The organism is Rhodoferax sp. XS2R6 (assembly GCF_056521365.1).
Genome location: NZ_JBWMAY010000007.1, coordinates 1 through 174658 on the forward strand (window position 1 = coordinate 1; position 174658 = coordinate 174658).

Consider the following 174658-nt stretch of genomic DNA (forward strand, 5'->3'; position numbering starts at 1 on the left):
ACAGCGATGGTCTGGCGCTCTTGGTAGTCCAGCTGTTTGTATTCTTGCTTCAGTTTCATGAACACACCTTATTGAAGTTTCAATCGGTGTGTTGCACTTCACTTTTGAGCGGGCCGGTGATACAGGCCGATTTGATACCTAAATCTCAGTACAACGAGAACAGCGCGCAGATTGGGGGCGTGTGCTGCGGCTGGTTTCGGCCGCCGCCATCAAGCAACCTCGGGTGGGGTTGAAGATGAGGCGGTGGGCGCTGGGGTTCATCCGGGTTTCCTACCAAAGAGTCTGGCAAACAGTCCTTGCTTGGGTTCTTCCCGCAAAGGATGGGTGCTGGGGCCATTGGGTCGCAGCAGGTCGCCGGGGTAGTGTTCATGGCCAAGGCACAGGCTGTCATCGAGACCAAAAGCTTTTGCCGCCGCAACCGCCTCAATGCACCAGCGGCCAAAGTAGCTGCCCATTTCCAAGGGGTGTTTCTCGGGGTCACCGTAGATGTACCAGAAGGGCTCTACCGTGGGCGCTTTTTTGTTTTTCGGCGCGGGGCGCCTGAGTTCAGCGTACCAATGCTCCACAAAGTCGCGCAGCAGCGCCGCTTGCTGATCTTTGGGCGCATCTATGGCCCTGAGCAGGCGGGCATAGGGTTTTGCATGCAGCAAAGATGTGCCGATTTTTCGTACTGGTGCGCGACTGGCAATCACTCGGTCAAGCAACACGTCCTCGCCCTCGCCACCTATCAGTGCCAGCAGACGCTGCCATTGGTCGTTGGGGATTTCCAATGACAGCGCCAAACCCACCAGCCAGAAGCACCAGTTGTAGTGGTTCAGGTTGGAGAGCGAGAAGCCCCAGTCGCGGCAGGTTTGCAACTTGTGTTCCTTGCAGACCTCATCGCTCAGGCGGTTGGAGAGTTCCCAGGCATCTAGCAGGCCGGGGAAGTGCTGGGATAGGTCACGGATGGGGGCACCGGAGGAGTAGATGCGCAATATCAATCGGGAGAAATCCGATACCAAATTGAATACGTACTGCGGTTCATATACTGGATTTTTCGAGGGCACATTCAGTACTTTTGCCATCGCATCGAGCAGCCAAACTTCATCTTTTTGAATCCGCGTAGACCAGTAATCTCTATCGCCCATTGAAGCACGGATCATTTGCGTGCTCCTGATAGTTTCAAGTTTGAAATGATGATTTGCGATTCATTGATAGGCTTGGGCTTACCCATGGCATCTAGTATTTCAACAGCGGTTGAACCATCAGGTCTAACGGTTACGGGTAATGAATAGCGGGTGACTGGTCCGACATGGGTGGGGCTTGTTGATTTGTTGCACCCACCAACGAACGGAGGACTGCTCTAATTGCCTTGGACTGTAGTCGGCAATAGTCCGTTTGGGTATCCCCCGAAAGAGTGAATTTGGGCATCCCATTGCCCCTGAATTTCCAAAATTTTCACGAAGCAAAATGCCGTGCGCGATTTGCCTTGCTTTGTACACAATCAACAAGGCGTCGCAAGGTTGCTAGCGCATCGCTCAGCTATGCTCAGCGCCCATGTCCACCCTCTCCCCCGCCATCGTGCTGGCCGCCGGCCGCGGCGAGCGCATGCGCCCGCTGACCGACACCTGCCCCAAACCCCTGCTGCAAGTGCAGGGCAAACCGCTGATGCAGTACCACCTGGAGGCGCTGGCCCTCGGGGGTTTTGACCGGGCCGTGGTGAACACCGCCTGGCTGGGCGAGCAGATCGAGGCCCGGTTTGGGCATCAAATTGGCATGCAGCCCTCGTCCATACTGCGCGAGCAGCTATTAAAAACAGAGCGCCCCTCTGACTCTTTGGCCTTGCACTACTCGCACGAAGGGCGCGACTTTGGCGGCGCACTGGAGACTGCAGGCGGCATTGCGCGTGCGCTGCCGCAGTTGGCGCCCGTGTTCTGGTCCATGGCCGGCGATGTGTATGCGCCCGACTTTGTGTTCACCCGGGCCGCGGTGGACCGCTTTGCTGCCAGCGGCAAGCTGGCCCACCTGTGGCTGGTGCCCAACCCGGCGCACCACCGCAAGGGCGACTTTGGCCTGGAGCAGGCAGACGCACAGGGCGTGGGCCTGTGCACCGACCCACCGGCGGACAGCACCGCGCCGCGCTACACCTACAGCACCTTCGCGCTGTTCCGCCACGCCCTGTTTGCCGCGCCCTGGTGCGACATCCCCGCCGGTAACCCGCAAGGTATCAAGGCGCCGCTGGCGCCGCTGCTGCGCAAAGCCATGGCGCAAGCACAGGTGAGCGCCGAGATTTACACTGGCCGCTGGACCGATGTCGGCACGCCCGAGCGGCTGGCAGAACTCAACACCTGACACCATGACACACCCACTGACTGCAGACTACGCCGCCCGCCGCGCCACGCTGGCCGCCCGCATTGGCAAACACGGCGTGGCCGTGTTGCCCACCGCCCCCGAGCAGCAGCGCAACCGCGACAGCGACTTCCTGTTCCGCTTTGACAGTTATTTCCACTACCTGAGCGGTTTTGCCGAACCCAAGGCCTGGCTGGTTATCACCGGGGATGGCAAGACCACGTTGTTTTGCCAGCCCAAAGACCTGGAGCGCGAGATCTGGGACGGCTTTCGCGTCGGCCCCGATGCCGCGCCGGAACTGTTGGGTGTGGACGCCGCCTACTCGGTGGACGAGCTGGACCAGCGCATGCCCGCGCTGCTGGATGGCGCCGACGCGGTCTGGTACCCGTTTGCCACGCACAAGGGCCTGGAAACCCGGGTGGACGGCTGGCTCAGCGGCTTGCGCGCCCGCGTGCGCTTCGGTGCGCTGACGCCCGAGCAGACGCGCGACCTCTGCGGCCCGCTGGACGAAATGCGCCTGATCAAGGATGCCTACGAGCAGGACACCATGCGCCGCGCCGCGCAAATCAGCGCGGGCGCCCACATCCGCGCCATGCAGCTGTCCGCCCGCATGCTGCGCGAAGGCAAAGACGTGCGTGAGTACCACCTGGACGCCGAGCTGCTGCACGAATTCCGCCAGCAGGGTTCGCAGTACCCGGCCTATGGCTCCATCGTCGCCGCCGGTGCCAACGCCTGTGTGCTGCACTACCGGGCCGACGCGGGCGCCGTGCGCAATGGCGAGCTGGTGCTGATTGACGCGGGCTGCGAACTCGACGGTTATGCCAGCGACATCACGCGCACCTTCCCGGCCAACGGCAAGTACAGCGGCGCGCAGCGCGCGCTGTATGACCTGGTGCTGGCCTCACAAATTGCCGCGGTGAATGCGACCAAGGCCGGCGCCCGTTTTACCGACCCGCACGAGGCCACCGTGAAGGTGCTGGCGCAGGGCATGCTGGACCTGGGCCTGCTGGACAAAAACAAAGTGGGCAGCCTGGACGATGTGATCGAGAGCCGCGCCTACTTCCAGTTTTATATGCACCGCACCGGCCACTGGCTGGGCATGGATGTGCACGACTGCGGCAGCTACACCGAACCCAGTGAGCTGGGCCAGGGCAGTGTGCGCAAGGACGCACTGACGGGTGCAGAGATCGTGAACCGCCCGGCGCGCATTCTGCGCAGCGGCATGGTACTGACGATTGAACCCGGCATCTATGTGCGCCCGGCGGACGGTGTGCCGGAGCAGTTCCACAACATTGGCATCCGCATCGAAGACGACGCCATCGTCACCGACACCGGCTGCGAACTCATCAGCCGCGGTGTGCCGGTGGAGCCGGACGCGATTGAAGCACTGATGCGCGGCTGACATGGCGAGCCCTGCACGCATCACCAGCAAGGACAGCAGCCGCATTCCGCAGCGGGCGGCGCTGGCCTTGCGGCTGGAGCGGGGGCCGCTGACCGTGTCGCTGCGGCGCAATGCCGTCAAGGCCTTTGTGATTGCCAAGAGTCCGCACGTGGTGATTGGCGTGGTGCGTTGGGGCCAGGAGTACGGGCTGCTGGCGATCTCCCCCGCGGGCGACTACCTGCGCGTGAATGGCTCGTATGAAGAGCTGCTGGACACGCCCGAAGTGCGGGCCGCCATCGTGAAGGTGTTCATGAGCGGTGAGCTCCCCCCGGGCCGCTCCCGCGGAGACGGGCCACCCGTCTGGGGCATGGAGTTTCTGGACGGCGCTTTGCGCCAAACACCGCGCTGAGGGCTACTGCGCCGGGGTGTCTCCGGCTTCGGCAGCACGTTGCACCTCTTCCCAGTGGCGCTTGGGCAAATGGCCCAGCAGGCGCTCCATCACAGTGTCCACCACCGCATCATTGATCTCGTGACCCAGGAACGGGATCACGTCCGCGGTCACGTCGGCCCCCAGACTGATCAGGTGCTCGGCACCGGTCACGGTGTAACCGTAGTGGATAACAGCATCGCTCTTGCCGTGCACCAGGTGGAGGGTGGTGTGCGGATGGGGCGCCTGCGGCAGCGCCGCAAAACGGCCCGACAGAGCCACCACACGACCGGCCAAGTGCTGGGGCAATTGTGTAGCCTCCAGGGACATGATGGCGCCCTGCGAAAACCCGATCAACGCGGTGGCCTCGGGCCCCACACCACTTTGGCGTTGCCAGTCGTGCACCATGGCCACAAAGGCGGGCATGGCCTCGGCCACGCGCGCGGGCCGGTCTTCTTCGGTGATGCCGCGCACCGAGAACCATTGGTAACCCTGGCCCAGGTCCGACGCATGCGGCGCTTGCACACTGACCACCAAGGCGTCGGGAAACGCCTGCGCCAGGCGCTGCCCCAAGGGCACCAGCCCTTGCGGGGTAGCGCCCACGCCATGTTGCAACAGCATGAGCTGCTTAGCCGGGCCTGTGGGCCGTTGAACGACGATAGCGTCAGACATAGGCTTTCTCCTCCAAACGCTGGGCGTGGCCCAAGGTCAGCCGCGCCAGCACCAGGGCTACGACGGCCGAACCCGCAATGCCGGCCACCATGGGACGTGCACTGCCGTCCACAAACAGACCGGTCAACGCCATGACCACGGCACCGGTGACAAACTGCAGCGTGCCCATCAGGGCCGAGGCCGTGCCGGCGATGGAGCCATGCTCCTCCAGCGCCAGCACCGCCGTGGTGGGCACCACCAGGCCCAAAAAGCCATAACCCACAAACAGCACACCAATCATCACGTCCAGGCGATCCACACCGGCCAGGTTGATGGCCAGCAGCAGGGTCATCATGGCGGCGTAACCCACCACCGCAAACTTGACCAGGCGCACCAGGCCAAAACGCGCACTGAGCTTGCCGGTGAACTGGGAAATGCCGATGAACGAGGCCGCATTGGCCGCAAACGCCAGGCTGTACTGGCGCGGTGTCAGGCCGTAGTGGTCAATCAGCACAAAGGACGAGTTGGCCAGGTAGGCAAAGAAGCTGGAGATGCCGAAGGCGCCGATGAACACCAACCCCAAAAAGTGCTTGTCGCGCAGCAACACGCCATACGCGGCCAGGGCGCTGCCCACGCTGCTATTGACGCGCTCCTCGGCGGGACGGGTCTCGGGCAGGCTGGTGGCCAGCAACACTATGCCCAACACCGCGGCCACCGTCACCGCCCAAAACACGCTGCGCCAGCCCACAATTTCGATCAACACGCTGCCCGCCAGCGGCGCCAGAATGGGCGACACGCTGAACACCAGCATCAGCAGCGACATCAGACGGGCAGCATCGTGGCCGGTGTGCAGATCACGCACCACGGCACGCGGCACCACCATGCCGGCACAAGCACCCAGCCCCTGGATAAAGCGCAGCACCACCAGGGTTTCAATGTCGGGTGCCAAAGCACAACCCACACTGGCCACGGCAAACAACACCAGGCCAAAGTACAGCGGCGGCTTGCGGCCCACCATGTCGGACACCGGACCGTAGATGATCTGGCCAATCCCCAAGGCGATGAAAAAAGCCATCAGGCTGGCCTGCACCGCCCCCATGGAGGCACCCAGGTTCTGCCCAATGGAGGGCAGGGCGGGAAGGTACATGTCGATAGCGAACGGACCGATGGCCGATAACAGGCCGAGCACCAGTGCGGTGCCAAAAAACGAAGATTTCATGGCTCGGAGAATACCCTTCACCCTCCAACCTGTGGGGGCATGGGGATACTTGGGCGTTCGCACAAGAACGTCCGTGTAGCGCGCTTGAGGCTTGGGCTTTAATACGGGATTGAGCCATTCACCGCAAAGCCCCCATGACTGACATCTCTCCCTCCACCGCCCCTCTCCTCATCATTGGTGCAGGCCTGGCCGGTTGGACCACCGTGCGCGAGTTTCGCAAGCTGGACACCAGCACCCCCGTGGTGCTGGTCACCGCCGACAGCGGGGACTTTTATGCCAAACCCACGCTGTCCAACGCCTATGCGCAAAAACGCACACCGGCGCAGCTGGTTACCACGCCGGCCGCCAAGATGGCCGAGACGCTGAACGTCACGCTCCTGGCGCACCACCACGTGCAATCCCTGGACACCGCGGCACACAACGCAGTGGTGACGCACAACGCCCAGACGCAGACCCTGCACTACAGCCGCCTGGTGCTGGCCACGGGCGCCCAGCCCATCCGCATTCCCGTGGGCGGCACGGCGGCAGACCAGGTCAAGTCCATCAACAACCTGGACGACTTTGGCGCCTTCCACCAGGCCCTGGGTCTGGACCCCAGTGCCGCGGAACCCGCAGCGCCCAAGACCGTGCTCATCATGGGTGCGGGCCTGATTGGCTGTGAGTTTGCCAACGACCTGGTGCTCGCTGGCGCCACCGTGCATGTGGTGGACCCGTCTCCTCGCCCGCTGGCATTGCTGCTACCCGCAGAGGCTGGAGAGCAATTGCAGGCGGCCTTGCAAGCGCTGGGTGTGGTCTGGCACTTGGAGACCACAGTGACCGCGGTAGACAGCGCAGACGGTGGCCTACGGGTCCAACTGGCCGACGGCAACAGCGTCGCAGCAGACCTGGTGCTTAGCGCTGTTGGCCTGCGTGCCGACACCACGCTGGCCGCAGCAGCAGGCCTGGTCTGCGAGCGCGGCATTGTGGTGGACGACACGCTGCAAACCTCTGCCCCCGACGTCTACGCCCTGGGGGATTGCGCGCAGTACGCATCGGCCGGGCAACGCACCCTGCCTTATGTAATGCCCATCATGAACGCTGCCCGGGCCTTGGCGGCCACGTTGGCGGGCACGCCCACAGCGCTGGTGTTTCCGCTGATGCCCGTGAGCATCAAGACCCCGGCGCTGCCCATCGTGGTGGCTGCCGCGCACCCGGCGCTGGCAGGCACCTGGAAGGCCGGCGATGGTGAAGGCATTTGGCAGTTCACCGACGGCGACGGCGCCCAACGCGGTTTTGTGCTGACCGGCAAAAGCACAGCCCGCCGCATGGAGCAAAGCAAGGCCACCCAGCCCTGAATAACCCCATTCTTTATTCGCATAAAGTTCGCCCGCTCTGCGGCAAAGCTTTAGAGAGCCAGGTCTACAATCCACCACCCATGACCGCACCGAGGGGTCTGCAACTGTGTCAGAACCCCTCGCCCAGAGGACCCTCAATGCCCCAGCAACCTGCACCCCTCGTTCCGCACCCACCGGTGTCCAACTCGGCCGAAAAAAAGGCCCAGCTGCGCCAGGCAGCGCTGGAGTACCACGAGTTCCCCACCCCCGGCAAAGTGGCCATCTGCGCGACCAAGCAGCTGATCAACCAGCATGATTTGGCGCTGGCCTACTCGCCCGGCGTGGCAGCGCCCTGCGAAGAAATCGTCAAGGACCCCAACAACGCCTTCAAGTACACCAGCCGCGGCAACCTGGTAGCCGTCATTACCAACGGCACCGCGGTGCTGGGCCTGGGTGACATCGGCCCGCTGGCTTCCAAGCCGGTGATGGAGGGCAAGGGCGTGCTGTTCAAGAAGTTCGCCGGCATTGATGTGTTTGACATCGAAATCGACGAAAAAAACGACCTCGACAAGCTGGTCGACATCATCGCGTCCCTGGAGCCTACCTTCGGTGGTATCAACCTCGAAGACATCAAGGCGCCCGACTGCTTCTACGTGGAGCGCAAGCTGCGCGAGCGCATGAAGATCCCGGTGTTCCACGACGACCAGCATGGCACCGCCATCTGCGTGGGCGCCGCCATCTTGAATGGTCTGAAGATCGCCGGCAAAGATCCTAAAAAGGTGAAGCTGGTGACCTCCGGCGCCGGTGCCGCCGCGCTGGCCTGCCTGGGTCTGCTGGTCAAGCTGGGCATTCCGCGTGAAAACATCTATGTGACCGACTTGGCAGGTGTGGTTTACGCAGGCCGCACCGAGCTGATGGACGAGGACAAAATCCAGTTCGCCCAGAAAACCGATGCACGCACGCTGCGCGAAGTGATGGTGGGTGCAGATATCTTCTTGGGCCTGTCCGCCGGTGGCGTGCTCAAGCAGGACATGGTCAAGTCCATGGCGGACAAGCCGCTGATCTTCGCGCTGGCCAACCCCACGCCCGAAATCCTGCCGGAAGAAGTGAAAGCGGTACGCGACGACGCCATCATGGCCACCGGCCGCACCGACTACCCCAACCAGGTCAACAACGTCCTGTGTTTCCCCTATATCTTCCGCGGTGCGTTGGATGCGGGCGCCTCCACCATCACGCTGGAAATGGAAATTGCCGCGGTGCACGCGATTGCCGAACTGGCCCAGGCCGAACAAAGCGAAGTGGTGGCCGCGGCCTACGTGGGTGAACAACTGGCCTTTGGCCCCGAGTACCTGATCCCCAAGCCGTTTGACCCGCGCCTGATGATGAAGATCGCGCCGGCCGTGGCCCAGGCCGCCGCCGACAGCGGTGTGGCCCTGCGCCCCATCACCGACATGGACGCCTACCGCGAGCGGCTGCAAAGTTTTGTCTACGCCTCTGGCACCACCATGAAGCCCATCTTCACGGCCGCCAAGAAAGCGCTCAAAAAGCGTGTGGCCTACGCCGAAGGTGAAGACGAACGCGTGCTGCGCGCCGCCCAGATCGTGGTGGACGAAGGCTTGGCACTGCCCACCTTGATCGGCCGCCCCAAGGTGATTGCCGAGCGGGTCGAGAAATTTGGCCTGCGCCTGAAAGAAGGCGTGGACTACAACGTGGTCAACGTGGAACAGGACCACCGCTACCGCGACTTCTGGCAGACCTACCACCGCATGACCGAACGCAAGGGCATCACGGTGCAGGTCGCCAAGATCGAGATGCGCCGCCGCCTAACCCTGATTGGCTCCATGCTGCTGCACAAGGGTGATGTGGATGGCCTGATCTGCGGCACCTGGGGCACCACGGCCCTGCACCTGCACTACATCGACCAGGTGATTGGCAAGCGCCATGGCGGCAGCCCCAGCACCCCGCAAGACGTGCAGATCTACGCCTGCATGAACGGCTTGATGCTGCCGGGCCGCCAGGTCTTCCTGGTGGACACCCACGTCAATTACGACCCCACAGCCGAAGAATTGTGCGAAATCACGGTGATGGCGGCCGAAGAAATGATGCGTTTTGGCTTTAAGCCCAAGGCAGCACTGCTATCCCACTCCAACTTTGGCAGCAGCAACGAACCCAGCGCCATCAAGATGCGCAAGACCCTGGCCTTGCTGCAACAACAAGCGCCGTGGCTGGAAGTGGACGGTGAAATGCACGGCGACGTGGCACTGGACGGCGCAGCCCGCAAGGCCCTGATGCCCAACAGCACCCTGCAAGGGGACGCCAATCTGCTGGTACTGCCCAACATCGACGCCGCCAATATTGCCTACAACCTGCTCAAAACCGCAGCCGGTGGCAACATCGCCATTGGCCCGGTGCTGCTGGGTGCGGCCAAGCCAGTGCATGTGCTGACCGCGAGCACCACGGTGCGCCGCATTGTGAATATGACAGCGTTGACAGTGGCGGACGCCAACGCCACCCGCTGAAGCTTTTCCTTACAGTTAGCGCCAACTTAGGGCGCTAAAAACCCTGCAGGCCTTGCTTATTTCTTGAGCAAGGCCTTGCTTTTTTGTGCCGGATACGCGACACTACGCGCTTGCTTTTTCGGGTTTACCCGCAGTAGACACACAAGGATTCAGGGTGCGCAAGGGTGTTTCCAAGTTAGTACTCACTGGCTTGTTTTTGAGTGCGGCACTTGTTGTCGGCTCCCTCTCTGCCAAAGATACGCGGCCGTTGCCGCCCGGTACCGATGTTGCACTGGGTAGTCTGCCAGTCCAAGCCCAAACCACCTACGCGCTGGTCCGGCAAGGCGGCCCCTTCCCCTACGCCAAAGACGGCGTGGTCTTCGGTAACCGGGAGCGCTTGCTGCCTCTGAACACCCGTGGTTATTACCGCGAGTACACCGTCAAAACCCCGGGGGCCCAAACCCGCGGCGCACGCCGATTGGTGTGCGGTGGCCCGGCCACGGTACCGGATGCCTGTTACTACACGGCCGATCACTATGCGAGTTTTCGCAAGATCGTGCCTTGAATTGAATTTTGTACTTTGAGAAAGAGAATCGGGGATGGATATGCCACTTCGAACTGTCAGAACGAATATCGTTCAATCGATCCGCGCCTTCCGGGTGTCGGATCTGCAGGAAGCCGCACAAGGCTTGGGACACCACTTTCTGTACGCCAACCTGGCCAATGCCCAGACCAAACAGGATGTGCTGGACATGATCGGCCAACAGTTCATGCTGCCCACCACGGTCAGCAAGAACTTTGACGCGCTCTACGACAGCATGACCGACCCGGTACACAAGTCGGGCCCACAGCCTGGTTTTATCGCCGTGCTGGAGCACATTCCTGCAAACGTGAAGTTTGACAAGGAAGCGCGCGAGCAACTGCTGGACATCTTCCGCGACACCGCCGACTACTGGGGAGACCGGAAGATACCGTTCCGATGCTTCTATTCTTTTCTGTAGCCCGTTCTGCACACACCAGCCAAGCAGAACGGGCGAACGAGGCAAGCAGCGAAGCTGCACCCACCGAAGTGGTGGGCGTGGAGTTGGGCGTCGAAGCCGGCGAAAAAATGCCGACCGACAAATTGTTGGACGTCTCTCCCCTGGCGCTGCGCATGAGCAGCCCCTTCAACGCTGGGTACTGGCTGGCTGCAGCCTAAGCACCTAGCGTCCCCCGCGCGGAGCCAGTTTGGTTCCGCAGAAAAGCCTGTCCCTGTGACAGGCTTTTCTGTTTTTAGCGCTGTACTATTGCGCCAAACACATAGACACTCGTTGGCATGGGCATCCTGGCAAGGTTTCTCCCCAAGGCGCTCAGGCGCCGGATTCTGAACGCACTTTCGGACGGAGAGGACACCTTCTCGCGGGTCTTCAACACCAGCGCCGACTGGATTGTCATCACCCGCCTGAGCGACAGCACCATCGCCGAGGCCAACTCCGGTTTTGAGACCATCAGCGGCTACCGACGCGAAGAAGTCCTGGGGCGGCGCATGCTGGACTTCAATGTGTGGGCCCACCCCGAACAGCGGGTCGCCCTGGTCGCAGAAATGATGCGTGCCGGGTCGGTTCGCAACCACCTGGTGACCCTGCGCCGACGTGATGGCGCGCTGCGGGACTGTGTGGTCAACTGCGCCCTGATCGCACTGGACGGGCCGGAACACTCACACGCCGTCTGGATTGCCCGCGACGTGACCGAACACAACATCGTGCACGAGCAGTTCAAGGCCGCGTTCCAGCTCACACCGGATTTCATGTCCATTTCCCGCGTGACTGACGGACGTTATGTAGAAGTAAACGCAGCCTTTGAGCGCATCACCGGCATCGCACGGGCAGAGGCGCTAGGCAAAACATCCACCGAGCTGCGCATCTGGGCCGAACCGGAGAAACGCCCCAGCCTGATTACACTGCTGGAAACAGAGGGCGCCGTGAACGACTTCCCCATGGCCCTGAACGCTAAGGGCCAGGTACGCGAGGCACTGCTCAATGCTGTGGTCTTCGAGTCGCGCGGCGAACGTTACATCATTGCCCTGCTGCGCGATGTGACCGACGAACGCAAGGCCGCCCGCGCTCTGCAGGAAAGCGAATCCCGCTTTGTGCGCCTGTTCGACCAATCCCCGCTGCCCATGTGTTATTCCAGCGACGAAAACCAATACCAGACCACCCAGTGGAACCTGGCCTGGTTCGATGCTTTTGGTTTTGACCCGGTGGAAGACCAGGGCAAATCGGGCCTGACGCTGAATGTGTGGGTGGACCCCGAGGAACGCACGCGCCTGCTGCGCATGACGGCGGAGGGCACCGCCTTCACCGACGTGGAGGTGCAAATGCGCCGCCGCAACGGGGAGTTGCGCTGGATCTCGCTGTCGACCCGGCTGTTTGACGAAATGAACCGCACCATGGTGCTGTTCACCTACTTTGACATCACCGAGCGCAAGCACGCCCAGGAGGGCATTCTGGAGCTCAATGCCCAGTTGGAGGCCCGTGTTGCGCGGCGCACCGCGGAACTGCAGGGTGCCAATGCGGAGCTCTCACAGGCCCTGTCTACGCTGCAAATTGCACAGGACCAACTGGTGCAGAGCGAGAAACTGGCCGCGCTGGGCTCCCTGGTGGCCGGTGTGGCCCACGAGCTCAACACCCCAATCGGCAATGGCCTGACGGTGGCCAGCACGCTGGAGCACCGCATCGAGAGTTTTCAGGGCTTGGTCCACAGCGGGCTGCGCAAGTCCGACCTGCAAACCCTGCTGACCGACATGCAACTGGCTTCCGAAATCCTGGTGCGCAACTTGGGACGGGCTGCGGCCTTGGTAGCCAGTTTCAAGCAGGTGGCGGTGGACCAGACCAGCTCACAACGGCGCAAGTTTGACCTGGGCGCGGTGGTCGCAGAAATCCTGGTCACCCTGAACCCTGCGCTGCGCAAGACGGCGTGCAACGTTCACACACACATCGAGGAGGGACTGACCATGGACAGCTACCCCGGCCCGCTGGGTCAAGTGTTGACCAACTTGATCAACAACGCGGTGCTGCACGGTTTTGAGCCCGGCGAAGAAGGCAAGGTGGAAGTACAAGCCTGGGCGCCGGATGGCAAACAGGTGGTGATTGAGGTGCGGGACAGTGGCCGCGGCATCGTGCCCGAGAATCTGCACCGCGTGTTTGACCCCTTCTTCACCACCCGGCTGGGCCAGGGTGGCTCGGGGCTGGGCCTGCACATCGTGCACAACCTGGTGCACAGCGTGTTGGGTGGGCGTATTGAAGTCCACAGCCGCCTTGGCGCGGGTGCAAGCTTCAGCATCACCCTGCCCATGACGGCGCCGGAGCGTGTTGAGGGCGCCACCGCCATGCCCATCAGCGACGGCTGACGCGCACCACCGGGTCTGTCAGGCGACAGGGTGCAACTGCTGAACCAGGTCCAGGTAGTCCTGCACCGGCACCTCTTGGGCACGGCGCTGCACATCGAAGGTCCCCGCAAAGCCTTTTTCCTCCAACCAGCGGCCCAGGGTGTGGCGCAACAGCTTGCGGCGCTGGCTGAACGCCACCTGCACCATCTCGGAAAAGAGCTTCTGGTCAATCGCCGGTGGCTGCGCCAATGGCACCATGCGCACCACCGCACTGTCCACCCGCGGCGGTGGATCGAAGCTCTCCGGCGGCACAAACAGCACGTCTTCCATGGCGTAACGCCATTGCAGCATCACGCTCAGGCGGCTGAAATCCGAAGAATCTGCCGGTGCGACCATGCGGTCAATCACCTCCTTTTGCAGCATGAAGTGCTGGTCTTCGATGCAGTCCACATGGTCCAGCAGGTGGAACAGGATGGGGGTGGAGATGTTGTACGGCAGATTGCCCACCACGCGCAGCTTGGGCCGGGCCGTGATCTCAGAATTTGCTATCGTTTTAGTAGCTGCTTGCGCAATATCTATAAGGCTAAAGTCCACATTGAGCACATCAGACTCAATGACCGTCAGTTGGTCGTGGCTACGCAGGCGTTTGGCCAGGTCGCGGTCTAGCTCGATCACCGTGAGGTGGCCCAGGCGTTCCACCAGCGGCTGGGTCAGCGCCGCCAAGCCGGGACCAATCTCCACCATGGGCTGGCCCGGCTGTGGATGGATGGCATCCACGATGGCATCGATGATGCCGCGGTCAGACAGGAAGTGCTGTCCAAAGCGTTTGCGGGCGATGTGTTTGGTCATAGCCATCCTGGCTTGAGTGCTGCCGGGCCGCCACAAGGCGCGAAGCCCCCCCCGGGGGGCAGCGAACGACACGAAGTGCGGAGCGTGGGGGCCATCATTGGGGTGGTTCGCGCATTTCCACGTAGGCGCGGCCACGCACGTCTTGCGCCCAGTTGCGGTAGGCCTCGTCATAACGACTGCGGCGCAACTGGTTGCGCACCGACTCGCGCACCTGCTGCGGGCTCAGCTCTGCGCGACGGCGTTCCGTGAGCTGGATCAGGTGCACACCAAAACGCGACACAACGGGCTGGCTGATTTCGTTTTCCTTGAGTCCGTTCATGGCCTCTTCAAACTCCGGCACAAACATGCCTGGGTTGGCCCAGCCCAAGTCACCACCCTGCTCGGCCGAGGTGTCTTGCGACAAGCTGCGCGCTGCCGAGGCAAAGTCGGTCTTGCCGCTCACAATGCGCTGGCGGGCATCGGCCAGCTTGGCAACGGCCTGGGCCTGCGATAGCTGGGGGCTGCTACGCAGCAGGATGTGACGCGCACGGCTCTGGACCACGGTTTGCACCAGGCGTGTGGGCGCGCGTTTCTCAATCACCTTGAGAATGTGAAACCCTGCACCGGAGCGCACGATCTCGGACACCTCACCGACCTTCAGGGCCTGGGTCGCCTCGACAAACAAAAGTGGGTAACGGTCGGCTCGGCGCAGGCCCAGCTGCCCTCCGTTGTTGCGGTCAGCCGCCGAGGCCTCTTTCACCAAGCGGTCAAAGTCTTCACCGGCACGGATGCGGTCCAGCAGTCGCTTGGCTTGCACAAAGATGGCTGCGGCCTGCTCGGCGGAGGCTTTCTCGGGCACGGCCACCAGGATCTGGGCCAGGTTGATGTCGAAGGTCAGCGGGTCGGTGTTGGCCGCCTGCTGGGCTTGCATGGCGCGCTCCACATCCACGTCGGACACCTTGATGGTGGACTCCACATCACGCTCATGCAAGCGGTTCAGCGTCAGTTGGTCACGCAGCCCACTGCGGAAGGTGGCAACACTCACGCCGTCTTTGGCCAGGCGCTGGTGCAGGCCGGCAACGTCCACCTCATTTTGGGTGGCCACGGCTTGCTCGGCACGGTCAATGGCAGGGGCATCAATACGGATGCCGGTCTCACGGGCCAGCTGCAGCTGGGCGCGGTCGCTGATCATGCGCTCCAGCACCAGACGGCGCAGCTCGGCAGCCGGGGGCGTTGCCTGGCCCTGCTGCGCGATTTGTTGCGCGACACGTTGGATTTCACGCTCCAGCTCCTGGTGCGTGATGGGCTCGGAATTCACCAGCGCCACGATGTAATCCAGCGACTGGCTGGTTTGCGCGTGTAACGATGGCAGCGCCAGACCGCAGACACAGGCAAGGGCCGCGGCCCACATGCGTAATTTCATGGTTCTCAATCGTAGTTACTGAAGCGGCTGTTGGAGCCGCCGGCGTCACGCAAGTTCTGGTAGCGTGAGATATTGGATTTCAGGCTCTGCAGCGGGCTCACACCCAGGCGGGTGAAACCCACAAACTCCAGCTCAAATTTGATGCTCTCGGTGGCCGAGGAGGTACTGGTCTGCACCCGGCCCACCACCACCCGCGCCAGCCAGCAGCCAGCATCGTACTCGACGCCCAAAAGCGTGTCGACCAGCCGGCGTTCGTTCATGCTGTAGTTCATGCGTCCCACAGCGTAGTAGCGGCCTTCGCCCTGGCCGCGGCCTGCACCCAGGTCCTGGCCGCGGTCGCCCCAGAGATCGTTGAGGGGCCACTGCCAGCTCACATCCACCTGTTCACTCACGTCGCGCTGGAAACGGTAGGCCGCATTCAGCACCCGGTAGCTGCTCGGGCTGTAACGTGCTCCGACGGTGGAGCGCACCGATCTGTCGGTACGCGCGTTGTACTGCACCGTCGAGTCCAGCGCCCAGCGCTCATTCAGATTCACACCGGCCCCCAAAAGCACATCACTAAAGCCCGCACGGGCCGGTTCTGTGGTGGGGGTGAGGGTCACCAGCTGGTCTTCAAACCGGAACCGTTGCGCGATGCCAAAACGCGCCAACTGCGCGCCCGTGCTGGCGTCCAGGAACCGTGTCGTCAGCCCGAAGGTGAGCAGGTTGTTGTCCGAAATTTTGTCGTGCCCGCCATAGGCGTTCTCGGTGAAGATGGTGGCAAAGTTGAAGTCGTTGGCGCCGGTGTCGTAATTGGGCAGTAGGCTCTGGTTGCGGTAGGGGGTGCGCACATAAAACAGGCGTGGCTCCAGGGTCTGCACCATGTTTTGGCCCCAGTAGCTGGTGTCGCGCTCAAACACCAGACCCGCATCCAGGCTGAAGGTGGGCACGGTGCTGTCGGCCGAGCGGGTGCCGTCGGCCAACATGGCATCAAACTGGTAGGCCGCGGTGTGCAGCTGCAGCTTGGGCACCACAAAACCGGCCGAACCCAGCCAGGGGTAGCTGACCTGCGCCAGACCATAGACACGCTGGGCATTGGGTTGCAGCGTGAGCGTGCGGTCTGCCTCAAACTGGGTGAAATCTCCTTGCAAAGACCAATCGAATCCATGGTCATTGGTCTGCGTGTAAGTAGCCACCAGCTGGGGCACGCGGTCGTAGGGCGGAACAATCGGAGCCGTAGGGTCCTGCAAGGTCTGCCACTTCAGCACGCTGGCACTCAGGCTGTAGGGGCCCTGCGACCAGCTCACGGACCCATTGCTGGGCAAAAGGCGCTGTGTCAACGTGCCGTTGGAGGAGCTGGTGAAATCGCGCCAGTAGTTGTCGTCACTCACCCGGTTCACATTCAGCAGGTAGCTCACCTGGCCGACCTCGGGCCAGCCGGTGTCCACCGTGCCAGTCTGGTTGATCGATGCACCCCAACGGTCGGCACTGCGCAGCTTGTCGCTGGGCATGTAATTGGCGCGCAACACGCCCGAGTAAGTGGGTTCGAGGTAACGGAATTCGCCGCCCAGATCGACGCCCCGCGCCGTCATCAGCGTGGGCGTGATGGTCGCGTCGCGGTTGGGGGCAATGTTCCAGTAATACGGCACGCTGAGCTGCGTTCCGTTCACGCTGTCCGCGCCAATGGTGGGCGGCAGCACGCCGGATTTGCGTTTGTCGCTCAGCGGAAAACTGATCGCCGGCACCGGCAGGATGGGCACGTCCTTGAAGCTCAGGTAGCCCCCGTGGGCAATGCCCACGTCCTCACCACTGTCAAACTCGATGTTCGCCGCCTTCAGCACCCAATCGGGCATCCAGCCCGGGCCGGGCTTGCGCCGGCAGGTGGTGTAGGTGGCGTTGTGGACCACGGTGGTGTTGGCGTCCACAAAGTCGGCACGGCTGGCCTCGCCATGGGCATCGCCCTGCAGAAACTGGTAACGCGGCTCCACAAAAAAGCCCTCAAAGGTCTCCACCTGGAGCTCCAACAGCGGGCCTTCAAACACATTACCGCCGCGGTTGATGCGCACATTGCCGCTGGCCTTGGCGCGGTCGGTGGCCGCGTTGTACTCCAGCCGGTCCGCCTTGATAACGGTGCCGGGCTTGCGCAATTCCGCCTGGCCTTCCACCACCGTCTCCAGGTCCGGGCGGCCCGAGATGCGTTCACCCATCAAGAAGGTCGGCGCCTCGTTGCGCTGGGCCGGCGACAAGGACTCTACGAGCTTGGGGCTTGCGGTCAGGCGGGAGGGCTCTGCCTCGGGGCCCTCTGCGGCGGGCGACTCCTGCTGGGCCTGCGCCGCCATCTGCACGCACGCCAGGGCCACCAGGACAACCAGGCGGGTCAGCGGGGGCAGGCAGGGAAGCGGCCTGCAAGGCAGGTCGCGCGGAGAAAAACGCATGGGGCGGAGCGCAGGGTCGGTCGGCAAATCGGTTCAAAGAAACAGCCCGTCAAGGACAGGTGCCCGCAGGCGCCGCCAAGGGGCTTTGTAGAATGGATTATCCATGAGCCCAAGCACCGCCCTTCCCCCGAACGCCCCCGCCGCACCCGCCACCGACATCCATTGGGCCGACCCGCAGCGCCAAGCCCTGTTTGCCACCTGGTTTGACCAGGTGCAGGCCACCCACCAGCTCGATCCCAGCACCCTGGGCCTGGCCTCGGCCGATGCCAGCTTTCGCCGTTATTTCCGGGTGCAGGGCCCCAGCGGCACGCGGGTCATCATGGACGCGCCACCCGACAAGGAAAACTGCCAGCCCTTTGTGGACATCGCCAAACTTTTGGCACAAGCAGGTTTGCGCGCGCCCGAGATACTGGCCTGGGACCAGCCCCATGGCTTCATGCTGCTGAGCGATCTGGGCACGCTGACCATGATGCAGCTGATGGACGCCCGCGGCGACCTGAACCCCACCTTCAGCGCCACCGGCCAGGCACTCAGCGCCCCGCCGCTGGACCTCTACCTAGGCGCGGTGGACACGCTGGTGCAGTGGCAACTGGCCTCCCAACCCAACGTGCTGCCCCCCTACGACTACGCGCTGCTGCTGCGCGAGCTGGAGCTGTTCCCCCAGTGGTACGTCGCCAGACACCGCCAAGTTACGCTCGATGCGGCCCAGCGCAAAGTGCTGGACGACACCTTTGCGCTGCTGATTGAAAACAACCTGTCCTGGCCCAGCGTCTATGTGCACCGCGACTTCATGCCACGCAACCTGATGGTGCCCCTGGACGGCCTGCCGCCCAAGCTGGGTGCCACCACGCTGGGTGTGCTGGACTTCCAGGACGCCGTCTACGGCCCCATCACCTACGACATCGCCAGCTTGATGCGCGACGCCTTCCTGAGCTGGGACGAAAGTTTTTGCCTGGACGTGACCATCCGCTACTGGGAAAAGGCCCGCAAGGCCGGCCTGCCCGTGGGCGACGACTTTGGCGAGTTCTACCGTGGCGTGGAGTGGATGGGCCTGCAGCGCCACCTCAAGATTGCTGGCATCTTTGCCCGCCTGACGCTGCGCGACGGCAAACCCAAGTACCTGGCCGACACGCCGCGTTTTATCGACTACATCCGCAGCACCTGCGGCCGCTACATGCAGCTCAAGCCGCTGCTGCGCCTGGTGGAGAACATCGAGGGCATCGAAATGCCCACGGCCTTCGCCTTTGGTCGTTCATAACGCAGTTTTTAAGCAAAATCGGCCTCTAGCCCACGTAGATATTGCGCAAACAGCTCCTAATTTAATAGCAAAATAGCCCCATGCCCCGCTTCTACTGCCCCACGCCGCTGGTGACTGACGCCCTGCTGGAGCTGCCCGCCGGTGCGGCGCGCCATGTGCAGGTGCTGCGGCTGCAGCCGGGCGATGCCATCACGCTGTTCAACGGCGAAAGCACCGAAGAGTTTGACGCCACTGTCACCCGCATGGGCCGCAGCGACGTGCAGGTGCAGGTGGGCACCCCGCACGCCACGGCACGCGAGCCGGCCCGCCGCGTGCACCTGGCCGTGGGCATGCCCGCCAACGACCGCATGGACTGGCTGGTGGAAAAAGCCACCGAACTCGGCGTGGCCAGTATCCAGCCGCTGATGACCGAGCGCAGCGTGCTGCGCCTCAGTGGTGAGCGTGCGGAGAAAAAAGTGGTGCACTGGCAAAGCGTGGCCATCTCCGCCTGCGAGCAGTGTGGCGGCAACCGCGTGCCCACGGTGCACCCGGTGCTCACGCTGGCGCAGTGGCTCAAGACCCTGCCCACCACCGATGATTCCCAGCGCCTGCTGCTGTCGTTGCGCGAAGGCAGCGTGGCATTACATGCCAAGACGCCCACGCAAGAGGCCATGTTCCTTTCGGGCCCCGAAGGGGGCCTGGGCCCCGCCGAAGAAGACCTGGCGCTGGCCCAGGGTTTTGCTCCGGTCTCGCTGGGCCCGCGCGTGCTGCGCGCAGAAACCGCGGCACTGGCCGCACTCACCACCCTGGCACTGCTGCCCTAATCCACCACGCCTTCGGGCGCCCCCCATGAACCGCAACCTCTGGCTGCTGGCCCTGTGCCAGGGACTGTTCCTTACCAACAACGTCACCTTCATCGCCATCAACGGCCTGGTGGGGTTGGCCCTCGCGCCGTATGGCTGGATGGCGACACTGCCCGTGATGGGGTATGTGGTGGGCGGGGCGCTGGCCACTCCGTTGGTAGCGCAGACCCAGGCGCGTTATGGGCGGCGTATCTCCTTCCAGATTGGACTGGCGGTGGCCGTGGTCTCTGCGCTGCTGGGTGCCTGGGCCGTGGCCGAGAAACAGTTTTGGTGGCTGGTGGCCGCCACCGTGGTGGCGGGTTATTACAGCGCCAACGGCCAGCTCTACCGCTTTGCAGCCGCCGAACTGGCGCTGCCCGCGTTCCGCGAAAAAGCGGTGTCGCTGGTGCTGGCGGGCGGTTTGATCGGCGCCGTAGCCGGGCCCAACCTGGCGGCCCGCACGCGCACGCTGCTGGAGGTGCCGTTTGCCGGCGCCTACGTGGTGCTGGCCGGTGTGGCGCTGCTGGCCATGCTGCTCATGGCGTTTGTGCAGTTTCCGGCGCACCAGCCGCCTACCGCCCAGACGGTGCGGGGCCGCCCGCTGTGGGAAATAACACGCCAGCCGGCCTTTATGGTGGCCTGTATCAGTGCCGCGCTGGGGTATGGCGTCATGAACCTGCTGATGGCAGCCACGCCACTGGCCATGCAGCAATGTGGTCTGGGTTTTGACGATGCAGCTTTTGTGCTGGAGTGGCATGTGATCGGCATGTTTGCACCGGGCTTTTTCACCGGCCACCTGATCAAACGTTTCGGTACCCTCACCATCATGGGGGTGGGCGTGTTGCTGAACCTGCTGTGTATTGCAGTGGCGCTCACCGGTGTGGAGCTGCACCAGTTCACCATCGCGCTGTTCCTGCTGGGGGTGGGCTGGAACTTCCTGTTCACCGGCAGCACCACGCTGTCTCTGGCGGCGTACCGACCCGAGGAAAAAGACCGGGCCCAGGCGGCCATCAACTTTGCTGTGTTTGCGGTGATGGCGCTGAGCTCGCTGGCGTCGGGTGCGCTGGTGGTGACCAGCGGCTGGACCTGGCTCAACCTGGGCTCGTTGCCCCTGGTGCTGCTGACCGGCGCGGCCTTGCTGTGGCTGGCTTTGCACCAGCGCCGCACCGCCGCCTAAGGCTTACTGGCCTAACAAAGCATCTTTGAGTTTGAAATCGGCGGGCGCCGGGCCGACCCAGATCTTAAGCACCATGTTGAAGAACTCGGTATCTCCCACGGGGGCGCCTTGGGGCTGGCCCTGGATGTAAAACGTGGTGCCCTTGCCCGGCACGTATTCCATGGCAAAGGTGTCGCCGCTCACCAACTTGGGTTTGCCGGAAAAAATCTCGATCAGGCGGGTGCTGGACGCCGTGTGTTTTTGCACCAGCTCCGGCGATGAATTGCTGTTCAGGCCCTTGATAAAGGCCAAGCCCAGATCGGTGCCTGGCACATCGCGCAGCGCCACAAAATTCAGGCGTTTGGGGCCTGGCAAAGCCAGCAGCGCCTCGGGCGTGGCCACCTTGCTAGGGGTGTAGATCGCCATGTCATAGACCTTAAAAATGGCCTTGTAACGCGTGCCCATGCCGTTGAGCGACAGTGAAGTGCCCTGCACCACCTGGGTAGGTGCAAAGGTGCTGGTGACCGTGGTGGCGGCCTGCACTTGCAATGCCGTGCAAGCGCAGAACAGGGTGCCAATCAGCAGGGTGTGCCGTAATTGGCTGGGAAGGGGTTTCATCATGCAGTCTCCTTGTTATGGCGTGCTGCCATCCACACCTCCAGGGCGTCCACCGCCAGCGGTCGCGCGATGTAATACCCCTGCAGGGTGTGGCAGCCACTCTCCCGTAAAAATGCTTGTTGTTCGACCGTCTCCACGCCTTCGGCCACCACATTGAGGCCCAGCGCATTGGCCAGCCCCACGACACCGCGCACGATGGCGCGTGAGTCGCTGTCCACGTCCGCATCGTTGACAAACGAGCGGTCGATCTTGAGTTGGTTGGGCCGCAGGCGCTTGAGGTAGGCGAGCGAGGAATAACCGGTACCGAAATCATCGATGGCAATCCCGACACCGAGCTGACGCAGGCGCTCGATGATGCGCTGGCTGGTTTCGGTCTCGGCCATCAGCACACTTTCGGTGATCTCGATCTCCAGCTCATTGGGCGCAATACCGCTGGCGGCCAGTGCGGCCTGCAGGCTGTCGAGCAGGCGGTGGTCGCGGAACTCCAGGGCCGAGACGTTGACCGCCATATTGCCGACGTGGATGCCGCGCGCCTTCCAGTCCGCCAGTTGGCGGCAGGCCTCGCGCAGGGTCCACACCCCCATCTCGGCAATCTTGCCGGACTCTTCGGCCAGGCCAATGAATTGCCCAGGCAGCAGCAGGCCCCGCGTCGGGTGTTGCCAGCGCACCAACGCTTCTACAGCCACCAGGCGGCCGGTCATGGCGTCCACCTGGGGCTGGTAGTGCAGGACCAGCTCGCCATGCGCGATGGCGTGGGCCAGCTGTTGCTCCAGCTCCAGGCTGGCCTGCAGGCGGAAGTTGAGTTCGGAATGGAAGAAGCTGTAGCGCGCGCGGCCCAGGGTCTTGGCCTGGTAGACCGCAATGTCGGCGTGCTTGACCAGGGTTTCAAAGTCCTGCGCGTCTTCGGGGAACAGCGCAATGCCGATGCTGGCGGACACCCGCACCGTGGTGTTGGCCAGCTGCACGGGCTCTTCCACCACGCGCAAGATGCGCTCGGCCATTTCGCCCAGCGACTCCCAGTGGTCGATGTCGCTCACCATCACCAAAAACTCGTCACCGCTCTGGCGGCACACCACGTCCACCTCGCGCAGCGTGTCGCGCAGGCGGCGCGCCACCTCGATCAACAACTCGTCGCCAGCGGCATGGCCCATGGAGTCGTTAACCGCCTTGAAGCGGTCCAGGTCGATAAAAAAGATGCCGAACTGCTGCTGGCTGCGGTGGGCCTGCAGCATCTCGCGCTGCACCAGGTCAATGAACAACGCGCGGTTGGGCAGGCCGGTGAGCTGGTCGTAGAACGCCATTTGCTGGAGCTGGGCGTTTTTGGTGCCCAGCTGGCCAAACAGGGTGCGCAGCTCTTCCTGCACGCGGCCCAAGTGGCGGCCCAGCAGGCCCAGTTCATCCTGGCGGCGCCAGACAAAACGGGCCCGGTCCACGGTGCTGTCCTGTCCATGGTCCAGCAGGGCCGAGGCCTGCTCCTTGAGCCGCTCAATCGGGCGCAGCACGCGCGAGACCAGCACCGGCATCAGCACCGCCAAAATGGCCAGCACCTGCAGCGCCACCAGCGACAACATCTGGCTGCGTCGTGCCTGCAACAGGCCCTGGCCGTAGGTGGCGTCAAACCACACCACCAACGTGCCCAGCACCTCGCCCGAACGCACCACGGTCTGGGTGCGCCGTGTGAGGCTGCCGGCGGCGGTTTCGGTGGCCAGGGTCTTGCCGTAATCGGGCCGCACCCGCTCCAGTTCGGGGGTGTTGGCCAGGCCGTCTTCGATGCGCACCGCCACCACCTGCGGGCTCTCCAGCAAGCGCACGGCCGCAGCGTCCAGCGCCACCCGGTCCACCACCCACATGGGTTCGGCAATCGACACGCTGCCGATCTTCATGAGCGCGGTTTCGCTCTGGGCCAGCAAGGCCTTCTGGGATTTCTCCGCCAACTCCTGCTCCAGCGTCAGCAGCAGCAGGGCCGGCAGGGTCACACCCACCACCACCACCACCATCATGGTGTAACGCAAAGGCAAACCGGCACGCCAACGGGCACGCAGACTGGAGAAGCTCAGGGGGAAACGGTTCATAGGGGCGTGTGGCACTCAGATAAGCACAGGCAGTGCCAGGCTCAAAACCGCTGGTCCAGCCATTGGCGCAGGGCTGCAAATACAGGCGCCGCGTCCAGCTCGTTGAAGATCTCGTGGTAGAGGCCTTCAAAACAGTGCGTGGTCACCAGCGCCTGGGGCGCCGCGGCGGCAAAGTCGCGGCTGCCTTGTGGCTGGACCAGGCGGTCGTCCCCCGCATACATCAGCAGCGTGGGCACCTTCCATTGGGGTGCCAGGGCCACGGTGGCCGGGCCGGCCGTGGCAATAAACCGGGCCAGGCGTGCGGAGATCCGGTCGTGCACCAGCTTGTCGGACTGGTAGGCGGCCACCACGGCCGGGTCGTGTGAGATGTAACTGGCGTTGAGGCCATTGCCCACGCGCAGGTTGGGGAACAACTTGGGCAACACTGCCACCAGCAGCTTCTGGAACGCGCTAAGCCCCGGGTTCAGCGCGGGCGAGGACATCACCAGCGCATCCACCGGGCGCATGCCCAGCGACACAAAACGCCCCGCTACCAGGCCGCCCATGCTGTGGCCCAACACAATCAACGGCGTACCTTTGTCCATGCGGGCGCGGGTGCTGTCCACAATATCGGCCAGGTCGTCCAGCAGGCGGGTGTCATTGGGCAGGCTGCCGGGTGCGCCACCCGACTCACCATGGCCGCACTGGTCGTAACCGCGCACGGCAAAGCCCCAGGCATTGAGCTGGTGCGCCACGTGGTCGTAACGGCCAGCATGCTCGCCCAGGCCGTGCACAAGAATGACCACGCCGCGCAGGCGCACGCCAGACTCCAGCGGCCAGTCCTGGATGACCACGTTATCGCCATCGCTGGCCACGAAGGTAGTGAGGGTGGTGTCAGCGCACATACAGGGGTCCGTGGTTCAGGGGAAACGGGAAATCACCTGGGCCACGGCCGCGGTGAGCTTCTTGGCATAAGGAACATGCAAAAACTCGTTGGGCCCATGGGCATTGCTCTTGGGGCCCAACACGCCGCAGACCATCATCTGCGCCTTGGGGAAACCCTTGGACAGCATGTTCATGAGAGGAATGGTGCCGCCCTGTCCGATGTGGCCGCAGGACGCACCAAAGTGGGCTTGGGAAGCTTCGTTGAGCGCGGCCTCGAACCAGGGTGCGGTGTCAGGCGCATTCCAGCCGGTGGCGCTGGACAGACCTTCAAAGGTGACTTTGGCCTGGTAAGGCGCGTTGTCTTCGAGCAGGGTTTTGAGCTCCTGCACGGCGCTGGCAGCTTCCACCAAGGGGGGCAGGCGCAGGCTGAGTTTGAAGGCGGTGTAAGGACGCAGCACATTGCCGGCGTTCTTGAGCTCCGGAAAACCATCGGCACCGGTCACGCTCAGTGTGGGTTGCCAGGTGCGCTTGAGCAGGGCTTCCAACGGGTCGGTGGTGGTGGGCAGGGCGAAGGTGGTGGCACCGCCGCAGTCGTAATGCGCCCAAGGGAAGCGCTTGAACAGCTCGTCGCCCAGAATGGCGGCGGTGGCCTGCGCCTGCTGCAAGCGCTCGCCCGGCACCTCGCAGTGGAAACTCTGTGGCAACAGGCGGCCGGTTTTGCTGTCTTCCAGCCGGTCCAGCACCTGGCGCATGATGCGAAAGCTCGACGGCACCAGGCCACTGGCGTCGCCCGAGTGGATCCCTTCGGTGAGGATCTCCACCTTGAGCACCCCACTGGCCATGCCACGCAGGCTGTTGGTGAGCCAGAGCTGGTCGTAGTTACCGGCACCCGAGTCCAGGCACACCACCAAGCCCACGTCGCCCAGGCGGGGCTTGAGGATGTCGATGTAGGGCAGCAGGTCGTACGAGCCGCTTTCCTCGCAGGTTTCAATCAAACCGACCACCCGCGGGTGCGCCACGTTCTGGCTCTTGAGGGCTTGCAGCGCAGCAATGGCGGCATAGGCGGCATACCCATCGTCGGCACCACCGCGGCCATACAACTTGCCGTCTTCGTATTTGGGGGTCCAGGGGCCCAGGTCCTTGCGCCAGCCGGAAAACTCGGGTTGTTTGTCCAGGTGGCCGTACATCAGCACGGTCTGGTTGGAAGTGCTTCCGCTGGCCGCCACTTCAAAAAACAGCACCGGGGTGCGGCCTTCCAGACGCACCACTTCGAGGGTGAGGCCGGGCACCTTCTGCGCCTCGATCCACTGGGCGGTGTTGCGCACCACCGTTTCCAGATACCCGCCGCTGGCCCAGTCGGCATCGAACATGGGGGACTTGGCGGGGATGCGGATGTAGTCCTCCAGGCGGTGAACAATGTCACGGTCCCAGGCTTGGCTGACTTGCTCCAGCGCTTGTGGCGCATTCAAGGCGGCGGACGGTACGCGGGCGTTCATGTCGAACTCCTGATGGGCAAAATTGGTAAAGCACCATCATGCCATGGGCGCGGCCCATTCCGGCTCTCACAAACCCTCAGGGCGGGACCGTTTTGCGCCAGCGCAAACCGGCACGGGTGGCGCCCGCCGCCGCCCCGCCGCGGGGCCGGTATTCACAGCCAACCCAGCCGGCGTAGCCCAGGCTGTCGACCAGCGCCAGCAGGTAGCCGTAGTTCAGCTCACCCCCATCCGGCTCCTGCCGCTCGGGCACACTGGCAATCTGAATATGGCCCACGGCGCCCGTGGGCAGGTACTGGCGCAGCTTGCTGGCCACATCGCCCTCCGTCACCTGGCAGTGGTACAGGTCCATCTGCACCTGCAGGTTGGCCACCGCCACCTCGGCCACGAGAGCATGCGCCTGGGCCTGGTGGCGCAAAAAATAACCCGGCATGTCGCGTGGGTTGATCGGTTCGATCAGCAGGGTGCAGCCCAGCGGCGCTGCCTGCTGCGCGGCCCAGCGCAGGTTGTGCACATAGCAGGCGTGCAGGGCCGCGACATCCGCCCCCTGCGGCACCAGCCCGGCCATCACATGGATGCGCGGGCATTGCAGGATCTGGGCATAACGCAAGGCCTCGGTAATCCCCGCGCGAAACTCCGCCTCGCGCCCCGGCAGGCCGGCCGTGCCGCGTTCACCGCGGTCCCAGGCGCTGGCCATGGTGACCAGGTCCGTGCCACCCGGCGGTGCGTTGAGCAGTACCTGCTGCAAGCCCGCCTGCTGCAGCGCGTACGCAATCTCGCCCGTTGTCCACGCATAGGGGAACAGAAACTCCACACCGGCAAAACCATCCTGGGCGGCTGCCGCAAAACGCTCCAAAAACGGCAGCTCGTTGTACAGAAAGCTCAGGTTGGCGGCAAAGCGGGGCATGGCAGGTCGTGGGTTCAGCGCAGCATTCAGCGGGCCAGCTTGTAGACCGAGGTACCGGCGCGCAGATTTGGCACAAAGCGCACGGTGCGTCCATCTTGCAAACCAAAGCTATCAAGCACCCGCAGGCCATTGCGCTGCGCCAGCAGGGCCAGATCGGCATGGGTGCCGACGCGGATATTGGGCGTGTCGTACCACTGGTAGGGCAGGCGCTTGGTCACCGGCATACGGCCCTGCAGAATGCTCAGGCGGTTGGGCCAGTGTGCAAAGTTGGGGAAAGCCACAATACCCACGCGGCCCACACGCGCCGTTTCCTTGAGCATGGTCTCGGCATTGCGCAAGTGCTGCAGCGTGTCGATCTGCAGCACAACATCAAAGCTGGCGTCGCCAAAGACGGTGAGCCCCTGGTCCAGGTTGAGCTGCAGCACATTCACGCCGCGCTGCACGCAGGCCAGCACATTGGCATCGTCCAACTCCACGCCGTAACCCGTACAGCCGCGTTCGCGTTGCAGGTGGTCCAGCAGGGCGCCGTCGCCACAGCCCAGGTCGAGCACGCGAGAGCCTTCAGGCACCAGACTGGCAATCGCGTGCAGGGTGTTCAGGTCGGTCATGCTGAGAGTGCCCCCACACTTGTCGCTGCGCGTACTGCGCTGCCCCCCAAGGGGGCGCTTTCCGCCTTGGGGCGGCCCGGCGGCGGAAATACCTCTGTTTCTTGTGCAACGCTATCAAAGTAGGAGCGCATCACGCCCACGTAACGGGCGTCATCGAGCAAAAAGGCATCATGTCCGTGAGGCGCGTCGATCTCGGCGTAACTCACGTCGCGCTGGTTGTCGAGGAGGGCCTTGACCACCTCGCGGCTGCGCTTGGGGCTGAAGCGCCAGTCGGTGGTAAAACTCACCAGCAGGAATTTGCAGGTGGCGCGAGCCAGGGCTTGACTCAGGTCACCGCCAAAGGGTTTGGCCGGGTCGAAGTAGTCCAGCGCGCGCGTGATCAGCAGGTAGGTGTTGGCGTCAAAGTATTCGGCAAACTTGTCGCCCTGGTAACGCAGGTAACTCTCGATCTGGAACTCCACCTCCTGGGTCGAATACCGGTAGCCGCTGGCGCTGCCCAGCACCGCCTCCTTGAGCTCACGGCCGAACTTCTCGTTCATCACGTCATCACTCAGGTAGGTGATGTGGCCAATCATGCGGGCGATGCGCAGGCCGCGCTTGGGGATGACGCCGTGTTCGTAGAAGTGACCGCCGTGGAAGTCCGGGTCGGTCACGATGGCGCGGCGTGCCACTTCGTTAAAGGCAATGTTCTCGGCCGTGAGGTTGGGCGCACTGGCCACCACCACGGCGTGGCGCATGCGGTCCGGGTACTGCAGCGTCCAGCTCAGCGCCTGCATTCCACCCAGGCTGCCACCCAACACAGCGGCCAAGGTCTGGATGCCCAAGGCATCCAGCAGGCGGGCCTGGGCGTTGACCCAGTCTTCGACCGTGACCACCGGAAAATCGGCGCCATAGACCTTGCCCGTATCGGGGTGGGTGTGCATGGGGCCGGTGGAGCCGAAGCAGGAGCCCAGATTGTTCACGCCAATGACAAAAAACTTGTTGGTGTCCACCGACTTGCCCGGGCCAATCATGTTGTCCCACCAGCCTTCGGACTTGTCCTGACCCGCGTACACGCCCGCCACGTGGTGCGAGGCATTGAGCGCGTGGCACACCAGCACGGCGTTGGACTTGTCGGCATTGAGCGTGCCGTAGGTCTCGTAACTCAACGAATACCCATGGATGGACGCGCCGCTTTGCAACTGCAAAGGCGCGTCGAAGGTCATGGACAGGGGCGTGGCGATCAGCATAAAAAACAAAACCCGGCAACGCTAAACGCGGGCCGGGTTGCAATGCCAAAAGGCGGGTCCGTGTTTAGCTGTATTTATTAAGCGCCCGCAAGCTGGAGCAAATTGGCGCTGTGAGCGGAAAGTATACCAAGCAGGCCTTTTCAGGCCAGCAGGGCGTATAGACCCAAGCCCGCAAAAATCAGCGCCGAGACCAGATGCACCACACGCAGCGGCACCAGCCGTGTCATCCGTTCGCCCAGCCAGACCACGGGCGCATTGGCCAGCATCATGCCCAGCGTGGTCCCGGCCACCACCCAGAAGTAGGCGTTGTACTGCGCGGCCAGCATGACCGTGGCGATCTGCGTTTTGTCGCCCATTTCGGCCAGAAAGAAAGCGACGACGGTGGTGCCGAATACGCCCCAGCGCGGCTGCGCGTCGGTCTCCTCGTCGTCCAGCTTGTCCGGGATCAACATCCACACCGCCATGGCAATAAAAGAGGCACCCAGAATCCAACGCAGGGTGGTGGGGCCGATGACCGTGGTGACCCAGGCGCCCAGCGCGCCAGCCATGGCGTGGTTGGCCACGGTGGCCACCAAGATGCCCCAGACGATAGGCCAGGGTTTGCGAAAACGCGCGGCCAGGACGAGCGCGAGCAGCTGGGTTTTGTCGCCCATTTCTGCGAGCGCAACGATACCGGTGGAGAGGAGAAAAGCTTCCATGACGAGATCCATGGCCGGGGACCTACCAATGACTGCACGACACCCCCGGCCGAAATCAGAGGCGTGCAGTCAAAGGTCTCGCCAAAACCCGCGTGACGGGCTCTGCTTGCGCCATGGGTGCCGTTGCCGACACCACAAGTCTGTTGACGCAAGCCCCTCTCAATAAAGAAGGGCGGCTACTCCCCAATGACAGTCTGCATTGTAGCCGCCCGCCTTGCAGGCCATGCCAGCCCCAATCTGGCGCACTTTTTGCTTGATTTTGGTGCATAACGCAAATTTCATTGAGATTTGCACCAATAAGCAGCATTTCAATTCAAGAGGAACTTATGGAAGCACTCAAACAGGGCGCGGATGCCTTGTTCATCCTGCTCGGCGCCATCATGGTGTTGGCCATGCACGCCGGTTTTGCCTTTCTGGAACTGGGCACGGTACGCCGCAAAAACCAGGTCAACGCGCTGGTGAAGATCCTGGTGGACTTCTCGGTGTCCACCGTCGTCTACTTTGCGGTGGGCTACGGTGTGGCTTATGGCACGCATTTTTTCATCAGCGCCGAACAGCTGGCGGCCCAAAACGGCTATGCGCTGGTGAAGTTCTTCTTCCTGCTGACCTTTGCGGCCGCCATCCCCGCCATCATCTCGGGCGGCATTGCCGAGCGCGCCAAGTTCTGGCCGCAGTTGATTGCCACGGCGGTCATCGTCGGCGTGGTCTACCCCTTCTTTGAGGGCATTGCCTGGAACCAGCACTTTGGCGTGCAGGCCTGGATCAAGGGCCTGACCGGCGCAGAGTTCCACGACTTTGCCGGCAGCGTGGTGGTACACGCCGTGGGCGGCTGGATCGCGTTGGGCGCGGTGCTGCTGCTGGGCGCACGCAGCAACCGCTACCGCAAAGACGGCGCGATCTCGGCGCATCCACCGTCCAGCATTCCGTTCCTGGCCTTGGGCGCGTGGATTCTGATCGTGGGTTGGTTCGGCTTCAACGTGATGAGTGCACAGATGCTGGACAAGATGTCTGGCCTGGTGGCGGTGAACTCGCTCATGGCCATGGCGGGCGGCACGCTGGTGGCCCTGCTGATGGGCAAAAACGACCCCGGCTTTGTGCACAACGGCCCCTTGGCCGGGCTGGTGGCGGTATGCGCCGGCTCCGACCTGATGCACCCCCTAGGCGCGCTCGTGGTGGGCGGTGTGGCTGGCGCCATTTTTGTGGTGATGTTCACGCTGACACAGAACAAATGGAAGATCGACGACGTGCTGGGCGTCTGGCCGCTGCACGGCCTGTGTGGCACCTGGGGCGGTATTGCGGCCGGCATCTTCGGCAGCACCACCTTGGGCGGTTTGGGCGGGGTGAGCTTCGCCGCCCAACTCATCGGCACCGCCATGGGCGTGGCCTGGGCGGCCGCCGCAGGTTTTGTGGTCTACGGCCTGCTCAAAGCCACCATGGGCCTGCGCATGAGCCAGGAAGAGGAATACGACGGCGCCGACCTCTCCATTCACAAAATCAGCGCCAGCCCCGAGCGGGAAGCTAACTGGTAAACCGCAACGCCAGCAAGCAGCTATGATTTTCATAGCTGCTTGCGCATATAAAACGGGCGCTAGCGCCCGTTTTTACATTCAAATACCGCCTTAATTCAGTGCCAGCACTTTCTTCACCGCCACCAGCCCGTCTTCACCGCTGAAGGTTTTGACACCGGCCAACCAGGCATCCAGTACCTTGGGGTTGGCCTTGAGCTGTTTGGCAGCGGCCGCTTTGGCGTCCACCTTGGTATCCAGCACCTCGGAGATGGCTTTGTTCTCCAGGTCCACCGTGAATTCCATTTGCGCAAACAGGCGGCCCACGTTGGGGCACTGGGTGGCGTAGCCCTTGCGGGACACGGTGTTCACCGTGGCGCTGCCGTAGTTGGGGCCAAAGTAGTCCTTGTCGCCATCCAGGTAGCTGATGCGGAACTTGGTGTTCATCTGGTGCGGCTCCCAAGCCAGAAAGACGATCCAGTCTTTGCCTTTCTCTTTGCGGGCCACCTGGCTCAGCATGCTTTGCTCGCTGGACTCCACCAGCGACCAACCCTCCAGACCATAACTCTTGGCGTCGATCATCTTTTTGATGTTCTGGTTGGCGGGCGAGCCGGACTCGATGCCATAAATCTTCTTGTCAAACTTGTCGGCAAACTTGGCCAGGTCGGCAAAGGTTTTCACCCCCGCGTCTGCCACATAGCCGGGCACCGCCAACGTGAACTTGGCGCCCGGCAGGTTGGCGCGCACCACTTCCAGTGCGCCTTCTTTCACCAGGGGCTCCACCAGCGCTTTTTGCGCGGGCATCCAGTTGCCCAAAAACACATCGACCTGCTCTTTTTTCACCCCCACATAGGTGATGGGCACGCTCAGCGAGGCCACTTTTTGTTCGTAGCCCAGGGCGCTGAGCACCACGCCGGCAAAGGCGTTGGTGGCGGTGATGTCAGTCCAGCCCGGATCGGCCATGCGGACCTGGCGGCAGGACTCGGGCTCGGCGGCCTGCGCCTGGCCGGCGAACAGGCCCAGTGCCGCAGCAAAGGACGCAATAACAAAGCGATAACTTCCCATGGTGAACTCCTGAAAGGTGAGGTGAAACAGTGGCTTAAACAGTGACTTGGGCAGAACGGACAATCGGAAAACGGGCACGCGCCTCCAGCGTGTCGAGGGCTATGTGGTTGCGCATATAGCGCTGGCTGGCGGGCTGAAAGGGCTGGTGGTCCCAGGGCTGGGCGGCGCCCTGGCTTTGGGCCGCGTAGTGGAAACGGCGGCGCTTTTGGCTGGCGATCACCTGGGCGGTGAGCGTGGGCATGTCCCAGCGCTGCGCCACCTCGGCGCGCAAGGCCTGCACCGTGGCCGCGTGGGCCGGGTCGGCGGCCAGGTTGTGCAGCTCCCGCGGGTCGGCGGCCAGGTCATACAACTGGTCGGGGTCCACCGGGGTGTGTACGAACTTGAGGTGGCCGCGGCGCAGCATCACCAGCGGGGCAATCGCCCCTTCACCCAAAAACTCACCGATCACCTCGTCATGCCCACCGCTGCCCGTCAGGTGCGGCCACAGGCTGCGGCCGTCCAGCGGCTCGGGCAAGGCGGGCGCGGCCCCGTCAAACGCCAGATCCACCAGCGTGGGCAGGATGTCTACCAGTGACACATTGGCGGCAACGCGCGCCGCCTTGAAACGCTGGGGCGCGTGCACGATCAACGGGATGCGGCTGGCGTGCTCAAAGTAGTTCATCTTGTACCAAAGGCCGCGCTCGCCCAGCATGTCGCCATGGTCGGACAGCACCACGATGATGGTGTTGTCGGCCTGGCCGGTCTGCTCCAGTGTTTTGAGGATGCGGCCCATCTGGTCATCCACATAGGACACCGCGCCGTAGTAAGCGTGGCGGGCGTTGCGCACTTGGTCGTCGCTCACCGGGGTGCGGTCCATGTCGCTCACATGGCGCAGGCGCTGGGTGTGGGGGTCGCGCGGCACCATGTCGTCGCGCACCTGGGGCATGTCGATGTCTTCATGGCGGTAGCGGTCCCAGTAGTCGCGGGGGATGGCATAGGGATCGTGCGGGTGGGTCATGGAGACCACCATGCAGAAGGGACGCGTGTCCTCATCACGAGCCATATCAAACAGCTTTTGCTGCGCGAGGAAGACCACCTCGTCGTCAAAGTCCAGCTGGTTGGTGCGCACGCACAGGCCGGCGTCCAGCACCGAACCCATGTTGTGGTACCAGCTGGGGCGCACCTCGGGCTGCTCCCAGTCCGGCGTCCAGCCGAAATCGGCGGGGTAGATGTCGGTGGTCAGCCGCTCCTCGAACCCGTGGGTCTGGTCGGCACCGCAAAAATGCATCTTGCCGGACAGCACCGTGCGGTAACCCGCGTGGCGCAGGTGGTGGGCAAAGGTCAGCACCTCGGACGGCAACTCGGCCGCGTTGTCATAGGCGCCGATGCTGGATGGCAACTTGCCGGACAAGAACACATAGCGCGAGGGTGCGCACAAAGGGCTGTTGGTGTAGGCCGACTCAAACACCACGCCGGCCGCGGCCAGCGCGTCGATGGTGGGCGTCTTGCTCACGGTGTTGCCGTAGGTGGCCAGGGCTGACGCCGTCAGCTGGTCGGCCATGAGGAGGAGGATGTTGGGTGGGCGCACGTTCAAAGTACCGGTGTAAACATAAAGGCGGGTTATGCAATGGATTCAGTCTAGGCACGCAAAACCTGCGCGTGAAGACATCCATTACTTATGGCGGCATAAACTGTGCTTATGCAAGACATGCGCCGCCTCCCCCCTTTGCAAAGCCTGGTGTTTTTTGAAGCCGCGGTGCGCCACCTGAGCTTTACCGCTGCGGCCCAGGAGCTGGGCACCAGCCAACCGGCGGTGAGCCAGCGCATCGGCCTGCTGGAAGACGACCTGGGCGTGCCCCTGTTCAAGCGGGAGCACCGGGGCGTGTCGCTCACGCCCGAGGGCTTGCAGCTGGTGACCGCGGTGCGCGAGAGCCTGAGCAGCATTGGCGAGGTGGCCACCAAAATCCGGGCGCGGCGCGAGCGCCAGGTGCTGACCGTGGCCACCGACTTCGGCTTTGCCACCTATTGGCTGATGCCGCGCCTGGCCGCACTGCGCGAGCTGGTGCCGGAGCTGGATGTGCGCATCGTCACCAGCCAGAACCAGTTCGACATCCGCGGTGAACCGGTGGACATGGCAGTGGCATTTGGCGACGGGCATTGGCCCGGCTGCAGCGCCACCCCCTTGCTCCCCGAAATCGTGGTACCGGTGTGCAGCCCGACTTTTTATGCCCAGCAGCGCCTGAGCGGCCAGGCAGCCGACCTGCGCACGCTGCCGCTGCTGCACCTGGAGAGTGCCGAACCCCAGCGCTGGCTGCTGTGGGAGGGCTGGTTTGCCGCCCATGGCCTGCGCAGTGCGGGCGCCGGGCACGACCTCACGCTCAACAACTACCCGCTGGTCATCCAGGCGGCCATGGCCGGGCAGGGCGTGGCGCTGGGCTGGGCCCCGCTGGTGGATGAGCTGGTGCGCAGCGGGCAACTGGTGGCCGCGGTGGCCGCACCGCAGCGCACGGCGCGCGGCTACTTTCTGGTGGAGCCCAACACCCGGCGCAACAGCGAAGCGCTGCACCGCTTTCGCCGCTGGATGGTGCAGGAATGCGCGCAGGCGCTGCAAGCCAGTCCGTTCAAGCCCCCGTCAGATTTATAGCCAAACAAGCACTTGGTGCTTATGGAATATGCGCGAGCAGCTATGTATTTGATAGCAACCAGGTTTCCATCACATCGCCATGCAGGGGTTTGCTGCCCAGGTAGCCCTGCATGACATCACACCCCAGGCTGATGAGCATGTCGCGCTCGGCGGTGGTTTCCACACCTTCGGCGGTGACCACCAGATCCAGACCGTGGCCCATCTCAATCATGGCCTTGACCAGCCGCTGGCTGGCGGGTGCCGCGTCAATGCCATCGACAAAACTGCGGTCGATTTTGAGCTCACTCACCGGCATCTTCTGCAGGTAGGCCAGCGAGGAGTAGCCGGTGCCAAAGTCATCAATAGACAGCGGCATGCCAACCGCGCGCAGGGCGTGCAGAAGGGCCAGGCTTTTCACGGCGTCTTGCATCACCCCGCTCTCGGTCACCTCCAGGCGCAGGCGTTGTGGATCGACTCCGCTGGCAGCCACCTTGGCGGCCACACGCAGCGCAAAACCCGGGTCTTGCAGGTCACGCGTGCTCAGGTTGACGGCGATGCTGAGCTGGGGGTAGGTGCTGGCCCAGCGCTGCAAGGTGTGCAGGGCCTGGTCCAGCATCCAGTCGGTCACCATGGTGATGTACCCGGTCTGCTCGGCAAACGGCACAAATTCAGCCGGCGACACAAAACCACGCTGCGGGTGCACCCAGCGCACCAAGGCCTCGGCCCCCACAGGCTGGCCGGTCTGCAACGACAGCTTGGGTTGCAGCCACATTTGCAGCTGCGACTGGGCCACCGCCGTGCGCAGGTCCGACACCAGGCTCAGGTGGTCCAGGCGCGCGGCCTCCTGGGCGGCGCTGTACCAGGTGTGGTCCAGCGCGGCGCGTTTGGCGCTGTGCAGCGCCACCTCGGCATTGCGCAGCAGGGCATTGGCGGCCACAGCATCCTGCGTTTCGGCACCGGCCAAGCCACACGCAATCGCCAGGTCCACGCTGTGACCGCTGCAGGCCACCGACTGCGCCATGGCCGCACTGAGTGCCAGGCGCAGTTGCTCCACTTCGTGGCGGCTGGCCGCCCGCACGGCCATGGCAAAACTGCCGCCCGCCAGGCGCGCCACCACGCCATGCGGCCCCACCCAACCGCGGGCCATGGCGGTCTGCAACACAGCCTGGCTGCGCGTGGCCAGCTCTTTGATCAGGGTGTCGCCGGTGGCAAAACCCAGGGTTTCGTTGATCGCCTTGAGCCGGGCCAAATCGATCAGCAACAGCGCGTTGTAGCCTTCCGGCACGGGGTGTTGTGGGTAGAGCAGTGCGGTGCGGTTGGGCAGGCCGGTAAGGCTGTCCTGGTAGGCCAGCCGCACGATTTGCTGCTCGCGCTGCGCCACTGCATCGGCCATGGTGTTGAGCGCCTGGCCCACGCGGTCTACCTCCTGGGTACCCGTATCCGGCATGCGGTGGCGGTAGTCACCTTGGGCAATTTGCAAGGCCGCGGTCTCCAGCCGGGCCAAAGGCGCCACCACACTGCGGGTGGTGCGCCAGGCCACCACCGCGGCCAGCGCAACACCCAGCAACGATGCGGCACCAACCCACAGGGCCACGCGCTCAAACAGCGATTGAGCCGCCACCAGTTGCTCTTCGACCCGCTGGCGCTCACGCTGCAACAGGGCGCCCGATTCACGCAGCATCGCGTTCAGGGCCGGGTTCACCTGGTCGTTGAGGGCCCGCGCGGCGGCGGGCAGGTTGTCGGCTTCAATCTCGTCCACCGTAGCAATAAACGCCTCGGCATACGTGGTGCGGGCCTCCACCAGGCGGCGCAGGGTGGCTTCCTGTTCGACATCCTTCAGCCCTTCGGACAGCGATTCGATGATGCCGTCCAGCGTGCGGTTGCGCGCATCCACATCGGTGTACTCTTTGACACGGTCTTCGCGCGGGGCATGCACCAGGCGCACTAGGGCGCTGCCCACACCCTCGGTTTGCAGCGTCAGGGCCTGCACCCGCAGCAGGCGCTGCATGTCACCCGTGGCAAAGCGCTGGGTGAGGTCTGACATCAAGCGCAGTTGCCAGCCCGACTGCACCAGCGCCAGCAGCACCAGCCCCACTAACACCCCCAGCCCCAGCGTGAGCCGCCACGCAATGCGCGTGGGCCACAGCCCCCGGCGCGTGGCGGGTGCAGGCGGCGGCAAGGGAGCGGTGGGCATGGCGCGAGCTTACGCTGCGCGAAGCACCCAACGCCGCAACACCGGCCCCAGCGACCAGGGGCCGCAGCCATACAGCGCCAAGGCGGCCAACAACACGCCCCAGGTGATGTGCTGCTGCAGCGCCGCCGGGGCAATCTCGGCCAGCGCCAGCACCGCCACTCCATTCACCACGCTCAGGCCCAGCGCCGCAAAACGCCCGGCCAGGCCCAGCACCAGCAACACGGGCAAAACCAGCTCACCCGCTGTGCCGAGCGCAGCAGCCACCGCGGGCGAGAGCAGGGGCACGTGGTATTCGTCGGCAAACAGGGCCAGGGTGATGTCCCAGTCACGCAGCTTGGTCAGGCCCGAAAGGAAAAACACCTGCGCCACATACAGCCGCGCCAGCAGGGCGGCCAGGGGCTGCAGGGTGTTAAGGCTGCGCTCCAGACGGTCCCACAGCGCCACAGCGCGGGTGGTCCAGGAGGCACTGGGGGTTTGCAAAGAGGGCATGGCGGTAGGCGTCATCGCAGTGTGGCGGGGGTGGAAGAATCAGGGGGCGTGGACGGCCAACAGCAGTCCACTTTGCACGGCGTCGGTGAGCCAGCCGTTGATGTCGAGTTGCGGGGCAGCGTCAAGAGCGAGCCCCAAAGCATGGCCCTGCAGCAGGGTGGATACGAACACCACCTCCCCGGGTACCGCCTGCCGCAGGCGCGGGCGGTAGCCCTGGCGCCAGACCACCACATCCTCGGCCTGGCCTGCGCGCAAGCGGGTGGCGGCCTCGGCCAGCGTCACGCCTGTCTGCAAATGCGCCTGCACCAGACTGGCCGTGGGCCAAGGGCTGCACACCACGGTGGTGCCGGGGGCCAGTTGCAGCCGCAGGGTGTCCAGATTGTGGCTGCCCAGCAGGGCCAGGGTGGCGGGTTGCAATTCGGCATCGGCCGCACTGGCACAGGTGTGCAACGCCCACTCCACCCGCGCCACATTGGCCAGGTAAGGCTCGTCGGCCAGCTGCGGGCTGGTGGCCACAAAGTCGGCCAGCGTGTCGCCCCATTGCGCCACATCACCACGCTGCGGGGGGCATGCGTGCCACAGCGCACGTGCCAGGGCGGCAAAACTATCACCGCCCAGCATCTGGGCCAGCACCGGGTAGGCCGCCAGCAGCGCGCGCCCGGCCAGGGCGTGGCCATTGGACTGGTAAGCTTTTAGACCTCTAGCCCCCATGGAATCTGCGCGAATAGCTATGCTTTTTATAGCATCTTCTGTGGCAGGTAAAAACAGGCTTTCCAGCAATTGTTGTTGCTGCAGTGCCAAGGCACTCATACCAAGGCCTCCGCAGCGCCGCGCACAGCCTGGCCTGCATGGCGGGCGGTGTCGGCCTCCTCCAGCAACACGTCCAGCGCCGGCACCTCGGTGTCCCACTCCACCAACGTGGCCACGGGGCCAAAACGTTGCAAGGCATGCCGGTGCAGCGCCCACACCGCGGGGCTGACCCGGCTGCCGTGGTCATCAATCACGATCTCGCCATGCGCATCGGCCACATGGCAGTGGCCCGCCACATGCAGCTCGCCTACGGCATCGGGCGGAATGGCGTCCAGCCAATCGCGGCAGGCCTGCAGCGGATCGGCAAGTTGGCCCGCCAGTTCGGCGTTGCGCGCATTCACATAAATGTTGTTCACATCCACCAGCAGCAGGCAGCCCGTGCGCCGGGCCAGAGTGGTCAAAAAATCAGTCTCCGACCAGTCGTGGGCGTCTGGGCTGTTCCAGCGCACATAGGCCGACAGGTTTTCCACCATGAAGCGGCGCTGCAACCGGTCTTGGACCTGCTGCACATGGCGGCACAACACGTCCAGCGCCTCGTCAGAAAACGGGATGGGCAACAGGTCTGCGCCGTGCACGGTCTGCGCCCCCAGGGTGCCACGCGCAAAACAGGCGTGGTCGCTCACCCGCACAGGGTCCACCCGCTGCACCAGATGGGCCAGCTGGTCCAGGTGCCAGGGGTCCAGCCCCACCGCCGAGCCCAGCGACAGCCCCACGCCGTGCAGGCTGATGGGGTAGTGCGCCCTGGCCTGCATCAGCACGGCCAGCGCAGCACCACCGCTGCCAAAAAAATTCTCGGAGTGGACTTCCAGAAAATCCAGTGCGGGCTGCCGCTCCAGCAGCTCCGCGTAATGGGGATGCCGCCACCCGATGCCGACCTGGCCGCAGGGCGCGGGCACAGGCACATCGGGGTGGGTGGCGGTCATGGGCAAGGCAATCAGCTCTTCATCTTCTTGGCATCGTCCATAGACAGGCCCTTCATGTCCTTGCAGGTGCCTTTGGCAACGTACTTCCATTCACCCTTGTCCATGTCCACCTTGGACTGGCCGGCACAGGAGTGGCTGCCAGAGAGGTTGGCACAGTCGTTTTGTCCGGCCTTGGCAATACCAAAACATTTTTCTTTCTCTTGGGCGGCCACAGGGGCAGAGGCCAGGGCCAAGGTCATCAGGCTGGCAGCGGTGGCGGCAATCAGGGCACGTTGGTTCATGAGAAAACTCCTAGGTTGGAAAGAGAAACAACCAGATAGGCTTGGCACGGAATTGCGCCAGAACGCTGGTTGAGGGTTAGTCCGGCAGGGTTGGCATTTCTTACAGTACCCCCGCTTGATAACACGCGCACACGGGTTTTCCCTTGGCTGCAAACGTGGTGCCACCGCGCAACCGTACACTGCAACCACACCAACCCGCAAACCCCCATGCCCAGTTTTGAACAGCAGGTCGCCGACCTCCGTGATTACCTCCTCAAGTTTGCACGCCTGCAATTGCGCAACGAGGCCTGGGCCGAAGACGCCGTGTCCGAGACCGTGTTGGCCGCGATCGCCAAGCCCCAGGCGTTTGACAGCCGCTCCCAGCTCAAGACCTGGCTGGTGGGCATCCTCAAACACAAGATCATTGACGCCCTGCGCCACCACCGCCGGGAAGCCACCACGCTGGATACCGATCCCGACCACCAAACCGATCCGCTGGACCTGATGGCGTTCCAAGCCGACGGCCACTTCAGCCAAATGCCCTCCGAGTGGGGCAACCCGGAGCAGGACGCAAGCCGCCGCCAGTTTTTCGAGATTCTGGAGGCTTGCACCAGCAAGTTGCCGGCGGTTCAGGGGCGGCTGTTCCTGATGCGCGAGTGGCTGGAGCTGTCCAGCGAGGAAATTTGTAAGGAGCTGCAGCTCACGCCGACCAACCTCTACGTACAGCTGCACCGCGCTCGCCTGCGTTTGCGCGAGTGTCTGGAGATGCACTGGTTTGCAAAGGCCGTTCAACCATGATGCCATTCCGAAGGACCTGCCGAGAAGCGGCCGCCCTGCTCGTCGCCCGGGAAGACCGCCCACTGGGCACGGCCGACCGCATTGCGCTGCGCTTGCACCTGCTCGCCTGCGCAGCCTGCCCCCGGTTCGAGCGCCAAATGCTCACCATGCGCAACAGCATGCAACAGTGGCGCCACTACGCCGAGGAAGAACCGGATTCCGCCACAAACCCCGTAGAAAAATAAAAATTAGGTGGCTTTTAAAAACTAGCGCATAATGGTCTTGCATTGCCCAGAGTACGGGTGTGCAAGTTTGCGGTGTTTAGTCAGTTTCGCGTCTGCTTTAAGTCTTCACTGGTTTGTTGATTGCGGTTAAGGACTCCATCGCGTTTTGAGTTATTTTGAGGAGTCCCTCCATGGGCAACAAACTTTACGTAGGCAACCTGCCTTATTCTTTCCGTGACGAAGACCTGCAACAAGCGTTTGCGGCACACGGTTCCGTTTCCAGCGCCAAAGTCATGATGGAACGCGACACCGGTCGCTCCAAAGGCTTCGGTTTTGTGGAAATGGGCAGCGATGCTGAAGCACAAACCGCGATCAACGCCATGAACGGTCAACAGTTCGGTGGCCGCGGTCTGGTGGTGAACGAAGCCCGTCCCATGGAACCACGTCCTCCCCGTTCCGGCGGCTTCGGCGGCGGTGCTGGCGGTGGCGGCGGCTTCGGTGGCGGCGGCCGTTCCGGTGGTGGCGGCTACGGCGGCGGCGGTGACCGCTCCGGTGGCGGCGGCTACGGTGGTGGCGGTGGCCGCTCCGGTGGCGGCGGCGGTGGTGGTTACGGCGGTGGTCGTAGCAGCTACTAAGCAGCACACAGCAAGTACTTGTACTTCGCAAAAAAGGGACCTTCGGGTCCCTTTTGCATTGGAGAGGCTGCGTTTAAGCCTCGTCTTGCCGGCGCTTGCGCGGACGCCCTGCCAACACCTTGTCAAACAAGGCATTGGGCAACATACGCAAGGCCTTGGCCACCCACCCCATCTGCCACGGAATGACACGGTAAGTGGCACCCTGCGCAACCGCGTCAAATGCGCGATCAGCAAACGCAGCAGGCTGCATTAGGAACGGCATGCCATAGCGGTTCTGGCGCGTCAGTGGCGTGTCAATGTAGCCCGGGCACAGCGTGACAACCTTGACACCACTGCTGCGCAACTCACCGCGCAAAGATTCGCAGTAGTTGATCACAGCCGCCTTGCTCGCACAGTAAGCGCCATGGCCTGGCAGCCCGCGAATGCCGGCGACACTACCAATGCCCACCAAAGCCCCACTGCCCCGCTGCTCCATGGCACGCACAAAGGGGTGGAAGGTGGCCGCCAGCCCCACGTTGTTGGTGCTGAAGGTACGCACCATCACGTCCAGATCACTGCGCACCCCGGTATCCATGCCCACGCTGATGCCCGCATTGGCAATCACCACATCGGGCACCCCCAGCTCTGCCAAACAGGCTTGGCCGGCGCCCACAATGCTGTCGATGTCCGACACGTCGGCGCGGTACACACGGTAGCGGACCGCATCCAGCGCCTGGCTCTGGACCCAGGCCTGGATCTCTTCGGTACGGCGGGCCACCAAAGCCAGCGTGTAGCCGGCTTGGTAATAACGCCAGGCCAGGGCTTGGCCAATGCCGCTGGAGGCACCTGTAATAAAAATCAAAGCGGCCATCAGTTGCTCCAGAGCGTGGGTATGGGTTTAGCGGGACTCTGGTACCAAGGTGCCACGCACACGTCCGCGCAGTTGCATCACTTGGTCCACATTGTCAAATTCCATGGCATCGGCCGTGAAACGGTCTTTGCCGCGGGTGAGCTCCACGGGCTGGTGGGACTTGACCATTTCGGTGTCCATGAACGCATGCAAAAACTCACCGCGGTATTCCATGCGCGGCGTCGCCTTGCCAGCCGCAGTGTTGTCCGCTTCGCGCACCACCACGGCCTTGCCCATGAGCTGGACTTCCGAGCCACTGTCATTGGTCAGCCCGCGCAGTGCACTGGCCGTGGTAAGGCGACCCTGGGCATCAAAGGAGCGGATGCGGATGCTGTCGATTTCGATCCATTTCGTGTCGGGGTAATGGCGCGCCACGTCCCCTTGCACCTCGGAACGCATACGCCCCGTCGCATCGTAGGTCTTGATGGAAAAGCCATGCATGAAATAGTCGGGTTCGTGCCCACGGACACGTTCCGCCTGGGCGACTTCAGGCACAGGGGTGCTGCGCACCAGCCAGTAAGTACCCAGCGCCAGCGTCCCCATCACCATCAGGGGCAGGTAGAGCAGAAAACGCTCCCAGGCTTCGTACAGAAAGTTTTTCACTGGATGTAGGTTCCGAGCAGGTCGGCATACCGCCCACTGGCCACCAGCAACAAGTCACACAACTCACGCACTGCACCGTGACCGCCGGGTACACGGGTCACGTACTGGGCGGCACCCAGCACCTCCACATGGGCGTTGGCCGGTGCACAGGCCAGTGCGGCACGCCGCATAACGGGCAGATCGGGCCAGTCATCCCCCATGGCAGCCGCTTGCGACCAATCCAGGCCCAGTGCCTTCAGGGTCTGCTCTGCCGCCGGCCGTTTGTCTTCGGTGCCAAAGTGCGCGTGCGCCACACCCAGCGCCTGCAAGCGGACCCGCAGGGCTTGCGAATCACGTCCGGTGATGATGACGGGGGTGATACCCGCTTTTTGCAGCAGCTTCAGGCCATGGCCGTCCAGGGTGTTGAAGCGCTTGAGGGTTTCACCGGATTCGGAGAACAGCAGGCCGCCATCGGTCAAGACGCCATCCACATCAAAAAACACCACCTGGATGCCTTGGGCGCGGAGCAAAAGATCGGGCGCAAACTGGATATGAGGGAGAGCCGCCATCAGATAACTTTCGCGCGCATGAGGTCGTTGCTATTCAGTGCGCCACACAAGGCCCCCTGGGCATCCACCACCAACACGCTGGTGATGCGTTTGGCCTCCATCACATCTGCCGCATCCACCGCCAGCGCATCCATATGGATCGTGTGGGGGCGCGGGTGCATCAGGTCGCGGGCGGTCTTCGCGCGCAAATCTACGCCTTGCTCCAACATGCGGCGCAAATCACCATCCGTAAAGATGCCCAGCACCGATCCATCGACCTCAACCACGGCAGTAGCACCCAGGCCTTTGGCGCTCATTTCCCGCATCAGCTCGCTAAACGTGGCCGTGGGCAGCACTTTGGGTACAGCGTCCCCGGAGCGCATCACGTCGCTCACATGCGTCAACAACTTGCGCCCCAGCGCCCCCCCAGGGTGGGAGCGTGCAAAGTCTTCTGCGCGAAATCCCCGCGCGTCCAACAAGGCAACCGCCAGCGCATCACCCATCGCCAACTGGGCCGTGGTACTAGCGGTCGGCGCCAGGTTGAGCGGGCAGGCTTCTTTGGACACACCGGTATCAATCCACAGGTCTGCGTAACGCGCCATCATGGACTCGGGCTTGCTGGTCATCGCCACCAAGGGCGCGCCGAGTCGCTTGAGAACCGGCAGGATGGCCGCCATCTCCTGGGACTCGCCACTGTTGGAAATCATCAGCACGAGATCGATCGCGGTCACCATGCCAAGATCACCGTGGCTGGCTTCGGCCGGGTGCACAAACAGCGCAGGCGTACCGGTGGAGGCCAGTGTGGCCGCAATCTTGCGACCCACATGGCCGCTCTTGCCCATGCCCATCACCACCACACGACCCTGGATGGCAAGAATGCGCTCCACGGTCTGGGCAAAACTTTCCCCCACACGGTCCTTGAGGCCCAAAACGGCCGCGGCCTCGATGTCAAACGTTTCTTTGGCCAGAGCCAAAGCCCGGTCGGCGCGCGAAGACTCGCCGCTTGCTGCATGTGCTGTCATGCGCGCATTTTATAGACGCGCATGTCTCTTGCTAGTATCGCGCCATGACTGGATTGGAAATCACCCTGCTTTACCTGCTGGCGGCCGTGCTGGGGGTGGTGGTGTGCCGTTCGCTCAAGTTGCCCCCCATGCTGGGATACCTGGCGGTAGGCGTGGTGATTGGGCCCAATGCACTGGCGCTCTCGCAAAACTCCGACGGTGTGCGCCACCTGGGCGAGTTTGGCGTGGTGTTCCTGATGTTTGTGATTGGCCTCGAGTTCAACCTGCCACGGCTGCGTGCCATGCGCAAACACGTGTTCGGGCTGGGGCTGTTGCAAGTAGCGGTCACCATTTGCTTGGCCACCGCTGCCACCTTGGGCATGGCAACCTTGTTCCCACGCATCTGGAACATGGAGTGGCAGGCCGCACTGGCGCTCTCCTGCGCCCTGGCCATGAGCAGCACCGCCATTGTGGTGAAGCTGATGGTGGAACGGCTGGAGCTGGACTCCGAGCATGGCAAACGCGTCATGGGGGTGTTGCTGTTCCAGGATTTGGCGGTGGTGCCATTGCTGGTGCTGATTCCCGCCTTGGGCGCCTCTGGCGAACAACTGTTTGAGGCACTCTCACTCGCCGCATTGAAGGCGGTAGTACTGGTCACGGTGCTGCTGGTTGGTGGACAGCACTTGATGCGGCGTTGGCTGACCCTGGTGGCGCGCCGCAAAAGTGACGAGCTGTTTGTACTGAACCTGTTGTTCATCACCTTGGGCCTGGCCTGGTTGACCGAACTGGCGGGGCTGAGCTTGGCACTGGGCGCCTTCATTGCCGGCATGCTGATTTCGGAAACCGAATACAAACACCAGGTGGAAACCGACATTCGTCCCTTCCACGATGTGCTGTTGGGGCTGTTTTTCATCTCCATCGGCATGCTGCTGGACTGGCGTCTGGTGTTGGAGCGCTGGCCCTTGGTCTTGCTGCTGGTGGTTCTGCCCATCGTGTTCAAAGCCGCGCTGGTCACCGGCCTGGCCAAGGTGTTAGGGGCCTCATCGGGCGTGGGCCTGCGCACCGGCCTGTACCTGGCCCAGGCGGGTGAGTTCGGCTTTGTGCTGCTGACCCTGGCGCAAAAAAACTCCCTGGTGCCACCTGCTTTGCTGAACCCGATTTTGGCCAGCATGGTGCTGTCGATGCTGGCCACGCCCTTTATCGTGATGTACAGCAACCGCATCGTGATGAAACTGGTGAGCAGCGAGTGGCTGTTGCAGTCACTGCAGATGACCACCATCGCGCGCAAGTCCATCAGCGCCAACCAGCACGTCATCATTTGCGGGTTTGGCCGCTGCGGACAAAACCTGGCGCGCATGCTGGAGAACGAAGGTATTCCCTACATGGCACTGGACCTGGACCCGGACCGGGTGCGCCAGGCCGCCGCGGCCGGGCACTCGGTGGTGTTTGGTGATGCCGCCCGCCTGCAGGCCCTGATGGCGGCCGGACTGGCCCGCGCCAGTGCCGTAGTGATTACGTATCTGGGCGAAGGCGCTGCCCTGAAGGTACTGAGCAACACCCATGCCCATGCGCCCCAGGTGCCGGTCATTGTGCGCACCCAGGACGACCATGCCTTGGACAAGCTACGCGCCGCCGGGGCCACGGAGGTGGTACCCGAAGCGATTGAGGGCTCGCTGATGCTGGCCAGCCACGCACTGGCCCTGGTAGGTGTGCCCATGCGGCGTGTGATTCGCATCGTGCAAGACCAGCGCGATGCCCGTTACAACCTTTTGCGCGGTTTCTTCCACGGTGCTGACGATGACTCCGTGGACGAGTTGCAACAGGAACGCCTGGTCACCGTGAACCTGCCCCTGGGTGCCAAGGCCTCGGGCAAACCCTTGTCCCACTTTGATCTGGAGGCGCTGGACATTCGGGTGCTGAGCCTGCGCCGCAGCAATGGCGCCAGCTCCCGCGCCGAAGCCCACACCACGCTGGAGGGCGGCGACACCTTGGTGCTGTCCGGCAAGGCCGGGGCACTGGCCATGGCCGAGCAGAAGCTGCTTAAAGGTTAGTCCCTGCGCTGCACCGTTGGGGGCACAATAGCGCCTGCCTTCATTTCTGCACCTGCCCCGTTTCTATGCAACACCTCAGCGTCAACCAATACCTTCGGGACAATATTCGCACCGTGCCCGACTGGCCTGCGCCAGGGGTGCAGTTCCGTGACATCACCCCGCTGTTGCAAGACGCCAAGGTCTTCCGGGTGTTGATCGATGCCTTTGTGCACCGCTACATGGACCCGAGCATGCGGCCCGATGTGGTGGCCGGGCTCGATGCCCGTGGCTTCATCCTGGGCGCCGTGGTGGCCTACGAATTGAACATTGGCTTTGTCCCAATCCGCAAGAAAGGCAAGCTGCCATTCACCACCGTGGAAGAGACCTATGAACTGGAGTACGGCAGCGCCACCGTGGAGCTGCACACCGATGCCGTCAAGGCGGGGGACCGTGTCCTGCTGATTGATGACCTGATCGCTACCGGCGGCACGATGATGGCGGGCAAAAAGCTTCTGGAGCGCCTGGGCGCCCATGTGATGGAAGGTGCCGCCATTGTTGACCTGCCCGAGTTGGGCGGTTCCGACCGGTTGCGTGAATCCGGTCTGCCCTTGTTCACCCTGGTCGATTTTGCGGGCCACTAAGGCCCGCTGAGGCCGCTCAGTTCAGGTCGCCGTACTGGGTACCACTCAGCGGCGAATTGCGGTCATCCAATTCCGTGTCCTGAAAACTGGGGGGTGCCGGATTGCGGCGTCCGGAACGCACAATTTCTCCGGGTGCCGACAAGGCGGTGGGCGAAGGGATGGCCGCCAGGGCCTGCTTGAACGCCGCCACTTCGTCCGCCTGCAAAGGCTCATACCGCGGGGCTACAGGTGCCACCGCCACAGCAGCCACAGGGACGGCCACTACCGGCGCTGCGCTGGCACTGCGTGCCAGACCCGCCGTCACGTGTTCGTTAACACGCCAGTACACCGCTGTAACCAGAATGTCGTGCCGGGACTTGGCCACCTTGGCGATGTGACTCTCCATGTCTGCCAAGCGCTGGGGGTCTCCCACGTTCTGGCGCGCCATGTCCATCATGATCAGGTACTGCCGGCCCCGGGAATCGAGGGATAACACCTTGAATTTGTAGCTGGTAGACAGCAGGCCAGCGCGGGTCATGGACTCGCGCACCACCGCATACAGCAGCTCGCGGCGCTCCAAGCGTTCATTTTTCCGGTTGGCAGCACTGCCCGGCACAGAATTCGGCCCCTTGGAACGTGACTTGCCACTGTGGTTAAAGGGCAAGGTGGCATCGATATGGCCCAGGCCAGAGCTTTCTGCAGCAGGCGGCGGGACCTGCGTTTTTTTGGAGAACCAACGGAACAGGGACATTGTTATTGCTTTCGGAGGCTGGGAGCGATGGAGTGTAGTGCAGGCTATTTGCCAATGCAAAACTTCGAGAAGATCACACCTAACAGGTCATCCGAGCTGAACGCACCGGTGATTTCGCTCAGTGCGTTCTGGCCCAGGCGCAACTCTTCGGCCAACAGGTCCAGGGCATTGGCACCCGTGCCCAAGTGGGCATGGGCTTCCATCAAATGGGCATCCACCTGGCGCAGTGCCTGCAAGTGGCGTTGGCGTGCCATGAAGCTGCCACCCGCCGAAGGCTGCCAGCCAGCGGACACCAACAAGCGCTCCCGCAGGGCATCCAGGCCCCTACCGGTTTTGGCCGACAAGACAATGCCCGTATCAGGCGCCACCTCAGGCACCGCATCGGCCTTGTTCCAGACATGGATCACCGGTGTGTTTTTAGCAAGCTTTTGGGCTAAAGCCCCCGTAATATCTGCGTCAGCAGCTATGTATTCCATAGCATTTTGGCGTGTCAGGTCATGCAAAAACAACACCGCATCGGCCTCCTCAATGGCTTGCCAGGCACGTGCAATGCCGATCTGCTCCACGGCATCGTCACTGCTGCGCAGGCCAGCCGTGTCCACCACGTGGATGGGAATGCCCTTGATCTGGATGGTCTGTTGCACCTTGTCCCGCGTGGTGCCCGCAACGGGTGTGACGATGGCCAGCTCGGCGCCCGCCAATGCATTGAGCAAGGAGGACTTGCCAGCATTCGGCTGGCCAGCGATGACCACGGTAATGCCCTCACGCAGCAAGGCGCCCTGGGTGGCTTGCTGCAGCACCTGCTGCACGGTGCCCTGCAGTGTTTGCAGTTGCCCCAACGCATCTGCTTTCTGCAGAAAATCGATTTCTTCTTCCGGAAAATCCAGCGTCGCCTCGACTAGCATGCGCAGATGGATCAGCGCTTCGAGCAGCGTATGCACCTGCCGGGAGAATGCCCCCGCCAACGACTGCGTGGCACTGCGCGCCGCCGCTTCGGTGCTGGCATCAATCAAATCGGCAATGGCCTCCGCCTGGGTCAGGTCGATCTTGCCGTTCAGAAAAGCCCGCTGGGAAAACTCCCCGGGTTCGGCAATGCGCAGCCCCGGCAAGGTCGCGCTACCCGACCCAATGGGGACAGTAGCCGCCAGCTCCAGGCAGCGCGCCACCAGCAATTGCAAGACGACGGCACCACCATGGGCCTGCAGCTCCAGCACATCTTCACCGGTGAAGGAATGGGGTGCCGGAAAGTACAAGGCCAGCCCCTGGTCCAGCGGCTGGCCTTGTGCATCGGCAAAGGGCAGATAGGTGGCTTCGCGTGGCCGCAAGGTGCGGCCCAAGAGGGCCTGGACAAACCCGGAAAGGTCTTTGCCGCTGATGCGGACAATACCCACGGCCCCCCGTCCGGGGGCCGTGGCCACAGCCACGATGGGGTCGCTTTGGCGTGTCAGCACAGCTGCATGACCCCCGCCTGCTTACTTGAACTTGGGCAGGTTGAACTGGGGCGGTACACCCATGCGGGTGTTGATGATCCACTGCTGTGCGATGGACAAAATGTTGTTGGTGATCCAGTACAACACCAGGCCCGAGGGGAAGAAGAAGAACATCACGCTGAACGCCAGCGGCATGAACCACATCATCTTGGCTTGCAGAGGATCTGGTGGCGCGGGGTTCAGGGCCGTCTGCAGCAGCGTGGTCAACGTCATGATCAGGGGCAGGATGAAATAAGGGTCTGGCGAGGACAAGTCCTGAATCCAACCCAACCAGGGCGCATTGCGCATTTCCACGCTGGACAGGAGCACCCAGTACAGCGCAATAAACACCGGGATCTGAACCATGATGGGGAAACAACCACCCATGGGGTTGACCTTTTCTTCACGGTAGATGCGCATCATCTCCTGTTGCATTTGCTGCGGGTTGTCTTTGAGGCGCTCACGCATCTCCATGATCTTGGGGTTGACCGCCTTCATCTTGGCCATGCTCGCGTAGGCCTTGGCATTGAGCCAGTAGAAAGCGATTTTCAGCAAGAGCACCAGCGCCACGATGGACCAGCCCCAGTTCTGGATAAAACCGTGCAGCTTGTCGAGCAACCAATACAGGGGCTTGGCCAGAATGGTCAACCAACCGTAGTCCTTCACCAGTTCGAGGCCGGGAGCCAGGGCTTCCAGCGCTTTTTCTTCCTGGGGACCCACAAACAAGGTGGCTGCAATGGTTTGGGTCTTGCCAGACTCAATGGCCGGCACCGGCGAAATCATGGTGGCACGGTAGCAGCAATCTGCCATGCCCGAGCCGATGTCCACGCCATCCAGAGAGTAGGAGCGCGCAGTGCCTGCAGGCAATATCCAGGCGCTGGCAAAGTAGTGCTGCACCATCGCGATGTAGCCGTTGTCGGCTTCCTTCTCGAAAGTCGCGCTCTTTTTCTTGATCTCGCTGAACTCTACCTTTTGGTACTTCTTGGCCTCGGTGTACACCGCAGGGCCCGTGAAAGTGGAGTAGAACGAGGACTCACCGGCCGGTTTGTTGCCGTCACGAACCAACTGCAGGTACAGCTGGGGCGACAGAGGGGCACTGGAAGCATTGGTCAGCTCATGCTTGACGGCAATGTCATAAGCGCCACGACGCAGGGTGTAGGTCTTCACCAATTTCAGGCCACCCACTTCGGGCGAGGTGAAAGTGATCACCAATTCGTCTTGGCCCTCTTTCAAGGCACGGTCACCACTGACGGTCATGACCGATTTGTGGGTGGGCGATGCGCCGCCAGCAGCACCCGGAATGACACCGGTTTGCGCCAGGTACACACGGTCCTTGGAATCGTCTAGCAACACGAAGTTGCGGATCTTGTCGGCCATGTCCGAGTACTTGAGGAACTCGGAGCGCACCAGGGAGCCACCTTCGGTGTCGAATGTCAGCTTCAAGACATCGGTGTTCACCTCAAACCGTTCGCCGGCCACGGCGGGCGCAGCGGGCACCGCAGGAGCGGCACCAGCCGGCGCAGTCGCGGCAGGCACCAAGGCATCCGTTTTACCCGCTGGCGCTGCAGCCGCAGGCGCGGTGGTTTTGGCCGGGCTTGGAAAGAAAGTGGCTTTATTGCCATTGTGGATCTGCCATTGGTCCCAAAGCAACACCATGGAGAAGCCAAAGATCACCCACAGGATGGTGCGGCGAATATCGTTCATGAAGTTTTCTTTTCAGAAGGAGAGGAAATCAGACGGCCGAAGAGCCGGGGACGTTCGGCAGGAACCGGATCATGCCCACCCGCACACCAAGGGTGGCAGCGAGCCAGACGGGCCAACGTGAGATAAGAGCCCGCTGCCGCGCCATGCGTTTGCAGCGCTTGCAAAGAATAGGCGGAACAAGTTGGCTCAAAACGGCAGGCAGACCCCAGCCAAGGGCTCAGGAACAAACGGTAGGCCTTGACCAGCCCCATCAGTGCGGCCTGCATCATGGCTTGGCTACAACGGCCGAGGTTCGGGCACGCGCAAACAGCTGCTGCAACTCGCTGCGCACCGCGGCCTTGAGGGCATCCGACGTGGCACTGGGGAATTGGGCGCGGTCAAACCCAGAGCGCAAACGCACCAAATGCGCACGCGGCTCCAAGCCCGTGGAGAATTCAATTCCCACGTTGTAGATCTGGCGCTTGATGGTGTTGCGCGTGACCGCGCGTTTGGCCCACCGCTTGGGCACCATGGCACCCAGCCACACCGCAGGTTCCGGAAACAACAAAGCCTCCGACACGTCGGAGGCTACTGCCAAAGCACGGGCGTGCAAGGCGAAGTGGACTGTTTTGGACACAGTCATCCCGCCAAGCACCGCTTGAAACTGGGCACGGGTTTTGAGGCGCCGCACCGGAGCGTTGCCGGCATGTGGCGAATCCGCAAGGACCAAAAGCCAGTCAGCCTTGGTTTGCCAGATCCGCGCGAATTAGACAGCCAGGCGCTTGCGGCCCTTGGCGCGGCGTGCGTTGATCACGGCGCGGCCACCACGGGTTTTCATGCGGACCAGAAAACCATGGGTGCGTGCACGGCGGATTTTGGAGGGTTGGTAAGTGCGTTTCATGTGAATTTCCTAACAGGCTCTGTGGGTATCCGCACCGCCTCCCCGAGGGAAACCAAGGGGAAATGAGGCACGAATGTCGGTCTATCGCCCCGAACACAATCAGGGGAACCCGGCATTATCGCAAATTTTCTGAATCACAGCAACACCTTAGCGTCTACATGGTGTGCAGCACTGTAAGATTTGGTTTTGCCAGCCAGAATGTGGATAAAGTCTTGATAAATTACAATCCAGCGCGCAGCAATCCATAACTATCCACAGAAGCTGACCCCCACAATGACCCAGGGACTCCCCCCACACACACCAGATACCCACAGCCAGGAGCTCGGTCAAAGCCTGTGGCAAAGCTGCGTGGACCAGTTGGCCCAAGAGCTGCCAGAGCAGCAGTTCAACACCTGGATCAAGCCCCTGGCCGCTCAGGTACATGACGACATGTCCAAGGCCACCATTTTTGTGGCCAACCGCTTCAAACTGGACTGGGTACGGGCCCAATACAGCCAGCGCATCGCAGCCTTGCTGGAGAAGTTGTACGGTCAACCCGTCATGGTTGAGTTAGCGATCACTCCGCGTGAAGCGCCTGTCAGGCAAGCCAGCATGCCCCGAGTTGCTGAAGTACCTACAGCCGTTGATGAAGTTGAGGTGGGCGAAGACCGCGTCAGTGGCGGCCCCAAGAACCGGCTCAACAGCCTGCTGACTTTTGAGAGCCTGGTTGAGGGCACTGCCAACCGCATGGCCCGTGCCGCCGCCATGCACGTGGCCACCATGCCAGGCCATCTGTACAACCCACTGTTCATCTACGGCGGCGTGGGTCTGGGCAAGACCCACTTGATGCACGCAGTAGGCAACCGCCTGCTGGCAGACAAGCCGGGCTCCAAAGTTCTCTACATCCACGCGGAACAATTTGTATCGGATGTGGTTAAGGCCTACCAGCGCAAGACTTTTGATGAATTCAAAGAGCGTTACCACTCGCTGGATTTGTTGCTGATTGACGATGTGCAGTTCTTTGCCAACAAGGACCGCACCCAGGAAGAGTTCTTCAACGCCTTTGAAGCCCTGCTGGCCAAAAAGTCGCACATTGTGATGACCAGTGACACCTACCCCAAGGGGTTGGCAGACATCCACGAGCGGCTAGTTTCGCGTTTTGACTCCGGTTTGACGGTGGCGATTGAGCCGCCCGAGCTGGAAATGCGGGTGGCGATTCTGATCAACAAGGCACGCGCCGAGGGTTCGGAGATGCCCGAAGAGGTCGCCTTCTTTGTGGCCAAAAACGTGCGCTCCAACGTGCGCGAGCTCGAAGGCGCGCTGCGCAAGATCCTGGCCTATTCCCGCTTCAACCAGAAGGAAATCTCCATCCAGTTGGCCCGCGAAGCGCTACGCGATTTGCTGTCGATCCAGAACCGCCAGATTTCTGTGGAAAACATCCAAAAGACCGTGGCGGACTATTACAAGATCAAGGTCGCCGACATGTACAGCAAGAAGCGCCCGGCCAGCATTGCCCGGCCACGCCAGATTGCCATGTACCTGGCCAAGGAACTGACCCAAAAAAGCCTGCCCGAGATCGGCGAGCTGTTTGGCGGGCGCGACCACACCACGGTGCTACATGCGGTCCGGAAAATCGGGGGGGAGCGCCAGCAACTCACCGAGCTGAACCAGCAGCTCCACGTCCTGGAGCAAACCCTGAAGGGTTGAATGTAAAAACAAGTGCCAGACCCCTCAAGTCGCTATCAAAAAAGGGGAAAATGGTGAGATTGTTTGTAAATGCAGGGCTTTTGTGGGCCTTGCATCCATGGTTGAGTTTCAAAAAGAGGTTGACATGATCGTATTGAAGGCAACGCAAGACAAGGTTCTATCGGTTCTGCAGTCCGTGGCCGGTATTGTCGAGCGCCGCCATACGCTGCCTATCCTGGCCAACGTGCTGTTGCGCAAAACGGGGACATCGATTCAGCTGACCACCAGCGACCTGGAAATCCAGATCCGCACCACGGCCGAGCTGGGCGGTGACACCGGCAACTTCACCACCACCATTGGCGCGCGCAAGCTGATCGACATCCTGCGCACCATGCCCGGTGACCAGACCGTGTCCCTGGAGTCCAGCCAAAGCAAGATCATCCTCAAGGGCGGCAAGAGCAAGTTCACCCTGCAGACCATGCAGGCCGAAGACTTTCCGCTGGTGCAAGAAAGCGCCAGTTTTGGCCCTGTGTTCAGCGTGCCGCAAAAGACCCTGAAGGACCTGCTGAGCCAGGTGTCCTTCGCGATGGCCGTGCACGACATCCGTTACTACCTCAACGGCATTCTGTTTGTCGCCGAAGGCAAGCAGCTGAGCTTGGTAGCCACGGACGGCCACCGCCTGGCCTTTGCGTCTGCCACGCTGGACGTGGAAGTGCCCAAGCAAGAAGTGATCTTGCCGCGCAAGACCGTGATCGAACTGCAGCGCCTGCTGAGCGATGCCGAAGGCGCGATTGAAATGCAGTTTGCCAACAACCAGGCCAAGTTCACCTTTGACGGCATGGAGTTCGTGACCAAGCTGGTCGAGGGCAAGTTCCCCGACTACAACCGCGTCATCCCCAAGAACCACAAGAACAGCATCACCTTGGGCCGCGAAGCATTGCTCAAGACGCTGCAACGCACTGCCATTCTGACCAGCGACAAGTTCAAGGGCGTGCGCCTGAACATTGACCCCGGCAGCCTGCGTGTGGCGTCCAACAACGCTGAGCAGGAAGAGGCGGTGGACGAACTGGACATCGACTACGGCGGTGACAGCATCGAGATTGGCTTCAACGTCACCTACCTGATCGATGCCCTGAGCAATATGGGCCAGGAAATGGTGAAAGTGGAGCTGTCGGACGGCAACAGTTCGGCCCTGATCACCATCCCGGACAACGCGACCTTCAAGTACGTCGTGATGCCCATGAGAATTTGATGCTACAAAAATAGTAGCTGCTTGCGCAACCAAACCCCCGGCCTTCGGGGGTTTGGTCATTAAAGAATCGAGAGAAAGTTAGCCATGACCGAAGAAAACAAGTCTGTTCCAGCCCCCGAAAACAACGATGGACTCGTCCACACGGGCGATGCGGGCACAGACAGTTCCAACTTCCAGCCCACCATCGACACCAACCAAGCCGGTGCGACCGAGGCCTATGGCGAAGGCTCAATCCAGATTCTGGAAGGCCTGGAGGCCGTGCGCAAGCGCCCCGGCATGTACATCGGCGACACGTCCGACGGCACCGGCCTGCACCACCTGGTGTTTGAAGTGGTGGACAACTCGATCGACGAATCGCTGGCCGGCCATTGCGATGACATCCTGGTCACCATCCACTCCGACAACTCCATCAGCGTGGTGGACAACGGCCGCGGCATTCCCACCGGCATCAAGCTCGACGACAAACACGAGCCCAAACGCTCAGCTGCCGAAATCGCACTGACCGAGCTGCACGCAGGTGGCAAATTCAACCAAAACAGCTACAAGGTGTCAGGCGGTTTGCACGGCGTGGGCGTCTCCTGCGTGAACGCACTCTCCAAAATGCTGCGCCTGACGATCCGCCGTGACGGCAAAGTGCATGTGATGGAGTTCAGCAAAGGTTTTGTCCAGAACCGCATCGTCGAGACACAAAACGGCATTGAAGTCTCGCCCATGAAGGTGATTGGTGACACCGAAAAACGTGGCACCGAAGTGCACTTTTTGCCCGACACCGACATCTTCAAAGAGAACAACGACTTCCATTACGAGATCTTGAGCAAACGCCTGCGCGAGCTGTCCTTCCTGAACAACGGCGTGAAGATCCGCCTGAAGGACGAACGCAGCGGCAAAGAAGACGACTTCTCCGGTGCGGGTGGTGTGCAAGGCTTTGTGAACTTCATCAACAAAGGCAAGACAGTGTTGAACCCCAACATCTTCCACGCCATGGGTGACCGCCAGAGCGACCAGGGCACCAACATTGGTGTGGAAGTGGCCATGCAGTGGAACAGCGGTTTCAACGAGCAGGTGCTGTGTTTCACCAACAACATCCCCCAGCGTGACGGTGGCACCCACCTGACCGGCCTGCGCGCCGCGATGACCCGCGTGATCAACAAATACATCGACGACACCGAGCTGGCCAAAAAAGCCAAGGTGGAAGTGACGGGCGACGACATGCGCGAAGGCCTGTGCTGCGTGTTGTCGGTCAAGGTGCCTGAGCCCAAGTTCTCCAGCCAGACCAAGGACAAGCTGGTCTCGTCTGAAGTGCGCGGCCCGGTGGAAGACATCGTGTCCAAGCTGCTGGCCGACTACCTGCAGGAACGCCCCAACGACGCCAAGATCATCGTCGGCAAGATCATCGAAGCCGCACGCGCCCGTGAAGCCGCGCGCAAAGCCCGCGACATGACGCGCCGCAAAGGTGTGCTGGACGGCATGGGCCTGCCCGGCAAGCTGGCCGACTGCCAGGAAAAAGACCCGGCGATGTGCGAAATCTACATCGTCGAGGGTGACTCCGCCGGTGGCTCCGCCAAGCAGGGCCGCGACCGCAAGTTCCAGGCGATCCTGCCGTTGCGCGGCAAGATTTTGAACGTGGAAAAAGCACGCTACGAAAAGCTGCTGACCAGCAACGAGATTTTGACGCTGATCACCGCCTTGGGCACTGGCATCGGCAAAGCCGGTGGCAGCACCGGCAACGACGACTTCAACGTCGCCAAACTGCGTTACCACCGCATCATCATCATGACCGATGCCGACGTCGACGGTGCCCACATCCGCACGCTGCTGCTGACCTTCTTCTACCGCCAAATGCCTGAGCTGGTGGAGCGCGGCCACATCTACATTGCGCAGCCACCGCTCTACAAGGTCAAGGCCGGCAAGGAAGAGTTGTACTTGCAAGGCCCGACAGACCTGGACGGTTTCCTGCTGCGCATCGCGTTGCTCAACGCCTCGGTGTTCACCGGTGGGCCTAACGGCACCACCATCAACGGCGACACGCTGGGCGAACTGGCACGCAAACACCAGGTGGCCCAGGCCGTCATCGCGCGCCTGAAGAACTTCATGGATGCCGAAGCCCTGCGCAGCGTGGCCGATGGCGTGGCACTGAACCTGGACACCGTGGCCGATGCCGAAGCGTCTGCCGCCGCGCTGCAAGCCAAGTTGCCCGATGCCGAAGTGGCCGGCGAGTTTGATGCCCGCACCGACAAACCCATCCTGCGCATCAGCCGCCGCCACCATGGCAATGTGAAGAGCAGCGTGCTCACACAAGACTTTGTGCACGGTGCCGACTACGCCGCACTGGCCGAAGCCGCCAACACCTTCAAGGGCTTGTTGTCCGAAGGCGCCCGCGTCATGCGCGGCGAGGGCGAGCGCCAGAAGGAAGAGAAGGTCTCCGACTTCCGCGAAGCCATGGCCTGGCTGATCACGCAGGCCGAGAACGGCACCAGCCGCCAACGCTACAAGGGCTTGGGCGAGATGAACCCCGCCCAACTGTGGGAAACCACCATGGACCCCACCGTGCGCCGCCTGCTCAAAGTGCAGATCGACGATGCCATCGAAGCCGACCGCGTGTTCACCATGCTGATGGGCGACGAAGTGGAGCCGCGCCGCGAATTCATTGAAACCAATGCGCTGCGCGCCGGCAACATCGATGTCTGACGGCATTACCCGCATCAACGCGCAGGCCCAGTGGTCTGATGCGGTGGTGCACCAGGGCACGGCTTATTTTGTGGAAGTGCCCGAGAGCGGCACGGACATCACCAACCAATCGCTGGCCGTGTTCGCGCAGGCGGAGCGCACGCTGGCACTGGCAGGCAGCGACAAAAGTCATCTGCTCCTGGCCACCATCTACCTCAAACACATGGCAGACCGCGCGGCGTTCAACACCGCATGGCAGGCCTGGCTGCCAGAAGGCCGTGCCCCTGCCCGGGTGTGCGTGAGCGCCGAGATGGCCAGCCCCGACTACCTGCTGGAGATTGCGTTTACCGCTGCTGTGGTCTGAGGGCCGCTGGCCCCACGGTGTCAACGACGTTAGCCATCCGCATGCCCGCTGACATTCCTTTCCAAGCCTCCCCCGACAGCCTGGACCCGACCGACTGGGATTCGGTGCGCCAGATGTGCCACCGCATGCTCGACGACATGGTGGACCTGCTGGCCGACCTGCGTGAAGCACCGGTGTGGCAGCCCATGCCAAACGATGCCCGCCAAGCCTTACGCATGGGGGCGCTACCCACCGAACCCGGCGACCTGGAGGCCGTGTACCAGGACTTCCAGACCCTGGTGCAACCCTATGGCAGTGGCAACAGCCACCCCCGTTTCATGGGCTGGGTGCAGGGTGGAGGCAACCCCGTGGGCATGCTGGCCGAACTGCTAACCGCCGCCACCAACCCCAACCTGGGCGGGCGCGACCACGCGCCGATTGAGGTGGAGCGCCAGGTGATCCGCTGGGCGGCCGAGATGCTGGGTTTTCCGCAAGACGCCAGTGGTGTGTTGGTGACCGGCACCTCCATGGCCAACCTGATTGCCGTGCTGGTGGCGCGCACGCGGGCGCTGGGCACGGACGTGCGGCGCAGCGGACTGCAGGGCCGGCCGCTGGTGGCCTACACCTCGGTAGAGGCGCACAACTGCGTGGCGCGCGCCATGGACATGGCGGGCCTGGGCAGCGATGCGCTGCAAGCCGCCATGGCGCAAGACCGTGCGGCCGGCCTGCAGCCCTTCATGGTGGTGGGCAGCGCGGGCACCGTGGATACCGGTGCGGTGGACGACCTTGCCGCATTGGCCGCGCTGGCACGCGCGCAGGGCCTGTGGTTCCATGTGGACGCGGCCTATGGCGCGCTGGCCATGCTCTCGCCCGCGCAGCGCCCGCTGGTGCAGGGGCTGAGCCAGGCCGACTCGGTGGCGTTTGATTTTCACAAATGGGCGCAAGTGCCTTACGACGCGGGCTGCATTGTGGTGCGCGATGCCACGCTGCACGCCGCCACCTTTGCCACCCAGCCCGCCTACCTGCAACGCGGCGCACGCGGCCTGGCGGGCAACCACCCCTGGCCCACCGACTTCGGGCCCGACCTGTCGCGCGGCTTCCGTGCGCTCAAGGTGTGGATGACGCTCAAGACCTATGGCGCAGCCAAGCTGGGCCAGGTGGTGGCGCAGAACTGCAGCCTGGCGCAGCAGCTGGCCCATCTGGTGGACGCGCAACCACAGCTGGAGCGGCTGGCGCCGGTCACGCTCAATGTGGTGTGCTTCCGCGTGCTGGGGCAGGGCGTGGACCTGGACGCGCTCAACGCCGACATCGTGGCCGATGTGCAGGAGTCTGGCGTGGCGGTGCCGTCCACCACGCGCATTGGCGGGGTGCTGGCGATCCGCGTGGCGCTGGTGAACCACCGCACCCGGTTGGACGATGTGCAGATGCTGCTGGGCGCTGTGCTGATGGCGGCGCAGGAACGGCTGGCGTCGGGCGATTTTCAAGCCAAATAAGGCCCTAGCCCTTGTAGATACTGCGCAAATAGCTCCTAAATTGATAGCAATTTGAGATGCCAATGGCGATCGGCATGCCCCTTGCGTGCGACCTGGCGCATGACTGAAGTCGACTTCTCGCAGATCAGCGCCTACCAGCGCTACAAACTCATGGCCAGCCTGATCGTGCCGCGCCCCATCGCGCTGGTGACCACGCTCAGCGCGCTAGGTGTGGTGAACGCCGCGCCGTTCTCGATGTTCAACATGCTGGGCGAAGACCCGCCGGTGGTGATGCTCAGCATCAACCGCCTGCAAGACGGGCGGCTCAAGGACACGGCAGCTAACATTCTGTCGCAGCATGAGTTTGTGGTGCACATGAGTGACGAGGCGCTGGCCGCCCAGATGCATGCCTGCGGCGAGAGTTTTCCGGCCTCCGTCAGCGAGCTGGACGCCGTGGGCCTGCACGCCACGCCCTCGCACAGCGTGCGCCCGCCGCGCATTGCCGAAGCACCCGTAGCCTTTGAATGCGTGCTGCACGAAACCTTGGAGACCGCAAGTCGTTATGTCTTCATTGGTCGGGTGCTGTGGCTCAGCGCGCGCGATGGCCTGATTGACACCGAGGCCTGGCGCGTGCGCCTGCAGGACTACCACCCGGTGGGGCGCTTTGGTGCCAGCTTTTACACGCGCTGCCGCGACCGCTTCGCCATTGGCGACGAGACCACCAGCAACCCTATCGACACGCTGTAGGGCGCACCCGCAGCCGCTGGCTCAGGCGCCGCTGCGCACCGGGCCGGTGGAGGCCCGCACCACCAGCACCGGGTCGGGCACATGCACGATGGTGGGCTCGTGCTGCGGGTTTTCGATCAGGTCCAGCAGCAGATTGATAGAGATGGTGGCCACCTGCTCAATGCCCAAGGCCACGGTCGTGAGGGCCGGGCGCATGTCGCGCGCCAGCTGGATATCGGTCACGCCGATAAGTGAAATATCTTGCGGGATACGGATACCCCGGTCCGCCAGGGCTTGGCTGGCACCGTAGGCCATCAGGTCATTGGTGCAAAAAATGGCGGTCAAATCCGGGTGTTGGGCCAGCAACGAGTCGGTGGCTTCGTGGCCACCGGCCACGGTGTCGCTCACATTGCGGACCATGGCGTCAATCAAGGTGCTGCCGCTGGAGGCGAGTGCGCTTTTGAAACCGTTGAGGCGGCCAAGCTGCATGCCTTCCAGGCCACAACCCACGATGGCGCCGATGCGGCGGTGCCCCAGTTCTAGCAAATGCTGACCCGCAATCTCGCCAGCGCGGTGAAAGTTCACCACCACGTGGGGAATCTGGTTGGCCAGGTCAACCTGTTCTTCAGACGCCAGCACGATGGGCGAGCGGCGCGTCTTCAACTCGTTGATGTCGTCGGCGCTGATACCGGTGTGCAGCACCAGCACGCCGTCAGCCAGGGTGCCGGCAATCTGGTGCAGGTAGGCACGGCCTATGTCGGGGCGCTCATCGGTGTTGCACACCATCAGAAAGTAATTGCGGTGGCGCGCCACCCGCTCGGCCACGCGCACGAACTCGGGGTAAAACGGGTTGTTGATGTCGGGCAGCACCAGCGCCACCATGGACGATTTGCCCTCGGCCAGCGCACGCGCCATCAGGTTGGGCCGGTAGCCGGTGGCGGCGATGGCCTCTTGCACCTTTTGCACCGTGGCAGGCTTCACCTTCTGCGTGTTGCGCAGCACGTTGGAAACGGTGGCGGTGGTGACACCGGCCAGGCGCGCGACTTCACTCAGGGTGGCCATGTGCGCTGCAACTTCGTGTGAATTGGCATCGATTGATACGTTTTTTGAAGCCTAGGATTTACCCTAGGACCCGGTTTATTTGCCGATACCCGTAGGTATACTCCAAAAATTGCTGAATTTAACCGCTTAAATTTTAATTTTCGGGGTGTTTCAGGGGAGCTTCCGGGATGTCGCTCCTCTGGGGAATCAGTGAACGCAGGCCTCAGGTCGGGCCAAAAATTTAACCGCTTAAATTTTGGAAAGGATGCCAGTCGCACCACCGTCATCACACGCTAACCGGAGACAACAAGCCCAGCGCACCAGTGTTCTACTGCGCGCCACTTGCCCACAACATTCATTGACACAGAGACAGGAAAACACACCATGAATTTCGCCAAACGCAGCACCCTCAGCACCATGATTGGTCTGGTCCTGAGCACCTCCGGCCTGATGGCCAGCCACGCCGCCCACGCGGGTGAAGTCACCATCTGGGCCTGGGACCCGAACTTCAACATCGCCATCATGCAAGAGGCGGCCAAGCGCTACACCGCCAAGCACCCCGGCGTGACCTTCAAGATCATCGACATGGCCAAGGCCGATGTGGAGCAAAAGCTGCAGACCACCCTGGCCTCCGGCGTGACCAAGACGCTGCCGGACATCGTGCTGGTGGAGGACTACAACGCCCCCAAGTACCTGCGCTCTTTCCCCGGCGCGTTTGAGCCCCTGTCTGGCAAGGTGGACCACAAGGCCTTTGCCAGCTACAAGGTCAACCTCATGAGCATGGGTGGCAAGGTCTACGGCCTGCCCTTTGACACCGGCACCACCGGCATGTACTACCGCAGCGACCTGATCAAGCAGGCCGGCTTCACCGACAAGGACATGCAAAACATCACTTGGGACCGCTACCTGGAGATCGGCAAACAAGTCGAAACCAAAACCGGCAAGAAGATGTTTGCCATGGACCCGCAAGACATTGCCAGCATCCGCATCATGATGCAGTCCGCCGGCCGCTGGTACTTTGACAAGGACGGCAAGCTCGATATTAAGAGCAACCCCGCCCTGAAGGCCGCCCTGGAAACCCAGGTCAAGTTCATGAAGACCGGTATTTACAAGCCCACCTCGGGCTGGGGCGAGTGGGTCGGTGCCTTGAACAAGGGCGATGTGGCCTCCGTCATCACCGGCGTGTGGATCACCGGCTCGGTCAAGGCCGAAGCCAGCCAGTCCGGAAAATGGGCTGTGGCCGCCACCCCCCGCCTGAGCGTGCCAGGCGCCACCAACGCCTCCAACCTGGGCGGCTCCAGCTGGTATGTGCTGGCCGCTGGCAAAGAGAAGGCTGCCGCAGCAGACTTCCTGAACGAGGTGTACGCCAAGGATGTGGACTTTTACCAAACCATTCTGCAATCGCGCGGCGCTGTGGGCTCCCTGCTGGCCTCGCGCAATGGCAAGGCTTACTCTGAAGCCGACCCCTTCTTCGGTGGCGCCAAGGTGTGGCAGCAATACAGCGACTGGATGGGCAAGGTGCCTAGCGTGAACTACGGCATTTACACCGCCGAAGGTGACGCTGCGGTAGCCGCCCAACTGCCCGGTTTGGCACAAGGCATGCCGGTCGAGAAGGCGCTGGAAAACATCCACAACCAGCTCGCCTCGCAAATCAAGTAAGCACACGGCAACACTGGACCAAAGGAGCACCATGGCGCCCAAGCCTACGACCAGCTACCGGCGTTTTTACGACGTCAACGGTTGGCTATTTGTTTCCATCGCGCTCGGGCTGATCGGGGTCTTCATGGCCTACCCGATCGTCCGCTCGCTGTGGATGTCCCTGCATGCCGGGCAGGGAACGGTGGTGGAGTTCGTAGGCGTGGGCAACGTGGTGCGTCTGGCCAGTGATCCTGTCTTTCTGAAGGCACTGCAGAACACTTGCATCTTTCTGGTGATCCAGGTGCCCATCATGCTGTTGCTGGCCCTGGTCATGGCCAGTTGCCTCAACATGCCGAACCTGCGCTTTCGCGGGCTGTTGCGCACGGCAGTGTTTCTGCCTTGCGTGACCTCCCTGGTGGCGTATTCGGTGGTGTTCAAGAGCATGTTTTCCTACGACGGCCTGGTCAACCACGGGCTGGCGTGGCTGGGCCTCATCAGCGAGCCCATTCCCTGGCTCAACGACCCGTTCTGGTCCAAGGTGGTCATCATCATCGCCATCACCTGGCGTTGGACCGGCTACAACATGATCTTTTATCTGGCGGCCATGCAGAACATCGACAAGTCGATCTACGAGGCCGCGCGTATTGATGGCATCTCGGCGTATCGCCGGTTTGTCTCCATCACCATTCCCAATCTCAAGCCGGTGATCCTGTTCACCACGGTGACCTCCACCATCGGCACGCTGCAGTTGTTCGACGAACCCATGAACATCACCACCGTGGGCACCGTGTTCTCTGACAACACGCTCACGCTGTCCATGTACATCTACAACCTGTCGTTCAAATTCGTGCCCAACTTCGGTTATGCCGCTACGGTGTCTTACGTCATCGTGATGCTGGTCGCCGCGCTGGCCGCCATCCAGTTTTATGCCGCCCGGGAGCGCAACTGACATGAGCAACTGGGCTGAAAAATTCCGCATGGGCGGCGTCTACCTGTTCTTGGGACTGATGGCCGCGGTGTCGCTGTTCCCGTTTGCCTGGATGGTGATCAGCGCCACCAACGCATCCGTGGACGTGACCAAGGGCAAGTTCACCTTCGGCAGCGCGCTACTGGAGAACTTCGAGAAACTCAACAAGAGTTTTGACGTGGCCCAGGTCTTCTGGAACTCCGGGAAGATTGCCATTGTGGGTGGCTTCTTCACACTGCTCATCTCGTCTTTGGCGGGTTATGGCTTTGAAGTGTTCAGTTCCAAGGCCCGCGAACGCGTCTACAACGGCCTGCTGCTCACGCTGATGGTGCCCTTTGCCGCGCTGATGATTCCGCTGTTCATCCTGATGGCCCAGTTTGATTTGCTGGACACGCACCTGGGCGTCATCCTGCCCGCGCTGGCGTCGGCCTACATCGTTTTCTACTTCCGCCAGAGCACCAAGGCCTTCCCCCCCGAGCTGCGCGAAGCAGCGCGCCTGGACGGCCTGAAAGAATGGCAGATCTTCTTTTTTGTCTATGTGCCGGTGATGCGCTCCACCTATGCGGCGGCTTTCATCATCGTGTTCATGGCGGCCTGGAACAACTTCCTGTGGCCCCTCATCGTGCTGCAGTCGCCCGAACTCAAAACCATCACCCTGGTCCTGTCCTCATTGGGCTCGGCCTACTTCCCCGACTTCGGCGTGATCATGCTGGCGGCCATGCTGGCCACCTTGCCCACCCTGGTCGTCTTCTTCGCAATGCAACGGCAGTTCGTACAGGGCATGCTGGGCTCCGTCAAATAAGGTTTTTCACATGCGTACCGTTACCAAGCTCGTCTCGGGCTGGGCCTTTCACACCTCTTTTTCGTCTGAACTGATCGCCAAGGCCCAGCCCGGCACCGCCGTGCGCCTGCCGCACAACGCGGTGGACCTGGAAATGACCTACCTGGACGAACGCAGCTACCAGAAGGAATTTGGCTACCAGACCACCCTGGCCTGGCAACCCGCATGGGCAGGCCGCGAAGTGAGCCTGCGTTTTGATGGCGCCATGGCCGACAGTGTGGTCTGGGTCAATGGCCAACAGGTGGTGGCGCACAAGGACGGCTACACGCCCTTCAACGCACGCCTGACCGGCTTGCTGAAAGAAGGCGACAACCTCATCACCGTGAAGGTGGATGGCAGCGAAAACCCCGAGATCCCGCCCTTCGGTGGCCAGATCGACTACCTGACCTACGCCGGCATCTACCGCGACGTGTGGCTGCAAGTCACCGACGCGGTGTCCATTGCCAACCTCAAGGTGGAAACCTCACACGAGCTGACCGACGCCAAAGGTGTGGTGGTCAAGGGCTTCATTGCCAACCCCACCAACGCCACCGTCAGTGGCAAGGCCTTGGTGGAGCTCTGCCAGGTGGACGGCACCGTGCTGCACCAGCAGACCGTGGGCCTCAGCGCCACGGGTTTTGAGGCCACGTTTGCATCCCTCGCCGGCCTGAAGTTGTGGGAGCTGGACGCCCCCCAGCTGTACCTGGTGCGCGCTACGCTGGACAACCGCGACCAGCTCAGCACACGTTTTGGTTTCCGCACTGCACGCTTCACTACCGAAGGTTTTTCCCTCAACGGCAAACCCCTCAAAATTCGCGGCCTGAACCGCCACCAGAGTTACCCCTATGTGGGCTACGCCATGGGCCAGCGCGCGCAGGAAAAAGACGCCGACGTGATGAAAGACGTGCTCAAGTGCAACCTGGTGCGCACCTCGCATTACCCGCAGTCCACCTACTTTCTGGACCGCTGCGACGAGATTGGCCTCCTGGTGTTTGAAGAAATCCCGGGCTGGCAGCACATTGGCGGCCAGGTCTGGCAAGACGAATCGGTAGAAAACGTGCGCCGCATGGTGGAGCGCGACTGGAACCACCCCTCCATCATCATCTGGGGTGTGCGCGTCAACGAGTCGCAGGACAACCACGACTTCTACACCCGCACCAACGCCATGGCGCGCAGCCTGGACAGCACACGCCAAACCGGCGGCGTGCGCTACATCGAAAACAGCGAGCTGCTGGAAGACGTCTACACCGTCAACGACTTCTGCCACGTGGCCGCGCCGGATTGGATGAAGGGCATTGCCCCCACGCCGCTGCGCGAGCCGCGCCAGGTGACCGGGCTGGACCACGAGGTGCCCTACCTGGTGACCGAGTTCAACGGCCACATGTACCCGACCAAGCGCATCGACCCCGAAGACCGCCAGGCCGAACACGTGAGCCGGCATTTGGATGTGCTGAACAAGGCCTATGAGAACCCCGTCATCAGCGGTGCCATCGGCTGGTGCATGTACGACTACAACACGCACAAAGACTTTGGTGCGGGCGACCGCATCTGCCACCACGGCGTGATGGACATCTTCCGCGAGCCCAAGTTCGCCGCCTGGGGCTACACCAGCCAGTGCAGCCCGGCCGAGCAAATCGTGCTGGAGCCCGTGACCTACTGGGCACGTGGCGAGAAAGACCGCTGCGAAGTGCTGCCACTCATCGTGCTGACCAACTGCGAGTATGTGGAGCTGAAAGTGGGCGACTTTGCTGCCAAGCGCGCCGAGCCCGACCGCGAACGTTACCCCCACCTGCCACACGCCCCCGTCATTTTTGACAGCCGCCACGTCAACATGAACGACCTGGGCGCCTGGGGCATGTTGTGGCGCGACGCCACCGTCACCGGCTATATCGATGGCAAAGCCGTGGCCACCGTCCAGCTCTCGGGCAATCCGCTGCCCACCACGCTGCAGGTGCAGGTGGACGACACGGTGCTGCACGCCCAGGAGAAAGACGCCACCCGCGTCATCGTGCGTGCGCTGGACCAGGCCGGGCGTCTGCTGCCCTTCCTGGACGATGTAGTGCAAGTACAAGTGAGCGGTGCCGCCAAGTTGCTGGGACCCGATACGCTCACGCTCAAAGGCGGCGTGACCGGCTTCTGGGTCGAGACGACTGGCGCCATGGGCGACATCACCGTTCGCGTATCCACCCGCCGCATGGGCGAACAGCTGTTGGCGCTGCGCGCAGAATAAAACGAGGAGAAGAACATGGCAGACGTCAAACTCACCCAGGTCCGCAAATCCTTCGGCAATATCGAAATCATCCGCGGCGTGGACCTCGACATCAAACACGGCGAGTTCGTGGTGTTTGTGGGCCCCTCGGGCTGCGGCAAGTCCACATTGCTGCGCGCCATCTCGGGCCTGGAAGACATCAGCAGCGGCGAGCTGCGCATTGGCGACCAGGTGATGAACCATGTGGACCCGTCCAAGCGCGGTATTGCCATGGTGTTCCAGAGCTACGCGCTGTACCCGCACATGACCGTGCGCGAGAACATGGGCTTTGCGCTCAAGCACGCCGGCGTGCCCAAGGCCGAGGTGACAGCCAAGGTCGACGCGGCCGCCAACATCCTGGGCCTGGGCCCGCTGATGGACCGCAAGCCCAAGGCCCTGTCGGGCGGGCAGCGCCAGCGCGTGGCGATTGGCCGCGCCATCGTGCGTGACCCGCAGGTTTTCCTGTTTGACGAACCACTCTCCAACCTGGACGCCGAGCTGCGCGTGCACATGCGCATCGAGATTGCGCGCCTGCACCGCGAACTGGGCAGCACCATCATCTACGTGACGCACGACCAAGTGGAGGCCATGACCCTGGCCGACAAAATCGTGGTGCTGCGCGCCGGTGTGGTGGAGCAGGTGGGTGCGCCGCTGGAGCTGTACGACAACCCGGCCAACACCTTTGTGGCGGGCTTCATCGGCTCGCCACGCATGAACTTCTTTGACGGCACCATCACGGGCCACACACGCAGCAACGGCACCAATGCCTGCCAGGTCGCCTTGGCCGGGTTTGGTAACGCGGTGGTGAGCTTGCCACTGGACGGCAACCTGCCCGCCGTAGGCACCGAGGTGTCGGTGGGCGTGCGGCCCGAGCATTTCGTGGAAGACGGCAGCGCCACGCTGCCCGTCACCATCGACATGCTGGAGCACCTGGGCGGCGAGACCTTCGTCTACGCGCGCTCGGCCAGCGGCGTGATGGTGGTCATCGAGACCAAACACGGCCGCAGCCTGCGCTCGGGCCAGCCGCTGGAGGCGCGTTTTGATGCGGCCAAGGCCCTGCTGTTCGACAAGAGCGGCCAGCGCATTTACTGCAACTAAACTGCCCCACCTCCGCCCCGCCCTCTGCTCTGCCCATGCCCACCCACGCGCCCGAGGCCTCTGCCGCATTCACCGTTCTGCACGGCACCCACAGCAGCGTGGTGCTGGAGGTGCGCCCGCATGAAGCGCCGCTGTGGCGCTATTGGGGCCCGCGCCTGCCTGATAACTGCGTGCCGCTGGCGCCGTTGCGCGATGGCCGCGCCATCCCCCCCAGCAGCATGGAGTTTGACCAGCCGCTGAGCGTGGCGCCCACCTTTGGCGTGGGCTGGTACATGCAGAGCGCGCTGCTGGCGCACCGCAGCGGCCAGCAGTTTGCACAGCAGTTCACCACCTGCCGCATCGAGACACTGGTGGACGGCCAGAGCATCTCTATCCACTTGATTGATAGCGTGGCCCAGCTGCGCCTGGTGCTGCATATGGCGCTGGACGCGCACGATGTGCTGCAGCTGCGCAGCGAGTTGTTCAACGACGGCAGTGATGTGCTGGACGTGCATTGGCTGGCCGCGGGCACGGTGCCGCTGCCCGGTGATGCGCAGGCCGTGCGCTCCTACACGGGCCAATGGGCCAACGAATTCCAGCTGCAGGTGGATGCCCTCTCGCGCAGCCTGTGGCAGCGCGAGAACCGGCGTGGCCGCACCTCACACGACAGCTTTCCTGGCGCCGTGGTCACCACACCGGGCGCCACCCAGCACACGGGCACCGTGTATGGCGCGCACCTGGCTTGGTCCGGCAACCAAAAACAGGCCATTGAGTGGCTGCACGACGGGCAGTACCAGTGGCAAATGGGCGAGTGGCTGGCGCCGGGCGAAGTGCGCCTGGCTGCGGGCGAATCGCTGCAAACGCCCACGCTTTTTGCCAGCTGCGCCACCACGGGCCTGAACGGCCTGGCCGCCAACTTCCACGCCACGGTGCGTAGCCGCCTGCCCTGGCCCGGTGGCCGCATGCGCCCGCGCCCCGTCCACCTGAACACCTGGGAGGCGGTCTACTTTGATCACCGCACCGACGACATCCGCGCGCTGGCCGCCGCCGCCGCCAGCGTGGGCGTGGAGCGCTTTGTGCTGGACGACGGCTGGTTCCAGGGCCGCCACAGCGACCAGGCTGCGCTGGGCGACTGGTGGCCGGACGCCGGCAAGTACCCGCACGGTCTGCAACCCCTGGCCAACTATGTGAACGAGCTGGGCATGGAGTTTGGCCTGTGGGTGGAGCCCGAGATGGTGAACCCCGACAGCCAGCTCTTCCGCAGCCACCCCGACTGGGCGCTGCAGCTCGAAGGCCGCCCGCTGCTCACCATGCGCAACCAGCTGGTGCTGGACGTGGCCCGCCCCGAGGTGGCCGACTACCTGTTTGCCAAGCTCGACACCCTGCTGCAGAACGTACCCATTGCCTACCTCAAGTGGGACATGAACCGCGACCTGACTACGGCCGGCAACGCGCTGGGCCGCCCGGCGTACCGCAGCTTTGTGCATGCGCTGTATGCGCTGCTGGACCGCGTGCGCGCCGCCCATCCGCAGCTGGAGATTGAAAGCTGCGCCTCCGGTGGCGCCCGACTGGACATGGGCGTGCTGGCCCACACCCACCGCGTGTGGACCAGCGACTGCAACGATGCGTTGTCGCGCGTGGCCATCCAGCGCGGTGCGCTGCAGTTTTTGCCGCCCGAGATTCTGGGTGCCCACATTGGCCCCGCACCTGCACACACCACGGGCCGCAGCCAGAGCCTGAACTTCCGCGCCGGTGTGGCACTCAGCGGTCATCTGGGCATTGAGGCGGACGTGCGCCATATGGGCGACGACGAGCGCATGGCGCTGGGCCGCTGGGTGGGCCTGTACAAGCAGCTGCGCAACCGCCTGCACACCGGTCAGGTGTGGCTGGGCGGAGATGACAAAGGGGGCGACGGCGTGCTGTGGCAAGCCCATGGCGATGCGAATGCCAGCGAAGTGCTACTGCTGGTCTACCGCACCACGCCCACCAGCCACCGCAACACGCCACCGCTGCGCCTGCCCATGCTGCGCCCGGCCGCCCACTACACGATTGAACGGCTGGACCCCACCCCGCCCGACTGGACCAGCAGCCCGCTGAACGACGCGGCCTTGGCCGCGGGTGCCCAGCAGGCGCTGCCGCCCACGGCGCACGGCGCCTGGCTGGCCGCAGTGGGCCTGCCACTGCCGCGCATGAATGCGGAGAGTGCGTTGATCTACCGGCTGCGGTTTATCCCGCAGTAGGCCAACGATCGGCGAGGCGGGCGACAATTGGCGGACACAGACTCGTACCGAAAAGCGCCCATGAAAACCCTCTTCACAAGCATCGCCCTCGGCCTGCTCAGTCTCACCGCCCAAGCCAAAGACGTCATCATTGACGTGCGCACCCCGCAGGAATTTGCGGCCGGCCATGTGGAAGGCGCCATCAACATCGAACACGGCACCATCGCCCAGCAGATTGCCAAGGCCGGTGTCACCAAAGACGACAAAGTGATGCTGTACTGCCAGTCCGGCCGGCGCAGCGGCATTGCGCTGGACACGCTTAAGGGCCTGGGCTTTAGCAAGGCCGAAAACGTAGGCGGCATCGAGCAGGCCCGCAAGACCCTGGCCAAGAAATAAGACCCATGGCGGCCACCGTGCTGACCGGCTTGCCGCCCCTGGTGTCACCCACCACACGGGTGCTGATTTTGGGCAGCTTCCCCGGTGTGCGCTCGCTGCAAGCGCAGCAGTATTACGGCCACCCGCAAAACCAGTTCTGGAAGATATTGCAAGCCATTTGGCCCTCTAGCCCAAATGGAATATGCGCTAGCAGCTATGAAAAGCGTAGCGCCTGGTTGCTGGAGCGCGGCCTGGGCGTGTGGGATGTGTACGCCAGCTGTCAGCGCGAAGGCAGCCTGGACACGGCCATCCGCGACGCCGTGGTCAACGACATTGCCGGGCTGCAGCTACCGCAGCTGCAGGCCATTGCCCACAACGGCGGCGAGAGCTACAAACACGCACGCCACACGCAGACGCTAGGCGTGCCCGTCTACAAACTGCCCAGCACCAGCCCGGCCAACGCCAGCTGGACCTTTGAGCGCAAGCTCACCGCCTGGCGGGAGGTGATGGAGCGGCACGGGCTGGTGTAAAAGGCCCACCCGCCTCTGCAAATCACCCCTCTGGAATGATGTGACCGGCCTCGCGTGCGAGGGTGATCCATCTGCGGATACGGGCGCTTAAAGCTCGCTGATTTACATCAGGTGGCATATTCTTCACCAAGCCCAATGCCTCGGAAGGGTGCAGGTATTCATGTACCAGCAGCGCTGTGCAAAACGCCATGTCCTTGGGGCGTCCTGCAGCTGCCTTGGACAAAAACAGGTCAAGCACGCCAATGCAGTACCCCACACCTGCTGCAAAGGATGCCTCCGGCACCCTTACCACCCGGTCACGCCAATCGGCCGGAAGTTTGGCCGTATGGATATCGACCCCTTGGGCGTAGTACCCATTGGTCTCGTGAAAAACAGAACCCTCGCCAATGGCGCCATCGATCATGTCCGACAAAGCAGGGTTGTTGAGCGGGTAAATGTCCGCCTCTGCCGATACCGTCAGCTCTGCAGGCGGATTGGGATACGAACCAAGAATGGCTTGGCTCCCGATCACAACCAACTCGTACTACTGCGTGATTTCGCTGCAGGCCCGGATGATGTGTTCAAGATCAATACGCCTCATGATCCGGCCGCCGCGGTCGGCTCCCCCAAAACTAACCCCGCCTTGAGTTGCGAAACCTCATTCAAGATGGAGAGGCGCATCGCAGGGGGCAGAATCGTCGTGAGGGGAGACGCTTGGCGCAGTTGCTGCGCATGGACCGAGCGACCAGACGCACGCCTGAAAGCCCCGGTCTTCAGAATCATCTGCCACTCCTGCCACAGCGGTGCTGATCGGCTGGTGGGATCGTCGTTTAACCACTTTTGGACCACTCGGCTTGCTCGATCACGCAGCATAGAGTCTGCTTTGACCAGTCGAACTGCAGCCCCATGGAGTGCCAGGCTCTGCAGATCCTGTACCTGGTGACGGGTTGTGTCGGTAGACACCGTCACCTGAACCGTAGGCCGCGGCCGGCGCGAGCGCCCAGCTGCCGTGCCCGCTTGCGCTGGTTGCATGACATCACTGGCCACCATCGCCAACTCACCGCTCATGCCTAGACACGCCATCACCCGCAAATAACTGCCCATGGACACATTAGGATCACCGGACTCCACCGCATACAACGTGGTGCGCGACATACCCGCCTGCTGGGCCATCGCAACCGTGCCCAAGCCCCGCGCCTTGCGCATGCGCTTGATCCGGTCGCCCAGCTGGTGCAGCAACTGCAAGTCCAGTACGGATAGTCCGGTTGAGGTGGTTGACGTCTGTGCGCTCATTTGTCCGTCATATTAGTCAAAACATCGCGTTTTGTCCATTTTGCCGGACAGATGAACAAGGCGCCGGACCCAAAATACTAGCTACGGAGCCTTGGGTTTGAGCGTCATTTGTTTGTCGGACAGCGTGATCTCGAACTGATTCAAAAAGCTCTGGCCTAGCAGCGCCTCGTCGGGCTCCGCGCCCACCAGCCCCACACCGACCCGCACGCCCGACACTTGCGCGGGGCCGAGCGACACCGGCACATCGGTCAGCACCCGCCCCTGCAAATCGCCATTGGCCGTTTTGAACACCGTGGGCGTGCCACCGACCAACCCCGCCTGCTGCGCAAACGCGTCGCTCACCGTCACCATGGACGCTCCCGTGTCCACCAAAAACCGCGCCGGCTTGCCACCCACCGTGCCCGTGGCATAGAAATGGCCATCGCGCGACATCGGAATCACCAGCACCCCGCCCGGCAACACCGCCACCGGCTTGGGCTTGAGGTACTGCGCCGAGAGCAGGTACAGCGCCCCCATGACGGCTAGCCACACGGTCACGATGGCCAGTGGGCCCCATTTGAGGCCGGTGGGGAGGTCGTTGGAGGGCGGCGTGGGCGGCGTAGACATGGACTTAAGTGTAAGAAGGGACAGGCGAAGTGCCCTCTTCCCCTAAAATTCACGTGTTTTAGGCCTCTAGCCCCCGTCCAATCTGCGCAAGCAGCTATCAATTTCATAGTATGACCAGCTCCACAACCGCCGCCCTCACCACCCACGACACCACCCGCATCGACGATGTGCGCATTGGGGCGGTGCGTCCGCTGATCACACCGGCACTGCTGGAGGAAAAGTTGCCCGTGCCCGATGCGGCGCAGGCGCTGGTGGAGAGCAGCCGTGCGGCCATCTCCAAAGTGCTGCATGGGCAGGACGACCGGCTGGTGGTGGTGGTTGGGCCCTGCTCCATCCACGACCACGACCAGGCCATGGAGTACGCGCGCCAGCTCAAGGTGCAAGCTGACGCGTTGAAAGACGACCTGCTGGTGGTGATGCGCGTGTACTTCGAGAAGCCGCGCACCACCGTGGGCTGGAAGGGCTACATCAACGACCCGCACCTGGACGACAGCTTTGCCATCAACGAAGGGCTGGAGATGGCACGCCGCCTGCTACTGGACGTGCTGGCACTGGGCCTGCCCGCGGGCACGGAGTTTCTGGACCTGCTCTCGCCGCAGTTCATCAGCGAGCTGGTGAGCTGGGGCGCCATTGGCGCGCGCACCACCGAGAGCCAGAGCCACCGCCAACTGGCCAGCGGCCTCTCGTGCCCCGTGGGCTTCAAAAACGGGACGGATGGCGGCATCAAGGTCGCCACCGACGCCATCCAGGCCGCGCAAGGCGCGCACGCCTTCATGGGCATGACCAAGATGGGCCAGGCCGCGATTTTTGAAACACGCGGCAACGACGACTGCCATGTGATTCTGCGCGGTGGCAAGCAGCCCAACTACAGCAAGGCCGATGTGGACGCCGCCTGCGCCCTGCTCAAGGCTGCAGGCCTGCGCGAACAGGTAATGGTGGACGTGAGCCATGCCAACAGCAGCAAGCAGCACGCGCGCCAGATCGTGGTGGCGGCTGACGTGGCGGCGCAGATTGCAGCGGGCGATGCGCGCATCACCGGCCTCATGATCGAGAGCCACATGAACGAAGGTCGGCAGGACATCGTGGCTGGCCAGCCACTGAAGCATGGCGTGAGCGTGACCGACGCCTGCATCAGCATGGCGCAGACGGTGCCGGTGTTGCAGGAGTTGGCAGCGGCGGTGCGCACGCGCCGCCAGCGGGCCTGAGATCAGTAGGTTTTGTAGGGTAGAAACTTGCCCGACAGCACCACGTTCACGCGGTCCCCTTTGGGGTCTGGCTGGCGCACGATGTCCATGGAGAAGTCGATGGCGCTCATGATGCCGTCGCCAAACTCTTCATGGATCAGCTCCTTGATGGTGGTGCCATACACGTTAACGATTTCATACCAGCGGTAGATCAGCGGGTCTGTGGGTACTGCGCTAGGCAAAGAGCCTTTGTAGGGCACAACCTGCAACCACTTTTGCTCATCCACCGAGAGGCCAAAAATCTTGCCCACGGTCTTGGCCTGCTTGGCGTCCAGCGTCATTTGGCCCAGGCAAGCGGCCGTGGTCCACTCTTTGCTCAGTCCCACTTTTTTGGCCACCGACTCCCAGCTAATACCTTTGCTGACTTTCACGGTCATGATTTTTTCCGTGACATCGTTGCGGTTCATAGATTCTCCTGACGTGTTGATAGACAGGAGAGCGCTGCAAACATCGTGCCGCGTGATGCTGCGGCGCATAGGTCAGGGCAAGCTGGCTTTCACCGTGGCCCAGTCCAACGCCAGCCGCTCCCAAGGACCGGGGTGTTGCGCGGCCAGCGCCCGCAACTGGGTGGCGCGTTCGCTTGACGCCGGGTGGGTGGACAACAACGCAGGCGGTGTGGCGCCTTGGCTTTTTGCAGCCAGCTTGTCCATAAAGCGGGCCATGCCTTCGGGGTTGATTTTGGCGGCCACCAGACGGCGCAGGCCCTCCGTGTCGGCTTGGGTTTCGGCCTCGCGCGAAAACTGCATTTCCAGCAAGCTGGTGGTGGCTTCGCTCAGCACGGCACCGCTCCAGTCGCCCAGCAACACGGCGGCACCGGCGCGCAGGCCCAGGCTTTTGACCAAACCTTGCAGGCCGTGGCGCAGTTCGGCGTGGGCGACCTCGTGGGCGATCACGCCTGCGGCTTCTTCGGGTGTGTCGGTGCTCTTGAGCAGGCCGCTGTAGACCACCACCACACCCCCGGGCGCGGCAAAGGCGTTCATCTCCTGGTTGTCCACCACCAGCCAGCGGTAGCGGTGCAGGGTGCCGAGGGTCAGGCGCTCGCCGATGTGTTTCACGGCGTCCACCGCGGGGCCGCTGTCGATCACGCGCATTTGCGCGCGGGTTTGCGCCAGCACCAGGTCGCCCAGTTTGGCCTCTTGCGCGTGGGGAATCTGTTGCACGGCCCAGTTCACCACATCGCCCCCGCGCAGCACCAGCAAGGCCACGGCCAACACCGGTAACAGCGCCACGGCGGCCAGCGCCGCCCACCAGAACTTGAAGCGCCGCTCCACCCCGCGCGCCGCGCGCTGGGCCACACCGTGGGGTTGGGCCAGGCTGGCGGGCATGCCGGCGGCAAACGCCATGCGCGCAGCACCCGCGTCTACAAAAAATTGCAGCTGGCCGCCGTCTACCGGCCACGCCACGCTCAGCTGTGCGGCGTTAAAACCGCCCGCGCTCAGCGTAGGGTGCTCGGGCGCCAGCCACTCGCGTTCTGCCGCACCGTCTTGCACGCCCACCACCAACCGCCCCTGGCGCCATTGGCCCGTGGCGGGCACGCCCACGCCGTCCAGACCGGGCGCAAAGAGCCTGCCGCCAAAGCTGCCGCTGGTGCTGTGCATGGTGCGGGCGTTTAGTCGTCGCTGCCACCACCAATCAGACCACCCAGCACGCCAGCACCCAACAGGGAGCCTTGGTCTGCCGAGCGGCCGCCTGCGGCGGGGGCCGACAGGATGATGCGGTTGGCCAGGCGCGAGAGCGGCAGGCTTTGCAGCCACACCTTGCCAGGGCCACGCAGCGTGGCAAAAAACAGGCCTTCGCCACCAAAAATGGCGGACTTGATCTTGCCCACGTACTGGATGTCAAAGTCCACCGTGGGCTGGAAAGCCACCACACAACCGGTGTCCACGCGCAGGGTTTCGCCCGGGGCCAGGGTGCGCTCCATCAGCGTGCCACCGGCGTGCACAAAGGCCATGCCGTCGCCATCGAGCTTTTGCATGATGAAGCCTTCGCCCCCAAACAGGCCCACACCCAGCTTCTTCTGGAAGGCAATGCCCAGCGCCACGCCTTTGGCGGCGCACAGGAAGGAGTCTTTTTGGCAGATGATGGTGCCGCCCAGTTGGCTCAGGTCCATGGGCACGATCTTGCCGGGGTAGGGCGCAGCAAAGGCCACACGCTGTTTGCCGGCGCCGCTGTTTTGGAACACCGTGGTGAACAGGCCTTCGCCGGTGAGCAGGCGTTTACCCGCACCCATGAGCTTGCCAAAAAAGCCGCCTTGCTGGGAGCCATCGCCAAAGATGGTGTCCATGGTGATGCCTTCCTGCATGTACATCATCACGCCGGCTTCGCCGATGGCGGCCTCGCCGGGGTCCAGTTCCACCTCGACGTATTGCATCTCGGAACCAAAAATTTTGTAATCCACCACATCCATCGCCATCACGCACTCCTCTGAACAAACAACACCCCAATGGGGCACAGCCCGCAACGATAGCAGCTACGCGTTGCACCATAAAAAAAGCACGCCACCCGGGTAGGGGTGGCGTGCTTCCATGCCATGCGGGCGCTGCCCGCGGCATCACTTATCACTTACTTCGCAGCGGGCGGACCCTTGAAGCGATTGCGTTCACCAAAGCCCCACCAGAACACAGCCAGGAACGCCACCAGTGCAATGATCAGGTACAGCACCTTCTGGTTGGGTGGCTGGATGCCCACAAAAATCAACACCAAGCCCCCCAACACGGCCAGGATGCCGATGGGTTTGGACAGGCCGCCCAGGTTGAACGGGCCTTTGCGGGTCCAGGTTTTGCCTTCGGCAAAAATGCCGGCGGCGGTGGGCATGACGTACGAGATGTACAGGAACACAGCGCAGGCGGTAGACAAGACCACAAAGGCGTCGGCATACAAGGTGGCCAGCACCGCAGCCACACAGGACACCCAGATGGCAGGGCCAGGGGTTTTGTTCACCGGGTCGACCGACTTCAACACGTTGGACATGGGCAGGCCACCGTCACGTGCAAAGGCGTACATCATGCGTGAGGTGGACATCAGGCAGGCCAGGGCGCACAGGTAGTTGCAGGCAAAGATACCTATGCCCAGCACCGCTTTCAGTGCCGGGGGCAGGCTGTCCAGCAGCACCGAGAAAAAGCCCATGCCCTGTTTCACCGCGTCGGGAACACTGGGCATGACCAGTACAAAGGTGCAAATCATGCCGAAGCCAAACAAGGCCGACCACAACACGCTGGAGATGATGCCCTTGGGCACGTTTTCGGCGGCATTGTGGGTTTCCTCGGACGTGTGGGCCGATGCGTCAAACCCGGTGATGGTGTAGACGGTGAGCAGCAGGCCGGCCAAAAACACCATGACGGAGTTGCCAGACTCGGGCCACATACTGCCTTCTTTCCCACTGAAGTTGACGAAGGTAGTGAGGCGTGAAAAATCGACCGGGGTGGTGTTGTAGATCCACAGCGACAGGGTCAGCACCGTGGCGATCACAAAAATCAGGTAACCCGAGATGTCGAGCAACTTGGTGGTCAGGCCCGCAGCCTTGTGGTTCAGGATGGCCTGGGTGATGGTGAACAGGGAGATAAAGCCCACTTGCTCGGCCAAGCCCCAGTTGGCAGTGTCCAGGCCCAGCAGCGGCGCGATCAGCGTCTTGAAGAAGGGGTCGTAGACGCCGAAGTTCACCGACGCGACCACCAGCACCAAGCCCAGCAGGTTGAACCAGGCGGTGACCCAGCCATAACCCTTGTTGCCCAGGATGGAGCCCCAGTGGTACAGGCCCCCTGCCGTGGGGTAGGCCGATGCAATTTGCGCCATGGCCAGCGCCACCACGGTGGCAAAGGCCGCGCCCACAATCCAGCCCAGGCTGATGGAAAAACCGCCGCCCGCACCCAGTGCGCTGGGGAAGGCCGTAATGCCGCCGGCCAGGATACAAATGATGGAGAAAGAGACGGCGAAGTTGGAAAACTTGCTCATCCGTCGGTGCAGGTCCTGCTGGTAGCCCATGCTTTCCAGCAGTTGTGCATCCGCGTCGCGCGGCTCGCGCATAACGCTTTGTGTGCTCATTGGTCCGTCCTTTACGTTGGTAACTGTCGTGAAAGTCCACTCGCCTACGGCAGTTTCGCGCGGCGGCCCGAATTGGTGCAGCCGCGCAAATTTGCCCTAGCGCTTAGGCCTTACGCAAATGCCATGCCTTGGGGCGGGTAAAGGTCTGGATACCGTACGTAGAGAGCGTGAGACCCACGCCCGAATCGCCATGGCCGCTCCAAGGCAGGCGCGGACTCACGCGGTCGCAGCAGTTCCAGTAGACGGTGCCGGCGTGCACCTGCTCCAGTACCGCTTTGGCACGTGCTTCATTGGGGGTGAACACACCGGCGGTCAGGCCGTAGCGGGTGTCGTTCATCAATTTCACGGCCTCGGCGTCGCTGCCCACTTTCTGGATGCCGATGATGGGGCCGAAGCTTTCTTCGCGCATCAGCTCCATGCTGTGGTTCACATGGGAGAACACCGTGGGCGCGAACCAGTTGCCCTCACCGATGCCACGCGCACCACCGGTGAGCAGCGTGGCGCCCTTGGCCTGTGCATCGGCCACCTGGGCCGCCAGCACATCGAGCTGCGGGGCGCGGGTCAGTGCACCGATATAGGTGTCCTCGGCCACCGGATCGCCGGTTTTGAAGGTTTTGACCGTATTGACGAAGGCCTCCACAAACTGGTCGTAGATTTTTTCGTGCACATACACACGCTCGACCGAGCAGCAGCTTTGGCCGGTGTTGTACATAGCGCCATCAGCCAGGCTCTCGGCGGCCACCTGCACGTTGGCGTCGTCGCATACGTAGGTGGGGTCTTTGCCGCCCAGCTCCAGCTGCAGCTTCACGAACTTGCTGCCCACGGCCTGGGCAATCCGTGCGCCGGTGGCATACGAGCCGGTGAAAAACACACCGTCCACCTTTTGCTCCAGCAGCGCGGCGCCCACAGCACCGGCGCCCACCAGGCAAATCATCACGTCCTCCGGCACACCGGCCTTGTGCAGCAGGCGGGTGATTTCCAGCCCGGTGAGCGTGGCGTACTCCGAGGGTTTGTAGAGCACCGTGTTGCCGGTGAGCAGCGCGGGCACGATGACGTTGCAGCCCACAAACCAAGGGTAGTTCCAGGCCGAGATGTTGGCCACCACGCCCAGCGGTGTGTGTTCGATTTGCTCCGTCATGCCGCCCTCAGAGAACACGGTTTGGGTGGCCAGCGTGGCGTCGGCCTCGGCCAAAAAGAAATCGAGCCGACCCAGCAGGCCATTAAGTTCATTGCGCGACATCTTGATGGGTTTGCCAGTCTCACGTGTCATGGTGAAAGCCAGCGACTCCAGGTCGTGCACCACCCCGGCGCGAAAAGCCGTGATGCAGGCCTTGCGATCGGCCAGCGGCGTGGCGGCCCAGGCGTGCTGGGCGGCACGGGCACGCGCGGCTTTAGCGGCCACGGTGCTGGGATCGTCAGCGCCCAGGGTGGTGATGAGGTGGCCGTTGGCCGGGTTGTGGATGGCGAGTTGGCTCATGGGGTGCTCAAAGTTCAGAGTTCAGGGGAAAGGGTGTGGTGGGCCGCCGCACGCACCGCGTGCGCCTGGGCCAAAAAATCGTGCAGCAGCGGGGTGTCGTCCAGCGTGCCGTGCTCGGCTTTGTGAAATTCGGGGTGCCACTGCACCGCGGCAATCCAGTCCGACCCAGTGGCGCGGATGGCCTCGATGGTGCCGTCGTCCGGGCAACGCGCTTCCACTTCAAAGCCGGGCGCCAGGTCCTTGATGCACTGGTGGTGCACGCTATTAATTTTATAGCTTCTTGCGCAATCCAGAAGCGCGCTAAGGCGTGTTTTTGGCACTAATTCGAGCTGGTGGAAGTTCCGGTCGTAACGCTCGGCGTCGCGGTGCTGCAAGGCATCGGGGCGCTGGGTGGGAATGTCTTGCACCAGCGTGCCGCCAAAGGTGGCGTTGATGAGCTGCAGGCCGCGGCAGATGCCGAACACCGGCTTGCCCGCCGCCACAAAGACCTTCACCAGCGCCATCTCGTACGCATCGCGCACTTTGTCGCCCTGCCAACGCGCGTCTATGGGTGCCTCGCCATAACTGCCGGGCCACAGGTCGGCACCGCCATGCAGCACCAGGCCGTCCAACCACTGGGCGTAGTCATCCAGCGTGATGCTGCCGCGGGCGGTGTCGCCCTCTACCGACGGCACCATGACCGGCAGCGCACCGCCGGACATGAGCCAGTGCGGCACCGACAGCTCTACGTAGTTCAGCGTCTTCTTGGCAAACGCGGCGCGCGCCGGGTCCGGGTGCATAAAACATGCACTCACGGCGATCTTGAGGCGTTCCCCGGCGCTGTGCATCACATGGCGGCCTTGAACAGGCGCTCAAAGTCGGCGGCGGTGCAGGGGCGCGGGTTGGTCTGGTGGCAGATGTCGGCCATGGCCACCTCCACCAGGCGCACCAGATGCTCGGGTTTGACGCCATGGCTGGACAGCGTACCCGTGATGCCCACCTGCGCCTTGATGCCTTGCAGCCAGGCCACAAAGGCCTTGCCACCACCCGGCACACCACACACATGGGCCAGCTCGTCAAACTTGGCGGGCACGGCCTCTCTGTTCCAGGCCATCACGGTGTCGATCATCAGCGCGTTGGCCAGGCCATGGTGCAGGTCGCACACGGCGCCCAGTGCATGGGCGCAGGAGTGCACGGCGCCCAGGTCTTTCTGGAACGCGATGGCGCCCATCATGGACGACATCATCATGTCGGAGCGCGCGGGCAGGTTGCCCGGGTCTTTGACGGCGGTGACCAGCGCGGCGGCGGCGATGCGTGTGCCCTCCAGCGCAATGCCATCGCACAGCGGGTGGTAGGCGGGCGAGAGGTAACTCTCGATGTTGTGGGTCAATGCGTCCATGCCGGTGGCGGCCGTCACATGCGGTGGCAGGCCCAGCGTGAGCTCGGGGTCTGCAAACACGGTCTTGGCCAAGATTTTGGGGCTGAAGACCACGCGTTTCAAGTGGGTGTCATTTTCGCTCACCACGCTGGAGCGGCCCACCTCCGAGCCCGTGCCCGAGGTGGTGGGCAGCGCCACAAAGTAGGGCAACTCGTTGGTGATGGGGCGCACCAGCGGGTGGTCCCACACGTATTCCAGGATGTCACCCTCGTGTGTGGCGGCCAGGCCCACGACCTTGGCCACATCCAGCGCGGCGCCGCCGCCAAAACCAATCACGCAGTCAGCCCGGTGCGCCTGGTAAGCCGCCGCACCGTCCATCACCTGGCTGCAGGTGGGGTTGCCAAACACGCCCGAAAACACGGCCACGTCCAGCCCTGCCAGGTGGGTCTGAAATTCGGCCAGCACGGGCAACGCGCCCAGAGCCTTGTCGGTCACGATAAGCGGGCGCTTGAGGCCCAGATCCTTCAAGTGCTGGGCCACCAGCTTGCGCGCGCCGGCGCCAAACTTGATGGGCGTGGGGAATGAAAAAGAAGTGATGCTCATGATGGGTCTCTAGATGATTTCGAAGTAACGTTTCATTTCCCAGTCGGTCACGGCGTCCAGCCACTGGCGCCACTCCCATTCGCGGGTGGCGGCAAAGTGGTCAACAAAGGTGTCGCCCAGCCAGTCGCGCGCCACGGCCGACTCCTTGAAGTTGCGGGTGGTCTCGATCAGGGTACGCGGTGCGCGCGGAATGTGCTCGGCGCCGCCATTGGTGCCGGTGATGGGCGGAGTAGTGAGCTTGAGGCCTTTCTCCACACCATCCAGGCCCGCTGCAATCACTGCGGCCATGGCCAGGTAGGGGTTCACGTCGGCACCGGGGCAGCGCGTCTCCAGGCGTGTGGCCTTCGGTGACCCCGCAATGACGCGGAAGCTGGCGGTGCGGTTGTCCATGCCCCAGGTGGGTTTGACCGGGGCCCAAAAGCCGTCGACCAGGCGTTTGTAGCTGTTGATGGTGGGCCAGATCATGGGGCCAAACTCCATCAGGCAATTGACCTGCCCGGCCAGGTAACTCTCGAACAGCTTGCTCATCTTGCGCGGCGATTTGGCGTCATAGAACAGGTTGTTCTTGCCATCGCTCAGGCTTTGGTGGATATGGCCACTGCAGCCGGGCAGGGGCTGGTGCGGCTTGGCCATGAAGCTGGGCATGATGCCAAAACGTGCGCCGATTTCCTTGGCGCCGGTCTTGAACAACACGGCACGGTCGGCCTGTTCCAGCGCCTCCGAGAAACCGATCGCCACCTCGAACACGCCGGGGCCGGTCTCGGTGTGCAAGCCTTCAATCGGCACCTTGAAGGCCAGCATGTCGTCCATGATGGCGTTGAAGAAGTGGCGGTTCTGGTTGGCCCGCAAGAGCGAGTAGCCAAACATGCCGGGCGTGAGCGGCGTGGCGCCCACGCCCTTTTTGTCAGCCCAGCTTTGCGGGGTCTCCAAAAAGTTGTACCACTCGAACTCCATGCCCGTCATGACCTGCAGGCCCATCTTTTCGGCACGCTTCAGTACACGCTTCAGGGTCTGGCGCGGGCACAGGGGGTGCGGCGTGCCATCGGCGTTGACAAACTCGCCCAGGAAAAACGGCACACCGTCGTCCCAGGGCACGTGGCGCGCCGTGTTCAGGTCCAGTCGCGCCAGGGCATCTGGAAACCCATGCTGCCAGCCGGTGACCGTGGTGTTGTCGTAGCAGGTGTCCATCATGTCCCAGCCCATCACCACGTCGCAGAAGCCGAAGCCCCCCGCCGGGTAGGGCTCGGCTGCACCGAGGAACTTGTCCCGGTGCAGGTACTTGCCACGCAGTACGCCGTCGATGTCGGTCACCGCAACCTTGACTTTGGGTGCGCCGGATTTCTGCACTGCGGCCAGGGCCGCATGCGTGGCAGCCGGCTTGGCCGTTGCAGTGTGGGCAGAAGGCTTGCGTGTCGCCATAGAGGTCTCCGGTGGGTTTAAGCGCGTGTTTTTTCGGCCATTTCCATGGCGAACTCTTCTTCGGGCGAGAGGATCAGGCGCTTGCGTCCCACCAAGGCAAAGTAGGCGATACCGGCGGCAAACCACACCGCCACCCACATCACGCCGTCACGGTAGAGCGGGTCGCTGAGCTGGAAGTACAGCGTGACCACGGCAATCACCACGGTGAGCGCAGCACCCACCACACCCAGGGGGCTGCGGTAGGGGCGAGGGATGTTGGGCATGTTCTTGCGCAACAGGATGAAGGACAGCGCCTGCATGATGTAAGAGAACATGGCGCCAAACACGGCCATGTTGAGCAGCGTGCCACCAATGACGGCGGCGCCCTTGTCCGAGCCCAGGCTGAACCACAACACAAACATCACGGCCAAGGCCACCACCGAACCCAGGATCATGGCCAGGTGGGGTGTTTTGCGGCTGCCATGGGTGATGGACAACACCGAAGGAAAGTAACCGGCGCGGCTCAGCGAATAAATCTGGCGGCCCTTGGCAAAGATGATGGTGTGGAAGCTGGCAATCAGACCCAGCACCGCCACCAGCGCCAGCACCTTGGCAATGCCGTCACCGTAGATGGCCTTGAAGCCGTCCAGCAGCGGTTCGCCCGACTTGGCCAGTGTGTGCGCACCGATGCCGGCAATCGAGGGGTTGAGCCACAGCACCATGAAGGCCGAGAAGATCAGCGTGAAGATGCCGGCCAGAATGCCGCGTGGCATGTCGCGCTTGGGGTCCACCGACTCTTCGGCGGCCAGCGGTAGTTGCTCAATGGCCAGAAACAGCCACACGGCAAACGGCATGGCAGCCAACACGCCGGTGATGCCCAGGGGCAGCAGGGGGCCGTTACCGTTTTCCAGCAAAACGCCGCCCTCGCCCACGTTCATGGCCCAGCGGCTGAAGTCGATGTTGGGCAGTGCGCTAACCCAAAAGACGGCCAGGCAGGCCAGGGCCAGCAGTGTGATGACGAGGGTGACCTTGAAGGACAACTCCACGCCCACGATGTTGAGCCCCACAAAAAAGATGTAGAAACCTATCCACCAGAGCGGCAGGTACTCGACGGGCGTGCCGAAGATGCCCCCCATATAGCTGCTGATGAAATACACGATGACGGCGGGGGTGATGACGTACTCGACGTTTTCCGACAGGCCGGTGAGGAAACCACCCCAGGGCCCCATGGCAGTGCGGGCAAACGAATAGGCACCACCGGTGTGCGGCAAGGCGGGTGACATCTCGGCCAGCGAGAAGGTCAGCCCCAAATACATGATGGCAATGATGATGGTGGCAAACAGCATGCTGCCCCAGCCATTGGCCAGCCCCAGATTCCAGCCCGAGAAGTGGCCCGAGATCACCGCCCCCACCCCCAGGGCCCAAAGCGACCAGACACCGGCGTAGCGACGCAGCCCGCGTTTTTCGAAATAGCTATGGTCAACTTTGGTGTACTGGACACCCGAATGCTCTGACATGAACGACTCCTTGACTGGGTTGGACAAAAAAGGCTGGTTCATTGTGGAGAGCGCAGGCTGTGCGGGCTATCCCGTATCGGCAGGGGCACTGGATGCGACATGGCCGGGTGTAAACACCTAGAAGCGCCCCGGCATGTTTTTTGCAGAATCTTTGGCTTATGTCCCAACATCCCATTTCGGCAATCCCCGTGGCGACAAGCGTGCAGGCTGCGGGGTTCGAGTCGGCCATTTATGCCGATGTGGATGAACAAGCCGCGGCACTGACGGGCTGGAACCAGTCCTACCTGCAGCTCTCGGGCGGCGGTTTTCGCGGGGCCATCCAGCGCGTGGACCTGGGGCCGGTGCGCCTGTTCATGGAGGGCCTGGGCTCTACCGTGTACCAGAGCGGCCAGTTGCACAACGGCGTGCTGGCGCTGGGCGTGCCTCTGCGCTGCGACGGCAGCAGCGTGTTTTGTGGTGTGCAGTCGGACCGCAATGCGCTGCATGTGTTTTCGGGGCAGTCCGGCTTCGAGTTCCGTACCGGCAGCGACCACGTGATGATGGGCTTGGAGCTGGACCCGGTGCTGGCCAATACCCTCTACCCTTGGGGCCAGGGCGCGCTGGCGCGCGACGAGGCAGGTCTGCGGGCCACCGACCCGCAAGCGCTGGAAGGCCTGCGGCAGGTGATGCTGATGCTGTTTGAAACCGCCCACACAGCGCCCGCCATGTTCTCCCTGCCCGCGCTGCGGGCCGGCATGGTGGACACCCTGGTGGAAAAGGTCACGGCGCTGAACCTGGCCAGCAGCCCCGCCGACACGGCCCACGATGTTCACTGGCAGCTGGTGCAACAGGCCCGCGCCCTGGTGCAAGGGCAGTTACAGCAAGCCCCCACGGTGGGCGAACTGTGCATGGCGCTGGGGGTGAGCCGACGCACGCTGCAAAACGCTTTCCACAGGATTCTGGGCATCAGCCCACTGGCCTATCTGCGCGCCATTCGCCTGGGTGCGGTGCGCCAGGCCCTCAAAACCGCCAGCTCGGTGACCGAGGCGGCCACCGATATGGGTTTCTGGCACTTTGGCCACTTTGCCAAAGACTACCAGGCCATGTTTGGCGAGCTGCCCTCACAGACCCACAAACGCTGCGCGCCACCGCTGCAATAGCGGCGCTGGTTCAGCGGAACTGGTCGGCCTTGTAGTAGCCCGAGGCCACCAGTGCAGCGCGCCAGTTGTTCACATCCACGGTCATCGGCTTGAGCAGGAATGCAGGCACCACTTTCTGCCCGTTGTTGTAGGTCTTCTCGTCGTTGATGACGGGTTTTTTGCCCGACAGAATGGCGTCCACCATGGTGGTGACCACCTGGGCCAGCTCCCGGTTGTCCTTGAACACGGTGGAGGTCTGCTCCCCACGGATGATGGAGCGCACGGTGGGCATTTCGGCATCCTGACCGGTGACCACCGGCAGAGGCTGGCCACCCTGGCCATAACCCGCCTTTTTCATCGCCGTCAACAGCTCCATGCTGATGCCGTCGTACGGTGAGAGCAGGGCGTCCAGGCGCTGTTTGCTGTAGTACTTGTCGAGAATTTGGGTCAGGCGTGCACGTGCGACCGACCCGCTCCAGCGCTGCGTGGCCACCTTGTCCATGCCCATCTGGCCCGAACCCACCACGAGCTTGCCCTTGTCGATATAGGGCTTGAGCACCGACATGGCGCCGTCGTAAAAGAAAAAAGCGTTGTTGTCATCCGAAGACCCACCAAACAGCTCGATGTTGAAAGGCCCCTTGCCCTTGTCCAACCCCAGGTGCTCGATGATGTAGGTACCCTGCAGCACGCCGACCTGGAAGTTGTCGAAGGTGGCGTAGTAGTCCACATGGGAGGTGTCGCGGATCAGGCGGTCATAGGCAATGACCTTGATCTTTTTTTCGGCCGCTTTTTGCAGCACCGGGGCCAGCTTGCTGCCGTCAATGGCACCAATCACCAACACCTTCATGTCGCTGGCCTTGAGCATCTCTTCGATCTGCGCGATCTGCGTGGCCACGTTGTCGTCGGCGTACTTCAGATCTGGGCGATAGCCCAGTTTGTCCATGGCGCGCACCATGGCCAGCCCGTCCACCACCCAGCGCTGCGAGGTAATGGTGGGCATGAGAAGGCCCACCCCACCTTTGCTGGCGGTTTGTGCCAGGGCCCAGGGCATGGAGCCCAACAACAGAGTACCTAGAAAGATTCGTCGAAGGGTGCGCATGGTGGGGGCCTTGAAGGTTTACGCCAGGGTGTAAGCCGTCTTCACCGTGGTGAAGAATTCGGCAGCGTATTTGCCTTGCTCCCGCGAGCCGTAGCTGGAGCCTTTGCGGCCACCAAACGGCACGTGGTAGTCCACCCCTGCTGTGGGCAGGTTCACCATCACCATGCCGGCTTGGCTGTGGCGTTTGAAGTGGGTGGCGTACTTGAGCGAGGTGGTGGCAATGCCAGCGGACAGGCCAAACGGTGTGTCGTTGGCCACTGCCAAGGCTTCGTCATAGTCTTTCACGCGGATCACGCTGGCCACGGGGCCAAAGATTTCTTCGCGGTTGATGCGCATGGCGGCGGTGCTGTCCACCAGCAGGGCGGGCGCCATGTAAAAGCCATCGGTGCCACGGCTCAGACGCTCACCGCCGGTCAGCAGCGTGGCGCCTTCGGCTTTGCCGATTTCCACGTAAGACAAATCTTGCTCCAGCTGGGCCTGCGAGGACACCGGGCCGATGTCGATGCCGGCTTCCAGCGCGTCGCCCACCTTGATGGCGGCCATGCGTTTTTGCATGGCGTCGATGAAAGCCGGGTAAATCTTGTCGGTCACGATGAGGCGGCTGGATGCCGTGCAGCGCTGGCCCGTGGAGTAAAAGGCGCTTTGCACGCTGAGCTCAACCGCCACGCCCAGGTCGGCATCGTCCAGCACGACTTGCGGGTTCTTGCCACCCATTTCCAGTTGCACTTTCTTCATGTGGCTGGCACAGGCAGCCGCAATGCGTTGACCCACACCGACCGAGCCAGTGAAGCTAATGGCGGTGATGCCGGGGTGGTTGACCAGGGCGTCACCAATCACGCGGCCCGAGCCCATGACCAGGTTGAACACGCCGGCGGGAATGCCGCTGCGGTGGATGATGTCGGCCAGCGCCCAGGCGCAACCGGGCACCAGGTCGGCGGGCTTCAAGACCACGCAGTTGCCGTAGGCCAGGGCCGGGGCAATCTTCCAGGCCGGAATGGCGATGGGGAAGTTCCAGGGGGTGATCAGGCCGATCACGCCCAGCGGTTCACGCGTGACTTCCACGCCAATGCCGGGGCGCACCGAGGGCAGGGTCTCACCGGCCAGGCGCAGGCATTCGCCGGCGAAGAACTTGAAGATGTTGCCGGCACGGGCGGCTTCGCCAATGCCCTCATTGCGGGTTTTGCCTTCTTCACGGGCCAGCAGGGTGCCCAGCTCTTCTCTGCGGGCCAAGATTTCATTGCCAATCTTGTCCAGCGCATCGGCCCGCGCCTGGATGCCACCGGTAGACCAGGCGGGGAAGGCTTTTTGGGCGGCGGCCACAGCAGCGTTGAGCTGGGCCACATCAGCCTGGGCGTATTCGCCAATCACATCGGCCAGGTTGGAGGGGTTGAGGTTGGGCGCGTAGCTGGCCGCGGCCACCCATTCGCCGTTGATGAGGTTGTTGTGCTGGGAAGTCGTCATGGTGGTGTTCACAAGTTACAGGGACGTCCAAACGCCCTGCTGGTTACTGGAGGCCACCGCGGCGGCCACAAAGCGGATGCCTTGTAGCCCATCGGTGGCGTTGGGGAAATGCAGGGACAGCGGGTCGGCTGTCTGGCCGCTGCGGCGCGCGGCAATGGCGTCGGACGCATCGGTGTAGAGATTGGCAAAGGCTTCGTGGAAACCTTCGGGGTGGCCGGCCACGATGCGCGATGCGCGCGCCGACAGGGGCAGGGTGCCGGGGCCATTGGGGGTGCGCACCTGGGCCGGAGCATCGAGCGGCTTGAACTGCAGCACCTGCGGGTGCTCTTGGTGCCACTCCAGGCTGCCTTGTGATCCGCTCACACGGATGCGCAGGCCGTTTTCCACACCAGCGGCCGCCTGGGTGACCCAGAAGCTGCCACGCGCGCCATTACTCAGGCGCAACATCGCGCCTGCGTAATCGTGGGTAATGCGGTCAGGCACGATGCTGCCCACCTCGGCCGCCACCTGGGCCACTTCAAGCCCGGTGATGAAACGCAGCAGGTTGTGCGCATGGGTACCGATGTCGCCCAACACCAGCGAGGGGCCGCCGCGTGTCGGGTCTTCTTTCCAGGCCTTACGGCCGGGGCCGCTTTTGGCGCGGCCACCCTGCACGTACTCCACCTGCACCAGGCGGATCTCGCCCAGGTCACCCGCCATGACCATGGCCTTGGCTTGGCGCACCATGGGGTAACCCGTGTAGTTGTGGGTTAGGCAAAACACCAGTCCCGTGGCCTGCACCCGCGCATGCAGCGCTTCGGCTTCGGCCAGCGTGTTGGTCATGGGCTTGTCGCAAATCACGTCCAGCCCGCGCTCCAGTGCCTGCATCGCAAACGCGTAGTGGCTGTCATTGGGCGTCATGATGGCCACCACCTCGGCGCCGTCGGGGCGCTTGGCTTCGGCATCGATCAGCGCCTGGCCACTGGGGTAGCAGCGGTCTTGCGCCACGCCAATACCTTGGCCCGTAATGTGCGAACGCTCGGGGTCGGAGGACAGCGCCGCAGCTACCAACTCATAGCGGTCATCCAGGCGCGCAGCCTGGCGGTGCATGGCGCCAATGAAGGAGCCAGGACCGCCACCGATGACGGCCAATCGCAGGCGACGGCCCAGGAGCTTGAAGACGGTGTTGTCAGACATGCGCGTGTCCTTATTTACTTGCCCCAGCGCAGGACCAAGGGGTCCAGGCGCTTGGCTGTTTCGATGAGACCGGCCCGGGTATCGGGGTGCATGGCGGGGAAGGGATGGCGGCCGGCTTCGCAGGCAATCACGCCGCCTTCTTTCATGAGGGCCTTGGCGGTCAAGATGCCGCCCTGGCGGTTTTCGTAATTAATCAGGGGCAACCACTGCTGGTACAGCGCCACAGCGTCTTCACGGCGACCGGCTGCGTAGGCGTCGACGATCTTGCGGATGCCATCCGGAAAACCGCCGCCGGTCATGGCGCCGGTAGCGCCAGCGTCCAAATCGGGCATCAGCGTGATGGCCTCTTCACCATCCCAGGGGCCTTCGATGGCAGCACCACCCACACGGATGAGTTCGCGCAGTTTGGAAGCCGCACCGGCGGTTTCGATCTTGAAGTAGGCCACCTGTTTGATCTCTTGGGCCATGCGCACAAGGAACGGAACGGACAGAGGCGTACCGCTGACCGGGGCATCCTGGATCATGATGGGGATGTCGATTGCATCCGACAGGCGCGCGAAGTACTCGTAAATCTGCGCCTCAGGCACGCGAAACGTAGCACCGTGGTAGGGCGGCATGACCATGACCATGGAGGCGCCCCACTGCTGCGCCTGCACGCTGCGCGCGATGGTGATCTGGGTGCTGAAGTGGGTGGTGGTCACGATCACGGGCACACGGCCCTTGACGTGCTCCAGGATGGTTTTGGTGAGCACTTCGCGCTCGGCATCGGCCAGCACAAACTGCTCGGAGAAGTTGGCCAGGATGCACAGGCCGGTGGAGCCGGCTTCGATCATGAAATCGACGCAGCGTTTCTGGCTATCCAGATCGAGTGCACCGGTTGCATCAAAGGTCGTAGGGACGACCGGAAACACGCCCTTGTAACGGGCATTGGCAGCGGAGTACATGGTGAGTCCTTATTTGTTCTTGTTGTAGACGTCGAAGCAGACGGCGGCCAACAGCACCAGGCCCTTGATGACCTGCTGGTAGTCAATGCCGATACCCATGATGGACATGCCGTTGTTCATGACGCCCATGATGAAGGCGCCAATCACGGCACCCAGTACCTTGCCCACACCGCCCGAAGCCGACGCGCCGCCAATGAAACAGGCCGCAATCACGTCCAGCTCGAAGCCCAGACCGGCCTTGGGGGTGGCGGTGTTCAAGCGGGCCGCAAAGATCAGACCGGCCAAAGCCGCCAGAACCCCCATGTTGATGAAGGTGTAGAAGGTCAGGCGTTCGGTGCGGATACCGGACAGGCGAGCCGCTTTTTCGTTGCCACCCAGCGCGTAGATGCGGCGGCCAATGGTGGTCTTGGAAGCGACAAAGTCATAGACCAACATCAACAACAGCATGACCACCAGCACATTGGGCAGGCCCTTGTAGGTGGACAGCATGTAGGTGAAGGCCACGATCATGACCACAAACACCAAGTTCTTGATAGCAAAGATGGCCAGAGGTTCGTTTTCCATGCCGTGCTGGTTGCGGCCCGCACGGTCACGAACCTTGGCGATAAGCATGGCCAGCGCAATCAACAAGCCCAGAATCAGGGAAGCGATGCGCAGGTTTTCGCCCGAGAAGGGATCAGGGATAAAACCCGTGCTGAGCAGCTGAAACTCGGGTGGGAAGGGGCCCACAGACGCACCTTCCAGCACGGCCAGCGCCAGGCCCTTGAAAACCAGCATGCCGGCCAGGGTGACGATGAAGGACGGAATTTTGTAGAACGCCACCCAGTAGCCTTGGGCCGCGCCGATGACACCGCCCAGCACCAGACACACGATGGCAGCGGGCACATAGTGCCAGTTGTAGTTCACCATCAGCACCGCTGCTACCGCACCGATAAAGCCGCAGACCGAACCGACCGAGAGGTCAATGTGGCCGGCCACGATCACCAACAACATGCCCAAGGCCATGACGATGATGTAGCTGTTTTGCAGGATCAGGTTGGTCAGGTTGAGCGGCTGGAACAACGTGCCGTCGGTCATGACCTGGAAGAAGCCCATGATGACCACCAGGGCCATGAGCAAACCGTATTCACGCAGGTTGTTTTTCAGGAAGGCCGCGCCGCCCGTGGTCGTGGGGGTTGCGCCAGTGTTGGGGGTTGCCATATCAATTCACTCCTGATGTCACGATAGATCGCATAATTTTTTCCTGGGTCGCTTCGGCGGCCGAAAACTCGGCCACAAAGGCGCCCTCGTTGAGCACACAGATTCGGTCACACATGCCCAGCAGCTCCGGCATCTCGCTGGAGATCATGAGCACACATTTGCCCTCGGCCGCCAGCTGGGCAATGATGGTGTAGATCTCGTACTTGGCGCCCACGTCGATACCGCGGGTGGGCTCGTCCAGAATCAGCACCTCGGGTTCGGAGAACAGCCACTTGCTAAGCACCACTTTTTGCTGGTTGCCGCCCGACAGGTTGACGGTGCGGGCAAACACATTGGGGCTGCGGATGTTGAGTTTTTTGCGGAAGTCCTGGGCCACGCCAAACTCGCGCCCTTCGTCCACCACCGAACGTTTGGCCACGGCTGGCAGGTTGGCCAGGGTGGTGTTCCAGGCAATGGTTTCGTCCAGCACCAGGCCATAACCCTTGCGGTCTTCGGTCACATAGGCAATGCCGTGGTTGATGGCTTTTTGCACCGTGCTGGTGTCCACCTCTTTGCCGTTCAGGAACACTTGGCCGGTGGTGTTTTGCCCATAGGTACGGCCAAAAATGCTCATGGCCAGCTCGGTGCGGCCCGCGCCCATCAGACCGGCAATGCCCACAATCTCACCGCGTTTCACATGCAGGTCCACACCTTTGATGACCTTGCGGTCGGCGTGTTCGGCGTGGTGCACGGTCCAGTTCTTGACCTCAAACACCTTCTCACCCACATTCGGGGTGCGCTTGGGGTAGCGGTCGGCCATTTCGCGGCCCACCATATTGCGGATCACCAAGTCTTCGCTGACCGGTTCGGTGCTGCAGTCCAGCGTGGCCACACTGGCGCCGTCGCGCAGCACGGTGATGGCATCGGCCACCTTGGAAATTTCGTTGAGTTTGTGCGAGATCAAAATGCAGGCAATGCCCTGGCGCTTGAGCTCCAGCAGCAGTTCCAACAGCGCATCGCTGTCTTTTTCGTTCAGGCTGGCCGTGGGTTCGTCCAGGATCAGCAGCTTCACTTCCTTGGACAGGGCTTTGGCAATTTCGATGAGCTGCTGTTTGCCCACACCCAGGTTGGTAATCAGCGTGTTGGGCGATTCGTTCAAGCCCACTTTTTGCAGCAGCGCTTTGGTTTTGACGTAAGACGTATTCCAGTCAATCACGCCACCCCGGGCCTGCTCATTGCCCAGGAAGATGTTCTCAGTGATCGAGAGCAGGGGCACGAGGGCCAGCTCCTGGTGGATGATGATGATGCCCAGAGCTTCACTGTCGTGAATGCCCTTGAACTTGCACTCTTTGCCCTGGTAGCGAATTTCGCCTTCGTATTCACCATGGGGGTACACACCGCTGAGCACTTTCATCAGGGTGGACTTGCCGGCGCCGTTTTCTCCAACGATGGCATGGATCTGGCCCGGCAGCACTGTGAGGTTCACATTGCTGAGCGCCGTCACGCCATGGAATGTTTTGCGCATCCCACGCATTTCTAAAATTGGTTCGACCATGTTGCCTCAACTATCGTTCTCTTGAACCCGGGAGAATGTAAAAAGCCCTGTGCTTTGGGGCACAGGGCCTCTTCCGCTCGTTGCCGAGATTACTTGAGTTGCTCTTCCTTGATGTAGCCGCTGCCCACCAACACTTGCTTGTAGTTGGAGATGTCCACAGACACAGGCTTCAACAGGTAAGAAGGAACGACCTTGACCTTGTTGTTGTAGGTCTTGGTGTCGTTGATTTCAGGCTGCTTGCCGCCCATCACCGCGTCCACCATGTTGGCGGCCACTTTGGCCAGTTCACGGGTGTCCTTGAAGATGGTGGAGTACTGTTCCTTGCGGATGATGGACTTCACGGAAGGCACTTCAGCGTCTTGGCCGCTCACGAAAGGCATGGGCTGAGCCGCAGTGCCGTAGCCCACGCCCTTGAGTGCGGACAAGATGCCGATGGAAATGCCGTCATAGGGAGACAACACGGCGTTCAGCTTGTCTTTGCCGTAGTAAGCGCTCAACAGGTTTTCCATGCGGGCCTGGGCCACTTGGCCATCCCAACGCAGAGTTGCCACTTTTTGCATGCCGGTTTGCTTGGAACGCACCACCAGCTTGCCAGACTTGATGTAGGGGTCCAGAACCGACATGGCGCCGTCATAGAAGAAGAAGGCGTTGTTGTCGTCAGAAGAACCACCGAACAATTCGATGTTGAAAGGCCCCTTGCCTTCTTTCAGGCCCAAAGCCTTTTCCAGGGACTGGGCTTGCAACACACCCACTTGGAAGTTGTCGAACGTGGCGTAATAGTCGACGTTTTTGGAGCCCACGATCAAACGGTCGTAAGACACCACCTTGATGCCCTTGTCGGCGGCTTTTTGCAGCACATTGGTCAGCGTCGTGCCGTCGATGGCGGCAATCACCAGCACCTTGGCGCCTTTGGTGATCATGTTTTCGATCTGGGCCAACTGGTTAGGGATGTCGTCTTCGGCGTACTGCAAGTCGGCCTTGTAGCCTTTGGCAGCCAAAGCGGCGACCATGCTGTTGCCGTCGGCAATCCAGCGAGTGGAGCTCTTGGTGGGCATGGCCACGCCGACCAGGCCTTTGTCTTGGGCGTTGGCAACGGTGCTGCCAAATGCCAAGCCGATGGCCAAGCTGGCTACCAGGGCCTTCAGAGTGCTTCTACGTGCTGTCATGGGATGTCTCCTGTTTAATTAACTTGATTCACGAGGTGTCTTTGCCAGGTCGGCGCAGAGCCCGGATGATAAGGATGTGATAGATTAATTTCTAATATAGTTTGCAGCTGTTTCGATACTGAAATACAGATTGGTGATAACCCTCATATGACAAACTACACCCACTGGTTCTTGCGCGCTCGCCTCAAAACACGGCAGTTGCTGCTGCTTGTGGCGTTGTCCGAAGAAGGAAACATCCATCGCGCGGCACAGGTGCTCAACATGACGCAGCCCGCAGCCTCCAAACTGCTCAAGGACCTGGAGGATGTGCTGGGGGTGTCGCTGTTTGAACGGCTGCCGCGCGGCATGCGCCCCACCTGGTACGGCGACACCATGATTCGCCACGCGCGCGCTGCGCTGGCCAGCCTGAACCAGGCCCACGAAGAGCTGCAGGCAGCCAAAAGCGGGCAGTTTGGCCAGGTCAACCTGGGCTCCATCACTGCGCCCGGGCTGGCGCTGCTGCCCCCCACGGTGGCCGCCGTCAAACAGGCCCACCCGAATCTGCACATCACCATCCAGATCGAGCCCAGCAACGTGCTGATCGAGCGCCTGAACCGCGGCACACTGGACATTCTGGTGGGCCGTCTCTCCCCCGAACACGACAAGGCCGCCCTGCGCTACGAGGTGGTCACGGACGAGCCCATCTGCGCCGTGGCGCGCCCCGGCCACCCGCTGCTGACCGCCATCAAGCCCAGCCTGGAAGACGTGTTCCAGTACGGCTGGATCGTGCCCCCCTCCGGCAGCATGTTGCGCCACCGTTTCGACCTGATGATCCAGGAACTGGGGCTGCAGCAGCCCACCAACAGCGTGGAAACCAGCGCCCTGCTGTTCATCAGCAAAATGATGCAGCAGAGCGATATGGTGAGTGTGATGGCGGTGGACGTGGCGCGCTACTACGCCAACCACGGCCTGATGTCCATCCTGCCGGTGGCGCTACCGCTGGACATGGAGCCTTTTGGCTTCATCACCCGGCGCGACCGCCTGCTGTCCCCTGCGGGCGAGGTGGTATTGCGCGCCCTCAAAGCCTCCGCCATGACGGTGTACGGCAAAGAGTTCACCTTTGCCCCACCCCCGGTCTGAACGCCAGGCCCTCAGGCCCAGCCTGCGTCCACCTTGAACTCCTGGGCGGTGCACATGGCACCGTCGTCGGAGGCCAAAAACAGCACCATACGCGCCACGTCCGAGGGGCGCAGCTTGTCCGGCAGGCACTGGTTGCGCTGGATGTCGGCTTCGCCCGCGGCGTCCAGCCACATGGCAATCTGCCGCTCGGTCATCACCCAACCGGGCGACACGGTGTTGATGCGGATGCGGTCCGCGCCCAATGAATCCGCCAGGCCGCGGGTCAACCCGTTGACGGACGATTTGGCCACTGCGTAACAGGGATACCCACTGCCCTTGGTCTGCCAGCCGGTGGAGCCCAGGTTAATGACCGCACCGCCACCTAGACGGCGCATGCCGGGCGCAATGGCCTGGATGGCAAAAAAGGCCGGGCGTTGGTTCACGGCCATGCGCTCATCCCAGTACTCCGGCGTGACGGACTCCAGCGTGTGGCGGTCGTCCCGGGCCACGTTGTTCACCAGCACCGAGAAATCGCCGAGCACGGCCTGGGCGCTGGCAATGGCCTGCTGCAGGGCCGCCACATCGCGCACGTCGCAGCTTTGCCACCACACCGTTGCGCCCTGGGCCCGCAGTTGTGCGGCCAGCGCCTCGCTCTCGGCGGCGGCCACATCCACAAAGGCCACCTGCGCACCTTGCTCGGCGAAAGCGCTCACCATGGCGGCCCCAATTCCAGTTCCTCCACCGGTGATGAAGACGCTTTTACCGCGCAAGCTGAGGTACTGCGCCAAGCCAGAAACTGCCGACATAATTTTCCTTTTTAATTGATTGCAATATAGATATATGAATTGCTAGTTAATTCATTTTCTATTATCACTGTGCATTGTTACGATGCCCCCTGTCAAGAACTGGAGGAATACCCTCCCTAGAAAACGAGGCATACATTCATGGACTCCCCCAAGCCCCCATTTCGCCGCAGCCAAGCCTGGTTCGGCCGCCAAGACCGCGACGGGTTTGTGCACCGCAGCTGGCTCAAAAACCAGGGCTACCCGCACGACCTGCTGGACGGTCGCCCCATCATTGGTATCTGCAACACCTGGAGCGAACTGACGCCCTGCAACGGCCACTTCCGTGAATTGGCCGAGTTCGTCAAACGTGGTGTGTACGAAGCCGGTGGCTTCCCGCTCGAATTTCCCGTCATGTCGCTGGGCGAAACCCAGCTGCGCCCCACGGCCATGCTGTTCCGCAACCTGGCGTCCATGGACGTGGAAGAAAGCATCCGCGGCAACCCGATCGACGGCGTGGTGCTGCTCATGGGCTGCGACAAGACCACCCCTTCCCTGATGATGGGTGCGGCCAGCTGCGACCTGCCCACCATCGGCCTGTCCGGTGGCCCCATGCTCAACGGCAAGTTCCGCGGCAAAGACGTGGGCTCCGGCACCGGTGTGTGGCAAATGTCTGAAATGGTGCGCGCTGGCGAGATGACCATGCAAGAGTTCTCGTCCTGCGAGAGCGATATGCACCGCTCCACCGGCACCTGCATGACCATGGGCACCGCCTCCACCATGGCCAGCATGGTTGAAGCCTTGGGCATGGCGTTCCCGGAGAACGCCGCCATCCCCGCGGCCGACACACGCCGCAAACGCCTGGCCCAGCTGACCGGCCGCCGCATTGTGGAGATGGTCAAACAAGACATCAAGATGTCGCAGATCGTGACGCGCAAAGCCTTTGAGAACGCCATCCGCACCAATGCGGCGATTGGCGGCTCGACCAACGCGGTGATCCACCTCTTGGCCATTGCCGGTCGCCTGGGCGTCGAGCTGAAGCTGGAAGACTTCGACAAGCTGGGTTCGGAAGTGAACAACATCCTGAACCTGCAACCCTCGGGCAAGTACCTGATGGAAGACTTCTGCTACGCCGGTGGCCTGCCCGCGGTGATGCGTGAAATCTTGCCTCTGCTGCACAGCGACTGCATGACGGTCAACGGCAAAACCATCCGCGAAAACGTAGAGAACGCCCCTTGTTACAACCGCGACGTGATCAAGACCGTGGCTGAACCTTTCATGCCCGCCGCCGGCATTGCCGTGGTGCGGGGCAACCTGGCACCCAATGGCGCGGTGATCAAGCCCTCGGCGGCCTCGAAACACCTGCTGCACCACCGCGGCCCGGCCGTGGTGTTCGAGTCGATTGAAGAGTTCCACGCCAAGATTGACGATCCGGATCTGGACATCGACGAAAACAGCGTCATGGTGTTGAAGAACTGCGGCCCGCGCGGCTACCCCGGCATGGCCGAAGTGGGCAATATGCCGCTGCCCCCCAAGGTGCTGCAAAAGGGTATTACCGACATGGTGCGCATCTCGGACGCCCGCATGAGCGGCACCGCTTACGGCACAACCGTGTTGCACACCAGCCCCGAAGCGGCGGCTGGTGGCCCCCTGGCCGTGGTGCAAAACGGGGACATCATTGAACTCAATGTGCCCGAGCGCAAGCTGCACCTGGAGATCTCGGACGAAGAGCTGGCACGCCGCCTGGCCGCCTGGCAAGCGCCCGAGAAGCCCAAGCGCGGCTGGTACAAGCTGTATGTAGAGACTGTGCAACAGGCCCATCTAGGCGCTGACCTGGACTTCCTGGTGGGCGGCAGTGGCGCCGGAGTCCCGCGCGACTCACACTGACATGGCCGCGGTGTTGCAGGCAACACCACAGCGCTACCACGCACCCACGGCACTCACCGAGGTGCGCAGCGTATGGTCCGCCCAGGCGCTGCGGGGCGCAGGCGCGGTCTGGTCCGCGCGCGAAGGCGCGCTTTACTGGGTCGACACGGCTGGTCGGCAGCTGCACCGCTTTGACCCGGTGCACAAGTTGCGCGACAGTTGGTCGTTTGGCGAAGACATTGGCGCCGTGGCAGAGTGCAGCCGACAAGCCGGACTGCTGCTTGCCCTGCGGCGGGACTTAGCCATTTTTGATCCCGAAACCGGCCGCCTGCAGCGCCTGCACCAGGCCGAGCCGGCCCACCCGGGCAACCGCCTGGGTGATGGCCATTGCGACGCGCAAGGTCGCTTCTGGTTCAGCACCCACAACGCCGGCAACCCCACCCCCACCGGCGCGTTGTACCGCTACACCGGTGGCTCGCAATGCACACGCGTACACAGCGGGCTGGCGTCCAGCCATGGCCCCGCCTGGTCCCAGGACCAACGCACCCTGTTTCTGACAGACAGCGCCCAACGCCGGGTGCTGGCCTACGACCTGGATGCAGACCGTGGCACCTTAAGCCCCGCACGCACCTGGCTGCAGCTGGCGCGCCACGAGGGGTCGCCACAAGGCCTGTGCACCGATGCAGCGGGCCGTATTTGGCTCGCCCGTGCAGGCGCCGGGTGCGTGAGCTGCCACGCGCCCGACACGGGCGAAGAACTCCTGCGCATCCGTGTTCCCGCCAGCCAGATCACGGGCTGTACGTTTGGCGGGCGCGATCTGCGCACCCTCTTCATCACCAGCGCTTGCCAACCGGCGGCCGATGCGTCGCTGTTCAATGAGCCGCTGGCCGGTGCACTGTTTGCCGTGGAAGTGAGCAGCCCCGGCCTGCCCGCACACATGTTTGTTGGATAGACAGTTGGACAGTAAAAAAGGCCCCATACATAACGACGAGGAGACAGGCCATGCAATTCCGTAATCTCAAAATCTCCACCCGCCTGGTGGCGGTGATGGCCTTGCTGTCAGCGCTGCTGGTAGGCAACGTGCTGGTGGCGCTGCTGCAAATGCAGGCTATGCGCAGCAGCACCCAGGAAATCATCGACAACTGGCTGCCCAGCGTAACCCTGGTGGGCAACCTGAAGGCCGCCATTGCCGACCTGCGCACGCTGGAGAGTCAGCACGTACTCAACACCGATGAGACGGCCATGGAGCGTTTTGCCACCGCCATGGTGGCCAAGGTGGCCAGCATCGAAGGGCTCCGCAAAGACTACGCCAAGCTCGTCAATAGTCCCGAGGAGCAAGCCCTGGATGCTGCGCTAGAAACTGACTGGAAAAAGTACCAAGCCCAGCACCAGGAGCTGGTGGACATGTCCACACGGCGCGAAAAATTCCCTGCGCGCAAGCTGCTCGAAGGCGAAGCCCGAGAGACCTTCAACAGCCTGGGAGCCACGGTAACCAAGATCACAGCGCTGAACCAGCAGGGCGCAGCTGCCGCCGGCGCCAGCACTGAAGCCCATGCCAACCAGGCCCGCGCGGTCATGCTCGCCGCCATGGCGGTGGCGTTGGTGGTAGCCGCCGCAGCCGCGCTGTGGCTGATCCGCTCCATCACCACCCCCATCCGCACCGTCATGGCGCTGGCCGACCAGATTGCCGAAGGCAATTTGTCGCAATCCATCACGGTGGATTCGACCAACGAGACTGGGCAACTGATGGCCGCTTTACAACGCATGCAGGCCAATCTGTCACAGGTAGTCTCCCAAGTCCGCAGTGGCAGTGAATCGGTAGCCACGGCCAGTGCCGAGATCGCCCAAGGCAACCACGACCTCAGCGCCCGCACCGAACAACAAGCCAGTGCGCTGGAAGAAACCGCAGCCAGCATGGAAGAACTGGGCTCCACCGTGCGCCAAAACGCCGACAACGCCTCACAGGCCAACCAACTCGCCATGAACGCCTCCAAAGTCGCAATCCAGGGCGGAGAAGTGGTCAGTCAGGTGGTGGAAACCATGAAAGGCATCAACGAATCCAGCCGCAAGATCGCCGACATCATCAGCGTCATCGACGGCATTGCCTTCCAGACCAACATCCTGGCCCTGAACGCCGCCGTAGAAGCCGCCCGGGCGGGAGAACAGGGACGCGGCTTTGCCGTCGTCGCCTCCGAAGTCCGATCCCTGGCAGGACGCTCGGCCGAAGCCGCCAAAGAAATCAAAACCCTCATTGGCACCAGCGTGGAGCGGGTGGAGCAAGGCACGGCCCTGGTGGACAAAGCCGGCACCACCATGACCGAAGTCGTCAGCAGCATCCGCCGTGTGACCGACATCATGGGAGAAATCTCAGCGGCCAGCTCAGAGCAGAGCAGTGGCGTCGCCCAGGTAGGCGAAGCCGTCACCCAGATGGACCAGGCCACGCAGCAGAACGCGGCGCTGGTGGAGGAGATGGCAGCAGCGGCCAGCAGCCTGAAGAGCCAGGCCAACGACCTGGTGCAGGTGGTCGCGGTGTTCAAGTTAGACGCGACCCACAACGCCACGGTGCAAGTGCCCGACTGGACCGCGGCCCCAACATCGCTGCCGACCCGCCAAAAGACACTGCGACTCGGGATGCAACAGCGCTAATTTATATCAAATGGGCCTCTAGCGCCCGTGGATATTGCGCAAGCAGCTCCTATTTTGATAGTGCTTGGGCTGCTGCGCTACGCGCCACCTCGGTAAACACGGCCAGCCGTTCCGGCGCCACACCGGCAAACATGCGCTGCACCAGCGCGGCGTGTTGGGCCTCAAACACCGCGCAGGCGTCCAGCCCCAAGGGCGTCACATCCAGAATCTGGCTGCGCCCGTCTTGGGGGTCCGGGCTTCTGCGCAGCAGGCCCTGCGCCTCCAGCTCCTTGGTGATGCGCGCAATCTGGCCCTTGTCACGGGTGCTGGCCTGCACCAGCGTCTGCTGGTTGCCACCCGGGTTGGCCTTGCAGTGGCTCAGGATGTGCAGGTGCAAGGGCGACAGCGTGATGCCGGCCTGCGCCAGGGACTGCCCCATCTGCGCCTTGAGCGCCTCAAACATGCGCAGCATGGCCTGGATGGCATCTTCTTCAGGGCTAGGGAGATTGGGCATGGCATTTGGTTGACCAAGTCAACTATTTCAAGTACATTGGTTGACATTATCAACCAAATAACAAATTACGCCCCTATGCCCACCCAGACGACGTCTTCCCCCCGCCCATTGCGCCTGCGCGCCATCGTCCCGCCGCTGCTCATTTTGCCCACCATCGGGCTGCTGCTCAGCGGCGTGATTACCTGGATCAACATCGGTTTTGCCGACGATTTCACGGCGCAGTGGCTGCGGGGATTTTTGTCGGCGCTGCCAGTGATGCTGGTGGCCTTTGCCTTCATGGCGGTGCTGGACCGCAAGGTGCAGCAGGTGTTTGCCGGGCAAAGTGCCCTGGTACGCAAACTGATTTTGGCGGCCTGCACCGCCTGCGTGATGGAATTGTTATTGGCCAGCGCGGTCACGCTGAGCAACCGGGGCCTGGCGCCGGGTTTTGCCAGCGCGTGGGGGGCCGCCTTCCTCAAGTCCCTGCCGGTGGGCTTGTGCGTGAGCCTGTTCATGGGCTTCGTCATCAAACCCCGGCTGGACCGGCTGGCAGCCAGCCAATAAACCCCTGGCTGGGGCGCAATGCCCCAGCGGCGCCGTCTTAACGGCGTGGCGTCATGGGGCCACGGCCCTCGATGTGACGGAAGTTGATGCGTCCCTTGCTCAGGTCGTAGGGCGACAGCTCCAGCGACACGCGGTCACCCGCCAAAATGCGGATGTGGTTCTTGCGCATCTTGCCGGCAGAGTAGGCGATCAACTGGTGACCATTGTCCAGGGTCACGCGAAAACGGGTATCGGGCAACACTTCGTTGACGATGCCCATCATTTCAATCAGGTCTTCTTTGGCCATGGTGGTTTCCTTTGTGCAGTAGCTTACTGGGTGCGGGTGGCACTTTGCACCCAGTGGATGCCTTGCGCAATGGCGTAACGGGCCGCTGCGTCTGGCGTGGAAAAATCGTCATGAAAACTCATGACACGGTCGGTTGACGCGCTGCCGCGTCCGCTGGCAATGGATACTTGTGCGCCAAAACGGCCGCTAAGGAGCGGCTTGGAGCAAGCGGCAATGCGGTATTTGCCGATGGTAACGGGATGCAAAGAAGCGATCTTATTGTGGTTCTGAATCATTAAAAAGTACAAGCGCACCAACCACGGCAGAGGTCAAGTGCTCAAAAGAGAAAAGCTGCGGTGCCGTGAGAGGGCGGTTGCAGGTCGCTGACATCAGGTCCGGATTGGCGACCCCACTGCCGGGGGCGGGTGTGTTGCGGCATGCATACCAGAACACGGCCAATCGCCTTCAAGCGATCGCTTAATGTAGCACGGCACGCCAAAACAGACCCTGTTTGGGTGCCAAAGACCCTGCTGGCTGTGGTTTTCAGGGCAAAACTGCGAAAATTGCGGCCATGAAACTCTGCATTCTGGACAACGACACGATTGACCCGGCCCTGGTACCCACCTATGGCAACTACGCTGCCATGATGGAACGCGTGCTGCGCGACGCCGGCGCCACGACCTGGACCATGGAGCGCTTCAGCACACCGCTGGGCGAATACCCCGACTCCTTTGCCGACTACGACGCCGTGTTGCTGACCGGCAGCAAGGCCGACTCCTTCTCCGACGAGCCCTGGGTGGTGGAGTTGCGCCGCCGTGTGACCGAACTGCTGGACACCGACACCAAGTTACTGGGCGTGTGTTTTGGCCACCAGCTCATCGCCCTGTGCCTGGGCGCCAAGGTCGGCCGTGCGCCGCAAGGCTGGGTGACCGGGCGCAACACCTACGCCTGGCACGCCAAAGACCTGCTGCCCGAAGGCGAACGCGACAGCTTTGCCCTGCTGGCCAGCCACCAGGACCAGGTGCTGGAGCTGCCCGCCGGCACCACGCTGCTGGCCAGCAGCGACCGTTGCCCGATTGCCGCCTACGCCCGCGGCCAGGAGGTGTTGTGTATCCAGCCCCACCCGGAGTTTGTGGAGGACTACAGCGCCCACCTGCTCAACAAACGCCGCACGCTGCTGGGTGACGAGCACTACACCGCCAGTATTGAGAGCCTGGCCCAGGGCCACGAAGGCACCGACTTTGCGCGCGTGATGGTGGCGTTTGTGGAAGGCCGCGCCGGGGCCACCGCTTAAGCCAGCGCCTTTTGCCGGGTGGCCAGCACGGCCCCCAGCCACAGCGCGGCCGCAGAAAACACCAGGCCACGCGCCAGCCCGCCGGGGCCATCGGCAATCCAGCCAACCACGGTGGGGCCCACAATCTGGCCCGCCGCAAACACCGTGGTGAAGGCGCTGATGCCCGCAGCCCAGGCGGCGGGTGGCAGGTTGTGGCGCACCAATGCCGTGGTGGACGCCACCACCGACAGAAAAACCGCCCCAAACAAAAGCCCCGAGGCCAGCACCAGGGGCCACCACTGCGTGAGCGCCGGCAACACGGTGGCCACGCCCAACAGCGCGTTCAGGGTCGCCAAGGCTCGGCCATTCTTGTGCCGGTCCAGCAAGCCCGCCCAGATGCGACTGGACGCGAGCACAGCCAGCCCCAGCAAGGCATAAAACACGGTAACCGCCAAGGCGCTGCTGCCCTGCGCCCGCAACAGCGCCACCACAAAGGTCATGTAGCCGATGTAACCCACGCCAAACAGGGTGTAACCCGCCAGGCCAAAGGCAAACTGGCGCCAGCGGAAGTTGCGCACAGGGACGCCCGGCGTTGCGGCAGGAACCTCCCAACGCGCCATCACCCTGGCAGGCCACACCAGCACGGCACTGGCTGCCGCGCAAGCGAGCGCCAACATCCACCAGGCCCATCGCCAACCGTGGGCCTGTGCCTGTGTGGCCTCTAGCAACCAAGGCACCAGCAGGGCCGACAGCACGATGCCCAGCCCCGTGCCCCCGTAATAAATACCCAGCAGCAAACCGCTGTACTGCGGATGCCGCGCCCCAAGGCGGGCGGCCAACAGTCCGCCAGCGATGAACACCAGCGCGCTGGCCACGCCAGCCAGCAGGCGCTGCAGCAGCAAGGGCTGCGCATCGGTAAAAAAACCGCTGAGGCCCATAAAAACACTGGCCAACGCAGCACCGCCCCACAGCAGGGCCGAGGGGCCCAGACGGCGCATGAGCCAAGGCGTGGCCAGGGCGCCTAAGAAGTACCCCAGCGCATTGGCGGTGTTCATGGCACCGGCCAGCGTGTAGCTCCAGCCCAAATCGGTGCGCATGGCCGGCAGCAGCAGGCCGTAGGCAAAGCGGGTAATACCCAGCGAAATAGCGGCGCCCAAAGACAGGGCAAGGGCTAAAGCCCAGGTCTGCCGCATGCCCGCACGGACGTGGGCCGTCACGGGGCGGGCTTAGGCCAGCGCGCGGTCTTGCAGGCGGAACTGGCGCACCACCTGGGCCAGGCGCTCGGCCTGTTCGCGCAGCGACTCGGCAGCGGCAGCGGACTGCTCGACCAAGGCCGCGTTCTGCTGGGTGGCCTGGTCGATTTCGCCCACCGAGGTGTTGACCTGGGCGATGCCGGTGGACTGCTCGGCCGAGGCGGTGGTGATTTCACCAATGATGTTGCCCACACGCTGCACGCCCACCACCATTTCCTGCATGGCGGCGCCGGCTTCTTCCACCAGCTTCACGCCACCATTCACGGCAGTCACGCTGCTGCCCACCAGAACCTTGATTTCCTGCGCCGCATCGGCCGAGCGTTTGGCCAGGCTGCGTACTTCGGAGGCCACCACGGCAAAACCACGGCCCTGCTCACCGGCACGGGCGGCTTCCACCGCCGCGTTGAGCGCGAGGATGTTGGTCTGGAAAGCGATGGAGTCGATCAGGCCAATGATGTCGCTGATCTTGCTGCTGGAGGCCGCGATCTCGTGCATGCTGCCCACCGCCTGGGTGACCACCTGGCCGCCGCGCACCGCCAAAGCGGAGGCCGAATCAGACAGGCCCCGCGCAGTTTGCGCCGAGTGCGCGGTCTGCTGCACGTTGTTGGTAAGGTCGGCCAGGGAGGTCACGGTTTCCTGCACGCTGCTGGCCGATTTTTCGGTGCGCATGGACAGGTCCTGGTTGCCCGAAGCAATTTCCTGGCTGGCCAGGGCCACGCTTTCGCTGGCATTGCGCACCTGCGAAACCAGGGCATTCAGGCCCTCTTGCATGGCCTGTTGCGCACGCTGCAAATCAGCCACCTCGTCTTTGCCGTTCACCACCATGCGCTGGGACAGGTCGCCTCCGGCAATCGCCTGGGCCAGCTGGCGCGCCTGCTCCAGCGGCTTGCAAATCGAATTCATGTTCAGAATGGTCAGCGGCACCACCACCAGCGTGGCCACCACCAGCGCAGCAATGAACACCCATTGGATGAGACGGCCAACTTCCTTCTGCTCTGCAATCGCGCCATCTGCCTCGGTCTTGAGCACGGTGTCGAGCTCTTTGAGCTGCTGCTCCGCCTTGTCCACCTCGGCCAGCGCCTTCTGGCTCATGCGGTTGGCCGTCGTGGCCGATTCGTAGCCGCTGCTTTTGAGCTGCGTGGCAACGGGTTCAAACAGCTGGGCATAGGTTTTGAGGTTGCCCTGCATGGCACGAATGACGACGTTGTCGGTATCGTCCTCGCCCACCAAAAACTCGGCCGCAACCTTGTCGGTCTGCTCCAGCGCAGCCTTCCAGCGGGCATAGGCTTTTTCCACCTCATTGGTACGCTCGTACTCGATGATCATGTCCTTCTCGGCCAGGCGTACCGCACCCAGCGCGGCGCGCAGCTGGGTGAGGTGCTGCACCTCGGCAAAGGAGTTTTCCAGGAAGGCGTCGCTCTGGGACTGGATGCGGGCCATGCCCCACAAACCACCCGCGCCCACAATGCCCAACAGCGCCAGGACCATGGCGATGGCTCCCAGCATGCGCAAGCGGATCGTAAAAAGCCGCATCAAGGACATGGTGTTCATGGTTCGTTCTTCCTTTTATAAGGCCCGCACCGCGCGGCTACAGGCATTCTTTCAGAGTCCACCGGGGAGGACAAGACGCCGCAAGCTTACAGCCAGTCATGCGCAGGCAAGGCCCAAAATGAACCGCTAAGATTTCCGTACTTCGACTTGACCTCTCATTTGTTTCTATGCGCCACCTCTCCTTCACACTGCTTCTGTGCCTCAGCACCGTGACCGCCATGGCCCAGGGCGTCTATAAATGGGTGGATGCCGATGGCAAGACACACTATGGCTCACAACCGCCCGCCACCGACAAAGGCGGTGAAGCCCTGAAACTGCACAGCAACAGCGGCTTTGGCGGCAACAACAACGGCAAGGCCGCGCCCACCACCGAATACAACGCCGACGGCACCAAGAAGGTGTCCAAAGAGGTGCAGGACTTTGCCAAAGGCATGGAAAAGGCGCTGAAAAAGCAGGACAGCAAGGAAGTGCCACTGGACTGCATGAGCGCCATCAAGAACGCCAATGACCAGTCCGACACCATGCTGGAGGTGGGCGCCAAGAACGTGAAAGACGGCTACCTCAGCCAGGCCGACTACGACGCGCAAGCGGCCAAGGTACGCAAAGCCAAGGCCGAGACCACCTTGGCGCACTGCCAGTTCTCGACCGGCAAGGAGCGCGCGTTCTACCAGTGCATGTCCAACGGCAAGAACCACATCCTGGCCTGCACCAAGTAGGCAGACCCTGAGCGCGCTAGGCTTGGGTACGCGGCGCCAGCACCATGACCGCCATGCCGGCCAGGGCCAGGCTGGCGCCCACCCAGTCCCACAGCTGCGGGCGCACGCCGTCCACCAGCCAAAGCCAGGCTAGCGCGGTCACCACATAAACACCGCCATACGCCGCATACACCCGTCCACTGGCCGCCGGGTGCAAGGTCAGCAACCAGACAAACAAGGCCAGTGACAAGACCGCCGGCAGCAGCACCCATACCGGCGCGCGTTGGTTCAGCCACAGCCAGGGCAGGTAACAGCCCACGATCTCGGCCACCGCGGTGAGCACGTACAAGCCGGTAGTGAGCAGAAGTTGGTTCATGGGCGGTCTTTCATTTGCTCCTATTTTAGGAGCTGCTCGCGCATACTCTGCGAGGGCCAGAGGCCAATTTGACCATTAATCTGGCTTCCAACGTTTGAGCAGCAGCGCGTTGGTCATCACGCTCACCGAGCTCAGCGCCATGGCCGCACCGGCCACCACAGGGCTGAGGTAACCTAGCGCGGCCAGCGGTATGCCGGCCGCGTTGTAGGCAAAGGCCCAGAACAGGTTTTGCCGGATCTTGGCTACGGTGCGGCGGCTGATATCCAGCGCACCAGCCACCAGAAGCGGGTCGCCGCGCATGAGGGTGATGCCGGCCGCATGCATCGCCACATCGGTGCCGCCACCATTCGGGTTGGCCATAGCCATGCCGACATCGGCCGCGGCCAGTGCCGGGGCATCGTTCACGCCATCACCGACCATGGCCACCACTTTGCCAACGGCTTTGAGTTCCGCAACCTTCGCGGCCTTGTCTCCGGGCAACACTTCCGCCAACACGTCCTTCGCGTCCAGGCCCAAGCGTTTGGCCATGGCTTCGGCAGCACCGCGGTTGTCGCCGGAAATCATCACGGTCTGGATACCGCGGGCCTTCAAGGTAGCCAGCGCTTCTTTTGCACCGGGCTTGGGTTCATCGGCAAAGGCCAGCAAAGCGAGCAGCGTCACGCCGCTCTCGGTACGCTCCGCCATCGCAGACACAGTGGCACCTTCCGCTTGCAGTTGCTCCGCCTGCGCATTCACGGCTTCCAGCGCAACGCCCAACTCGGCCATCCAGCGCAGGCTGCCCAGCAGCAGCGTGCGCCCGACCACCACACCCTGGGTGCCACGGCCGGGCACTGCTTGTACATCGGTGGGGGCTTGTACTTCTATCGCCTTGGCTTCGGCCGAGGCCACCACAGCGTGGGCCAAGGGGTGTTCGCTGCCACTCTGCAGGCTCGCAGCCAGTCGCAAAGCCTCATCGTCTGCCAAGCCCACCGGCACCAGCGCGGTCAGGCGCGGTTGGCCCACGGTCAGCGTGCCGGTCTTGTCAAAGGCCACCACGTTCACGGTGTGCGCCACTTCCAGCGCCTGTGCGTCCTTGATCAAGATGCCGTGTTTGGCAGCCACGCCCGTACCCGCCATGATGGCGGCCGGTGTCGCCAGCCCCAGCGCACAGGGGCAGGCAATCACCAGCACCGCCACGGCGTGGATCAGCGCGACTTCAAAGCTGTTTCCGGTGAACCACCAGGCCAACAGCGTGCCCAGCGCAATCACCAGCACCACGGGCACAAACACCGCGCTCACTTGGTCCACCAGCCGCTGGATGGGCGCCTTGGCCGCCTGCGCGTCTTCCACCAGGCGGATGATGTGGGACAGCACCGTGTCCACCCCCACCGCGCGCACCTGCAGCACCACACGGCCCTCGCCATTGATGCTGCCGCCCGTGAGCTTCACGCCCACCTCTTTGGTCACGGGCAGGGGTTCACCGGTCAGCATGGATTCGTCCACCTGCGTGCGGCCTTCGAGCAGCGTGCCGTCCACAGGGAAGCGCTCGCCGGGTTTCACCACAATCCTGTCGCCCACCAGCACCTCGGCCACGGGCACATCCACCTCACCATCGCGCCCCAGCAAATGCGCCGTATCGGGCCGCAGGCTGTGCAGCGCGCGGATGGCTGCCGTGGTCTGGCGCTTGGTGCGCGCCTCCAACCACTTGCCCAGCAGCACCAGCGTCACCACCACGGCGCTGCTCTCGAAGTAGAGATGCGGTGCCATGGCAGGCCCGCCGTGCACCGAGTGGTCTGGCGCGGTGAGCCACAGCCACATGGACAGCGCCCAGCCCGCCGAGGTGCCCAGCGCCACCAGCAAATCCATATTGCCAGTACGCGCCAGCAGCGCGTGCCAGCCGGCCTTGTAGAAGCGTGCGCCCAGAATGAACTGCACCGGCGTGGCCAGCAAAAACTGCCACAGCGCGGGCAGCATCCAGTCTTTGCCAAACAGGTCGCCCACCATGGGCACGACCAGCGGCGCACACAGCGCCAGGCCTATGCCCACGGGCCCAAAACCCGCCCACGGCGAAACATCCACCGCATCAATGGCTGCGCTGGGTGCCAGCGGCTCGTAACCCGCATCGCGCACCGCACGGCGCAGCCGGGCTTCCATGGTTGGGTCGTTCACTTGCACACGCGCCGACTCGGTCGCCAGGTTCACCGTGGCGCTGTCCACACCGGGCACCTTCTTGAGCGCCTTTTCCACGCGCATCACACACGATGCGCAGGTCATGCCGCCAATGCCGATATCGATGGTCGCGGGGGATGCAGTTTCAGTAGTCATGGCAGGAGCTTAGGCCTTGCCACGGGGGGAAGGTCAAGTTATGTTGCCAAAGGGGGCTTTGCCACCGCACAGCCTCTCAGGGCCAGGGCCAGCGCAGCCAGCACCAAAGCAGCCGCTACCGCAAAGGTGATCTGCAAGCCGGTGGCCACGTCTGCGGGCGGCGCCGTACCGACATCGGTAGCGGACACGGCCCAGGCAAACACCGCGCCCATCACCGATGCACCCGTCACCAGCCCCAAGTTGCGCGACAGGTTCAACATGCCGGAGGTGACCCCGCGCTGGTCCGGGCGAATGTCCTGCATCGCCGCCGTGTTGTTGGCCGCCTGAAACAACTGGTAGCCCGGGGTCAGCACCGCAATGGCTGCGATGTAGCCCGCCATGCCAAACACAGCTGGCAGCACGGACAGCCCCATGGCCCCCACGCCCATGGCAGCCAACCCCGCCACCACCATGCGCGGCGCACCCCAACGGTCCACCATACGACCCGCGAAGACACCACTGAATGCAGAGACCACCGGGCCCACTGCCATCACACCACCCACCCAGGCGGCATCCAGCCCCAGCCCACGCGCCAGGTAGAACGGGCCCACCACCAGCGTCGCCATCATCACGGTGGACACCAGCGCATTCATGGCCAAGCCTGCGCTAAGGCCCGGGTCGCGGAACATGCCCAAGTGCACCAGGGGCGATACGGCGCGAGCCTCAGTGCGCACAAACAGAGCCACGCCCAGTGCAGCAGCGGCCAGCAACGTTGTATTGAGCCAGCCAAAGTGGCCACGGCCCAGCGTCATGGCCAGCGCATAGGCCCCTAGTGTCAAAGCCAGCAGCAGCGTGCCGGTGTAGTCAAAGCGCACAGCGGCTTGTGATGCCGCCTTGCGGTCTACGGGCAGACAACGCCAGGCCAGCAACACCGCCAGCGCCCCCAGCGGCAGGTTCACCAGAAACAGTGCGCGCCAGCCCAGCGTGGCAAGCAGCACTCCACCCAGCGAGGGCCCCAGCGCCGTGCCCACGGCCGACATGGTGCCCAGCAGACCCATGGCACTGCCGGTGCGCGCCTTGGGAACAATCTCACCCACAAACGCCATGGTGATAGCCATCATCACCGCCGCGCCCAGCCCCTGCAGTGCGCGGGCGGCAATCAACAGCGGCAACGTGGGCGCTATGCCGCACAAGCCAGATGCGACCGTGAACAACGCAATGCCACCCAGCAGCAGGCGCCGGCGCCCCACCAGATCACCCAGCCGGCCCACGCTGACGATGACCGTGGTGATGGCCAAGAGGTAGGCCAGCACCACCCACTGCACCTGCTGGAAGGATGCGCCAAACGCTTGCGCCAGCGTGGGCAGCCCCACATTGGCAATGCTGGTGCCCAGCGAGGAGAGCAGCAGCGACAGCGATAGGCTGGCCAACGCCCAGCGGGCGGCGGCGGGAAGAGGAGCGGTGTAGGTTTGCATCTCTGAAGCGTAGGTTTTTCACGGCCATGGCGGAAGACGCAGCACTTGCACTGTATTCATGCGTTTGGCGCCATGTCACAGCCATTTGCGCTATCGTGGGACCATGTCCACCCCCGACTTCAACCTGCTGGTCACGCTGGATGTGCTGCTGCAAGAAGGCAGTGTGGCCGCCGCCGCCCGACGGCTGCGCCTGAGCCCCTCGGCCATGAGCCGGGCGCTGGCCCGCCTGCGCGAGACCACGGGCGACCCGCTGCTGGTGCGCGCCGGGCGCGGTCTGGTGCCCACGCCGCGCGCGCTGGAGCTGCGCGAGCGGGTTAGCCAACTGGTGCAGGACGCCGAGGCCGCACTACGCCCCACCGAGCACATCGACCTGCAGCAGCTGGTACGCACCTTCACCTTGCGCACCAGCGAAGGCTTTGTGGAGAACTTTGGCCCCGCCCTCATCGCCCGCGTGGCATCAGAAGCGCCCGGCGTGCGGCTGCGCTTTGTGCAAAAGCCCGACAAAGACAGCGGCCCCCTGCGCGACGGCGCGGTGGACCTGGAAACCGGCGTGGTGGAAAACAGCATGGGCCCCGAGCTGCGCGCCCAGGCCCTGTTCCGCGACCGCCACATTGGCGTCGTGCGCGACGGACATCCGCTCTGCGAAGGCGAGATCACGCCTGCGCGTTACGCCGCAGGGCAACATGTCAACGTCTCGCGCCGCGGGCTGGACAAGGGCCAGTTGGACGAGGCCTTGCAGGCGCTGGGGCTGGAGCGGCAGGTGCGCACCATCGTGGATGGTTTTTCCACCGCCGTGGCGCTGGCCCGCGCGTCAGACCTCATTGCCAGCGTGCCCGAACGCCACACCGGCGTACTGCGCGCCGGCATGCACAGCTTTGCGCTGCCCTTTGCCACGCCGGAATTGACGGTCTCTTTGCTCTGGCACCCGCGCCAACATGCCGACCCGGCGCACCGCTGGTTGCGCGGGTGTGTGCGGGAGGTGTGTGCGGAAAGCGCTTGACCCTCCCACTGTGGCAAGGTTCACAATTCCCGTATTTAATAGAAAACAGGAGTTGCCATGCACCAAACCTTCACCGTCACCGGCATGACCTGCGGTCACTGCGAGAAAGCCGTCACCCGCGCGATTCAAGACGCCGACCCGCAAGCCCAGGTCACCATCGACCGTAGCCAAAACAAGGTAGACGTGGAATCCACCCAGCCGCGCGAAGCCTTGGCCCACGCCATTGCCGAAGAAGGCTATGCCGTTGCAGCCTAAGCCCGCAGCGGTGTCCGGCGAGCCCGTGAACATTGGCGAAGCCGCGCGCCAGAGCGGTGTCTCGGCCAAGATGCTGCGGCACTACGAATCGCTGGGCCTGCTAGGCAAAGTGAACCGCACCGACAGCGGCTACCGCCTCTACAGCCCGGCCGATGTGCACACGCTGCGCTTCATCAAGCGCTGCCGCGACCTGGGCTTCTCCATGGCCGAGATTGCCGAGCTGGTCGACCTGTGGCAAAACCGCCGCCGCGCCAGCAGCAGCGTGAAGACCATTGCGCAAAAGCACATGGTGGAGCTGACCCAGCGCATCGAAGCCATGCAAAGCATGCAGCGCACACTGAGCGGCCTGGTGGACTGCTGCCATGGCGACGAGCGGCCCGACTGCCCCATCCTGGATGACCTGGCGGGCACGGTGCAAGCCGCTACGTAATTGATAGCTGCTTGCGCACAATCCACGGGGGCTGGAGGCCATTTTTACGCCACAATGCGCCCCATGGCCCTGAAACCGCGCATCCTGATTGTTGAAGACGAGTCCGGCATCGCCGACACCCTGCAGTACGTACTGTCCACCGATGGCTTCGCGCCCGTGTGGGCCAGCACCGCGGAGGATGCGATTCGCCTGTTCAGCGCCGAGCTGCCCGCGCTGGCCGTGCTGGACGTGGGTCTACCCGACCTGAACGGGTTCGAGCTCTTCCGCCGCCTGCAGGCCCTGCCCGGCGGCAACCAGGTGCCCATGCTGTTTTTGACCGCGCGCAGCGACGAGATCGACCGCGTGGTCGGCCTGGAGCTGGGCGCCGACGACTACATCGCCAAACCCTTTTCGCCGCGCGAGCTGGTGGCGCGTGTGCGCACCATCCTGCGCCGCAGCGCCCGGCCCGTGACCACTGCGGCACCCACTGTGGCAGCACCAACAACCGCCCCCGCCATCTGGGCGCTGGACGAAGAGCGCCACCAGATCCGCTTCTACGGCAAGGCGCTGGAGCTGTCGCGCTACGAATACGGCGTGCTGCGCCTGCTGGTGCAAAAACCCGGTCGCGTGTTCACACGCGACGAACTGCTGCTGCAGGTCTGGGGTGGGGACAACGACAGCTTTGACCGCACGGTGGACGCCCACATCAAAACCCTGCGCGCCAAACTCAAACTTGTGGCCCCCGGCCACGACCCCATCCGCACCCTGCGCGGCAGCGGCTACGCGCTGAGCGAAGAACTGCCGGCCACGCCTTGAGCAAACGCAGTCGCATCTTCTTCGGGCTGCTGCTGATCTACGCGATCGGCATGGCCACCGTGCTCTACCGCGTGGTCAGCGACCTGGACCCGCGCTACCGCGAATCCGCTGAAGAGTCGCTGGTGGAAACCTCGCAACTGTTGGCCACCCTCATCGAGCAAGACGTGCGCGACGGCGCGATCGACACCGCGCGGCTGGACGGCCTGTTCAAGGCCGCTTATGCGCGCGAGTTCAGTGCCCAGATCTTCAGCGTCAACAAGACCAAGGTGGAGCTGCGCGCCTACGTCACCGACCGCAACGGCACCGTGGTGTTTGACTCCACGGGCCAGTCCCAGGGCAAAGACTTCTCGCAGTGGCGCGACGTGCAGCTCACCCTCAAGGGCGAATACGGCGCGCGCACCACGCTGGACATTCCGGGCGACCCCAACTCCGCCGTCATGTACATGGCCGCCCCCGTGCGCTGGACCAGCAATGCGCAGGGCGCAGGCAGCGGCGAAATCATTGGCGCCGTCACCGTGGGCAAGCCGGTGCAAACCTTTGGCCAGTTTGTGGCCGCCGCACGCAGCCGCACGCTCTACGCAGGGCTCATCTCCGTGCTGGCCGTGTTGGTGCTGGCGGTCATGGTGTCCATGTGGCTGGTGCGGCCGTTTGGGCTGATTGCCGATTACGCGCGCTACATCAAGGCGCAGCAGGGCTTCCACCCCGCCCGCCTGCTGCGCCGCGCCTGGGACCTGATGCGCGCCGCCTACGACGAGATGCGCGACGCGCTGGCCGGGCGCAATTACGTGGCCGACTATGTGCAAACGCTCACACACGAGGTGAAGAGCCCGCTGTCCGCCATCCGCGGCGCGGCCGAGCTGCTGCAAGAGCCCATGGAAGAAGCCCAGCGCCAGCGCTTCCTCACCAACATCCAGCGCGAAACCCAGCGCATCCAGGAGATGGTGGACCGCATGATGGAACTCACCGCGCTGGAAACCCGCCGTGTACTCGACAACGCCCAGCCCGTGGCCCTGCTGCCGCTGTTGGACGAACTGGCCCACGCCTCCCATGGCGTGGCCACCCAGCGCGGCTGCCGCATCACCGTGGCCGCCAGCGAAGACGTGACCGTAGAGGCCGACCCCTTCCTGCTGCGCCGCGCGGTCAGCAACCTGCTGGACAACGCACTGGACTTTTCACCGGAAGGCGGCGAGATTGAACTGGGCCTGCAAGTGCGAGGCCGCTGGGTAAGCATCACCGTGCGTGATCAAGGCCCCGGCATTCCCACCTATGCGCAAGACAAGGTTTTCGAGAAGTTCTATTCCCTGGCCCGCCCGCATTCCAAGAAGAAAAGCACGGGGCTGGGCTTGAGCTTTGTGAAAGAGATTGCGTCATTGCACCGGGGCAGGGTGGAGCTGGGCAATCGGCCTGAGGGGGAAGGTACGGGGGCGAGCGCTGTGCTGTGGTTGCCGCGCAGCCCAGATTGAATCCGTTACCAAAATTGAGCGCCAAGTGGTGTTGATATTTTCAGAACTCGTGGAGTCGTTTGATGAGCATCAAGACATTTACAGTGAGTGACATGCGTGAGCTACGAGTCATGCAACGGGTATTCAGAGAAGCAAAATTTTGTATTGAAAGCGACGACGACGAAATTTCATCTAGTCCAATCGTTGCAAAGCTGTTCACCCGTTTGATGGAAGCCCTAATAAATGCCGAAGTAGAAGTTGAAGGTGAAAGGGCCAGAGAGAGTTGGACGAAATGGCTTGATATGTCCAATATGTCACGAGACGAGTGGGTTGCAGCTTTGAGTCGGGCAAAGAAGGAAGTCCATTGGCCTAACTGGTCGGCCAAAGAGCGAATTGAATATTCCAAGATACTGTTTTCACCCTTTGTTCTTTCAGAGGAACGGCTTAGGGAATTCATCGCAAGTGTTGAACTAGGCTGATCCAATCGACTGGAACTATCGCGATACTTTGCCTTTCAAGTAAAACGAGTCGGATCAAACCCTTCACCCCGTTTTCACACAGACTTCACACAAGCCCCACACCGCTTCAAACTGACTTCTCCCCCCGGCGGGATGCTCTCCTCACCGTGCAATACCGCACGCCGAATGGAGAAGCCCCATGGCACTTGTTGCTACCCACCCGGCCCCCGATGCCGCCACTGAGCCTCCCGCGCACACCACTGGCTCACTGTCGCGCTGGCTCTGGCTGGCCACCACCACACTCTCTGCCGCCTGTTTTATAGCGCTGGCCATCAGCCCCCTGGCCCACGCGCAGGATCGCGACGCGGCGCCCCGCCAGAAGACCGAGAGCCCCTACTTCTTCGTCAAAAGCGACAACCCCGGCGTAGACCAGTTGCCGCTCAAGTCCACGCAGGTGAATGTGAAGGTCAGCGGCGTGATTGCCGACGTGACCGTGGTGCAGACCTACAAGAACGAGGGCCAGCGCGCCATCGAGGCCAAGTACGTGTTCCCTGGCTCCACGCGTGCAGCAGTGCACGGCATGAACGTGCGCCTGGCGGACCGGCTGATCACCGCCAAGATCCGCGAGAAGCAGCAGGCCAAGATCGAGTACGACGCCGCCAAGCAGGAAGGCAAGACCGCGGCGCTGTTGGAGCAGCACCTGCCCAATGTGTTCCAGATGAACGTGGCCAACATCATGCCCGGCGACGATGTGAAGGTGGAACTGCGCTACACCGAGCTGCTGTTGCCTACCGATGGCAACTACCAGTTCGTCTTCCCCACCGTGGTGGGCCCGCGCTACAACAGCCCGCAGAGTGGCCAGGCCAACGCCACCTGGGTGGCCCAGCCCATCCTGCCCCAGGGCCAGAACACACCCACCAGTGCCGCAGCCCCCGCGTTTGATATCCACGTGACGCTGAACACACCCATTGGTGTGAAGGAAGTGCGCTCCAGCTCGCACACCATCAGCAGCTACACCGAGCAGGGCGGCGCCACCGTGGTGGGGCTGAACCCCACGGCCGAACCGACCAACAACCGCGATTTCATCCTGAACTACCGCCTGGCCGGCGACAAGATCGAGACCGGCGTGATGCTCTACAAGGGCCAGGACGAGAACTTCTTCCTCGCCATGGTGGAGCCACCCAAGGCCCCGGCCGCCACCGCCATCACGCCGCGCGAGTACATCTTTGTGGTGGACATCTCGGGCTCCATGCACGGCTTTCCGCTGGACACAGCCAAGGTAGTGTTGCGCGAGCTGATTGGCGGCCTGCGCCCCAGCGACACCTTCAATGTGCTGCTGTTCTCGGGCAGCAACAACTTCCTGAGCCCACAGTCGGTGCCTGCCACCAAGGCGAACATTGACCAGGCCATCCGTACCATCGACAAGGAAGGCGGCGGTGGCAGCACCGAGCTGATCCCTGCACTCAAGCGCGTGTACGCCCAGCCCAAGAACGCCGATGTGTCGCGCACCGTGGTGGTGGTGACCGACGGCTACGTGACCGTGGAGCGCGAAGCCTTTGAGCTGGTGCGCAACAACCTCTCCAACGCCAACGTGTTTTCGTTCGGCATCGGCTCCAGCGTGAACCGCCACCTCATGGAAGGCCTGGCCCGCGCGGGCATGGGCGAACCCTTCATCATCACCAAACCCGCCGAGGCTGCCGAACAAGCTGCCCGCTTCCGCAAAATGATCGATTCCCCCGTGCTCACCAACGTGAAAGTGCGTTTTGAAGGCTTGGACGTGTACGACGTGGAACCCCGCCAGCTGCCCGACCTGCTGGCCCAGCGCCCGCTCATCGTGTTTGGCAAATGGAAGGGTGGTGCCAAGGGCTCGCTGATCGTGGACGGCAACTCCGCCAGCGGCCCGTTGCACTTCAGCATGCCCATTACCTCGGGCAACGCGACCGACACCGCCGCCCTGCGCCACCTGTGGGCCCGCCACCGCATTGCCGCGCTCAGTGACCAGGAAGCCCTGGAAGGCGGCAGCGCCGCGAAGGACGCCATCACCGACTTGGGCCTGAAGTACAGCCTGCTGACCCAGTACACCAGCTTCCTGGCCGTGGACCAAGTGGTGCGCAACAAGGCGCCTGCCGACAGCCCCAGCGTGAACCAACCTTCGCCGTTGCCGCAAGGTGTGGAGAACTCGGCCCTGGGCGCTGAAGTGCCCAGCACACCCGAGCCCGCCACCTGGGGTGCCATCCTGGTGACGCTGTCGGTGCTGGCCATGCTGGCGCACCGCCGCCGCCGCGCCGCCCTGCGCACCCACCACTACACGAGCTGAACATGAACCGCCTCTTGCACATGCCCCGCTTTGTGCGCTTTGGCATCGCGCTGGACACCGCGCCCGAGTGGCGCTGGCTGGCCCTGCTGGCCCTGGCGCTGTGGCCCACCTGGTGGTGGATGGGCCAACGCATGGTCGATGGCTCGGACGACCCGCTGGGGCTGCTGGCCTTGGCGGCCCTAGGCGGCCTGCTGTGGCAACACCGCACACACCTGCGGGCCGCGCCGCGCCTGGGTTTTCAGGTCACGTCATTGGCCGGTGCGGTGCTCACCACAGCCTTGCACCAGCAGCTGCCGGACCTGATGGTCGCGCTCATAGGCCTGCTGTCGGTGGCCGCAGGGCTCATCGCCTTTCTGCCTGCACGCGTGGCCACAGCACCGGTGCTGGGTCTGTCGGTGTTGTCGTTGCCGCTGCTGGCCTCGCTGCAGTTCTACGCGGGCTTTCCGCTGCGCGTGGTCACGGCCGAAGCCAGCCGCTGGTTGCTGTCCATGGCCCACACGGTGGAGCGCACAGGCAGCAGCCTGGTGGTGAATGGCCAACTCATCATCGTGGACGCGCCCTGCTCGGGCGTGCAGATGGCGTGGCTGGGCTACTTCACGGCCTGTGTGGTGGCCTTGGCAACCCGCAAACCCAACAAGACCTTTTTGCTGCGCCTGCCCATCGTGGGTGCGCTGGTGCTGCTGGGCAATGTGCTGCGCAACACCGTGCTGGTGGCTATTCAAGCATCGGGCACCCATCTGCCCGGCTGGGGCCATGACGCCGTGGGCCTGCTGGTGCTGGCCACTGTGTGCGGCGGCATCGCCTGGGCCATGGGCCGCACCGCCACCATGGAGCGCGCGACATCATGAGCCTCCTGGAAAACCGTTTCCTGAACCGCGTGCTGCACAAGACGCTGTGGGCCGCACTGCTGCCGCTGTGCGCGCTGTGGGACATAGGCCAAGCCGTGGCTGAACGCTCCACGCCGCACGACACAAACACGGCGACGCAGAGCATCGAACTGCCCACCGAATGGCAAGGCACCCCGCTGCGCCCCCTGGCCCTCAGCGAGGTGGAGCTGCGCTTTGCCAAACACTTCCCCGGCACCCTGGCGCGGATGACAGATGGCCGCCAGGTGCTGGTGCTGCGTACGGTGGACCGACCCACGCGCATGCTGCACCCCGCCACCGACTGCTACCGCGGCCTGGGCTACCGCATCCGCAACGAGCTGCTGGAAGAGCAAGCCGACAAGACCCGCTGGCGCTGCTTCGTGGCAGACCGCGGTGGCCGCGCCGTGCGCGTGTGCGAGCGCATTGAAGACGCGCAGGGCCGGGGCTTTACCGATGCCTCCGCCTGGTACTGGGCGTCTGCCGCGGGCCAGTCCACGGGGCCATGGAAAGCCATCACCGTGGCCACCCCGCTCTAAATCTGTTCAAGCCTTTTGTGTTCTTGCAAGGATGATGTTGTGCGCAAACTGCTGTGGGCTACGGCCCGGGTTTTGGTTATTGCTGCGGTGCTGGCCATGCTGGGCCTGAGCGCCCTGCTGTTCACGGCGCGCGCCATCGTGCGCCCGGCGCCGGGGGACTGGGCCACCACGCTGCGCGTGGGCCCGCTGACCATGGACGTGGGCGTCGCCGCACTCGTACAGTGGGGCAGCACACCGTGGATTGCCAAGCAGCTGCACGGCCGCACCCTGCCCACACGCCTGGGCGAGGTGCACCTGGCGTGGGACGAGGCCACCCAGCAACTCAGCCTGCACTGCCAGCCCTGTACGCTGCGCAGCAGCAGCTGGGGCGGCGAACCATTGCGCCTGCAAGACGTGCGCATGACCGTGCGCCGCAACGCCACCGAGCTGCGCGGCACCCTGCAGAGCGGCGCTGTCACAGCCACCTGGCATGGCGCGTTGCGCCCCGCCGGCATCACGCTGCACATCGATGTGCCCAGCACTCCCGTGGCCGACGGCTACGCACTGTTCGCCAATGCCATCCCCGAGGTCGCCACCGCGCAAATCGACGGCACGTTCTCCCTCAAGGCCACACTGGAGTTACCCGGCAAGGCGCTGACAGTGCAGCCGCGCTTGGACGGCATGGCCGTGCAAGGCCTGGGCACCGAAGCCTGGGCGCAGGCGCAGAGCCAATGCAGCCAGGGCCTGCCCGTGGCCATGGCGAAAGCCACGCTGCGCGCCGACAGCCTGCTGGCCCGCGCTGTGCTGGCCGCCGAAGACCAGCGCTTTTATGAACACCCCGGCTACGACCTGGTGGAGATGAACAAGGCCCTGCGCAGCAACCAGGCCGAAGACGCCACCCTGCGCGGCGCCAGCACCCTGTCGCAGCAAGTGGCCAAGCTGCTGGTCACGGGCGGCGAGCGTTCCCCCGTGCGCAAGCTGCGCGAACTGCTTTACGCGGTGGAGATGGAGCAGACCCTGGGCAAGGCCCGCATCCTGCGCCTGTACCTGGACCACGCGCCCTGGGGCGCCACCGTGTGCGGTGCGCAGGCCGCAGCCCACACCTACTTTGGCAAACGCGCCGACCAGCTCACCACCGCCCAGGCCGTCTGGCTGGCCGCCATGCTGCACAACCCCGCCCTGGAAGCCCAGCGCTGGAAGGCCCGCGGCAGCATCAACCTGGAACGCGCGCAGTGGGTGGCCGCCGGTTTGCGGCCCCTGCGCCGGGCAGAACGCACCCTGCTGTTGGCCGATCTGGCAGACATGGGGCCGTCAGAACGCGCCTTCGGTCGCCCCGCATCACTATCAAAACAATAGCTGCTTGCGCATACTGCATAAGCGCTAGGACCCAATATCGTGCATAACTTTGCACATCCCATGGCTCAGCCCTTACTTCACCCCGAGCCATAGGCTCCGGCTTTAACCCCTTTGTCGCTTTCGAAATTCTGCCGGGGTACAGCCGACTTCACGCTTGAAGAACTTGCTGAAGTTGGTGGGCTCGTCGAAACCTAGTTTCTCGGCGATCGTGGCGACGGGCATGTCCAAATGCACGAGCAGGCGCTTCGCCTCCAGATTGATACGCGCTGCGATGAAGGCTTTGGCTGTTGTGCCCGCTGCCGCGGCCACTGCACGCGCCAGGCTCTTTTCGGTGTAGCCGAGTTGGCTGGCGTAGTCGGCCACCTGGTGCCATTGCGCGAAACGCTTGTCCACCAGTTGCTGAAACCGCTGGAAACGTTGCGATGCAGGGGATACCAGAGGCTCCTGCGTTTGACGTCTGCCTTGCAAAATGCTCAAGCGCGTCAAGAGCGTATGAAGCTGGTGGCGCAGCAGTCTATGCACGTCCTCCTGCGGCGCACCCACCAGCGCATCCATCAGTGTGTCTTCGCGCATTTGCTGAAACAAATCCGTTGCCTTGCGCAGCTCTGGGTCACTCAGGACCATGTGTTCAGGCAGCCTCTCCACATCAAGCGCGAGCTTGAGATCGTGCGAGGTCGTTGAAACCGGCAAGACGAATTCCGGGCGGAACAGCAGGTTCCAGCCGTCCCAGTCTTCATCCGGCCCGTAGTTGTGGGCCTGGCCCGCCCGCACCACCAGCAGCGACCCCGGTGCACAAGCGATCGACTTGAAGTCCACCACCTGGGTGCAGGTGCCCTGCGTGACGCACACCACCGTGTGGAACTCGTACCGACGGGTTTGGCGCAATTCTTCCTTGGCCCGAAGCCTCAGGTCGGCCACCGAAAAAACTTCCAGGTCGAGCTGGTAAGGCGCTTGCGGTTGATAACCCAGGCGCGGAATCTCCATCGTCACGTTGATCCCTCCTAGTGCTGGTCGTGTCGCTTTGCTAGTTATGCACGAGATTTAGCCAATATGTCCGATATGTATCATCATTAGGCCCCGATATACCGTGTAAACGGTGCTTGATTGTCCAACAATAACCACATCCAAATCAACACAGGAACGCACCATGAACACCATCGACATCGCCAAGACCTACATCAAGGCCGTACAAACTAACGACCAAGCCACCCTGGGCAGCCTCATTTCGCCCGACGTGATCTGGCACCAGCCAGGCAAGAACCGGTTTTCCGGCACCCATCGGGGCATGGCGTCTGTCGGCCCGATGCTGGGCGCGATGATGGAAGTGTCCAAAGACACGTTCGCCATCACCCGCGCCGATCACTACATGGCCAACGGCGACTGGGTCGCCATCACCATCGAATTTGCGGGCGAGGCCAATGGCCTCACGATGAAGCAAGCGGGGGTGGATCTGATCCGCATCGACGGCGGCAAGATCGTCGAAGTCAAGCTGTTCTCCAGCGACCAAGCGCAAGAGGATGCCTTCTGGGGCCAGTGATCCGCGCGGTGCCCGCCCCCTAAGCCATCTGCGGGTTCAGCACCTACAAGATGCGGAACTAAGGGAGCAGGGCGGCCACGCCCTCCCGCACCAGCGCCACCAACTCTGGGTCCATGTAGCGATAGTCGTCCGGAATATCCAACACATGCAGAGGCTTGCCCTGCAACAGCTCCCGAAAGCTGGCCTTGAGCTGGGCGGCGTGTTTGTCCTCCATTACGCACACCGCATCCGCCCACAGGATATCGGCCTCGGACACCGGATGGCGGGCGTTGCGGCTGGTGCCGCCAGAGCGCACCGACAGGCCGGGGTGCTTGCGCCAGACCTGTTCGGCGGTGGGGCTGCGCCACTGGTTGCGGCTGCAGACAAAAAGTAGGTTCATGGGGGCTATGGCTCGGAGTTAGGGACATTTTAGGCCTCTAGACCCCGTCGAATAAGCGCGAGCAGCTATCAAAGTAGGAGCGGCGTGCACCGGGAATGGCGCCGCACTGCACCAAATCAAGCACTGGCACCGCCCCCGGATATTGCTGCAACGCACAAACCCGGTGCATTTTGTACACAATGCTGCAAAAACATTGTGTACAAAGCTGGCACAGGCTTTGCGTAAGTGTGGACATGAACGCCACCACCACACTGCAGGCCGCGGCCATCGAGGTCGTAGGACTGAGCAAACGCTACGCCCAGGGCAAGCCTGCCGTGGACAACATCAACCTGCGCATTGCCAGCGGCAGCTACTGCTGCCTGTTGGGGCCCTCGGGCTGCGGCAAGAGCACCACGCTGCGCATGATTGCCGGGCACGAGTCAGCCAGCAGCGGCGACATCCTGCTGGAGAACCGCAACATCACCGACCTGCCCGCCGCCGAGCGTGGCACGGCCATGATGTTCCAGAGCTTTGCGCTGTTCCCGCATCTGAGCGCGCTGGACAACGTGGCCTTCAGCCTCAAGATGAAGGGGGTGGACAAGCTGGAGCGCCAGGCCAAAGCGCAAGACCTGCTGCAGCGCGTGGCCATGGGCCACCTGGCGGACCGCAAGCCGGCTGAACTATCCGGCGGCCAGCAACAGCGCGTGGCCCTGGCCCGCGCTCTGATCACCCAGCCGCGTGTGCTGCTGCTGGACGAACCGCTATCTGCGCTGGACCCCTTCCTGCGCATCCAGATGCGCGCCGAGCTGCGCCGCTGGCAAAAGGAGCTGGGCCTGACCTTCATCCACGTCACCCACAGCCAGGAAGAAGCCATGGCCCTGGCCGACACCATGGTGGTGATGAACCACGGGGTGATTGAGCAGGTGGGCAGCCCACACGAAATTTACAACCACCCCAGCAGCGAGTTTGTGGCACGTTTTATGGGCGGGCACAACGTGCTGGAAACCCCGGGCGGCAAGATTGGGGTGCGTACCGACCACATGCAGGTGAGCCCGGCCACCAGCGCCAACACCGATGCGCCGCACACCAAGCGCGCCGTGATCACCGACGTGGAGTACCAGGGCACCTATGTGCTGTTGGGCCTGCAAAGCGCGGGCGCCACCTACACCGCGCACACCACGGCCGAGCTGTCGGTGATGGTGTCGGAAGCCACCTTTGCCCAGCGCCCCTACGGCGTGGGCGAAACCGTGCAGCTGAGTTGGGCGCCCGCTTCCGCCCACCCTTTGCCGCTCTGAGGCCACACGCCTCGGTGCCCCGCGTTCCCCTGTCTTCGCAAGAAGTTTTTAACCCCCTCCCGACCTTCCTCAAGGAGTTTTCCCATGGCTGATGATCTGAAAGACACCCTCTCCACCGCCGCCCCCGTGCAGCGCCGTAGCCTGCTCAAGGGCACCGCCGGTATCCTGGCCGCGGGCATCTTCCCGGCGGTGCATTCGGCCGACCCCATCGTGCTGCGTTACCTGGGCACTGCGGTAAACCAGGACAAGGCCATCGGTGAAAAGTTCGAAAAAGACACCGGCATCAAGATCCAGTACGTGGCCGTGACCACCGACGACGTGACCAAACGCGCCGTCACTGCGCCCAACAGCTTCGATCTGATCGACACCGAATATTTTTCGCTCAAAAAGATCGTGCCCACCGGCAACCTGAAGGGCATTGACGTCAAGCGCATCAAAAACGCGGACAAGATCACCAGCCTGTTCACCACCGGCATGGTGGCCGGCAAGGCCGTGGGCGACCAGGGCACTGCACCCAAGAAGGTGATCTACCTCGAAGGCGAAAAGAGCAAGGTCTTCGCCAAGAGCCCCACGCAGTACATGAGCCTGATCCCCACCGTGTACAACGCCGACACGCTGGGCATCCGCCCCGACCTGATCAAACGCCCCATCTCGTCGTGGGCCGAACTGCTGAACCCCGAATTCAAGGGCAAGGCCGCCATCCTGAACATTCCTTCCATCGGCATCATGGACGCTGCCATGGTGGTCGAAGCCATGGGCATCTACAAGTACCCCGACAAGGGCAACATGACCAAGAAGGAAATTGATCTGACGATCAAGACCCTGATTGAAGCCAAGAAACAAGGCCAGTTCCGCAGCCTGTGGAAAGACTTCAACGAATCCGTCAACCTGATGGCCTCGGGTGAAGTGGTGATCCAGTCGATGTGGTCGCCTGCCGTGACGGCCGTGCGCACCAAGGGCATTGCCTGCAACTTCCAGCCGCTCAAAGAAGGTTATCGCGCCTGGGCTGCCGGTTTCGGTATTCCCGCTACGTTGTCCGGCAAAAAACTGGACGGTGCTTATGAGTTCATCAACTGGTTCCTGGACGGCTGGGCCGGTGCTTACCTGAACCGCCAGGGTTACTACAGCGCCGTGCTGGACACCGCCAAGAGCAAGATGGAAGCCTACGAGTGGGCCTACTGGATGGAAGGCAAACCCGCTACGCAAGACATCAAGAGCCCCACTGGCGACGTGTTGGCCAAGGCCGGCCAGGTCCGCGACGGCGGCAGCTACGAAGCGCGCATGGGCGGCATTGCCTGCTGGAACGCGGTCATGGACGAAAACAACTACATGGTCCAGAAATGGAATGAATTTGTAGCGGCGTAGCCGCACCCCCTTCCAGGCGCACTGCGTGTCGCCTGTTCCCCCCTTGAAAGGGGGCAAAACCTGCGGTCTGGCAAAGCCAGTCCCGCGGTGTTCCTGGATTGGGCTTTGCTACGCGCGCCTTGGGCGGACCCTAACTACCTTGGTTTACGAATAGGCATTTATGAGCGCACCTTCAACACCCTCACTTCCGGCGGCATCTGCCCCGGGTCGCACCCTCGCGGCCTGGTGGCAGGCCTTGCCGCTCACCACGGTGTTTGCGCTCTTCTTTTTGGTCCCGCTCGCCCTCATCGTGATGGTGAGTTTTTGGGACTTTAACGAATACGAGTTGTTGCCCGGTTTTACCTTCAAGAACTACATCGCCATTTTTGAAGGCTGCAGCAACACCAGCGACTGGTGTGTCACTTTCAAAACCTATTTCTCCACCTTCAAGTTCAGCTTCCTGGTGTGGCTGATCACCCTGGTGGTGGGGTTTGCGGTGTCGTACTTCCTGGCCTTCCATGTGCGCTCCAGCGGGGTGCAAACGCTGCTGTTTGTGTTGTGCACCATCCCGTTCTGGACCAGCAATGTGATCCGCATGATTGCCTGGGTACCGCTCTTGGGCCGCAACGGCCTGGTGAACCAGACGCTGATGGGCATGGGCACCATCGAGCAACCGATTGAGTGGCTGCTGTTCTCTGATTTTTCGGTGGTGCTGGCCTTTGTGCACCTCTACACCATGTTCATGATCGTGCCCATTTTCAACAGCATGATGCGCATTGACCGCAGCCTGATCGAGGCCGCCAGCGACAGCGGCGCCACCGCTTGGCAAACGCTGTGGAATGTGATCGTGCCCCTGTGCCGCACGGGCATCATCATTGGCTCCATCTTTGTGATCACCATCGTGATGGGGGATTTCGTGACCATTGGTGTGATGGGCGGCCAACAAATCGCCTCCATCGGCAAAATCATCCAGGTGCAGACCAACTACCTGCAGTTCCCGCTGGCTGCGGCCAATGCGGTGATCCTGCTCGCCATCGTGCTCATGATCATCTGGGCCTTAACCCGCATGGTTGATATTCGCAAGGAACTGTGACCATGCAAGAACAACGCTCCCCCGCCTTCTGGTTGTTGGCCGCCTTCTTCGCCCTGTTCGTGCTGTTCATGTATGGGCCCATGCTGGTCATCGTGGTGCTGAGTTTTCAGGGGCCGGAGGGCGGACTGACTTTTCCCATGCGGGGTGTGTCGCTGCACTGGTTTTACAAGCTGGCCGAGGGCCTGGGCGTGGTGGACATTGGTGCCGCGCTTAAACGTTCGCTGGGCCTGGGCCTGGCTGTGATGGCCTTGACGGTGGTGCTGTCGGTGCTGGCGGGTCTGGCGTTTCGCAAAAAACTGGCGGGGGGCAACGCCCTGTTTTTTATCGTCGTGGCCAGTCTCATCATGCCGTCCATCATCGTGTCGCTGGGCATTGGCTTGGAGTTCCGTTTGCTGGACACAGGTATCAAGGCCGCGCTGGAAGCCCTGGGCATGCAGACCACGCTGGAGGCTTATGGCACCTCGCTGGGCCTGTTCACCTCGGCCCTGGGCGCGCACCTGACCTGGACGCTGCCTTTTGGCCTGCTCATCATGTTTGCCATCTTCAACCGCTTTAACCCCGCGTATGAAGAGGCTGCGCGCGACCTGGGTGCCACACCGTGGCAGGCCTTCAGCCAGGTGGTGCTGCCCCTGATTGCGCCGTCCGTCGTCGGTATTGGCATGTTTGGTTTTACCTTGAGCTGGGACGAGATTGCCCGCACCTCGCAGGCCATTGGGGATGTGAACACCCTGCCGCTGGAGCTGCAAGGGCTCACCACCACGGTCACCACGCCGTCTATCTATGCCCTGGGCACCGTGACCATGGTGGTATCGTTTCTGGTGATGGGACTGGCGGTAGGCCTGTCCTCCCTGCTGGCCCGGCGCCAGCGCGCAAAGCACACCCCATGAGCGAATTTGTTGCCCTGACCGAAAACGAGATTTACGAGCGCATGGTGGCCACCATCCTGGACCACCGCCTGCCGCCCGGCACCAAGCTGATTGAAGAAAAACTGGCCAGTGCCTTTGGCGTGTCACGCACCCGCATCCGGCCCGTGCTGGTGCGCCTGGCCAACGAACAAATCGTCACGCTGATCCCCAACCGCGGCGCCATGGTGGCCCAGCCCACCGAGAAAGAAGCGCGTGAGGTGTTTGAAGTGCGCCGCATGATCGAGCCCACCCTCATCGAATGTTTCATCGCCAGCGCCACGGCCGACGACATTGCCGTGCTGACGCAGTGCATCAACGACGAAGAAGCGGCCCGTGCCAGCGGCGACATGCGCCGCGCCATCCGCCTCTCGGGGGACTTTCACCTGCATATTGCCAATGCCTCGGACCACCAGACGCTGGGCCGCATCTTGCGCGAGCTGGTGTCGCGCACCTCGCTGATTTTGATGACCTACAGCGACAACCATTTGCAGGCGCGCGCCGAAGCCACCTCGTGTGGTTGCCAGGAACACCGTGCGCTGCTGGATGCGATCCGCCTGCGTGACGCGCGCGAGGCGGCCCGCCTGATGCGGGAGCATCTGGCACAGCTTGAAGCCCAACTCCGCTTCACCGCCACAGAAGAGGCGGCGCCGGATCTGGCGTCGCTGTTCGGCAACCCCAGCCCCCCCCATTGATGCGGCCTATGCGCCACCTGTTGGTCATCAACCCCAACACCTCGGTGCATGTGAGTGCGCTGCTGCAGTCCCACGCGCAGGCCACGGCCGGCCCACAGGTAATGGTGCGCACCGTTACCGCACGGTTTGGTGCGCCCTACATTGCCTGTGAGGCCAGTTATGCCGTGGCGGCCCATGCGCTGCTGGACCGCTGGGCCAGTGCGCTGCAAGACGACCAGCCCGCCCCCGACGCTGTGTTGATTGGCTGTTTTGGTGACCCTGGTCTGCTTGCCTTGCGCCAGGGCAGTCAGGCTCCAGTGACGGGTTTGGCCGAGGCGTCGTTCCACGAGGCCGCGCAGCACGGCCCCTTTGCCATCGTGACTGGTGGCGAGCGCTGGAAACCCATGCTGGAGCGCTTGGCCTACACCCTGGGCCATGCACCGGCGTTGGCCGGCATCCACACCGTGGTGCCCAGCGGTGCCGAGCTGGCCAGCAACCCCGAAGCCGCCATTGGCCTGCTGGCCCAGGCCTGCCGCGAAGCGGCCGAGCGCTGGCAGGTGGGCGCTGTGGTGCTGGGCGGTGCCGGGCTGGCCGGCATGGCGGCAGCTGTCCAGTCGCATGTGGCCGTACCCGTGATTGACAGTGTGCAGGCCGGTACCCGCCAGGCACTGGCACAACCCTCCACGGGCTTATCCCACAACGGCTTTGCCATCGCCTGGGAAGGGGTGGGCGAAGCCCTGGCGGCCCTGGGGGAACGTAAGCAGTTGCTGCAGGTGTAAAGCCTTGTAAGAGGGGTCATCCCCGGGCTTGGGCTGGCGTTGTGGGTGCATAAACCGCCACGTTTGGCGGTAGGGGCTACGGCCCCTTTCATCGCATGACTATCTACACCGTTTCTGCAAAAACCTTGCGCACTTCACTGGCCACGCTGGGTCTGTTGGCCCTGGTGCACACTGCCCACGCGGACGACTGGACACCGCTGTTGGGCGGGGGTGCCGGTGCGGCAGCCGGCGCGGCCATTGGCCAAAGCATGGGTGGCAAACAGGGTGCGGTGGTGGGGGGTGCTCTGGGTGGCGCTGCAGGTGCGGCCGTCAGTACCCGTGGCTCGGGCCAGACCGGTGCCGTGATTGGCAGCGCCGTGGGCGGTGCCGCCGGTGCGGCCGTGGGCCAGTCGGTGGGTGGGCGAACCGGCGCCGTGGTGGGCGCCGGTGTAGGCGGTGCTGCGGGTGCTGGCGTAGGCCGCAGTGTGAGCCAGCAGCATGCGCAGTCACGGGCCTATGGACCTAACCCTTATTACCAACGCGCGGGTTACCGCGGCGATGAACACCGCCATGGTTTCAAACCCCACAAGGGCAAAGGCCACGGCCACCACCACGGTCGCGGCCGTGGCCATGACCGCCATGACGACTGAGTGAGCCCGGTTTAACTGCGCAAAGTCTGGCCAAAAAAGGCCAGCGTGCGGTCCCAAGCCAGTTTGGCGGCAGGGGCATCAAACCGTGGCGTGGTGTCGTTGTTGAAGCCGTGCTGGGTGCCCGGGTACTGGTGGGCCGTGTAACGGGCCCCGGCAGCCTTGAGGGCGGCTTCATAGGCCGGCCAAGCCGCGTTGATGCGTTCGTCCACCGCCGCAAAGTGAATGAGCAGCGGGGCCTTGACCTTGGCGGCCTCCTCAGGCGTCGGATGGTTGCCATAAAAAGGCACGGCCGCCGCCAAATTGGGCAGGCGCACCGAGAGCGTGTGTGCCATACCACCGCCGTAACAAAACCCCACCGTACCGAGTTTGCCGTTGCCCTGCGGCAGGGTTTGCAGCCATCCCGCCGCGGCCACAAAGTCTTCGCGGGTTTTGGTCTGGTCCAGTTGGGCAAACAGGGTGCGTGCCTTGTCTTCGTCGCCGGGGTAACCCCCCAGCGGTGTCAGGGCGTCGGGCGCCAGTACCAAATACCCTTCCAGCGCCAGCCGGCGGGCAATGTCCTCGATGTGGGGGTTGAGGCCCCGGTTTTCGTGCACCACCAGAATGCAGGGCAGCTTGCCATCCGCCTTGGCGGGCTGGGCCAGGTAGCCTTTGATGCTGCCGTAACCGGCGGGCGAGGGAATATCGACCATGCGGGTGCTGATGCGTGCATCGTCTTTGGGCACCACCTGGCCCATGGCAAAGTTGGGGCTCAGAGCCGCCAGCAGGCCCACAGCCGTGGCGCCACCCACGGCAAACTTCTGGGCCTTTTCCAGAAAACCACGCCGGTCCACCAAACCGTGCACATAGGCATCAAACAGGATCAGCAGTTCTTGGTCGAAGTCTTGTGCGGTCTTGCGTTGCATGGAGGCCTCCAAAAAGAAGGCAGCTTAGCCCGTTGTGCTTCCGTTTGTATTAACAGGGCTGGATGCAGGGTTTTCGCCCAGGGCCACTTCACCACCCAGGGCCTCCAGCAGATCCGGAATCAGCTGCACCAGCTCACCCGTGGCAATCGCCACATCGGCATCAAAGTTGTCGTCCTTGCCGTCGCCCGCTGCCTTGGCCGCTTCTTCAAACACAGTGTCCAGAAACGCAATTTTCTTGATCTGCAAGGCCTCTGTCAGCACAAAAGACACACGTTCGTTCCAGGTCATGGCCAAGCGGGTGGGCATTTTGCCCAGGGCGATGTGTTGCGCGACTTCGTCGGTGTCCAGCGCATGGCGGGTGTAACGCACCACGGCTTTGGACTCGTCGGCGGCCTTGAGTTCACATTCGCGGTCGACACTAAAGTCGGGTGGTGCCTCTTGCGTGCCCAGCCAGCTCGCCATGGCCGCCGCGGGAGACACCTGGGTGTTGATGAGCTGCACAGCCAGGCCGTCCACGGCCTTGATCAGCGCGGTCATCACCTCGTCAGCCTTGGCCTGGCTGCCGGCATCGAGCACCAGGCGCCCGGCCTTGGGGTCGATCCACACCAGCACGCTGGACTGTTTGGTAAAGGCCATGGGCAACAGGGCCAGGCGCGCATCGTCGCGGATTTCGCGGGCCTCTTTTTTACCGGGTTTGCGCCCGGTCGTCGCCTCGATCTGCTGCAGCTGTTCCTGCACCTTGCGTTTGACCACCGAGCCCGGCACGGTTTTCACCTCAATCATGAGTTTAAGCAGCCACTGGCCGCCAATGATCTCCACCAGCGGGCCATGGGCCTGACCACGCGGCTCGGTCCAACCCACCGACTTCTCCTGGCTCGCGCCACATTCGACAAACCGTGCGCCGTCCAGCGCGTCTTCCAATTGCGCTTGCGTGGTCGACCAGGCCGACACCAAGCGGTACACCATCATGTTTTTGAACACGTTTACCCTTTTCTTGCAGAACCGGGCATTGTGATGCAACTTTACAAACCCTTATCCCAACGCAATCGCCAGCGTTACATGCGCGCAGCACACTAACTCTCAACCTGATGGCGATATCCGCTACGGGTTCAAGACCTAAGGAGCTCCCAATGAAGACCCATTTCAAAACCCTGATCATTGCCACCTTGCTGGCTGGCGTCGGCGTTTCTGCATTTGCCTACAAAGACAAAGACGGTGGACACATGATGGATGGCGGACCGCGCATGGAACGCAGCCACCGCATGGACCCAGCCAAGATGGAAGAGATGCACGCCAAACGCAGTGCCGACCTGAAAGCCAAGCTGAAGATCACCGCGGCCCAGGAAGGCGCCTGGACCACCTTTACCGCAGCCATGAAACCACCCGCCCGTGATGCGCAGCAACGGCCTGACCGCGCCGAACTGGAGAAGCTGAGCACACCAGAACGCCTGGACAAGATGCGTGCACTGCGCACCCAGCACATGACGGACATGAACACGGCCATGGAAAAGCGCGACCAAGCCACCAAGGCGCTGTACGCGACCTTGTCCGCCGATCAGAAAAAGCTGTTTGATGCCCAGCACGCTGGCAAACACGGCAGCCGTGGCGGCCGCGGCAAGTAAGCTCAGGCGAGCAACTGGGCCAGTTCGCCACTGGCGATCAGGGCCTGCACGTCACTGGCACCGCCGACCAGCGTGCCTTTGACAAACACCATGGGGAATGTGGGCCAGCCGGTCCACATTTTCAGGGCGTTGCGACGGCGCCACTGGTTCAGGTAACTGCCGTACTCCAGGTAGGTGTAGGGCACCCGCACCGCGTCCAACGCGGCGCGCGCCTTTTTGGGCATGGGGTTCAGCCCCATGCCCACCACCACCACGGCATCACGTGCCACGGCGGCCTGCACTTCCTGCACGATGTCCTGCTGGTGGCCCGCAATGCGCGCACGCACAGCGGGATGAATCTGGGTTTCTTCCAGGATGGGGCGGGGCATGGCAGTCTCCAAAGGGTAAGGCGCACGGATTATGCAGGCCAGGGCTGGCTTGATGGAAATCAATGTCCGGGTCGCATGCGGGGCCTACACTGCTAGGCATGGCCACTATGCCCACACCCCCATTCACCCCTCCTGTGGTCCGCAGCATTGACATGATGCGCCCCATGGCCTGGCTGGTCTTGGCGTGGCGCGACATGGTGCGCGCGGGCTGGGCCAGTGTGGCCCATGGGCTTGTGCTGGCGATGTTGGGCGCCGCCATCGTGGCCGTGGCCTACCAGCATTTCTGGCTATTGGCCGGGGCGCTCTCCGGGTTTTTGGTGGTAGCCCCGGTGCTGGCAACCAGCCTCTACGCACTGAGCCGCGCGCTGGAGCGCAAAGAAACGGCCGACTGGAGCGTGGTCTTCAAGACCTGGCTGAACTGGCAACACAGCCATTTCAACAAATGGGGCAACGACTACTGGTGCATGGTGCAGTTTGGCGCCTTGCTGGCCTTGGCAGCCACAGGCTGGGTGGTGACATCGGCCGCGCTGATTACCCTGCTGGCACCGGTACCCATCCACACCCCGCTGGACTTTGTGCACCATGTGGTGCTGGCGCAAGACAGCTGGTTGTTTGAGTTGTGGCTGGCCCTGGGCGGCGTTTTGGCGGCGCCCTTGTTTGCCTCCAGCGTAGTGTCCATGCCCTTGTTGCTGGACCGCCGCATTTCCTTGCTGCAGGCGGTATTGACCAGCTGGCGCACGGTGCTGGCTAACCCGGTGCCCATGGCGTTTTGGGCCGCGCTGATCATGGGTTTTACGCTGCTGGGCTTGGGCTCGCTGCTGCTGGGGCTGATTCCCGTGATTCCCATGCTGGGCCATGCGAGTTGGCACGCCTACCGGGACCTGGTGGATGCTTCGGCCCTGCCAGCCCGTGAAGCGTATTCCGAACCGTATGCACCGCGGGACAAACGCTGATGTTCGGGTTTTCGGAAGAACAGATTGCCGGCTTTGGCCTGAGCTTTGGCGTGGGCGGCTTCATGCTCTACATGCTGTTCATCATCGGGCAGCTGGCCTGGGAATCCAAGGCCGGAAAGTTCGGCACCTTTGTGCTGTTTTTGGGCCTTGCCTTTGGCATGGTGGGTTTTGCCGCCAAATTTGTGATTCAGTGGCTGCTGACGCCCTGAGCCCTATCAGCCAGGGCCTCAGGCGCCCAGCACCCGATTTTTACCAGCGCGTTTGGCCAGGTACATGGCCTGGTCGGCACGTTTGATGGCGTCTGCCGCATCTTCATCAGCAATCAGCTGCGCCACACCGGCACTGAAGGTGATGAGTACTTTTTCTGTCCCTGCCAGGAAGAACTTTTTGGTTAATTCGCGCTGCAAGCGGGTCATCGCATCAATCCCTTTGTCCAAGGGTGTATCGGGCAACAAGATGACAAACTCTTCACCGCCATAGCGGGCCAGTGTGTCCTGAGGACGCATACATTCACGCGCCACCTTGGCCAGGTGGGTGAGCGCAATGTCGCCCGTGGCGTGGCCCATGGTGTCGTTGAGTTTTTTGAAGTTGTCGATGTCGAGCAAGGCTACGCTCAGAGGCGCGTCTTTGCGCCGCACATTCGACACTTCGCGGTTCAGCGCTTCGTCCAGGCCCTTGCGATTCAGGGCACCTGTTAACGGATCGTGGCGCGCCTGAGAACTCACCCGGTCCAGTTCCAGGTGCAGTTTGGCCAACTGGGCATCGGTTTCCGTGGCACGCACACGCATGTTTTGCAACTGTTCGCGCGAGACCTGGCTCTCCTGCGCCATCGAACGGGTGGTGCTCACCACATCTTTGAGCACCGGGGCAATCTCGGCAATCGACTTGGCCTGTTCAATCAGCTTGGCACTCTCTTCCAGCTTTTGCTGGAAGTTTCCGGTGGACTGTGTCATTTGTGAGAGCCGCTCCACAAACATTGCCAGCATGCTGCGCATCTCGTTCTGCGCTTGCAGGGTTTTTTGCTTGGCATCTTTCTGTTTGAAGATGACGTCTTTCAACCGGCGCTCCACATCGTCCAGACGTCGCAAAGTCAGCGGTGGAGTGGAGGCCTCCATCAAGGCATCCATCTGGCCTTTGAGCCATTGCTCATCCAGACTGAGTTCCCCAATGTTTTCAAACACCAGATGCAAAAGCTTGAGCAAGGTGTTGCGAACTTCCGCTTGGTCTTCTGCAGCAAAGGAAAGGCGGTGGCTGTAGTTGACCAACATGAGCTTGGCGGCAACCACGTCGGTTGCGGGCTGGCGCAAGGCCTTCACCAGTGTTTCCGTTTGCTCGTTGAAGCGGGGATCGTCATTGCCCAGTGCAGGTTGTGCGTACTCAATCAATCGACCAATCTGGGCCAGGAACTCAGAGGTCAGAGCCGCCGGTGCAGGGCTGCCCAATCCTGGGTCTGCAGGCAAACTGGCCACATTTGCAGAGGCAGCACCGTCGGGTGCATTCACTGGGGTAAATCCGCCATACGCCACCAAAGCGGATTTCACCCCGTCCCAGCTCAGGCGATCGATGGAATAGTCCAACAAACCTTTCTGCTTTTGTTGTCCTGGTGTTTTGGTGGGCAGGGACTGGGAAATGTCGCGCAGGATGTCGGCCGGAAAATGCGGCACATGGGGAATGCCGGCAATCTCGTTGTAAATAGACAGGTAGTTGGCCGGTGTGGGAACCAGCTTGCGCGCGGTCAGCTGCTTGAGTGTTTCGCGGGCAATTTCAAATGGTTTTTTATCGGCCATGGCAGTACACAGTGTCTAAACAATGTTCAGGAAGGCACGTACAGCATCGACCGTGCGCTGGGGGTCTTCTTCATGGGGCACATGCCCCAAATCATCAAATACAAACAAGCGGGCATTGGGTAAATCCCGCACAAACTTTTGGGCATTGTCTGGCGGAATCAGCCGGTCACGCGCGCCCCACATCACCAAGCTGGGTATTTTGAGGGTTTTCAAGGCTTCTGTGTCGCCAGACAGACCTTGTTGAAAACGGTAAGCCAGCGCAGCCCGGTTACCCGCGCGCAAGGTCAGCTCATAGTAGCGGTCCACCAGTTCAGGCGTGACCTTGGACGGATCTCCATACACATTGCGCAAGCTGCTCTGGACCACACCACGCGGCAGCACGTATTCCATGAGATGGCGCAAACCAGGCAAGCGGGCAAGCTCAAAACCAATCGGTACCGACTGGGAAACATTGGGGTAACCCGCAGAGTCCACCAGAATCAGCTGGCTCACCCGCTGCGGCTGGGCCACAGCGGTGGCCCAGGCAATATGCCCACCCAGGGAGTTGCCAGCCAGCACAAATGTCTGGACCCCCAAGGCATCCATCACCTGGGTGACAAACTGCACATAGGCTGCCATGGAGTAATCATTGGCAGGTTGGGGGCCGGTGAGGCCGAATGCGGGCAGGTCAAAACGAATGACCCGGCGGCGGGCCTTCAAATTGGCGGCCCAACCATCCCAGGTGTGCAAACTGGCCGATGTGCCATGCAACAAAACAATCGGATGGGGGTCGTCACGCGGGCCTTCGTCACGCAGGTGCACACGCATGCCGCCTACCTCCAACCAGGTGGAGGGTGGCTGGGCCCAGCGTAGCGCCAGTTTTTCCACACTGCGGTCAGGGGCCCAAGTGGCCAACAGACCGGCTACCAAAAAAACACAACACGTGACCACCACCACCAACACGATGCGCAAAAGGTATTTCATGGTGAGCGACTGTACTCTGTCATTGGCAGCCCCACGATCTCTAATAACCCTGTGCATAAATTTCTAACAAGCCACAAGTTATCCACAGATTTTTTGCAAAGGCACAAGTTATCCCCGATTGGGTAGCAAAACAGAAGCGCGGTCACCCACATGGGTTCACACAACGTAAGTACATGATTTTTATAAGGAAAAATAGCTTGTCCACACAAAACTGCTTTGCTTATCTACTACTACTATCTTTAAATAGGTACTTTAGTTAAATAACAGCGAACTTCTTTTTGCAGGAAGTGCACCTAAAAATCTAGAAGAAAAAAACTTGTGAACATCTGCAAAACAGGGCTCCTAAACAGCCGGAACAGCCCTGTTGATCAAGTAAGATTTGGCAGCTTTTGTTCACCCCTCCGTAAAAAACGCCTTCATGCCAGCTTCTTCCGCAGGTTCAGCCCCTATTTCCAAGCCCAGCAGCTTTGAAATCAAAAGTGCCCAGCTGCCTTTGGTGGCCTTGCTCCTGAAGTCGGACAACTGGGACAAGGTCTCTGCCGAGCTGTTGCAGCAATACGGGCAGGGGAGTGAAAGCGCCGACTTTTTTGACCACGATGCGCTGGTCATCGATTTTTCTCAGCTGCCGCCTGACGTCCCGGTCCAGGACATGGTTCCGTTGCTCAAGGTTTTGCGCTCCTGCAACCTGATTCCGGTAGCCGTGCGGGGTGCCAGCCCCGATTGGACCGCGGCTGCGTTGGCGGTGGGCCTGGTAGAGGCACCGCCTGAGGTGGTGCGTGTCAAACAGGCCGAAGCGCCTGCCCCGGTCACCGTGCAAGAGGTGGTGCGCGAAGTACCCGGCCCGGCCACCCTGGTGGTCGACAAACCTTTGCGTTCTGGCCAAAAGGTGTATGCCCGCGGGGGTGATCTGGTTGTGTTGGCCATGGTCAACCAGGGTGCCGAGATTGCGGCCGATGGCAATATCCATGTGTATGCGCCCCTGCGTGGCAAGGCCATGGCCGGTGCGCGTGGCAATACCCAGGCGCGGATTTTTTCCCTGTGCCTGGAACCCGAGTTGGTGTCCATTGCCGGTGTCTACCGCACCAGTGAAAACGCATTTCCCAAAGACGTGCACGGCAAGGCCGCACAGGTGCGGCTGAGCAGCGATGGACAGGAAAAACTGCTCATAGAGCCGCTGAAGGCCTGAGTCCGTTTCTATTTTTATTTCGAAAGATATTTCACCCATGGCAAAAATCATTGTGGTTACTTCCGGCAAAGGTGGCGTGGGCAAAACCACCACCAGTGCCAGTTTTGCAACCGGTCTGGCCCTGCGTGGCCACAAGACTGCGGTTATCGACTTCGACGTGGGCCTGCGCAACCTGGACCTGATCATGGGTTGCGAACGCCGCGTGGTGTACGACCTGATCAACGTGATCCAGGGCGAAGCCAATCTGAACCAGGCCCTCATCAAGGACAAACAGTGCGACAACCTGTTTGTGCTGGCGGCCTCGCAAACCCGCGACAAAGACGCTTTGACGCAAGACGGTGTGGAGAAAGTGCTGAACGATTTGGCCGCCATGGACTTTGAGTTCATCGTGTGTGATTCGCCCGCTGGCATTGAAACCGGTGCGCTCATGGCTATGCACTTTGCCGACGAAGCCCTGGTGGTGACCAACCCCGAAGTGTCCAGCGTGCGTGACTCGGACCGCATCTTGGGTATGTTGGCCAGCAAGACCAAACGTGCCATGACCGGTGCAGACCCGATCAAGGAACATCTGCTGATCACCCGTTACAACCCGGCCCGTGTGGACCAGGGCCAAATGTTGTCGCTGGAAGACATCCAGGACATCCTGCGCATCAAGCTGATTGGTGTGATTCCCGAAAGTGAATCGGTGTTGCAGGCATCCAACCAGGGCGTGCCTGCGGTGCACATGCAGGGCAGCGATGTGTCCGAGGCTTACAAGGACGTGATCGACCGTTTCCTGGGTGCTGACAAACCTATGCGGTTTACCGAAGCGCCCAAACAAGGCCTGCTCAAGCGCCTGTTCGGAGGGAAATAAACCATGGCTTCCCTTCTGTCTTTTTTTCTGGGTGAGAAGAAAACCACGGCCAGCGTTGCCAAAGAACGCCTGTCCATTCTTCTGGCCCACGAGCGTTCGGGCCGCAATGCGTCCGAACCCGACTACCTGCCCGAACTCCAGCGCGAGCTGGTGGCGGTGATCAGCAAATACGTCAAGATCAATCCTGCCGACATCAAGGTTATCCAGGGCCGCCAGGACAATCTGGAGACGCTGGAAGTCAAGATTGAGCTGCCAGACGCACGTTAATTTGCTATTGTTTTAGTAGCTGCTTGCGCACTATCCACGGGGGCTAGAGGCCAATTTTGCTTGTAACTAAGCCCGTACGAGGCGCAGCAGCGTGATCTCGGACGGGGCGCCAAACCGCTTGGGCGGACCCCAGTAACCGGTGCCCCGGCTGGTGTACACCCACAGTGTGCCCAGCTTGTGCAGGCCTGCCGTAAACGGCTGCTGAAAACGCACAAAGTAGCCCCAGGGCCAGAATTGCCCACCGTGCGTGTGGCCCGACAACTGCAAATCAAAGCCTGCTTGTTCCGCCGCCGGTGCACTGCGTGGCTGGTGCGCCAGCAGCAGCTTGAACAGGGCTTGTTCCGGCGCTTGCACGATTGCCGCATGCGGGTCGCTGCGGTGGCTTTCATCAAAGTGGTGGGCGCTGTAGTCGGCCACCCCGGCCACCACCACCATGGCGCGTTCCGGGTCTTGGGTGTCGTGGCCGTGGTGGATCACCACATGTTCATTCATCAGCACCTGCACACCGAGTGCGCGCAGTGCGTCAATCCAGCTGTGCGCGCCCGAGTAGTACTCGTGGTTGCCGGTGACGAAGAAGGTGCCGTGGGTCGATTGCAGTTGGGCCAGCGGCGCAATATGCTGGCCCAGTTCTTTCACGCTGCCATCCACCAGGTCACCGGTGATGGCCACCATGTGCGCGCCCAGGCTGTTCACCCGATCGACGATACGTTGCAGGTAGTGGGTCTTGATGGTGGGGCCCACATGGATGTCACTGATCTGCGCCATGGTGAAACCTTGCAGGGCTGCTGGCAGGTTGGTGATGGGTACATCCACACGGACCACCGCGGCGGTGTGGCGCGCATTCCAGAAACCCAGCACGGTCATGAGCAAGGCGAGCAGAGGCACAGCCTGTGCGCTGGTGTCGCGCAGCATCGCCACATCCAGTGCTAGCCCCAAGGACTGCACAGTCCATGCACCTAGCAGCAGTGCATCGCGCAACAGCGTGAGCACCAGCAGAGAGGAAAACAGGCCCATGCACAGCAGGCCGACCCACACCATGGCGGTGCTCCAGGGACCACGTTTGGCACCACGCCCCATCAAGCCGCGCGGTACCAGCAAAGCAGAGACCAGCAACACGCCACTCAGCACCCAGGCCGCGTTGTCAGGCAGATCGGGCAACAAACGCCAGGCAATCAGCCCATGGAACAAGAGGGAAATCAGGGTAACCGGGGCAAAAACCATGGGTGCACCGCCTGGGGCGAGAGGAGGGCGGCAGAGTGGAAAGATCAGTAGATGGTGGGGGATGGCGGCGGTTCAAGGGGGATTCTTGTCAAAAACAGCGACGTTCGCTCCAGTGCGCCCTCCGCCCCATACCGCTGCTCACCAAATTGCACGCTGTTTGTTCCCACCCGCACCACACTGCAAGCCCGCGTTCCGTAGGTGGGTGTGGCAATAAAAACTGCCGACAGTGCCCGTTCCAGTTCTAGAGGCATTCCGGTATGTGGCAACACATCATCTGCGGCCAGCGCACGCGATTGCAGCAGGGGCCACAGGTGTTCTTCCTCCGTTTTGCCATGTGCCACACACGCCGCCAGCCCACTGCTGAGCTTACACAGCTTGGGCCAGGGGGTGTGGAAGTCAGCGTTGGATACGGCACCTATGCCCGGTTGCAGGGCCACGATGCGTGCCCCCCGACTTTCCAAACCAAGCAGGGTCTGGCCATCAAACACCAGCAGGTTGAACGGGTTGTAAGCGCTGGCTTCGGGCTGCAGGGCCTGCAGATAGGCCTGGGCGCTCAGCGGGCTTTGCAGAAAACCCGCCACCAACTCCCCGCGTGAGGGGGCGTTTGTGCGTGCCGGCACGGCACTGCGGTAGTTGGTGAGAGCGGCTAGGCGACCGTTTGGGCCCACCCCCAGCCAGGTACCGCCGGCCTGTACATCACGCCCGGCCAGGATGGGGGCATCGGGCCAGTGGTGCAGAGGCTGGGCTGGGCGGGTATAAAACTCGTCGCGGTTGGCCAGCAATAACAAGGGGGTGGCGCTGCCGGGCTGCCAGTTCCAGGCGATCAGGCACATGGGATGGGGCGCAGCGTTTCAGACCACCGATAGGGCGGTCCGGTCCACCACACGGCGCAGCACAAAACTGCTGTGCACGCCGGTCACGCCTTCAATGCGGGTGAGTTTGTTGAGCAGCAGGGCCTGGTAGTGGTCCATGTCGCGCACGGCGACCTTGATTTGGTAGTCAGCGTCCTGCCCGGTGATGAGCAGGCATTCCAGCACCTCGGGCAACACGGCCACGCTGGCCTCGAAGTTGGCAAACCGTTCGGGCGTGTGACGGTCCATGGAGATATGCACGATGGCCATGAGCGACAGGCCCAGTTTCTTGGCGTCCAGCAGGGCGCGGTAACCGACGATCAGGCCCGATTCTTCCAGCGCACGCACACGGCGCAGGCAGGGCGAAGGCGAGAGGCCAATGCGGTCGGCCAGGTCCTGGTTGTTGATGCGGCCGTCGGTTTGCAGGATTTCCAGAATTTGCTGGTCATAGCGGTCCAGTTTCATGTACATGCCCTTATTTTTAAATAATTGGGCAGAGTATGCCAAAAATAAGGGAAATCAGCGCAATTACGCAATGGTCTGCGGGGCACTGCGGCCTACACTGGAGTCCTCTGTTACCCACAGCCCCGCATCAGCCAAGGATTACCCGCCTTACGCTGCGCACACCGCCCCACAAGGGTGGCACCATCAAGCAAAAGCCCCTGGCCTACCAAAGCCCGGGGCTTTTTGGCTTCTAGCCCTCGTGGAATATGCGCGAGCAGCTACCAAAACCATAGCACCCCCCAAAAAAAGGGCCTTGGGCAGCCAGCCAGCGGGACTCAGGTACGCAGGCCTTCGGCGTGCATGGCGGCCACGACGGCGGGGCGTGCGCCTACCCGGGCGCGGTAGCTGCCCAGGTGGGTGAGGCCAGCGATATCCACCCCCACCAGGCGTGCCCAGTTGCTGACGGTGAAGAGGTAGGCATCGGCCACGGTGAAAGTGTTGCCCATCAGGTAGTCCTTGCCCGCCAGCTCGCCATTGACCCAGCCCAGGCGCGACAGCAGCTGGGTTTTGATCGCGGTTTTTACCTCGTCGGGGGTGGCGGGGTTAAACAGGGGCGAGAAGTTCTTGTGCAGCTCGGTGCCGATGAAGGTCAGCCACTCTTGCAGCTTGTAACGCTCGAAGGTGCCGTTGGCAGGGGCCAAGTTTTTCTCAGGCACCAGGTCCGCCAGGTACTGCACGATGGCTGGGCCTTCGTGCAGGGTGCGGCCATCATCCAGCGCCAGAAAAGGCACGTAGCCCAGCGGGTTGATGCTGTAAAAATCGGTGCCGTCGGGGGTCTTGTGGGTCTTGGTCGGGGTAAGGATGCCCTCGTAGGCCAGGCCCGCCTCGTGCAGCACGATGTGGGGCGACAGCGAGCAGGCGCCGGGGGAGTAATAAAGCTTCATGTGAATCCTTGTGCAGTGCAGGAGAACCATCCCGGCAGGCTGCCGGGAGCCAGCATGCATGCTACCGCTTGGTTCAAGCCCGTGCGGCCATGCGGATCATGTTGGCGGCTTTTTCGGCAATCATGATGGTGGGCGCATTGGTGTTGCCGGTCACCAGGTCCGGCATGATGGACGCGTCCACCACCCGCAGGCGCTGCAGGCCGTGCACGCGCAGCTCGGCGTCCACCACGGCCATGGGGTCACTGGCCGGGCCCATCTTGCAGGTGCCGATGGGGTGGTACTCGGTGTCAGAGTGGTCGCGCAGAAACTGTTTGATCTGCGCCGTGTTGTTGCGGTCTATGGGGTAGAGCATCTGGCCGCGGCAGGCCTGCAGGGCCGGGGCCTGCATGATGTCGAATCCCATTTGGGTGCCACGCACCAGGGTGTCCAAATCATCCGGGTCCTGCAGGTAGGCGGGGTCGATCAGCGGCGCATCGGTGGGTTTGGCGCTTTGCAGCGTCACGCTACCCCGGCTCTTGGGCCGCATGAGGGTGACGTGCAGCGTGTAGCCATGGCCCAAGTGGGCCTTGCGGGTGTGGTCGTCCACGATGCCGGTGCAAAACGCGAGCTGGATGTCGGGGGCTTCCACGTCCGGGCGCGTTTTCATGAAGGCCTGCGATTCGGCCACGTTGGTGGTGATCCAGCCGGTGCGCTGCTTGCGCCACTCGAAGACGGACTTGACCATGTTCAGCGCCCCCTTGGCCGAGAAGCCCAGGGTCGCGTCCTGCTGCTGCGTGCGGTAGATCAGCACCGTGGTCACATGGTCCTGCAGGTTCTGGCCCACACCGGGTAACACATGGCGCACCGGAATTCCGTGTGCCCGCAGATGGTCCGCCGGGCCCACGCCTGACAGCATGAGGATCTGCGGCGAACCAAAGGCGCCGCTGCTGAGCACCACCTCGCGTCGCGCGCGCACCTCCAGCGTTTGGCCCTGGTGCAGGTACTGCACACCCACGGCGTGCTGGTCTTCGTTGCTGCCTTCCAGCAGCACCTTGCAGGTGTGCGCGTGGGTAATGACGGTGAGGTTGGGGCGCTGGCGGTGTGGCGTGATGTAGGCCTTGGCGGCGCTCCATCGTTCACCGTCCTTCTGCGTCACCTGCGCGGGCGCACAACCCCATTGCTGGGCGCCGTTGTAGTCAGGCGTGCGCGGTAGGCCCTGGCTTTCGCAGGCGTCCAGAAAGGCCTGGTTGAGGGGGCTGGGGCTGCGCAGGTAACTCACGTTGAGCGGGCCACCCACGCCGCGGAAGTCGTTGGCGCCAAAACACTGGTTGTGTTCGGACTGCTTGAACAGCGGCAGCACGTCGCGGTAGCTCCAGCCCGGGTTGCCCAGGCCGGCCCAGCGGTCGTAGTCGTAGGCGTTGCCACGTGTGTAGACCATGGCGTTGAGCGAACTGCTGCCGCCCATCACCTTGCCGCGCGGGGCAAACCCACGGCGCCCGCCCAGGCCGGGCTGGGGCACGCTCTCGTAGTTCCAGTTAAAGATACCCAGCGGCGCGGTAGCCGCAAAGCCCAGCGGTGCGTGGATGAAAGGGCTGGTGTCGGGGCCGCCGGCTTCGAGCAGGCAGACCGACATGGCCGGGTCTTCGCTCAGGCGGCTGGCCAGCACACAACCGGCGGAACCGCCACCCACAACGATGTAATCAAATTCTTGGAGAGGCATGGTTTTCATTCTTGGTAACTGGGGTCCAGGCGGTTGAGCTTGCGGATCAGGGCAGGCCAGACAAAGGCGCCGCCCAAGCCGCCGGTTTGCACGCGCATGGCCTCGGCCACGCCTTTGACGATTTGCGGGTTCACGTGGGTGAGCTCTCCACCGGCTTGGGCGCCGATCTGGATTTGGCAGGTGGCCTCAAACGTGTACATGCTCAGAAACGCATCGGCAATGGTTTTGCCTACGGTCAGCAGGCCATGGTTGCGCAGCACCAGAAAATTGGACTGGCCCAGGTCGGCCTGCAAGCGGGGTTTCTCCTCGTCGCGAAAGGCTACGCCTTCGTAGTCGTGGTAGGCCAGCGATGCCAGCACGAAGGTGGACTGCTGGCTTAAGGGGAGGATGCCGGCCTTTTGCGCGCTCACCGCCACACCGGCACGGGTATGGGTGTGCATCACACAGCCCGCGTTCTCACGCGCGTCGTGCACCGCACTGTGGATCACAAAGCCGGCCGGGTTGACGGGGTAAGGTGAGTCAATCAGCTTATTGCACTGCTGGTCGACTTTGACGAGACTGCTGGCAGTGATTTCGTCAAACATCAGACCGTAGGGGTTGATGAGGAAATGGTGTTCGGGGCCGGGGATGCGGGCGCTGATGTGGGTGAAGACCAGGTCGCTCCAGCCATAGTGCGCCACCAGCCGGTAGCAGGCGGCCAGGTCCACGCGCAGTTTCCATTCCTCAGCGCTGACCTGCGATTGCACAGAGGTACTTGCCATGCGATATCTCCTGCATTTGTAAGTTCGCAGTCACGTTAACCGCGGCAGAGGCTCTAAACTGTCAAAAAACGAACAATCTAGGGTAATCACCGGGGGGAAATGGATGGCGTACTCAAAAACCGAACTGCTGCGCAGAATGTCGCCGAACCCCTGGTTTGGGGCATTGCCAGTGGCCGAGCGCAAGGCCATGCTGGCGGTGGCGGTGCTGCAGCCCCTGCAGGTAGGCGACGTGGTGTACCGCAAGGGCGATATGCAGGGCGGTTTTTACGGTGTGCTCACCGGCACCTTGCGGGTGTCCACGCTCGGAGAAGACGGGCGTGAGGGCATTCTGTCGGTCATGGAGGCAGGCAACTGGTTTGGTGAAACCGCCTTGCTCGACGGCCAGCCACGGCCCCACGATGTGACGGCGCTGGAGGAGGCCGAACTGCTGGTGATTCCTGCGGCCGACTTCAAGCGCCTGATGCAGCGCAATGGCTTTGCGCACGGCATCACGGCCCTGCTCTGCACGCGCGTGCGCAATCTGTTTGGCCTGGTGGAGGACACCATGTTGCGCTCCACCCGCACCCGCGTGGCCCGGCGCCTGATTGCACTCTCCCGGGGCGACACCACCATGGCCTTGCAGGCGCGGGCCAAGGTGCAGGTCTCGCACGAGGAGCTGGCCATGATGCTGGGCGTCACACGCCAGACCCTGGCCAAGGAGCTCAAGTACTTTGTGCGCAGCGGTGTGTTGGCACTGGGTTATGGCCGCATCGACATCGTGGCGCCCGATGCCCTGATGCGCGAGGGCGCGCTCGCCTGAGCGGGGCCTTTTAGTTCACCAGGGCGTGGCGGAATTCGCTGGGGCTTTGCCCGGTGCGTTCGCGGAACACGCGGCTGAAATGGGAGGGGTTGTTAAAGCCCCAGTGCAGCGCAATGTCGGTAATGGCCCGCGCACCCGGACCCACCTGCTGCAGCTCGCGCAGGCAGGCGTCCAGCCGCAGGTGCTGGATGTAGCTGGCCAGCGTGTGGGGTTCGTCGGCAAAGGCGTTATAGAGGTGGCGTTTGCTGCAGTTGAGCGCCGTGGCAATCTGGTCCACCGAGAGGTCGGGGTCCCGCAGGTGCAGCGCCACATGGTGGCGGATGCGGTCCTTCAGCGCCTCACGCTGCGTCAGCGGCGTGTGCTGGCCCGCCAGTTCAATCAGCGAGAGCCGCACTAGCTGCGTGACCAGTTCCCCCGCACCGCGGGCCGCGTCGGGGCTCATGTTGGGCAGCTCTTCAAAGGTGCTGCGCATGGTGGTGAGTGCCACGCGTGCAATGCCGGTGGCGCCGCCCACGGGCCGTGCCATCAGGGTGTCCAAGCGCAGGCCCTGGCCTGCCAACTGGGCCTTGGGCACCATCACAATGAGGTGTTCCACCCGCTCGGGGTTGGCAATCAGGTAGTCTGCGGTGGTGTCGTAAATGGTCCAGGCGCCGGGGCTCACCCAGGCTTGTCGGCCCGATTGTTCGACACCGGCGCGGCCGCGCAGTGGGGCCACGATTTTTAAATACCCTTCGTCGCTGGCGCGCACCATGTCCATGGTGCGGACCACGCGGTGGCGGTTGGCCTCCAGCCGGGTCAGGATCAGGTCGCCTGCGCGCCCGGTGCTCAGGTGGCCGTCAAAGTCAGTGTCGCCATACAGGTCGGAGCGCAGGCCGCCAAAGTGTTTCCACACCCATTCACACCACAGCGGCGCACGCTCTTTGGGTGCGAAGTCGTCGGTGCTCATGGCCCGGGCCGCTGGGGGGCGGGGGGGCGCAACAGGGGCGGTGGCGTGCATGGTGAATGCATTATGGGCGGCCCCCTGCGCTTTGGTGCGTCGATCCGCCAAGGGTTATCCCTAGCTGGTTTGCGCGTTTGTGCCAGCGCTTTGTGCACGGCCAGCAAAGCCAATGTGGGGCGCTTTTCCTACGATGCAGATTCCTCAAAAATCCGCATTGCGCAGGAGACACCATGGTCCAGAACACAAAACGCACCTTGCTCAAAGGCGCGACCGCCGCAGCCGGTGCTGCCGCATTTGCCCCGCACCTGTTCGCCGCCGAACCCCCGGTGCGGATTGGTTACACCATGTCGCGCACCGGCCCGTGGACTGGCGGCGCCCAGGTCAGCCAGGAGCCCAACTACCTGCTGTGGGCCGAGCAGCAGAACGCGGCGGGCGGCCTGCTGGTCAAGGGCGTGCGCCGCCCGATCGAGCTGATCAGCTCCGACGACCGCAGCGACACCGAAACCGTGGTGCGCACCTACGAAAAACTCATGGGCAGCGACAAGGTGGACCTGGTGCTGCCGCCCTGGGGCAGCAATGCCAACTTTGCCGTGGCACCGCTGGCCAACCGCTTTGGTTACCCCTTCCTCGCGCCCACGGCTCTGTCCAAGCGGCTGGTGGAGATGAAGCTGCCGTACTTCTTCTTGCTGCTGCAACAGCCCAAACCCATGTGTGAGGCGCTGGTGGACATGCTCAAGGCCAACGGCGCCAAAACCGTGGCCGTGGTCTATGTGGACGACCTGTTTGGCCTGGAAAACTACGCCGCACTGCGGGTGGCGTTGCAGGGCAGTGGCATCAGCATGGTGGAGGACAAGAGTTACCCCGCGGGTGTGAAAGACCTGTCGCCAGTGTTGCGCTCCATGAAGGACAAGAACCCCGATGCCTTCATTGGCTTCACCTACCCGCCCGACACCATCTTGGCCAGCAAGCAGGCCAAAGAAGTGGGCTTTAACCCCAAGTTCTTCTACGCGTCGGTGGGCACGGCCTTCCAGCTTTACAAAAACGTGATGACACCCGCCGGTGCCGAGGGCGTGTTGGGCATGGGTTCGTGGAATGGCAAGACCAGCCCGGGTGCCAAGGCCTACTTCGATGCCCATACCAAGAAGTTTGCCGGCAAAGAACCCGACCGCTGGGCCAGCGGCGCCACCTGGGCCGGGCTGGAGATTCTGACGGCCGCCGTGGCCAAGGTGGGGCTGGACCGCAAGGCGCTGCGCGACTACATCGCTGCCGGCACCCACAAGACCATTCTGGGCGACATCCAGTTCACGGGCAGCGAAAACACCGCTACTCCGGGCACCGTGGGCCAGTGGCAGAACGGTGAATTTGAGGTGGTGTGGCCCAAGAAGGTGGCCACAGCAGCTTTGAACGCCAACAAACCGGCCTGGAAGTAAGGCGCCCATGGGATTGGCTTCGTGGTTGGAGTTGTTGGCGTCGGGCCTGATCACCGGGGGCATTTACGCCCTGGTGGCCTTGGGCCTGAACCTGCAGTACGGGCTCATGCGCATCCTCAACATTGCGCATGGCGAGTTTTTGATGGTGGGGGCCTACCTGACCTGGATGGCGCACACCAGCCTGGGCTGGTCGCCGCTGTGGATGGTGCCCATCTCCTTCGCGGTGATGATGGCGCTGGGCGTGGTGATCCACTGGCTGTGTTTTCGGCGGCTCAACGCCACCTCGCCCAACCTCGACATCTTTGAGGCGCGTGGGCTCATGGTGGCCTTTGGCCTGATGTTCCTGGTGCAGAACTTTGCGTCCTGGATGTGGGGCGGTGACTTGCGCGGGTACGACTACTTGGCCGACCCGGTGAAGTTCGGTGAGGCCCAGTTTGCCGGCAACAAACTCCTGGTGTTTGCGCTGGCCCTGGTGTTCAGCCTGGCCCTGATGCTGGTGCTGCGTTTCACGCTGCTGGGCAAGGGTGTGCGTGCGCTGATGCAGTCGCCGATTGGTGCGCAGCTGGTGGGCATTGACACCAAACGCCTGCATCCGCTGATGTTTGGCATCGGCCTGGGGCTCTCGGGTGTGGCGGGCTGCCTGCTGTCCATGGCCTACACCATCACGCCCAGCATGGGTGAGCCTTACACGGTGACGGCGCTGATCGTGATCACCCTGGGCGGTTTTGGCAGCATGGGTGGTGCACTGGCTGGCGGCCTGCTGCTGGGCGTGGTGGAAGCGCTGGGCATGCACTTCAGCAACCCTTCGCTGAAGGCCTTGTTGTCTTACGGCATTTTTATAGCGGTGCTGCTGTTGCGGCCCCGCGGACTGTTTGCGAAATGAGTGGCCTGATGAACAACCGCCAAGTGTTGGTGCGTGATCTGCTGGTCTTGCTGGCGTTTGCAGGCTGGGCCCTGGCCCTGCCGCACTACGGCAGCGAGTTTGTGGTGTCCATGGCGTTGACCTGCCTGATGTATGTGGCCCTCTCGTCGAGCTGGGGCCTGTTCTGCGGCAGCACCCGTTACCTGTCGCTGGCCACCTCTGCTTTCTTTGGCATTGGCGCTTACACCAGCGCGCTGGTGCTGGAGCAACTGGCCTGGTGGCAGGCCGTGGCACTGGGTGCGGGGCTGGCCACTTTGGTGGCGGTGGTGATGGGTGCGGCGGTGCTGCACCTGCGCGGCACCTACTTTGCGGTGCTGACCTTCGGCATGACCGAGTTGATTCGCCACGCGGTGACCTACTTTGAAAAATCGGTCACCGGCACCGTGGGCCGCGTGTTGATGCTGGTGCCCGAGCGCGACACGATTTACCTCACGGTGCTGTTGCTGGCTGTGCTGGCGGTGTTGTGCTCCATCGTGCTGCGGCGCAGCCGCTTGGGCCTGGCACTGCTGGGCATCGGTGCCGATGAACAGCGTGCGCAGACACTGGGCGTGAACACGCGTTTGGTCAAGGTGGCCGGGTTTGCGCTCACCGCCGCATTTGCCGGTGCGGTGGGCGCGGCCATGTCGGTGCGCTGGACGTATATCGACCCGCACACGGTGTTCAACCCCTTCATCGGCTTCCAGACCGTACTGATTGCGCTGATTGGCGGCGCCGCCACGCTGTGGGGCCCGTTGATTGCGGCCATTGTGTTCAGCGTGCTGGCAGAGACGCTGCGCCTGCAGTTTCCGCAGATTTACATGATGTCGCTGGGGATTCTGCTGATCTTGAGCGTCTTGTATTTGCCCGGTGGCCTGGCGTCGCTGCGCTGGCGCACCTTTGCCGACTGGGGGCGCAACAGCCAGCAGTGGCTGCGTGGCCTGGGCCGCAAGGAGAAGCGCCATGTCTGAGGTATTTCTGCAAGCCCAGGACATCACGGTGCGGTTTGGCGGCCTGACGGCGGTGGATGGGGTGAGTGCGAGTTTTCGCGCTGGTGAACTGGTGGGCATCATCGGCCCCAACGGCGCGGGCAAGACCACGTTTTTCAACGCTATTTCGGGCGTCACGCCGCCCACGTCGGGTCAGCTTACGGCAGGGGGCAAACGCCTGGATGGTCGGCCACCGCACCACTACGCGGCGGCTGGTGTGGCGCGTACGTTTCAGACACCGCGTGTGTTTGCCGACATGCTGGTCGTGGCCAATATCGAGTTTGGCTTGAAGTTTGCCGGGCGCAAGCGCGAAGGGCCCTGGCACCTGCGCGATGCGATGAGCATTCTGGAGCTGATTGGCCTGGCGCACCTGGCCGAGCTGCCAGCGGCAGCCATTACACCTTCGCAGCAGCGGCTGCTGGAGATTGGCATGGCGCTGGCCACACGCCCGCGCATGTTGTTGCTGGACGAAGTGGCGGCGGGCCTGACCGAATCCGAGGTGGAAGCGATGGCGCAGCTGATACGCCGCATGCGTGACGAGCTGGACCTGACCGTGGTGTGGATTGAACACGCGGTGACCACGCTGTTGCGCCATGTGGAGCGCGTGATCGTGCTGCACCAGGGCCGCAAGATTGCCGATGGCACGCCGGCCGAGGTGGTGCGCAATGCCGAAGTGATTGAAGCCTATCTGGGTGACGAAATGGTTGAGCCTGCAGGAGCACTCGCATGATGTGGTTTGAACCCACCCCCTTTGTGCTGGGCGGTACCACCCGCGCACATTTGCAGGTTAACGGCTTGAGTGCGGGCTACGGCGCATTTCTGGTGCTGCGCAATCTGTCGCTGGAGATCAAGCCTGGCCTCACGGTCATCCTCGGCCCCAACGGCGCGGGCAAGACCACGCTGCTCAAGGCCTTGTCGGGCCTGATCGCGCGCCAGGGCGAGGTGCTGCTGAACGGCGAAGACCTGCCCACCAAGACCAACGAAATCGTGCAGCGCGGCATGGCGCTGGTGGCCGAGGGTCGCCAGTTGTTCCCGCAGATGACGGTGACCGAAAACCTGGAGCTGGGCGGCTGGTTGTGCAGCAAGGCCGAACGCGCACGCCGCATGGAGCAGGCGTTTGTCGACTTCCCCAAACTGCGTGAGCGCACCCAGCAACTGGCCGGCACCATGAGCGGCGGTGAACAACAAATGGTGGCGGTAGCGCGCGCCATGATGAGTGCGCCGCGCCTCCTAATGCTGGACGAACCCTCGCTGGGCCTGGCGCCCAAGATGGTGGACGAGTTGCTGGCGATTGCCCGGCGCATTGCCGATGCGGGCACCACCGTGCTGATGGTGGAGCAAAACGTGAAGAAGGCGCTGGCCGTGGCCGACCGTGGCTACGTGCTGGAGCGCGGCACGCTGGTGGCCAGCGGGCCTGCGGCTTTGCTCGCGCGTTCCAGCGTGATCCGCGAAGCCTACCTGGGTGCCCCGGCTGCTGCTGCGGCCGCCCCCAAACCCTGACCCCAATTTTTAGGAGAACCCCATGTCCGATTTGTCCATGCTGATCAATGGCCTCAAAGTCACCGCCGAGAAGGGCGCCACCTTTGAGCGGCGCAACCCGCTGGACGGCAGTGTGGCCACGCGTGCGCCCGCAGCCTCGGTGGCCGACGCCGTGATGGCCGCCGATGCTGCGGCCGAGGCCTTCAAGACCTGGAGCCAGACTGGCCCTGGTGAGCGCCGCGCGCTGCTGCTCAAGGCCGCCGACGCGCTGGAGGCCAAGACGCCGCAGTTCATTGAAGCCGTGGGCGCCGAGACCGGTGGCACTGGCATGTGGGCGGGCTTTAACGTGCACCTGGCCGCGGGCATGATCCGCGAGGCCGCGTCGCTGACTACACAGATTAGCGGCGAGGTGATTCCGTCCGACGTGCCCGGCAGCCTGGCCATGGGTGTGCGCCAGCCTGCGGGTGTGGTGCTGGGCATTGCGCCGTGGAATGCGCCCATCATCCTGGGCGTGCGCGCCATTGCCACGCCGCTGGCCTGCGGCAACACGGTGATCTTCAAGGGCAGCGAAAACTGCCCGCGCACGCACCAGCTGATTATTGAAGCCTTTGCCGACGCGGGTTTCCCGGCCGGTGTGGTGAACTACATCACCAACGCGCCGGCCGATGCGGGCGCGGTGGTGGAGGCCATCGTGGCCCATCCGGCAGTGCGCCGCGTCAACTTCACCGGCTCCACCAAGGTGGGCAAGATCATTGCGCTGACCTGTGCCAAGTATTTGAAACCCGTGGTGCTGGAGCTGGGCGGCAAGGCGCCGCTGGTGATTCTGGACGACGCGGTGATTGAGGACGCGGTGAACGGCGCAGCCTTTGGCAGCTTTGCCAACAGCGGGCAGATTTGCATGTCGACCGAGCGCATCATCGTGGACCAGAAGATTGCCGACGCCTTCACCAAGCAGTTTGCGGCCAAGGCCGGCGGACTGCCCGTGGGCGACCCGCGCAAGCCAGAGCCCGTGGTGCTGGGCTCGGTGATCGGTATGAACACGGTGGAGCATTGCAACGCGCTGATCGACGACGCGCTGGCCAAGGGCGCCAAGCTGCTGTGCGGCGGCAAAGCGCAAAACACACTGATGGCCGCCACCGTGCTGGACCATGTGACGCCCGCCATGCGTATCTACCACGAGGAAACCTTTGGCCCGGTGAAATGCGTGGTGCGTGTGAACGGTGTGGAAGAGGCGGTGGCCTGCGCCAATGACAACGAGTACGGCCTGTCGTCCGCCGTGTTTGGCGCGGACATCGCGCGTGCCTTCAACGTGGCGCGCCGCATTGACTCAGGCATCTGCCATGTGAACGGCCCTACGGTGCACGACGAAGCACAAATGCCGTTTGGCGGTGTGAAGGGCAGCGGCATGGGCCGTTTTGGTGGCAAGGCCGGTGTGGCCGAGTTCACCGAACTGCGCTGGATCACGCTGCAGACCACACCGCGCCACTACCCGTTCTGAGTGCGGCGCGGTGGTGGGCTAGTTTGCTATTAAATTAGTAGCTGTTTGCGCACACTCCATAAGGGCTAGACCCCGATTTGGCACTTAATCCGTGCCCAGACGGGGTGCCGCCCACAACACCTGGTCCACCACGGCCTGCACACCGCGGCGCTGGCGTTCTTCGATGAGCTGGCCCTGTTCGTCAAATGCCTTGCCGGCAGAGCCCAGCGCAAACTGTTTGGGCGCGAGCCAGCAGTGCAGGGCGAGTAGCAGTGGCTGCAAATGGCTGAGTGAGCGCAAACCTCCCAGGGCGCCGGGCGACGCGCTCAAGAGCCCTACCACCTTGCCGGCAAACGGCTTCTCGCCATCCGCCCAGACTGGGTGGCCCTTGACCGGGCTGCTGGCCCAGTCCAGCGTGTTCTTCATCAGGCCGGTGTAGCTGCCGTTGTACTCGGGCGAGACGATGATCCAGGCCGGGTGCGCCTCCATGATTTCTTTGAGGCGGATCACATCGGGCGGGGTACCTGTGGCTTCGAGGTCGGCGTTGTAAAGCGGGATGTTGAAGTCCGCCAGTTCCAGGTGCGTTACCTCTGCGCCTGCGTCACGGGCCAGGGCGGTGGCCACGTGGGCGAGGCGGCGGTTGAAGGAGTGTTGGCGGGTGCTGCCCGCGAAGATCAGGAGTTTGGTCATGGGTTGGATTGTCCCAAACATGGGTTTCTTTTGCTTGCCCGCGGCAGGGGTGGGGTATGCGTTTTGCTCCGTGTCCCCCGGGCCGTGAGGGCCCTCCTCCTTTACCTACGCAAAACGCATACCCCACCCCTGCCGCTCGGTGCGTCGCATGCCAATGGTTGAGTGCGAACACGGTGGAGGGTCAAGTGGGGTGGGTGCTCTGCAAAGTGAGGTAAAGGAGGAGGCCCCTCACGGGCCGGGGGACACGAACGGCGCAGAGTACCCGCCCCGCTTGATCTGGAGGTAAGGCCGCCCAACAAGAACCCAAGAACCCGCCGCGTGCCAAAAAATCAGGCAACCAGTAAAATCACGCCCTTCCCCCTCACTTGGCGCACATCCCCTGTCTTTAGGTGCGCCCGAATAGAACACCATGTTGTACCCACAAGATTTCGATGTCATCGTCGTTGGCGGCGGCCATGCCGGCACCGAGGCTGCGCTTGCTGCCGCCCGCATGGGCAGCAAGACGCTGCTGCTCTCCCACAACATCGAAACCCTGGGCCAGATGAGCTGCAACCCCAGCATCGGCGGCATTGGCAAAGGCCACCTGGTCAAAGAGGTGGACGCCATGGGCGGTGCGATGGCCTTGGCCACCGACGAGTCGGGTATCCAGTTCCGCATTCTCAACAGCAGCAAAGGCCCGGCCGTGCGTGCCACGCGCGCCCAGGCCGACCGGGTTCTGTACAAGGCCGCCATCCGTCGCATGCTGGAAAACCAGCCCAACCTCTGGTTGTTCCAGCAGGCGGTGGACGACCTGATGATCGAAGGCGACCGCGTAGTCGGCGCCGTCACGCAGGTGGGCATCCAGTTCCGCGCCAAGACCGTGGTGCTGACGGCCGGGACTTTCCTGGACGGCAAGATCCACGTGGGCTTGAACAACTACGCCGCCGGCCGGGCAGGGGATCCGCCTGCGGTGTCCTTGTCGGCGCGCTTGAAGGAACTCAAGCTGCCGCAGGGCCGTCTGAAGACCGGCACGCCACCGCGCCTGGATGGCCGCAGCATCGACTTCAGCAAGTGCATCATCCAGCCCGGTGACGGCGTGCCCGGCGGCATGAGCGATCAGATGCCAGTGGCCAGCTTCATGGGCAATGTGGCCATGCACCCGCAGCAGGTGCCGTGCTGGATCACCCACACCAACGAGCGCACGCACGACATCATCCGCTCCGGCTTTGACCGCAGCCCCATGTTCACCGGCAAGATCGAAGGCGTGGGCCCACGCTACTGCCCCAGCGTGGAAGACAAGATCAACCGCTTTGCCGACAAGGACAGCCACCAGATTTTCCTGGAACCCGAGGGCCTGACCACGCACGAGTACTACCCCAACGGCATCAGCACCAGCCTGCCGTTCGATGTGCAGTACGACCTGGTGCGCAGCATGGCCGGGCTGGAGAACGCCCACATCCTGCGCCCGGGCTACGCCATCGAGTACGACTACTTTGACCCCCGCAGCCTGAAGAGCAGTTTCGAGACACGCCAGATCGGTGGCCTGTTCTTCGCTGGCCAGATCAACGGCACCACGGGTTATGAAGAGGCGGCGGCCCAGGGCATGTTTGCCGGCATCAACGCCGCGCTGCAGGTGCGCAGTTTGGGCGGTGGCAATGCCGCGGCCAGTGCGGCGGGCGCCATCAGCTTTGCGGGCGACACCTGGTTGCCCGGCCGCGACCAAGCTTACCTGGGCGTGTTGGTGGATGACCTGATCACCAAGGGTGTGACCGAACCCTACCGCATGTTCACCAGCCGGGCCGAGTTCCGCCTGCAGCTGCGCGAGGACAATGCCGACGATCGGCTGACCGAAGTCGGCCGCCAGTTGGGCCTGGTGGACGATGCACGCTGGGATGCGTTCAGCCGCAAGCGCGATGCTGTTTCACGTGAAACAGAACGCCTGCGCAGCATCTGGGTGAACCCGCGCAACCTGGCCGCCGAGGAATCCGAACGCGTATTGGGCAAGGCCATTGACCACGAATACAACTTGGGTGACCTGTTGCGCCGCCCCAACATCAGCTACGCCGCATTGATGTCGCTGGACCACGGCAAGTACGCCAACCGCGATCTGCCGCCACCTGTTTCACGTGAAACCACGGATGCGCCACTCAGCGTGGAAGCGGCGGCACAAGACGCCTTTGTGGCGGCCGTGGTGGAGCAGGTGGAGATTGCCGCCAAGTACTCTGGCTACATCGACCGCCAGAAGGATGAAGTGGAGCGCGCCGCCCATTACGAGAACCTGCGCCTGCCGGCCGAACTGGACTACCTGCAGGTGGGTGCCCTGAGCATCGAGGCGCGCCAGCGCCTGAACAAGTACCGGCCCGAAACCTTGGGCCAGGCCTCGCGCCTGTCGGGCATCACGCCGGCCACCATCTCGCTGCTGCTGATCCATCTGAAGAAGGGCAACTTCCGCGGCTTTGCCGAAAAAGTGGCAGCGTAAACTAGCCCCTTTTTCCAACGGGCCGGGGAGGGCTGTGCATGCCGCGTGCGATTGTTCTGGTGTTGACTTTGGTGGGGATTCTGGTGATCCCCCTGATGCTGAAGAAATGCACCGCTCCCAAAACCCCGCCTGTGGCGGTGGCCCCATCGGGTGCGCCCCTCACCCCTGCCGCCAGCGCACCCGAACCTGCCGGCAACAAACCGATTGGTTATGGCCTGACCTTTGGCCTGGCTCCGCTGGAAGACAAGGATCCCAAAGACGTGGCCAATATGGTCTGCGACGCAGGCGAATCCACGCTGGACCGCGCCTATAAGGGTGCCTGCAATCCCAATGTGGGCGACACCAGCTGCCGCATCGTGTTGCCGGTCTTGTGCATCAAGAAGGGCGACTTGCCCCGACCCGGTGGCCTGAGCGGCAGCGGTTGGAGCCGCAGTGAGTTGGCCGCCACCCAGGCGGTGATGGGCGCCACGCTGGATTCCGAAATGAAAGCCAATGTGATGTGTGAACGCGAGTTGGGCCCAGGCTGGCGCATGGCCACCTTTGCCGACGGTGGCAACCACCTGGACGACCAGCACTACGACCACGAAGCCCGCGGCGATGTCTGGGCGCTGCAGGGCAAATTGGGTCCCGGCATTGGTGGCTACGGCCGTTACTGGGTGCACTCGCAGGGCCAGACGGCCAACTGCTGGGATTGATGACGATGCCGTTTTTTCGCATCGGCCTGGTGGCTGCAGGGCTGTTGGTCTTGGGCGTTCCCGCGCAGGCCGAGGTCTACAAGTGCAAAGGTGCCGACGGCAAGGTGATGTTCAGCGACCATGCCTGCGCCGCCGACCAGACGGGTTCGTCGGTGTCGGGGATTGCGCCATCGGCAACCAAGCCCAAACCACCCACCGACCTGAGTGCCGCGCCAGACCAGAGTCCGGCCAGTGCGGCGCATGACGCGAAACAAAAGGCGCTGAACCGGCGCATATCGGCCGGCATGTCACCCGAGTGCCGGGAGATTGGTGAGCAGCTGGGCCAGACCCTGCGCCATGATTCGACTGCGGAACTGGCAGACTCCAAGCGTCTGTTGAACGAGTTTCAGCAGCGTTGCATGACGGAGTTTGCGAAGGTATGGAAAGCGGAGCAGGCTCGGGGTGCCAACCTGCCCTTGGACTTGGCCAGTTGCCGTCAGTTGCGGCAGTTGGTGGACAAGAGCCGCGCCCGGTTGGCCAAAATGACTGACAAGGAAAAAATGGATTACGCAAAACTGAACAACGAGGTGTCTGTTGCCTGCCCCTAACCTGAACCACCGCGAAGTACTGGCGCAATCGCTGCCAGCCTTGGGTCTGTCGTTGGATGACGCGCAGATCACCGCACTGCTGGATTACCTAGCCCTGATCCAGAAGTGGACCAAGGTCTACAACCTGACCGCCGTGCGTGACCCCGATGAGATGTTGACGCACCACCTGCTGGACAGCTTGGCGGTGATCACGCCATTGCAAAAGCAGTTGGCGGTGTTGGTCGAGCAGGGCGTAGTGGGAGACAAACCCCGCTTGCTCGATGTGGGTTCGGGTGCCGGCTTGCCCGGCATCGTGATTGCCATTTGCTGCCCGCACATCACGGTGCACTGTGTGGACACGGTGGCCAAGAAAGCTGCTTTCATCCAACAGGTGGCGGTGACGCTGAAGCTGCCGAATCTGCGCGGCATCCATGCGCGGGTAGAAAGTTTGACTGAGCCTTACGACGTGGTGAGCTCGCGGGCTTTTGCGTCCTTGGTGGATTTCACGACCTGGTCGGAGAAGGCGCTGGCGGGGCAGGGGATCTGGATGGGGATGAAGGGCAAACATCCGGCGGAGGAGATGGCTGCACTGCCTGCTTCCGTGGAAGTGTTTCACGTGGAACAACTGGCTGTGCCGGGGTTGGATGCGGAGCGGTGCATTATTTGGATGCGGAAGCGTTCTTAGGTTTCTGCTCGCTACTGTGCTTGGTGGGCTGGGTTGGGCTATGCCTTTTGCTTCGTGTCCCCCGCCCTTCGGGCTCCTCCTTTACCTGCGCAAAAGACATAGCCCAACCCAGCCTGCGCGAGGTGCTTTGTTTGGCAACGGTGGAAAAACTATTCGTTCCTCGTAGCTGCGTGGTAGGGGTGAGCCCCAAAGTGAGGTAAAGGAGGAGGGCCCTCACGGCCCGGGGGACACGAACGGCGGGGCTTGCCCCTAGCGCGCTGCGAGCTCAGAAAGGGTGTCGCAACATTGCCCCAGAACAACACACCCGCTAAGCCCAACAAAGCCCCCAGAATTTCCAACGTAAACTCAGCCCTTCCCCTGAAAGAAAACCACCATGCTCGGCGTCACCGATTACGGCACTTTTGTCATCACCATCATCGTGTTTCTGGCCATTCCCGGCCCGGGCAATCTGGCGTTGGTGACGTCTACCAGCAAGGGCGGCATTGCGGGTGGACTGGCCGCTACGCTGGGCGTCATCCTGGGTGACCAGGTACTCATGTGGTCCGCCGTGGCCGGTGTGGCTGCCTTGTTGGCCGCGTACCCTGATGCCTTCCACGCCGTGCAGTGGATGGGTGCTGCGTACTTGGCCTGGTTGGGCTTCAAGATGCTGACCGCCAAACCCGGCGCTGCACCCGTGCTCAACATCAAGGCCGGCCACTACCTGCGCCAGGCCTTGCTCATCACGCTGCTCAACCCCAAGGCCATCTTGTTTTACATGGCCTTCTTCCCGCTGTTTGTGGACCGTGCCAGCCAGCAAGGGCTGGTGACCTACGCCTTCATGGCCGCCACCATCGCCTTCCTCACTTTCTTGTACGGCCTGGGCGCCACGCTGCTTACGCACTTTCTGGCCGAGCGCATGCGCGCCAATCCCAAGATCGGCCGCGTGCTGGAAAAAGTGGCTGGCCTGTTCCTGGTCGGCTTTGGCATCAAGCTGGCCCTGCAGTCGCGCTGAGCGGCTGTCCCCCTCTGCACCGGTTTTCTAGTCTCTTCACGTAAAGCGCTCTATGGCCAAAATTTTCTGCGTTGCCAACCAAAAGGGTGGCGTTGGCAAGACCACCACCACCGTCAACCTGGCGGCAGGCCTGGCCAAGGTGGGGCAGCGCGTGCTGATGATTGACCTGGACCCGCAGGGCAATGCCACCATGGGCTCGGGCGTGGACAAGCGCAAGCTGGAGCTGACCATTTACGACGTCCTGCTCGAATCCGCCTCGGTAGCTGAGGCGCGGACCACCAGCGCCAAGTTGATCGAAGGCGGCTGCGGTTACGACATCCTGGGTGCCAACCGCGAACTGGCCGGCGCCGAAGTGGAGTTGGTGGAGGTTGAGCGTCGCGAAAAACGCCTCAAGCAGGCGCTGGCCGTGGTCGATGCCGAGTACGACTTTGTGCTGATCGACTGCCCCCCAAGCTTGAGCATGCTCACGCTGAACGGTCTGTGCTGCGCCCACGGTGTCATCGTGCCCATGCAGTGCGAATACTTTGCGCTCGAAGGTCTGACCGATCTGGTCAACACCATCAAGCAGGTCAAGGCCAACCTCAACGACGACCTGCAAATCATCGGCCTGCTGCGCGTCATGTTCGACCCGCGCATCACGCTGCAGCAGCAGGTCAGCGACCAGCTCAAGGCCCACTTTGGCGACAAGGTGTTCAACACCGTGATTCCGCGCAATGTGCGCCTGGCCGAAGCACCCAGCTACGGTGTGCCCGGCGTGGTGTTTGACCCCAACTCCAAGGGCGCGCAGGCCTTCGTGACCTTCGCGCAAGAGATGGTCGACCGCATCAAAGTGATGTGACGCAATTTGACGCTAAATAGGCCTCTAGCCCCCGTCGATATTGCGCAAGCAGCTCCTGAATTCATAGCAAATATGTCTGCCCCCACCATTCTCATCCTGCCCGGCTGGCAGAACTCCGGCGCCGCCCACTGGCAAAGCCGCTGGGAGGCGCTGCACGGCTACACACGCGTGCAGCAGCACGACTGGATGCAGCCGCTGCGTGGTGACTGGATGATGCAGCTCGAAGAAGCCGTGCTGGCTGCCCCCACACCCGTGGTGCTGGTGGCGCACAGCCTGGGCTGCATGCTCACCGCTGCCTGGGCCCAGCATTCGCAAAACACGCACAAGGTGCAAGCTGCTTTCTTGGTGGCGCCCGGTGACCCGGAGCGCGACGAGTTGCGCGCCGCCCTCAAGAGCTGGTGGCCCGTGGTGATGGACAGGCTGCCCTTTGCCGCCGAGCTGCTGGGCAGCCAGAACGACCCGTATTGCACTTTTGCCCGCGCACAGCAATTTGCCGCTGCCTGGGGCGCCGAGTTTGTGGACTACGGCGCCGCCGGCCACATCAACGCCGACACCGGCCTGGGCGACTGGGCGGATGGTCAAGCCCGGCTGCAAGCCCTCATCACACGCAGTTCAGCACGCACTGCCTGAACCCGCATTTCAAAGAAAGAGAACAACATGGTCACGAAGAAACCCAAAGGTTTGGGCATGGGACTGGAAGCCCTGTTGGGCCCCAAGGTGAAGGACACGCCCGCGGCTGACGCGGCACCCAGCAACCCCGGCACACCCAACACCCTGTTGCTGACCGACATGGTGGCCGGTGTCTACCAGCCGCGCACGCGCATGGACGAGGGCGCGTTGTACGAGCTGGCCGAGAGCATCAAGGCGCAGGGCATCATGCAACCCATCCTCGTGCGCCAGCTCGACGAGGCGGATGCGGCCCAACATCTCGGTGACGGCCGCAAGCGCCCCATCTACGAAATCATCGCCGGGGAACGTCGCTTCCGCGCGGCCAAGCTGGCCGGGCTGGACAGCGTGCCGGTGCTGGTGCGCGATGTGCCCAACGAGGCCGCTGCGGCCATGGCGCTCATCGAGAACATCCAGCGCGAAGACCTGAACCCGCTGGAAGAAGCGCAGGGCTTGCAGCGCCTGATCAAGGAGTTTGGCCTCACGCACGAAACCGCGGCCCAGGCCGTGGGCCGTTCGCGCAGCGCTGCCAGCAACTTGCTGCGCCTGCTGAATCTGGCCGACCCGGTGCAGACCATGCTGATGGCGGGTGACCTGGACATGGGCCACGCGCGTGCGCTGCTGGCGCTGGACCGCGGCACGCAAATCACCGCGGCCAACCAGATTGCCACCAAGAAGATGTCGGTGCGCGAGGCGGAAAGCCTGGTCAAGAAACTGAGCGCCGAGTTCTCGCTGACGCCGCAAAAGCCGACCAAGGAAAAATCGCGCGACCTCAAACGTGTGGAAGAAGAACTGTCCGACCTGCTGATGGCCCAGGTGGAGGTGGTGGTGAAAAAACGCGTCAAGCGCCATGGCCGTGTAGAGGAGATGGGCGAGGTGGTGATCCAGTTCGGCTCACTCGACGAGCTCAATGGCCTGATCGAACGACTGGCCCCTGGCGGCAACCGCTAGTCGCTATCAAAATAGTAGCTGCTCGCGCAGACTCTATAAGCGCTGGAGGCCTATTTGACCCCTAAACCCTGGCAGCGCCTGAACCCGGCCACCTGGCTCTGGCCGCTGCCGGCCATCGTGGCCTGGGTATTGTGCTGGACCCTGTTTCGCACCGTGTGGGAGCAGGGCTTGGCATTGCCTTGGTCATTGGCCCTGGCCAGTGCGCTGGGCGTGTTGCTGAGCCTGTGGGGCGGCAGCTGGTGGCGCCGTGCACTGATTGCGGCGGGCTTTCCGGTGTCGCTGGCGCTCACGCTAGGCGTGCTGGGCGGCAGCGCGGTGCCGGCCTGGGCCTGGCTCTTACCTCTGGGTCTGTTGCTGTTGGTCTACCCCGTAAACGCCTGGCGCGACGCGCCGCTGTTTCCCACACCCCTGAACGCGCTGACCGAGCTGCCCACCCACGCGCCTTTGCCCGCCGGTGCGCAAGTGCTGGACGCTGGTTGTGGCCTGGGCCATGGCCTGCAGGCGCTGCGCCTGGCCTACCCGCAAGCCCAGTTGCACGGGATCGAATGGAGCTGGCCGCTGCGCGCCCTGTGTGCGCTGCGCTGCCCTTGGGCGCGCGTGCGCCAGGGCGATATCTGGAAGGCTGACTGGTCGGCCTACGACATGGTGTACCTATTCCAGCGGCCCGAGAGCATGGGCCGCGCCATGGACAAGGCGTGCGCTGAGTTACGCCCCGGCGCCTGGCTGGTCAGTTTGGACTTTGAAGCAACACCGCACATTTGTACCGCCAGCTTGTGCACACCCGGTGGCAAAATGGTGTGGCTGTACCAGGCGCCCCTGTCTGCGCCTGCAGGAGAAAACCCATGACATCCGATACCACCACCCCACCCACCGTGGCCACGACCCTGGACCCCGCGGATGCCCTGCAGGCCACCCAGGTGGTGGTATTTGCTCTGGCCACCTTGTCCGAGCTGCGCGACTCCGACACCGAGAGCCACATGCTGCGTGTGCAGCGCTACGTGCGCTCCTTGTGCACCCAGTTGCAAACCCTGCCGGCGTACGCCGATGTGCTGACGCCGACCTATGTGGAAATGCTGCTCACCAGCGTGCCGATCTACGACATGGGCACCGTGGGCATTCCTGATCGCATCCTGCTCAAACCCGGTCGCCTGACGCCCGAAGAAGTGGCCATCATGCGCACCCACACCACGCTGGGCCACGACGCCCTGGCGCGTGCCGAGAAGACCCTGGGCCGCGTCTCACCGCTGCTCACCATCGCCAAAGAAATCACGCTGTGCCACCAGGAGAAGTGGGACGGCTCCGGTTACCCCAAGGGTCTGTGGGGCGCGCAGATTCCGCTCTCGGCACGCATCGTGGCGCTGGCGGATGTGTACGACGCGTTGATCAGCAACAAGGTCTACAAGGATGGCGTGCCGCACGAACGTGCGGTCGAGATCCTCACCGAGGGCCGTGGCGCCCACTTCGACCCCGATGTGGTCGATGCCTTCCTGCAGGTGCAGGACACCTTCCGCAGCATCGCCCAGCGCCATGCCGACACCGACGCGGACATGCAGCAAAAGATTGAATACATGGCCAATGCCATTGCCGAAGTGGCAGTGATCTGAGCCGGTGAGAAGTCTGAGGCCCTGGGTCTGGGGGGGCGTGGTGTGTCTGATCGCCGCCACCGCCACGGCCGCCGAATGCACCAAATCTGTCCGATGGTCTGACGACGCGCCCTATGCGTTTCGCGGGCCCGATGGCGAACTCAAAGGCCTGCATGTAGACACGGTGCGTGCGGCACTCAGGCGTGTGGGCTGTCAGCCGCAGTTTGTGGAACGGCCCTGGGCCCGCGCACTGGTGGAACTCGAAGAGGGCCACTTGGACATCTTGCCGGGCGCCTTGCGCAGGCCCGAGCGCGAGGTCTATGCCGTGTTTTCCCGGCCGGTCAACCGCTCGCCCAATGTGCTGTTCATGCGCAAGGCCGTGGCCGACAAATACAAAATCACCAAACTCGCCGATCTGCTGGGTACGCCGTTTCGCCTGGGTGCCCAGATGGGGGTGGCCTATGGCCCTTCGTTTGAGGCCTTGCAAAAAGACCCGCGTTTTGCCGCTTTGCTCACCCCGTTCACGGCCCGGCGGGGTGCCTGGCAGATGATGGACATGGACCGGCTGGACGGCCTGATTGCCGATGAAACTACCGGCCTGCTGGAGATCCAATCGCTGGGCCTGTCGCAGGCCATCGTCAAAACACCCATCGTGACCACCTCGGAACCCGGCATGTTTGCGTTGAGCAAAAAGGCACTGACGCCCCAGTTTGCAGCCGACTTTGACCGCGCGCTGGACGCCATGGTCAAAGACGGCGAGCTCCGTCAGATCCGCGAGCGGTATGTGCCTTGCCCAGTGTCGGCAGACCAGATTGGCTGCAAATAAGCGGCAGGCGCTTACAACGAGAAGATCTTGCCCGGGTTCAGAATGTTGTGCGGGTCCAGCGCGCGCTTGATGGTGCGCATCATGTCCACCGCACCGTTGCCGGTTTCTTCCACCAGAAAGCCCTGCTTGTGCAGGCCCACGCCGTGTTCACCCGTGCAGGTGCCGCCCAGCTTCAGGGCGCGTTCGACCAGCTGGTGGTTGAGCTTTTCGGCCAGCTCGCGTTCGGCAGGCAGCTTGGGGTCAATCAGGTAACCCATGTGGAAGTTGCCGTCGCCCACGTGGCCGACCAGGAAGTAGGGGATGCCGGCCTCCTGTGCCTCGGTCACGCTGTCCAGCAACGCGTCGGCCAGGTGCGAGATGGGCACACAGGCGTCGGTGGTGATGGCCTTGCAGCCGGGGCGCGACTGCACGCCCGCAAAGTAGGCGTTGTGCCGCGCGGTCCACAGGCGGGTGCGTTCCTCGGGCGTCTCTGCCCACTCGAAGGCCGCGCCACCGAAGTCGGCCGCAATGTCCTGCACGGTCTGCACCTGCTCCTTCACGCTGTCGGGTGAGCCGTGAAACTCCATGAGCAACATGGCGCCTTCGCGCAGCGTGAGTTTGGAGTGCGCGTTCACCATACGGATGGTGTTGGCGTCCAGCAGCTCGCAGCGCGCAATCGGTATGCCCAGCTGAATGATTTGGATAGTGGTGTTCACCGCGTCGGCCAGGCTGTTGAACGAGCAGGTCGCGGCCATCACGGCCTCGGGCAGCGGGTAGAGTTTGACGGTCACTTCGGTGATCACGCCCAGCGTGCCTTCGCTGCCCACCAGCAGGCGCGTCAGGTCGTAGCCGGCGGACGATTTCTTGGCGCGTGTGCCGGTGCGGATCACCTCACCGCTGGCCGTCACCACCTCCAGCGCCAGCACGTTCTCACGCATGGTGCCGTAGCGCACGGCGTTGGTGCCGCTGGCGCGTGTGGCGCTCATGCCGCCAATCGTGGCGTCGGCGCCGGGGTCGATGGGGAAGAACAGGCCGGTGGATTTGATCTCGTCATTGAGCTGCTTGCGCGTCACGCCGGGTTGCACGGTCACCGTCAGGTCTTCGGCATTGATGGACAACACCGCGTTCATGCGGCTCACGTCCAGGCTGATGCCGCCTTGCACAGCCAGCAAGTGGCCTTCCAGCGACGAACCCACGCCAAAGGGGATCACCGGAACGAGGTACTGCGCGGCCAGCTTCACGGCATCGCTCACATCCTGCGTGTTCTGCGCAAACACCACAGCCGCGGGCGGCGGAATGTCAAACGCGGACTCGTCCCGCCCGTGCTGCTCGCGCACCACCAGTGCGGTGGAGAACTGGTCGCCAAAGCGCGCCTTGAGGGCGTCCAGCAGGGCCGGGGGCACGTTGCGGGCCTGTACTTGGGGTAGCAGGTGGTTCAAAGCGGTGGGGGCGTTCATAGTTTTTGTCTCCAATGCGGGCAATCCCCCATTTTGATCCAATCCAATTCATGACGCGCTGCAGCTCAGCGTGAAACCGTATCCCAGTCCATTCCGAACTTCAGCAGGTATTTGCGGAGTCGGTCCGCATCGTTCACCACACTGCGCTGGGTTCGCGATACGTTGAACAACACCCGGCCCGCGTCACTCAGTGACGACTGTGCTCGGCACACTGCCACCACAGATTGCAGTTGCAGCAGATCGAACTGATCCAGTTGTGCCGAGCGTCCTCCCAACAAGGTCTCCAGATCGGAAACATCTGCGTGGCCTGCCCCCGCATCTTGCAAATCGCTCCATTGCCAGCGTAGGCGCTGGATTTCGGCTTCGACCAAACCGATACCAATGCGTCCGTGCTCCGCCAGTGTGGCCAGGCGTGTGACGGACGCGCTCAGATCGCGGAAGTTGCCGCTCCAGAGAGCTTCTGGTGCAGTGGCAAAGCGCAAGTAAGCCGTGCGCGCCTCTGCGGTCAGGCGTACTTGCTTGCCCAACTCCTGGGACGCATTGCGCAGCTGGTGGTCCACATTAGGCTCAATATCTTCGCGCCGCTGTGCCAGACCGGGCAACGTGTAAGTCCAGAGGTTGATACGTGCAAATAGGTCTTCGCGGAAGCGCCCCGCGCGAATCTCCAGCCGCAAGTCCCGATTGGTGCCTGCGATGAGTTGGAAATCACTCTGGATTTCCTTGTCGGAGCCCATGGGGAAGAATCGTTTTTCCTCTACCGCCTTGAGCAGCATGGCTTGCTCGTCCAGTCCCAGCTCACCGATCTCATCCAGAAACAGCAAGCCTTGGTGCGCGGCACGCAACAGGCCGGGACGGTCTGCTGCGGCGCCTGTGAAAGCCCCTTTGCGGTGGCCAAACAGGGTCGAGCCGGCTCCGTCGCCACGCAGCGTGGCGCAGTTGATTTCGACAAAGCTGCCTTCGAGTTGGTGACGTGCTTTCTTCAACTCGAATACGCGTCGCGCCAGCATGGACTTGCCAGCACCAGTGGGGCCGGTCAGCAGCATGGGGGCTTTGCTTTGCCCAGCCACGCGTTCCACTTCCTCAATCAGGGCATTGAAATTAGCGTTGCGCGTGGCGATACCGCTCTTCAGGAAGTTCAGCGCGTCCTGCTGGGCGCTGTGCATGCGCTGGTTAATGGCGTCGTAGCGCGACAGATCCAGGTCGATGATTTCGTGGCTGCCCGGGCCTTGGCCCTGGCGCCCGCGGGGCGGCGCACTTTGCAGGAGGACCCCGGGGAGGAAACGCGCTTCTACCAACAGAAACAGGCAGATCTGCGCCACGTGGGTGCCGGTAGTGATGTGAGCCTGGTAGTTTTCTTTTGTCGTGTCGAAGGGATAGGCAGATGCCCAGTCGTAGAGCGCTGCGTACACCTCACCAAAGTCCCAGGGATTGGCGAGGTGCATCTCCACCAGCTTCACCTCGGTGTTGGGGGAAGTCTGAGCAATATCTTGCCGCACCAGTTCTGCCAACGTCACGTGGCGCCGGTCATGAAACAGTTCCAGCCGGTCAATGACCAGATCCTCATGCTGCGTGAGGGCCAACGTGGGCCGCCATTTCTCCCAACGCGCCGCGCTTTGGCCCGAATCAAGTTGCGTGCCGAGGAATCCAATGACGACTGTCTTTCTCATTCAGCTAGTTTACTAGCTGAATAAATAGTAATTTATAGAAATAAAAAATTGAAACTCATCCCGATCAATTCAATTTCGAAAAAATATCCAATAAATTCAAAGGCTTAGGAAAACTAATCGAATTTGAACAAAGTTGGCACGACCTCTGCAATACAGGTACCGTCTTACGCAAGAAGGTGTTCGCTGACAAGCAGGGGTTTCCGGGTAGCCGGACCCCGCTGGTGCAAAGAAGTCCGGGTTGTTCCGTGATGCTTTGTATGCCGCGACCTGGAAACGTAGGGCACAACGGCATGTGGTCAAGGGGTGGCTCGGGTAGAGGAGCCACCCCGCTAGGTTCGATTCCTGGGTGCCACCGTTCTGTAGCTCAGAGGGTAGAGCAACGCACTATTAATGCGTCTGTCGCGGGTTCGATTCCCGCCGAACGCTGGTCGTAAAAAAACCAGCTTACTTGGAAGTGAAAAAGAGAAGTGCCGCACGTGGGACCCAAAAGCCCCACCAGCAGCAGTCGCCAGAACAAAGGACCTGCGACACCTACTGCCAGTGTGCTGAGACCGGTAAAGCCCCGTAATCTCAAACCACTGTCAGACAGTGCCCGCACCCGGAGTCCGCGCCTGTTGCTGTTGCGGCCCTTCATATCAACGAATTGTCAGAAAGAGGAGAGATAAAAATGTTGGGATTGAAGCGCATCACCATCAAGAAAAACGAACGCGGCCTGTTGCTGCGCAATGGCGACTTCGAGCGCGTGTTGCAGCCCGGCCAACACTGGATTGGCACGCTGGGTGCGCAGGTGCGCATCGAGACCTTTGCGATGGAACAGACCGCCTTCACGCACGGTCTAGCAGACTACTTCATGGCCAAGGAACCCGAGGTCGTGGCCCAAGAGTTTGTGCAGGCTGCGCTGACCGATGCCCAAGTGGGCCTGCGCTATGAGAACGGCGTGCTGGTAGAAGTGCTGGCGCCTGCAACCCGCAAGCTGTATTGGAAGGGTCTGAACGACGTGCATGTAGATATGGTCGACATCGCTGCGACCGAGAAGCTGGCCAAGGAACTGGTGGCCAAGCTGAATCAGACGCAGTTGCGCCAACGCCCTGTGGCCGGCTTGGCTGGCGTGCTGATGGTGCACGTACCTGATTACCACGTGGGTGTTTTGACCGTCGATGGCAAGCAGCAGGAACTGTTGGGTGCCGGTGCGTATGGCTTCTGGCGCTACAACCGCCAGGTGCAGGTGGATTGCGTGGACCTGCGTTCGCAGGCGCTGGAGATCAGCGGCCAAGACATTCTGACCAAGGACAAGGTGGGCCTGCGCCTGAACCTGTCTGCGACCTGGCGCTATGACGATGTGCGGAAGGCGTTTGCCAACACGGCGAAACCCTCGGAGCTGGTGTACCGCGAACTGCAGTTTGGTTTGCGCGCTGCGGTGGGGACCCGCACGCTGGACGAGTTGTTGGAAGACAAGGCCAGCATCGATGCCATCGTGAAGGACTTCGCTGCGCAAAAGCTGCTGGCTGCAGGCATCACGCTGGAAGGCCTGGGTGTGAAGGACATCATCTTGCCCGGCGAGATGAAGACCATCCTGGCCCAAGTGGTTGAAGCCGAGAAATCAGCCCAGGCCAATGTGATCCGCCGCCGCGAAGAAACCGCTGCCACGCGCTCGCTGTTGAACACTGCCAAGCTGATGGAAGACAACCCCATCGCTTTGCGTATGAAAGAGCTTGAGACCTTGGAGCGTGTTGCTGAGCGCATTGACAAGATTTCTGTGTTTGGTGGCTTGGACAACGTGCTCAACGGGCTGGTGAAGCTACGTTGAGGGATACGTGGTGTAAGCCATACTTGGTTTGAAAATATATAGGGAGAAGAAATGAACTACCAACAACTCGAAGTAGAAGGCGGCGTGCCCGTCAAGATGTGGACCAACGGCGTACCCATTGAAGAGTCCGCCCAGCGCCAGCTGGAAAACACGGCCAAGCTGCCTATTGTGTTCAGTCACGTGGCTGTGATGCCGGATGTGCACTACGGCATCGGTGCCACCATTGGCAGTGTGGTACCCACGCTGAAGGCCATCATTCCTGCTGCGGTGGGAGTGGATATCGGTTGCGGCATGATGGCCTGCAAGACCACGCTGGTGGCCGCGGACCTGCCGGACAGCCTGGGCCCGCTACGTAGCGAGATTGAAAAAGCAGTGCCTCACGGTTCTGCCCCCAAGCAGTTTCGTCGCCATGGCTCCAACCGCGAAGTGGGTGCCTGGACCAACCCGCCCGTGACGGCAGATACCGCCTGGGTGCAGCTGGTAGACGAATTCGATGCCATTTGCCTGGATTACCCACGCCTGAAGAACACCAACAACCACCGCCACATGGGCACCCTGGGTGGTGGCAACCACTTTGTCGAAATCTGCCTGGATGAGGTCGGTGGCGTGTGGATCATGCTGCACAGTGGCTCCCGTGGCGTGGGCGGTGCCATTGGCAACCTGTTCATTGAACTTGCCAAGAAGGATGCAGAGCAGCACCAGCGCAACCTGCCGGACCAGGACCTCGCCTATCTGGAAGAGGGGGCCCAGTACTTTGGTGACTATGTGCGCGGTGTAGGTTGGGCGCAAAAGTTTGCGCGCCTGAACCGCGAAGTGATGATGCAAGCCGTGATCGGCGCGCTGCGCAAGGTGATTACCAAGCCGTTCGAGACGCACCTGGAAGCCGTGAACTGCCACCACAACTATGTGCAGAAGGAAACCCACTTCGGCCAGGATGTGTATGTGACCCGCAAGGGCGCCGTGAGCGCCAAGGCGGGTGAGCTGGGCATTATTCCCGGCAGCATGGGAGCCAAGAGCTTTATCGTGCGCGGCAAGGGAAACCCGGACAGCTTCAACAGCTGCAGCCACGGTGCCGGACGCACCATGAGCCGTACCAAGGCCAAGAAGCTGTTTACTGTGGAAGACCAGGTGCGTGCCACCGAAGGCGTGGAGTGCCGCAAGGATGCCGACGTGATTGACGAGATCCCGATGGCCTACAAAGATATCGATGCCGTGATGGCGGCGCAGAACGATCTGGTCGAAGTGGTTTACACCCTGAAGCAGATCGTGTGCGTGAAAGGTTAGGGAGAGACGACGTGATTGAAATCGACGGTTCACAGGGCGAGGGTGGCGGCCAGATCCTACGCACGGCACTGGCCCTGAGCCTGGTGACGCAACAGCCTTTCACGCTGGCCAACATCCGCGCCAAGCGCCCCAAGCCAGGCCTGATGCGCCAGCACTTGGCTTGCGTGCAGGCGGCGGTGGCTGTGGGTGGCGCGGACTCCCGGGCGCTTGCGCAGGACGAAAGCCCCGTGGGCTTGGGTGCCACGCATCTGGTGTTTCAGCCGGGCCCGGTCCACGGGGGTGACTTCACGTTTGCGGTGGGTTCGGCGGGCAGTTGCATGCTGGTGCTCCAAACGGTGCTGTGGCCGCTGGTTATGGCGGCAAAACCCTCCAAGCTGGTGTTGCAGGGTGGTACGCACAACCCGATGGCGCCTTCATTCAGTTTTCTGCAGCACACGGTGCCTTATTTTTCGGGCGAAGGCCCTGCCTTGCTCAGCATGGAGCTGCAGCGCCACGGCTTTTACCCTGCGGGTGGTGGCGAGGTGCATGTGGGCATTCAGCCTCCGGCCCATGGTCTTGCGGCCATCGACTTGATGCAGCGCGGTGAGGTGGTGGACGCATGGGCTGAGGCGCTGCACGCGGGCATCCCGAGGAATGTGGCCGAGCGCGAGTTGGGCGTGCTGCAGCGCGCGCTGGACTGGTCCGATGCGCAGTTGCGCAACCGCGGTCTGCGCAGCAATGAAGGCCCCGGTAATGCCTTGCAAGTGATCCTGCAGTACGAGCACATCACGGAGGTGGTGACTGCCTATGGCGAAAAAGGAGTGGGCGCGGAGGAGGTTGCGCGCCAGGTCTTGAGCGAGGTGAAGGACTATCTGGCGCATCAGGCACCAGTAGGCGAGCACTTGGCAGACCAGCTCATGATCCCCTTGGCCCTGGCCACTTTGCAGGGTCGGCCGGGACAGTATTGGGCAACAACGCTGTCGGAACACGCCCGTACCAATGCGCGCGTGATCGAAGCATTCCTGCCGATTACGTTTGACATGACCGCCAAGGATGCAGGCTATTGCGTGCGCGCAGTCCGCCGCTAACCTGGCCACTGTGCTTCCCATGGTGCGTTTACGATAGCTGTCTTCCAGACTCCAGGACCGCCCCATGGGAAACCGCCTCACCCAAATCGCCACCCGCACCGGGGACAACGGCACCACCGGCCTGGGCGACAACACCCGCGTCTCCAAGGACAGCCTGCGCGTGCATGCCATGGGCGATGTGGACGAACTCAACAGCCACATCGGCCTCTTGCTCTGCGAGCCCATGCCCGAAGGGGTGCGCACATTGCTGGTAGAAATTCAGCACCAGCTGTTTAACCTAGGGGGCGAGCTGTCCATCCCCGGCTACGAGCTGCTCAAGCCCGAGGCGGTGTTGGCGCTGGACGAAGCGCTGGCGGAGCACAACGAACACCTGCCACGCCTGCAAGAGTTCATTTTGCCCGCCGGCACGCGCGCTGCCAGCCAGGCCCATGTGTGCCGCACCGTGGCGCGCCGCGCCGAACGCGCCGTGGTGGCGCTGGAAGCGCAAGAGGCCCTGAAAGACACGCCGCGCCAGTACCTGAACCGCCTGTCGGACCTGATGTTTGTGCTGGCCCGGGTGCTCAACCGCTACCGCACGGACGGCACGGTGGGCGACGATGTGTACTGGAAAAGCGAACGGTTGGCCAAAGACCAGAGCTGATGCGCTACTAAAACAATAGCTGCTTGCGCAGTATCCAAAAGGGCTAGGGCCGTATTTGGCTATTAATTACCCGCCAACCACTGGTGCGTGGGTTGTAAAAACCGCACTCTTGGTAGGCGCGGCGCACGGCGCCGGTGTTGATCAGGGCGGCTAGCGCGGGGAACACCTTGTCGGCCACGGCTCGGCCGGCTGCTGTGGTGGCCGCGGCCAGGTGGCGCGAGCCCACCAGGGCCAGGGCGCGGCCACGCAGCGGCACCAACTGCTGGCCTTCGGCGTCCAGGCGCAGGTCTTGGGTGGCGGGAAACGGCGCCAGCAGCACATCGGCCCGGCCGCGTGCCACGGCCAGCACCATCTGGCGCCAGGTTTTCACATCCATCAGCGAGCGCACGCCCAAGGCCTGCAAGGTGCGCCAGTCGGCACTCCAGTCGCTGTTGGAGACGACCCTGAGGGTTTGCAATGCGGGCAAGGATTGGGCTTGTTGGGCCGCGGCGTTGTTGGGGGCGGTGAACAGGCCCACCACAAAGTCGCCATCGGCAATCAGCGCGGGCGAGGGCAGGGCGCTGGCGCCCAGGCCTTGCAGGTCGCTGTTCCACACCGTGGTGCCCAGCACGTCTACGCGGCCTGCGCGCAGCTCCAGCAGGGTGCGCTGGTAGCTGTCGATGCGCACCAGTTGAACCTTGGTGCCGGGCAGGGCGCGGGTGACCTCGCGCAGCAGCAGCGCCAGCTCGATCACATCGCGTCGCGCATGCGGCCCGTCAAAACTTCGCAGGCTTTGAACATCACGTGCACCCAGAAACAAGGCGTAGTCATAGGCCACGTCTTCGGGGACCGCCACCCGCAGCAGGTGGTTCTCCTGCGCATCGACACCCATGGTTGCGCCAGTGGCGGCGGCCAGCAGCAGCGCACGGCGCGTGAGCAGGGGATGGGGGCGGGAGGACACGGTGGTTTGCGGTGGTGCGCCCAGTATCGCTGTTCTAACGCGGCGAAAGAATGGCCATGGTGATACGTGACACACACGTCAACTCACCCGCTTCGTTGCGCAGGTCAATCTGCCACACATGGGTGCTGCGGCCCCGGTGTACCGGGCGCGCCACGCCAGTGACCCAGCCGGTCTTCACGCCCTTGAGGTGGTTGGCATTGATGTCCAGGCCCACGGCGCTGTGGCCCTCGGGCGAGGAATAGAAAGCACCGCAGGAGCCCAGGGTCTCTGCCAACACCACCGACACGCCGCCGTGCAACAGGTCATACGGCTGGTGGGTGCGTGGGTCCACCGGCACGCGCGCGCTTAAAAAATCGTCGCCCACTTCCAGGAACTCGATGCCCAGGTGTTCGATTGCCGTGTTCCGGCTGGATTGGGTCAGGATGTCGATAGAGACTGCTTGTTGCCAAATGCGCATGGTGTGGTACCTGTTCCGGGAGGCAGAGGTCGCACTATAAACACGGCGATGGTCGGGCCACTGTCAAGTGGGCGCCAGCCCGGGCGGCGGTGCGGCCACCACCCGGTTACGCCCGTTTTGTTTGGCCTGGTAGAGCGCCACATCGGCGCGGTGCACCAGGGCCGCCACACTGCGGTCCGCGGGGGCCCACATGCAAGTGCCAATGCTGACTGTGGCGTGGCCAACCTCGGGAAAGACGGTTGCCTCCACGGCGGCACGGATTTTTTCTGCCACCAGCGCCACCGCCTCGGTGGTCTGGTTTTGCGACAGCACGACGACGAACTCTTCCCCTCCGTAGCGGGCAACCAGGTCGGTGGTGCGGGTGTGGGCACGCAGCACCTCGGCCAGCTGTTGCAGCACGGCATCGCCGGCGGCATGTCCAAAGCGGTCGTTGATGCGCTTGAAGTAGTCGGCATCCAGTATCAGCAGGGCAAAGGCGTGTCCGGTGCGCTGGCTGATTGCCATACATTCGGCGACCCGTTCATCGCAGTGGCGGCGGTTGTGCAGCCCGGTCAGTGCATCCTGGGTGGCCAGCCGTTCCAGCTCCTGGTTGGCCGCGGCCAGTGCGTGGGTGCGTTGCAGCACCTGGGCCTCCAGGGTCAGGTTCAGGGTTTCCAGCTCCTGCTCGCGTGCCAGCAGCGAGGCTGTCATCGAGCGCATGGATTGCCCGAGCTGCAGCACCTCCAACAAGCGGGTGCTTTGTGGGTACTGGGGTTCACCTACACGCTGCTCGACCCGGTGGGCCGCTTCGGCCAGTTCTTCGATGGGCTGACTCACCGTGTGGGCCAGCGGCAGGGCCAGCAGGCCAAACAGGATGGCTGCCACCACGCCCAGGCCGATCAGGCGGTTGCGAAGGGCATGGGCGGGCGCCAGGGCGTCGTCCAGCGGCTGGCGCACCACAATGCGCCAGCCCAGGTTGTTGTCGGTTTGGGCATCCACCACCACTTCGCTGGTGAGGTAGTCACGTCCGTCGTCCCAGGTCACGGTGGCATACGGTAGCGGGTTGGCCACACCGTTTTTTAGCCGGGCTTGGTCTACCAGGGTTTGCGGATACAGCACGGTGCCTTGGCGGTCCACGATCAGGATTTGGGTTCCTGCGCTGCGGCCGGTTTGTTGTGCGGCGGCCTGCACCGTATCGGTCACCCAGCTCCAGCTGGCATGGGCCCCCACCACGCCCAGCAGCTGCCCGTCCCGACTCCGGATGGGTGCTGCAAAGTCAATAAAGCGCAGGGGTTCGCCCGACGTGTTGGCAGGCAAGAGCTTGGCCAGCAGCAAGGCCTCGTGTACGTCGCCAGTGAACACACGCTCCTTGCCCGCCACGAACCACGGCCGCTTGGCGACCGACTGGCCCTGCAGCAGGCCGTCAATGGCCTGTATGACCGTGCCATTCGCGTCCACCACCCCCAGCCACACCAGTTCATTGCGGGCCTGGCGGCGCAGTTGCAACGATTGCAGCAGGTCCGGGTGGTCTAGCGGGCCCCGTGTGACGTGGAGTTCCTGGCTAAGCAGCGCGATGTCCAGCTCCCGCTCGCGCAGGCTGGCACCCATCAGTTGCGCTGCTGCTGTGGCGGTGGCATGCAATGCCTGCCCTACCGAGGCCGCACGTTGCTGGGTGGCCAACTGGCCGACATAGATCCCCACGCTGAGCAGGGTCAGCAAGGCCAGGCCCACAAACCACAGGGTAAGGCGACCGCGCAGACTGTGGATATGGAATTTCTTCAGCTTGTATACCGACATGCGGTTTTGCTTTCCAACGCCACCCGGCCTGTTGTGGTGTTTGTGCTACCCGGGTGAAAACGCCCCTGAAGAATGGAGTGCCCTAGGTTTAGCGCCGGAACTTGCCCGATGCCGAGATGATGGACAGGTCGGCGAAGTCCAGGCCGGTGTGGTCGGTGGGTGTGAAGGTCAGGATGAGGCCGCCCAGGTCGAACTTGCCCAGGTTTTCCAGTGCAGATTGCAGTTTTTCGCGCGTCGGTTTGGGGCCTGCGCGGCGCAAGGCCTCCACCAACACCTTGGCCGATGCAAAACCCTCCAGCATGGCGGGGCTGACTTCGAGGATGTCACGCGTCTTGGCCAGGGTGGCAGCTTCCTGCACCAGGGCGTAGTTTTGCGACTGCGGCAGCACCTGGCTCACGATCACACCGCGCGCGTCGTCGCCCAGCAATTTGATGAAGCCGCTGGATGCGTTGTTGGACAGGGTGACGAACTGTGCACCGCTGCCTGCGGCTTTGAGTGCCCTGATGGCGTCCACCACGGCGGTGCCCGAGCCAATCACCATGACGGCCTGGGGGCTCAGTTTTGCCATGGCCGGCGCAATTTGCGAGAAGTCCGGCTTGCTGCGGTCAAACTTGGAAATGGCGATCGCGGTCAGTTTGGAGGCGGTCAGGCCTTTTTGGGTGCCCTCCAGGCCGTCGGCGCCAAAACTGTCGTCCACGTGCACCACGCCAATGCGGTTGACGCCGGTGGCTGCCAGGTGGGTGATGGCGCGCTCAGCCTCGCGCTGGTAGGTGGCGCGTACGTTGAACACATGTTTTTTCAGGGGCTGGTGTAGCACCATGGCGCCCGTGGATGGAGCCACCAGTGGCACACCGTGTTGGTCCAGGAGGGGGATGATGCCCTCGGTGTGTGGGGTGCCGCGTGTCATGAACAGCGCCAGCACGCCCCGTTGCTCAATCAGCTCGCGCGCATTGGCCGCGGCCAGCTTGGTGTCGAACTTGTCGTCCAGCGTGATCAGCTCGATCTTCTCGCCGTTCACACCACCTTTGGCGTTGGTGGCGTCCAGATAGAGCTGGGCTCCCAGGCTGCTTTCTTTGACGGTGGCCGCAACAGCCCCGGTGACCCCCGTGGTCTGCCCTATCTTGATTTGACCGAATGCCGTGAAGCCGGCGCTCGCAATACAAAGTCCAAGCAGCGCAGAACGCAGGGATGTCATGGGGGTCTCCTTTGTTATAGAACGCGGATTACATCATGCCCAGAAGACGGAGTAACTAGCGATCAATCCTCAACAAACGCCTCTTCGCGCTTGGCCTTGATGGAAGGCATGAGCACGACGACCAGCAGCAGAACGGCCGCTGCGAGCAAGCCCGCCGAGAGCGGCCGGGTGATAAACAC

170 protein-coding genes, 1 tRNA gene, 1 pseudogene and 1 riboswitch are annotated in these 174658 nt (G+C 62.7%); of the genes and pseudogenes, 89 read left to right on the forward strand and 83 right to left on the reverse strand.

The window, feature by feature from the left end:
* Positions 1 to 138 precede the first annotated feature (138 nt).
* Together AC097A_RS18140 and AC097A_RS18145 are read right to left on the reverse strand one after the other, a co-directional pair.
* Positions 139 to 261, reverse strand: coding sequence for an ESPR-type extended signal peptide-containing protein (locus tag AC097A_RS18140; protein ID WP_479621918.1), 123 nt, complete (start codon positions 259 to 261; stop codon positions 139 to 141).
* The gene (locus tag AC097A_RS18145; RefSeq protein WP_479621919.1) at positions 258 to 1142 is read right to left on the reverse strand and encodes a PoNe immunity protein domain-containing protein; all 885 of its coding nucleotides are present in this window, start codon (positions 1140 to 1142) and stop codon (positions 258 to 260) included. Before AC097A_RS18145 ends, AC097A_RS18140 begins: the two co-directional genes overlap by 4 nt.
* 394 nt (positions 1143 to 1536) lie before the next feature.
* Here AC097A_RS18145 and AC097A_RS18150 point away from each other — a divergent pair, with 394 nt between their 5' ends.
* The 3 genes from AC097A_RS18150 to AC097A_RS18160 are packed head-to-tail and all read left to right on the forward strand — an operon-like array spanning position 1537 to position 4118.
* Positions 1537 to 2331: a nucleotidyltransferase family protein gene (locus AC097A_RS18150; RefSeq protein ID WP_479621920.1), complete on the forward strand. Its 795-nt coding sequence runs from the start codon at positions 1537 to 1539 to the stop codon at positions 2329 to 2331.
* Positions 2332 to 2335: 4 nt separating this feature from the next.
* Positions 2336 to 3730: an aminopeptidase P N-terminal domain-containing protein gene (locus AC097A_RS18155; RefSeq protein WP_479621921.1), complete on the forward strand. Its 1395-nt coding sequence runs from the start codon at positions 2336 to 2338 to the stop codon at positions 3728 to 3730.
* Between the two features lies 1 nt (position 3731).
* Positions 3732 to 4118, forward strand: a complete 387-nt coding sequence (locus AC097A_RS18160) for a hypothetical protein (RefSeq protein ID WP_315494457.1) — start codon at positions 3732 to 3734, stop codon at positions 4116 to 4118.
* A gap of 3 nt (positions 4119 to 4121) precedes the next feature.
* On the opposite strand, the gene ypfH is transcribed toward AC097A_RS18160, so the two are convergent.
* Both ypfH and AC097A_RS18170 read right to left on the reverse strand, forming a co-directional pair.
* The gene (gene ypfH, locus AC097A_RS18165; protein WP_479621922.1) at positions 4122 to 4808 is read right to left on the reverse strand and encodes an esterase; all 687 of its coding nucleotides are present in this window, start codon (positions 4806 to 4808) and stop codon (positions 4122 to 4124) included.
* Positions 4801 to 6006, reverse strand: coding sequence for a multidrug effflux MFS transporter (locus AC097A_RS18170; protein WP_479621923.1), 1206 nt, complete (start codon positions 6004 to 6006; stop codon positions 4801 to 4803). Before AC097A_RS18170 ends, ypfH begins: the two co-directional genes overlap by 8 nt.
* A 134-nt stretch (positions 6007 to 6140) precedes the next feature.
* On the opposite strand from AC097A_RS18170, the gene AC097A_RS18175 reads away from it, so the two are divergent.
* The 6 genes from AC097A_RS18175 to AC097A_RS18200 all read left to right on the forward strand — a co-directional run bounded on the left by AC097A_RS18175 (position 6141) and on the right by AC097A_RS18200 (position 13205).
* The gene (locus AC097A_RS18175) at positions 6141 to 7340 is read left to right on the forward strand and encodes an NAD(P)/FAD-dependent oxidoreductase (protein WP_479621924.1); all 1200 of its coding nucleotides are present in this window, start codon (positions 6141 to 6143) and stop codon (positions 7338 to 7340) included.
* Positions 7341 to 7477: 137 nt separating this feature from the next.
* Positions 7478 to 9838 (forward strand): NADP-dependent malic enzyme, encoded by a 2361-nt coding sequence (locus tag AC097A_RS18180; RefSeq protein ID WP_479621925.1) that lies wholly within the window; start codon positions 7478 to 7480, stop codon positions 9836 to 9838.
* A 247-nt stretch (positions 9839 to 10085) separates the two neighbouring features.
* Positions 10086 to 10382 carry a guanyl-specific ribonuclease gene (locus AC097A_RS18185; protein ID WP_479622046.1) on the forward strand — a complete coding sequence of 99 codons (297 nt, stop codon included), beginning with the start codon at positions 10086 to 10088 and terminating at the stop codon, positions 10380 to 10382.
* A gap of 34 nt (positions 10383 to 10416) precedes the next feature.
* Positions 10417 to 10818 carry a barstar family protein gene (locus AC097A_RS18190; protein WP_094481228.1) on the forward strand — a complete coding sequence of 134 codons (402 nt, stop codon included), beginning with the start codon at positions 10417 to 10419 and terminating at the stop codon, positions 10816 to 10818.
* A complete protein-coding gene (locus tag AC097A_RS18195) occupies positions 10797 to 11015 on the forward strand; it encodes a hypothetical protein (RefSeq protein WP_146097301.1) in 219 nt (72 codons plus the stop codon). Before AC097A_RS18190 ends, AC097A_RS18195 begins: the two co-directional genes overlap by 22 nt.
* A gap of 117 nt (positions 11016 to 11132) precedes the next feature.
* Positions 11133 to 13205, forward strand: coding sequence for a PAS domain-containing sensor histidine kinase (locus AC097A_RS18200; RefSeq protein ID WP_479621926.1), 2073 nt, complete (start codon positions 11133 to 11135; stop codon positions 13203 to 13205).
* Positions 13206 to 13223: 18 nt separating this feature from the next.
* Here the strand turns inward: AC097A_RS18200 and rsmA are convergent, their stop codons facing one another.
* The 3 genes from rsmA to AC097A_RS18215 all read right to left on the reverse strand — a co-directional run bounded on the left by rsmA (position 13224) and on the right by AC097A_RS18215 (position 17849).
* Positions 13224 to 14033 (reverse strand): 16S rRNA (adenine(1518)-N(6)/adenine(1519)-N(6))-dimethyltransferase RsmA, encoded by an 810-nt coding sequence (gene rsmA, locus AC097A_RS18205; protein WP_479621927.1) that lies wholly within the window; start codon positions 14031 to 14033, stop codon positions 13224 to 13226.
* A gap of 94 nt (positions 14034 to 14127) precedes the next feature.
* On the reverse strand, positions 14128 to 15435 hold the full coding sequence (locus AC097A_RS18210; RefSeq protein ID WP_479621928.1) for a peptidylprolyl isomerase: 1308 nt from the start codon (positions 15433 to 15435) through the stop codon (positions 14128 to 14130).
* Positions 15436 to 15440: 5 nt separating this feature from the next.
* The gene (locus tag AC097A_RS18215; protein WP_479621929.1) at positions 15441 to 17849 is read right to left on the reverse strand and encodes an LPS-assembly protein LptD; all 2409 of its coding nucleotides are present in this window, start codon (positions 17847 to 17849) and stop codon (positions 15441 to 15443) included.
* A 103-nt stretch (positions 17850 to 17952) separates the two neighbouring features.
* Between AC097A_RS18215 and AC097A_RS18220 the strand changes: the two genes are divergently transcribed.
* The 3 genes from AC097A_RS18220 to AC097A_RS18230 all read left to right on the forward strand — a co-directional run bounded on the left by AC097A_RS18220 (position 17953) and on the right by AC097A_RS18230 (position 21105).
* Positions 17953 to 19107 carry an aminoglycoside phosphotransferase family protein gene (locus AC097A_RS18220; protein WP_479621930.1) on the forward strand — a complete coding sequence of 385 codons (1155 nt, stop codon included), beginning with the start codon at positions 17953 to 17955 and terminating at the stop codon, positions 19105 to 19107.
* Between the two features lie 80 nt (positions 19108 to 19187).
* Positions 19188 to 19910, forward strand: coding sequence for a 16S rRNA (uracil(1498)-N(3))-methyltransferase (locus AC097A_RS18225; RefSeq protein WP_479621931.1), 723 nt, complete (start codon positions 19188 to 19190; stop codon positions 19908 to 19910).
* 25 nt (positions 19911 to 19935) lie between these two features.
* A complete protein-coding gene (locus AC097A_RS18230) occupies positions 19936 to 21105 on the forward strand; it encodes an MFS transporter (RefSeq protein ID WP_315849092.1) in 1170 nt (389 codons plus the stop codon).
* A 3-nt stretch (positions 21106 to 21108) separates the two neighbouring features.
* On the opposite strand, the gene AC097A_RS18235 is transcribed toward AC097A_RS18230, so the two are convergent.
* The 8 genes from AC097A_RS18235 to AC097A_RS18270 form a co-directional block, all read right to left on the reverse strand.
* Positions 21109 to 21705: a chalcone isomerase family protein gene (locus AC097A_RS18235; RefSeq protein ID WP_479621932.1), complete on the reverse strand. Its 597-nt coding sequence runs from the start codon at positions 21703 to 21705 to the stop codon at positions 21109 to 21111.
* Positions 21702 to 23774: a putative bifunctional diguanylate cyclase/phosphodiesterase gene (locus tag AC097A_RS18240; protein WP_105260290.1), complete on the reverse strand. Its 2073-nt coding sequence runs from the start codon at positions 23772 to 23774 to the stop codon at positions 21702 to 21704. Before AC097A_RS18240 ends, AC097A_RS18235 begins: the two co-directional genes overlap by 4 nt.
* A gap of 41 nt (positions 23775 to 23815) precedes the next feature.
* Positions 23816 to 24658, reverse strand: a complete 843-nt coding sequence (locus AC097A_RS18245; RefSeq protein ID WP_105260289.1) for an alpha/beta hydrolase — start codon at positions 24656 to 24658, stop codon at positions 23816 to 23818.
* Between the two features lie 15 nt (positions 24659 to 24673).
* On the reverse strand, positions 24674 to 26134 hold the full coding sequence (locus AC097A_RS18250) for a M20/M25/M40 family metallo-hydrolase (RefSeq protein WP_479621933.1): 1461 nt from the start codon (positions 26132 to 26134) through the stop codon (positions 24674 to 24676).
* Between the two features lie 76 nt (positions 26135 to 26210).
* Positions 26211 to 27038, reverse strand: a complete 828-nt coding sequence (otnI, locus tag AC097A_RS18255; protein WP_479621934.1) for a 2-oxo-tetronate isomerase — start codon at positions 27036 to 27038, stop codon at positions 26211 to 26213.
* A 26-nt stretch (positions 27039 to 27064) separates the two neighbouring features.
* On the reverse strand, positions 27065 to 27646 hold the full coding sequence (gene metW / locus AC097A_RS18260) for a methionine biosynthesis protein MetW (RefSeq protein WP_479621935.1): 582 nt from the start codon (positions 27644 to 27646) through the stop codon (positions 27065 to 27067).
* Positions 27643 to 28875: a homoserine O-succinyltransferase MetX gene (metX, locus tag AC097A_RS18265; RefSeq protein WP_479621936.1), complete on the reverse strand. Its 1233-nt coding sequence runs from the start codon at positions 28873 to 28875 to the stop codon at positions 27643 to 27645. The genes metW and metX overlap by 4 nt, the downstream gene beginning before the upstream one ends.
* 140 nt (positions 28876 to 29015) lie before the next feature.
* Positions 29016 to 29573 carry a TMEM165/GDT1 family protein gene (locus AC097A_RS18270; protein ID WP_479621937.1) on the reverse strand — a complete coding sequence of 186 codons (558 nt, stop codon included), beginning with the start codon at positions 29571 to 29573 and terminating at the stop codon, positions 29016 to 29018.
* A 3-nt stretch (positions 29574 to 29576) separates the two neighbouring features.
* Positions 29577 to 29770: riboswitch (yybP-ykoY riboswitch) on the reverse strand.
* A gap of 129 nt (positions 29771 to 29899) precedes the next feature.
* On the opposite strand from AC097A_RS18270, the gene AC097A_RS18275 reads away from it, so the two are divergent.
* Entirely contained in the window at positions 29900 to 31102 is a 1203-nt protein-coding gene (locus tag AC097A_RS18275) for an ammonium transporter (RefSeq protein WP_479621938.1), read from the forward strand.
* Positions 31103 to 31192: 90 nt separating this feature from the next.
* On the opposite strand, the gene choX is transcribed toward AC097A_RS18275, so the two are convergent.
* Both choX and betC read right to left on the reverse strand, forming a co-directional pair.
* The gene (choX, locus tag AC097A_RS18280) at positions 31193 to 32143 is read right to left on the reverse strand and encodes a choline ABC transporter substrate-binding protein (RefSeq protein ID WP_479621939.1); all 951 of its coding nucleotides are present in this window, start codon (positions 32141 to 32143) and stop codon (positions 31193 to 31195) included.
* Between the two features lie 34 nt (positions 32144 to 32177).
* Positions 32178 to 33716 (reverse strand): choline-sulfatase, encoded by a 1539-nt coding sequence (betC, locus tag AC097A_RS18285; protein WP_479621940.1) that lies wholly within the window; start codon positions 33714 to 33716, stop codon positions 32178 to 32180.
* A gap of 105 nt (positions 33717 to 33821) precedes the next feature.
* Between betC and AC097A_RS18290 the strand changes: the two genes are divergently transcribed.
* Entirely contained in the window at positions 33822 to 34766 is a 945-nt protein-coding gene (locus AC097A_RS18290; protein WP_479621941.1) for a choline sulfate utilization transcriptional regulator, read from the forward strand.
* Positions 34767 to 34806: 40 nt separating this feature from the next.
* Here the strand turns inward: AC097A_RS18290 and AC097A_RS18295 are convergent, their stop codons facing one another.
* The 5 genes from AC097A_RS18295 to AC097A_RS18315 are packed head-to-tail and all read right to left on the reverse strand — an operon-like array spanning position 34807 to position 39442.
* Entirely contained in the window at positions 34807 to 36939 is a 2133-nt protein-coding gene (locus AC097A_RS18295; RefSeq protein ID WP_479621942.1) for a putative bifunctional diguanylate cyclase/phosphodiesterase, read from the reverse strand.
* A 9-nt stretch (positions 36940 to 36948) separates the two neighbouring features.
* Positions 36949 to 37428, reverse strand: a complete 480-nt coding sequence (locus tag AC097A_RS18300; RefSeq protein ID WP_479621943.1) for a DoxX family protein — start codon at positions 37426 to 37428, stop codon at positions 36949 to 36951.
* A 39-nt stretch (positions 37429 to 37467) separates the two neighbouring features.
* Complete coding sequence (locus AC097A_RS18305; RefSeq protein ID WP_479621944.1) at positions 37468 to 38238, reverse strand: HvfC/BufC family peptide modification chaperone; 771 nt, start codon at positions 38236 to 38238, stop codon at positions 37468 to 37470.
* Positions 38235 to 39161, reverse strand: coding sequence for an MNIO family bufferin maturase (gene bufB / locus AC097A_RS18310; RefSeq protein WP_479621945.1), 927 nt, complete (start codon positions 39159 to 39161; stop codon positions 38235 to 38237). The genes AC097A_RS18305 and bufB overlap by 4 nt, the downstream gene beginning before the upstream one ends.
* Before the next feature lie 11 nt (positions 39162 to 39172).
* On the reverse strand, positions 39173 to 39442 hold the full coding sequence (locus AC097A_RS18315; RefSeq protein WP_479621946.1) for a BufA1 family periplasmic bufferin-type metallophore: 270 nt from the start codon (positions 39440 to 39442) through the stop codon (positions 39173 to 39175).
* Between the two features lie 207 nt (positions 39443 to 39649).
* On the opposite strand from AC097A_RS18315, the gene AC097A_RS18320 reads away from it, so the two are divergent.
* The 3 genes from AC097A_RS18320 to AC097A_RS18330 all read left to right on the forward strand — a co-directional run bounded on the left by AC097A_RS18320 (position 39650) and on the right by AC097A_RS18330 (position 41057).
* Complete coding sequence (locus tag AC097A_RS18320) at positions 39650 to 40219, forward strand: sigma-70 family RNA polymerase sigma factor (RefSeq protein ID WP_479621947.1); 570 nt, start codon at positions 39650 to 39652, stop codon at positions 40217 to 40219.
* A complete protein-coding gene (locus AC097A_RS18325; protein ID WP_479621948.1) occupies positions 40216 to 40443 on the forward strand; it encodes a zf-HC2 domain-containing protein in 228 nt (75 codons plus the stop codon). The genes AC097A_RS18320 and AC097A_RS18325 overlap by 4 nt, the downstream gene beginning before the upstream one ends.
* A gap of 170 nt (positions 40444 to 40613) precedes the next feature.
* The gene (locus AC097A_RS18330) at positions 40614 to 41057 is read left to right on the forward strand and encodes an RNA recognition motif domain-containing protein (RefSeq protein ID WP_105260271.1); all 444 of its coding nucleotides are present in this window, start codon (positions 40614 to 40616) and stop codon (positions 41055 to 41057) included.
* Positions 41058 to 41130: 73 nt separating this feature from the next.
* On the opposite strand, the gene AC097A_RS18335 is transcribed toward AC097A_RS18330, so the two are convergent.
* The 4 genes from AC097A_RS18335 to AC097A_RS18350 are packed head-to-tail and all read right to left on the reverse strand — an operon-like array spanning position 41131 to position 44098.
* Positions 41131 to 41907, reverse strand: coding sequence for an SDR family oxidoreductase (locus AC097A_RS18335; protein ID WP_479621949.1), 777 nt, complete (start codon positions 41905 to 41907; stop codon positions 41131 to 41133).
* Positions 41908 to 41934: 27 nt separating this feature from the next.
* Complete coding sequence (lptC, locus tag AC097A_RS18340) at positions 41935 to 42549, reverse strand: LPS export ABC transporter periplasmic protein LptC (RefSeq protein WP_105260269.1); 615 nt, start codon at positions 42547 to 42549, stop codon at positions 41935 to 41937.
* Positions 42546 to 43097 carry a KdsC family phosphatase gene (locus AC097A_RS18345; protein WP_479621950.1) on the reverse strand — a complete coding sequence of 184 codons (552 nt, stop codon included), beginning with the start codon at positions 43095 to 43097 and terminating at the stop codon, positions 42546 to 42548. The genes lptC and AC097A_RS18345 overlap by 4 nt, the downstream gene beginning before the upstream one ends.
* Positions 43097 to 44098, reverse strand: coding sequence for a KpsF/GutQ family sugar-phosphate isomerase (locus tag AC097A_RS18350; protein WP_479621951.1), 1002 nt, complete (start codon positions 44096 to 44098; stop codon positions 43097 to 43099). The genes AC097A_RS18345 and AC097A_RS18350 overlap by 1 nt, the downstream gene beginning before the upstream one ends.
* A 44-nt stretch (positions 44099 to 44142) precedes the next feature.
* Here AC097A_RS18350 and AC097A_RS18355 point away from each other — a divergent pair, with 44 nt between their 5' ends.
* A complete protein-coding gene (locus AC097A_RS18355) occupies positions 44143 to 46128 on the forward strand; it encodes a monovalent cation:proton antiporter-2 (CPA2) family protein (RefSeq protein ID WP_479621952.1) in 1986 nt (661 codons plus the stop codon).
* Positions 46129 to 46193: 65 nt separating this feature from the next.
* A complete protein-coding gene (locus AC097A_RS18360; RefSeq protein ID WP_094476681.1) occupies positions 46194 to 46748 on the forward strand; it encodes an adenine phosphoribosyltransferase in 555 nt (184 codons plus the stop codon).
* Between the two features lie 16 nt (positions 46749 to 46764).
* Here AC097A_RS18360 and AC097A_RS18365 read toward each other — a convergent pair whose 3' ends face one another.
* The 6 genes from AC097A_RS18365 to rpmH all read right to left on the reverse strand — a co-directional run bounded on the left by AC097A_RS18365 (position 46765) and on the right by rpmH (position 51531).
* Positions 46765 to 47478: a hypothetical protein gene (locus tag AC097A_RS18365; RefSeq protein WP_105260265.1), complete on the reverse strand. Its 714-nt coding sequence runs from the start codon at positions 47476 to 47478 to the stop codon at positions 46765 to 46767.
* 44 nt (positions 47479 to 47522) lie between these two features.
* Entirely contained in the window at positions 47523 to 48929 is a 1407-nt protein-coding gene (gene mnmE / locus AC097A_RS18370) for a tRNA uridine-5-carboxymethylaminomethyl(34) synthesis GTPase MnmE (protein WP_479621953.1), read from the reverse strand.
* Between the two features lie 21 nt (positions 48930 to 48950).
* A complete protein-coding gene (gene yidC, locus AC097A_RS18375; protein ID WP_479621954.1) occupies positions 48951 to 50651 on the reverse strand; it encodes a membrane protein insertase YidC in 1701 nt (566 codons plus the stop codon).
* A complete protein-coding gene (gene yidD / locus AC097A_RS18380) occupies positions 50648 to 50920 on the reverse strand; it encodes a membrane protein insertion efficiency factor YidD (protein ID WP_105260262.1) in 273 nt (90 codons plus the stop codon). The genes yidC and yidD overlap by 4 nt, the downstream gene beginning before the upstream one ends.
* Positions 50917 to 51321 carry a ribonuclease P protein component gene (locus tag AC097A_RS18385; RefSeq protein ID WP_315849140.1) on the reverse strand — a complete coding sequence of 135 codons (405 nt, stop codon included), beginning with the start codon at positions 51319 to 51321 and terminating at the stop codon, positions 50917 to 50919. The genes yidD and AC097A_RS18385 overlap by 4 nt, the downstream gene beginning before the upstream one ends.
* Positions 51322 to 51396: 75 nt before the next feature.
* The gene (gene rpmH / locus AC097A_RS18390; protein ID WP_006299042.1) at positions 51397 to 51531 is read right to left on the reverse strand and encodes a 50S ribosomal protein L34; all 135 of its coding nucleotides are present in this window, start codon (positions 51529 to 51531) and stop codon (positions 51397 to 51399) included.
* A gap of 273 nt (positions 51532 to 51804) precedes the next feature.
* On the opposite strand from rpmH, the gene dnaA reads away from it, so the two are divergent.
* From dnaA to AC097A_RS18420, 6 genes are all read left to right on the forward strand, one after another.
* On the forward strand, positions 51805 to 53217 hold the full coding sequence (dnaA, locus tag AC097A_RS18395) for a chromosomal replication initiator protein DnaA (RefSeq protein WP_315480159.1): 1413 nt from the start codon (positions 51805 to 51807) through the stop codon (positions 53215 to 53217).
* A gap of 124 nt (positions 53218 to 53341) precedes the next feature.
* A complete protein-coding gene (dnaN, locus tag AC097A_RS18400) occupies positions 53342 to 54448 on the forward strand; it encodes a DNA polymerase III subunit beta (RefSeq protein WP_105260433.1) in 1107 nt (368 codons plus the stop codon).
* Between the two features lie 84 nt (positions 54449 to 54532).
* A complete protein-coding gene (gene gyrB, locus AC097A_RS18405) occupies positions 54533 to 57136 on the forward strand; it encodes a DNA topoisomerase (ATP-hydrolyzing) subunit B (protein ID WP_479621955.1) in 2604 nt (867 codons plus the stop codon).
* Positions 57129 to 57479: a RidA family protein gene (locus tag AC097A_RS18410; protein ID WP_479621956.1), complete on the forward strand. Its 351-nt coding sequence runs from the start codon at positions 57129 to 57131 to the stop codon at positions 57477 to 57479. Before gyrB ends, AC097A_RS18410 begins: the two co-directional genes overlap by 8 nt.
* Positions 57480 to 57520: 41 nt before the next feature.
* Positions 57521 to 58951 carry a pyridoxal phosphate-dependent decarboxylase family protein gene (locus tag AC097A_RS18415; RefSeq protein ID WP_479621957.1) on the forward strand — a complete coding sequence of 477 codons (1431 nt, stop codon included), beginning with the start codon at positions 57521 to 57523 and terminating at the stop codon, positions 58949 to 58951.
* A gap of 99 nt (positions 58952 to 59050) precedes the next feature.
* Positions 59051 to 59677, forward strand: a complete 627-nt coding sequence (locus tag AC097A_RS18420; protein ID WP_479621958.1) for a flavin reductase family protein — start codon at positions 59051 to 59053, stop codon at positions 59675 to 59677.
* A 21-nt stretch (positions 59678 to 59698) separates the two neighbouring features.
* On the opposite strand, the gene AC097A_RS18425 is transcribed toward AC097A_RS18420, so the two are convergent.
* On the reverse strand, positions 59699 to 60718 hold the full coding sequence (locus AC097A_RS18425) for a LacI family DNA-binding transcriptional regulator (RefSeq protein WP_479621959.1): 1020 nt from the start codon (positions 60716 to 60718) through the stop codon (positions 59699 to 59701).
* Between the two features lie 363 nt (positions 60719 to 61081).
* On the opposite strand from AC097A_RS18425, the gene AC097A_RS18430 reads away from it, so the two are divergent.
* Genes AC097A_RS18430 through AC097A_RS18465 form a run of 8 tightly spaced genes read left to right on the forward strand, consistent with a single transcriptional unit; the run spans position 61082 to position 70571 of the window.
* Positions 61082 to 62356, forward strand: a complete 1275-nt coding sequence (locus AC097A_RS18430) for an ABC transporter substrate-binding protein (RefSeq protein ID WP_315494494.1) — start codon at positions 61082 to 61084, stop codon at positions 62354 to 62356.
* A 31-nt stretch (positions 62357 to 62387) separates the two neighbouring features.
* Complete coding sequence (locus AC097A_RS18435) at positions 62388 to 63284, forward strand: carbohydrate ABC transporter permease (protein ID WP_105260253.1); 897 nt, start codon at positions 62388 to 62390, stop codon at positions 63282 to 63284.
* A 1-nt stretch (position 63285) separates the two neighbouring features.
* Positions 63286 to 64104, forward strand: coding sequence for a carbohydrate ABC transporter permease (locus AC097A_RS18440; RefSeq protein WP_479621960.1), 819 nt, complete (start codon positions 63286 to 63288; stop codon positions 64102 to 64104).
* A gap of 10 nt (positions 64105 to 64114) precedes the next feature.
* Entirely contained in the window at positions 64115 to 66352 is a 2238-nt protein-coding gene (locus AC097A_RS18445) for a glycoside hydrolase family 2 protein (protein ID WP_479621961.1), read from the forward strand.
* 15 nt (positions 66353 to 66367) lie between these two features.
* Positions 66368 to 67468, forward strand: a complete 1101-nt coding sequence (locus AC097A_RS18450; protein ID WP_479621962.1) for an ABC transporter ATP-binding protein — start codon at positions 66368 to 66370, stop codon at positions 67466 to 67468.
* A 35-nt stretch (positions 67469 to 67503) separates the two neighbouring features.
* The gene (locus AC097A_RS18455) at positions 67504 to 69687 is read left to right on the forward strand and encodes an alpha-galactosidase (protein ID WP_479621963.1); all 2184 of its coding nucleotides are present in this window, start codon (positions 67504 to 67506) and stop codon (positions 69685 to 69687) included.
* Between the two features lie 60 nt (positions 69688 to 69747).
* A complete protein-coding gene (locus tag AC097A_RS18460; RefSeq protein WP_479621964.1) occupies positions 69748 to 70062 on the forward strand; it encodes a rhodanese-like domain-containing protein in 315 nt (104 codons plus the stop codon).
* 5 nt (positions 70063 to 70067) lie between these two features.
* Positions 70068 to 70571 (forward strand): DNA-deoxyinosine glycosylase, encoded by a 504-nt coding sequence (locus AC097A_RS18465; RefSeq protein WP_479621965.1) that lies wholly within the window; start codon positions 70068 to 70070, stop codon positions 70569 to 70571.
* A 22-nt stretch (positions 70572 to 70593) separates the two neighbouring features.
* On the opposite strand, the gene AC097A_RS18470 is transcribed toward AC097A_RS18465, so the two are convergent.
* The 3 genes from AC097A_RS18470 to AC097A_RS18480 all read right to left on the reverse strand — a co-directional run bounded on the left by AC097A_RS18470 (position 70594) and on the right by AC097A_RS18480 (position 72449).
* Positions 70594 to 71082, reverse strand: a complete 489-nt coding sequence (locus AC097A_RS18470) for a DUF6036 family nucleotidyltransferase (protein ID WP_479621966.1) — start codon at positions 71080 to 71082, stop codon at positions 70594 to 70596.
* A 65-nt stretch (positions 71083 to 71147) separates the two neighbouring features.
* Positions 71148 to 71843 (reverse strand): helix-turn-helix transcriptional regulator, encoded by a 696-nt coding sequence (locus AC097A_RS18475; RefSeq protein WP_479621967.1) that lies wholly within the window; start codon positions 71841 to 71843, stop codon positions 71148 to 71150.
* Between the two features lie 81 nt (positions 71844 to 71924).
* Positions 71925 to 72449 carry a retropepsin-like aspartic protease family protein gene (locus AC097A_RS18480; protein ID WP_479621968.1) on the reverse strand — a complete coding sequence of 175 codons (525 nt, stop codon included), beginning with the start codon at positions 72447 to 72449 and terminating at the stop codon, positions 71925 to 71927.
* A 110-nt stretch (positions 72450 to 72559) separates the two neighbouring features.
* On the opposite strand from AC097A_RS18480, the gene AC097A_RS18485 reads away from it, so the two are divergent.
* On the forward strand, positions 72560 to 73654 hold the full coding sequence (locus AC097A_RS18485) for a 3-deoxy-7-phosphoheptulonate synthase (RefSeq protein ID WP_479621969.1): 1095 nt from the start codon (positions 72560 to 72562) through the stop codon (positions 73652 to 73654).
* Positions 73655 to 73656: 2 nt separating this feature from the next.
* Here the strand turns inward: AC097A_RS18485 and cynS are convergent, their stop codons facing one another.
* The 9 genes from cynS to AC097A_RS18530 all read right to left on the reverse strand — a co-directional run bounded on the left by cynS (position 73657) and on the right by AC097A_RS18530 (position 84086).
* The gene (gene cynS, locus AC097A_RS18490) at positions 73657 to 74100 is read right to left on the reverse strand and encodes a cyanase (protein WP_105260244.1); all 444 of its coding nucleotides are present in this window, start codon (positions 74098 to 74100) and stop codon (positions 73657 to 73659) included.
* A 72-nt stretch (positions 74101 to 74172) separates the two neighbouring features.
* Positions 74173 to 75291, reverse strand: coding sequence for a M48 family metallopeptidase (locus AC097A_RS18495; RefSeq protein ID WP_479621970.1), 1119 nt, complete (start codon positions 75289 to 75291; stop codon positions 74173 to 74175).
* An 11-nt stretch (positions 75292 to 75302) separates the two neighbouring features.
* Positions 75303 to 76106, reverse strand: coding sequence for a TIGR00266 family protein (locus AC097A_RS18500; RefSeq protein WP_479621971.1), 804 nt, complete (start codon positions 76104 to 76106; stop codon positions 75303 to 75305).
* Between the two features lie 149 nt (positions 76107 to 76255).
* Complete coding sequence (locus AC097A_RS18505) at positions 76256 to 77734, reverse strand: amino acid permease (RefSeq protein WP_479621972.1); 1479 nt, start codon at positions 77732 to 77734, stop codon at positions 76256 to 76258.
* Positions 77735 to 77837: 103 nt separating this feature from the next.
* Positions 77838 to 79211 (reverse strand): aldehyde dehydrogenase family protein, encoded by a 1374-nt coding sequence (locus tag AC097A_RS18510; RefSeq protein WP_479621973.1) that lies wholly within the window; start codon positions 79209 to 79211, stop codon positions 77838 to 77840.
* A gap of 14 nt (positions 79212 to 79225) precedes the next feature.
* The gene (locus tag AC097A_RS18515; protein ID WP_479621974.1) at positions 79226 to 80038 is read right to left on the reverse strand and encodes a gamma-glutamyl-gamma-aminobutyrate hydrolase family protein; all 813 of its coding nucleotides are present in this window, start codon (positions 80036 to 80038) and stop codon (positions 79226 to 79228) included.
* The gene (locus AC097A_RS18520) at positions 80038 to 81171 is read right to left on the reverse strand and encodes an iron-containing alcohol dehydrogenase (RefSeq protein ID WP_479621975.1); all 1134 of its coding nucleotides are present in this window, start codon (positions 81169 to 81171) and stop codon (positions 80038 to 80040) included. Before AC097A_RS18520 ends, AC097A_RS18515 begins: the two co-directional genes overlap by 1 nt.
* 9 nt (positions 81172 to 81180) lie before the next feature.
* A complete protein-coding gene (locus AC097A_RS18525) occupies positions 81181 to 82590 on the reverse strand; it encodes a glutamine synthetase family protein (RefSeq protein WP_479621976.1) in 1410 nt (469 codons plus the stop codon).
* A 17-nt stretch (positions 82591 to 82607) separates the two neighbouring features.
* Positions 82608 to 84086: an amino acid permease gene (locus AC097A_RS18530; RefSeq protein ID WP_315480137.1), complete on the reverse strand. Its 1479-nt coding sequence runs from the start codon at positions 84084 to 84086 to the stop codon at positions 82608 to 82610.
* Between the two features lie 158 nt (positions 84087 to 84244).
* Between AC097A_RS18530 and AC097A_RS18535 the strand changes: the two genes are divergently transcribed.
* Positions 84245 to 85225: a helix-turn-helix domain-containing protein gene (locus tag AC097A_RS18535; RefSeq protein WP_105260236.1), complete on the forward strand. Its 981-nt coding sequence runs from the start codon at positions 84245 to 84247 to the stop codon at positions 85223 to 85225.
* 10 nt (positions 85226 to 85235) lie between these two features.
* On the opposite strand, the gene chvE (AC097A_RS18540) is transcribed toward AC097A_RS18535, so the two are convergent.
* The 7 genes from chvE (AC097A_RS18540) to chvE (AC097A_RS18570) all read right to left on the reverse strand — a co-directional run bounded on the left by chvE (AC097A_RS18540) (position 85236) and on the right by chvE (AC097A_RS18570) (position 93784).
* On the reverse strand, positions 85236 to 86303 hold the full coding sequence (chvE, locus tag AC097A_RS18540; RefSeq protein ID WP_479621977.1) for a multiple monosaccharide ABC transporter substrate-binding protein: 1068 nt from the start codon (positions 86301 to 86303) through the stop codon (positions 85236 to 85238).
* An 18-nt stretch (positions 86304 to 86321) separates the two neighbouring features.
* The gene (locus tag AC097A_RS18545) at positions 86322 to 87764 is read right to left on the reverse strand and encodes an aldehyde dehydrogenase family protein (protein ID WP_479621978.1); all 1443 of its coding nucleotides are present in this window, start codon (positions 87762 to 87764) and stop codon (positions 86322 to 86324) included.
* Positions 87765 to 87779: 15 nt separating this feature from the next.
* Entirely contained in the window at positions 87780 to 88940 is a 1161-nt protein-coding gene (locus AC097A_RS18550) for a Gfo/Idh/MocA family protein (RefSeq protein ID WP_479621979.1), read from the reverse strand.
* A gap of 14 nt (positions 88941 to 88954) precedes the next feature.
* Positions 88955 to 89884, reverse strand: a complete 930-nt coding sequence (locus AC097A_RS18555) for a dihydrodipicolinate synthase family protein (protein WP_479621980.1) — start codon at positions 89882 to 89884, stop codon at positions 88955 to 88957.
* A 9-nt stretch (positions 89885 to 89893) separates the two neighbouring features.
* Entirely contained in the window at positions 89894 to 91084 is a 1191-nt protein-coding gene (gene mmsB / locus AC097A_RS18560) for a multiple monosaccharide ABC transporter permease (protein WP_479621981.1), read from the reverse strand.
* 1 nt (position 91085) lies between these two features.
* Positions 91086 to 92618, reverse strand: a complete 1533-nt coding sequence (mmsA, locus tag AC097A_RS18565) for a multiple monosaccharide ABC transporter ATP-binding protein (protein ID WP_479621982.1) — start codon at positions 92616 to 92618, stop codon at positions 91086 to 91088.
* Between the two features lie 89 nt (positions 92619 to 92707).
* Positions 92708 to 93784 carry a multiple monosaccharide ABC transporter substrate-binding protein gene (gene chvE / locus AC097A_RS18570; protein WP_105260230.1) on the reverse strand — a complete coding sequence of 359 codons (1077 nt, stop codon included), beginning with the start codon at positions 93782 to 93784 and terminating at the stop codon, positions 92708 to 92710.
* A gap of 147 nt (positions 93785 to 93931) precedes the next feature.
* On the opposite strand from chvE (AC097A_RS18570), the gene AC097A_RS18575 reads away from it, so the two are divergent.
* Positions 93932 to 94903, forward strand: coding sequence for a LysR family transcriptional regulator (locus AC097A_RS18575; protein WP_105260229.1), 972 nt, complete (start codon positions 93932 to 93934; stop codon positions 94901 to 94903).
* Between the two features lie 11 nt (positions 94904 to 94914).
* Here the strand turns inward: AC097A_RS18575 and AC097A_RS18580 are convergent, their stop codons facing one another.
* Positions 94915 to 95688: an SDR family NAD(P)-dependent oxidoreductase gene (locus AC097A_RS18580; RefSeq protein WP_105260228.1), complete on the reverse strand. Its 774-nt coding sequence runs from the start codon at positions 95686 to 95688 to the stop codon at positions 94915 to 94917.
* Between the two features lie 138 nt (positions 95689 to 95826).
* Between AC097A_RS18580 and AC097A_RS18585 the strand changes: the two genes are divergently transcribed.
* From AC097A_RS18585 to AC097A_RS18595, 3 genes are read left to right on the forward strand one after another with little or no spacing between them, the layout of a single operon-like run.
* Positions 95827 to 97551 (forward strand): IlvD/Edd family dehydratase, encoded by a 1725-nt coding sequence (locus AC097A_RS18585; protein ID WP_479621983.1) that lies wholly within the window; start codon positions 95827 to 95829, stop codon positions 97549 to 97551.
* A 1-nt stretch (position 97552) separates the two neighbouring features.
* Positions 97553 to 98482 (forward strand): SMP-30/gluconolactonase/LRE family protein, encoded by a 930-nt coding sequence (locus AC097A_RS18590; protein WP_479621984.1) that lies wholly within the window; start codon positions 97553 to 97555, stop codon positions 98480 to 98482.
* Between the two features lie 50 nt (positions 98483 to 98532).
* Positions 98533 to 100176, forward strand: a complete 1644-nt coding sequence (locus tag AC097A_RS18595; RefSeq protein WP_479621985.1) for a methyl-accepting chemotaxis protein — start codon at positions 98533 to 98535, stop codon at positions 100174 to 100176.
* 49 nt (positions 100177 to 100225) lie between these two features.
* Here AC097A_RS18595 and AC097A_RS18600 read toward each other — a convergent pair whose 3' ends face one another.
* A complete protein-coding gene (locus tag AC097A_RS18600) occupies positions 100226 to 100669 on the reverse strand; it encodes a MarR family winged helix-turn-helix transcriptional regulator (protein WP_479621986.1) in 444 nt (147 codons plus the stop codon).
* 75 nt (positions 100670 to 100744) lie between these two features.
* On the opposite strand from AC097A_RS18600, the gene AC097A_RS18605 reads away from it, so the two are divergent.
* Positions 100745 to 101212 (forward strand): DUF2798 domain-containing protein, encoded by a 468-nt coding sequence (locus tag AC097A_RS18605; RefSeq protein ID WP_479621987.1) that lies wholly within the window; start codon positions 100745 to 100747, stop codon positions 101210 to 101212.
* Positions 101213 to 101249: 37 nt separating this feature from the next.
* On the opposite strand, the gene infA is transcribed toward AC097A_RS18605, so the two are convergent.
* Positions 101250 to 101498 (reverse strand): translation initiation factor IF-1, encoded by a 249-nt coding sequence (gene infA, locus AC097A_RS18610; protein WP_105260222.1) that lies wholly within the window; start codon positions 101496 to 101498, stop codon positions 101250 to 101252.
* A gap of 23 nt (positions 101499 to 101521) precedes the next feature.
* Complete coding sequence (locus tag AC097A_RS18615; RefSeq protein ID WP_236635218.1) at positions 101522 to 101743, reverse strand: hypothetical protein; 222 nt, start codon at positions 101741 to 101743, stop codon at positions 101522 to 101524.
* Between the two features lie 305 nt (positions 101744 to 102048).
* On the opposite strand from AC097A_RS18615, the gene AC097A_RS18620 reads away from it, so the two are divergent.
* The gene (locus AC097A_RS18620) at positions 102049 to 102771 is read left to right on the forward strand and encodes a glutamine amidotransferase-related protein (RefSeq protein WP_479621988.1); all 723 of its coding nucleotides are present in this window, start codon (positions 102049 to 102051) and stop codon (positions 102769 to 102771) included.
* Here the strand turns inward: AC097A_RS18620 and AC097A_RS18625 are convergent.
* Together AC097A_RS18625 and AC097A_RS18630 are read right to left on the reverse strand one after the other, a co-directional pair.
* On the reverse strand, positions 102768 to 103943 hold the full coding sequence (locus tag AC097A_RS18625; RefSeq protein WP_479622047.1) for a YbfB/YjiJ family MFS transporter: 1176 nt from the start codon (positions 103941 to 103943) through the stop codon (positions 102768 to 102770). The genes AC097A_RS18620 and AC097A_RS18625 overlap by 4 nt on opposite strands.
* Before the next feature lie 33 nt (positions 103944 to 103976).
* Positions 103977 to 105554 (reverse strand): methyl-accepting chemotaxis protein, encoded by a 1578-nt coding sequence (locus tag AC097A_RS18630; protein WP_315480125.1) that lies wholly within the window; start codon positions 105552 to 105554, stop codon positions 103977 to 103979.
* Positions 105555 to 105721: 167 nt separating this feature from the next.
* On the opposite strand from AC097A_RS18630, the gene AC097A_RS18635 reads away from it, so the two are divergent.
* Positions 105722 to 106270: a DUF4124 domain-containing protein gene (locus tag AC097A_RS18635; RefSeq protein WP_315496695.1), complete on the forward strand. Its 549-nt coding sequence runs from the start codon at positions 105722 to 105724 to the stop codon at positions 106268 to 106270.
* 16 nt (positions 106271 to 106286) lie between these two features.
* On the opposite strand, the gene AC097A_RS18640 is transcribed toward AC097A_RS18635, so the two are convergent.
* From AC097A_RS18640 to AC097A_RS18650, 3 genes are all read right to left on the reverse strand, one after another.
* Entirely contained in the window at positions 106287 to 106625 is a 339-nt protein-coding gene (locus AC097A_RS18640; RefSeq protein ID WP_479621989.1) for a YnfA family protein, read from the reverse strand.
* A gap of 75 nt (positions 106626 to 106700) precedes the next feature.
* Entirely contained in the window at positions 106701 to 108929 is a 2229-nt protein-coding gene (locus AC097A_RS18645; RefSeq protein ID WP_479621990.1) for a heavy metal translocating P-type ATPase, read from the reverse strand.
* A gap of 38 nt (positions 108930 to 108967) precedes the next feature.
* Positions 108968 to 110383: an MFS transporter gene (locus AC097A_RS18650; RefSeq protein ID WP_479621991.1), complete on the reverse strand. Its 1416-nt coding sequence runs from the start codon at positions 110381 to 110383 to the stop codon at positions 108968 to 108970.
* Between the two features lie 103 nt (positions 110384 to 110486).
* Between AC097A_RS18650 and AC097A_RS18655 the strand changes: the two genes are divergently transcribed.
* The 10 genes from AC097A_RS18655 to AC097A_RS18700 all read left to right on the forward strand — a co-directional run bounded on the left by AC097A_RS18655 (position 110487) and on the right by AC097A_RS18700 (position 119817).
* Complete coding sequence (locus AC097A_RS18655; protein WP_479621992.1) at positions 110487 to 111383, forward strand: LysR family transcriptional regulator; 897 nt, start codon at positions 110487 to 110489, stop codon at positions 111381 to 111383.
* Between the two features lie 57 nt (positions 111384 to 111440).
* Entirely contained in the window at positions 111441 to 111638 is a 198-nt protein-coding gene (locus AC097A_RS18660) for a heavy-metal-associated domain-containing protein (protein ID WP_479621993.1), read from the forward strand.
* Positions 111622 to 112068: a Cu(I)-responsive transcriptional regulator gene (gene cueR, locus AC097A_RS18665; RefSeq protein ID WP_479621994.1), complete on the forward strand. Its 447-nt coding sequence runs from the start codon at positions 111622 to 111624 to the stop codon at positions 112066 to 112068. Before AC097A_RS18660 ends, cueR begins: the two co-directional genes overlap by 17 nt.
* Before the next feature lie 63 nt (positions 112069 to 112131).
* Complete coding sequence (gene creB, locus AC097A_RS18670; RefSeq protein ID WP_479621995.1) at positions 112132 to 112863, forward strand: two-component system response regulator CreB; 732 nt, start codon at positions 112132 to 112134, stop codon at positions 112861 to 112863.
* Positions 112860 to 114326: a two-component system sensor histidine kinase CreC gene (creC, locus tag AC097A_RS18675; RefSeq protein ID WP_479621996.1), complete on the forward strand. Its 1467-nt coding sequence runs from the start codon at positions 112860 to 112862 to the stop codon at positions 114324 to 114326. Before creB ends, creC begins: the two co-directional genes overlap by 4 nt.
* A 62-nt stretch (positions 114327 to 114388) precedes the next feature.
* A complete protein-coding gene (locus tag AC097A_RS18680; RefSeq protein ID WP_479621997.1) occupies positions 114389 to 114784 on the forward strand; it encodes a hypothetical protein in 396 nt (131 codons plus the stop codon).
* A 178-nt stretch (positions 114785 to 114962) separates the two neighbouring features.
* Positions 114963 to 117080 carry a VIT and vWA domain-containing protein gene (locus tag AC097A_RS18685; RefSeq protein ID WP_479621998.1) on the forward strand — a complete coding sequence of 706 codons (2118 nt, stop codon included), beginning with the start codon at positions 114963 to 114965 and terminating at the stop codon, positions 117078 to 117080.
* Between the two features lie 2 nt (positions 117081 to 117082).
* Complete coding sequence (gene xrtQ, locus AC097A_RS18690) at positions 117083 to 117928, forward strand: exosortase Q (protein ID WP_479621999.1); 846 nt, start codon at positions 117083 to 117085, stop codon at positions 117926 to 117928.
* Entirely contained in the window at positions 117925 to 118482 is a 558-nt protein-coding gene (locus AC097A_RS18695; RefSeq protein ID WP_479622000.1) for a hypothetical protein, read from the forward strand. The genes xrtQ and AC097A_RS18695 overlap by 4 nt, the downstream gene beginning before the upstream one ends.
* Positions 118483 to 118521: 39 nt before the next feature.
* Complete coding sequence (locus AC097A_RS18700; protein WP_479622001.1) at positions 118522 to 119817, forward strand: biosynthetic peptidoglycan transglycosylase; 1296 nt, start codon at positions 118522 to 118524, stop codon at positions 119815 to 119817.
* 102 nt (positions 119818 to 119919) lie between these two features.
* Here the strand turns inward: AC097A_RS18700 and AC097A_RS18705 are convergent, their stop codons facing one another.
* Positions 119920 to 120801 carry an AraC family transcriptional regulator gene (locus AC097A_RS18705; RefSeq protein ID WP_479622048.1) on the reverse strand — a complete coding sequence of 294 codons (882 nt, stop codon included), beginning with the start codon at positions 120799 to 120801 and terminating at the stop codon, positions 119920 to 119922.
* A gap of 163 nt (positions 120802 to 120964) precedes the next feature.
* Here AC097A_RS18705 and AC097A_RS18710 point away from each other — a divergent pair, with 163 nt between their 5' ends.
* Positions 120965 to 121354, forward strand: coding sequence for a nuclear transport factor 2 family protein (locus AC097A_RS18710; protein WP_479622002.1), 390 nt, complete (start codon positions 120965 to 120967; stop codon positions 121352 to 121354).
* Between the two features lie 58 nt (positions 121355 to 121412).
* Here AC097A_RS18710 and AC097A_RS18715 read toward each other — a convergent pair whose 3' ends face one another.
* Complete coding sequence (locus AC097A_RS18715; protein WP_479622003.1) at positions 121413 to 121733, reverse strand: low molecular weight protein tyrosine phosphatase family protein; 321 nt, start codon at positions 121731 to 121733, stop codon at positions 121413 to 121415.
* A 233-nt stretch (positions 121734 to 121966) separates the two neighbouring features.
* Here AC097A_RS18715 and AC097A_RS18720 point away from each other — a divergent pair, with 233 nt between their 5' ends.
* From AC097A_RS18720 to AC097A_RS18750, 7 genes are all read left to right on the forward strand, one after another.
* Positions 121967 to 123007, forward strand: a complete 1041-nt coding sequence (locus AC097A_RS18720; RefSeq protein WP_479622004.1) for an ABC transporter ATP-binding protein — start codon at positions 121967 to 121969, stop codon at positions 123005 to 123007.
* A gap of 84 nt (positions 123008 to 123091) precedes the next feature.
* Complete coding sequence (locus tag AC097A_RS18725) at positions 123092 to 124372, forward strand: ABC transporter substrate-binding protein (RefSeq protein WP_479622005.1); 1281 nt, start codon at positions 123092 to 123094, stop codon at positions 124370 to 124372.
* A gap of 160 nt (positions 124373 to 124532) precedes the next feature.
* On the forward strand, positions 124533 to 125444 hold the full coding sequence (locus AC097A_RS18730; RefSeq protein WP_479622006.1) for an ABC transporter permease: 912 nt from the start codon (positions 124533 to 124535) through the stop codon (positions 125442 to 125444).
* Between the two features lie 2 nt (positions 125445 to 125446).
* Positions 125447 to 126331: an ABC transporter permease gene (locus tag AC097A_RS18735; protein ID WP_479622007.1), complete on the forward strand. Its 885-nt coding sequence runs from the start codon at positions 125447 to 125449 to the stop codon at positions 126329 to 126331.
* Positions 126328 to 127041 (forward strand): FCD domain-containing protein, encoded by a 714-nt coding sequence (locus tag AC097A_RS18740; protein ID WP_315849593.1) that lies wholly within the window; start codon positions 126328 to 126330, stop codon positions 127039 to 127041. The genes AC097A_RS18735 and AC097A_RS18740 overlap by 4 nt, the downstream gene beginning before the upstream one ends.
* An 8-nt stretch (positions 127042 to 127049) precedes the next feature.
* Positions 127050 to 127799, forward strand: coding sequence for an aspartate/glutamate racemase family protein (locus AC097A_RS18745; protein ID WP_479622008.1), 750 nt, complete (start codon positions 127050 to 127052; stop codon positions 127797 to 127799).
* A 125-nt stretch (positions 127800 to 127924) separates the two neighbouring features.
* Positions 127925 to 128428 (forward strand): glycine zipper domain-containing protein, encoded by a 504-nt coding sequence (locus tag AC097A_RS18750; protein ID WP_479622009.1) that lies wholly within the window; start codon positions 127925 to 127927, stop codon positions 128426 to 128428.
* An 11-nt stretch (positions 128429 to 128439) separates the two neighbouring features.
* On the opposite strand, the gene AC097A_RS18755 is transcribed toward AC097A_RS18750, so the two are convergent.
* Positions 128440 to 129330: a dienelactone hydrolase family protein gene (locus tag AC097A_RS18755; RefSeq protein WP_105260197.1), complete on the reverse strand. Its 891-nt coding sequence runs from the start codon at positions 129328 to 129330 to the stop codon at positions 128440 to 128442.
* A gap of 24 nt (positions 129331 to 129354) precedes the next feature.
* Positions 129355 to 130311: a recombination-associated protein RdgC gene (locus AC097A_RS18760; protein ID WP_479622010.1), complete on the reverse strand. Its 957-nt coding sequence runs from the start codon at positions 130309 to 130311 to the stop codon at positions 129355 to 129357.
* A gap of 149 nt (positions 130312 to 130460) precedes the next feature.
* Here AC097A_RS18760 and AC097A_RS18765 point away from each other — a divergent pair, with 149 nt between their 5' ends.
* Positions 130461 to 130952, forward strand: a complete 492-nt coding sequence (locus AC097A_RS18765) for a Spy/CpxP family protein refolding chaperone (protein ID WP_315480999.1) — start codon at positions 130461 to 130463, stop codon at positions 130950 to 130952.
* A 2-nt stretch (positions 130953 to 130954) separates the two neighbouring features.
* Here the strand turns inward: AC097A_RS18765 and AC097A_RS18770 are convergent, their stop codons facing one another.
* Positions 130955 to 131320 carry a glutaredoxin domain-containing protein gene (locus AC097A_RS18770; protein ID WP_479622011.1) on the reverse strand — a complete coding sequence of 122 codons (366 nt, stop codon included), beginning with the start codon at positions 131318 to 131320 and terminating at the stop codon, positions 130955 to 130957.
* A gap of 107 nt (positions 131321 to 131427) precedes the next feature.
* Between AC097A_RS18770 and AC097A_RS18775 the strand changes: the two genes are divergently transcribed.
* Positions 131428 to 132273: a DUF2189 domain-containing protein gene (locus tag AC097A_RS18775; RefSeq protein ID WP_479622012.1), complete on the forward strand. Its 846-nt coding sequence runs from the start codon at positions 131428 to 131430 to the stop codon at positions 132271 to 132273.
* Positions 132273 to 132482, forward strand: coding sequence for a DUF2788 domain-containing protein (locus AC097A_RS18780; RefSeq protein ID WP_201740788.1), 210 nt, complete (start codon positions 132273 to 132275; stop codon positions 132480 to 132482). Before AC097A_RS18775 ends, AC097A_RS18780 begins: the two co-directional genes overlap by 1 nt.
* Positions 132483 to 132500: 18 nt before the next feature.
* Here AC097A_RS18780 and AC097A_RS18785 read toward each other — a convergent pair whose 3' ends face one another.
* Together AC097A_RS18785 and AC097A_RS18790 are read right to left on the reverse strand one after the other, a co-directional pair.
* Positions 132501 to 134060, reverse strand: coding sequence for a diguanylate cyclase (locus tag AC097A_RS18785; RefSeq protein ID WP_315496720.1), 1560 nt, complete (start codon positions 134058 to 134060; stop codon positions 132501 to 132503).
* Between the two features lie 15 nt (positions 134061 to 134075).
* Entirely contained in the window at positions 134076 to 135023 is a 948-nt protein-coding gene (locus AC097A_RS18790) for an alpha/beta fold hydrolase (RefSeq protein ID WP_479622013.1), read from the reverse strand.
* Positions 135024 to 135441: 418 nt separating this feature from the next.
* Between AC097A_RS18790 and minC the strand changes: the two genes are divergently transcribed.
* Genes minC through minE form a run of 3 tightly spaced genes read left to right on the forward strand, consistent with a single transcriptional unit; the run spans position 135442 to position 137329 of the window.
* Positions 135442 to 136209, forward strand: a complete 768-nt coding sequence (gene minC / locus AC097A_RS18795) for a septum site-determining protein MinC (RefSeq protein ID WP_105260191.1) — start codon at positions 135442 to 135444, stop codon at positions 136207 to 136209.
* A 37-nt stretch (positions 136210 to 136246) separates the two neighbouring features.
* Complete coding sequence (gene minD / locus AC097A_RS18800; RefSeq protein ID WP_105260190.1) at positions 136247 to 137062, forward strand: septum site-determining protein MinD; 816 nt, start codon at positions 136247 to 136249, stop codon at positions 137060 to 137062.
* A gap of 3 nt (positions 137063 to 137065) precedes the next feature.
* Positions 137066 to 137329, forward strand: coding sequence for a cell division topological specificity factor MinE (minE, locus tag AC097A_RS18805; RefSeq protein WP_105260189.1), 264 nt, complete (start codon positions 137066 to 137068; stop codon positions 137327 to 137329).
* Between the two features lie 66 nt (positions 137330 to 137395).
* Here minE and AC097A_RS18810 read toward each other — a convergent pair whose 3' ends face one another.
* The 6 genes from AC097A_RS18810 to AC097A_RS18835 form a co-directional block, all read right to left on the reverse strand.
* On the reverse strand, positions 137396 to 138550 hold the full coding sequence (locus AC097A_RS18810; protein ID WP_479622014.1) for a metallophosphoesterase: 1155 nt from the start codon (positions 138548 to 138550) through the stop codon (positions 137396 to 137398).
* A 44-nt stretch (positions 138551 to 138594) separates the two neighbouring features.
* Positions 138595 to 139383: an NRDE family protein gene (locus AC097A_RS18815; RefSeq protein WP_479622015.1), complete on the reverse strand. Its 789-nt coding sequence runs from the start codon at positions 139381 to 139383 to the stop codon at positions 138595 to 138597.
* Positions 139384 to 139401: 18 nt separating this feature from the next.
* A complete protein-coding gene (locus tag AC097A_RS18820; protein WP_479622016.1) occupies positions 139402 to 139872 on the reverse strand; it encodes an Lrp/AsnC family transcriptional regulator in 471 nt (156 codons plus the stop codon).
* A 308-nt stretch (positions 139873 to 140180) separates the two neighbouring features.
* A complete protein-coding gene (gene gstA / locus AC097A_RS18825; protein ID WP_479622017.1) occupies positions 140181 to 140789 on the reverse strand; it encodes a glutathione transferase GstA in 609 nt (202 codons plus the stop codon).
* Between the two features lie 73 nt (positions 140790 to 140862).
* A complete protein-coding gene (locus AC097A_RS18830; protein WP_479622018.1) occupies positions 140863 to 142488 on the reverse strand; it encodes a GMC family oxidoreductase in 1626 nt (541 codons plus the stop codon).
* 5 nt (positions 142489 to 142493) lie between these two features.
* Positions 142494 to 143249, reverse strand: a complete 756-nt coding sequence (locus tag AC097A_RS18835) for a class II aldolase/adducin family protein (protein ID WP_479622019.1) — start codon at positions 143247 to 143249, stop codon at positions 142494 to 142496.
* A gap of 136 nt (positions 143250 to 143385) precedes the next feature.
* Here AC097A_RS18835 and AC097A_RS18840 point away from each other — a divergent pair, with 136 nt between their 5' ends.
* Positions 143386 to 144048 carry a Crp/Fnr family transcriptional regulator gene (locus AC097A_RS18840; protein ID WP_105260418.1) on the forward strand — a complete coding sequence of 221 codons (663 nt, stop codon included), beginning with the start codon at positions 143386 to 143388 and terminating at the stop codon, positions 144046 to 144048.
* A 10-nt stretch (positions 144049 to 144058) separates the two neighbouring features.
* Here the strand turns inward: AC097A_RS18840 and AC097A_RS18845 are convergent, their stop codons facing one another.
* On the reverse strand, positions 144059 to 144994 hold the full coding sequence (locus AC097A_RS18845; protein WP_105260185.1) for an AraC-like ligand-binding domain-containing protein: 936 nt from the start codon (positions 144992 to 144994) through the stop codon (positions 144059 to 144061).
* 224 nt (positions 144995 to 145218) lie between these two features.
* Between AC097A_RS18845 and AC097A_RS18850 the strand changes: the two genes are divergently transcribed.
* The 6 genes from AC097A_RS18850 to AC097A_RS18875 are packed head-to-tail and all read left to right on the forward strand — an operon-like array spanning position 145219 to position 151282.
* A complete protein-coding gene (locus tag AC097A_RS18850; protein WP_479622020.1) occupies positions 145219 to 146418 on the forward strand; it encodes an amino acid ABC transporter substrate-binding protein in 1200 nt (399 codons plus the stop codon).
* A 7-nt stretch (positions 146419 to 146425) separates the two neighbouring features.
* Positions 146426 to 147301 carry a branched-chain amino acid ABC transporter permease gene (locus AC097A_RS18855; RefSeq protein ID WP_479622021.1) on the forward strand — a complete coding sequence of 292 codons (876 nt, stop codon included), beginning with the start codon at positions 146426 to 146428 and terminating at the stop codon, positions 147299 to 147301.
* 8 nt (positions 147302 to 147309) lie between these two features.
* Entirely contained in the window at positions 147310 to 148287 is a 978-nt protein-coding gene (locus AC097A_RS18860) for a branched-chain amino acid ABC transporter permease (protein WP_479622022.1), read from the forward strand.
* Positions 148280 to 149035 (forward strand): ABC transporter ATP-binding protein, encoded by a 756-nt coding sequence (locus AC097A_RS18865; RefSeq protein WP_479622023.1) that lies wholly within the window; start codon positions 148280 to 148282, stop codon positions 149033 to 149035. The genes AC097A_RS18860 and AC097A_RS18865 overlap by 8 nt, the downstream gene beginning before the upstream one ends.
* Complete coding sequence (locus tag AC097A_RS18870; protein ID WP_479622024.1) at positions 149032 to 149805, forward strand: ABC transporter ATP-binding protein; 774 nt, start codon at positions 149032 to 149034, stop codon at positions 149803 to 149805. The genes AC097A_RS18865 and AC097A_RS18870 overlap by 4 nt, the downstream gene beginning before the upstream one ends.
* 22 nt (positions 149806 to 149827) lie before the next feature.
* Entirely contained in the window at positions 149828 to 151282 is a 1455-nt protein-coding gene (locus AC097A_RS18875; protein WP_105260180.1) for an aldehyde dehydrogenase, read from the forward strand.
* Positions 151283 to 151366: 84 nt separating this feature from the next.
* On the opposite strand, the gene AC097A_RS18880 is transcribed toward AC097A_RS18875, so the two are convergent.
* A complete protein-coding gene (locus AC097A_RS18880; protein ID WP_479622025.1) occupies positions 151367 to 151951 on the reverse strand; it encodes an NADPH-dependent FMN reductase in 585 nt (194 codons plus the stop codon).
* A gap of 409 nt (positions 151952 to 152360) precedes the next feature.
* Here AC097A_RS18880 and mnmG point away from each other — a divergent pair, with 409 nt between their 5' ends.
* The 11 genes from mnmG to AC097A_RS18935 all read left to right on the forward strand — a co-directional run bounded on the left by mnmG (position 152361) and on the right by AC097A_RS18935 (position 162210).
* Positions 152361 to 154409: a tRNA uridine-5-carboxymethylaminomethyl(34) synthesis enzyme MnmG gene (gene mnmG / locus AC097A_RS18885; RefSeq protein ID WP_479622026.1), complete on the forward strand. Its 2049-nt coding sequence runs from the start codon at positions 152361 to 152363 to the stop codon at positions 154407 to 154409.
* Positions 154410 to 154447: 38 nt separating this feature from the next.
* On the forward strand, positions 154448 to 155104 hold the full coding sequence (locus AC097A_RS18890; RefSeq protein WP_315480980.1) for a hypothetical protein: 657 nt from the start codon (positions 154448 to 154450) through the stop codon (positions 155102 to 155104).
* Complete coding sequence (locus AC097A_RS18895) at positions 155104 to 155691, forward strand: DUF4124 domain-containing protein (RefSeq protein ID WP_479622027.1); 588 nt, start codon at positions 155104 to 155106, stop codon at positions 155689 to 155691. Before AC097A_RS18890 ends, AC097A_RS18895 begins: the two co-directional genes overlap by 1 nt.
* Entirely contained in the window at positions 155678 to 156355 is a 678-nt protein-coding gene (rsmG, locus tag AC097A_RS18900) for a 16S rRNA (guanine(527)-N(7))-methyltransferase RsmG (RefSeq protein WP_479622028.1), read from the forward strand. Before AC097A_RS18895 ends, rsmG begins: the two co-directional genes overlap by 14 nt.
* Before the next feature lie 373 nt (positions 156356 to 156728).
* Entirely contained in the window at positions 156729 to 157346 is a 618-nt protein-coding gene (locus tag AC097A_RS18905) for a LysE family transporter (RefSeq protein ID WP_479622029.1), read from the forward strand.
* 52 nt (positions 157347 to 157398) lie between these two features.
* Positions 157399 to 158184 (forward strand): ParA family protein, encoded by a 786-nt coding sequence (locus AC097A_RS18910; RefSeq protein WP_479622030.1) that lies wholly within the window; start codon positions 157399 to 157401, stop codon positions 158182 to 158184.
* A 72-nt stretch (positions 158185 to 158256) separates the two neighbouring features.
* Positions 158257 to 158814 carry an RBBP9/YdeN family alpha/beta hydrolase gene (locus AC097A_RS18915; protein ID WP_479622031.1) on the forward strand — a complete coding sequence of 186 codons (558 nt, stop codon included), beginning with the start codon at positions 158257 to 158259 and terminating at the stop codon, positions 158812 to 158814.
* A gap of 27 nt (positions 158815 to 158841) precedes the next feature.
* On the forward strand, positions 158842 to 159801 hold the full coding sequence (locus AC097A_RS18920) for a ParB/RepB/Spo0J family partition protein (protein WP_479622032.1): 960 nt from the start codon (positions 158842 to 158844) through the stop codon (positions 159799 to 159801).
* A gap of 54 nt (positions 159802 to 159855) precedes the next feature.
* The gene (locus AC097A_RS18925) at positions 159856 to 160647 is read left to right on the forward strand and encodes a class I SAM-dependent methyltransferase (protein WP_479622033.1); all 792 of its coding nucleotides are present in this window, start codon (positions 159856 to 159858) and stop codon (positions 160645 to 160647) included.
* Entirely contained in the window at positions 160644 to 161405 is a 762-nt protein-coding gene (locus AC097A_RS18930) for an HD-GYP domain-containing protein (RefSeq protein ID WP_479622034.1), read from the forward strand. The genes AC097A_RS18925 and AC097A_RS18930 overlap by 4 nt, the downstream gene beginning before the upstream one ends.
* A gap of 40 nt (positions 161406 to 161445) precedes the next feature.
* Entirely contained in the window at positions 161446 to 162210 is a 765-nt protein-coding gene (locus AC097A_RS18935) for a substrate-binding periplasmic protein (RefSeq protein ID WP_479622035.1), read from the forward strand.
* An 11-nt stretch (positions 162211 to 162221) separates the two neighbouring features.
* Here AC097A_RS18935 and AC097A_RS18940 read toward each other — a convergent pair whose 3' ends face one another.
* Positions 162222 to 163646, reverse strand: coding sequence for an FAD-binding oxidoreductase (locus AC097A_RS18940; protein ID WP_479622036.1), 1425 nt, complete (start codon positions 163644 to 163646; stop codon positions 162222 to 162224).
* 65 nt (positions 163647 to 163711) lie between these two features.
* Positions 163712 to 165313, reverse strand: coding sequence for an RNA repair transcriptional activator RtcR (rtcR, locus tag AC097A_RS18945; RefSeq protein ID WP_479622037.1), 1602 nt, complete (start codon positions 165311 to 165313; stop codon positions 163712 to 163714).
* A 353-nt stretch (positions 165314 to 165666) separates the two neighbouring features.
* On the opposite strand from rtcR, the gene AC097A_RS18950 reads away from it, so the two are divergent.
* The 5 genes from AC097A_RS18950 to AC097A_RS18970 all read left to right on the forward strand — a co-directional run bounded on the left by AC097A_RS18950 (position 165667) and on the right by AC097A_RS18970 (position 170111).
* Positions 165667 to 165739: transfer RNA gene (locus AC097A_RS18950), tRNA-Asn, on the forward strand.
* A gap of 241 nt (positions 165740 to 165980) precedes the next feature.
* Positions 165981 to 167120, forward strand: a complete 1140-nt coding sequence (locus AC097A_RS18955) for a slipin family protein (protein WP_479622038.1) — start codon at positions 165981 to 165983, stop codon at positions 167118 to 167120.
* Between the two features lie 51 nt (positions 167121 to 167171).
* A complete protein-coding gene (locus AC097A_RS18960; RefSeq protein WP_479622039.1) occupies positions 167172 to 168404 on the forward strand; it encodes an RtcB family protein in 1233 nt (410 codons plus the stop codon).
* A gap of 11 nt (positions 168405 to 168415) precedes the next feature.
* Positions 168416 to 169471: an RNA 3'-terminal phosphate cyclase gene (gene rtcA / locus AC097A_RS18965; protein WP_479622040.1), complete on the forward strand. Its 1056-nt coding sequence runs from the start codon at positions 168416 to 168418 to the stop codon at positions 169469 to 169471.
* 64 nt (positions 169472 to 169535) lie between these two features.
* Entirely contained in the window at positions 169536 to 170111 is a 576-nt protein-coding gene (locus tag AC097A_RS18970; protein WP_479622041.1) for a cob(I)yrinic acid a,c-diamide adenosyltransferase, read from the forward strand.
* A gap of 43 nt (positions 170112 to 170154) precedes the next feature.
* Here the strand turns inward: AC097A_RS18970 and AC097A_RS18975 are convergent, their stop codons facing one another.
* The 5 genes and pseudogenes from AC097A_RS18975 to AC097A_RS18995 all read right to left on the reverse strand — a co-directional run.
* The gene (locus AC097A_RS18975; protein ID WP_479622042.1) at positions 170155 to 171051 is read right to left on the reverse strand and encodes a hypothetical protein; all 897 of its coding nucleotides are present in this window, start codon (positions 171049 to 171051) and stop codon (positions 170155 to 170157) included.
* Between the two features lie 34 nt (positions 171052 to 171085).
* Entirely contained in the window at positions 171086 to 171508 is a 423-nt protein-coding gene (locus AC097A_RS18980) for a hotdog fold thioesterase (protein ID WP_479622043.1), read from the reverse strand.
* A 63-nt stretch (positions 171509 to 171571) separates the two neighbouring features.
* Positions 171572 to 173284 (reverse strand): sensor domain-containing diguanylate cyclase, encoded by a 1713-nt coding sequence (locus AC097A_RS18985; protein WP_479622044.1) that lies wholly within the window; start codon positions 173282 to 173284, stop codon positions 171572 to 171574.
* 88 nt (positions 173285 to 173372) lie between these two features.
* Positions 173373 to 174479, reverse strand: a complete 1107-nt coding sequence (locus AC097A_RS18990) for an ABC transporter substrate-binding protein (protein WP_479622045.1) — start codon at positions 174477 to 174479, stop codon at positions 173373 to 173375.
* A gap of 62 nt (positions 174480 to 174541) precedes the next feature.
* Positions 174542 to 174658: pseudogene (locus tag AC097A_RS18995) on the reverse strand (tripartite tricarboxylate transporter permease); the annotation flags it as partial.

What these genes read in the sequence shown, in the direction of transcription:
- AC097A_RS18140 (WP_479621918.1), bottom strand. Translation starts at nt 261, where the DNA reads ATGAACCCCAGCGCCCACCGCCTCATCTTCAACCCCACCCGAGGTTGC.
- AC097A_RS18145 (WP_479621919.1), bottom strand. Translation starts at nt 1,142, where the DNA reads ATGATCCGTGCTTCAATGGGCGATAGAGATTACTGGTCTACGCGGATT.
- AC097A_RS18150 (WP_479621920.1), top strand. Translation starts at nt 1,537, where the DNA reads ATGTCCACCCTCTCCCCCGCCATCGTGCTGGCCGCCGGCCGCGGCGAG.
- AC097A_RS18155 (WP_479621921.1), top strand. Translation starts at nt 2,336, where the DNA reads ATGACACACCCACTGACTGCAGACTACGCCGCCCGCCGCGCCACGCTG.
- AC097A_RS18160 (WP_315494457.1), top strand. Translation starts at nt 3,732, where the DNA reads ATGGCGAGCCCTGCACGCATCACCAGCAAGGACAGCAGCCGCATTCCG.
- ypfH (WP_479621922.1), bottom strand. Translation starts at nt 4,808, where the DNA reads ATGTCTGACGCTATCGTCGTTCAACGGCCCACAGGCCCGGCTAAGCAG.
- AC097A_RS18170 (WP_479621923.1), bottom strand. Translation starts at nt 6,006, where the DNA reads ATGAAATCTTCGTTTTTTGGCACCGCACTGGTGCTCGGCCTGTTATCG.
- AC097A_RS18175 (WP_479621924.1), top strand. Translation starts at nt 6,141, where the DNA reads ATGACTGACATCTCTCCCTCCACCGCCCCTCTCCTCATCATTGGTGCA.
- AC097A_RS18180 (WP_479621925.1), top strand. Translation starts at nt 7,478, where the DNA reads ATGCCCCAGCAACCTGCACCCCTCGTTCCGCACCCACCGGTGTCCAAC.
- AC097A_RS18190 (WP_094481228.1), top strand. Translation starts at nt 10,417, where the DNA reads ATGGATATGCCACTTCGAACTGTCAGAACGAATATCGTTCAATCGATC.
- AC097A_RS18195 (WP_146097301.1), top strand. Translation starts at nt 10,797, where the DNA reads ATGCTTCTATTCTTTTCTGTAGCCCGTTCTGCACACACCAGCCAAGCA.
- AC097A_RS18200 (WP_479621926.1), top strand. Translation starts at nt 11,133, where the DNA reads ATGGGCATCCTGGCAAGGTTTCTCCCCAAGGCGCTCAGGCGCCGGATT.
- rsmA (WP_479621927.1), bottom strand. Translation starts at nt 14,033, where the DNA reads ATGACCAAACACATCGCCCGCAAACGCTTTGGACAGCACTTCCTGTCT.
- AC097A_RS18210 (WP_479621928.1), bottom strand. Translation starts at nt 15,435, where the DNA reads ATGAAATTACGCATGTGGGCCGCGGCCCTTGCCTGTGTCTGCGGTCTG.
- AC097A_RS18215 (WP_479621929.1), bottom strand. Translation starts at nt 17,849, where the DNA reads ATGCGTTTTTCTCCGCGCGACCTGCCTTGCAGGCCGCTTCCCTGCCTG.
- AC097A_RS18220 (WP_479621930.1), top strand. Translation starts at nt 17,953, where the DNA reads ATGAGCCCAAGCACCGCCCTTCCCCCGAACGCCCCCGCCGCACCCGCC.
- AC097A_RS18225 (WP_479621931.1), top strand. Translation starts at nt 19,188, where the DNA reads ATGCCCCGCTTCTACTGCCCCACGCCGCTGGTGACTGACGCCCTGCTG.
- AC097A_RS18230 (WP_315849092.1), top strand. Translation starts at nt 19,936, where the DNA reads ATGAACCGCAACCTCTGGCTGCTGGCCCTGTGCCAGGGACTGTTCCTT.
- AC097A_RS18235 (WP_479621932.1), bottom strand. Translation starts at nt 21,705, where the DNA reads ATGATGAAACCCCTTCCCAGCCAATTACGGCACACCCTGCTGATTGGC.
- AC097A_RS18240 (WP_105260290.1), bottom strand. Translation starts at nt 23,774, where the DNA reads ATGAACCGTTTCCCCCTGAGCTTCTCCAGTCTGCGTGCCCGTTGGCGT.
- AC097A_RS18245 (WP_105260289.1), bottom strand. Translation starts at nt 24,658, where the DNA reads ATGTGCGCTGACACCACCCTCACTACCTTCGTGGCCAGCGATGGCGAT.
- AC097A_RS18250 (WP_479621933.1), bottom strand. Translation starts at nt 26,134, where the DNA reads ATGAACGCCCGCGTACCGTCCGCCGCCTTGAATGCGCCACAAGCGCTG.
- otnI (WP_479621934.1), bottom strand. Translation starts at nt 27,038, where the DNA reads ATGCCCCGCTTTGCCGCCAACCTGAGCTTTCTGTACAACGAGCTGCCG.
- metW (WP_479621935.1), bottom strand. Translation starts at nt 27,646, where the DNA reads ATGACCGACCTGAACACCCTGCACGCGATTGCCAGTCTGGTGCCTGAA.
- metX (WP_479621936.1), bottom strand. Translation starts at nt 28,875, where the DNA reads ATGCTGATCGCCACGCCCCTGTCCATGACCTTCGACGCGCCTTTGCAG.
- AC097A_RS18270 (WP_479621937.1), bottom strand. Translation starts at nt 29,573, where the DNA reads ATGGAAGCTTTTCTCCTCTCCACCGGTATCGTTGCGCTCGCAGAAATG.
- AC097A_RS18275 (WP_479621938.1), top strand. Translation starts at nt 29,900, where the DNA reads ATGGAAGCACTCAAACAGGGCGCGGATGCCTTGTTCATCCTGCTCGGC.
- choX (WP_479621939.1), bottom strand. Translation starts at nt 32,143, where the DNA reads ATGGGAAGTTATCGCTTTGTTATTGCGTCCTTTGCTGCGGCACTGGGC.
- AC097A_RS18290 (WP_479621941.1), top strand. Translation starts at nt 33,822, where the DNA reads ATGCAAGACATGCGCCGCCTCCCCCCTTTGCAAAGCCTGGTGTTTTTT.
- AC097A_RS18295 (WP_479621942.1), bottom strand. Translation starts at nt 36,939, where the DNA reads ATGCCCACCGCTCCCTTGCCGCCGCCTGCACCCGCCACGCGCCGGGGG.
- AC097A_RS18300 (WP_479621943.1), bottom strand. Translation starts at nt 37,428, where the DNA reads ATGCCCTCTTTGCAAACCCCCAGTGCCTCCTGGACCACCCGCGCTGTG.
- AC097A_RS18305 (WP_479621944.1), bottom strand. Translation starts at nt 38,238, where the DNA reads ATGAGTGCCTTGGCACTGCAGCAACAACAATTGCTGGAAAGCCTGTTT.
- bufB (WP_479621945.1), bottom strand. Translation starts at nt 39,161, where the DNA reads ATGACCGCCACCCACCCCGATGTGCCTGTGCCCGCGCCCTGCGGCCAG.
- AC097A_RS18315 (WP_479621946.1), bottom strand. Translation starts at nt 39,442, where the DNA reads ATGAACCAACGTGCCCTGATTGCCGCCACCGCTGCCAGCCTGATGACC.
- AC097A_RS18320 (WP_479621947.1), top strand. Translation starts at nt 39,650, where the DNA reads ATGCCCAGTTTTGAACAGCAGGTCGCCGACCTCCGTGATTACCTCCTC.
- AC097A_RS18325 (WP_479621948.1), top strand. Translation starts at nt 40,216, where the DNA reads ATGATGCCATTCCGAAGGACCTGCCGAGAAGCGGCCGCCCTGCTCGTC.
- AC097A_RS18330 (WP_105260271.1), top strand. Translation starts at nt 40,614, where the DNA reads ATGGGCAACAAACTTTACGTAGGCAACCTGCCTTATTCTTTCCGTGAC.
- AC097A_RS18335 (WP_479621949.1), bottom strand. Translation starts at nt 41,907, where the DNA reads ATGGCCGCTTTGATTTTTATTACAGGTGCCTCCAGCGGCATTGGCCAA.
- AC097A_RS18345 (WP_479621950.1), bottom strand. Translation starts at nt 43,097, where the DNA reads ATGGCGGCTCTCCCTCATATCCAGTTTGCGCCCGATCTTTTGCTCCGC.
- AC097A_RS18350 (WP_479621951.1), bottom strand. Translation starts at nt 44,098, where the DNA reads ATGACAGCACATGCAGCAAGCGGCGAGTCTTCGCGCGCCGACCGGGCT.
- AC097A_RS18355 (WP_479621952.1), top strand. Translation starts at nt 44,143, where the DNA reads ATGACTGGATTGGAAATCACCCTGCTTTACCTGCTGGCGGCCGTGCTG.
- AC097A_RS18360 (WP_094476681.1), top strand. Translation starts at nt 46,194, where the DNA reads ATGCAACACCTCAGCGTCAACCAATACCTTCGGGACAATATTCGCACC.
- AC097A_RS18365 (WP_105260265.1), bottom strand. Translation starts at nt 47,478, where the DNA reads ATGTCCCTGTTCCGTTGGTTCTCCAAAAAAACGCAGGTCCCGCCGCCT.
- yidC (WP_479621954.1), bottom strand. Translation starts at nt 50,651, where the DNA reads ATGAACGATATTCGCCGCACCATCCTGTGGGTGATCTTTGGCTTCTCC.
- yidD (WP_105260262.1), bottom strand. Translation starts at nt 50,920, where the DNA reads ATGATGCAGGCCGCACTGATGGGGCTGGTCAAGGCCTACCGTTTGTTC.
- rpmH (WP_006299042.1), bottom strand. Translation starts at nt 51,531, where the DNA reads ATGAAACGCACTTACCAACCCTCCAAAATCCGCCGTGCACGCACCCAT.
- dnaA (WP_315480159.1), top strand. Translation starts at nt 51,805, where the DNA reads ATGACCCAGGGACTCCCCCCACACACACCAGATACCCACAGCCAGGAG.
- dnaN (WP_105260433.1), top strand. Translation starts at nt 53,342, where the DNA reads ATGATCGTATTGAAGGCAACGCAAGACAAGGTTCTATCGGTTCTGCAG.
- gyrB (WP_479621955.1), top strand. Translation starts at nt 54,533, where the DNA reads ATGACCGAAGAAAACAAGTCTGTTCCAGCCCCCGAAAACAACGATGGA.
- AC097A_RS18410 (WP_479621956.1), top strand. Translation starts at nt 57,129, where the DNA reads ATGTCTGACGGCATTACCCGCATCAACGCGCAGGCCCAGTGGTCTGAT.
- AC097A_RS18415 (WP_479621957.1), top strand. Translation starts at nt 57,521, where the DNA reads ATGCCCGCTGACATTCCTTTCCAAGCCTCCCCCGACAGCCTGGACCCG.
- AC097A_RS18420 (WP_479621958.1), top strand. Translation starts at nt 59,051, where the DNA reads ATGACTGAAGTCGACTTCTCGCAGATCAGCGCCTACCAGCGCTACAAA.
- AC097A_RS18425 (WP_479621959.1), bottom strand. Translation starts at nt 60,718, where the DNA reads ATGGCCACCCTGAGTGAAGTCGCGCGCCTGGCCGGTGTCACCACCGCC.
- AC097A_RS18430 (WP_315494494.1), top strand. Translation starts at nt 61,082, where the DNA reads ATGAATTTCGCCAAACGCAGCACCCTCAGCACCATGATTGGTCTGGTC.
- AC097A_RS18435 (WP_105260253.1), top strand. Translation starts at nt 62,388, where the DNA reads ATGGCGCCCAAGCCTACGACCAGCTACCGGCGTTTTTACGACGTCAAC.
- AC097A_RS18440 (WP_479621960.1), top strand. Translation starts at nt 63,286, where the DNA reads ATGAGCAACTGGGCTGAAAAATTCCGCATGGGCGGCGTCTACCTGTTC.
- AC097A_RS18445 (WP_479621961.1), top strand. Translation starts at nt 64,115, where the DNA reads ATGCGTACCGTTACCAAGCTCGTCTCGGGCTGGGCCTTTCACACCTCT.
- AC097A_RS18450 (WP_479621962.1), top strand. Translation starts at nt 66,368, where the DNA reads ATGGCAGACGTCAAACTCACCCAGGTCCGCAAATCCTTCGGCAATATC.
- AC097A_RS18455 (WP_479621963.1), top strand. Translation starts at nt 67,504, where the DNA reads ATGCCCACCCACGCGCCCGAGGCCTCTGCCGCATTCACCGTTCTGCAC.
- AC097A_RS18460 (WP_479621964.1), top strand. Translation starts at nt 69,748, where the DNA reads ATGAAAACCCTCTTCACAAGCATCGCCCTCGGCCTGCTCAGTCTCACC.
- AC097A_RS18465 (WP_479621965.1), top strand. Translation starts at nt 70,068, where the DNA reads ATGGCGGCCACCGTGCTGACCGGCTTGCCGCCCCTGGTGTCACCCACC.
- AC097A_RS18475 (WP_479621967.1), bottom strand. Translation starts at nt 71,843, where the DNA reads ATGAGCGCACAGACGTCAACCACCTCAACCGGACTATCCGTACTGGAC.
- AC097A_RS18480 (WP_479621968.1), bottom strand. Translation starts at nt 72,449, where the DNA reads ATGTCTACGCCGCCCACGCCGCCCTCCAACGACCTCCCCACCGGCCTC.
- AC097A_RS18485 (WP_479621969.1), top strand. Translation starts at nt 72,560, where the DNA reads ATGACCAGCTCCACAACCGCCGCCCTCACCACCCACGACACCACCCGC.
- cynS (WP_105260244.1), bottom strand. Translation starts at nt 74,100, where the DNA reads ATGAACCGCAACGATGTCACGGAAAAAATCATGACCGTGAAAGTCAGC.
- AC097A_RS18495 (WP_479621970.1), bottom strand. Translation starts at nt 75,291, where the DNA reads ATGCACAGCACCAGCGGCAGCTTTGGCGGCAGGCTCTTTGCGCCCGGT.
- AC097A_RS18500 (WP_479621971.1), bottom strand. Translation starts at nt 76,106, where the DNA reads ATGGCGATGGATGTGGTGGATTACAAAATTTTTGGTTCCGAGATGCAA.
- AC097A_RS18505 (WP_479621972.1), bottom strand. Translation starts at nt 77,734, where the DNA reads ATGAGCACACAAAGCGTTATGCGCGAGCCGCGCGACGCGGATGCACAA.
- AC097A_RS18510 (WP_479621973.1), bottom strand. Translation starts at nt 79,211, where the DNA reads ATGAGCCAACTCGCCATCCACAACCCGGCCAACGGCCACCTCATCACC.
- AC097A_RS18515 (WP_479621974.1), bottom strand. Translation starts at nt 80,038, where the DNA reads ATGCACAGCGCCGGGGAACGCCTCAAGATCGCCGTGAGTGCATGTTTT.
- AC097A_RS18520 (WP_479621975.1), bottom strand. Translation starts at nt 81,171, where the DNA reads ATGAGCATCACTTCTTTTTCATTCCCCACGCCCATCAAGTTTGGCGCC.
- AC097A_RS18525 (WP_479621976.1), bottom strand. Translation starts at nt 82,590, where the DNA reads ATGGCGACACGCAAGCCTTCTGCCCACACTGCAACGGCCAAGCCGGCT.
- AC097A_RS18530 (WP_315480137.1), bottom strand. Translation starts at nt 84,086, where the DNA reads ATGTCAGAGCATTCGGGTGTCCAGTACACCAAAGTTGACCATAGCTAT.
- AC097A_RS18535 (WP_105260236.1), top strand. Translation starts at nt 84,245, where the DNA reads ATGTCCCAACATCCCATTTCGGCAATCCCCGTGGCGACAAGCGTGCAG.
- chvE (WP_479621977.1), bottom strand. Translation starts at nt 86,303, where the DNA reads ATGCGCACCCTTCGACGAATCTTTCTAGGTACTCTGTTGTTGGGCTCC.
- AC097A_RS18545 (WP_479621978.1), bottom strand. Translation starts at nt 87,764, where the DNA reads ATGACGACTTCCCAGCACAACAACCTCATCAACGGCGAATGGGTGGCC.
- AC097A_RS18550 (WP_479621979.1), bottom strand. Translation starts at nt 88,940, where the DNA reads ATGTCTGACAACACCGTCTTCAAGCTCCTGGGCCGTCGCCTGCGATTG.
- AC097A_RS18555 (WP_479621980.1), bottom strand. Translation starts at nt 89,884, where the DNA reads ATGTACTCCGCTGCCAATGCCCGTTACAAGGGCGTGTTTCCGGTCGTC.
- mmsB (WP_479621981.1), bottom strand. Translation starts at nt 91,084, where the DNA reads ATGGCAACCCCCAACACTGGCGCAACCCCCACGACCACGGGCGGCGCG.
- mmsA (WP_479621982.1), bottom strand. Translation starts at nt 92,618, where the DNA reads ATGGTCGAACCAATTTTAGAAATGCGTGGGATGCGCAAAACATTCCAT.
- chvE (WP_105260230.1), bottom strand. Translation starts at nt 93,784, where the DNA reads ATGACAGCACGTAGAAGCACTCTGAAGGCCCTGGTAGCCAGCTTGGCC.
- AC097A_RS18575 (WP_105260229.1), top strand. Translation starts at nt 93,932, where the DNA reads ATGACAAACTACACCCACTGGTTCTTGCGCGCTCGCCTCAAAACACGG.
- AC097A_RS18580 (WP_105260228.1), bottom strand. Translation starts at nt 95,688, where the DNA reads ATGTCGGCAGTTTCTGGCTTGGCGCAGTACCTCAGCTTGCGCGGTAAA.
- AC097A_RS18585 (WP_479621983.1), top strand. Translation starts at nt 95,827, where the DNA reads ATGGACTCCCCCAAGCCCCCATTTCGCCGCAGCCAAGCCTGGTTCGGC.
- AC097A_RS18590 (WP_479621984.1), top strand. Translation starts at nt 97,553, where the DNA reads ATGGCCGCGGTGTTGCAGGCAACACCACAGCGCTACCACGCACCCACG.
- AC097A_RS18595 (WP_479621985.1), top strand. Translation starts at nt 98,533, where the DNA reads ATGCAATTCCGTAATCTCAAAATCTCCACCCGCCTGGTGGCGGTGATG.
- AC097A_RS18600 (WP_479621986.1), bottom strand. Translation starts at nt 100,669, where the DNA reads ATGCCCAATCTCCCTAGCCCTGAAGAAGATGCCATCCAGGCCATGCTG.
- AC097A_RS18605 (WP_479621987.1), top strand. Translation starts at nt 100,745, where the DNA reads ATGCCCACCCAGACGACGTCTTCCCCCCGCCCATTGCGCCTGCGCGCC.
- infA (WP_105260222.1), bottom strand. Translation starts at nt 101,498, where the DNA reads ATGGCCAAAGAAGACCTGATTGAAATGATGGGCATCGTCAACGAAGTG.
- AC097A_RS18620 (WP_479621988.1), top strand. Translation starts at nt 102,049, where the DNA reads ATGAAACTCTGCATTCTGGACAACGACACGATTGACCCGGCCCTGGTA.
- AC097A_RS18625 (WP_479622047.1), bottom strand. Translation starts at nt 103,943, where the DNA reads ATGCGGCAGACCTGGGCTTTAGCCCTTGCCCTGTCTTTGGGCGCCGCT.
- AC097A_RS18630 (WP_315480125.1), bottom strand. Translation starts at nt 105,554, where the DNA reads ATGAACACCATGTCCTTGATGCGGCTTTTTACGATCCGCTTGCGCATG.
- AC097A_RS18635 (WP_315496695.1), top strand. Translation starts at nt 105,722, where the DNA reads ATGCGCCACCTCTCCTTCACACTGCTTCTGTGCCTCAGCACCGTGACC.
- AC097A_RS18640 (WP_479621989.1), bottom strand. Translation starts at nt 106,625, where the DNA reads ATGAACCAACTTCTGCTCACTACCGGCTTGTACGTGCTCACCGCGGTG.
- AC097A_RS18645 (WP_479621990.1), bottom strand. Translation starts at nt 108,929, where the DNA reads ATGACTACTGAAACTGCATCCCCCGCGACCATCGATATCGGCATTGGC.
- AC097A_RS18650 (WP_479621991.1), bottom strand. Translation starts at nt 110,383, where the DNA reads ATGCAAACCTACACCGCTCCTCTTCCCGCCGCCGCCCGCTGGGCGTTG.
- AC097A_RS18655 (WP_479621992.1), top strand. Translation starts at nt 110,487, where the DNA reads ATGTCCACCCCCGACTTCAACCTGCTGGTCACGCTGGATGTGCTGCTG.
- AC097A_RS18660 (WP_479621993.1), top strand. Translation starts at nt 111,441, where the DNA reads ATGCACCAAACCTTCACCGTCACCGGCATGACCTGCGGTCACTGCGAG.
- cueR (WP_479621994.1), top strand. Translation starts at nt 111,622, where the DNA reads ATGCCGTTGCAGCCTAAGCCCGCAGCGGTGTCCGGCGAGCCCGTGAAC.
- creB (WP_479621995.1), top strand. Translation starts at nt 112,132, where the DNA reads ATGGCCCTGAAACCGCGCATCCTGATTGTTGAAGACGAGTCCGGCATC.
- AC097A_RS18680 (WP_479621997.1), top strand. Translation starts at nt 114,389, where the DNA reads ATGAGCATCAAGACATTTACAGTGAGTGACATGCGTGAGCTACGAGTC.
- AC097A_RS18685 (WP_479621998.1), top strand. Translation starts at nt 114,963, where the DNA reads ATGGCACTTGTTGCTACCCACCCGGCCCCCGATGCCGCCACTGAGCCT.
- xrtQ (WP_479621999.1), top strand. Translation starts at nt 117,083, where the DNA reads ATGAACCGCCTCTTGCACATGCCCCGCTTTGTGCGCTTTGGCATCGCG.
- AC097A_RS18695 (WP_479622000.1), top strand. Translation starts at nt 117,925, where the DNA reads ATGAGCCTCCTGGAAAACCGTTTCCTGAACCGCGTGCTGCACAAGACG.
- AC097A_RS18705 (WP_479622048.1), bottom strand. Translation starts at nt 120,801, where the DNA reads ATGGAGATTCCGCGCCTGGGTTATCAACCGCAAGCGCCTTACCAGCTC.
- AC097A_RS18710 (WP_479622002.1), top strand. Translation starts at nt 120,965, where the DNA reads ATGAACACCATCGACATCGCCAAGACCTACATCAAGGCCGTACAAACT.
- AC097A_RS18715 (WP_479622003.1), bottom strand. Translation starts at nt 121,733, where the DNA reads ATGAACCTACTTTTTGTCTGCAGCCGCAACCAGTGGCGCAGCCCCACC.
- AC097A_RS18720 (WP_479622004.1), top strand. Translation starts at nt 121,967, where the DNA reads ATGAACGCCACCACCACACTGCAGGCCGCGGCCATCGAGGTCGTAGGA.
- AC097A_RS18725 (WP_479622005.1), top strand. Translation starts at nt 123,092, where the DNA reads ATGGCTGATGATCTGAAAGACACCCTCTCCACCGCCGCCCCCGTGCAG.
- AC097A_RS18730 (WP_479622006.1), top strand. Translation starts at nt 124,533, where the DNA reads ATGAGCGCACCTTCAACACCCTCACTTCCGGCGGCATCTGCCCCGGGT.
- AC097A_RS18735 (WP_479622007.1), top strand. Translation starts at nt 125,447, where the DNA reads ATGCAAGAACAACGCTCCCCCGCCTTCTGGTTGTTGGCCGCCTTCTTC.
- AC097A_RS18740 (WP_315849593.1), top strand. Translation starts at nt 126,328, where the DNA reads ATGAGCGAATTTGTTGCCCTGACCGAAAACGAGATTTACGAGCGCATG.
- AC097A_RS18745 (WP_479622008.1), top strand. Translation starts at nt 127,050, where the DNA reads ATGCGCCACCTGTTGGTCATCAACCCCAACACCTCGGTGCATGTGAGT.
- AC097A_RS18755 (WP_105260197.1), bottom strand. Translation starts at nt 129,330, where the DNA reads ATGCAACGCAAGACCGCACAAGACTTCGACCAAGAACTGCTGATCCTG.
- AC097A_RS18765 (WP_315480999.1), top strand. Translation starts at nt 130,461, where the DNA reads ATGAAGACCCATTTCAAAACCCTGATCATTGCCACCTTGCTGGCTGGC.
- AC097A_RS18770 (WP_479622011.1), bottom strand. Translation starts at nt 131,320, where the DNA reads ATGCCCCGCCCCATCCTGGAAGAAACCCAGATTCATCCCGCTGTGCGT.
- AC097A_RS18775 (WP_479622012.1), top strand. Translation starts at nt 131,428, where the DNA reads ATGCCCACACCCCCATTCACCCCTCCTGTGGTCCGCAGCATTGACATG.
- AC097A_RS18780 (WP_201740788.1), top strand. Translation starts at nt 132,273, where the DNA reads ATGTTCGGGTTTTCGGAAGAACAGATTGCCGGCTTTGGCCTGAGCTTT.
- AC097A_RS18785 (WP_315496720.1), bottom strand. Translation starts at nt 134,060, where the DNA reads ATGGCCGATAAAAAACCATTTGAAATTGCCCGCGAAACACTCAAGCAG.
- AC097A_RS18790 (WP_479622013.1), bottom strand. Translation starts at nt 135,023, where the DNA reads ATGAAATACCTTTTGCGCATCGTGTTGGTGGTGGTGGTCACGTGTTGT.
- minC (WP_105260191.1), top strand. Translation starts at nt 135,442, where the DNA reads ATGCCAGCTTCTTCCGCAGGTTCAGCCCCTATTTCCAAGCCCAGCAGC.
- minD (WP_105260190.1), top strand. Translation starts at nt 136,247, where the DNA reads ATGGCAAAAATCATTGTGGTTACTTCCGGCAAAGGTGGCGTGGGCAAA.
- minE (WP_105260189.1), top strand. Translation starts at nt 137,066, where the DNA reads ATGGCTTCCCTTCTGTCTTTTTTTCTGGGTGAGAAGAAAACCACGGCC.
- AC097A_RS18810 (WP_479622014.1), bottom strand. Translation starts at nt 138,550, where the DNA reads ATGGTTTTTGCCCCGGTTACCCTGATTTCCCTCTTGTTCCATGGGCTG.
- AC097A_RS18815 (WP_479622015.1), bottom strand. Translation starts at nt 139,383, where the DNA reads ATGTGCCTGATCGCCTGGAACTGGCAGCCCGGCAGCGCCACCCCCTTG.
- AC097A_RS18820 (WP_479622016.1), bottom strand. Translation starts at nt 139,872, where the DNA reads ATGTACATGAAACTGGACCGCTATGACCAGCAAATTCTGGAAATCCTG.
- gstA (WP_479622017.1), bottom strand. Translation starts at nt 140,789, where the DNA reads ATGAAGCTTTATTACTCCCCCGGCGCCTGCTCGCTGTCGCCCCACATC.
- AC097A_RS18830 (WP_479622018.1), bottom strand. Translation starts at nt 142,488, where the DNA reads ATGCCTCTCCAAGAATTTGATTACATCGTTGTGGGTGGCGGTTCCGCC.
- AC097A_RS18835 (WP_479622019.1), bottom strand. Translation starts at nt 143,249, where the DNA reads ATGGCAAGTACCTCTGTGCAATCGCAGGTCAGCGCTGAGGAATGGAAA.
- AC097A_RS18840 (WP_105260418.1), top strand. Translation starts at nt 143,386, where the DNA reads ATGTCGCCGAACCCCTGGTTTGGGGCATTGCCAGTGGCCGAGCGCAAG.
- AC097A_RS18845 (WP_105260185.1), bottom strand. Translation starts at nt 144,994, where the DNA reads ATGAGCACCGACGACTTCGCACCCAAAGAGCGTGCGCCGCTGTGGTGT.
- AC097A_RS18850 (WP_479622020.1), top strand. Translation starts at nt 145,219, where the DNA reads ATGGTCCAGAACACAAAACGCACCTTGCTCAAAGGCGCGACCGCCGCA.
- AC097A_RS18855 (WP_479622021.1), top strand. Translation starts at nt 146,426, where the DNA reads ATGGGATTGGCTTCGTGGTTGGAGTTGTTGGCGTCGGGCCTGATCACC.
- AC097A_RS18860 (WP_479622022.1), top strand. Translation starts at nt 147,310, where the DNA reads ATGAACAACCGCCAAGTGTTGGTGCGTGATCTGCTGGTCTTGCTGGCG.
- AC097A_RS18865 (WP_479622023.1), top strand. Translation starts at nt 148,280, where the DNA reads ATGTCTGAGGTATTTCTGCAAGCCCAGGACATCACGGTGCGGTTTGGC.
- AC097A_RS18870 (WP_479622024.1), top strand. Translation starts at nt 149,032, where the DNA reads ATGATGTGGTTTGAACCCACCCCCTTTGTGCTGGGCGGTACCACCCGC.
- AC097A_RS18875 (WP_105260180.1), top strand. Translation starts at nt 149,828, where the DNA reads ATGTCCGATTTGTCCATGCTGATCAATGGCCTCAAAGTCACCGCCGAG.
- AC097A_RS18880 (WP_479622025.1), bottom strand. Translation starts at nt 151,951, where the DNA reads ATGACCAAACTCCTGATCTTCGCGGGCAGCACCCGCCAACACTCCTTC.
- mnmG (WP_479622026.1), top strand. Translation starts at nt 152,361, where the DNA reads ATGTTGTACCCACAAGATTTCGATGTCATCGTCGTTGGCGGCGGCCAT.
- AC097A_RS18890 (WP_315480980.1), top strand. Translation starts at nt 154,448, where the DNA reads ATGCCGCGTGCGATTGTTCTGGTGTTGACTTTGGTGGGGATTCTGGTG.
- AC097A_RS18895 (WP_479622027.1), top strand. Translation starts at nt 155,104, where the DNA reads ATGACGATGCCGTTTTTTCGCATCGGCCTGGTGGCTGCAGGGCTGTTG.
- AC097A_RS18905 (WP_479622029.1), top strand. Translation starts at nt 156,729, where the DNA reads ATGCTCGGCGTCACCGATTACGGCACTTTTGTCATCACCATCATCGTG.
- AC097A_RS18910 (WP_479622030.1), top strand. Translation starts at nt 157,399, where the DNA reads ATGGCCAAAATTTTCTGCGTTGCCAACCAAAAGGGTGGCGTTGGCAAG.
- AC097A_RS18915 (WP_479622031.1), top strand. Translation starts at nt 158,257, where the DNA reads ATGTCTGCCCCCACCATTCTCATCCTGCCCGGCTGGCAGAACTCCGGC.
- AC097A_RS18920 (WP_479622032.1), top strand. Translation starts at nt 158,842, where the DNA reads ATGGTCACGAAGAAACCCAAAGGTTTGGGCATGGGACTGGAAGCCCTG.
- AC097A_RS18930 (WP_479622034.1), top strand. Translation starts at nt 160,644, where the DNA reads ATGACATCCGATACCACCACCCCACCCACCGTGGCCACGACCCTGGAC.
- AC097A_RS18940 (WP_479622036.1), bottom strand. Translation starts at nt 163,646, where the DNA reads ATGAACGCCCCCACCGCTTTGAACCACCTGCTACCCCAAGTACAGGCC.
- rtcR (WP_479622037.1), bottom strand. Translation starts at nt 165,313, where the DNA reads ATGAGAAAGACAGTCGTCATTGGATTCCTCGGCACGCAACTTGATTCG.
- AC097A_RS18955 (WP_479622038.1), top strand. Translation starts at nt 165,981, where the DNA reads ATGTTGGGATTGAAGCGCATCACCATCAAGAAAAACGAACGCGGCCTG.
- AC097A_RS18960 (WP_479622039.1), top strand. Translation starts at nt 167,172, where the DNA reads ATGAACTACCAACAACTCGAAGTAGAAGGCGGCGTGCCCGTCAAGATG.
- AC097A_RS18970 (WP_479622041.1), top strand. Translation starts at nt 169,536, where the DNA reads ATGGGAAACCGCCTCACCCAAATCGCCACCCGCACCGGGGACAACGGC.
- AC097A_RS18980 (WP_479622043.1), bottom strand. Translation starts at nt 171,508, where the DNA reads ATGCGCATTTGGCAACAAGCAGTCTCTATCGACATCCTGACCCAATCC.
- AC097A_RS18985 (WP_479622044.1), bottom strand. Translation starts at nt 173,284, where the DNA reads ATGTCGGTATACAAGCTGAAGAAATTCCATATCCACAGTCTGCGCGGT.
- AC097A_RS18990 (WP_479622045.1), bottom strand. Translation starts at nt 174,479, where the DNA reads ATGACATCCCTGCGTTCTGCGCTGCTTGGACTTTGTATTGCGAGCGCC.